The organism is Actinopolymorpha pittospori, from assembly GCF_014873875.1.
GTDB lineage: Bacteria > Actinomycetota > Actinomycetes > Propionibacteriales > Actinopolymorphaceae > Actinopolymorpha > Actinopolymorpha pittospori.
In genome coordinates, this window is record NZ_JADBEM010000001.1 from 4735108 (window position 1) to 4965793 (window position 230686).

205 protein-coding genes, 2 tRNA genes, 1 other RNA gene and 2 pseudogenes (1 of these 210 cut by a window edge) are annotated in these 230686 nt (G+C 70.4%); 131 read left to right on the forward strand and 79 right to left on the reverse strand.

The window, feature by feature from the left end; all coding sequences use genetic code 11:
* From HEB94_RS22310 to HEB94_RS22325, 4 genes are all read left to right on the forward strand, one after another.
* Positions 1-70, forward strand: the final stretch of a protein-coding gene (locus HEB94_RS22310; RefSeq protein WP_192751695.1) for a hypothetical protein. It extends 1388 nt beyond the left edge of the window; only the last 70 of its 1458 coding nucleotides appear in the window; the start codon falls outside the window, past its left edge; the stop codon is at positions 68-70.
* Between the two features lie 447 nt (positions 71-517).
* Positions 518-775, forward strand: a complete 258-nt coding sequence (locus tag HEB94_RS22315; protein ID WP_192751696.1) for a WhiB family transcriptional regulator — start codon at positions 518-520, stop codon at positions 773-775.
* A gap of 223 nt (positions 776-998) precedes the next feature.
* Positions 999-4286, forward strand: coding sequence for a glycosyltransferase family 2 protein (locus HEB94_RS22320; protein WP_192751697.1), 3288 nt, complete (start codon positions 999-1001; stop codon positions 4284-4286).
* Positions 4283-5827: a DUF5719 family protein gene (locus tag HEB94_RS22325; RefSeq protein ID WP_192751698.1), complete on the forward strand. Its 1545-nt coding sequence runs from the start codon at positions 4283-4285 to the stop codon at positions 5825-5827. Before HEB94_RS22320 ends, HEB94_RS22325 begins: the two co-directional genes overlap by 4 nt.
* Positions 5828-5904: 77 nt before the next feature.
* On the opposite strand, the gene HEB94_RS22330 is transcribed toward HEB94_RS22325, so the two are convergent.
* Entirely contained in the window at positions 5905-6438 is a 534-nt protein-coding gene (locus tag HEB94_RS22330) for a metallopeptidase family protein (RefSeq protein ID WP_337917908.1), read from the reverse strand.
* A 353-nt stretch (positions 6439-6791) separates the two neighbouring features.
* Here HEB94_RS22330 and HEB94_RS22335 point away from each other — a divergent pair, with 353 nt between their 5' ends.
* The 5 genes from HEB94_RS22335 to manA all read left to right on the forward strand — a co-directional run bounded on the left by HEB94_RS22335 (position 6792) and on the right by manA (position 11126).
* A complete protein-coding gene (locus tag HEB94_RS22335) occupies positions 6792-7145 on the forward strand; it encodes a DUF3499 domain-containing protein (RefSeq protein ID WP_337917910.1) in 354 nt (117 codons plus the stop codon).
* 71 nt (positions 7146-7216) lie between these two features.
* Positions 7217-8581: a phosphomannomutase/phosphoglucomutase gene (locus HEB94_RS22340; RefSeq protein WP_192751700.1), complete on the forward strand. Its 1365-nt coding sequence runs from the start codon at positions 7217-7219 to the stop codon at positions 8579-8581.
* A gap of 45 nt (positions 8582-8626) precedes the next feature.
* Entirely contained in the window at positions 8627-8893 is a 267-nt protein-coding gene (locus tag HEB94_RS55105) for a Trm112 family protein (RefSeq protein ID WP_192751701.1), read from the forward strand.
* A gap of 5 nt (positions 8894-8898) precedes the next feature.
* Positions 8899-9936, forward strand: a complete 1038-nt coding sequence (locus tag HEB94_RS22350; RefSeq protein WP_192751702.1) for an SIS domain-containing protein — start codon at positions 8899-8901, stop codon at positions 9934-9936.
* Positions 9937-9965: 29 nt separating this feature from the next.
* On the forward strand, positions 9966-11126 hold the full coding sequence (gene manA, locus HEB94_RS22355) for a mannose-6-phosphate isomerase, class I (protein ID WP_192751703.1): 1161 nt from the start codon (positions 9966-9968) through the stop codon (positions 11124-11126).
* Positions 11127-11156: 30 nt separating this feature from the next.
* Here the strand turns inward: manA and HEB94_RS22360 are convergent, their stop codons facing one another.
* Complete coding sequence (locus HEB94_RS22360; protein WP_337917911.1) at positions 11157-11777, reverse strand: nucleotidyltransferase family protein; 621 nt, start codon at positions 11775-11777, stop codon at positions 11157-11159.
* A gap of 50 nt (positions 11778-11827) precedes the next feature.
* Between HEB94_RS22360 and HEB94_RS22365 the strand changes: the two genes are divergently transcribed.
* From HEB94_RS22365 to yicI, 4 genes are all read left to right on the forward strand, one after another.
* Entirely contained in the window at positions 11828-12796 is a 969-nt protein-coding gene (locus tag HEB94_RS22365) for a cation diffusion facilitator family transporter (RefSeq protein WP_192751704.1), read from the forward strand.
* Between the two features lie 150 nt (positions 12797-12946).
* Entirely contained in the window at positions 12947-14080 is a 1134-nt protein-coding gene (locus tag HEB94_RS22370) for an ROK family protein (protein WP_192751705.1), read from the forward strand.
* A gap of 56 nt (positions 14081-14136) precedes the next feature.
* Positions 14137-16164 (forward strand): beta-galactosidase, encoded by a 2028-nt coding sequence (locus HEB94_RS22375; protein ID WP_202896483.1) that lies wholly within the window; start codon positions 14137-14139, stop codon positions 16162-16164.
* Positions 16161-18503, forward strand: a complete 2343-nt coding sequence (gene yicI, locus HEB94_RS22380; protein WP_192751706.1) for an alpha-xylosidase — start codon at positions 16161-16163, stop codon at positions 18501-18503. Before HEB94_RS22375 ends, yicI begins: the two co-directional genes overlap by 4 nt.
* Positions 18504-18716: 213 nt before the next feature.
* On the opposite strand, the gene HEB94_RS22385 is transcribed toward yicI, so the two are convergent.
* Genes HEB94_RS22385 through HEB94_RS22395 form a run of 3 tightly spaced genes read right to left on the reverse strand, consistent with a single transcriptional unit; the run spans position 18717 to position 21910 of the window.
* Complete coding sequence (locus HEB94_RS22385) at positions 18717-19640, reverse strand: carbohydrate ABC transporter permease (protein WP_192751707.1); 924 nt, start codon at positions 19638-19640, stop codon at positions 18717-18719.
* Entirely contained in the window at positions 19630-20580 is a 951-nt protein-coding gene (locus HEB94_RS22390; protein ID WP_192751708.1) for a carbohydrate ABC transporter permease, read from the reverse strand. Before HEB94_RS22390 ends, HEB94_RS22385 begins: the two co-directional genes overlap by 11 nt.
* 4 nt (positions 20581-20584) lie before the next feature.
* On the reverse strand, positions 20585-21910 hold the full coding sequence (locus tag HEB94_RS22395) for an ABC transporter substrate-binding protein (protein ID WP_192751709.1): 1326 nt from the start codon (positions 21908-21910) through the stop codon (positions 20585-20587).
* 113 nt (positions 21911-22023) lie between these two features.
* On the opposite strand from HEB94_RS22395, the gene HEB94_RS22400 reads away from it, so the two are divergent.
* Complete coding sequence (locus HEB94_RS22400; RefSeq protein ID WP_192751710.1) at positions 22024-24627, forward strand: hypothetical protein; 2604 nt, start codon at positions 22024-22026, stop codon at positions 24625-24627.
* Between the two features lie 8 nt (positions 24628-24635).
* Here the strand turns inward: HEB94_RS22400 and HEB94_RS22405 are convergent, their stop codons facing one another.
* Positions 24636-25046: a MerR family transcriptional regulator gene (locus HEB94_RS22405; protein WP_192751711.1), complete on the reverse strand. Its 411-nt coding sequence runs from the start codon at positions 25044-25046 to the stop codon at positions 24636-24638.
* A 142-nt stretch (positions 25047-25188) separates the two neighbouring features.
* Here HEB94_RS22405 and ahcY point away from each other — a divergent pair, with 142 nt between their 5' ends.
* Positions 25189-26640, forward strand: coding sequence for an adenosylhomocysteinase (gene ahcY / locus HEB94_RS22410; protein WP_192751712.1), 1452 nt, complete (start codon positions 25189-25191; stop codon positions 26638-26640).
* 130 nt (positions 26641-26770) lie between these two features.
* Here ahcY and HEB94_RS22415 read toward each other — a convergent pair whose 3' ends face one another.
* Positions 26771-27673, reverse strand: a complete 903-nt coding sequence (locus HEB94_RS22415) for an RDD family protein (RefSeq protein ID WP_202896484.1) — start codon at positions 27671-27673, stop codon at positions 26771-26773.
* A 25-nt stretch (positions 27674-27698) separates the two neighbouring features.
* Here HEB94_RS22415 and HEB94_RS22420 point away from each other — a divergent pair, with 25 nt between their 5' ends.
* Complete coding sequence (locus HEB94_RS22420) at positions 27699-28700, forward strand: stage II sporulation protein M (protein ID WP_192751713.1); 1002 nt, start codon at positions 27699-27701, stop codon at positions 28698-28700.
* A 27-nt stretch (positions 28701-28727) separates the two neighbouring features.
* On the opposite strand, the gene HEB94_RS22425 is transcribed toward HEB94_RS22420, so the two are convergent.
* Positions 28728-29528 carry an MFS transporter gene (locus tag HEB94_RS22425; RefSeq protein WP_192751714.1) on the reverse strand — a complete coding sequence of 267 codons (801 nt, stop codon included), beginning with the start codon at positions 29526-29528 and terminating at the stop codon, positions 28728-28730.
* 548 nt (positions 29529-30076) lie between these two features.
* Between HEB94_RS22425 and HEB94_RS22430 the strand changes: the two genes are divergently transcribed.
* Positions 30077-30871, forward strand: a complete 795-nt coding sequence (locus tag HEB94_RS22430; protein ID WP_192751715.1) for an LLM class flavin-dependent oxidoreductase — start codon at positions 30077-30079, stop codon at positions 30869-30871.
* A 60-nt stretch (positions 30872-30931) separates the two neighbouring features.
* Here the strand turns inward: HEB94_RS22430 and HEB94_RS22435 are convergent, their stop codons facing one another.
* The 5 genes from HEB94_RS22435 to HEB94_RS22455 are packed head-to-tail and all read right to left on the reverse strand — an operon-like array spanning position 30932 to position 36584.
* Entirely contained in the window at positions 30932-32281 is a 1350-nt protein-coding gene (locus HEB94_RS22435) for a DUF58 domain-containing protein (protein ID WP_192751716.1), read from the reverse strand.
* 5 nt (positions 32282-32286) lie between these two features.
* A complete protein-coding gene (locus HEB94_RS22440) occupies positions 32287-33279 on the reverse strand; it encodes an AAA family ATPase (RefSeq protein WP_192751717.1) in 993 nt (330 codons plus the stop codon).
* Positions 33276-34616 carry a DUF4350 domain-containing protein gene (locus HEB94_RS22445; RefSeq protein WP_202896485.1) on the reverse strand — a complete coding sequence of 447 codons (1341 nt, stop codon included), beginning with the start codon at positions 34614-34616 and terminating at the stop codon, positions 33276-33278. Before HEB94_RS22445 ends, HEB94_RS22440 begins: the two co-directional genes overlap by 4 nt.
* Positions 34613-35257 (reverse strand): DUF4129 domain-containing protein, encoded by a 645-nt coding sequence (locus tag HEB94_RS22450; protein ID WP_192751718.1) that lies wholly within the window; start codon positions 35255-35257, stop codon positions 34613-34615. The genes HEB94_RS22445 and HEB94_RS22450 overlap by 4 nt, the downstream gene beginning before the upstream one ends.
* Positions 35258-35300: 43 nt before the next feature.
* Positions 35301-36584: a hypothetical protein gene (locus tag HEB94_RS22455; protein ID WP_192751719.1), complete on the reverse strand. Its 1284-nt coding sequence runs from the start codon at positions 36582-36584 to the stop codon at positions 35301-35303.
* 81 nt (positions 36585-36665) lie between these two features.
* On the opposite strand from HEB94_RS22455, the gene mtrA reads away from it, so the two are divergent.
* From mtrA to HEB94_RS54655, 8 genes are all read left to right on the forward strand, one after another.
* The gene (gene mtrA / locus HEB94_RS22460) at positions 36666-37343 is read left to right on the forward strand and encodes an MtrAB system response regulator MtrA (protein ID WP_192751720.1); all 678 of its coding nucleotides are present in this window, start codon (positions 36666-36668) and stop codon (positions 37341-37343) included.
* 245 nt (positions 37344-37588) lie between these two features.
* Positions 37589-39235, forward strand: coding sequence for an MtrAB system histidine kinase MtrB (gene mtrB / locus HEB94_RS22465; protein ID WP_192751721.1), 1647 nt, complete (start codon positions 37589-37591; stop codon positions 39233-39235).
* On the forward strand, positions 39232-41001 hold the full coding sequence (locus HEB94_RS22470; protein WP_192751722.1) for an LpqB family beta-propeller domain-containing protein: 1770 nt from the start codon (positions 39232-39234) through the stop codon (positions 40999-41001). The genes mtrB and HEB94_RS22470 overlap by 4 nt, the downstream gene beginning before the upstream one ends.
* Positions 40980-41741: a ComF family protein gene (locus HEB94_RS22475; protein WP_337917912.1), complete on the forward strand. Its 762-nt coding sequence runs from the start codon at positions 40980-40982 to the stop codon at positions 41739-41741. The genes HEB94_RS22470 and HEB94_RS22475 overlap by 22 nt, the downstream gene beginning before the upstream one ends.
* A 476-nt stretch (positions 41742-42217) precedes the next feature.
* Positions 42218-42931: a ribosome hibernation-promoting factor, HPF/YfiA family gene (gene hpf, locus HEB94_RS22480; RefSeq protein ID WP_192751723.1), complete on the forward strand. Its 714-nt coding sequence runs from the start codon at positions 42218-42220 to the stop codon at positions 42929-42931.
* Between the two features lie 302 nt (positions 42932-43233).
* Positions 43234-43644, forward strand: a complete 411-nt coding sequence (locus tag HEB94_RS22485) for a response regulator (RefSeq protein ID WP_192751724.1) — start codon at positions 43234-43236, stop codon at positions 43642-43644.
* A 75-nt stretch (positions 43645-43719) separates the two neighbouring features.
* Complete coding sequence (locus HEB94_RS22490; protein ID WP_192751725.1) at positions 43720-44922, forward strand: DNA glycosylase AlkZ-like family protein; 1203 nt, start codon at positions 43720-43722, stop codon at positions 44920-44922.
* A gap of 364 nt (positions 44923-45286) precedes the next feature.
* Positions 45287-45538: an HAD family hydrolase gene (locus HEB94_RS54655; protein ID WP_192751726.1), complete on the forward strand. Its 252-nt coding sequence runs from the start codon at positions 45287-45289 to the stop codon at positions 45536-45538.
* A 398-nt stretch (positions 45539-45936) separates the two neighbouring features.
* Here HEB94_RS54655 and HEB94_RS22500 read toward each other — a convergent pair whose 3' ends face one another.
* Positions 45937-47076, reverse strand: coding sequence for a GNAT family N-acetyltransferase (locus tag HEB94_RS22500; protein WP_192751727.1), 1140 nt, complete (start codon positions 47074-47076; stop codon positions 45937-45939).
* 219 nt (positions 47077-47295) lie between these two features.
* Between HEB94_RS22500 and secA the strand changes: the two genes are divergently transcribed.
* The gene (gene secA / locus HEB94_RS22505) at positions 47296-50112 is read left to right on the forward strand and encodes a preprotein translocase subunit SecA (protein ID WP_192751728.1); all 2817 of its coding nucleotides are present in this window, start codon (positions 47296-47298) and stop codon (positions 50110-50112) included.
* Between the two features lie 93 nt (positions 50113-50205).
* On the opposite strand, the gene HEB94_RS22510 is transcribed toward secA, so the two are convergent.
* The 3 genes from HEB94_RS22510 to HEB94_RS22520 all read right to left on the reverse strand — a co-directional run bounded on the left by HEB94_RS22510 (position 50206) and on the right by HEB94_RS22520 (position 53020).
* On the reverse strand, positions 50206-51240 hold the full coding sequence (locus tag HEB94_RS22510) for a hypothetical protein (RefSeq protein ID WP_192751729.1): 1035 nt from the start codon (positions 51238-51240) through the stop codon (positions 50206-50208).
* Positions 51241-51546: 306 nt separating this feature from the next.
* Complete coding sequence (locus HEB94_RS22515) at positions 51547-52158, reverse strand: Rv3235 family protein (protein ID WP_192751730.1); 612 nt, start codon at positions 52156-52158, stop codon at positions 51547-51549.
* Positions 52159-52201: 43 nt separating this feature from the next.
* Positions 52202-53020 (reverse strand): LysM peptidoglycan-binding domain-containing protein, encoded by an 819-nt coding sequence (locus HEB94_RS22520; RefSeq protein ID WP_192751731.1) that lies wholly within the window; start codon positions 53018-53020, stop codon positions 52202-52204.
* A 417-nt stretch (positions 53021-53437) separates the two neighbouring features.
* On the opposite strand from HEB94_RS22520, the gene HEB94_RS22525 reads away from it, so the two are divergent.
* Positions 53438-53992, forward strand: coding sequence for a hypothetical protein (locus tag HEB94_RS22525; protein WP_192751732.1), 555 nt, complete (start codon positions 53438-53440; stop codon positions 53990-53992).
* A gap of 46 nt (positions 53993-54038) precedes the next feature.
* On the opposite strand, the gene HEB94_RS22530 is transcribed toward HEB94_RS22525, so the two are convergent.
* Positions 54039-54263: a helix-turn-helix domain-containing protein gene (locus tag HEB94_RS22530; RefSeq protein WP_420481536.1), complete on the reverse strand. Its 225-nt coding sequence runs from the start codon at positions 54261-54263 to the stop codon at positions 54039-54041.
* Between the two features lie 333 nt (positions 54264-54596).
* Here HEB94_RS22530 and HEB94_RS22535 point away from each other — a divergent pair, with 333 nt between their 5' ends.
* Genes HEB94_RS22535 through HEB94_RS53670 form a run of 3 tightly spaced genes read left to right on the forward strand, consistent with a single transcriptional unit; the run spans position 54597 to position 57543 of the window.
* Positions 54597-55271 carry a hypothetical protein gene (locus HEB94_RS22535; protein ID WP_192751734.1) on the forward strand — a complete coding sequence of 225 codons (675 nt, stop codon included), beginning with the start codon at positions 54597-54599 and terminating at the stop codon, positions 55269-55271.
* Between the two features lie 4 nt (positions 55272-55275).
* Entirely contained in the window at positions 55276-56580 is a 1305-nt protein-coding gene (locus HEB94_RS22540; protein WP_192751735.1) for a CpaE/TadZ family protein, read from the forward strand.
* 9 nt (positions 56581-56589) lie between these two features.
* Positions 56590-57543: a sigma factor-like helix-turn-helix DNA-binding protein gene (locus HEB94_RS53670; protein WP_337917914.1), complete on the forward strand. Its 954-nt coding sequence runs from the start codon at positions 56590-56592 to the stop codon at positions 57541-57543.
* A gap of 40 nt (positions 57544-57583) precedes the next feature.
* Here HEB94_RS53670 and HEB94_RS22550 read toward each other — a convergent pair whose 3' ends face one another.
* Both HEB94_RS22550 and HEB94_RS22555 read right to left on the reverse strand, forming a co-directional pair.
* Positions 57584-58960 carry a hypothetical protein gene (locus HEB94_RS22550; RefSeq protein ID WP_337917915.1) on the reverse strand — a complete coding sequence of 459 codons (1377 nt, stop codon included), beginning with the start codon at positions 58958-58960 and terminating at the stop codon, positions 57584-57586.
* A complete protein-coding gene (locus HEB94_RS22555; RefSeq protein ID WP_192751736.1) occupies positions 58957-59436 on the reverse strand; it encodes a hypothetical protein in 480 nt (159 codons plus the stop codon). The genes HEB94_RS22550 and HEB94_RS22555 overlap by 4 nt, the downstream gene beginning before the upstream one ends.
* 155 nt (positions 59437-59591) lie before the next feature.
* Between HEB94_RS22555 and HEB94_RS22560 the strand changes: the two genes are divergently transcribed.
* The 3 genes from HEB94_RS22560 to HEB94_RS22570 are packed head-to-tail and all read left to right on the forward strand — an operon-like array spanning position 59592 to position 62637.
* Positions 59592-61025: a WS/DGAT/MGAT family O-acyltransferase gene (locus HEB94_RS22560; RefSeq protein WP_192751737.1), complete on the forward strand. Its 1434-nt coding sequence runs from the start codon at positions 59592-59594 to the stop codon at positions 61023-61025.
* A gap of 35 nt (positions 61026-61060) precedes the next feature.
* Complete coding sequence (locus tag HEB94_RS22565) at positions 61061-62095, forward strand: patatin-like phospholipase family protein (RefSeq protein WP_192751738.1); 1035 nt, start codon at positions 61061-61063, stop codon at positions 62093-62095.
* 50 nt (positions 62096-62145) lie between these two features.
* Positions 62146-62637 carry a DUF6912 family protein gene (locus tag HEB94_RS22570; RefSeq protein WP_192751739.1) on the forward strand — a complete coding sequence of 164 codons (492 nt, stop codon included), beginning with the start codon at positions 62146-62148 and terminating at the stop codon, positions 62635-62637.
* Positions 62638-62699: 62 nt separating this feature from the next.
* Here the strand turns inward: HEB94_RS22570 and HEB94_RS22575 are convergent, their stop codons facing one another.
* From HEB94_RS22575 to HEB94_RS54660, 7 genes and pseudogenes are all read right to left on the reverse strand, one after another.
* On the reverse strand, positions 62700-63401 hold the full coding sequence (locus HEB94_RS22575) for a response regulator transcription factor (protein WP_337917916.1): 702 nt from the start codon (positions 63399-63401) through the stop codon (positions 62700-62702).
* The gene (locus tag HEB94_RS22580; protein WP_192751741.1) at positions 63398-65308 is read right to left on the reverse strand and encodes a PAS domain S-box protein; all 1911 of its coding nucleotides are present in this window, start codon (positions 65306-65308) and stop codon (positions 63398-63400) included. The genes HEB94_RS22575 and HEB94_RS22580 overlap by 4 nt, the downstream gene beginning before the upstream one ends.
* Positions 65301-65744 carry a hypothetical protein gene (locus HEB94_RS22585; RefSeq protein WP_192751742.1) on the reverse strand — a complete coding sequence of 148 codons (444 nt, stop codon included), beginning with the start codon at positions 65742-65744 and terminating at the stop codon, positions 65301-65303. The genes HEB94_RS22580 and HEB94_RS22585 overlap by 8 nt, the downstream gene beginning before the upstream one ends.
* Before the next feature lie 26 nt (positions 65745-65770).
* Positions 65771-67171: a hypothetical protein gene (locus HEB94_RS22590; protein ID WP_192751743.1), complete on the reverse strand. Its 1401-nt coding sequence runs from the start codon at positions 67169-67171 to the stop codon at positions 65771-65773.
* Between the two features lie 44 nt (positions 67172-67215).
* A complete protein-coding gene (locus HEB94_RS22595) occupies positions 67216-68799 on the reverse strand; it encodes an ArnT family glycosyltransferase (RefSeq protein ID WP_337917917.1) in 1584 nt (527 codons plus the stop codon).
* The gene (locus tag HEB94_RS22600; protein ID WP_192751744.1) at positions 68792-70108 is read right to left on the reverse strand and encodes a glycosyltransferase; all 1317 of its coding nucleotides are present in this window, start codon (positions 70106-70108) and stop codon (positions 68792-68794) included. Before HEB94_RS22600 ends, HEB94_RS22595 begins: the two co-directional genes overlap by 8 nt.
* A 73-nt stretch (positions 70109-70181) precedes the next feature.
* Positions 70182-70751 (reverse strand): annotated as a pseudogene (locus HEB94_RS54660) (GtrA family protein); the annotation flags it as partial.
* 254 nt (positions 70752-71005) lie between these two features.
* On the opposite strand from HEB94_RS54660, the gene HEB94_RS22610 reads away from it, so the two are divergent.
* Both HEB94_RS22610 and HEB94_RS22615 read left to right on the forward strand, forming a co-directional pair.
* The gene (locus tag HEB94_RS22610; protein WP_192751745.1) at positions 71006-71653 is read left to right on the forward strand and encodes a response regulator; all 648 of its coding nucleotides are present in this window, start codon (positions 71006-71008) and stop codon (positions 71651-71653) included.
* A complete protein-coding gene (locus tag HEB94_RS22615) occupies positions 71650-73314 on the forward strand; it encodes a GAF domain-containing protein (RefSeq protein WP_192751746.1) in 1665 nt (554 codons plus the stop codon). The genes HEB94_RS22610 and HEB94_RS22615 overlap by 4 nt, the downstream gene beginning before the upstream one ends.
* Before the next feature lie 105 nt (positions 73315-73419).
* Here HEB94_RS22615 and HEB94_RS22620 read toward each other — a convergent pair whose 3' ends face one another.
* Positions 73420-74649, reverse strand: coding sequence for a glycoside hydrolase family 5 protein (locus HEB94_RS22620; protein WP_337917918.1), 1230 nt, complete (start codon positions 74647-74649; stop codon positions 73420-73422).
* A gap of 55 nt (positions 74650-74704) precedes the next feature.
* Positions 74705-75019 carry a response regulator gene (locus HEB94_RS54665; protein WP_420481537.1) on the reverse strand — a complete coding sequence of 105 codons (315 nt, stop codon included), beginning with the start codon at positions 75017-75019 and terminating at the stop codon, positions 74705-74707.
* A 432-nt stretch (positions 75020-75451) separates the two neighbouring features.
* On the opposite strand from HEB94_RS54665, the gene HEB94_RS22630 reads away from it, so the two are divergent.
* From HEB94_RS22630 to ku, 6 genes are all read left to right on the forward strand, one after another.
* Positions 75452-77287, forward strand: a complete 1836-nt coding sequence (locus HEB94_RS22630) for a glycoside hydrolase family 3 protein (protein WP_337917919.1) — start codon at positions 75452-75454, stop codon at positions 77285-77287.
* Positions 77288-77337: 50 nt separating this feature from the next.
* Positions 77338-78705, forward strand: coding sequence for an exo-beta-N-acetylmuramidase NamZ family protein (locus HEB94_RS22635; RefSeq protein WP_192751749.1), 1368 nt, complete (start codon positions 77338-77340; stop codon positions 78703-78705).
* Positions 78706-78751: 46 nt separating this feature from the next.
* Positions 78752-80488: a serine hydrolase domain-containing protein gene (locus HEB94_RS22640; RefSeq protein WP_337917920.1), complete on the forward strand. Its 1737-nt coding sequence runs from the start codon at positions 78752-78754 to the stop codon at positions 80486-80488.
* 167 nt (positions 80489-80655) lie between these two features.
* The gene (locus tag HEB94_RS22645; protein WP_337917921.1) at positions 80656-81543 is read left to right on the forward strand and encodes a MurR/RpiR family transcriptional regulator; all 888 of its coding nucleotides are present in this window, start codon (positions 80656-80658) and stop codon (positions 81541-81543) included.
* On the forward strand, positions 81543-82574 hold the full coding sequence (murQ, locus tag HEB94_RS22650) for an N-acetylmuramic acid 6-phosphate etherase (protein WP_192751751.1): 1032 nt from the start codon (positions 81543-81545) through the stop codon (positions 82572-82574). Before HEB94_RS22645 ends, murQ begins: the two co-directional genes overlap by 1 nt.
* A 114-nt stretch (positions 82575-82688) precedes the next feature.
* Positions 82689-83651, forward strand: coding sequence for a non-homologous end joining protein Ku (gene ku, locus HEB94_RS22655; protein WP_192751752.1), 963 nt, complete (start codon positions 82689-82691; stop codon positions 83649-83651).
* Between the two features lie 8 nt (positions 83652-83659).
* On the opposite strand, the gene HEB94_RS22660 is transcribed toward ku, so the two are convergent.
* On the reverse strand, positions 83660-84943 hold the full coding sequence (locus HEB94_RS22660; RefSeq protein ID WP_192751753.1) for an APC family permease: 1284 nt from the start codon (positions 84941-84943) through the stop codon (positions 83660-83662).
* 193 nt (positions 84944-85136) lie between these two features.
* Between HEB94_RS22660 and pruA the strand changes: the two genes are divergently transcribed.
* Positions 85137-86762, forward strand: a complete 1626-nt coding sequence (pruA, locus tag HEB94_RS22665) for an L-glutamate gamma-semialdehyde dehydrogenase (RefSeq protein ID WP_192751754.1) — start codon at positions 85137-85139, stop codon at positions 86760-86762.
* A 138-nt stretch (positions 86763-86900) separates the two neighbouring features.
* Here the strand turns inward: pruA and HEB94_RS22670 are convergent, their stop codons facing one another.
* Positions 86901-88037, reverse strand: a complete 1137-nt coding sequence (locus HEB94_RS22670) for a glycoside hydrolase family 43 protein (protein ID WP_202896486.1) — start codon at positions 88035-88037, stop codon at positions 86901-86903.
* Positions 88038-88049: 12 nt separating this feature from the next.
* Positions 88050-89267 (reverse strand): hypothetical protein, encoded by a 1218-nt coding sequence (locus tag HEB94_RS22675; RefSeq protein WP_192751755.1) that lies wholly within the window; start codon positions 89265-89267, stop codon positions 88050-88052.
* Positions 89268-89454: 187 nt separating this feature from the next.
* On the opposite strand from HEB94_RS22675, the gene HEB94_RS22680 reads away from it, so the two are divergent.
* Positions 89455-89844, forward strand: coding sequence for a hypothetical protein (locus HEB94_RS22680; protein WP_192751756.1), 390 nt, complete (start codon positions 89455-89457; stop codon positions 89842-89844).
* A gap of 18 nt (positions 89845-89862) precedes the next feature.
* On the opposite strand, the gene HEB94_RS22685 is transcribed toward HEB94_RS22680, so the two are convergent.
* Positions 89863-90051: a hypothetical protein gene (locus HEB94_RS22685; RefSeq protein WP_192751757.1), complete on the reverse strand. Its 189-nt coding sequence runs from the start codon at positions 90049-90051 to the stop codon at positions 89863-89865.
* A 260-nt stretch (positions 90052-90311) separates the two neighbouring features.
* Positions 90312-90812, reverse strand: a complete 501-nt coding sequence (locus HEB94_RS22690; protein ID WP_192751758.1) for a DUF2505 domain-containing protein — start codon at positions 90810-90812, stop codon at positions 90312-90314.
* Positions 90813-91029: 217 nt separating this feature from the next.
* Here HEB94_RS22690 and HEB94_RS22695 point away from each other — a divergent pair, with 217 nt between their 5' ends.
* The 14 genes from HEB94_RS22695 to HEB94_RS22760 all read left to right on the forward strand — a co-directional run bounded on the left by HEB94_RS22695 (position 91030) and on the right by HEB94_RS22760 (position 107216).
* Positions 91030-95928, forward strand: a complete 4899-nt coding sequence (locus HEB94_RS22695) for an NAD-glutamate dehydrogenase (protein ID WP_192751759.1) — start codon at positions 91030-91032, stop codon at positions 95926-95928.
* A gap of 184 nt (positions 95929-96112) precedes the next feature.
* Positions 96113-97351 (forward strand): TadA family conjugal transfer-associated ATPase, encoded by a 1239-nt coding sequence (locus HEB94_RS22700; protein ID WP_192751760.1) that lies wholly within the window; start codon positions 96113-96115, stop codon positions 97349-97351.
* Positions 97351-98214 (forward strand): type II secretion system F family protein, encoded by an 864-nt coding sequence (locus HEB94_RS22705; protein ID WP_192751761.1) that lies wholly within the window; start codon positions 97351-97353, stop codon positions 98212-98214. The genes HEB94_RS22700 and HEB94_RS22705 overlap by 1 nt, the downstream gene beginning before the upstream one ends.
* On the forward strand, positions 98211-99149 hold the full coding sequence (locus tag HEB94_RS22710; protein ID WP_192751762.1) for a type II secretion system F family protein: 939 nt from the start codon (positions 98211-98213) through the stop codon (positions 99147-99149). Before HEB94_RS22705 ends, HEB94_RS22710 begins: the two co-directional genes overlap by 4 nt.
* A gap of 13 nt (positions 99150-99162) precedes the next feature.
* Positions 99163-99378 carry a hypothetical protein gene (locus HEB94_RS22715; RefSeq protein ID WP_192751763.1) on the forward strand — a complete coding sequence of 72 codons (216 nt, stop codon included), beginning with the start codon at positions 99163-99165 and terminating at the stop codon, positions 99376-99378.
* Entirely contained in the window at positions 99378-99785 is a 408-nt protein-coding gene (locus tag HEB94_RS22720) for a TadE/TadG family type IV pilus assembly protein (protein WP_192751764.1), read from the forward strand. The genes HEB94_RS22715 and HEB94_RS22720 overlap by 1 nt, the downstream gene beginning before the upstream one ends.
* Complete coding sequence (locus HEB94_RS22725; protein ID WP_192751765.1) at positions 99782-100255, forward strand: hypothetical protein; 474 nt, start codon at positions 99782-99784, stop codon at positions 100253-100255. The genes HEB94_RS22720 and HEB94_RS22725 overlap by 4 nt, the downstream gene beginning before the upstream one ends.
* 7 nt (positions 100256-100262) lie before the next feature.
* Positions 100263-100832, forward strand: a complete 570-nt coding sequence (locus HEB94_RS22730; RefSeq protein ID WP_192751766.1) for a pilus assembly protein TadG-related protein — start codon at positions 100263-100265, stop codon at positions 100830-100832.
* Positions 100833-100943: 111 nt separating this feature from the next.
* Positions 100944-102053, forward strand: coding sequence for a peptide chain release factor 2 (prfB, locus tag HEB94_RS22735; RefSeq protein ID WP_192751767.1), 1110 nt, complete (start codon positions 100944-100946; stop codon positions 102051-102053).
* 177 nt (positions 102054-102230) lie between these two features.
* Positions 102231-102920 carry a cell division ATP-binding protein FtsE gene (ftsE, locus tag HEB94_RS22740; RefSeq protein WP_192751768.1) on the forward strand — a complete coding sequence of 230 codons (690 nt, stop codon included), beginning with the start codon at positions 102231-102233 and terminating at the stop codon, positions 102918-102920.
* A gap of 44 nt (positions 102921-102964) precedes the next feature.
* Positions 102965-103864, forward strand: a complete 900-nt coding sequence (gene ftsX, locus HEB94_RS22745; protein WP_192751769.1) for a permease-like cell division protein FtsX — start codon at positions 102965-102967, stop codon at positions 103862-103864.
* 49 nt (positions 103865-103913) lie between these two features.
* Complete coding sequence (locus HEB94_RS53675; RefSeq protein ID WP_192751770.1) at positions 103914-105308, forward strand: peptidoglycan DD-metalloendopeptidase family protein; 1395 nt, start codon at positions 103914-103916, stop codon at positions 105306-105308.
* 120 nt (positions 105309-105428) lie between these two features.
* Entirely contained in the window at positions 105429-105917 is a 489-nt protein-coding gene (gene smpB / locus HEB94_RS22755; RefSeq protein WP_192751771.1) for an SsrA-binding protein SmpB, read from the forward strand.
* 54 nt (positions 105918-105971) lie between these two features.
* Positions 105972-107216: an MFS transporter gene (locus HEB94_RS22760; RefSeq protein ID WP_192751772.1), complete on the forward strand. Its 1245-nt coding sequence runs from the start codon at positions 105972-105974 to the stop codon at positions 107214-107216.
* 16 nt (positions 107217-107232) lie between these two features.
* On the opposite strand, the gene HEB94_RS22765 is transcribed toward HEB94_RS22760, so the two are convergent.
* A complete protein-coding gene (locus tag HEB94_RS22765) occupies positions 107233-108198 on the reverse strand; it encodes a zinc-binding dehydrogenase (RefSeq protein WP_192751773.1) in 966 nt (321 codons plus the stop codon).
* 305 nt (positions 108199-108503) lie between these two features.
* Between HEB94_RS22765 and HEB94_RS22770 the strand changes: the two genes are divergently transcribed.
* From HEB94_RS22770 to HEB94_RS22785, 4 genes are all read left to right on the forward strand, one after another.
* Positions 108504-109343, forward strand: a complete 840-nt coding sequence (locus HEB94_RS22770) for a hypothetical protein (RefSeq protein WP_192751774.1) — start codon at positions 108504-108506, stop codon at positions 109341-109343.
* 104 nt (positions 109344-109447) lie between these two features.
* Complete coding sequence (locus HEB94_RS22775; RefSeq protein ID WP_192751775.1) at positions 109448-110533, forward strand: acyl-CoA dehydrogenase family protein; 1086 nt, start codon at positions 109448-109450, stop codon at positions 110531-110533.
* Positions 110534-110680: 147 nt separating this feature from the next.
* On the forward strand, positions 110681-113302 hold the full coding sequence (locus HEB94_RS22780; protein ID WP_238361599.1) for a glycoside hydrolase family 31 protein: 2622 nt from the start codon (positions 110681-110683) through the stop codon (positions 113300-113302).
* Between the two features lie 159 nt (positions 113303-113461).
* The gene (locus tag HEB94_RS22785; RefSeq protein ID WP_192751776.1) at positions 113462-114004 is read left to right on the forward strand and encodes a DinB family protein; all 543 of its coding nucleotides are present in this window, start codon (positions 113462-113464) and stop codon (positions 114002-114004) included.
* A gap of 128 nt (positions 114005-114132) precedes the next feature.
* On the opposite strand, the gene serA is transcribed toward HEB94_RS22785, so the two are convergent.
* Complete coding sequence (gene serA / locus HEB94_RS22790) at positions 114133-115353, reverse strand: phosphoglycerate dehydrogenase (RefSeq protein ID WP_192751777.1); 1221 nt, start codon at positions 115351-115353, stop codon at positions 114133-114135.
* Between the two features lie 114 nt (positions 115354-115467).
* Between serA and HEB94_RS22795 the strand changes: the two are divergent.
* Positions 115468-116607: pseudogene (locus HEB94_RS22795) on the forward strand (MFS transporter); the annotation flags it as partial.
* Here HEB94_RS22795 and HEB94_RS50900 read toward each other — a convergent pair.
* The gene (locus HEB94_RS50900) at positions 116596-118005 is read right to left on the reverse strand and encodes an MFS transporter (protein ID WP_337917923.1); all 1410 of its coding nucleotides are present in this window, start codon (positions 118003-118005) and stop codon (positions 116596-116598) included. The pseudogene HEB94_RS22795 and the gene HEB94_RS50900 sit on opposite strands and share 12 nt — an antisense overlap.
* 70 nt (positions 118006-118075) lie before the next feature.
* Here HEB94_RS50900 and HEB94_RS22800 point away from each other — a divergent pair, with 70 nt between their 5' ends.
* Positions 118076-119089 (forward strand): GlxA family transcriptional regulator, encoded by a 1014-nt coding sequence (locus tag HEB94_RS22800; protein ID WP_192751779.1) that lies wholly within the window; start codon positions 118076-118078, stop codon positions 119087-119089.
* A gap of 37 nt (positions 119090-119126) precedes the next feature.
* Here HEB94_RS22800 and HEB94_RS22805 read toward each other — a convergent pair whose 3' ends face one another.
* From HEB94_RS22805 to HEB94_RS22820, 4 genes are all read right to left on the reverse strand, one after another.
* The gene (locus tag HEB94_RS22805) at positions 119127-120146 is read right to left on the reverse strand and encodes a LacI family DNA-binding transcriptional regulator (RefSeq protein ID WP_192751780.1); all 1020 of its coding nucleotides are present in this window, start codon (positions 120144-120146) and stop codon (positions 119127-119129) included.
* 122 nt (positions 120147-120268) lie between these two features.
* Complete coding sequence (locus tag HEB94_RS22810; protein WP_192751781.1) at positions 120269-122185, reverse strand: acyl-CoA dehydrogenase family protein; 1917 nt, start codon at positions 122183-122185, stop codon at positions 120269-120271.
* Between the two features lie 205 nt (positions 122186-122390).
* Positions 122391-123317: a phosphatase PAP2 family protein gene (locus HEB94_RS22815; protein WP_192751782.1), complete on the reverse strand. Its 927-nt coding sequence runs from the start codon at positions 123315-123317 to the stop codon at positions 122391-122393.
* 120 nt (positions 123318-123437) lie between these two features.
* Positions 123438-125942 carry a beta-galactosidase gene (locus HEB94_RS22820; RefSeq protein WP_192751783.1) on the reverse strand — a complete coding sequence of 835 codons (2505 nt, stop codon included), beginning with the start codon at positions 125940-125942 and terminating at the stop codon, positions 123438-123440.
* Positions 125943-126077: 135 nt separating this feature from the next.
* On the opposite strand from HEB94_RS22820, the gene HEB94_RS22825 reads away from it, so the two are divergent.
* The 6 genes from HEB94_RS22825 to ssrA all read left to right on the forward strand — a co-directional run bounded on the left by HEB94_RS22825 (position 126078) and on the right by ssrA (position 133233).
* Entirely contained in the window at positions 126078-127082 is a 1005-nt protein-coding gene (locus HEB94_RS22825) for a LacI family DNA-binding transcriptional regulator (protein ID WP_192751784.1), read from the forward strand.
* Between the two features lie 242 nt (positions 127083-127324).
* The gene (locus HEB94_RS22830) at positions 127325-128866 is read left to right on the forward strand and encodes an ABC transporter substrate-binding protein (protein ID WP_238361600.1); all 1542 of its coding nucleotides are present in this window, start codon (positions 127325-127327) and stop codon (positions 128864-128866) included.
* A gap of 95 nt (positions 128867-128961) precedes the next feature.
* Positions 128962-129957, forward strand: a complete 996-nt coding sequence (locus HEB94_RS22835) for an ABC transporter permease (RefSeq protein ID WP_192751786.1) — start codon at positions 128962-128964, stop codon at positions 129955-129957.
* The gene (locus tag HEB94_RS22840; protein ID WP_192751787.1) at positions 129954-130880 is read left to right on the forward strand and encodes an ABC transporter permease; all 927 of its coding nucleotides are present in this window, start codon (positions 129954-129956) and stop codon (positions 130878-130880) included. Before HEB94_RS22835 ends, HEB94_RS22840 begins: the two co-directional genes overlap by 4 nt.
* A 3-nt stretch (positions 130881-130883) precedes the next feature.
* Positions 130884-132713 (forward strand): ABC transporter ATP-binding protein, encoded by a 1830-nt coding sequence (locus HEB94_RS22845; RefSeq protein ID WP_192751788.1) that lies wholly within the window; start codon positions 130884-130886, stop codon positions 132711-132713.
* A gap of 149 nt (positions 132714-132862) precedes the next feature.
* Positions 132863-133233, forward strand: a transfer-messenger RNA (tmRNA) gene (ssrA, locus tag HEB94_RS22850).
* Positions 133234-133547: 314 nt separating this feature from the next.
* Here the strand turns inward: ssrA and HEB94_RS22855 are convergent.
* The 5 genes from HEB94_RS22855 to HEB94_RS22875 all read right to left on the reverse strand — a co-directional run bounded on the left by HEB94_RS22855 (position 133548) and on the right by HEB94_RS22875 (position 137023).
* Positions 133548-133862, reverse strand: coding sequence for a hypothetical protein (locus tag HEB94_RS22855; protein ID WP_192751789.1), 315 nt, complete (start codon positions 133860-133862; stop codon positions 133548-133550).
* Between the two features lie 289 nt (positions 133863-134151).
* Positions 134152-135018: an ABC transporter permease gene (locus tag HEB94_RS22860; RefSeq protein WP_337917925.1), complete on the reverse strand. Its 867-nt coding sequence runs from the start codon at positions 135016-135018 to the stop codon at positions 134152-134154.
* Positions 135019-135211: 193 nt separating this feature from the next.
* Positions 135212-135805, reverse strand: a complete 594-nt coding sequence (locus HEB94_RS22865) for a TetR/AcrR family transcriptional regulator (protein WP_192751791.1) — start codon at positions 135803-135805, stop codon at positions 135212-135214.
* Positions 135806-135914: 109 nt separating this feature from the next.
* On the reverse strand, positions 135915-136433 hold the full coding sequence (locus tag HEB94_RS22870; protein ID WP_192751792.1) for a flavodoxin domain-containing protein: 519 nt from the start codon (positions 136431-136433) through the stop codon (positions 135915-135917).
* A 53-nt stretch (positions 136434-136486) separates the two neighbouring features.
* Complete coding sequence (locus HEB94_RS22875) at positions 136487-137023, reverse strand: flavodoxin domain-containing protein (RefSeq protein ID WP_192751793.1); 537 nt, start codon at positions 137021-137023, stop codon at positions 136487-136489.
* A gap of 252 nt (positions 137024-137275) precedes the next feature.
* Between HEB94_RS22875 and HEB94_RS22880 the strand changes: the two genes are divergently transcribed.
* Positions 137276-138178, forward strand: a complete 903-nt coding sequence (locus HEB94_RS22880) for an HdeD family acid-resistance protein (RefSeq protein WP_192751794.1) — start codon at positions 137276-137278, stop codon at positions 138176-138178.
* A gap of 66 nt (positions 138179-138244) precedes the next feature.
* Here the strand turns inward: HEB94_RS22880 and HEB94_RS22885 are convergent, their stop codons facing one another.
* Positions 138245-138877 (reverse strand): HdeD family acid-resistance protein, encoded by a 633-nt coding sequence (locus HEB94_RS22885; protein WP_192751795.1) that lies wholly within the window; start codon positions 138875-138877, stop codon positions 138245-138247.
* Between the two features lie 355 nt (positions 138878-139232).
* Here HEB94_RS22885 and HEB94_RS22890 point away from each other — a divergent pair, with 355 nt between their 5' ends.
* Entirely contained in the window at positions 139233-140486 is a 1254-nt protein-coding gene (locus HEB94_RS22890) for an esterase-like activity of phytase family protein (RefSeq protein WP_192751796.1), read from the forward strand.
* Between the two features lie 140 nt (positions 140487-140626).
* Here the strand turns inward: HEB94_RS22890 and HEB94_RS22895 are convergent, their stop codons facing one another.
* On the reverse strand, positions 140627-142399 hold the full coding sequence (locus HEB94_RS22895) for a sulfatase (RefSeq protein WP_192751797.1): 1773 nt from the start codon (positions 142397-142399) through the stop codon (positions 140627-140629).
* 293 nt (positions 142400-142692) lie between these two features.
* On the opposite strand from HEB94_RS22895, the gene HEB94_RS22900 reads away from it, so the two are divergent.
* The gene (locus HEB94_RS22900; protein WP_192751798.1) at positions 142693-144435 is read left to right on the forward strand and encodes a pyruvate dehydrogenase; all 1743 of its coding nucleotides are present in this window, start codon (positions 142693-142695) and stop codon (positions 144433-144435) included.
* A gap of 59 nt (positions 144436-144494) precedes the next feature.
* Positions 144495-145460: an LLM class F420-dependent oxidoreductase gene (locus HEB94_RS22905; protein ID WP_192751799.1), complete on the forward strand. Its 966-nt coding sequence runs from the start codon at positions 144495-144497 to the stop codon at positions 145458-145460.
* Between the two features lie 10 nt (positions 145461-145470).
* Here the strand turns inward: HEB94_RS22905 and HEB94_RS22910 are convergent, their stop codons facing one another.
* The 3 genes from HEB94_RS22910 to HEB94_RS22920 all read right to left on the reverse strand — a co-directional run bounded on the left by HEB94_RS22910 (position 145471) and on the right by HEB94_RS22920 (position 148085).
* The gene (locus tag HEB94_RS22910; RefSeq protein WP_192751800.1) at positions 145471-146298 is read right to left on the reverse strand and encodes an NAD-dependent epimerase/dehydratase family protein; all 828 of its coding nucleotides are present in this window, start codon (positions 146296-146298) and stop codon (positions 145471-145473) included.
* Between the two features lie 168 nt (positions 146299-146466).
* A complete protein-coding gene (locus HEB94_RS22915; RefSeq protein ID WP_192751801.1) occupies positions 146467-147258 on the reverse strand; it encodes an SDR family NAD(P)-dependent oxidoreductase in 792 nt (263 codons plus the stop codon).
* Positions 147259-147383: 125 nt separating this feature from the next.
* Positions 147384-148085, reverse strand: a complete 702-nt coding sequence (locus tag HEB94_RS22920; RefSeq protein ID WP_192751802.1) for a class I SAM-dependent methyltransferase — start codon at positions 148083-148085, stop codon at positions 147384-147386.
* 246 nt (positions 148086-148331) lie between these two features.
* Here HEB94_RS22920 and HEB94_RS22925 point away from each other — a divergent pair, with 246 nt between their 5' ends.
* From HEB94_RS22925 to HEB94_RS22945, 5 genes are all read left to right on the forward strand, one after another.
* Positions 148332-149633, forward strand: coding sequence for a sensor histidine kinase (locus HEB94_RS22925; RefSeq protein ID WP_192751803.1), 1302 nt, complete (start codon positions 148332-148334; stop codon positions 149631-149633).
* Positions 149630-150313: a response regulator gene (locus HEB94_RS22930; protein WP_192751804.1), complete on the forward strand. Its 684-nt coding sequence runs from the start codon at positions 149630-149632 to the stop codon at positions 150311-150313. Before HEB94_RS22925 ends, HEB94_RS22930 begins: the two co-directional genes overlap by 4 nt.
* Positions 150314-150522: 209 nt before the next feature.
* Positions 150523-151599, forward strand: a complete 1077-nt coding sequence (locus HEB94_RS22935) for an alpha/beta hydrolase (protein WP_192751805.1) — start codon at positions 150523-150525, stop codon at positions 151597-151599.
* Positions 151600-151712: 113 nt separating this feature from the next.
* Positions 151713-152312 carry a DUF1707 and DUF4870 domain-containing protein gene (locus HEB94_RS22940; RefSeq protein ID WP_192751806.1) on the forward strand — a complete coding sequence of 200 codons (600 nt, stop codon included), beginning with the start codon at positions 151713-151715 and terminating at the stop codon, positions 152310-152312.
* Between the two features lie 146 nt (positions 152313-152458).
* Entirely contained in the window at positions 152459-153733 is a 1275-nt protein-coding gene (locus HEB94_RS22945; protein WP_192751807.1) for an MFS transporter, read from the forward strand.
* A gap of 61 nt (positions 153734-153794) precedes the next feature.
* Here HEB94_RS22945 and srmL read toward each other — a convergent pair whose 3' ends face one another.
* Positions 153795-155078 carry a PheS-related mystery ligase SrmL gene (gene srmL, locus HEB94_RS22950; RefSeq protein ID WP_192751808.1) on the reverse strand — a complete coding sequence of 428 codons (1284 nt, stop codon included), beginning with the start codon at positions 155076-155078 and terminating at the stop codon, positions 153795-153797.
* Positions 155079-155468: 390 nt separating this feature from the next.
* On the opposite strand from srmL, the gene HEB94_RS22955 reads away from it, so the two are divergent.
* The 6 genes from HEB94_RS22955 (at position 155469) to HEB94_RS22980 (ending at position 160289) form a co-directional block, all read left to right on the forward strand.
* The gene (locus HEB94_RS22955; protein ID WP_337917926.1) at positions 155469-156629 is read left to right on the forward strand and encodes an ABC transporter ATP-binding protein; all 1161 of its coding nucleotides are present in this window, start codon (positions 155469-155471) and stop codon (positions 156627-156629) included.
* Complete coding sequence (locus HEB94_RS22960) at positions 156626-157417, forward strand: ABC transporter permease (protein ID WP_192751810.1); 792 nt, start codon at positions 156626-156628, stop codon at positions 157415-157417. Before HEB94_RS22955 ends, HEB94_RS22960 begins: the two co-directional genes overlap by 4 nt.
* A gap of 97 nt (positions 157418-157514) precedes the next feature.
* Complete coding sequence (locus HEB94_RS22965) at positions 157515-158909, forward strand: NAD-dependent malic enzyme (RefSeq protein WP_192751811.1); 1395 nt, start codon at positions 157515-157517, stop codon at positions 158907-158909.
* Positions 158909-159310, forward strand: a complete 402-nt coding sequence (locus HEB94_RS22970; RefSeq protein ID WP_192751812.1) for a VanZ family protein — start codon at positions 158909-158911, stop codon at positions 159308-159310. Before HEB94_RS22965 ends, HEB94_RS22970 begins: the two co-directional genes overlap by 1 nt.
* 4 nt (positions 159311-159314) lie before the next feature.
* Positions 159315-159878: a YqgE/AlgH family protein gene (locus HEB94_RS22975; protein WP_192751813.1), complete on the forward strand. Its 564-nt coding sequence runs from the start codon at positions 159315-159317 to the stop codon at positions 159876-159878.
* A 141-nt stretch (positions 159879-160019) separates the two neighbouring features.
* Positions 160020-160289 carry a DUF3039 domain-containing protein gene (locus tag HEB94_RS22980; protein WP_192751814.1) on the forward strand — a complete coding sequence of 90 codons (270 nt, stop codon included), beginning with the start codon at positions 160020-160022 and terminating at the stop codon, positions 160287-160289.
* Positions 160290-160338: 49 nt separating this feature from the next.
* On the opposite strand, the gene HEB94_RS22985 is transcribed toward HEB94_RS22980, so the two are convergent.
* Both HEB94_RS22985 and HEB94_RS22990 read right to left on the reverse strand, forming a co-directional pair.
* Positions 160339-160608, reverse strand: a complete 270-nt coding sequence (locus HEB94_RS22985; protein WP_192751815.1) for a hypothetical protein — start codon at positions 160606-160608, stop codon at positions 160339-160341.
* Between the two features lie 204 nt (positions 160609-160812).
* Positions 160813-161127 carry a hypothetical protein gene (locus tag HEB94_RS22990; RefSeq protein ID WP_192751816.1) on the reverse strand — a complete coding sequence of 105 codons (315 nt, stop codon included), beginning with the start codon at positions 161125-161127 and terminating at the stop codon, positions 160813-160815.
* Positions 161128-161600: 473 nt separating this feature from the next.
* On the opposite strand from HEB94_RS22990, the gene HEB94_RS22995 reads away from it, so the two are divergent.
* Entirely contained in the window at positions 161601-163358 is a 1758-nt protein-coding gene (locus HEB94_RS22995) for a DEAD/DEAH box helicase family protein (protein ID WP_192751817.1), read from the forward strand.
* Between the two features lie 42 nt (positions 163359-163400).
* Here HEB94_RS22995 and HEB94_RS23000 read toward each other — a convergent pair whose 3' ends face one another.
* Entirely contained in the window at positions 163401-163895 is a 495-nt protein-coding gene (locus HEB94_RS23000) for an Lrp/AsnC ligand binding domain-containing protein (RefSeq protein ID WP_192751818.1), read from the reverse strand.
* 162 nt (positions 163896-164057) lie between these two features.
* Between HEB94_RS23000 and hppD the strand changes: the two genes are divergently transcribed.
* From hppD to HEB94_RS23045, 9 genes are all read left to right on the forward strand, one after another.
* Positions 164058-165311: a 4-hydroxyphenylpyruvate dioxygenase gene (gene hppD / locus HEB94_RS23005; protein WP_192751819.1), complete on the forward strand. Its 1254-nt coding sequence runs from the start codon at positions 164058-164060 to the stop codon at positions 165309-165311.
* An 87-nt stretch (positions 165312-165398) separates the two neighbouring features.
* Positions 165399-166784, forward strand: a complete 1386-nt coding sequence (locus HEB94_RS23010; protein WP_192751820.1) for an FAD-binding oxidoreductase — start codon at positions 165399-165401, stop codon at positions 166782-166784.
* 279 nt (positions 166785-167063) lie between these two features.
* Positions 167064-168860, forward strand: a complete 1797-nt coding sequence (locus HEB94_RS23015; protein ID WP_238361601.1) for an ABC transporter substrate-binding protein — start codon at positions 167064-167066, stop codon at positions 168858-168860.
* A 50-nt stretch (positions 168861-168910) separates the two neighbouring features.
* Positions 168911-169918 carry an ABC transporter permease gene (locus HEB94_RS23020; protein ID WP_192751821.1) on the forward strand — a complete coding sequence of 336 codons (1008 nt, stop codon included), beginning with the start codon at positions 168911-168913 and terminating at the stop codon, positions 169916-169918.
* Complete coding sequence (locus HEB94_RS23025; protein WP_192751822.1) at positions 169918-170910, forward strand: ABC transporter permease; 993 nt, start codon at positions 169918-169920, stop codon at positions 170908-170910. Before HEB94_RS23020 ends, HEB94_RS23025 begins: the two co-directional genes overlap by 1 nt.
* Complete coding sequence (locus tag HEB94_RS23030; RefSeq protein ID WP_192751823.1) at positions 170907-171932, forward strand: ABC transporter ATP-binding protein; 1026 nt, start codon at positions 170907-170909, stop codon at positions 171930-171932. The genes HEB94_RS23025 and HEB94_RS23030 overlap by 4 nt, the downstream gene beginning before the upstream one ends.
* A complete protein-coding gene (locus HEB94_RS23035; protein WP_192751824.1) occupies positions 171929-172741 on the forward strand; it encodes an ABC transporter ATP-binding protein in 813 nt (270 codons plus the stop codon). The genes HEB94_RS23030 and HEB94_RS23035 overlap by 4 nt, the downstream gene beginning before the upstream one ends.
* A 334-nt stretch (positions 172742-173075) precedes the next feature.
* Positions 173076-173990, forward strand: a complete 915-nt coding sequence (locus tag HEB94_RS23040; RefSeq protein WP_192751825.1) for an alpha/beta hydrolase — start codon at positions 173076-173078, stop codon at positions 173988-173990.
* The gene (locus tag HEB94_RS23045; protein WP_192751826.1) at positions 173990-175249 is read left to right on the forward strand and encodes an acyltransferase family protein; all 1260 of its coding nucleotides are present in this window, start codon (positions 173990-173992) and stop codon (positions 175247-175249) included. Before HEB94_RS23040 ends, HEB94_RS23045 begins: the two co-directional genes overlap by 1 nt.
* Before the next feature lie 24 nt (positions 175250-175273).
* On the opposite strand, the gene fahA is transcribed toward HEB94_RS23045, so the two are convergent.
* The gene (gene fahA / locus HEB94_RS23050; RefSeq protein ID WP_192751827.1) at positions 175274-176539 is read right to left on the reverse strand and encodes a fumarylacetoacetase; all 1266 of its coding nucleotides are present in this window, start codon (positions 176537-176539) and stop codon (positions 175274-175276) included.
* 3 nt (positions 176540-176542) lie between these two features.
* Positions 176543-177451: a hypothetical protein gene (locus tag HEB94_RS23055; protein WP_192751828.1), complete on the reverse strand. Its 909-nt coding sequence runs from the start codon at positions 177449-177451 to the stop codon at positions 176543-176545.
* A gap of 127 nt (positions 177452-177578) precedes the next feature.
* Here HEB94_RS23055 and HEB94_RS23060 point away from each other — a divergent pair, with 127 nt between their 5' ends.
* Together HEB94_RS23060 and HEB94_RS23065 are read left to right on the forward strand one after the other, a co-directional pair.
* On the forward strand, positions 177579-179153 hold the full coding sequence (locus tag HEB94_RS23060) for an MFS transporter (RefSeq protein ID WP_337917927.1): 1575 nt from the start codon (positions 177579-177581) through the stop codon (positions 179151-179153).
* A 210-nt stretch (positions 179154-179363) separates the two neighbouring features.
* Positions 179364-180566 (forward strand): homogentisate 1,2-dioxygenase, encoded by a 1203-nt coding sequence (locus tag HEB94_RS23065; protein ID WP_192751829.1) that lies wholly within the window; start codon positions 179364-179366, stop codon positions 180564-180566.
* Between the two features lie 6 nt (positions 180567-180572).
* On the opposite strand, the gene HEB94_RS23070 is transcribed toward HEB94_RS23065, so the two are convergent.
* Entirely contained in the window at positions 180573-181532 is a 960-nt protein-coding gene (locus HEB94_RS23070) for a lysylphosphatidylglycerol synthase domain-containing protein (protein WP_202896490.1), read from the reverse strand.
* Between the two features lie 56 nt (positions 181533-181588).
* On the opposite strand from HEB94_RS23070, the gene HEB94_RS23075 reads away from it, so the two are divergent.
* Positions 181589-182728, forward strand: a complete 1140-nt coding sequence (locus HEB94_RS23075; protein WP_192756631.1) for a glycosyltransferase — start codon at positions 181589-181591, stop codon at positions 182726-182728.
* Positions 182725-183456 carry a methyltransferase domain-containing protein gene (locus HEB94_RS23080; protein ID WP_192751830.1) on the forward strand — a complete coding sequence of 244 codons (732 nt, stop codon included), beginning with the start codon at positions 182725-182727 and terminating at the stop codon, positions 183454-183456. The genes HEB94_RS23075 and HEB94_RS23080 overlap by 4 nt, the downstream gene beginning before the upstream one ends.
* Before the next feature lie 32 nt (positions 183457-183488).
* Here HEB94_RS23080 and HEB94_RS23085 read toward each other — a convergent pair whose 3' ends face one another.
* Positions 183489-184340 (reverse strand): aldo/keto reductase, encoded by an 852-nt coding sequence (locus HEB94_RS23085; protein ID WP_192751831.1) that lies wholly within the window; start codon positions 184338-184340, stop codon positions 183489-183491.
* A gap of 201 nt (positions 184341-184541) precedes the next feature.
* Here HEB94_RS23085 and HEB94_RS23090 point away from each other — a divergent pair, with 201 nt between their 5' ends.
* Both HEB94_RS23090 and HEB94_RS23095 read left to right on the forward strand, forming a co-directional pair.
* On the forward strand, positions 184542-186398 hold the full coding sequence (locus HEB94_RS23090; protein ID WP_337917928.1) for a bifunctional metallophosphatase/5'-nucleotidase: 1857 nt from the start codon (positions 184542-184544) through the stop codon (positions 186396-186398).
* Positions 186399-186529: 131 nt separating this feature from the next.
* The gene (locus tag HEB94_RS23095; RefSeq protein WP_192751832.1) at positions 186530-186724 is read left to right on the forward strand and encodes a hypothetical protein; all 195 of its coding nucleotides are present in this window, start codon (positions 186530-186532) and stop codon (positions 186722-186724) included.
* Positions 186725-186802: 78 nt separating this feature from the next.
* On the opposite strand, the gene HEB94_RS23100 is transcribed toward HEB94_RS23095, so the two are convergent.
* Positions 186803-188131: an aminotransferase class I/II-fold pyridoxal phosphate-dependent enzyme gene (locus tag HEB94_RS23100; protein ID WP_192751833.1), complete on the reverse strand. Its 1329-nt coding sequence runs from the start codon at positions 188129-188131 to the stop codon at positions 186803-186805.
* Between the two features lie 49 nt (positions 188132-188180).
* Between HEB94_RS23100 and HEB94_RS23105 the strand changes: the two genes are divergently transcribed.
* Both HEB94_RS23105 and HEB94_RS23110 read left to right on the forward strand, forming a co-directional pair.
* Positions 188181-188828, forward strand: coding sequence for a GNAT family N-acetyltransferase (locus HEB94_RS23105; protein WP_202896491.1), 648 nt, complete (start codon positions 188181-188183; stop codon positions 188826-188828).
* A gap of 67 nt (positions 188829-188895) precedes the next feature.
* Positions 188896-189546 (forward strand): FMN-binding negative transcriptional regulator, encoded by a 651-nt coding sequence (locus HEB94_RS23110; protein WP_192751835.1) that lies wholly within the window; start codon positions 188896-188898, stop codon positions 189544-189546.
* 16 nt (positions 189547-189562) lie between these two features.
* Here the strand turns inward: HEB94_RS23110 and HEB94_RS23115 are convergent, their stop codons facing one another.
* Positions 189563-191383 carry an ABC transporter ATP-binding protein gene (locus HEB94_RS23115; RefSeq protein WP_192751836.1) on the reverse strand — a complete coding sequence of 607 codons (1821 nt, stop codon included), beginning with the start codon at positions 191381-191383 and terminating at the stop codon, positions 189563-189565.
* A complete protein-coding gene (locus HEB94_RS23120) occupies positions 191376-193349 on the reverse strand; it encodes an ABC transporter ATP-binding protein (RefSeq protein ID WP_337917929.1) in 1974 nt (657 codons plus the stop codon). The genes HEB94_RS23115 and HEB94_RS23120 overlap by 8 nt, the downstream gene beginning before the upstream one ends.
* A gap of 170 nt (positions 193350-193519) precedes the next feature.
* Here HEB94_RS23120 and HEB94_RS23125 point away from each other — a divergent pair, with 170 nt between their 5' ends.
* From HEB94_RS23125 to HEB94_RS50905, 3 genes are all read left to right on the forward strand, one after another.
* Positions 193520-193714, forward strand: a complete 195-nt coding sequence (locus HEB94_RS23125; RefSeq protein ID WP_192751838.1) for a hypothetical protein — start codon at positions 193520-193522, stop codon at positions 193712-193714.
* A gap of 15 nt (positions 193715-193729) precedes the next feature.
* Positions 193730-194551 (forward strand): methyltransferase domain-containing protein, encoded by an 822-nt coding sequence (locus HEB94_RS23130; RefSeq protein WP_202896492.1) that lies wholly within the window; start codon positions 193730-193732, stop codon positions 194549-194551.
* A 109-nt stretch (positions 194552-194660) separates the two neighbouring features.
* The gene (locus HEB94_RS50905; RefSeq protein ID WP_192751839.1) at positions 194661-197330 is read left to right on the forward strand and encodes a molybdopterin cofactor-binding domain-containing protein; all 2670 of its coding nucleotides are present in this window, start codon (positions 194661-194663) and stop codon (positions 197328-197330) included.
* Positions 197331-197365: 35 nt separating this feature from the next.
* Here the strand turns inward: HEB94_RS50905 and HEB94_RS23140 are convergent, their stop codons facing one another.
* Positions 197366-197986: an isochorismatase family protein gene (locus tag HEB94_RS23140; protein WP_192751840.1), complete on the reverse strand. Its 621-nt coding sequence runs from the start codon at positions 197984-197986 to the stop codon at positions 197366-197368.
* Positions 197987-198041: 55 nt separating this feature from the next.
* Positions 198042-199364 carry a nicotinate phosphoribosyltransferase gene (locus HEB94_RS23145; protein WP_192751841.1) on the reverse strand — a complete coding sequence of 441 codons (1323 nt, stop codon included), beginning with the start codon at positions 199362-199364 and terminating at the stop codon, positions 198042-198044.
* Positions 199365-199667: 303 nt separating this feature from the next.
* Here HEB94_RS23145 and clpS point away from each other — a divergent pair, with 303 nt between their 5' ends.
* The 10 genes from clpS to rdgB all read left to right on the forward strand — a co-directional run bounded on the left by clpS (position 199668) and on the right by rdgB (position 206269).
* Complete coding sequence (clpS, locus tag HEB94_RS23150; RefSeq protein WP_192751842.1) at positions 199668-199967, forward strand: ATP-dependent Clp protease adapter ClpS; 300 nt, start codon at positions 199668-199670, stop codon at positions 199965-199967.
* Positions 199964-200524 (forward strand): DUF2017 domain-containing protein, encoded by a 561-nt coding sequence (locus HEB94_RS23155; RefSeq protein WP_192751843.1) that lies wholly within the window; start codon positions 199964-199966, stop codon positions 200522-200524. Before clpS ends, HEB94_RS23155 begins: the two co-directional genes overlap by 4 nt.
* 35 nt (positions 200525-200559) lie before the next feature.
* Positions 200560-201042 carry a Mov34/MPN/PAD-1 family protein gene (locus HEB94_RS23160; RefSeq protein WP_192751844.1) on the forward strand — a complete coding sequence of 161 codons (483 nt, stop codon included), beginning with the start codon at positions 200560-200562 and terminating at the stop codon, positions 201040-201042.
* Positions 201039-201257: a hypothetical protein gene (locus HEB94_RS23165; protein ID WP_192751845.1), complete on the forward strand. Its 219-nt coding sequence runs from the start codon at positions 201039-201041 to the stop codon at positions 201255-201257. The genes HEB94_RS23160 and HEB94_RS23165 overlap by 4 nt, the downstream gene beginning before the upstream one ends.
* 220 nt (positions 201258-201477) lie before the next feature.
* The gene (locus HEB94_RS23170; protein ID WP_192751846.1) at positions 201478-201750 is read left to right on the forward strand and encodes a MoaD family protein; all 273 of its coding nucleotides are present in this window, start codon (positions 201478-201480) and stop codon (positions 201748-201750) included.
* A gap of 21 nt (positions 201751-201771) precedes the next feature.
* Complete coding sequence (locus HEB94_RS23175; protein ID WP_192751847.1) at positions 201772-202719, forward strand: PLP-dependent cysteine synthase family protein; 948 nt, start codon at positions 201772-201774, stop codon at positions 202717-202719.
* Positions 202720-203217: 498 nt separating this feature from the next.
* Complete coding sequence (gene murI / locus HEB94_RS23180) at positions 203218-204012, forward strand: glutamate racemase (RefSeq protein ID WP_192751848.1); 795 nt, start codon at positions 203218-203220, stop codon at positions 204010-204012.
* Complete coding sequence (locus HEB94_RS23185) at positions 204009-204770, forward strand: MBL fold metallo-hydrolase (protein ID WP_192751849.1); 762 nt, start codon at positions 204009-204011, stop codon at positions 204768-204770. The genes murI and HEB94_RS23185 overlap by 4 nt, the downstream gene beginning before the upstream one ends.
* A gap of 90 nt (positions 204771-204860) precedes the next feature.
* Positions 204861-205604, forward strand: a complete 744-nt coding sequence (rph, locus tag HEB94_RS23190) for a ribonuclease PH (RefSeq protein ID WP_192751850.1) — start codon at positions 204861-204863, stop codon at positions 205602-205604.
* 38 nt (positions 205605-205642) lie between these two features.
* On the forward strand, positions 205643-206269 hold the full coding sequence (gene rdgB, locus HEB94_RS23195) for an RdgB/HAM1 family non-canonical purine NTP pyrophosphatase (protein ID WP_192756634.1): 627 nt from the start codon (positions 205643-205645) through the stop codon (positions 206267-206269).
* A 57-nt stretch (positions 206270-206326) separates the two neighbouring features.
* Here rdgB and HEB94_RS23200 read toward each other — a convergent pair whose 3' ends face one another.
* From HEB94_RS23200 to bcp, 4 genes are all read right to left on the reverse strand, one after another.
* Positions 206327-208084: a glycosyltransferase family 39 protein gene (locus HEB94_RS23200; RefSeq protein ID WP_192751851.1), complete on the reverse strand. Its 1758-nt coding sequence runs from the start codon at positions 208082-208084 to the stop codon at positions 206327-206329.
* A gap of 8 nt (positions 208085-208092) precedes the next feature.
* The gene (locus HEB94_RS23205; RefSeq protein ID WP_192751852.1) at positions 208093-208782 is read right to left on the reverse strand and encodes a glycosyltransferase; all 690 of its coding nucleotides are present in this window, start codon (positions 208780-208782) and stop codon (positions 208093-208095) included.
* Between the two features lie 65 nt (positions 208783-208847).
* Positions 208848-208929: transfer RNA gene (locus tag HEB94_RS23210), tRNA-Leu, on the reverse strand.
* A 58-nt stretch (positions 208930-208987) separates the two neighbouring features.
* On the reverse strand, positions 208988-209461 hold the full coding sequence (gene bcp / locus HEB94_RS23215) for a thioredoxin-dependent thiol peroxidase (RefSeq protein ID WP_192751853.1): 474 nt from the start codon (positions 209459-209461) through the stop codon (positions 208988-208990).
* Positions 209462-209591: 130 nt separating this feature from the next.
* Between bcp and HEB94_RS23220 the strand changes: the two genes are divergently transcribed.
* The 7 genes from HEB94_RS23220 to HEB94_RS23250 all read left to right on the forward strand — a co-directional run bounded on the left by HEB94_RS23220 (position 209592) and on the right by HEB94_RS23250 (position 214467).
* Entirely contained in the window at positions 209592-210299 is a 708-nt protein-coding gene (locus HEB94_RS23220) for an energy-coupling factor ABC transporter permease (RefSeq protein ID WP_192751854.1), read from the forward strand.
* The gene (locus HEB94_RS23225; RefSeq protein WP_192751855.1) at positions 210296-210682 is read left to right on the forward strand and encodes a PDGLE domain-containing protein; all 387 of its coding nucleotides are present in this window, start codon (positions 210296-210298) and stop codon (positions 210680-210682) included. The genes HEB94_RS23220 and HEB94_RS23225 overlap by 4 nt, the downstream gene beginning before the upstream one ends.
* 1 nt (position 210683) lies before the next feature.
* On the forward strand, positions 210684-211448 hold the full coding sequence (gene cbiQ / locus HEB94_RS23230) for a cobalt ECF transporter T component CbiQ (RefSeq protein ID WP_192751856.1): 765 nt from the start codon (positions 210684-210686) through the stop codon (positions 211446-211448).
* Positions 211433-212194 carry an energy-coupling factor ABC transporter ATP-binding protein gene (locus tag HEB94_RS23235; RefSeq protein WP_192751857.1) on the forward strand — a complete coding sequence of 254 codons (762 nt, stop codon included), beginning with the start codon at positions 211433-211435 and terminating at the stop codon, positions 212192-212194. The genes cbiQ and HEB94_RS23235 overlap by 16 nt, the downstream gene beginning before the upstream one ends.
* A gap of 230 nt (positions 212195-212424) precedes the next feature.
* Positions 212425-212844 (forward strand): DUF3618 domain-containing protein, encoded by a 420-nt coding sequence (locus tag HEB94_RS53680; RefSeq protein ID WP_337917931.1) that lies wholly within the window; start codon positions 212425-212427, stop codon positions 212842-212844.
* Between the two features lie 150 nt (positions 212845-212994).
* Positions 212995-213291, forward strand: coding sequence for a GroES family chaperonin (locus tag HEB94_RS23245; RefSeq protein WP_238362494.1), 297 nt, complete (start codon positions 212995-212997; stop codon positions 213289-213291).
* 18 nt (positions 213292-213309) lie between these two features.
* Positions 213310-214467 (forward strand): FUSC family protein, encoded by a 1158-nt coding sequence (locus HEB94_RS23250; protein ID WP_192751859.1) that lies wholly within the window; start codon positions 213310-213312, stop codon positions 214465-214467.
* 87 nt (positions 214468-214554) lie between these two features.
* Here HEB94_RS23250 and HEB94_RS53685 read toward each other — a convergent pair whose 3' ends face one another.
* Entirely contained in the window at positions 214555-216222 is a 1668-nt protein-coding gene (locus tag HEB94_RS53685) for a restriction endonuclease (RefSeq protein ID WP_192751860.1), read from the reverse strand.
* 694 nt (positions 216223-216916) lie between these two features.
* On the opposite strand from HEB94_RS53685, the gene HEB94_RS23260 reads away from it, so the two are divergent.
* The 3 genes from HEB94_RS23260 (at position 216917) to HEB94_RS23270 (ending at position 219604) form a co-directional block, all read left to right on the forward strand.
* A complete protein-coding gene (locus tag HEB94_RS23260) occupies positions 216917-217315 on the forward strand; it encodes an Imm1 family immunity protein (RefSeq protein WP_192751861.1) in 399 nt (132 codons plus the stop codon).
* Between the two features lie 191 nt (positions 217316-217506).
* Complete coding sequence (locus tag HEB94_RS23265) at positions 217507-218496, forward strand: MASE1 domain-containing protein (protein ID WP_192751862.1); 990 nt, start codon at positions 217507-217509, stop codon at positions 218494-218496.
* A gap of 52 nt (positions 218497-218548) precedes the next feature.
* Positions 218549-219604, forward strand: a complete 1056-nt coding sequence (locus tag HEB94_RS23270) for an MASE1 domain-containing protein (RefSeq protein WP_192751863.1) — start codon at positions 218549-218551, stop codon at positions 219602-219604.
* Positions 219605-219641: 37 nt separating this feature from the next.
* Here HEB94_RS23270 and HEB94_RS23275 read toward each other — a convergent pair whose 3' ends face one another.
* The 3 genes from HEB94_RS23275 to HEB94_RS23285 all read right to left on the reverse strand — a co-directional run bounded on the left by HEB94_RS23275 (position 219642) and on the right by HEB94_RS23285 (position 221219).
* Positions 219642-220019 (reverse strand): VOC family protein, encoded by a 378-nt coding sequence (locus HEB94_RS23275; protein ID WP_192751864.1) that lies wholly within the window; start codon positions 220017-220019, stop codon positions 219642-219644.
* Positions 220019-220615 carry a histidine phosphatase family protein gene (locus HEB94_RS23280; protein ID WP_192751865.1) on the reverse strand — a complete coding sequence of 199 codons (597 nt, stop codon included), beginning with the start codon at positions 220613-220615 and terminating at the stop codon, positions 220019-220021. The genes HEB94_RS23275 and HEB94_RS23280 overlap by 1 nt, the downstream gene beginning before the upstream one ends.
* Positions 220616-220754: 139 nt before the next feature.
* Complete coding sequence (locus tag HEB94_RS23285) at positions 220755-221219, reverse strand: VOC family protein (protein ID WP_192751866.1); 465 nt, start codon at positions 221217-221219, stop codon at positions 220755-220757.
* Positions 221220-221349: 130 nt separating this feature from the next.
* On the opposite strand from HEB94_RS23285, the gene HEB94_RS23290 reads away from it, so the two are divergent.
* Both HEB94_RS23290 and HEB94_RS23295 read left to right on the forward strand, forming a co-directional pair.
* Positions 221350-221706, forward strand: a complete 357-nt coding sequence (locus HEB94_RS23290; protein WP_337917932.1) for an ArsR/SmtB family transcription factor — start codon at positions 221350-221352, stop codon at positions 221704-221706.
* Complete coding sequence (locus HEB94_RS23295) at positions 221699-222619, forward strand: cation diffusion facilitator family transporter (RefSeq protein WP_192751868.1); 921 nt, start codon at positions 221699-221701, stop codon at positions 222617-222619. Before HEB94_RS23290 ends, HEB94_RS23295 begins: the two co-directional genes overlap by 8 nt.
* Positions 222620-222690: 71 nt before the next feature.
* Here the strand turns inward: HEB94_RS23295 and HEB94_RS23300 are convergent, their stop codons facing one another.
* Entirely contained in the window at positions 222691-222885 is a 195-nt protein-coding gene (locus tag HEB94_RS23300; RefSeq protein WP_337917933.1) for a hypothetical protein, read from the reverse strand.
* 374 nt (positions 222886-223259) lie between these two features.
* Between HEB94_RS23300 and HEB94_RS23305 the strand changes: the two genes are divergently transcribed.
* From HEB94_RS23305 to HEB94_RS23315, 3 genes are all read left to right on the forward strand, one after another.
* Positions 223260-223556, forward strand: a complete 297-nt coding sequence (locus HEB94_RS23305; protein ID WP_192751869.1) for a hypothetical protein — start codon at positions 223260-223262, stop codon at positions 223554-223556.
* 146 nt (positions 223557-223702) lie between these two features.
* Entirely contained in the window at positions 223703-224431 is a 729-nt protein-coding gene (locus HEB94_RS23310; RefSeq protein WP_192751870.1) for a DsbA family protein, read from the forward strand.
* A gap of 174 nt (positions 224432-224605) precedes the next feature.
* The gene (locus tag HEB94_RS23315) at positions 224606-225355 is read left to right on the forward strand and encodes a DUF3152 domain-containing protein (RefSeq protein WP_192756637.1); all 750 of its coding nucleotides are present in this window, start codon (positions 224606-224608) and stop codon (positions 225353-225355) included.
* Positions 225356-225704: 349 nt separating this feature from the next.
* Here the strand turns inward: HEB94_RS23315 and HEB94_RS23320 are convergent.
* The 6 genes from HEB94_RS23320 to HEB94_RS54670 all read right to left on the reverse strand — a co-directional run bounded on the left by HEB94_RS23320 (position 225705) and on the right by HEB94_RS54670 (position 229570).
* A tRNA-Lys gene (locus HEB94_RS23320) sits at positions 225705-225780 on the reverse strand.
* 50 nt (positions 225781-225830) lie between these two features.
* A complete protein-coding gene (locus tag HEB94_RS23325; RefSeq protein WP_192751871.1) occupies positions 225831-227381 on the reverse strand; it encodes a phytoene desaturase family protein in 1551 nt (516 codons plus the stop codon).
* Between the two features lie 96 nt (positions 227382-227477).
* Positions 227478-228116, reverse strand: coding sequence for an NAD(P)-binding domain-containing protein (locus HEB94_RS23330; protein ID WP_192751872.1), 639 nt, complete (start codon positions 228114-228116; stop codon positions 227478-227480).
* A gap of 419 nt (positions 228117-228535) precedes the next feature.
* The gene (locus HEB94_RS23335; protein WP_192751873.1) at positions 228536-228742 is read right to left on the reverse strand and encodes a hypothetical protein; all 207 of its coding nucleotides are present in this window, start codon (positions 228740-228742) and stop codon (positions 228536-228538) included.
* 28 nt (positions 228743-228770) lie between these two features.
* Positions 228771-228986 (reverse strand): type II toxin-antitoxin system HicB family antitoxin, encoded by a 216-nt coding sequence (locus HEB94_RS23340; protein WP_192751874.1) that lies wholly within the window; start codon positions 228984-228986, stop codon positions 228771-228773.
* Entirely contained in the window at positions 228983-229570 is a 588-nt protein-coding gene (locus tag HEB94_RS54670; protein WP_420481538.1) for a GIY-YIG nuclease family protein, read from the reverse strand. Before HEB94_RS54670 ends, HEB94_RS23340 begins: the two co-directional genes overlap by 4 nt.
* Before the next feature lie 104 nt (positions 229571-229674).
* Between HEB94_RS54670 and HEB94_RS23350 the strand changes: the two genes are divergently transcribed.
* Positions 229675-230499 (forward strand): hypothetical protein, encoded by an 825-nt coding sequence (locus HEB94_RS23350; protein ID WP_192751876.1) that lies wholly within the window; start codon positions 229675-229677, stop codon positions 230497-230499.
* Positions 230500-230686: the final 187 nt, after the last annotated feature.

The following is a 230686-nucleotide window of genomic DNA, read 5'->3' on the forward strand; positions in this document are numbered from 1 at the left end:
GGCGTCGGACCGCAACACCGGCAACGAGCAGAACCAGCAGCAGGGTTGGTGGTCGCAGCCTCCGCGCTGACCGCCACCGGCTTCCTACGAAGACGATCGGGCCCGACCGGGAGTTGTTCCCGGACGGGCCCGATCGCGCTTCGGAGGAGCGGGCGTGGCGCTGCGTACGGACACCCTGTGGCGTCGCGCGCTGACCCCGCACCCTGCCCCGCACCACCCCCGCACCACTGCCGCACCAGCCCAGCACCGGGCCTGCGGCAGGCATGTGTGAGGTCGTCCATGGCTCGGCAAAGGTTTGTCCGCGTATAGCAGACCTCAAGTTGACGTCGCGGGATTTCCGGCATGTAATTTCATCTGTGTCATTCCTGCCGTTCCGGGGAAGTACCTGAACGGTGTGACATGAGCACCGCTCGGGGTCTAGTGCGGGACGGCGACGTCGGCCCGGTGTGACGCACGAGCGCACGACATCAAACGGGGACTTTTTCTCACGGGGACGTGGGTCGAGGAGGCGAGGACCGTGGCAGAGCCCAGCCTGCTGCACGGCAGCGCCGAGGAAGAGCTCAGCTGGCAGGAGCGCGCGCTGTGCGCGCAGACTGACCCGGAGGCGTTCTTTCCGGAAAAGGGTGGTTCCACCCGGGAAGCCAAGAAGGTGTGCATGGTCTGCGAAGTTCGTTCGGAGTGCCTGACGTACGCGCTCGAGCACGACGAACGCTTCGGGATCTGGGGCGGCCTCTCCGAGCGAGAACGCCGTCGGATGAAGAAACGCGCGGTCTAGGGCCCTCGGGAGCCGCTGGGGCCGCGCCAGGCCACTGTGGATGTCTTGCCAGCGGGCGAGGCGCGAGCGTGATTGCTCGCACCTCGCCCGCTGTGTCATACAGCTGCCGCCGGGGTGCCCGCGCCCGCCGGGCCTGTCACAGCCTGGCACCGTATGCCGGAAGCGTCGCGTAGTGTGTGCCCTTGCACCGACCCCACCCACTCTGTGAGGTTTCCCTTCCCGCATGAGCGAGCGTTTCGGAGTTGAGGCGTCGACGCGCCCGACCGTCACAGCCGTCGTCGTCGCCCACAACGGCGCGCCGTGGCTGCACGAGCTGATCTCGGGCATGCAGTCGCAGACGCGTGCGCCGGATCGGACCGTGGTCGTCGACACGGGCAGCCAGGACGGCTCGAAGGAGATGCTGGTCGGGAAGCTCGGTGGCCCCGTCCTCGACGCGCCGGCACGGATCGGTTTCGGCGCGGCCGTGGATCGTGCGGTCAAGGCCCTCCCGCCGCCCGGACCGGACGAGTGGTTGTGGCTGCTGCACGACGACTGCGCCCCTGCCCCCGAGGCTCTGGAAGCCCTGTTGCGTCTCCGGGAGTCGGTGCCCGAGGCGGCGGTGGTCGGCCCGAAGGTGCGCGACTGGCCTCGCGGCCGGCGGTTGCTGGAGTTCGGTGTCACGATCGCGGGCAGCGGCAACCGAGAGACCGGGTTGGAGTTCGGCGAGTTCGACCAGGGCCAACACGACGGCGTCCGTGACGTTCTGGCCGTCGGCACCGCCGGCATGCTCGTACGCCGTGACGTGTTCGAGCGGTTGGGCGGGTTCGACAGGCGGCTCGGGCTGTTCCGGGACGACGTCGACTTCTGCTGGCGGGTCCAGCGTGCCGGCCACCGGGTGGTCACCTGCCCGGACGCCCTGGTGCACCACGCGGAGGCGGGTCACCGTGGCTTCCGCAGGCTGGACGCCGTACGCGGCCGCCCGCGCCGGGTCGACCGACGCAACGCGATCTACACCCTCCTCGTCAACTCCGCCGCGTGGATGGTTCCGCTCATCGCCGTCCGGCTGGTCATCGGATCCGTGCTGCGGATCCTCGGCCTGCTGGTGGCCAAGTGGCCTGACGCGGCCTACGACGAGTTCCGAGCGCTACTGAGCGCTTACTCCCGACCCGACCTGGTGGTCCGCGGCCGCCGCGACCGGGCGAGGCAGGCCAAGGTCTCCGCCCGCGCCGTACGCCGCCTGCTGCCGCCACCCTGGATCGGCGTGCAGCACGCGGTCGACGCGTTGGCCGCACTGTTGTCGGCTCGTTCCGGTACGCACGTCGGCTCGGGCCGGCGCGCCCGCCGGGCGATCGAGAGCGGCCCGGTCGCGGAAGAGGTGGAGGAACTCGTCGACGACAGTCCCGGCGCCTGGCGCTGGCTGCTGGCCCGCCCCCCCATCATCGTCGTACTCCTCCTCGTCGTCGTCTCGCTCGTGGCGTGTCGCAACCTGTTCGGCGCGGGTGCGCTCGGCGGCGGCGCGCTGCTACCCGCTCCCGACAGCGTGATGGATCTTTGGCACCGGGCGTTCGAGTCGTGGCATCCGGTCGACCTGGGCAGTAGCCGGGCGGCGCCGCCCTACCTCGCGGTCGTCGCGTTCCTCGGCACCGTGCTCGCCGGCAAGGCGTGGCTGGCCCTCGACGTCCTGCTCCTCGGCGCCGTGCCGCTCGCCGGCCTCACCTCCTACTTCCTCATGCGCAGGGTGGTCCAGACCCGGCCGCTGCGGCTGTGGGCGACGGTCACCTACGCGCTGCTGCCCGCGGTGACCGGCGCCGTCGCCGCCGGTCGCCTCGGCACCTGCGTCGCGATCATCGTGCTGCCGCTGGTGGCACTGGCCGTCCTTCGGATGTACGGCGGCACGGGTGCCGCCACCGGATCCTGGAGCCCCGCGTGGGCCGCCGGTCTGCTGCTCGGCGTCCTCACCGCGTTCGTCCCGATCGGCTACGTACTCGCGCTCGGCTTCGGCATCGTCGCGGCCGTGCTCCCGGCGCTGTACAAGCCGGGGATCCGGACCCGGATCGCCGTGGTTCTGGTGGTGCCGCCGCTGGTGCTGCTGCCCTGGTTGCCGGTGCTCGCGAGCAACCCCGGCGCGCTCCTCGGCGAGGCCGGGTTGGCGCTGCCCGGGCTGGCCGACTCCGATCTCGCGGAGACCAGCCTCCTGCTCGGCGGTCCGGGTGGTCCCGGTGCGGCACCGGTGTGGATGTTCGGTCTCCTGCTGCTCGTCGCACTGGTGGCGTTGCTCCGTCGTGACCAGGGCAGGGGCGTCCTCCTGGCCTGGGGCCTGAGCCTGGCCGGCCTGGCGCTCGGCCTCGTCCAGAGCAAGCTCTCCGTCCACACCGAGTGGAACGCGGTGTCGATCCCCTCCTGGCCGGGCCTCGCGGCAGTCCTCGTGGCCGCCGGCTGGATCCTCGCGATCGTGCATGGTGCCGACGGTGCGAGACGGGTCTTCCGCCAGCGCAGCTTCTCCTGGCGCCAGCCCGCCATCGGCGCACTCGTCGTGGTCGCGGCCGCCGCGCCGGTCCTGGGCGCCGGCTGGTGGATCATCCGGGGCGCCGAACAGCCGCTCGACCGCGACGCCGGCGCCGCGGTACCCCCCTACATCCGGTCCGCGCAGCAGTCCGCCGCGCATCCGCGGGCGCTCGTCGTCCAGGTCGACGGCGGCGCGGGGCGCTACGCCGTACTCCGAGGTGGCGCGGCCCGGCTCGGCGACGAACAGACCGGTGCCCCCACCGCGACCCTCGCAGGGCTCGACAGCACGGTCGGCGACCTCGTCGGGGAGACCCAGCGGGAGGCGACCGCGGCCCGGCTCGCGGCGTACGGCATCGGCTACGTCTACCTGTCCGCTCCCGCCGACCCCGGGTCCGTGGAGCGGCTCGACGGAACCCCAGGGCTCACCCGGGCGAGCGCGCCGCAAGGCGCAGCGGCCTGGAAGGTCGACCTGCCGGTCGGACAACTCCGGATCCTCCCGCCCGGCTCGCCCGACCCGCGCGGCGACGGTACGGAGATGAGCGACGCCACGTCGGCGCAGGTGCTCGGGATCGACCCGAACGGTGCCGCCGTCACCGTGCCCGACGGTCCGGCCGGACGACGGCTCGTGCTCGCCGACGCACAGGACGACGGCTGGCGGGCCACCATCTCCGGCCAGGCGCTGCGGCCCACCGAGTACGCCGGCTGGGCGCAGGCGTTCGAGCTGCCCGCGACGGGTGGCCGGCTGGTGCTCGAGCACCAGCCGCGGCTGCAGGGTGAACTCCTCCTGATCCAGGGTCTGCTGGTCCTCGTGTTCCTCGTGCTCGCGCTGCCCACCCGGGCGCGCCGCGATCCTCCTCCGCTGGAACCTCCGGGTGGTCGCCGCAGTGCCGGGGCAGCCTCGGCGGAGCCCCGCCCGGGTCGCCGCTCGGCGGCTCAGGGCGTACCCGTCGGGAGCATGGCGCCGTCGGCCGGGGGCGCCGCCGGTCCGCCTGATCCAGGGCGATCTCGTGAGGGAGTGCAGCCGTGAACCGTCCCATCGTGCGGCTGGGTGTGGTCGCGGTCGTCGCCGCCGTCCTCGTCGGCGGTGTGACGCTGCTGTCGCCGGCCCTGACCTCGGCGGGGGAGTCCGCGCAGGCGCCCACCCGGCCGACCCGCGTGCCCCTCGACCGGGCGACGTTCGTCTGCCCCGAGTCCAGCTACGTGAGCGGCCAGACCAGCACGGACGTCGCCGCGGTGGCCGCCCCCGCGAGCGTCGACGGCGGGCAGACCAACGCCGCGGGTGGCGCAGCGGGCACGCCGGAGGCGCGGCTCGCCGTCTCCTCCCTCGGAACGCCCACCACCCCCGTGGCGTCGGTCGACCGGCGGGAGCGGGTCGCCACCTACGCTGTCCGCAAGACCCAGACTCCACCGCTGGTCGTCACCGCGCACGGATCGGTCGCGCCCGGCGCGGTCGCCGGACAGCTCACCAGGACGAGCACGGGTCCGCTGCGCGGTCTGGCCGAGACGCCGTGTTCTGGTCCTGGCGCGCAGTTCTGGTTCGTCGGCACCGGCAGTGAGCTCGGCCGGCACGGCCGGGTCTACCTCACCAACACCGACGAGGGGTCGGCCCAGGTCGACCTGCGGCTCTACGACGAGAAGGGCGAGGTCGACTCCGACGCCGGACGTGGCCTCACCATCGCCGCCGGCAGGCAGCAGGTCGTCGAACTCGACAAGCTGGCGCCGACCAGCAAGCATCTCGCGGTCGCCGTCGTCGCCCAGCGCGGCCGCGTCTCCGCCGCCCTGCGAGACGACGCGGTCAAGGGCGAGACCGCCGTGGGTGTCGACTGGATCCCGTCCGCGACGCCGCCGGCCAAGGAGATCGTGGTGCCCGGCGTTGCCTCCGGCGACGGCGAGCGAGTCCTCACCATCGTCGCTCCCGAGGACTCCACCGCGAGCGTCAACCTGTCGTTGCTGGCCGCGAACGGAAGCTTCCGGCCCGCCGACCTCGGCGATCTGGAGATCAAGCCGGGCGCCGTCGTGGAAGTTCCGCTCCAGAACGCCCTCCGCAAGCAGGCGGGCGCCGTTCGGATCGACTCCGACGTACCCGTGACCGCCAGCGTCCGGAGCGTGCTCGGCTCCGGCTCGGGCCCGCACGACGTGGCCTACACCTCGGCGGCGCGTGCGCTGTCCGGACCTGCCGTCGTACCCGACACCCGCGGGGGTACCGGACGTACGTCCAGCCTGCTGCTGTCGAGTCCTTCCCAGCAGGCGGTGAACGCCGCCGTCACGTTGGTCGCCCCCGACGGCCGCCAGCTCCACACGAGCAGGGTGACAGTCCGCCCCGGCAGCACGGTCGAGTTGAAGCTGGAGCCGCCGAAGGGGACGGAGCGCTACGCCGTGGTGGTGACACCCGATCGTGGCGGACCGTTGTACGGCACCCGGCTGCTGGTGGAGAACGCCAAGGACGGCCCGATGGTGTCGTCGTGGCCGCTCGCCACGGGCGAGACGACCGCCGTACGCCCAGTCGCCCGCGCCGACATCGGCGCCGGGATTGGCGTCGAGGCCCCCCGCGACCCGATCTTCCACTAGTCGCAGCGGCCCGCATCCACGCTGGCGGCGTTGTCGTCGTCGCCAATAGGACACCGCTATTGGCTTCTCCTCCGCGGCTACTCCTCGCCGTAGTCCGGGTCGATCTCGTTCGGGCCGAGCCCGAGGAGTTCGGCGACCTGCTCGACCACGACGTCGTGAACGAGCGCGGACAGTTCGGACGTGCCCACGGCCCGTAGCTCGATGGGCCGGCGGTAGAGCACGATGCGTGCGGGTTCGCCGCGTTCGGCGGTCAGGACGGCCCCCAGGGGTACGTCGTCCAGGCCGTGGTCGCGGCGCGGGTCCGGGACGTCCTCGACCGCGAACTCCACACCGTCGAGTTCCTGGGCGAACCGGCGTTCGAGCTCTTCCACGGCATCCAGGACGAACTCGTCGAACCGCTGCGCCCGGCTCCGTGCCACTGGGACGCCGGCGGGAGCGAGCGGTCCCCGCACGGCGAGCGGCCCACGCATGCCACGGCCGTGCCGGTCCCGGCGGCGGCCGGCCCGGCCGCCGCCCACGCTGACGGCGTGCGGAGGCGGTGCGAGGGGCACGTGCGTGGTGGCGGGAGCGGGACGGCCCTTGTCGGCGTCTGGTGCGTGCGGTGCGCTCACGGTCTGAGCTTATGGGGTGGGAACCCCCGGACCATCGGTCCGAGGCCAGCCGCGCCGACGGCCCCGCGTGGGGACGGGGCGGGAGTCCGGTGTGTCCGGTTCCTCCACCGGCGGCGGCCCGACCGAGCGTCCACCAGGACCGACCTCCGGGCCGAAGCGGGAGGGATCGATCAGGTGATCGTCGATCCCTCGGAGTCCCGGTTCGTCCTGATTCGCACCAGCCTGCGGAGTCTGCCGAGGTGCGGCCGGAACCGGCCCGAGACGTGGGTGGCATGCCCCGTTTCAGAGTCTCTGAGCGATATGGAGCGTGTTAGGTGCGACGTCTGGATCGTGGGGCGGTACGATCCGACCTCGTGGGCTCGCTGCGGAAGTGTTCTCGAACGGCTTGCTCGCGTCCTGCCGTGACCACCCTCACCTACGTCTACGCCGAGTCGACCGCGGTGCTCGGTCCACTGGCTACCTACGCCGAGCCGCATTGCTACGACCTGTGCTCCGAGCACGCTGAGCGCCTCACGGTGCCGCGTGGCTGGGAGGTCATCCGGCTCGCCCCCGACCCGGAGTCGTTGCGGCCCTCGGCTGACGACCTGGAGGCGCTCGCCAACGCCGTGCGCGAGGCAGCGCGGCCCCGCGAAAGCACCCCCGAACCACCCTCCGAGGTGGGTCGACGAGGTCACCTGAGAGTCCTCCGCAACCCCGACGGCGGCTGAGGGCCACCTCGACCCGACACCACCGGCGCGGGTGCGGCCCCTTGGGCCTCTCGCGCCGATAGGGTGGCGTCGTGCCTGATCCGGGAGCGGTCTTCAAGGCCTACGACATCCGGGGCGTCGTGCCCGACCAGCTCGACGCCGATCTCGCCCGCGCGGTGGGCGAGGCTTTCGTGGACGTACTCGACAACCCCGCGGCGGTCGTGGTCGGTCAGGACATGCGAACGGCCTCTCCGGAGTTGGCCCAGGCGTTCGCCGCTGGCGTGACCAGCCGCGGTGCCGACGTGATCGACATCGGCCTCGCCTCCACCGACGGCCTCTACTTCGCCAGCGGGCATCTGGATCTCCCGGGTGCGATGTTCACCGCGAGCCACAACCCTCCGGAGTACGGCGGGATCAAGCTGTGCCGCCCTGGTGCCGCGCCCGTGGGTCAGGAGACCGGGCTCGCGCAGATCCGCGCCCTGATCGAGCAGGGGCCAAGCCATGACACCGTGCTCTCGACCGGCAAGATCGAGCGTCGCGACCTGCTCTCCGCCTACGCCAAGCACCTGCTCGGCCTGGTCGACTTGTCCGGGATCCGGCGCCTCACCGTCGCGGTCGACGCCGGCAACGGCATGGCCGGGCTGACCGTGCCCGAGGTGTTCGCCGACCTGCGGATCGATCTCGTGCCGATGTACTTCGAGCTGGACGGCACCTTCCCGCACCACGAAGCCAACCCGATCGAGCCGGCGAACCTCCTCGACCTGCAGGCCAAGGTCCGTGAGGTCGGAGCCGACATCGGCCTCGCCTTCGACGGCGACGCCGACCGGTGCTGGGTGATCGACGAGAACGCCGAGTCCGTCTCACCGTCGACGATCACGGCGCTGATCGCGGTCCGGGAGCTGGAGCGGGAGCCCGGTGCGACGATCATCCACAACCTGATCACCTCTCGCGCGGTCCCCGAGATCGTCCGGGAGCACGGCGGTACCCCCGTGCGTGACCGGGTAGGCCACTCGTTCATCAAGGCGACCATGGCCCGGACCGGCGCGATCTTCGGCGGCGAACATTCCGCGCACTTCTACTTCCGTGACTTCTGGCGGGCGGATTCGGGCATGCTCGCGGCTCTCCACACGCTCGCGGCACTCGGTGGACAGAGCAGGCCGCTGTCGGAGCTGCTCAAGGCGTACCAGCGCTATCCCGCCTCCGGGGAGATCAACAGCCACGTCGACGACCAGGCTGGCACACTGGCGCGGGTGAAGGACGCCTACGCCGGAGGGGTGGGCGTGACCGTCGACGAGTTGGACGGGCTTACGGTGGAGCACACCGACTGGTGGTTCAACCTGCGTCCCTCCAACACCGAGCCGGTGCTCCGACTCAACGCGGAGGCGGTTGACCGGACGACGATGGAAGGCCTGCGTGACGAGGTCCTCGGCCTGGTCCGAGGCACCGTGAACGCCTGAGGTAACACCTGACGTGACGACGCTCGGCACCCGAAGGGATCAGCGGTGAACCTCAACCCTCAGCTCCTCGAGATCCTGGCCTGCCCGGCCTGCAAGTCGCCGCTCGAGGTGGACGACGAAGCGTCGGAGCTGGTCTGCACCAACACCGAATGTGGCCTCGCCTACTCCGTGCGAGACGACATCCCCGTGCTCCTGGTCGACGAGGCCCGCAAACCGGCCGGCGCCGAGGGGCCCGCCGACGAGGCGACCCGCTCCGCCACCGCCGCGTCCGGCGAGCGGATGGGCAACTCCGAGCCATCCAGCGACGCCTGACCGCCGTGAGCAGCGAACCGTTCGACGACGCGCTCCTCGACGACGAGGAGGCGCTCGCACACGCCGATCCGGCCCTCCGTGGGCTCGCCGAGGCCGGAGCCCGGGTACGCCGCGAGGCGGAGGCCGCCAAGGGCGTCGAACAGGGACTCGTCGGACACGGCCGCCCCCGAGCTGTCGTCGCGGTCGGTGCGGACGCCCGGCTGCTCCGCGCCGTACTCGAGCCGTGGTGCCCCGTTCCGTTCGTCGCCTGGCCCGGGCCCGGGTTGCCCGGCTGGGTCGGCGCACTCGACCTGGTGGTGGTGCTCGCGCCCACCGGTGGTGACGCGGAGACGGCGTCCGCGGTCCACGACGCCGTACGCCGCGGCACCACGGTCTTCCTGGCCTGTCCGGGTGAGTCGCCGCTGGCCGAGGCAGGGCAGGGCCGCGACACGACCCTGGTCCCGGCCCAGACCGGTGACCCGCTCGCTCTCGCCGTGGTCGTCCTCCAACTCCTGCATGTCGTCGAACTCGGCCCGGAGGTGTCGGCCGAGTCGGTCGCGATGGCGCTGGACGACGTCGCCTCGCGCTGCTCGCCGTACGCGGATCTCGCGGCCAACCCGGCCAAGGACCTCGCCCTGGTGCTCGCCGAAGCGTTGCCGCTCATCTGGGGCGGTTCCGTGCTCGCGGCGCGAGCGGGGCGCCGCGTCGTCGAGACCCTTCGCGGGGCCTCCAACCGGCCGGCGCTCGCGGCCGACGCCGACCATCTGATGCCGGTCCTCGAGGGGGCCGCGCCACGTGACGTCTTCGCGGACCCCTTCGCCGACAGCGAGGCCCCCACCCTTCGGCCGGCGCTGTTCATCCTCGACGATGGTGCCCAGCAGCCCACGATCCGCGAGGCTCGTGGCCGACTGCTCGCCGCCGCCGAGTCGAGAGGGCTCCATGTCCGCACGCTGACCTGGAACGAAGGGCCTGAGGTGGCGAGATATGCGGCGTTGCAGTCGCTCGGCACCTACGCCGCCATCTACCTCGCGGTCGGACTCGGCCGCTACTTCCCGCCCACCTGACCGGGCCGCCTCACTCTCTGAAGGACGTTATGCAGCTGCTGGACAATCCGATCCGCCCGTACGCCTGGGGTTCTCCGACCGCCATTCCCCGCCTGCTCGGCGTTCCGCCGACCGGGGAGCCGCAGGCCGAGCTGTGGATGGGAGCGCATCCTGGTTCGCCGTCCCTGATCCTCGGCCGGGAGCACTCGCTCCTCGACCTGATCAGCGCGGACCCGGAAGGCGAACTCGGACCGGAGAGCCTGCAGGAGTTCGGGCCCCGGCTGCCCTTCCTGCTCAAGCTGCTGGCGGCGCAGGATCCGCTGTCGCTGCAGGCGCATCCCGACCCCGACCAGGCCCGCGAAGGGTTCGACCGGGAGAACGCCGAGGGCGTGCCGCTCGACGCGCCGCACCGCAACTACAAGGACGCCGACGCCAAGCCGGAGCTGATCTGCGCGCTCACACCGTTCGAGGCGCTGGTCGGGTTCCGTCCGCCGGAGCAGACCCTGGAGGCGGTGAGCGGGTTCGGCGTCGAAGAGCTCGAGCCGCTGCTGGCCCAGCTGCGCGAGGAGCCGAACGACCAGGGCCTGCGGGCTGCGTTCACCATGCTCATGACCGCGCCGGCCGAGCGCCAGCAGGCGGTGGTCGACGCCGTACTCGCGGCGTGCGAGCGCAACGACCATCCCGACGCCGACCTGGCCCGGCGGCTGGGGCAGAAGTACCCGGGCGACCCGGGTGTGGTGGCGGCGCTCCTGCTCAACCACGTCCAGCTCTCGCCCGGCGAGGCGCTCTACCTCCCGGCCGGCAACCTGCACGCCTACGTCCAGGGGGTCGGCGTGGAGATCCTCGCCAACTCCGACAACGTGCTCCGTGGCGGCCTCACCGCCAAGCACATCGACCTGCCCGAACTCCTCCGCATCCTCGACTTCACGCCCCGGGCCACCGAGGTCCTGCTCGCCGACGAGGACGGCGTCTACGACACTCCGGCCAAGGAGTTCCGGCTGTCCCGGTTCGAGGTCACCGGCGGGAGCGAGGTCACGATCGAGCCGGACGGTCCGCAGATCCTGCTCTGTGTCGAAGGACATGTGGCGGCGCGGAGCGAGCTCGGCAAGGTCGACCTGACCCCGGGTCGCTCGGCGTGGGCGGGTGCGACGGAGGGCCAGGTGACGCTGGCCGGCGAGGGCACCGTCTTCCGGGCCGGCTCGGGGCTGTGACCTGCTCGCGGCCGCGTAGCTCCCGGGCGCTCAGGTCCAGGGGAGGATCGTGAGCTCTGGCCACTCCTGCTTCCACCGGACACACTTCGCCTCGTAGACCTCCCGCGGCGCCCGCCCCGGATTCGGGCGTACGACGAGGCCGAACAGGTCCGACAGCCCCCGCGGCGCGTAGATCCGCCAACGGTCCGGTTCGGGGCCGAGGCGGACGCCGACGCAGCACGTGCCGGCGGGGAAGGAGTCGATCGCGTCCTCGGTGCTGGTGTAGGCCGGGTAGGAGACCCCGAAGCGGTCGGCGTACCACAGGTGCACCCGCGCCTCGTTGCGAATCTCCACCTGCGCCGAGGATCCGGTGCCGAACACCTCGGCTCCCCGGCGGATCACCACGTCCTCGGCCTCCCAGGACAGGTCGCTGTCGTCGAAGTAGAAGACGTCGTAGTCCTTGATGCCGGCGGTCGGCTCGCGTCCGGTCAGGGAGTTCCACACGGTCTGGACGACGCAACCCGCCGTGAGGTACCAGTTCGGCAGGTCGAGGGTCGCGGAGCGCTGGAGGACGTCGAGCAGGACGTCGTTGTGGGTGAGGAGCTCGCGAAGGGCGCCGAGCTGTTCGTCGAGGGGAAGTCGGGCCAGGTGCATGGAAGAGTTGTCTAGCACGGCAGGATGGAGCCCCCGTCCGAGAGTCACTCCCGCTGACAGGAAGATCAATGAGCGCAGAAGGCGGCACGAAGGCTGTGGTCGCGGCCCTGCTGGCCAACACCGGCATCGCCGTGACGAAGTTCCTCGCGTTCTTGTTGACGGCCTCGTCGTCGATGCTGGCCGAGTCGATCCACTCGGTGGCCGACGCGGGCAACCAGGTCCTGCTGCTGGTCGGTAAGAAGCGGTCCCAGCGCGCGGCCTCCGAGCTACACCCCTTCGGGTACGGCCGCGAACGCTACATCTACGGCTTCATCGTCTCGATCGTGCTGTTCAGCGTGGGCGGACTCTTCGCGCTCTACGAGGGCTGGCACAAGATCCAGGACCCGCACGGCATCGACAGCTGGCGCTGGGTGCCGGTCGTGGTGCTCGTGGTCGCCCTGGTGCTCGAGAGCTTCTCGTTCCGGACCGCCATCCATGAGGCCAACCACGTCCGCGGCGGGGCGAGCTGGACGTCGTTCATCCGGCGGGCCCGCAGCCCGGAACTCCCGGTCATCCTGCTGGAGGACCTGGCCGCGCTGGTCGGTCTCGCGCTCGCGTTGGTCGGGGTGAGCCTCACCCTCGCGACCGGCAACGGCATCTGGGACGGTGTCGGCTCGATCGCGATCGGCGTCCTGCTCGTGTGTGTGGCGATCGTCCTCGCCGTGGAGATGAAGAGCCTGCTCATCGGTGAGTCCGCGACCAGTGAGAACGTCGAGCGGATCCACCGCGCGATCGCGGCCGAGCCACGCGTCGACCGGATCATCCACATGAAGACGCTGCACATCGGCCCCGAGGAGCTCCTCGTGGCGGCGAAGATCGCGGTCACCGGCTCCGACTCCGCGGCCGACGTCGCCACGGCGATCAACGCCGCCGAGGCCAGGATCCGGGAGGCCGTGCCGATCGCCCGCGCGATCTATCTCGAACCCGACCTCGACCGGGCCCGACCGGGCGGCGCGCGGGAGAGCCAGGCCGGGGCGAGGCCCGCGGAGAATTCCTGACATCCACATCCACGTCCACGTTCCGTTCGTTCGTCCGGCGGACGCGCTCTGTCCGCCTGCGGACAGAGCGGGCGTCACCCCCGTGCTGCACGCTGGTAGGCCACCGTCGCCACCGAAGTGAGGCGTTAGTCTCGTCCCGTGATGTCTGCGGTGGCGGTACCGCGTGTCTGGCCGCGGTTGCACGACGCCCAGCGTCGGGTTCTGTTCGAGGTGCTCGTCCACGGCTCACAGTCGCGGGTCGCCCTCGCCCGTCGTCTAGGTCTGTCGCGCACGAGCCTCACCCGGCTGGCCCGCGAGCTCGTCGACCTGGGCTTGGTGGAGGAGGGCGACGTCTATGTCAGCAAGTCGCGCGGTCGGCCACCCGAGATGCTCCACGTCCGCCCACACGCCGCGCACCTGCTGGGCGTCAAGCTGACCGGCAACGCGCTCTACGCCGTCGTGTCCGATCTGACCGGACGGGTCGAGGAGCAACGCCAGCTCCCCCTGCGCTCCCGTGACGTCGCCGACGTCGTGTCCTTGATCGGCCAGGTCGCGGCCGAACTCTTCGCCGGACGCGAGGTCCCTGCCGCGGTCGGGGTCTGCCTGGCCGGCGACGTACGCGAGGAGGACGGCCGGGAGTTCGTCGATCGGTCGATCTTCCTTGGCTGGGACGCCGTTCCGCTCGCCGAGCTGGTGTCCGAGGCGACCGGGCTGCCCGCTGTGACCAGCAACGACGTGCAAGCGCTCACCGCCGGCCATCAGTGGTTCGGCGCGGGGGTGAAGGTGCGTTCGATGGTCGTGTTCGGTCTGGGGGCGGGCATCGGTTCTGGTCTGGTCGCGGCTGACGGACTCATGACCGGCGCCCACGGCCGGCCGGGCAAGATCGGCCACGCACACGTCGGCGGAGTCGGGGCGCCGTGCCAGCGCGGCCACCACGACTGCGTCCACAGCTTCCTCACCATGCCGGCGATCGAGGTGAACGCTGGCGTCCAGCCCGGCGACTATCCCCTGGTCGTCGAGCGGGCGCGCGCGGGGGAGGTCCGGGCGCTGCGGGCCTTCCGGCACTCGGCGTACGCGCTCGGGGTGGTGGTGGCCCAGTTCGTCAACGTCCTCGACCCCGAGAAGGTCGTGATCACGGGCGAGGGCACCGACATGCTCGACTTCGCCCGCGAGGAGTTCGACCGTGCCCTGGACGACCGGCTCGAGGACACCTCGTCCGAGTCGGTCGTGATCGACCGGCAGCCCTTCGAGTTCAGTCACTACGCTCGCGGCGCCGCCGTCGGCGCGCTCCGCAGCCTGTTCTAGGACTTGCTTCGCCGCCACCAGCGATTTTGTTCCGCCGTGTGACTAATATGGTCGACGTGCGTGCCACGTCGATAACAGGGAAAACAGGACACCCAGCCTGGCCGACCAGTGGCCTGAGCTTCGGCGGTGACTACAACCCCGAGCAATGGTCTGAGCAGACCTGGGCCGAGGACGTCGAACTCATGCGTGAGGCCGGCGTCTCCCTCGTCACGCTCGGCGTCTTCTCCTGGGGGAGCCTCGAGCCGCGGGAGGGCGAGTTCGACTTCGGCTGGATGGATCGGGTCCTCGACCTGCTCCACGGGGCTGACATCGGGGTCGACCTGGCCACGCCGACGGCCTCGCCGCCGATCTGGCTGCACCAGAAGTACCCGGACATCCTTCCGGTGACGCGGACGGGTGAACGGTACTCACAGGGTGGCCGTCTGGGCTGGTGCGCCAGCCATCCGATCTGGCGTGAGCAGGCGCTGCGCGTCGTCCGTGCCGTGGCCGAGCGCTACGGTGCGCATCCGGCCCTGCGCCTGTGGCATGTCGGCAACGAGTTCGGCGGCGGTAACCGGCTGTGCTACTGCGACCACTCCGCCGCGCACTTCCGGCGTTGGCTGCGGGCGAGGTACGACGCGATCGAGGCTGTCAACGAGGCCTGGGGTACCGCCTTCTGGGGGCACCGCTACGCCGACTTCGACCAGATCCTTCCGCCCCGCGACAGCGAGACCGTGGGCAACCCCGGTCTCGTCCTCGACTTCAACCGCTTCGCCTCCGACGCGTTGCTCGAGCACTACCGGGCCGAGCGTGCGCTGTTGGGCGAGATCTCGCCCGGTGTTCCCGCGACCACGAACTTCATGGTCGGCCGAGGCCCACACGTCGTGGACTACGCACGGTGGGCGCCCGAGATGGACCTGCTCGCGAACGACCACTACACCTACGGCAACGACGACGCGAGAGCACAGGATCTCGCCTTCAGCGCCGATCGGATGCGCGGCCTCGATCGTGGCGCGCCGTGGCTGCTCATGGAGCACTCGGCGAGCGCCGTCAGCTGGCAGCCGCGGAACCTCGCGAAGGAGCCGGGCGAGCTGGCCCGCAACTCACTCGCACACGTCGCCCGCGGCTCCGACGGCGCGATGTTCTTCCAGTGGCGGCAGTCGGTCGCCGGCGCCGAGCAGTTCCACTCCGCCATGGTTCCGCACACGGGAACCCGCTCGCGGGTGTGGCGCGAGGTCGTCGACCTGGGTGAGACCCTTCGGTCCATAGCGGAGGTGCGGGGCTCGCTGGTCGAGCCGGCGCGGGTCGCCCTCCTGGTCGACGACGAGGCGGGCTGGGCGTGGCGAGCCGGACCCAAGCCCCACCAGAGCCTCGACCTGGCCGGGGTCGCCCGGGCCTACCATCGCGCGCTCTGGGACCGGAACGTCCTGGTCGACGTCGTCGCGCCGTGGACCTCGCTCGACGGGTACACGCTGGTGCTCGTCCCTGCCCTGTTCCTGGTGAACGACGAGCTCGCGGGACGGCTGGAGACGTTCGCGCGAGGCGGCGGGCAGGTCGTGGTCAGCTACCTCTCCGGCATCGTCGACGAGTCCAACCGCGTGCGCGCCGGTGGCTATCCCGGCGCGTTCCGGGACCTGCTCGGCGTGTTCGTCGAGGAGTTCCGCGTGTTGCTCGAAGGGCAGGTCGAGACGCTCGACAACGGCTGGGGCGTCAGCGACTGGACCGAGTGTCTGCACGCCGACGACGCGGCCGTGGTCGCCTCCTACACCTCAGGCGCGCTCACCGGACTGCCCGCGGTCACGCGGCGCGAGCTGGGCGCCGGCGCCGCGTGGTACGTGTCGGCGAACCTCGACGCGGCGGCTCTGCGGGACCTGCTCGGAGGAGTCGTCGACGACGCGGGGATCACCGGGCCGATCCAGGCACCGGTCGGCGTCGAGGCTGTTCGCCGGCGGGGCGAGGCGGCAGACTACCTCTTCCTGATCAACCACACGGACGCCGAAGCGCGACTGCGCGTCTCCGGCGTCGAACTCATCACGCAGGCGCGAGTCGCCGGCGACCTCACCCTCCCGGCGGGAGCGGTCGCGATCATCCGGGAGGGACGATGAAGTTCACGGACGGGTTCTGGCAGCTCCGGCCTGGGGCGCGGGTGTCCTACGCCGCCGAGGCGTACGACATCTGGGCCGATCCGGCCGGCGGCTCGCTGGCCGCCTACGCGCCCGCCCAGCGCATCACCAGGCGCGGCGACACGCTCAACCGCCCACTGCTCACGGTGACGCTCAGCGCCCCGATGCCCGGTGTGATCGGCGTCCGCATCGAGCACTTCGCCGGAGGCGACGCGCCGAAGGGATTCGACCTCGCGCGTGACGGCGGTGAGCAGGCCGTTGTCACGGTCACCGACGAGGGCGGGACGCTGACCTCGGGCGAGCTCTCGGCGACGATCGCCAAGGGCGCGCCGTGGAGCCTGCGCTTCGAGGCCGGCGGCCGCACGCTGACCTCCAGCGGGGCGAAGTCGACCGGCTACGTCGAACTCGCCGGTGACGCCCAGGTCGAGCGGGGGTACGTCGACAACGCCCGGAGCCACGCGGTGTCGGCGCGGCCCGCGACCTACGTCCACGAGCAGCTCGCGCTCGGGGTCGGCGAACTCGTCTACGGGCTGGGTGAGCGGTTCGGGCCCCTGGTGAAGAACGGCCAGAGCGTCGAGATCTGGAACGCCGACGGCGGAACGTCGAGCGAGCAGGCCTACAAGAACGTGCCGTTCTACCTGACGAACCGCGGCTACGGCGTTCTCGTCAACCACAGCGGCCACGTGTCCTACGAGATCGGCTCGGAGTCGGTCGAACGGGTCCAGTTCAGCGTGCCGGGGGAGTCCCTGGAGTACTTCGTGATCCACGGGCCGGACCCGAAGCGGATCCTGGAGCGGTACACCGCGCTGACCGGCCGGCCCGCCCCGGTCCCCGCGTGGTCCTACGGCCTGTGGCTGTCGACGTCGTTCACGACGGACTACGACGAGGAGACGGTCACCCGGTTCATCGACGGGATGGCCACTCGCGACCTCCCCCTCAGCGTCTTCCACTTCGACTGCTTCTGGATGCGCGAGTTCAACTGGTGCGACTTCGAGTGGGACCCGCGTACCTTCCCCGACCCGAAGGGGATGCTGGCCCGGCTGCACGACAAGGACCTGCGCGTCTGCGTCTGGATCAACCCCTACATCGGTCAGCGGTCGGCGCTGTTCGCCGAGGCGAAGGAGGCGGGCTTCCTCGTCCGCCGGCCCGACGGCAGCGTGTGGCAGTGGGACCTGTGGCAGGCCGGGATGGCGCTGGTCGACTTCACCAACCCCGCGGCCGCGGCGTGGTACCAGGACAAGCTTCGCGTCCTGCTCGACCAGGGCGTGGACTGTTTCAAGACCGACTTCGGTGAGCGGATCCCGCTCGAGGTCTGCTATGCCGACGGCTCGGATCCCGCGGACATGCACAACTACTACACCCACCTGTACAACACCGCCGTCTTCGAGGTTCTGGAGGAGCATCGCGGGCACGGCGAGGCGGTCGTGTTCGCCCGCTCGGCGACGGCGGGCGGGCAGCGGCTGCCGGTGCACTGGGGCGGCGACTCGACCTCCAGCTACGAGTCGATGGCCGAGACGCTGCGCGGCGGTCTGTCGTTGTCGATGAGCGGTTTCGGTTTCTGGAGCCATGACATCGGCGGCTTCGAGGGGACACCGGACGCCGGTGTGTTCAAGCGCTGGGTCGCGTTCGGCCTGCTCTCCAGCCACAGCCGCCTGCACGGCAGCAGTTCGTACCGCGTGCCATGGGTCTTCGACCAGGACGAGGACGACCCGCAGAGCGCGGTGAGCGTGACCCGGCTGTTCACCAAGCTCAAGCTGCGCCTCATGCCCTACCTCCTCGCCGCGGGGCACGAGGCCCACGAGCGCGGGGTTCCCGTCATGCGGCCGATGCAGTTGGAGTTCCCCGACGATCCGGCGGTCGCCTACCTCGACCGGCAGTACATGCTCGGACCCGACCTGCTGGTCGCGCCGGTCATGTCGGCGGACGGGAGGGTGGACCTCTACCTGCCCGAGGGGACGTGGACGAACTACCTGACGGGGGAGACGGTCACCGGCGGTAGGTGGCGGAGCGAGGTCCACGGCTTCGACAGCCTGCCGCTCTACGTCCGCGACGGTGCGGCGTTGCCCGTCGGTGCTCGCGACGACCGTCCGGACTACGACTACCTCGACGGGCTCACGCTCGTGAGCTACCCGTCGTCGCGACCCAGCGGCGAGCGTGTCGTCACCGTGGTCACACCGGACGGCCGCCCGGCGGAGTTCACGGTCGAACGGGACACCGAGGTGGTGACGGCGACGTCAACGGGGGCTGGCGAGTGGGGCCTTTCCACACCGGGCTGCGAACGGGTCACCGCTGTCGACGGACGGGCGGAACTGCGCGCCTGATCCACCCGTTTCGAGGCGTCCGCGCGAGGAAGGGAGCCGGCCGATCACCTGATCGGCCGGCTCCTTCGTCTGCGCTGCCGGGCCCGGGGCAGCGGACAAGCCACGCAGGCAGAAAAACTCCCGCCCCGGTGTGCGTGGCACCGGGGCGGGAGGAAACGGGGGAAGGCGTCCAGGTCTGCCCGCCTCGGCGTGCGACGCCGAGGCGGGACGTCACTACCGCAGGCTGCCGGCGGTGAGGCCGGAACGCCAGAACCGCTGCAGCGACACGAAGACGATCGCGATCGGTATCACCGAGATCAGGGATCCGATGATGGTGAGGACCTGCAGCCCCGGAATCGAGATGGCGGACTGGTTCCAGCCCGTCAGGCCGACCGTGAGCGGCATGAGGTGCTGGTCGGTCAGCACGAGCAGCGGCAGCAGGTAGCTGTTCCAGCTGCTGAGGAAGGCGAACAACAACACGGTGACCAGGCCGGTGCCCATGAGCCGCACGCCGATGCTCGCGAAGATCCGGAACTCTCCGGCACCGTCGAGGCGTGCCGCCTCGATCAGTTCGATCGGGACGGACTGCTGCGCGTAGATGTAGCAGAGCAGGACGCCGAAGGAGTAGACGAGCGCCGGCAGCAACAACCCCGCGTAGCTGTTGTTGAGCCCCATCTGGACCAGCAGGACGTACGTCGGCTGCGCGATGACGGTGCCGGGAACCAGCATGCTCGCCAGAACCGCCGCCAGGAGCACCCGGCGACCCCGGAACCGGTACACGGCGATCGCGTATCCCGTGATCGCGCAGACGGCCGTGGTGAGTGCCGAGCCGAAGACGGAGTAGATGATCGAGTTGAGCGACCAACGCCAGAAGATGCCGTGGTCGTAGGTGCTCAGGTTGACGATGTTGTCCCACAGGTGGAACCCGGCGAAGGCGAACCCCGAGGTGGAGAACAGATCCCCGGCCGACTTCGTCGAGGCGATGACGAGCCAGAGCACGGGCACGAGGAAGTAGATGCTGGCCAACACGACCGCGATCGTGCAGACCACCATCCAGCCCCGGCTGATCCGTTCGCCGTTGCGGGCGCTGGACCGGCCCGGGCCGCGGGACGGGCGGGTGCCGGCGGATGCGCTGGGGCGCGCGAGGTCAGTTGCCATCGGTTACCCCGTTCCGCCGACGCGTGATGCGCAGCACGATGACCGAGAGCACGAGCGTGACGAGTCCGAGCAGGACGGCCATCGCGGAGCCGAGGTGGGGATTGCGGTCGAGCGTCGTCGCCGCGTAGACCGCCATGTTCGGGGTGTAGTCGCTCGAGATCGTGGACGTGATGGACTTGAGCACCTGCGGCTCGTTGAACAGCTGCAGCGTCCCGATGATGGAGGACAGCGTGGTCAGCAGGACCGCGGGAGCGATCATCGGCAACTTGATACCGAGGGCGATCCGAACCTCGCCGGCGCCGTCGATGCGCGCCGCCTCGTAGATCTCCCGCGGTACGCCCTGGAGCGCGGCGAACAGGATGATCATGTTGATCCCGACCGTCGACCAGGTGGCGACGTTGGCGATCGACCACAACACGCTGCCGGGCGCGAGGAAGTTGGCGTGGATGCCGATCTTCGCCAGGCCCTGCACCACCGGGCTCACCGAGGGCTGGTACAGGAAGCCCCACAGCAGCGCGGCGATCACGCCGGGCACGGCGTAGGGCAGGAACACCGCGAACTGGAAGAAGCGGGTGCCCCGCACCAGTCCGGTGTCGAACAGCAGCGCCAGCGCGGCCGCGATGACCATCATCACCGGGATCTGGACCAGGCCGTAGAGCAGCACCCGGCCGAAGCCCACCACGAAGTCGTGGTCGCGCAGTGCCCGCAGGTAGTTGTCGAAGCCGGCGAAGATCGTCTCGACGCCTCCGAAGCCGAGGCCGGAGGCCTTCTGCGCGAGGAGGCTGTTACCGATCGCGACGCCGATCGGCGCGATCAGGAAGAGGATGAACAGCACCACGAAGGGTGCGACGAAGACGTACGGCACCCAGGGCCTCCCGGAGGCGTGGAAACGCCTCCGGGACGCCCTGGGAACGGTGTCCTTGTTGACGAGCGTGGACATCGAACTACTTCGCCACACTCAGTCCACGCGACTCGAGGTCGGCAACCGTGACCTGCTGGGCCTTGTCGAGCGCCTGCGAGTAGGTCTGCTTGCCGGCCACGACCTTGGAGAACTCATCGGCGACCGCCTGCAGGGCGGTGCTGAAGTTCGGGCCCGGCGCCCAGGTGTCGGGTTCGTTCTTGACGCCCTCGGCGAAGACCTTGTTGATCACCTGGTTCTGGAAGAACGGCTGCACGGAGTAGAGGGTGTCGGAGGCGAGCCCGTTGTTCGTCGACGGGAACAGTCCGCCGTCCTTGATGAGCGGGGCCTGCGTCTCGTCCGAACCGTTCAGCCAGCTGATGAACCGGGCGGCGGTCTTCGGGTCCTTCGCGTCCTTGAGCACGACGACGATCGAGCCGCCGGTGTCGCCGGCGGCAGGCTTGCCGTCCGCGCTCGGCATCGGGGCGACCTTCCACTTGCCCTTGGTGGCGCTCGCGTTCTCAGCCAGGAGGGTGGGGAACCACGCGGCCTCGGTGATCGTCGCGACCTTGCCCGAGTTGACGTCGGCCCAGTACTCCGGCGTCCACATCGGCTTGGTGGAGATCAGGTCCTCGTCCAGCAGCGTCTGCCACCGGTTGGCGACGGCCTTGCTCTCCTTGCCGTTGACCGCGACGGTCCAGGAGTCGCCCTTGGTGCCGTACAGCGAGGCGCCCGCCTGGTGGACCTCGATCTGCCACTGTGCCGCCTCGGTGGGCGAGAGGTTGGCGATCTTCACGTTCGGGGCGGCCTTGTGGAGGGCCCGAGCCGCGGCGAGGTACTCGTTCCAGGTCTTGGGAACGGCGATGTCGTACTTCTCGAAGATGTCCGTCCGGTACATCATCGCGGCCGGACCGACGCCCTGCGGGAGGCCGTAGACCTTGCCTCCGACGGTGACCGCCTTCCACGAGCTGGCGGTGTAGTTGTCCTTGTCACCGCTGACGAACTCGGTGAGGTCCTGCACGCGGCCGTTGATGACGTAGTCGGTGAGGACGTCGGAGCTGAGCTGCACGATGTCCGGACCGGAGCCGGCGTCCACCGCCGCCTCGACCTTCTGGCCGTCGTCGCCGGTCATGCGGTGGAAGCGGACCTTGACGTCGGGATTCTGCTTGTTCCAGGTGGCGACCAGATCTTCCATGCCTGGGACCCAGCCCCAGTAGTCCAGCGTGGTCGCAGACGCGCTGGTGGTGTTCGAATCGGTGTTCCCATCCGTGGAGCACGCGGCGAGCGCCGCTGCCGCGACAGCGCCGACGAGGACGGCCGCGCCGATCCTCGTGACACGACGCCGGGCCTGCTCCAGCATCCTTGCTGACATCGAGTGTCCTTCCAGGGCGGCACTGCAGGCGGCAATTTTGTGCCGAGGGGAAACAAAATGTCAAGATGGTTTCCGACAGTGCACGGTTCTGTTACTCCGAAGGAGACACCGCGATGCCGTATCCGCTGACCCTGCAGCCCCACCGGGAGAGTGCCGCGGTTTCGTCACCACCCGCGGAGTGGGCCGGGGCGACCCTTTCCGGTTGGCTCGCCACCGCTGAGCCCGGCGCGGGCGTGACTGCGGGAACGCTCACCGTCCTCGGCCTGGACTCACCGGGTGCAGCAGACCTGTGGCGGACGGCCACCGACACGGCCCCGGACGCCGCGGAGTCCTTCGTCGTGACGAGAGACCCGGAAGACCGGGACGGCCTCGTCCTGATCGGCAGCGACGGCAACGGTGTCGCGTACGGGCTGCTCGAGATCCTCGACCAGCTCCAGTGCACCGGCTCGGTCCAGATCGCGGAGCTCCCGCTGGTCGCCTCGCCGTCCAACCGCGTCCGGGGCATCTTCCGCTCCTACGTCAGCAAGGTCGAGGACGCCGGCTGGTACCTCGACCGCGGCTTCTGGGACTCCTACCTGACCGAACTCGCGAGCCACCGCTTCAACCGGCTCCAGCTGGCGTTCGGCATCGGCGTCGAGTACGGCCACGACCCGGGCGTGACCGAGAACTACCTGCTCTTCTCCTACCCGTTCCTCGTCGACCTGCCGGAGTTCCCGGTGCGGGTGGTGGACCTGCCCGCGGCCGAACGTCAGGCCAACCTTGACGCGCTGCGCTACGCGAGCTCGGAGGCGGCACGACGCGGCATCGAGTTCTTCGTCGGCTTCTGGACCAACGGCGTCGAACTCGACGACGGCATCGAGGGGGAGTGCCAGGTCGAGGGCATCACCCCCGAGAACCACGCCGCCTACTCCGCCGCCGCGATCCGGACCATCCTCGAGGAGTGCCCCGGTATCAGCGGCGTCACCCTGCGCGTGCACTACGAGAGCGGGATCCCCGAACCCGCCGAGGAGTTCTGGCGGACGGTGTTCGAGGGCATCGGTTCCGTGGGGCGCCGCGTCTCCGTCGACCTGCACTCCAAGGGTCTGCACGCCGGGACGATCGCCGCGGCCCGCGAGGCCGGGCTCGAGGTGCTCGTGACCGCGAAGTTCCTTGCCGAGCACCTGAGCCTGCCGTACCACCAGACCGCCATCAGGGCGAGCGAGATGCCGATCGAGAACGTGGACGCCAACTATGCCGGGATCACCCAGGGCGCCCGGCGGTTCACGCGGTACGGCTACGGCGACTACCTCCGGCGGGAGCGTGACTATCGGGTCGTCTACCGTCACTGGCCGGGCACGCAGCGGCTGCTGCTGTGGGGCGACCCGGAGTTCGCCGCCGGCTACGGACGGATCGCGTCGTTCGGGGGCGCCGAGGGTGCGGAGTTCTTCGAGCCCCTGTCGTACAAGGGCCGCAAGGGCTCTGGAAGCGCCGAGGGCCGGCAGGTCTACCGGGATCCCCACCTCGCCGAGGGCGGGGAGGAGTGGCGTAAGTACCGGTACCACTACCGGCTGCTCGGCCGCCTGCTCTACGACCCCGAGGCGGACTCCGGTCAGTGGCGCCGGCTCCTGGACGCCGAGTTCGGTCCGGCCGCGCGGGACGCCGAACGGTCGCTGGCCCTCGCGAGCCGGATCCTTCCGCTCGTGACCCTCGCCCACGGGGTCTCGGCCGCGAACAGCGTCTACTGGCCGGAGATGTACGAGAACCTCGGCATCGCGAACGGCGGATCCCCGAACGAGTACTACGTGAGCGACTCCAAGCCGCCGCACACCTTCGGGTCGGCGGCCTCGCTGGACCCCGAGGTGTTCACGACCATCCGGGAGTTCGTCGACCAGCTTCTGAAGGGGGAGGCCGATGGGCGGGTGACGACGTTCGACGTCGCGCGGCGCCTCGACGCCCTCGCCGAGGCGGCACAGGCACATCTGGACGCGTTCGCGGCCGCGTCCGGGGAGGCCCCCACGCCCGCCGTGAGCCGGTGGATCGTCGACGTGCGGGCACAGGTCGGACTGGGCCGGTTCTTCGCCGACAAGCTGCGGACGGGCGTCGGGTACGAGCTCTTCGAGCGCACCGGGAGTGCCGACTACCTGCGGTACGCGGTCGACCGCTACAACGCGGCGGCGGAGCACTGGCGTGAGGTCGTCGAGGCCACCTCGGGCTACAAGACCGACCTCGCCTTCGGCAAGGCCTCACACCTGCGTGGTCACTGGGCCGACCGGCAGGAGTCGCTCGACCGCGACGTCCATGACCTCCGGGCCGAACTCGAGCGTGCGTCCGAGGGCGCCGCGAGCACGCTGGACCTCGCCGCGCTCGAGTCCGACGCGGGGGAGCCCGCGCCCGCGTTCGCGCACGAGCCGGTGACGACGTTCCGGCCCGGCGAGGAGGTCACCCTCACCCTCGTTCCAGCCGCGGCCACGGGAGTCGGCGCCGGGGCGGAGCCGGGCCTGGAGGTGGTCGTGCGGTACCGGCACGCGAACCAGGGCGAGAACTACCGGGAGGCGACCGCGACGAGAACCGATGCCGGCTGGGTCGCGACCATCCCCGCCGAGTACACCGACTCGCCCTTCGACCTGCTCTACTTCTTCCGGATCAGCGCCGAGAGCGGGGCGGCCTGGCACTTCCCGGGACTCGCGGAGTCGCTCGCGAACCCGCCGTACTTCGTCGTCCGCGCGGTCACTCGGTAGCCCGTCCCTCACGTCCCGGACTGCCGGCGGCGCGGTGGCGGAGGCAGGACGCCGCTGCGGCCGAGCCAGCGGAGCGCGCGTTCCTTGTCGATCTCGCTGGCCCGCGCCGCCGGTGACGGGAGCCGGCCAAGGCGTTCGCCGAGGTCCCGGACCGCGGCGCCGACCGCCGGCTCCGCGAAGGCGCGCAGGGCGAAGGCGAGCGCGACGGGGCTCACGTCGTACCGCTCCTCGAGTTCCGTGGCGAACGCGATCGTCGCGACGTCGTCCTCGGAGTACCGCCGGTGACCGGACGGATCCTCGACGAGGCGCCCGGACCAGCGCGACGTCGTGCGCCCGCGCGGGACCAGGCCCAGTCGCTCCCGATATCGCAGCATTCGTGCCGACATGCCAAGAACTCGGGCCGCTTCCGTGATCCGCATGAAAGTAATTCTGACATTCTTTTGTCAAGAAACCGCGTCCTGCCTGACGGCGCGGAGGGAGCGGCCCTAGGGTCTGTCGTGCGGATCGGGTCCCGAGACGGATCGAACCGACATCCATCCGACACGGAGGTGTGACAAGCCCATGACGTTCGACTTCAGGGTCAAGGACCTGGGGCTGGCTGAGTTCGGCCGAAAAGAGATCAACCTCGCAGAGCACGAGATGCCCGGCCTGATGGCGCTGCGGGAGGAGTTCGGTCCCTCCCAGCCGCTTGCCGGCGCCAAGATCATGGGCTCCCTGCACATGACGGTCCAGACCGCGGTCCTCATCGAGACCCTCGTCGCCCTCGGCGCGCAGGTGCGCTGGGTCAGCTGCAACATCTTCTCCACACAGGACCACGCGGCCGCCGCCGTCGTCGTCGGGCCCACCGGCACCGTCGATGATCCTCAGGGTGCCCCGGTGTTCGCCTGGAAGGGCGAGACGCTGGAGGAGTACTGGTGGTGCACGGAGCAGGCGCTGACCTGGCCCGCCGGTCCCGACGGTGAGCCGGCCGGGCCCAACATGATCCTGGACGACGGCGGTGACGCCACCCTGCTCGTCCACAAGGGCGCGGAGTACGAGACCAACGGCGCGGTGCCGGACCCCTCGACGGCCGACACCGAGGAGTTCGCGATCGTCCTCCAGTTGCTCCAGGACTCATTCGGGACCGACCCGAAGAAGTGGTCCGCCATTGCCTCCCGCATCAAGGGCGTGAGCGAGGAGACCACGACGGGCGTGCACCGGCTGTACGAGATGCACCGCAACGGCACGCTCCGGTTCCCGGCGATCAACGTCAACGACTCGGTCACCAAGTCGAAGTTCGACAATAAGTACGGCATCCGGCACTCGCTGGTGGACGGCATCAACCGTGGCACCGACGTCCTGATCGGCGGCAAGGTCGCGGTCGTGGCGGGCTACGGCGACGTCGGCAAGGGCGCGGCCGAGTCCCTGCGTGGTCAGGGCGCGCGGGTCATCGTCACCGAGATCGACCCCATCTGCGCGCTCCAGGCGGCGATGGACGGCTACCAGGTGACGACGTTGGACGACATCGTGGAGACCGCCGACATCTTCATCACCACCACCGGCAACTTCCACATCATCACCGCCGATCACATGAGCCGGATGAAGCACCAGGCGATCGTCGGCAACATCGGCCACTTCGACAACGAGATCGACATGGCCGGCCTCGCGAAGGTGCCGGGGATCGAGAAGATCGAGGTCAAGCCGCAGGTCCACGAGTGGCGCTTCCCCGACGGTCACACGATCATCGTGCTGTCCGAGGGCCGGCTGCTGAACCTCGGCAACGCGACCGGGCACCCGAGCTTCGTGATGTCCAACAGCTTCACCAACCAGGTGATCGCCCAGATCGAGCTGTTCACCAAGACCGACCAGTACCCCGTCGGCGTCTACGTCCTGCCCAAGCACCTGGACGAGAAGGTCGCCCGCCTGCACCTCGAGGCGCTCGGTGTGAAGCTCACCGAGCTCACCAAGGAGCAGGCCGCCTACATCGGTGTCGACGTGGCGGGGCCCTACAAGCCCGACCACTACCGCTACTGAGCACTTCCCGGCGGCACCGCTGTGACAGGCGCCGGTCCTGACGCGGCACCGCCGCTGACCACGAGCGCCGCGACGGGCGGTCTCCATCCGGAGGCCGCCCGTCGTCGTGTCTGCCGCCCTTGGTCCTGTCCTAGGCGGGCGGGGCGAACCCACCGGATCCGGTTCCGGTGGGCTGGCTCGGATCGGTTGGCCCGGACGTGGGTCTGGATGGAGCTCCGGACGTGGGTCCGGACGTAGGTCCGGACGAGGGCCCGACACGGTCGAGGTCGCGCCGACGGCGTTCGGCGAGGACGGCGGTGAGGTAGGCCCACGCCGGGACGCCGGCCGGCGGCGGGGGCGCGACGAACCTCGCGACGGAGGTCGCCAGCTGGTCACCGAGTACGTCGCGCGCCCGTGGATCGAGCTCGTGGTAGCGCGCGAGGTAGGACCGGACGGACAGGGCGAGCTGGTCCGGCAGGGTCGACAGCTCGATCCGGGCCGCCCAGGACGCGAGCTCCGGCGGCATCTGCGGAAGCGCCGCCTGCGCCTTCGGGGCGCGTTCCCGGAGGACGACGGTGCCGGCCAGCATGTCGCCCACCCGCTTCCCCTTCGGCGAGAGCATCGCGGTGATGAAGCCGACGCAGCCGGAGGTGACGAAGAAGTCGACGAACATGCCGCACATCGCGCGTACGAAGGCCTGCCGGAACCGCACCGGGCCACCGTCGTCGCGGACCACCCGCAGGCCGAGCGCGTACTTCCCGACGCTCTTGCCGCGGGTGAGCGTCTCGATCGTCGTGGTGTAGCCGACGAACGTCAGCGCCAGGCAGGCGATGACGAGACCCGAGATCAGCGACTCGCTGGCGTCGTCGCCGGTGATGAGCGCGACAGGAATCATCAGCAGGCCGAAGATCGCGAGGTCGACCAGCGCGTCGATACCGAAGGCGAGGGCACGAGTCGCCGGGCGGGCGAGGCGGAGTTCGAGGACCACGGCCTCGCCGGTGACCAGTTCACTCACCTGGATGTCCTCCTGGCCGTCGGTGTGCCGGCGCGTCACCACCGTGCTCCATTAGTGTGCCAGCGTGGATCTGGACGCGTACGCCGCCGCGCACCAGGCGGAGTGGGACCGGCTCGAAGTCCTGGTGGGTCGCCGCGGCCGGCTCGGCGGCGCGGAGGCCGACGAGCTCGTCACGCTCTACCAGCGGGTCGCCACACACCTGTCGGTCGTCCGCTCCACCGCTCCGGACGCGGTCCTCGTGGGTCGGCTGTCCACGCTGGTCGCTCGCGCCCGCAGCGCGGTCACCGGCGCGCACACCCCGGCCTGGCGCGACGTGACGCGGTTCTTCACGGTGTCCTTCCCCGCCGCCCTGTACCGCTGCGCGCCCTGGTGGCTCACCACCGCGGTGGTCTTCTTCGCCGTGTGCTGGGGAATCGGTTGGTGGGTGGCCACCCATCCGGAGGTCCAGGCCGCGCTCGTCCCGCCGGCGGCTGTGCAACAACTCGTCGACCACGACTTCGCCGACTACTACAGCTCCGCGCCCGCGGCGGAGTTCGCGTTCGGCGTCTGGACAAACAACGCCTGGATCGCGGCCGGCAGCCTCGCCCTCGGTGTCTTCCTCGGCGCTCCGGTCCTCTACGTCCTGTTCCAGAACGCCGCCAACGTCGGGTTGACGGGCGGGCTGATGGTGGCCAACGACCGCGCGGACGTGTTCTTCGGCCTGATCATGCCGCACGGCCTGTTGGAGATCACCGCGGTGCTCGTCGCAGGGGGAGCGGGCCTCCGGCTCGGCTGGACCGTGGTCAGCCCTGGACCCCGTACCCGCCTCCGCGCCCTCGCGGAGACAGGTCGGGAGACGGTCGGAATGGCGCTCGGTCTCGCCGTGGTGCTGCTGGTCTCCGGGGTCATCGAGGCGTTCGTGACGCCCTCCGGGCTGCCCACCTGGTCCCGGATCGGGATCGGTGTGCTGGCCGAGGTCGCGTTCCTGAGTTACGCGCTGCTGCTCGGAGGCCGGATGGCCCGGGCGGGCGAGACCGGCGACATGGCCCTGGAGGACCGCGGCGACCTGGTGCCGACGTCGGCCTGACCGACGCCGGCACCTGCCGACGGCTCCTCAGGCGGCCGGTGTGGACCGCACGGATCGGGCGCTGAACGCGATCACGAGAGCGAGCAGCGGAAGCACGCCCAGTGCCAGTGGCAGCGACGTCGTGTGGGCGAGCGTCCCCACCAAGGGCGGTCCGAGCAGGAAGCCCGTCCAGCCGGCGGTGGCCACCGCAGCGATCGAGTGACCGGCGTGGCTGCCCGACCGTGCCGCGGCCGTGCTGAAGCACACCGGCACGGTGCACGAGAGACCGACCCCGTAGACCGCGAATCCCAGCAGCGCGGCGACCGGACTGTTCAGCAGCAGGGCCACCGCGAGGGCGACCCCACCGACGGCGGTGAGTACCCCGACCACCCGACCGCCGCCGTACTTCGCGACCCACCGATCGCCCATCGACCGGCCGAGGAGCATTGCCAGCGCGAACGTGGCGTACCCGAGGCCGGCGATCTCGGCCGGCGTCCCCAGGTCGTCCCGGAAGTAGAGCGCCGCCCAGTCGGCCGCCGCTCCCTCACACAGGAGTACGGCGAACATGATGCCCGCGAGCAGCAGCAGCCAACGGTTGCCCCAGGGCAGCACGATGCGGTGGTCTCCCGCGGCCTCTTCGCCGCGCAGAAGCGGACGGGCGAGGAACGGCGCGGAGACGATGACGAGTGCTCCGAGCAGAGCGAGCTGCGTCGCGAGCCCGATCCCGAGGCCGACGCAGAGGGAGCCGACCCCGGTCCCGACGAACGCGCCCAGGCTCCAGAAGGCGTGGAAGCTGGACATGATCGGCCGACCGTACGCCGCCTCGACCGTCACTGCCTGCGCGTTCATCGCGACGTCCAGCGAACCCTGGAAGGCGCCGAGCGCGAGCAGGGCGAGGAAGAGCGAGCGCGGAGTGAGCGAGTCCGAGCAGGGGGGCGACCAGGCCGTACCCGACCAACACCACGAGCGTCGCCCGGCGGCTGCCCAGGCGGGCGATGAGCGTGCCGACGGCGAGCATCGCGAGGACGGAACCGATGGGAGCGCCCAGCAGGGCGAGGCCGAGGGTGCCCTCGTTGAGGCCGATGCGGTCCTTCACCAGCGGGATGTGGGGTGTCCAGGAGCCGAGGACCGCCGCGTGCAGGACGAACACGGCCGACGTCGAACGTCGGGCGAGAGCCGGGACGAAGTGCCGAAGCCGCGATTCGGCTCGGGCTGGACAAACTGGTCATGCGCCACATGTGATCATGGCCGCTGACCGCCACGACGTTGATCACTTATCGAACGGATGAACACATCGGGGTCTCTTGGGAACATGGCAGAACCGACGTCTCGGCCGCGACGATCGTGGCCGCGACCAGGTTGTCGGGCCCGTCGGTGAGACCTGGTAGACATCCAGCATGCGCTTTGGTCTGAGCATCCCCAACGCCGGTGACCCGGCCGAACTCGTCGATCTCGCGGTGACCGCCGAGCAGGCTGGGTGGGACGGCTTCTTCCTGTGGGACCACGTCCAGCTGGACTCCAAGACCCGCCCGCCGATGCAGGATCCCTGGGTGCTGCTCGGCGCCATGGCGGTCCGGACCAGCACGATGCTGCTCGGCACCATGGTCACCCCGGTGCCGCGCCGCCGGCCCTGGAAGCTGGCCCGCGAGATCAACACCCTCGACCACCTGAGCGGTGGCCGGGTCGTCGTGGGCGTCGGTCTCGGCGTCCCTGCCGAGGACGAGTACGCCGCGTTCGGGGAGCCCGCGCAGGGCCGCACCCACGCGGCGATCCTCGACGAGGCGATGCCGGTGCTCGACGGCTTCCTGCGCGGCGACCGGGTCGACCACGACGGCGAGCACTTCCACGTTCACGCTCACCTCAACCCCGGGGCACTGCAGCGCCCTCGGCCGCCGATCTGGGTCGCGGCGATGCTTCCGCGCAAGCGAGGTGTGGCGCGGGCCAGCCGGTGGGACGGCATCTTCGCGCTCCACGCCGACACCGGCCCGCTCACCGCCCCGATGGTGGCCGACCTGGTGGCGGAGATGAAGCCGCGCGAGGGCTACGACATCGTGACGATGCTCGGTTCCGGCAACCGGGTCGATGAGTTGGCCGACGCCGGTGCCACCTGGGTTCTCGACGGTCCGTCCGGCCCGCACGAGTCCTTCGCCGAGGTGCGCCGCACGGTCGAGGCCGGTCCGCCGACGACCTGATCGAGCGGCAGCCGGCTCAGGTCGGCAGGCTCAGAGTCGGCAGGCTCAGAGTCGGCAGGCTCAGAGTCGGCCGGCCTTCTTCAACGCCAGATAGGTGTCCGCCAGAGCCGGAGCGATCCGGTCCGGCGGTTCGTCGACCACCGTGACGCCGAGCCGTTCGAGCAACACCGTGACGTGGCGGCGCTCCACCCGCGCCTGCTCGGCCGCGGCGGCGGCATAGACCGCCGCCGCGTCACCACGGCCACGGGCGAGTGCCTCGACTGCGGGATCGGCGACCGCGGCGACGCAGACCTCGTGCTTTCGTACGAGTGGGGCCAGCACCGGCAGCAGGCCCTCTTCGATCACCGCGGCGTCCAGTCCGGTGAGGAGGACGACCAGCGACCGCTGGCTGGCGCGCGCGGCGATCGCGCTCACCAGGCCGCGGTGGTCGGCCTCGACGAGTTCGCTGCCGAGCGGAGCCATCGCGGCGGTGAAGCGGGGCAGGACGTCGTGCGGTGCGGCCCGGCGTACGTCCGCCCGCACCCGCCGGTCAAAGGCCATCAGGTCCACCCGGTCGCCCGCGCGGGTCGCGAGGGCGGCGAGCAACAACGCGGCGTCCATGGAGTGGTCCAGACGCGGTGCGTCGCCGACCCGGCCGGCAGACGTCCGCCCGGTGTCGAGGACGACGAGCACGTGCCGGTCGCGTTCGGGTCGCCACGTCCTGACGACGACGGCGCCCCGGCGGGCGGTGGCGCGCCAGTCGACCGAGCGCACGTCGTCGCCCACGACGTAGTCGCGCAGCGAGTCGAACTCCGTACCCTGCCCGCGCACCAGCACACTCGCCCGGCCGTCCAGTTCCCGCAGCCGGGCCAGCCGGGAGGGCAGATGCTTGCGGCTGTCGAACGGCGGCAGCGCCCGTACGGTCCAGGGGACCTCGTGGGAGCCCTGCCGCCCAGCCAACCCCATCGGGCCGAGTGAACGGACCGTCACCCGGTGCGCCTGCCGGTCGCCCCGCCGGGTCGGGCGCAGCACGGTGGTGATCCGGCGGCGTTCCCCGCCCGGAAGCTCGAGCGGATGGCGTTCGGTCACCGCCCCTGCCGACGGCGGCCAGGCGTCGCGCAGCAGCCCCCGAACGGCTCGCCGTCCCGGGTTGGTGACCAGCAGTCGCACCTCGACCGCCTCGCCCAACCGGACGCTGGTCGTCGCGGAGGTCGCACCGGAGCTGCCGGCGTAGGCTCCCGTCCCGCCCGGGCCCCCGGTCTTCCGGACGAACCGCAGCGGGCGGACCGGGCCCGCCAGCCACACGTCCACCAGGGCGAACAGCACCACGCCCGAGGTCACGAGCAGGATGCCGGCGCGGGAGGGTACGACGAAGGCCACGACGACGACGCCCGCGAGCGCGAGCATGGCGCTGCGGAAGGTGAGCGTCACGACGGCTACCGCGGCACCGGGACGCTGGCCAGGATCCCGTCGAGCACGGCGTCGGCGGACACGCCCTCGAGCTCGGCCTCGGGGCGCAGCTCGACCCGGTGCCGGAGCGCGGGCAGGGCCAGCGCCTTCACATCGTCGGGGGTGACGTAGTCGCGGCCGGACAGCCAGGCCCAGGCGCGGGCCGCCCGCATGAGCGCGGTGGCGCCACGCGGTGAGACGCCGAGCCGGAGGGACGGCGACTCCCGGGTGGCCCGGCACACGTCCACGACGTAGCCCAGCACGTCAGGCCCCAGCTGGACCGTCCCGACCGCGGCTCGTGCCGCCGCGAGGTCCTCCGGCCCGGCCACGGCACGCAGGCCCGCGGCGGCGAGGTCACGGGGGTCGAATCCCTGCGCGTGCCGGCCGAGCACGGCGACCTCCTCCTCCCGCGACGGCAGGGTGAGCTGCAGCTTCAACAGAAACCGGTCGAGTTGGGCCTCCGGCAGCGGATAGGTCCCTTCGTACTCGATCGGGTTCTGGGTGGCCGCCACCAGGAACGGTTCCGGTAGCGAACGCCCGGTGCCGTCGACCGAGACCTGGTTCTCCTCCATCGCCTCGAGGAGCGCCGCCTGCGTCTTGGGCGGCGTTCGGTTGATCTCGTCGGCCAGCAGCAGGTGGGTGAAGACCGGGCCGGGACGGAACTCGAACTCCGCCGTCCGCGCGTCGTAGACCAGCGAGCCCAGGACGTCGCCCGGCATCAGGTCGGGGGTGAACTGCACCCGTTTGGTGTCGAGCCGCAGGCTTGCCGCGAGGGCCCGCACCATCAGCGTCTTGGCGACACCGGGGACGCCCTCGAGCAGCACGTGACCGCGGCACAGGAGCGCGATCAACAGGCCGGTGACGGCGGAGTCCTGGCCGACCACCGCCTTGGCCACTTCGTTGCGGACGGCGAGCAGGGCTGCGCGCGCGGCGTCGGCGGGTGGGGTCGGATGGTCGGTGACGGTCGCCTGGTCGGTCACGATCGGCGTACCTCCTGCTCCAGCGTGTCGAGGTCGTCGGCGAGACGGACGAGTGAGCCGTCGTCGCCGGGTCTGGTGCCACCGGCGTCCGGGGCGGCGAGGAGCCCGCGTACCTGCGTTCCGGCACGTCCCGTGCGGGCCGTGACCGCCGCCACCAGCGCGTCGGGGGTGGCGTTCGGCGGCAGGCCGAGCAGCGGAGACAGCCGGGTCGCGGTCGCTTCGCGCAGTGCCTGCGCGGCCCGATCGCGGGCTCGTGCCCGATGGTAGAGGCGGGCCCGGCCCTCGACGGCCTCGGAGGCCCGCACGACCACCGGAAGCGCCTCGGGTACGACGGGTCCGAGCCGCCGCGCGGCGGCGAGCATGAGGAGCGCGAGCGCCACCCCGGCCTGGCCGACGCCGAACCGCAGCCCGTCCGGGAGGAGCGAGGTGAGGCTGCGGGGTTCCTCGCCGCCGGGCGTGCCCGGAGCGGGGACGTCGGACAGCGACGGGACGTACCAGACCAGCTCGCGGTCGCCGCCCAGCAGGTTCAGCGCCAACGCGGCGTTGCCGTCGTCGGCCAGCCGCGAGTTGGCGAACGACGTCGACATCCCCACGACGTCGACGGTGCGGCCGGCGCCGGAGTCGGCCGACGCTTGCCCGGCGGGGGCGGCCGGCTCGTCGGTCAACCGGAGCAGCCCGCCCCGGGTTCCGTCGCCGTAGCAGAGGCTCGCGGCGGAGTTCGGCAGCGCGCGGTACATCGGGCCGTCGACCCGGACCGCACCGGCTCGGCGGGCCGCGGGCAGGGCACAGCCGGGTACGCGGGTGCGGGCGAGCGCATCACCGGCGGGGACGGCGTTCGGGGCGAGCACGGTCAGGGCCTTCTCGCCCGGTGCGAAGAGGACGAGGTGCCGGGAGGGGGCGCCGGCGAGCCGGTCGAGTTGGGCGGAGACCAGCAGGTCGGGCTGCGCGACCACCAGGGTGGTGTCGGTTCCGGCGAGCCGCATCGCCGCGTCGAGGGTGTCGACCCGCCGTACGTCGACGCCGCGCTGGTCGAGCAGCACCGCGAGGGCACGGCCGCCGGGCTGGCGGGCCGAGCGCGGGTCGAGCGGGCCTCCGCCGGTGCCGGCCTGGAGCAGCGCGGACACCACGCCGCCGAGGACGAGGACGGCCACGATGACGAGGGGGCCGCGCAGCCGGAGCCAGCGTTCGCGGGCGGTGGGTTCGACCGACGTTTCCAGGGGGTGGTTCGCCTCGGCGTCGTGGCTGGTGGGTCCGAGGGGTCCGGCTGCGGACGCCTGGGCTTTTCTGGACGCCCTGCCTCGCCGCGGCGCGGCGCTCGGGGGCGCCGACCCCGTCACGGGATGCCGCCCTGGGCGAGCACGGGTCGCCGGATGGCGCGTACGGCGTCGTCGGCGGCCCGGACCAGTGCGTAGGTCTGCGCCGTGGCCACCCGCCCGCCGTAAGAGACCTCGTCGAACACCAGGGCGGCCGTGCGGAGGGCGGCCGCTGCGTCCGGCGCCACCAGGGCGCCTTCGCGGGCCACCTCGTCGGCGGTGCGGCCGGGCCGCTCGTCGAGGAAGGTGCGTTCCTCCAGAGTGCGGCCGAGGGCCCGGAACCCTTCGCGGACGGCGGTTTCGTGGTCGCCGCGGGCCGCGGCCTCCTCGGCCGCCGCCCGGTGCTGGGCCGCCGAGCGGGACAGGCCGGCGAACACCGTGCGGTCACCTCGGGCCCGTGCCCGGGCGAGGGCGCCCACGCGTCGCCGAACCACGACGACGGCGAGCGCGATGACGGCGGCCAACGCGAGCAGACCCCACCAGCCGCCGGGCGAGAGTGCGGCGATCGCGCCGAACAGCCGGACGAGGTGCTCCTGGGCCCAGGTGAGGAACCTCGACACGACACCGGGCTCGTCCCGGTGGTAGATGCCCTTGGTGAGTTCCTCCCGTGCCGCCCGGGCGGCGTCCGCGCCGCTGACGTCGATCGGTGGACCCGTGTCACTCACCGGATGGCCCTCCGACGGCGAACCCCACGACGGACGCGTGAACTCATCGGGTGGCCCAGGGCGAGCCCGGCGCCTCGATGCCGGCGCCGGTGCCGGTGACCTGGGCGAGGGTGATGTCGAGCCCTTCGCTGCGCATCCGTGCGTCGACGTAGACGAGGGCGTTGACGGCTGAGAGGAAGGCGATCTGGAGGACGGAGGAGGCGAGCGCGCCGATGCCGAGCACCACGAGGGTCACCGCCTCCGTACCGCCGAAGGAGTCGCCGACGCCCACTCCGATGCCCGTGGCGAGCAGGGTGAACGCGGTCTGGATGACCGAGGAGACGACGGAGGCCACCAGGTTGGCGACGACCAGGATGCCGAGCGTGCGCGGCGTGCGTCCCTTGACGAGATGCCAGGAACGGCGAAGCGCGGCGACCACCGGCACGCGACGCTGCTCGCCGGAGGGCAGAGCCGGATCCAGCGGTTGGGTCTCCAGGACCAGGACCGCGGAGGCGAGCGCCGTGCGGGTACCCGCGACGACGCCGACGAACACCGCGCCGATCCCGACGACGACGGCGAGAAGGACGCCGACGGCGAGGTTCAGGTAGAAGCCGAGGGCGACGACCAGGATGGCGACCGCGATCCCGACGGTGTAGGCGGCCGCGATGAGGAAGGTGAGCCCGAGCAGCCGCAACAGGTGCGGCCGGCTTGTCCGCCAGACTTCGCCGACGCTCGCGGGCCGACCGAGGACACCGCGGGAGACGGTCACCGTGATCATGCCGGTGAGCATCACCGTGGCGACCCAGCTCACCAGGGTGAGCGCGAGGACGCTGACGGCGAAGCCGGCCCAGGTGGCGTCGCTGATCCGGGTGATGTCGGTGTCGGAGGTCGCCGTGAAGATGTCGGCGAAGGCGACGAACATGGTGGCGAAGTACACGGCGGTCAGGACGGCCATGACGGCCGTCGACAGCCCGAGCATGATCTTCGGGTAGCGCTGCACGGTGGTGAAGGCGCCGTCGAGCACCTCGCCGAAGCCCAATGGACGCAGGGGAACGACACCAGGCTTGGGCGCCTGCGCCGCCTCCCAGGCCGGCCCGCCGCCCCACGAGGGTCCGCCGCCGCCCCAGGCCGGACGGCCACCCCACGCCGGGCCACCGGCTCCAGACGGGGCTTCGCCGGACGGGCCCGCACCCCACGACGGTGGTGTCGTGCCCCACCCCGCCGACGACGGCGTACCGGGGTCACGCGGGTCACCCCACCCCGACGTCGCGGGCGGTTGGCCCGACGGTTGGGACAGACCCTCCCCGGCTCCGGATTGCTCCCCGGGCGGCGTCCCGGTGTCGGTCATCTGGCGCACCTCACGTCAGTGGGTCGTTCTCCCGCGGGTCGTGTCGAGCCATCGTGCCACGCTCGGTGGGACGATGTGCTCATGAAAGGTCGCATTCTGGTCGTCGACGACGACATGGCGCTCGCCGAGATGCTCGGGATCGTGCTGCGGAACGAAGGCCTCGACGCGGTTTTCTGTGACTCGGGCGAGGCTGCGCTGGCGAAGGTACGTGAGGCCAAACCGGATGTCGTACTGCTCGACCTGATGCTGCCCGGCAAGGATGGTATCGAGGTGTGCCGGGAGATCCGTGCCGAGTCCGACGTACCGATCGTGATGCTCACCGCCAAGACCGACACGGTCGACGTGGTGCTCGGCCTGGAGTCGGGCGCGGACGACTACGTCGTCAAGCCTTTCAAGCCGAAGGAGCTGGTAGCACGGATCCGGGCGAGGCTACGGCGCTCGGACCGGGCCGTGCCGGAGACACTGCACATCGGTGACCTGGTGATCGACGTACCCGGCCACTCGGTGAAGCGGGGCACGGAGGCGCTGGCCCTGACTCCGTTGGAGTTCGACCTGCTGGTGTGCCTGGCCCGCAAGCCCTGGCAGGTCTTCGGTCGGGAAGAGTTGTTGGAGCAGGTCTGGGGTTACCGCCACGCCGCCGACACGCGGCTGGTCAACGTGCACGTCCAGCGCCTGCGCAGCAAGATCGAGCGTGATCCGGAGCATCCGGAGATCGTCGTGACAGTACGAGGAGTCGGTTACAAGGCAGGTCCGTCCTGAACCGGTCCGGGTCGGCCTGACCCAGGCCGACCTCGGTCCGTCGTCGGTCCGGTTCGCGGTCTGGTTGTCGGTCTGGCTTGGCTGGACCCCGGCCGCGGTCCGGGTTCGTCACGGACGCGCGGCGACTTGCACCACCTCGTACAGTCTGTGCAACGCGTGATGATGTGACGCCCGAACCAGTCGTCACGCACAGCAGTGGTTCACAAGCATCGAGTCACATCGCATCTCACCTCCCCTGGACACCCATGCAGACGCTGGACAGGACGCTGTGGCCGGCGGCCCGCCTCATCCGCCGGTCAGTCGCTGTCTGGCGCCGTTCGCTGCACCTGCGGGTGGTCCTGTCCACGCTGCTGCTGTCGGCGCTCGTCACCGTCTTCGTCGGCTGGATCCTGCTGCGCCAGGTCACCGACGGAGTCCTCGACGCCAAGGTCGCCGCCTCGGTCGGTGAGGCCTCGGCCGGGTTCCGGACGGCCCAGAGCGCCATCGACGCGGCCGAGCCGAGCGGCGACCCGAGCGAACTCACCACCCAGCTGGCCCAGGACATCGCGCTGCGCGGGGCCTCCGGTGGGCTCTACGACGTCGTCCTCGACGTGCTTCCGGCGGTCGGGGGCTCTCAGACGGTCTCGCGTTCGACGCGGGCGACCGTGCTGCCGACCAGCGTTCCCTCCGACCTGCGGGCCCAGGTGCGCGGCGACAAGGTGGCCTACCGCTACACGCTGATCCGCCGCGCCTCGGGCAACGACGTTCCCGGTCTGGCCGTGGGTTCGCAGCTGCACGAGCCGCGCAGCGGCGCGACCCTCAACGTCTACTACCTCTTCGACCTCCAGCAGCAGGAGGAGACCCTCAACCTGCTCCGGCGTTCCCTGGTCGCCGTCGGCGTCCTGATCGTCGTCCTGCTCGGATGCGTGGCGTGGTTCGTCACCCGGCAGGTCGTGACACCGGTCCGGCTCGCCCGCCAGGTGGCCGAACGGCTGGCCGCCGGCCTGCTCGACCAACGGATGCGCGTACGCGGCCAGGACGACCTCGCCCGGCTCGCGACGTCCTTCAACCAGATGGCCAGCAGCCTGCAGCGCCAGATCCGCCGGCTGGAGGAACTGTCGCGCGTCCAACGACGGTTCGTCTCCGACGTCTCCCACGAGCTGCGCACCCCGCTCACCACCGTTCGCATGGCGGCCGACGTGTTGTACGAAGCACGCCAGGACTTCGAGCCGGGAGTGGCCCGCGCCTGCGAGCTGCTGCAGGCCGAGCTCGACCGGTTCGAGGCGCTGCTCGGCGACCTGTTGGAGATCAGCAGGTTCGACGCGGGCGCGGCGGCGCTCGAACTCGAGGACCTCGACCTGCGCGGCCTGGTACGCCGGGTCGTCGACGGCGCCCGGCCGATCGCCGCCCGCAAGGGCAGCCGGATCGACCTGCACCTGCCGCAGGCCCCGGCCATCGCCGAGGTCGACTCGCGCCGGATCGAGCGCGTACTCCGCAACCTCGTCATCAACGCGCTCGAGTACGGCGAGGGTCGCGACGTCGTCGTTCGGGTCGGGGGCGACGACGAGACGACCGCGGTCTCGGTGCGTGACTACGGCATCGGCCTGAAGCCGGGTGAGTCGGCGATGGTCTTCGAACGCTTCTGGCGGGCCGACCCCGCCCGGGCCCGCACCACCGGCGGGACGGGCCTCGGCCTTGCGATCGCTCTGGAGGACGTCCTCCTGCACGGCGGCTGGCTGCAGGCCTGGGGTGAGCCGGGCCGCGGCGCGCACTTCCGCCTCACGCTTCCGCGGACCGTGGGGGAGGCGCTCACTCACTCGCCGATTCCGCTGGTCCCGGGTGGGACGACCGAGCAGCGGCTGGAGCGCCCGAGGGTGTCTGCGCCGGGCGCGGCGGCCGGAGGTGTCGGATGACGCCCACGGAGGAGGCCTCGGCGCGGTGGAGTCGGCGGACGCTGCTGAGGACGGGTGCGCTCGGGGTGTTCGGGCTGGTGACGGGCTGCGCGAGTGTGCCCGTCGACGGCCCGGTGCGGTTCGAGTCGATGGGTACGCACGAGGCCACCCAGACCTCGCTCCCAGTCCTGGTCAACGGACCCGATCCGAGCGACAGCGCGCAGCAGGTGGCGCGCGGGTTCCTCGACGCGATGGCGAGCTACCAGGCCGGGCAACCGGTGGCGCGCAAGTACCTCAGCCCGGCCGTGAGCGAGCGCTGGCAGCCGACGCGCGTCCTCATCTACGACAGCGCCACGCTGCCGCTGGCCGAGCCCAAGCCCGGTCACGTCGTGATCGACGTACCCAAGGTCGGTGACCTCGGCGTCAACGGAGACTGGACGTCGGCCAGGCCGGGACAGAAGCTCGCGATCGACCTCGGCATGACCAAGGTCGACGGTCAGTGGCGGGTCGGGAAGCCCCCCGACGCTCTGGTGATGTCGATCTACAACTTCCAGCGCGAGTACCAGCGCTACAACCTGTACTTCTTCGACCCCGAGTTCGAGATCCTCGTGCCGGACCCGATCTACCTGCCGATCCGCGGTCACGTGGAGACGCTGCTCGTCAACGCCCTCCTGCGCGGTCCGTCGAAGTGGCTGCGGCCGGCGGTGCGCTCGGCGTTCCCCGACGGCACCACACTCGCGGCCCCGTCGGTGTCGGTCGAGCGCCAGGTGGCCACGGTCGATCTCGATCCGAAGGTGGACGGGCTCTACGACCCCCAACGCCGTTACCTGCTCGCGCAGCTCACCTGGACCCTCGACCAGATCCCCCAGGTCAAACGGGTTGCGGTCACTGTCGGGCGGGCCCAGTTCAGTGTCTCCGGCGTCGGGTCGACCACCGACCGCGAGCACTGGGCGACCTACGACCCCCAGGTGGCGACCGCAGCGCAGGGGGCCTACGCGCTCTCAGGCGACCGGGTCGTCATCATCGGGGCCAACTCCCTGGTCCCGGTGAGCAGCCTGGCCGGCCGCAAGATCTCCGCGCGCTCGATCGCGGTGAGCGTCGTCGGCGAGCGCGGCTCCGCCCAGCCCCTCGACCCCGACACGAAGGGCTCGGCCGACTGGTTGGCCACGGTGTCCGCGGACGGGCGTCAGGTGATGGTCTACGGCTCGCAGGCCAACAAGCCGCGGGTGATCTGGCAGGGCGAGAACATCCTCGAGCCCTCCTGGGACCGCTACAGCAAGGTCTGGCTCGTCGACCGCAACGCCGGCCACGCGCGGATCGTCGCCGTCGACTCCCAGCAGGCCGTACCCGTCGCCGCGCCCGGACTGTCCGGGAACGACGTCCGCGCCCTGAAGGTGTCCCGTGAGGGTGCCCGGGTCGCCGCCCTCGTCCAGCGTGGTGGGCGGACGGTGCTGGTGGTCGGTCGGGTCGAGCGCGGTGAGGGCGTCGCGGTCCGTGGCCTGCGCGAACTCCCACTGCCGATGACGTCGATGACCGACCTCGCGTGGTCCGACCTCGACCGGGTCACGGTGGTGGGTGCGGACGGGCAGGCGCCACCACGCGCGACGATCGTCAGCGTGGACGGCTACGAGGTCGATCCGCTGACCGGCCCGGACTCCAGTGCGGTCGCCGCGGCGCCGGGACAGCCGCTGATCCTCGGTGGTACCGACGGTGCGCTCCATCGCGAGGACAAGACCTACATGTGGAGCAGGCGGGGGGAGGGCACGTGTCCGGCCTACCCGGGCTGACGACGCGTGCGCGCGGCTGGTCGACGCTCGTCGGCCGGCTGGTCCGGGACGACCTCGCCGACCTCGTGCTCGGTAGCCGCTGCGTCGGCTGCGGAGGGCCCGGCCGGGCGCTGTGCGAGGAATGCGAGCCGCACCTACGCCAGGCGGCGTTTCGGGCCGTCCCCGATCCGGAGCCGTCGGGGTTACCTCCGGTCTGGGCCATGGCGCCCTACGCCGGTGTCGTCCGTGCCGCCCTGCTCGCGCACAAGGAGCGCGGCCGTACGACGCTGGCGGCGCCACTGGGAGCGGCACTGGCCCGCGCGGTCGCCGCCGCGACCGGCTCGGAAACCAGACCCGCACCCACCGTCCTCGTCCCGATCCCCTCGACACGGTCCGTGGTCCGTCAGCGTGGTCACGACCCGCTGCTGCGGATCACGCGCCGGGCGGCCGGGGTGCGTCGGCGACAGGGTCGGGTGGTCGCTGTCGGTGAGGTCCTCGCCGTCGCGCGGCCGGTCGCCGACCAGGCCGGCCTGGACGCGTCGCGGCGCCGGGCCAACCTCGCCGGCGCCTTCCAGGTGCGGCGACGGGTGGGTGATCGGCTCGCCGGCCGGTCCGTCGTCCTCGTCGACGACGTGGTGACCACCGGGGCGACACTGGCCGAAGCGGCCCGGGTACTCCGAGCGGCCGGCGTGGAGGTGGCCGCGGCGGCGGTCGTCGCGGCGACGAGGCGGCATCGCCCGGCTTCTGGCCGGGTCGGGTGACGACTCGCCGATCTCCCGGGTTTCGACTTCAGCCGCATGGCGCTAGCGTTTCGACATGGCACCCGCCCGGGTCCGTGGTTGCGCCGGACGACAGGTCGACCTTTTGGCCGACGTTCGGCAAGCCGACGCCAGCCGCAGGCAAAACGGCCCACGTAAGGCGACTTCTTGTCGACCGATCACGGTGCGGCTTAGAAGTAAGCCCTGCCCCGCCGGAGGGTCCGATGCCCTCCGTCCCGGGAGAAGGGGATTAGTGGCATCCAACGCAAGTGCCGCCGCGAGACCCTCCGCAGGCGGATGTGGGGACGAAGACCAGGTCGGCCGGGCGGGCGCCTCCCATCATGAATTCGCTATATCACGCCAGAGACCGTCATATACACACGCAAGAGCGGGTATGACGCAACTGCGCCTGCCGGTCTCTCCCCGCGGTGCCCGGCAGACGTGCAGACCCCGGAGAGTTCGATATTGGGGAGGTTCACGTGGACGTTGTGGTCGTTGGTCGTCACTGTGCGGTGACTGACCGATTCCGTCGTCATGTCGAGGACAAGCTCACCCGCCTGGAGCCCTTCACAGCCCGGGCGATCCGAATCGAGATCGAGGTTTCCAAGGAGCACACCCGATCGGCCAGTGAGTCCGAACGCGTCGAGCTGACCGTCTACTCACGTGGGCCGCTCGTGCGGGCCGAGGCTTCGGCCGAGGACCCGTTCGCCGCGCTCGACCTCGCTCTCGACAAACTGCTCGCGCGACTACGCAAGGCCGCAGACCGACGACGTGTGCACCACGGCTCCCGAACCCCCATGTCAGTGGCCAGGGCCACCAACGGCCCACTCGACGAGACAACCGCGTCGATGGGCGCCGTCGAGGCCGCTCGTCCCCGACAGAACGGCGTCACCACCCTCACCACCGAGGAAGGGTCGGAGGACGAGGTCGCGGCTGGCATCGAGGTGACCGGTGACGGGCCACTCGTGGTTCGGGTGAAGGCACACGCCGCCACACCCATGACACTCGATCAGGCCCTCTACGAGATGGAGCTCGTGGGGCACGACTTCTACCTCTTCATGGACGCCGACTGCCACCGTCCGAGCGTCGTCTACCGGCGGCGTGGCTACGACTACGGCGTGATCCGGCTCGAGGAGGAGAGCGCCGCCGCGATGCTCGGCGGTGCCGAAGGCCAGGCGTACCGACAGCTCTAGGGCGCTCGCCCACCTCACCGCCCGACTCGCGGCGCCCCCGCGACCTGGGCACCGGAGCCGGTGTTCGGTCGGGATGCGGGCCTCTCACCTGGCCCGCATCCCGGCTGCCGGCGTCGTCGTCCTAGCATCGGGTGGTCCGCGGCACGTAGGCGGAGGTAGTCACGAGTCGGAGTACCGCCCGTCCACGGTGTCGCGCTCTTGGCCCAGACCATGCCGAGACGAAGGTGCGGAGTCCTGTGACGGACGGATTCTTCAGACAAAAACGGACTCAAGGTCTGCGGGAGCCGTGTCATCATGCGTCGATGACCGAGGCCTCGCACACGTGCGCGGGACCAGGTGCGGCACTTCCCCTCCGGGTCCTTGTCGTCGACGACCAGGAGCTGTTCAGCAGGGGACTGTGTCTTCTGCTCGACCAGGTGCCCGACATCGACGTCGTGGGCGAGGCCAGTGATGCGGACGCGGCGGTTCGCCTCGTCGCCGAGCACCTTCCCGACGTCGTGCTCCTCGGCCAGGGTCTGTCCGGCGGCGACGTCTGCCGGCTGATCAAGTCGGCCGCCTCGGCGACGCGCGTGGTGTTGCTCACCGGTGGCGCGGACGGTCGCGGGCCGGACCCGGTGGGTCGTGCCGGCGCCGACGGACAGGTCGACAAGGACAGCCCGATCGAGGACGTCGCGGCCGTCGTTCGGCTGGTCGCCCACCGCGCCGCCGCCTGAGCGGACAGCTACCGATCCGGGCCGCGCGACGCGGGTCGAGCGCGATGTCGGTGGGCAGTGCCAGCATGTCCTCCCGTGGAGATCCTCAGCGTTGACCAGGCGCGGCGCGTGGCGCTGGCTGCCCAGGGGTTCGCCGATCCGCGGCCCCGTGGACGCCCCGACGCGCGCTCGCTCGAGCGCGTCCTGCGCCGGGTGGGTCTGCTCCAGATCGACTCGGTCAACGTCCTGAGTCGGGCCCACTATCTCCCGCTGTGGAGCAGGCTCGGCGCCTATCCGACGAGCCTGCTCGACCGGGCGAGCGGTCGAGCACCGCGCCGGCTGTTCGAATACTGGGCCCACGTCGCGTCCCTCGTCCCGGTCACGACCCAACCCGCGTTGCGGTTCCGGATGGACCGAGCCTCCCAGCAGGCCTGGGGGTCGATTCGCCGGATCGCTGAGGAGAAGCCCGACTTCGTCGAATGGGTCCAGGCCGAGGTCTGTGACAAGGGCCCGCTGACCGCCCGGGAGATCGAGGTCGACGTTCCCCGCCGCCGGGACAACTGGGGCTGGAACTGGAGCGACGTCAAGACCGCGCTGGAGTTTCTCTTCTACTGCGGCGAGGTCACCTCGGCTCGGCGCAACTCCGCGTTCGAGCGCGTCTACGACCTGCCCGAGCGGGTGTTTCCAGCCGAGATCGTCGCCGCGCCCACCCCAACGGTCGAGGAAGCGCACCGTGAACTGGTCCGGATCGCGGCCCGAGCGCACGGCGTGGCCACCCTGCAGTGTCTGCGTGACTACTTCCGGCTCTCCGCGGCCGAGGCCGGACTCGCGGTCACCCAGCTCGTCGAGGCCGGTGAGCTGACCCAGGTCAAGGTGGCCGGCTGGAACCGCCCGGCCTATCTGCACGCGCAGGCCCGGCTGCCCCGCCGGGTCGACGCCCGCGCGTTGGTCGGCCCCTTCGACTCCCTGGTCTTCGAACGCACCCGAACCGAGAAGCTGTTCGGTTTCCGCTACCGCATCGAGATCTACGTGCCCGCCGAGCAGCGGATCTTCGGCTACTACGTGCTGCCGTTCCTGCTCGGCGACCAGCTCGTGGCCCGCGTCGATCTGAAGGCCGACCGGTCCGCCGGAGTTCTGCGCGTGCAGTCCGCGTTCGCCGAGGAGCACGCGCCGCCGCACACCGCGCAGGAGCTGGCCGCCGAGCTCTCCGCGATGGCCGAATGGCTCGGCCTGTCCGACGTGGAGGTGCGGGAGCGGGGCGATCTCGCCCGGCCGCTGCGCAAGGCCCTCCTCGCGTGAGCGCCACCCCGTTCCTCTTCTTCGACGGCGACGGCACGTTGTGGGACTTCGAGGGTGTCCTGCGGCATGCGCTGGGCATCGTGCTGGGCGAGATACGCCGACTCCGGCCGTCGCCAGTCAGCGACGCGCTGAGCGTCGAGACACTGACGGCCGACCGGAACGCCGTCGCCGCCGAGCGTCGGGGGAGCCGCACCACGTTGGCGGAGATCCGTCGGGCCGGCCTCGACCGGACGCTCGCGAGGTGCGGGGCACCCGACCCTGACCTCGCTGCCCACCTCTACACGCTGTTCATGCGGCACCGCTTCGACGACATCGAGGTCTATCCCGACGTCCCGCCCTCGACTCCCTCGCGGCGACGTATCGGTTGGGTCTCCTCACCAACGGCAACACCGATCCGGAGCGCTGCGGACTCGGCGGGCGCTTCGAGGTGGTCCTCTTCGCCGAGGACCACGGCCTCACCAAGCCGGACCGCCGGCTCTACGACCTGGCCGCGCGGACGGTGGCCGCTCCGAGCGGGTCGTCGTCCAGGTCAGCCGTCCCGATGGTGATGGTGGGTGATTCACTCGAGGCCGACGTCGTGGGGGCCGAGGACGCAGGCTGGCACGAATCTGGCTGAACCGGGACGGGAAACAGTGTCCCGAGGGGGCCCGCTCGTACGCGCGGATCGCGTCTCTCGCGGAGCTGCCCGAGGCGCTCGTGGAGCTCTCCGCAGGTCCGGTCGGGCGTTCCTGAGGCTCTGGTTCGGGCGGCGCGACGGTGGCCAACGGATTACATCGCCGCAAATTCTCCCCCGACTTCCCTTGTCGAGGGGACCCGTGGCATGCTCTTACTCGCACTCGGCGGGGCCACGTCGCAGTCGCCAGTCCCCGCGCACCCGGGGCCGCTCGCGACGAAGGCCACCGGGAACCTTCGAGGGGCGGCTGTCCGGCGTGGGAGACAGCCGCCCCTTGTCATGCCTGCCGTCCTCCGCGAGGCCGCGGAGGACAGCTCCCTACCTCTGTCCCTGTCTCGTCCCTATCTCTGGTCCGGGCCGCTCGTGGTCAGGTCGTCGGCGAGCAGGTCGAAGCCGACCAGGTCGTCGTAGGTGTCGTCGCAAAGCCGTTCGGCCGAACGCCATACGCCCACCCGCCGAAACCCGGCCCGCTCGGCGACCCGCTGCGACGCGACGTTCCCGGCGGCGGCGCGCAGGGTGAGGTGGCGCAGGCCGAGGCCGCCGTCGTCGGTCGCGATCATCGCGTGCCGGGCGACCAGCCTGGTCGCCTCGCCGGCGACGCCACGGCCCCGAACGGCGGGATGTGTCCAGTACCCGATCTCGGCGGTTCCGGTCATGACGTCGATGTCCATCAGTCCGAACGAGCCGATGCACTCGTCGGTGACCGGGTCGGCGGCGGCCCAGTAGACACCACGGCCGCCCGCGTGCTCCTCCTCGCGGCTCTGGATGTAGCCGAGCCCGGCGCTGTGTGTGTAAGGACGGGGGAGCCCGCCCAGCCAGTGCTGGGTCACCGGATCGGAGCAGGCGGCGACGACGGCGGCCGTGTCGGACTCCCGGAATCCGCGCAGGACACACCGCCGCCCACGCAGCGTCGGGGCGTCGTACCACCGGGTGTTCGGCCGTCGTGGATCCCCGGAGCGCAGCGAACCGATCCACCCGTCGTAGCGCCGACCGCGGGCGGCGCACAGCCCCCGCACGGTGCCCTCCACGCGGAAGCCGCACCGCCACGCCACCCGGCGGGAGGGCCAGTTGCCGACGTGGGCCCGCCACTGGAGGACGTCGAGCGCCAGCCCGTCCGTCGCGAAGGCCCAGTCGACCGCCGCGTGGAGCGCGGCCGTCATCACACCGCGGCCGCGAGCCGCCGCCCGGAGCCCGAAGCCGACCTCGGCGCCGCGGGAGCCGTCGGGGGTGAGGTCGACGGTCCCGTAGTACTCGTCGGTCTGCGCATCGGCGATTGCCAGAGCGAGGTAGGTGCCGTGCCGCCAGCCGTCGGGGATGATCTCGCGGACGAACTGCGCCGCGTGAGCACGGTGGTAGGGGACCGGGACGGTCGTGAACGTCTGGGACACGGGGTCGCTGGACTGGTCGAGGACACCGTCGATGTCCTCGTCCCGGTGGACGCGAAGGACGACCCGGCCGGCAGGGAGGCGCACAGGATCCATGACCGTGATCCTCGTGGACGAGCCCGGCTTGGGGCAAAGCCGTCGAAGCCTGGACGAAATCTCCATGGCAGGACGTCTACGCCGTTGCCTGGCGTGTGAGGGTGGTGGTGTACGTCGCCTACGATGGCTGGAGGCGCGTCACGGGTGTTGAATACACATCAACGACACATCCACTGACGCAATGTAGTCGAGACCTCTACTACGAGGAGCCAAGAGTCCGTGCCTGCCCTGCTCGACAAGATCCTGCGTGCCGGTGAGGGCAAAACCCTCAAGAAGCTGCAGTCGATCGCCAAACAGGTCAACGCCATCGAAGAGGACTTCGTCGGGATGTCGGACGCCGATCTCCGTGGCATGACCGACGAGTTCAGGACCCGGTTGGACGGCGGCGAGACCCTCGACGACCTGCTGCCGGAGGCCTTCGCCACCGTCCGTGAGGCGGCCAAGCGCACCGTCAAGCAGCGCCACTTCGACGTCCAGATCATGGGTGGCGCGGCCCTGCACCTCGGCAACATCGCCGAGATGAAGACCGGTGAGGGTAAGACCCTGGTCTCCACGCTGGCCGCCTACCTCAACGCGCTCCCGGCCAAGGGTGTGCACGTGATCACGGTCAACGACTACCTCGCGCAGTACCAGGGCGAGTGGATGGGCCGGATCCACAAGTTCCTCGGGCTGAGCGTCGGCGTCATCCTCTCCCAGATGACCCCGGCCGAGCGCCGTGAGGCCTACGCCTGTGACATCACCTACGGCACCAACAACGAGTTCGGCTTCGACTACCTGCGCGACAACATGGCGTGGAGCATCGAGGAGTGCGTCCAGCGCGGCCACCACTTCGCGATCGTGGACGAGGTCGACTCCATCCTCATCGACGAGGCCCGTACCCCGCTGATCATCTCCGGCCCCGCGGAGCAGAGCTCGAAGTGGTACGAAGAGTTCGCCCGGCTGGTGGCGCGCATGCGGGTGGATGCCGACTACGAGGTCGACATCAAGAAGCGGACCATCGGCGTCCTCGAACCCGGCATCGACAAGGTCGAGGACCACCTCGGCATCGACAACCTCTACGAGGCCGCCAACACCCCGTTGGTGCAGTTCCTCAACAACGCGATCCGCGCGAAGGAGCTGTTCACCCGCGACAAGGACTACGTCGTGATCGACGGTGAGGTCCTGATCGTCGACGAGCACACCGGTCGCATGCTGCACGGCCGCCGCTACAACGAGGGTCTGCACCAGGCGATCGAGGCGAAGGAAGGCGTGGCGATCAAGGACGAGAACCAAACCCTCGCCACGATCACGCTGCAGAACTTCTTCCGCCTCTACGACAAACTCTCCGGCATGACCGGTACGGCCATGACCGAGGCCTCGGAGTTCAACAAGATCTACAACCTCGGTGTCGTGCCGATCCCGACCAACCGGAGCATGGTCCGACAGGACCAGGCCGACCTGGTCTACCGCACCAAGGACTCGAAGTTCGCGGCGGTCGTCGACGACATCGCCGAGCGCCACGGCAAGGGGCAACCGATCCTGGTCGGCACCACCAGCGTCGAGCAGTCCGAGTTGCTGTCCACCCTGCTGACGCGGCGCGGCGTACCCCACGAGGTACTCAACGCGAAGCACCACGCCCGGGAGGCGTCGATCGTCGCCCAGGCGGGGCGTAGGGGAGCGGTCACCGTCGCGACCAACATGGCGGGCCGCGGTACCGACATCATGCTCGGCGGCAACGCTGAGTTCCTCGCCGACGCCGAGCTGCGCGACCTCGAACTCGACCCGGTCGAGCGCGCGGAGGACTACGAGCGCGCCTGGGGCCCGATGCTCGAGCGCCACCGCAAGCTGGTGGAGGCCGAGCACAAGGAAGTCACCGATCTAGGCGGCCTCTACGTCCTCGGCACCGAGCGACACGAGTCGCGCCGCATCGACAACCAGCTGCGCGGCCGGTCCGGCCGTCAGGGTGACCCGGGTGAGAGCCGGTTCTACCTCTCGCTCGAGGACGACCTGATGCGCCGGTTCAAGTCCGACTGGGTCGACTGGGTGCTCACCAGCCTGAAGATCCCCGACGACATGCCGATCGAGAACAAGCGTGTCACGGGCGCCATCGCCTCGGCGCAGGCCCAGGTCGAGTCGATGAACTTCGAGATCCGCAAGGACGTCCTGAAGTACGACGACGTGCTCAACCGCCAGCGGCACGTGATCTACGACGAGCGCCGACGGGTCCTCGAGGGCGAGGACGTGCACGACCAGGTCGGGCCGATGCTGAACGACACGGTGGAGTCCTACGTCACCGGCGCCACCGAGGGGTTCGCCGAGGACTGGGACCTCGACCAGCTCTGGACCGAGATCAAGCAGACCTACCCGGTCAGCATCAGCGTCGCCGACATCGACGAGGAGTGCGGCGGCCGTGGTGGCGTCACGCGGGAGTTCCTGGTCGAGCGGCTCCAGGAGGACATCCACGCCGCCTACGCCCGCCGCGAGGAGGAGCTGGGCTCGGAGGTCCTGCGTGAGCTCGAGCGCCGCGTCATCCTCTCCGTGCTCGACCGCAAGTGGCGCGAGCACCTGTACGAGATGGACTACCTCCGCGAGGGCATCGGGCTTCGGGCGATGGCCCAGCGCGACCCGCTGGTCGAGTACCAGCGAGAGGGCTACGACCTGTTCATGGCCATGATGGATGCCATCAAGGAGGAGACGGTCGGCTACCTCTTCAACCTCGAGGTCCAGGTCGCCGAGCCGACAGCTCCGGAGACCGAGCAGGCCGAGGAACCCGAGGCGGTCGAACCCGAGGCGGAGGAGCAGCCCCACCTCCTGGCGCGCGGGCTTTCCGGGCCGCAGCGGCCGACCCGCCTGCAGTACACCGCCCCGACGGTCGACGGTGAGGGCGGCGTGGAGCAGCGCAACGAGTCGCCGGCGACCGGCAACGGCTCCGCGGCCGCGGGGGCCGACACCAACTACGCGGGTACGCCGCGCAACGCGATGTGCCCCTGCGGCTCCGGGCGCAAGTACAAGCGCTGCCACGGTGACCCGAAGACCCGCGCCCGGATGACCGGCTGACGCGGAGCACAGGACACCGAGTACAGAGACACTGAGGGCTGACGGCTCGTGGGAGCCGTCAGCCCTCTGCGTTGCGCTCCTACTGTTTCTGGCTCAGGACTCCGCCAGGGCCGCGGCGCGTTGGAGCGCCTGCCGCGCGGCGTCCGTACCGCGCCTGCCCATGCCGCAGGCCGTGGCCACGTCCACCGAGCGGCCGACGTAGCTCTCCACGATCCGCAGGATCCGGATCTGCTCCTCGAGGCCCTGGTCCTCGTGCACCAGTCCGGCGATGATTCGTAGGTCGGGTGGGAGCGACGCCAGTCGGCCCATGTCGCGGTAGAACGTCGACTGGGTCGCGGGCACCTGGTCGTCCGCGGCGAGCGGGAGGTGGACGTACTCGAGGTCCCGGCCCCGCGGCCAGGAGCGGACGAGCGCCCGGGTCAGCGCGACCAGGGGAGCCGTGCTGGTCAGTCGCTTTAGGGCCCTGTGGTTGAGGTCGCCGAGACACAGGTGGATACCGAACCGGGACCCGGGAGGTGCCGCGGCCACCAGCCGCACCGCGGACGCCGCCAGGAAGTTCGCGGCCAGTCCCCGCAACGGCGTCGGTGCGGTCGCGACCATGATCAGCTCGACCGGGATCTCCAACTGGAACAGCACGTCCCGTTGGCTCCACGTCGCGATCTCGCCCATCTCCGCGGCGAGTGCGTCGCGGAAGAGGGTGCGCTTGGTGAAGGCGCCGACGGTGCCGAACGTGAACAGCCCCAGATCGAGGTCGCCGGGGATGCCGACCTGGAACGTGAGCTGGTCGAGGGCGTTCTGGGTCCGGATCTCGCGGAAGTCCAGGTAGCTCGCCTTGGCCGCGGCCGCGTGGCCCGTGTCGATGGCGGCGCTGGAGAGTCGGCGACCCGGCTTCACCTTGAACAGCGGGCGATTGTCGTATCCGGACCAGTCGCCGTGCCGGGCGAGCTCGAGGTCGGGGTGGCGGCGAAACGCCTCCACGATGTGCACGATCCAGTTTCGCCGGTCACCGACGTCGCCGTCGGGCAGGCTACGCAGGTAGCGACCGCGTTCGTTCGCGGTGGTGGTCATCGCCTGACGGGTGTCGTCGGCCGGGTAGCTGCCGACGAGATGGACGGAACGACTCGCCAAGGCCGTCTCCTGTGGAGGTGTCGGGCGACGAGTCGAGGACCCGTCGCACTGGGACCGCAGCGTACTGAGACAGCATTTCGTGGCCCGGTTAAACGGAGCGAAACGTCAAGAGTCGGACGACATCGAGGTTCGACGAACGCCGGAGGGGCTGGCGAACCGGTCGGCTCGCCAGCCCCTCCCTGCTTGTCACACGGCCCCGTGTGGTGTGCAACCCCCGTGTGGTGTGCACCCCGTTGGTGCCGCCCGACCCGGTGCGGATACGTCCCCCGTGCACCGGGCCAGCGGCCGTCTTCGTGTGCGCGGACGTCAGCCGAGCTGAAGCGCCGTGCACCGCCAGCGGCCGTCCAGGCCTTCGAGGCGTACGGCGACTGCGCGGGACCGCCCACCGTGCCTGACATGGATGGCCGCCTCGGCAACGCCGTCGCGTGGTTCGCAGACGTGGACGGAGCGGACCATGGCCCGGTCGCGGCCCGGTCGCTGGGACGCGCCGGCGGCCGGGGCGAGCGTGTGTACCCGCGCGAGCACGTCGTTGTAGACCCGGTCGTTGGTCCACCGCAGCAGCTGAGCGACCGGCCGGTCACCGGCGAGGACTTCTACCAGCGCCTGGACGAACCGGCCGGACCAGGACCGCGGGTCCGGCAGGGCGACCCGCGGGGTCTGCTGCGGTGCGAAGAACGGGTCCTCCGACTCGCGGTCGGTCTCTCGGCCGCCGACGACGCTCAGGTGTCGCGCGGCCGGGGCGCGCTCGGCGACGGACAGGTCGAGTGCCAGCGATCCGTGCGTCAGCGGCTCGCTGCGTCGGCCGACGCGGGTCTCGTCGTCGTAGGCGGGTTCGGTGGCTGGCGTCGGGAGCCGGTGGGGAAGCTGCCGCACGGTGCCTCGCTGCCGAGGTCTTGCCGGGCTCTGGGTGACAGTCATCGGTGATCCCCCGAATCGATGTGGTCGTGGTCGTGGAGCACGGTCAGGACTGCGGTGGAGTGAGAATCTGACCAGGCAGGATCAGGTCGGGGTTGTCTCCGATGACCTGCCGGTTGGCGTCGTACCACCGGTGCCATTCGTGGTTGATGTCGGCGTTGCTCGCTCCCTCGGGGAGGTGCTGCCTGGCGATGTCCCACAGGTTGTCGCCGCGCTTCACGACGATCTGCTGGTGGGACTCGGTGTCGCGCGTCGATGGGCGGGTGATCGGATCCTTGGTCACCGGGCGTTCGGGGTTGGGAAGCCCGGCCCGGTCGGCGGCCGGACGGTCGGAGGTCGGACGGTCGGGCATCGGGAGCTGGCCGCCGAGTACGTCGTTGCCACCGGGCCGATCGAGATCGGGGAGCTGGATGCCGCCGGGCAGTTGGCTGTCGATGCTCCCCGGACGGTCGAGGCTCGGCAGCAACTGCGCGGAGGCCGCCGTCGCCTGAGTCGGCTGGTCGACCGTCGCCGCGTGGGCGGGGAGTGTGCCGAGGACGGGACCGGCCGCGACCGAGAGCCCGAGGGCGAAGCGGGCCGCCCGGCGATAGACGGCGGGCGTCAACCGCTCGGCCATCGCGCCACAGGCCGCACCGACGGCGCCCGGGATGACGGACAACGCCATGAGCACGGTGCCGAGCGCCAGCCAGGCGAAGCAGGCCCACGCGAGCACGGCGACGAAGAAGATCAGGAGCGCGTCGAACGTCGGATTGTCGTCGCGTACGGCCGTCCAGCTGCCGGCGGTGAGCCACTGGAGGGCCCAGGCGCCGACCACGAATGCGAGGAGCACACCGATGGGTGAGACCACTCGGCGGATGATCCTCATGGGTTGGCCTCCAAAACGTTCGTTTGCTTCCATTTGCTTTCATACTCTGACGTTGGCTGAACTGTCAACTCATCTGTGGGCGGTGGCCGCTACTGAGACCGCTCCGTGATCGTGTCCTGAGCTCCGTGACCTGCGCGTTCGTCCGGATGTGGGGGCGGGCTGAACGTTTGGTGACGAGCCGGGTCCAGTCCCGCGGTGCCGTCCGTGAGTCCTCGCAGCCGGTTCCGGAGCCCTCGTGAGCACCCGATCAGAGCCGTTTTGAGACCGACAAGTCGCCGAATCGTGCGTTTGCCTCCATTTGCTTCCGGCTGTCCACGACAACCTTCGCTGCGCTAGGCCGGGGCCGTCGCGGGCGTGTCAGTCACGCCGCGGCCTCCGGCGTGAGGGAGACCGCGTCAGGGAAGTACCGTGTGGCGGGTGCGCTGGGAAAATCTCTTCGCCGACCTCGACGCCCAGATGGAAGAGCTCGAGGCGGCCGAACTCGCGTCCGAGGTCGCCGACCGCACCCGCCGCGAGATCGCGTTGTTCCGCCTGGTCGACCGGCTCCGTGCCACGCTCGGCCATCCGGTCACCGTCTTCACCCTCGGCGGGGCCAAGGTCGCCGGACGCGTCGCGGGCGTGGGGGCCGACTGGCTGCTCGTCGCGGAGGACTTCCGCTTCGAGGTGCTACTGCCTCTGGACGCCCTCACCGGCATCACCGGGCTGGGCGGCATCACAGCTGCCCCCGGAAGTGAGGGAAAGGTCGCCGCGAAGCTGACCCTCGCCTACGCGTTGCGGGGGATCGCCCGCGACCGCGCGACAGTGGCGGTCGCGCTGCGGGACGCCACGGTGGTCACCGGAACGATCGACCGGGTGGGTGCGGACTTCTTCGAGATGGCCGAGCACGGGCCGGCGGAGATCCGTCGGGCGCGTGACATCCGCAGCGTGCGGACGGTGCCGTTCGCGGGTGTCGCGTTCGTACGCCGGTCCTGAGCCGTCGCTACCGACCCCACATGTTGGAACCCGGGGCGGACTCGCCCTAGAACTCCTCGGCCTTGCCGTAGGGATGGGTGGAGATGAAGTCGCGGGTCTCGGAGTACATCCGCTCGATGTAGGTCTCCAGGGCGGTCGCCTCGACCCGCCACTGGCCGCGTCCACCGATCTTGATCGCCGGGAGCTCACCGCTGCGTACCAAGGCATAGGCCTGCGCGGCGGAGATGTTGAGGACTTCGGCAACATCGGCCAGCTGCAGGAACCTTGGCATGCCAGGCAATGGGATCTCCTTCCGGGCGTGGGTGCTTCGCAAGTCTGCCACGCGTTTGCTTGCGGTTGCGTTTGCTTGTCCACAGGTCCGTGGAGCCGTTCCAACCGGTTTGCCCCACCCTCCGGTACCCCGGTTCGGGCCCAACCGATCATTTCCCTGGGCGTCCATGGTCCAGCCGCCCGGATCAGGCCACCCGCGACGTGGGGTTATCCACAGTCCGCAAATCTTCAGGAGGTGGACTGGGCGCCCGTAACCATTGGTGTCGTACTGTGTCCGACATCTTGTGACGTATTCCGTGACCCGTGTTGACCCCCAGAACCCGGAGGAGAGACCTTGTCGGACGCGCCGTCGCCCAAGGCCACGCGGCAGTCGCGGCCCCGGTGGCTCGACCCCAAACTCTTCCTCGGCATCCTGCTGGTGCTCGCCTCGATGGCCCTCGGGGCACGGGTCATCGCGCAGTCCGACAAGACCGCCGAGGTCTGGGCGCTCAAGGACGACACGACTCTGGCGCCGAGCGCGACCCTCACGCAGAGCATGCTCGTGGCGCGCAGCGTCCGGTTCACCAGCCAGGAGGACGCCAACCGCTACGTCTCGGCCTCGGCGAAGATCCCGGACGGCGCCCGGATGGTGCGCGCGGTCGGCCCGGGTGAGTTCCTTCCGCGTGACTCCTGGACGGCCAAGGCCGACGAGCAGTTGCGTGACGCGCCCATTCCGATCGCCGCTTCGGACATGCCGAAGTCGATCCGCCGAGGCGACCGCGTCGACGTCTACGTCGTTCCCGCCAACGACAACAAGTTCCGTCCCTCGCGCGGCATTCTCGCGGCCAGCAACGTCATCGTCGTCGACCTTCCCACCGGGGGCGGCCTCAGCAGCGGCGGCGACGCGAGCGCCACGATCCGGGTGGCTCTCGACCAGGTGACCAAGGGGTTCACCCTGGAGCAGTTGGTCGGTGACGTCACCAACGGCAAGGCCGTCATCATCAAGCACGTCGCGCCGGAGGTGAGGTGACGCCGTGAGCCTTCCCGTCCTGACCGCGGTCACCGGGGCCCAGTGGGAGTCCGACCTGGTCTCCGCGCTGGAACGCAGCCCGCTCGGGCTCGACGTCGTACGTCGTTGTGTCGACCTTCCCGACGTCCTCGCCACGGCGCAGTCGGGCCAGGCACGGGCGGTCCTGCTGTCGGCCGACCTGCGCCGGCTGGACCGTGACGCGGTGGGCCGACTGATGGCCGGCGGGGTGGCCGTCGTCGGTGTGGTGACGCCGGGCGATCTCGCCGGAGAGGACCGGCTCCGCCGGCTCGGCATCACCCAGGTGGTGCCGGCCGACGCGCCCGCCGACGTGCTCGCCGGCGCGGTTGCGGAGGCGGTGGAGCTCGCGCAGGTCGCTGGCCCGACGCCGATCACCGAGTTCGCGATGTCCAACCCGCGTGGCAGCATGCCGACGCTGCCGCCGGCCCAGGACGTCCCGGCTTTCGAGACCACCACCGGCACCGGACAGATGGTGGCCGTCTGGGGCCCCACCGGGGCGCCCGGCCGGACCTCGGTCGCGGTGACACTGGCCGCCGAGCTCTCGCTGTTCGGCGTACCCACGCTGCTCGCCGACGCCGACGTCTACGGCGGGGTGGTGGCGCAGGCACTCGGCCTGCTCGACGAGGCGCCCGGGCTCGCGGCCGCCTGCCGGTCCGCCAACAACGGCAGCCTCGACCTGCCGGCACTGGCCCGGCACGCCCGCGAGGTGCTCCCGCGGCTGCGCGTCCTGACCGGGATCCAGCGCGCCGACCGATGGCCGGAGCTTCGGGCGACGGCCCTGGAGCAGGTGTGGGAGCTGTCCCGGCAGCTCGCGGCGGCGATCGTCGTCGACTGCGGCTTCTGCCTCGAACAGGACGAGGAGATCTCCTTCGACACGGCGGCGCCCCGCCGTAACGGCGCGACGCTCACCACGATCGAGCTCGCCAACACCGTCGTCGCGGTCGGTGCGGCCGATCCGGTCGGTCTGCAGCGGCTGATCCGGGGCATCGAGGAGTTGCGCGACGTCGTGCCGGGCGCCGTCATCCGGGTGATCGTCAACGGGGTCCGCAAGGGACCGGTCGGCGGTGACGCGGAGGGCCAGATCCGCGACGCCCTGCGGCGCTACGTCGGTATCGACTCCGTGGTGTGCGTTCCCTACGACCGTGCGTCGTTCGACACGGCGCTCGCGCAGGGGCGCACCCTCGCCGAGGTCGCACCCAAGTCGGCGGCGCGGGCGCCGCTTCGTTCGCTGGCCGCCGAGCTGATGGGGATCGCGCTGCCCAAGCAGCGACGGCGGGCGAAGAAGCGCTGAGGCACGCCCGTGGGCGCGACGAGCGGCGGGCCTGAGCGGGGTGCGCAGATTCTCCAGGCCGAGCGCCCACGGCTGTTCGGACTCGCCTACCGGCTGCTCGGCTCCGCCGCCGAGGCCGAGGAGGCCGTACGCGACGCGCTGGCCGCGTGGCACGACGCCGCTCCGGCCGAGAGCGACTCCCCGCGGGACTGGCTGGGGAAGACGGTCACCCAGCTCTGCCTGCACCGGCGGACGGCGGCCCGCGCGCGCCGGGACGCCTACGTCGGGCCGTGGCTGCCCGAGCCGGTCGCCACCGAGACGGGCGCGCTGGGCTCGCTGGAGAACGCCGAACAGAAGGGCCTCGTGTCCTTCGCCACGATGACGCTGCTGGAACGCCTCAATCCGATGGAGCGCGCGGTCTTCGTACTCCGCGAGGCCCTCGGCGCGAGCTACCGCGAGATCGCCCGGATCCTGGACCTGTCCGAACCCAACTGCCGGCAACTGGCGAGCCGGGCCCGCGGTCGGCTCGGGAGTCACCGCACGCGTCTCGAGGTCGGCGGCGCCGAACGCCGGCGGTTGCTGGAACGCTTTCTCGCCGCGGCCCGCATCGGCGACCTGGCCCGGCTGGAGCAGTTGCTCGCCGTGGACGTCGTCGCCTGGATCGACGGCGGAGGTCGGGTTCCCGCGGCGCTTCGGCCGATCCTGGGCCGAGCCCAGGTCGCGCGCTACATCAGCGGGGGATACGCCCGGGTGGGTGCCGTGGCGGTGCGGCCGTTGGAGATCAACGGCCAGACCTCACTCGTGGCGACGGCTCCCAGCGGTGCCCTGGTCGGGGTGAGCGTGGTCGAGATCGCGGGCAGCCAGATCAGCCAGATCAGGAGCGTGGTCACCCCCGACAAGCTGCGTTACCTCGCCGGCCAGCTCACGCAGGCACGTACGCCGCGGGAAGGTCGGGTTCGCGCACGCCTCGACCAGGAACCCTAGGTCTGTTCGCTGTCCACTGGGGTCGCGTACGGAGCAGACGCTAGGTGGCGAACAGCAGGGTGAGTCCACCGAGGGTGTAGCCGACCATCACGACCAGCAGGGGCAGTTGCCCGAGCAGCGCCGTACGCCGGGGGAAGAGCGCGACGGCACGGTCGTGCGCGGCGACCACTCCGATGACGTGCCCGAGGACGACGGCGCCGGCCTTGATCGCCGCGACAGCCGGTGGCGAGTCGGCGATCCACGGGTCGACCGCGCGGCCGGACAGGCCGAGCAGGTTGGCGCCGTTGGCGAGCGGATCCGACAGCAGGATGAACGTGTTCTGCCCCTCCAGCACCAGCAGCGTGAAGTAGTGGGCGATCAGGTAACCCAGCACGATCGGCACGACGGAGGCCGCGAGACGACGCGGTAGTTCTCGGGTACCGGGCCCGCCCGCGAGGCCGCCGGAGAGCACCGAGGCGAGGGTGAACGAGCCCGCGACCACGAGGACGAAGCCGGTCAGGGCCGCCGTCCCGAGGAGCACCTCGGGCAGTCCGGAGCCCTGCACGAAGCCGACCCAGCCGACGCTCTGGGAGAAGCCGTCGAACGCGGTAGATCCGAGCAGGACGGCGACGACGGCGACGAAGCCCGGTCCGGGTCGCAAGCTCGCCAGGTGCCGGAGTGGGCTACGCAGGACCAGCCGGCCGTCGGACGGGCGCCGGGCGAGGGGGGACAGGTGCCCGAAGACCTGGGAGTAGACCTCGAACGGATCGCCGCGGTCGAAGAACCTGGACCCGTAGACCAGCGCCCCCATCAGCATGACGACGGCGTACACCGCGAACCACACCCGGATGATGGGCAGGGTGGTGTTCTCGGGCGCGACGAGCTCCAGCCAGACGAAGGCGAACAGCCCGAGCGCGGCGGGCCAGTACCCAAGCCCCGGAGGAAGTGGAAGCAGCCCTTCCTCGGGTCGGGTTCGTAGCGCTCTGGTGAGCAGGAGGTGCAGGGTGCGCAGCGGGTTGAGCAGCGGCCAGATCGGCCCGAGGACCGCCGAGACCAGCGGCATCCCGACCCAGAACAACACGTAGACGACGCCGAACGTGGGGTTGACCAGCAGGTCGGGGCCGAGGACGGCGCTCACCAGCACGTACGCCGTGGCGGCCAGGCCGAGCAGCCGCAGCCCGATCCGGGTCGCCCTCGCGTCCACGACGCGGGTCACACCCGCGGGCAACGCGACGCCGCGCTCCTGGTCCTTGAGGTGCGGCGTCCGCCAGGCCCAGGCGAGGATCGCGAAGGACACGAGGAGCGCGACGACGGCGCCCACCAGGGCCAGGGAGAACGGCACCGGCAGGTCGCCGCGCCCGCCGATACCGTGCGCGAGAACGACCACGTCCGTTGGCGGCGTGACTCCGGTGGTAGCGGCGGACGCGCGGACGCTCACGGCTGGACGACGAGTTCGTAGACCAACTTGTCGGTCTCGTGGGTCTCGATCTCGAAGCGGCCGGTGGTGTCGGCGACGAACTCCAGGCTGGCCGGGGTTCCGGCGCTGACCTCGACCTCCTTGTCGTACCCGTGCACGTGGATGGCGTCGGCGGCGTCACTGGTGACCTGGATCCGGACCGTGCTGCCGCGCGGGACGACGGCGCGCTCGGCGTTCGGGGACACCTTTCCGTCGGCGATGGTCACGCTGAGCACCGTGGCGGCCGGTGACGCGGCGCTCTCCTCGGCGTCCGGGGACCCGGTTGGTGTGTCGGCCGGTCCAGGGCTCGCCGGCCCCGTTGTCCCGGTCGCGGTGGCGTCCGCGCGGTCGGTGCCGGGGCCGGTCCCGTCTCCGCTCGCACAGCCGGCGAGCAGGCCGGCGGTGAGCAGGATGGAACCGACGGCGACCGAGAGGGCACGACGGCTGGAGGCGGGCATGAGGGACGGACCTCCGCGGGGAATGTACGAAGTGTCGGAGCGATTACGGTACGCGGAGTCCTTCCCGCCTTCGACGACTGCCCCGGCGAGTGCCCGGGTCTCGGGCCCGGCCACGTGTCACGATGAAGGGCGTTTCACTATGCGGAGGTGGGCCCATGCCGGACCGGCTGAACGCGCTGGACCTTTCGTTCCTCTACCTGGAGGAGCCGACGACCCCGATGCACGTGGGCAGCGTCGGTGTCTTCGAGACGCCCGACGGAGGATTCGGGTTCGACGCGCTGCTCACGCTCGTCCGCGAACGCCTGGCCTACGTCCCCCGCTACCGCCAGCGCATCCGCTGGGTGCCGGGCAACCTCGCCAGCCCGGTCTGGGTGGACGACGAGGACTTCGACATCACCTACCACGTACGCCGGTCCGCGGTGCCGCGGCCGGGGACGCCCGACCAGTTGCGCGAGTTGGTGGCCCGCCTGATGAGCCGACCGTTGGACCGCGAGCGGCCGCTGTGGGAGATGTACCTCGTCGAGGGTCTGGAAGGTAACCGCTTCGCCCTGGTGTCCAAGACCCACCAGGCCGTCATCGACGGCATCTCCGCCGTCGACATCGGCCAGGTGGTGCTCGACCCGTCGCCGAAGCCGCCGGAGGCGCCGGCGGACAACTGGGTGCCGGCACCGGAGCCGACCTCCCTCGAACTGCTCGCGGGCGCGGTCGCCTCGGCGGTGTCCCGACCGAGCTACCTGGTCGACGCGGCCCGCCGGACCGTCGCCGACCTGCCGCTGGCCGGCGGCCGGCTCGTCCGCGCCGTGGGCACCGCCACCGGCAGCCTCGTGACGGCCCTCAGCACCGCCGCCTGGCCGGCGCCCGGCAGCCCGCTCAACGTGCCGATCGGGGCCCAGCGCAGGTTCGCCACCGTCGTCACCTCGCTGGAGGACTACCGCGAGGTGCGGGCGCGCCACGGAGGTGACGTGAACGACGTCGTCCTCGCGACGATCGCCGGGGCCCTGCGCGCCTGGCTGTTCACGCGGGGAGCGCGGGTAACCGCGACCACGTCGGTGCGGGCACTGGTCCCGGTGAGCGTCCTGACCGGCGAGGGGGAGAGCCGGGTCGCCGAGTACATCGTGGACCTTCCAGTCGGCGAGGGCAGTCCGGCCATGCGGCTCCATCAGGTGTCCTACGCCATGAAAGCCCACCAGGAAACCGGCCGTGCGGTCCGCGCCCGCGCGCTCGCGGGCATGGCGGGATTCGCGCCGCCCACTCTGCACGCCATGGGCGCCCGGGTCGCGAGCTCGCTGTCCCGGCGTATCTTCAACCTGGTGGTCACGAATGTCCCAGGTCCCCAGAGCCCGCTCTACGTCGCGGGTAACCCGATGGTGGAGACCTATCCGGTCGTTCCGCTCGCGAAGGGGCAGGCCCTCGCCATCGGGCTCACTTCCTACAACGGCACGGTGTGCTTCGGCTTGAACGCGGATCGTGACGCGATGTCCGACCTCGACGTTCTCGCGCAGTGCGTTCCGGATGCCCTGGCTGAGCTGGTCGACACGGTTGAGCCCGCGCCAATGCGGCCCGAGCGTCGTCGGGGAGGGGCACACTGAGATGAGGACTCTGAGCCAATGGTGAGGAGGACGCCATGAGTGGCCCACGACGCGGCTTGGTACTCGGTGCCGGCGGTGTCCTGGGAGCGGCCTGGACGGTTGGCGCGCTGTGCGCACTCGAAGACGAAATCGGCCTGGATGCCACGAAGGTGGATCTCCTCCTCGGCACATCGGCCGGCTCGGTGGTGGCCGCGCTTCTGGCCGCGGGTGTCACTCCGGACGAACAACGAGCCCACCAGCGGGGCGAGGTGCTCGATGGGAGCATTCTCGCCGACATCCACTTCGACTACGCCCTGGGCGGCCGTCCGCCCGCCCCATGGCCAGGTGTCGGCTCCGCTCGGCTGCTCGCCGCCGTGGTGCGTGACCGCCGGCTCCTGAGCGCTCCGGTGGTGCTCGCGGGCCTCGTCCCCCGCGGCCGCGGATCGGTGAACGCCCTCGTGGAGCTGATCAACGCGATCGTCCCGCAATGGCCCAAACGTCCCGATCTGCACGCGGTCGCGATGGACTACCACGCCGGTCAGCGGGTGAGCCTGAACGCTGGGGCAGGGTCTCCGTCCCTTCCGGCGGTGGCGGTCGCCGCGTCCTGCGCCATTCCGGGCTGGTTCGCGCCGGTGGAGATCGACGGTCGCGTCTACGTCGACGGTGGCACCTCCTCGATCGCCTCCGCCGACCTGGCGGCCGGGCACCACCTCGACGAGGTCTACGTCCTCGCGCCGCTCGCGTGGATGGCCACCCCCCAATCGATGAGCCCGTCGCTGTGGATGCTGCAGCACTGGCGCCGTTCGTTGACGCGCCAGCTCAACCGCGAGGTCGAGCAGTTGCGGGCCGACGGCACCAAGGTCACGGTGATCGCGCCCTCGGGCGAGGACCTCGTGGCGCTCGGCACCAACCCGATGGACGAACACCGTCGGCTCGAAGTCCTCGAGACCTCGCTGCGGACCAGTCGCGCCACGATGCGGGGGATGCGTCGCAAGCGGGTCGGTCACGGAGGTAACCGCGCCGTCCGGAATCATCAGGCCGTGCCGCGCCATGCCGGGGTGTCCGAAAGTCGCCGGCGGGGTCGTGGCTAGGTTCTGATCAGACAGGACCCGACAGCCGCTCATGCGACGAAGGGCACGGAATGCGGGTATATCTCGGGATCACACTGACCGAGTTGGCGAGTGCGGTCGCACAGGGCGGCTTCGGTCCGCCGCCGCTCCTCGCGTACGCGGTCACGCCGTCGTTGCGTGAGTGGTACGCCGAGGGCGACCAGGAGGAGCTCGAGTACGCCGCCACCTCCGATGCGTCCCGGGAGTCCCTGCGGCACCTGTCCTTCGACACCAACGCTCCGCGCCGCCGGGTCGTGGTGGCCGCCGACGCACCCGATGGTCTGGTCCTCCCCGACGCGTCCGTCGGCCGCTCCGTCGTCGTGGTCCAGGCCGCGCTGCCGATGGACAAGGTGGCCGCCGTGCACGTCGACGAACCCGAGGCCGCGCAGGTCGTGGCCGCCGCCGCCGACGTCGTCGGCAAGGCCGACGCGGGCGAGGACGACGCGGAGTTCACCGTCGACGAGGCATTGGGACACGAACTGCTGTGGTACGCCCGGCAGGAGATTCCCGACCTGTTCGCCTAGGCCGCCTCGCGCGGGAGAGCTCGGCTGGCGTGGGGGAGTGGTGCCAGAGCGGTGCGCGAACCTCAGTCCTCGGTCGGAGGGCTGGTGTCGCTGGAGTCGGTGTCGGCGGCCGCCGCGGCCTTGACCACGGCCTCCAGCTTCGACCGGGCGCCGAGCTTTTCCAGGACCTTCCGGACATGGCTGCGGACAGTCGGATAAGCGATGTTCAACCGGGAGGAGATCTCCCGGTTGTCCAGCCCCTTCGACATCATGTCGAGGATCTCGCGTTCGCGCGTGGTCAGACTCTCCAGCGCCTGTGCGCGGTCGGAGCGTTGGCGGGTGACCTCCCGGCTCCTGGACAGCAGCTCGTGCAGCCTCGACGCCGGGATGAGCATCTCGCCGGCCGCCGCCCGGACGACGGCCTCGACGATCTCCTGGCCGGTGGCCGTCTTGATGAGGTAGCCGGAGGCACCGGCCTCGATGGCCGCGATCATCGCCTGGTCACTGTCGTCGGCACTGACGAACACCACGGCGACCTCTGGTTGGATCTCGCGGATTCCGGCGGCCACGTCGACGCCGTTGCCGTCGGGCAGCCAGAAGTCGAGCACCGCGACGTCGATCTGCTGCTCGCCCGCGGCGCGGACCGCGTCCGCGACCGTGGCCGCCCAGCCCTGTACCTCGAGGTCTGGATGTTCGTTGAGGAGTGCGCTCAGCCCTTCCGCCACCACCGCGTGGTCCTCGACGACGAGAACCCGGATCGTGCCGGAGCCCGGCTCTGTGCTCACTGATTCCCTCCGGTCAGGCCCGCCTCGCGCGGGACCCAGAACTCCACGGTAGTCCCGGCTCCGGGGGCACTTTCCACTCGGCACCACCCGCCGGCGATCTCCGCCCGGTCGCGCATGAGGGTTAGTCCGAGATGCCCCGCTCTGGCCTCGGCCTCGAGCGGGTTGTAGCCCACACCGTTGTCGTTGATCTCCACCAGCACCCCGTCGTCGACCCCGCTGAACCGCACCCGCAGATCCGTCGCCTGCGCGTGTTTGCGTACGTTCATCAACGCCTCCTGGGTGATCCGGTAGATGAGTACGCGCGCCTCCGGCGGGGGCTCCTCCTCCAGCTGGTTGTCCAGGTACGACACGAGGCGTGTGTCCGCCCGCAACTGTTCGATGTAGACGTTCACGGCCGCGACCAGGCCCTCGTTCTCCAACGCCGGTGGGCGGAAGTCGAAGATCATCCGGCGGAGCCGATCCGCGGCGAGCCGGACGGTTTCCTCCAGCTTGTCCAGGACCCGCAGGTCGTCGGGGTCTCGTAGCCTGCGTCGCAGTTGTTGCAGTCGCAGGGCCGCCGCGGTGATGACCTGCAGGCTGTCGTCGTGGATGCCGGCGGCGATCCGGAGCCGTTCCCGCTCCTGGGCGCCCACCAGGTCGACCAGAACGTGCCGACGCTCCTGGCCGGCGGCCCGGAGCGCCTCGACGCTGCGTTCGAGGACCGCGCGTGAACCGACGGACTCGGTCATGTCGCGGATCGAGAGGATGACCCGCGGTCCCTCCTCGGTCCGGATCCAGCCGATGCTCACGTCCACCGGGAAGTCGGTGCCGTCGCGTCTCCGGCCGGTGAGTTCCATGCCCTCAGGGGTGGGAGCACCGGGAGCCTCCGGAACCTCGTCGCTCTCGCGTCGGTAGATCGTGACCGGATGGTCGGGCAGCAGCGTGTCGACCGACTGGTCGAGCAGATCCTCGCGCGGGAACCCGAAGATCTGCTCCGCCGCCCCGTTGACCAGCCGGATCACGCCGCTGCTGTCGACGATGACCGTGGCGTCCGGCGACGACTCGAACAGCTGCTGGAAGCGGGCCTCGGCGAGGCTGAGGTCGCTGATGTCCCGTAGGAAGACCGCGACTCCCCGTTGCCCGTGCGACATCGGGCTGGCGGACACCTCGACGGGGAAGGTGCTTCCGTCCTTCCGCCGTCCGGACGCCGTGAAGTGCGCCTCGGGCTGGTCCTCGTCGGCCTCCCGGCTGAGCAGCCGATGGATCAGCTCGTCCGCGGGTTCGCCGTAGCGAGACGCCGGGACGAGCCGCGTGATCGGCTCGCCGACGAGCTCCATCCGGCGGTAGCCGAACAGCTGTTGCACGCGGGCGTTGACGGTCTCGATCGTCCCGTCCGGGCCCACGAGGACCGCGGCCGCGCCCACCCGGTCCAACAACTGGCGGAGCGTGTTGGCGTTCTGCAGGGTTGTCGCGCCGGTCCGCCGCTCGTTCTCCAGGTTGCGGCGCAGCACCTGGATGCAGTCCCGCGCCAGCGCGACCGAGATGCTGAGCTGCCCCCGCGCGGCCCGGACGATGGCGTCCAGGATCTCCCCGTCCGGAATGCCCTTGACGAGGTAGCCGGTGGCGCCGGCGGCCAGGACGTCGACCGCGCTGCCCGGATCCTCGTAGGCGGACAGGACGAGGACGGCGGTGTTGGGGCTGCCGTCCTGGATCGCCCGGATGGTGGCCGGCGCGGTGCCGCCGGGCATCCGCACGTCGAGCACCACGACGTGCGGATGGTCACGCAGAGCGAGGCGTACCGCGTCCGGGTGGCTGACCGCCTGGCCGGCCAGCTCCAGGTGTGGCTGGCTCGCGATGAGGTCGGCCAGGGCGTCACGGAGCGCGCGGTCGTCGTCGGCGATCACGACACGGATCGTCGCGTCAGTCATCGCGCCCTCCGTACTCTGCGATCGCGGCTTGCAGGCCCGAGCTGCCCACCTCCTCGGACAGCCGCCCGGTTACCCACGGTAGTGCGGCCGAGATCGGCTCGACGAGCAGCCGGTGGTGGCGCTCGTCGAGCCGGTCGCCGGCGGCGACCGCGGCGGCCGCGTCCCACGCGGCTGCCCAGAACGCCCAGTCGCTGCGGTCGTGGCGGCGGGCGACATCCATGGCGTCCCGGCGGGCCTGCACGGCGGCGTCGAGGACCGCGCGGCGCTCCGTGGATGTCGTCGCCGCTCCGATGGCGTTCCAGGCTCGCGCCCGGACCTGGCCCGACTGCTGCCTCCACCTCGCGACCACGGTGTCGATCTGCGCCCCGTCGAGGCGGTTGAGGTGGGAGATCAGGTGAAGAACACCGCGTGTGTTGGGTCCGAAGACGTCGGTCATGCCGACGCACCCCCTCTGCGCACGGCTTAGTTCTTCAGATCCGGAGGAAGTTTGTACTTCTTCTGTGGTGGTAGATGCACCTTGCCTTCCGACTTGTCCACCGTGACGGTCGCCGTTCCGACGCCCTTGCTTTTCGCACCCCTGAGCTTGAACACCACCTTCCCGTAGGCGTCGGCGGGAATGGTGTAGGTGCCGGCCGCGAGCGCCGACCCGGCGGAGTTGACGCGGAACGCCGCCACCAGCTCATCCTGGACGTAGACGTGCACGGCCTCGTTGGGGGCGAAGCCCTTCGCGTAGAAGTTGAGCATCGTCCCGGGCAGGCCGCCCCAGGTGCTGGTCCGCACGGTCGGGTTGAAGGGCATCGCCGCGAAGCCCGCCTTGGTCGAGGCCCGGCTCTGCTCGCCGACGAAGATCAGCGAGTAGCGGCCGAAGAGACCGTAGGGCACCTTGAACGCCACGCCGCCGATGGTCCCCTGTTCGCTCGCGCGCATCGTCATCACCGGTGTGCCGGTGGCCTTGCCGAAGTACCCGAGCACCCGCTCGTTCGGGGCGAAGCCACGGCCGACGATTTTGATCGTGCTGTTCCCCCGCGCGGCGAACGGCTTCGTCAGCACCATGGGGTACTGCCGGAGCAGCTGGAACGGTGCCATCGCGGTCGTCTTGCTCTTCGTGCCGATCAGGATGATCGTGTTGTCCCCGATCGCACCGACACCGACCCGCAGCGAGGCGTGCTGGATCTTGCCTGCCGAGTCGGCGCGCAGCGTCGTCGTCGGCGTGCCGGTGATCCGGCCCCAGTAGACCTTGATCGCCTCGTTGGGCGAGAACCCCTCGGCGTCGATCGTCAGCGGCGTACCGGGCTGCCCGACCTCATCGCTCAACGTCACCAGACCGACACCGGACTGGGCGCTGAGGTCGGCCTTGGCGACCTTGGACGTGCTGCCGTCCTGGACCACCGTGACCGTCTGCCGCCCCGCGGAGTTGGCCACGCCGACCGGGTAGGTGAAGTTGGCGTTGATCACTCCGTCGCGGTTTACCTTGGCCGTCGCCACGACCCTCGCCGTCTTCTTCTTCCCGGTCGAGAGCAGGACCCGGACCCGGGCGCCCTTGTCGAAGCCGGACGCGTTGACACCGACCTGTCCGCCCGGCTTCGCGAGCGCCGGGTTGAGGATGGCTACCGGTCCGGCGCCGACGGGCACCTTTCGCCCGTTGAACTGGACGATCTTCGTCGGTTTCTTGACCTCGGGTACCTCGACCTGCGCTCCCTTCTCCGAAGAGGAGGAGTTCGAGCCCGGGCCCCCACGGCCTGTGAGGTCGACACTGCCCTTGCCTCCACCGCCTGGGAGCACGGACCGCCCCACCGAGATCAGAGCCAACGCGACGACCGTCACGATCAGGACCTGTTTCCAGCTCCACTTCGACATGTTCATCGTTCACTCCCTGCCAACCTCAGCGCCCGCGCGGGGCGGCGTGGCTAGTTCACGATCCGGTAAACCGAGAGATGGATGTTTCCTCTGTTCAGGTCCCATACACGCTCGCTGTGCTGATCGATTGCCTGGAGCATCCATTCCTCCGCTCCGGCGGTGTTGTTGCGCTCCATCGCCTGGCGCATCTTGTTGGACATCACGACGTAGTCGATGTTCTGCCAGTTCTTCCGGAACAGTTTGTCGCGGACGGCAGGGTCAGATGCCGCCTTGAAGTGTGAGTGGGCGCGTGGGAAATACGGCTTCTGGTCGTGCAGCGACGTCCAGATGTCGTCGTCGATGATGATTCTGGAGTTCGCTGGAATGTTCTCCCGCACCCAATCGATCTGTTGCACCTGCAGCGGCGTCACCTGCAGGTGGTAGAGGTCATGAACCTGAACCTCGTTCTGGGTGTTGTAGGCGAGGAAGTACGCGCCGGGAACCACCAGGGCCGCACCGACGATCGCGGTGGTCACCGCGACCTGCAGGGTCCGCGGAACCAGCTTCGCCATGGTGCCGTAGACCAGGCCGACGTTCATCGCGAGCACCGGCAACAGCGGCACGATGTAGAAGTCGAGCAGCACGCTCCCGCGGGCCATGTAGATGCCGTAGCCGAGCGCCATCAGCGCGGCGATCAGGTAGCCGGTTCGCGACCGGTCGTTCCACCACAACATCAAGACGATGCCGACCGCGATCACTCCGCCGATGAGGATCAGGGGGTCGCGTGACATCCAGGAGTTCTCCAGCAGCCGGATGAACAACTCCCGTCCGGACACGCCGGTTCGGTTGGACTGCCACCAGATCGTGTAGAGCAGCGACACGTGGTTCCGCTGCGGAGCGTTGAGGTCGAAGTTCAGACCGCTCGGCAACAGCTCGTTGCGTAGCTGTGCGAAGAGCACGTAGAAGGCCACCGGGATGGTGAGCCCGAACCACCAGAAGCTGGTCTGGAACCTCCGGCTCGGGCCCGTCGAGTACCGGTGCGCCATGTAGGCGACGGCCGGCACGAAGAACACCGCGTTCTCCTTGGTGACCAGCGCCAGGCCGAACGCGAGTCCCGACCCGATCGCCGTGACCACCCGGTCGCTGTTACGGGCGACGAGATACACCGCCAGCAGCAGCCACACGACCATCAGGTTGTCCAGCAGGACCTGGCGCTGGTAGTAGACCGCCAGCGGGGAGAAGTTGAAGATGAAGCAGGCGAGGAACGCGCCGGCCGAACTGCCGCAGAACCGCCGGACGATCGCGAACAGCAGGCCCGTACTGATCACGTGTGCCACGACCATCAGCGCGCGCACCGTGTTGATGGGGTTGCCGAACGCCTCGAACTGCCCAGGCAGGATGTTCGCCCAGGCCGCCATCACCAGCCAGCCGAACGGGGCGTGGTCGTAGAAGTAGGTGTATGGCGAGAGCGAGCCCTCCCGGAGCACCGCCCAGGCCTGCTGGACGTAGATGCCCTCGTCGGTGATGTACAGCGGATACTTGAACACGTGGTATCCGTGGGTCGCCGCACCGCTGATCAGCGACACGATCAGCAGAATGTTCGATCGTGTGCGCAGCCGCTCCGACAGCGGTGCCTTCGTCGTCACCTCAGCCACTTCGCATCGCCTTCTCTGCGGTCACGGCGGACTTCGGGGCCGACACGGTCGGGCGGTGCGCACCGACGTGCTCGGTCTTCTCCCAGTTCCGTTGTCCGGCCATCTGCCGGCGCAGGGCCCGGATGGCCGCGTACGCCATCACGAGCTGGTACGGAACCCAGGTGAAGGCCATCTTCACGGCGATGCCCGGGCTGGGCTTCATCCCGTGCGCCTCGGTGAACTCGTGCAGTCCGACGACGGCGGTCAGGAAGTGGGCGATCAGCAACAGCACCGGCAGGAACGACACCAGCGCGACCGTGACCGGTGCGTGCAGCACGACCATCATCAGCAGGGCCATCGGCGTGTAGATACCGAAGACCGCCTGCGCGTACGGGAAGGCGAGGGTGTAGCAGGCCAGCCAACGCTGCCGCCGCGTCGGCATCTGTTTCCAGCTGCCCTTCCCGAGCGTCTGCATGAACCCCTGGTTCCAGCGGGTGCGCTGCTTGATGAAGCTCGTGAGCGTCGGCGGCGTCTCCTCCTTGGTGACGTACCGGTCGTCGTAGATCACCCGGATCCGCTCACCCATCGCACACATGCGCAGCCCAATCTCGGCGTCCTCGGTGAGGTTCGTCTCGTCCCAGCCGTCAAGATGCAGGAGCAGCTTGCGGTTGAAGAAGCAGGTGTTGCCCCCGAGCGGGATCGATCCGTGCTTGGCGTGGTGGTGCAGCCGGCTCTTGAACCAGAAGAAGTACTCGAGGACGTTGAAGGTGGAGTACCAGTTCGTGGTGTAGTTCATCAGCTGGACGCCGGCCTGGACGATGTTGACCCGCTCGCCCACCATCACGGTGTTGACCACCCGCAGGATGTCCGGGTGCATCTCGTCCTCGGCGTCGAAGATCGTCACCACGTCGCCCTGGGCACGTCGCAGTCCGCAGTTCAGCCCGTGTGGCTTGTTGACAGGCTGGTCGTCGAAGACCACGAGGTCGGCGTTGTTGATGCCCTCGTAGCGCAGGTCCTCGAGCTTGTCCCGTACGCGGGCGATGGTCCCCGTGTCGTCCGCGGAGCAGATGACCAGCACCTGCAGAAGATGTGGGGGGTAGTTACTGTGCACGATCCGGTCGATCGTCCTCGCGATGACCTCCTGCTCGTGGCGAGCCGGCAGGAGGGCGGTGAACGAAAGGGCCGGAGCCGCGAAGTGGTCCGGAGCCTTCGTCCGTCCGTCGACGTCCGGCTGGTCCCAGGTGTAGATCATCAGGTACAAGGTGTGCGCCGCCTGGATGGTCAACAGCAGCGAGATCACCACCAGACCCCCGAAGATGAACGACTCCATCCTTCTTGCCACCCCATATCCATGTCGCACTGACGGCGAGATTGATGCTCATCGCGGCGGCGATGCCGAACAGGTTCCCCACCAGATAGAAAACCCCGGAACTCGCCAGAGCCCAGACGACCGCGACATTCACGGCCAGGGCGACCAGCGCGGTGCCGTTGAACTTGGCGAATCGGAGGAAGGACACCCGGCGGGAGCCGAAGGTCCAGATCTCGTTGAGCACGTAGTTGTTGGCGATGGCGATCTCGGCCGCCGTGGCCGAGGCGAACACCAGCGGAACCCGCGCCATCCCGTGCAGCAGATGGAGCGCCAACGTGTTGAGAGCCACCCCGATCAGGCCCACCAATGAAAACCGCCAAACCCGGCGGTCCAGCAGGAGCCTGATCGAGCGTCGCCAACATCGTTGGTACGTACGCGATAGCTTTTGCGCGTAGGCGCACATGCGGCGCCGCCCCCCATAGACGGATCGCTTCGTTCGTCCACCGCAATCCTCCGTTGACGGGGTGCCGCCGCGCCTCCCCCTCGCATCCGTGATCGCTCCCCTCCTTCGGGGGAGTCCCCGCCCCCTACCTCGCGGGGGCTTCGCCGGCGGAGTCGGCACCAGTCGGGCAGGAACCACGTCAAAGAGGATCCGAGCGGGCATTCGGTGGTGGGGGCCAGCCGCACTTCTGCAAGCCGGCCCTGACAGGGTGGGGACATGGTCGCGGTACGCAGCCGGCCGCTCGCCTGAGGTCGCGACTTCCTGGGCTGAACCCGCGAAACCCCCTCGGGCCTCGTCGTACGCTGTTGATCTAGAACGCGGGCGAGATGGGGGACTACCTGAGCGGGAAATTCGCCCCCGCGACCCGTACGGCGTGAAGTACGGCCGACCGGTCGGTACGGCGCGGGAGGGGGCCAATGACTGTCCGCCTGTTGATTGCCGAGGACCATGCCGTGGTCCGGCAGGGGCTCATGATGTTCCTCAAGCTGGACGACGGTGTCGAAGTGGTCGGCGAGGCGCGAAACGGACGTGAGGCGGTGGAACTCGCCCACCAGCTCACACCCGACGTCGTGCTGATGGACCTGCTGATGCCCGTCATGGACGGCATCAGCGCCATCGCGGCCATCCGGCGTGAGCTTCCGGACGTGGAGGTCGTTGCGCTCACCAGCTTCCTCGAGGACCACCTCGTGGTCGACGCGCTGCGGGCCGGCGCGATCGGCTACCTCCTGAAGGACACCGACGCCGACGGCCTGCGCAAGGCGGTCCGGGCGGCGGCGTCCGGCCAGGTGCACCTGTCGCCCGCGGCGGCCGCCAGGCTGGTCCGGGACATGCGAGTGACCAACAGCCCGGGCCCACTGACCCGGCGCGAGGTCGAGGTGTTGATCCTGCTGGCTCGCGGGCGGTCGAACAAGGAGGTCGCCCGGGAACTGTCGATCGGTCAGCAGACCGTGAAGACCTACGTCAGCAGCATCCTGCGCAAGCTCGACGTGCAGAGCCGGACGCAGGCGGCGCTGTACGCCGTGCAGACCGGACTGGTCTCCACCCACGAGTTGGCGCAGGCGTGACCAGCCGCGGCACGTTCCACGACACCGCCGACGCGCCGGGAGCTCGTCAGGCGGCCCAGTCGCGGGCCGTGGCCGATGTCAACGCGGCCTTGCACGACGGCGTGGACCGCGACGGCGTCCTCGGTCTCGTCGCGCGGGGGGTGCGACAGGTGCTCGGCGCCTCGGCGTGCACGGTGATGACCCTGGAGCCGAACGAGACCCTGCTGGTCCGCGCGGCCGACGGCCGGGTCAGGCCGGACCTGCCCGGCAGTCACGTCCCCGTGGACGACACGCCGGAGGGCGAGGTCGTCCGTAGCCAGGCCCCGGTGATGAGCGCTGACGGGCAGGATCCGCGCTGGCGTGAGACGTCCCTCTCGGGGCCCGGGCTCGGGTCGGTCCTGCTGGTCCCCGTGCCCGGATACGACCGTCCCGGCGGTGTCATCGAGGTCGCCGACGCCGAAGGCCGTCACTTCGGTACCGACGACGCGCGCACGGTCGGCCTGTTCGCGGCCCAGGTGGGCATGGCGGTGGAGCACGACCGCGCGGGCGCCGACCTGGAGTTGCTCGCGGCAGTCCTCGGTCAGCCGGACACCGAGCCACTGCCGCGGACGCTGGAGGCGTTGACCACCGGTGTCCTCTCCGGCACCGAGGCGCTCGCCTGCGCGATCTACCTGCTCGACGACAACCTGTCCTTGCGGAGGGTCGCCGGTGACGGTCCGCGCGAGCTGATCGAGGCCGGAATGACCGGATCGGGTCCGAACGTCGCCCATGCGGCGATCGCGTCGAGAGCTCCGATCGTTCACCAGCACGTCCTTCCCGGTGACCTGCCGGGCTCGGGCCGCCGTTCGCCGCGCTGGTCCGAGGGGTCCGAGACGTCCGGGCTTGCGGCGTCCTTGGTGTGCGTTCCGCTGATGTCGCGAAGCGTCGTGCTGGGCGTGCTGTGCTGCCACTGCCCACCCGGTCGATACCCCAGCAAGCTCGAGCTCGCCTACCTGTCCGTGGTGGCCGGCAAGGCGGCGATGGCCGTGGACAGCTCCCATCTCGTCGCCTCGGCGCAGGAGAAGGCGGCCCAGGAGGAACGGCAGCGGCTCGCGCGTGAGCTGCACGACTCGGTCTCCCAGGCCCTGTACGGCATCGCCCTGGGCGCGCGGACGGCCAGAGAGTCCCTCGGCGAGGAGCCGGAGGAGCAGGTCGACCAGCCGCTTGGCTACGTCCTGGCGCTGGCCGAGGCCGGCCTGGCCGACATGCGCGCGCTGATCTTCGAGCTGCGACCGCAGGCGCTCGCCGAGGAAGGGCTGGTCGCCGCGCTCCACAAGCAGCTGGCGGCGTTCCGCGCCCGGCACGGCGTGGACACCCATGCCGAGCTCGGACCCGAACCCGCGGGGGCGTTCAAGGTGAAGCAGGCGTTGTACCGGACCGCGCAGGAAGCGTTGCAGAACACCGCGAAGCACGCCCAGGCTCGCCGGATCGTCGTGCGCCTCGAGACCAGTCCTACCGCACTCGCCCTGGAGATCGCCGACGACGGGGACGGCTTCGACCCGAGCGCGTCCTTCCCGGGACACCTCGGACTCCGGTCGATGCGGGAGCGGATCACCGAGGTCGGCGGCGTGCTCGATCTCGCCAGCGCTCCCGGTGAGGGCACCCAGATCCGGGCCAGGGTGCCGACCGGGCTGTGGCCGTGAGGTCGTCCGCGACCGCGCCGCGCCGCGGACAGCAACAAGCCCCGGACCTGTGGAATCCGGGGCTCGTTGCTGTGCGGTTGGGTGGTGGTCTGGTCGACCTCCAGGCTAGCTCTTGTCGGCCTTGCTCTCGTCGCTGGCGCCGCTCTTCTTGGTCGGCTCGGCGAACGGGGCCTGGTACTGCTTGAGCATGGCGACCTTCGCCTTGTTGACCGTCTTCCAGTCGTTGTTCAGAACGCCGCCGGTGTCACCGGAGTTGGCGTTCCACGACCAGTAGGTGTAGTTCAGGCTGTTCTTCTTCGCGAAGGCCACCGTGGCGTGCTGCCACTTACCCTCGACGGTCGAAGGACTCACGGACTTCCCGCCGAACTCACCCAGCAGCAACGGTGCGGTGTTGTCGTGCTTGAGGTAGGCCCAGTGCTTGTTCCACACGGACTCGAGGTTGTTCGGGTAGTTCGGAGCCTGGAACCAGGACTGCTGGTAGACGCCCGGACCGTAGTCGTGCGGGGAGTAGACGAGCTTGTCGCTCACCGACAGACGCACGGGGTTGTCGTGCGCACCCATCAGGTTCCCGCCCCACCAGTAGTAGTCGTTCTTGTAGGACTCGATGCCCTCGACGACCACCAGCCAGTTGGGGTTCTCCTTCAGGATGGCGTCGCCGGCACGCTCGGCGGCGAGACGCCAGTCGGTGCTCTTGTCGCCGCTGCCCCAGGTGGCCTTGCCGCGAGGCTCGTTGTGCAGGTCGCCGCCGATCACCAGCGGGTCATCCTTGAAGTGCTTGGCGAGCATCGTCCAGTCGTCGATCCAACGCTGCTCACTGACCGTACTGGTGTACCAGAGCTCACTTTGGGCCTGGGAGTCCGGACGGTGCCGGTCGAGCAGGACCATGATGCCGCGGTCGGTCGCGCCACGGACGATCTTGTCCATCAGCTGCATGCTGGTGAGGCCCTTGAGGTCCGGGTTCAGGTGGTAGTTGATCCCGTTGGGCTTGCTGGCCTGATCGAAGAGCTGGTTCGAGTACGGGAGCCGGATCGTGTTGAACCCGGTGGACTTGATCTGGTCAAGCATGCTCTTCCAGTTACGTGCCCACAGGCCGTGCGGCGCGTACGTGTTGGTCTCGAAACCGAACCAGTTGACACCAGTGAGGTTCACCTTCTTGCCGGCCGAGTCGATCAGGTCGGAGCCGGAGGTGTGCAGGGGTGGCTGGATGAGCTTGTCGTTCGTCTTGACAGCGTCGCCGGCGGCACTACCCACGTCGGCGGAGATCCCCTTACCAGCGGGGTTTCCGCCGCCCGGCAGGAATGCCGCGACCAGACCAATCGCCAGGCATGCGATCACAGGAACCAACAGGATTGCGATCCGGCCACCCTTGGTGGCCTCTCGGTAACGAGAACTAACCCAGGTTAGCATGCTCCTCCAATAGGATCTTCACCAGATCCGCCCCGCCAAGAATCTTGCTGACGTGACGGTGATATCCGGCGTCGAAACTTCGTCGTACAGCAGCGATGTCGTCGTAACTCGACAGCGCAACTAATCGGGCATTCGGTAGTTGGTGACTAACTTCGTAGGTGCGGTGCGCGTCGTCATCGCCAACCGCTTCCAGGTCGAAAAGAAGTACGTCCGGCTCACTGGTGCGAGCGACCGAAATTACTTCCTCCACGTTCTGGGCGACCCCGAGTAGTTCGAGGTCTGGCTCATCGGCAACCAAATCGGTTAGCGCCTCGACCAGTTGCGGATGGTCACCGACGACGACGACACGTGTTTTCCGAATTTCTCCTCCCCGGCAATCGCGATCGCAACTCGGTCAACTTAGGCAGCCAAAGTCGACTGGGTCGCCGTACGAGGGATCGAACTTTCGCTCGGTCAATTGCGCGCACGACATAGTTCAGTTGGATGTCATCCAATTGGATGAGCGGGCGAAACCGTGGCGGAGAAGTGTCCCGGTCGGCGACATCTCGTCCCGCGTACCCGGCTTGGACATTTGCCCCTCGGGGGAACGTTGCGGACAGGATGCGGACGCGGGTCCGGGAGGCCGATCCGGTGCCGCGAGCACCGTTGACCCGGGCAGGGTGCGTAGGTAGGTTCCAGTGACGGGGGTAGGTGACGTAGGAAGTTTTCACTGATGCATCGGGGAGGATCCGTGCAAATCGTCCCGTCAGGTCCCCGTCGGCGTTCCGTCGTTTTGGGCGCCGCGGGTGCCGTCGCGGCCTTCGGCGCGTCGAGCACGGCCCCGGCCTGGGCCGACGAACGCCGGCCGCCCCGGCCCACCGCCACCCACGGCCCCCGTGCCGAGGCCTGGATCAGGCGCGTCCTGCGACAGATGTCGGTCGAGGAGAAGGTCGGCCAACTCCTCGTCACCCACGTCTACGGCGCCCGCGCCGACAGTGTCGACGCCAGAAACACCTCGGAGTACGGCGTGGCCACCCCGGCGGAGGTCGTCACGAAGTACCACCTCGGCGGAGTCTGCTACTTCACCTGGTCGGGCAACGTCGTCTCGCCCCGACAGGTCGCCGCGCTCTCCAACGGGCTCCAGGGCGCCGCGACGGGAGCCGACCCCGGACTGCCGCTGCTGATCTCCACCGACCAGGAGCAGGGGACGATCGTGCGGGTCGGACCGCCCGCGACGCAGTTTCCCGGCAACATGGCGCTCGGCGCCGGCCGGGACGCGCGGGCGGCACGTGACTCGGCCGCCATCACCGGCCGGGAACTCGCCGCACTCGGGATCAACCAGGACTACGCACCCGACGCCGACGTCAACGTCGATCCGGGCAACCCGGTCATCGGCGTCCGTTCCTTCGGCTCCGATCCCGCACTGGTCGCCGAACTCGCCGTCGCCCAGGTCGAGGGCTACCAGGACGAGGGCCGGATCGCCGCAACCGCCAAGCACTTCCCCGGGCACGGCGACACCTCGGTGGACAGCCACACCGGCATCCCGGAGATCACCCACACCCGGGAGGAGTGGGAGCGCATCGACGCGCCGCCGTTCCGGGCGGTCATCGAGGCCGGTGTCGACTCGATCATGACCGGGCACCTGGTCTTTCCCGAGCTGGATCCCTCCGGTGATCCCGCGACGCTGTCCCACCCGATCGTGACCGGCCTGTTACGCGAGGCGCTGGGCTTCCAGGGTGTGGTCGTGACGGACGCACTCGACATGCAGGGCGTACGGGACAAGTACGGCGACGACCGCGTGATCGTCCTCGCCGTCAACGCCGGTGTCGACATGTTGCTGCGCCCGCCCCGCTTCGATCTCGCCCACCAGGCGCTGCTCGCCGCGGTCCGCTCGGGTGAGATCAGCGCCGAGCGACTCGACGAGGCGGTGAGCCGGATCCTGCGCCTGAAGCTGGGCAACCACGTCGTCCACCAGCCCCTCGTGGACGAGGCCGCGGTCGACGCCACGGTCGGTACGCCCGCGCACCTGTCCCGCGCCGACCGGATCACCGAGGCGACCACCACCGTGGTGAAGAACGACGCCGGCCTCCTTCCGCTCCCACCGGGGGAGCGGCGCGTCCTCGTCGCCGGTGCTGGTGGCGCCGCGGTCACGACTCTCGCGCAGGCCGTCGGCGAACGCGGGGCGAGCACCCAGGCCCTCGCGACGGGCACCCGGCCAAGCGACGCGTCCATCGCGAGCGCGGTGGCGGGCGCCCGCGAGAACGACCTGACCGTCGTGCTCACCCAGAAGGCGTGGGACACCAGGGTCACCGACCCGGAGGGACGCCAGCGACGGCTGGTGGCCGGCCTCCTGGCCACCGGGGCGCAGATGATCGTCGTCGCGGTCCAGGACCCCTACGACATCGCCTACTTCGCGGAAGCGCCGACCTACGCCGTCACCTACGCGCCGACCACGGTGGCGGTGCGCGCCCTCGCGCGGGTGCTGTTCGGCGAGGTCAGCCCCAGCGGCCGGCTCCCGGTCGAGATCCCGAGCGCGACCGACCCCGACCAACCGCTCTACTCCTACGGCCACGGCCTGTCCTGGTGAGATCCCCGTCTCGGGGTGAGAACACTCGTGCTGAGAAAACGGAGGAGCACATGACCCGACTGCCCACAGGACCGCCGACGCGGCGTACGGTCCTCGGCTCGGCGCTGGCTTCCGGCGCGGCGGTGACGGCAGGGCTGACCCTGGGCGGGGAAACGGCGGTCGCGGCGCCCGCCGCAGACTCCGACCTGGACACCGACGTGGACTCCGCGGCACCCGCCGCCGGCCCGGGCGGCCGGGTGCGTACCGGAGCCGAGGTCGCCGCCGCCGGAGGCTGGTCCGGACTCCGCGGTACCCGACTCGGCATCTTCAGCAACCCGACCGGCATCCTCCCCGACGCGCGGCACATCGTGGACGACCTGGCCCTGCACGACGAGTTGGAGATCGTCGGCGTGTTCGGTCCGGAGCACGGGTTCCGCGGCAGCGCCCAGGCCGGCGGCTCCGAAGGCGACACCACCGACCCGCGGACCGGCCTACCGGTCTTCGACGCGTACGGCGCCAACCAGACCAAACTCGCCGAACTGTTCACGAAGTCGGGCGCCCAGACGATGGTCTTCGACATCCAGGACGTCGGCGCGCGCTTCTACACCTATATATGGACGCTGTACAACTCCATGGTCGCCGCCGCGCGCCTCGGACTGAACTACGTCGTGCTCGACCGGCCCAACCCCGTCGGCGGCCGGGTCGACGGCGCCATGATGACGCCCGGCTACACCTCCGGTGTCGGCGCCAAGGAGATCGTCCAGCAGCACGGCATGACCGTGGGCGAGCTGGCCCGCTTCTTCAACGGCGAGTTCCTCCCCGCCGAGGCCGGCCGGTCCGTCGACCTCGAGGTCGTGCGGGTCAAGGGGTGGCGACCGGACTCCAGGGCACAGGAGTACACCCCGCTGTGGCCGCCGCCCTCGCCGAACATGCCGACGGCCGACACCGCGCTCGTCTACGTCGGCACCTGCTTCTTCGAGGGCACGAACCTCTCCGAGGGACGCGGGACCACCCGGCCGTTCGAGATGATCGGCGCGCCGTACCTCGACTACCACTGGGGCGACCGGCTGGGCGCCCGCGGGCTGCCCGGGGTGGAGTTCCGCGAGGCCTACTTCGTGCCGACGTTCAACAAGTACGTCGACGAGGCCTGCGCCGGCGTGCAGATGCACGTGACCGACGCCCGGGCGTTCGAGCCCGTGCCGACCGCGGTGGCGATGCTGGTCGAGGCCAGGAAGTACGCGGAGTTCGAGTGGCGCTACGACAGCTACGACCCCGTGCGGCCGTACTGGATCGACAAGCTGTCCGGCTCGCCCCGGATGCGCACGATGATCGACTCCGGCGCCGACGTCGCGGAGGTCGTCGGTGCGTGGCAGGAGGAGGTGCGGGCGTTCGACGCGCGTCGGCAGCGGTATCTGCTCTACTCCGGACGGCGGGCCTGACGTGCCCGCGCGGGGGAGGCGGGCTAGCGTACGGCTGGTCGCCTGCGTGATCGCGTTCGTCGCCGCTGTCACCGTCACGACGACGAGCGTCGTCTCCACGGCGGTGACACCCGCGCAGGCCGGCGTACGTCATCGGGGCTTCGACCATCCCTACGCCGGTTTCGCCCCGCCCATCACCCGGCTACACGCCGGGTCTTCGAAGGAGGCAGGTCTGGACACCGCCGAGATCGACGCGATGGTGGAGGACCTGCGCGGTTACCTCCAGCCCCAGGGCGCGGGGCGCCCGCTGTTCCCGGGCGCCGTCGTCCTCGCCGCCCGCGAGGGCAAGGTCGTGTTGCACGAGGCGACCGGGCAGGCGGTGAAGTACGCCGACGCCGCCGGCACCGAACTCCCCGTGGACCAGCAGGTGCCGATGGCCCCGGACACGATCTTCGACCTCGCCAGCATCTCCAAGCTGTTCACCTCGATCGTGGTGATGCAGCAGGTCGAGGACGGCCGGGTCGACCTCGACGCCACGGTGGCGTCCTACCTCCCGGAGTTCGCCTCCGGCGGCAAGGAGACCATCACCGTCAGGCAGTTGTTGACGCACACGTCCGGGCTGCCGTCCTGGATCAGGCTGTGGCGGCCCTATCCGGACCGGGCGGCGCGGATCCAGGCGGTGTTGACGGTCACGCCGACGGCGCCACCGCAGACGAGGTACGAGTACTCCGACCTCAACCTCATCACCCTCGGCGTCCTGGTCGAGCGGGTCAGCAGGAAGCCTCTGGACGTCCTCGTCCGGGACGGCGTCACCAGGCCGCTGCGGATGGTCGACACCGGTTACAACCCGCCGGCCGACAAGCTCGACCGGATCGCGGCGACGGAGTTCGAGAGCGACCCCGCCCGAGGCATGGTGCGCGGCAGCGTGCACGACGAGAACGCCTGGTCGCTCGGCGGTGTCGCGGGGCATGCCGGGGTGTTCTCCACCGCGAACGACCTCGCGATCCTCGCGCAGACGATGCTGAACGGCGGTGCCTACGACGGTCGGCGCATCATGGCCGAGAGCACGGTCACCGCGATGCTCACCGACTTCAACGCGGGCTTCCCCGGACACGCCCACGGGCTCGGGTTCGAACTCGACCAGCGCTTCTACATGGGGGCGCTCGCCTCCCCGAGCACCGCCGGGCACACCGGATTCACCGGAACGTCCATCGTCATCGACCCGCTCTCGCGTTCGGTCGCGATCCTGCTGACCAACCGGGTGCACCCACGCCGGGAGTGGAGCAGTGTCAATCCTGCCCGGCGCGCGGTGACGGGTCGGCTCGCCCAGGCGCTCTCGGTCACGCCGCGACGGGGCCGTACCGCGTGGTACGCCGGCCGGCAGGACTCGACCACCTCGACGCTCACCCTGCCGGTGTCCCTGCGGCACGAGCGCACCCGACTCGGCTTCGAGCTCTTCGTCGACACCGAGACGACGGACATCCTCACCCTGGAACTGTCCCGCGACGGTGGCTCAACGTGGTCGGCGCAGCCGTTCGTGGTGTCGAGCCGGGGAAGGATCAGTCACCATGACGGCACGATCTCCGGATTCGCCGGACGGCACTGGCAGCAGGCGTACGCTGAGATCGACGAACCGCCAGGTCAGGTCCAGATTCGCTGGCGGTACGTCACGGACCCGCTCTACCAGGGCCGCGGTGTCTACGTCGACGAGGTCCGGTTGGGTGACGCGGAGGGCATGCTGGTCGACGGCGAGCGGGACTCCAGCCGCTTCCTCGCGGACGGCTGGACCGAGGCGGAGCACTGACCGTCTCGTCACCGACTGTGCGCGGCGCTGCCGCCCCAGGTTCGCGGAACCGGGCGGATCCGATGGCCTGCAGTCCTCCGAGCGTGGCTGGATACGCGCTCCCAGTTTGCGAGGGTAAGTTACTTTCCACTATGGCCAAGAGTTCGAAGGTTCCTGAAGTCGATCCAGTGACTGAAGGCGTGGTGATCCGGATCCGGGCACTCGCCCCCTCCCTGTCGCCGGCCGAACGCCGCGTCGCGAGCCTCGTGCTCGAGGACCCCTCACGGGCCTCCGCCCGGACGATCACCGAGCTGGCTCGCGCGGCCGGTACGTCGGAGACGACGGTGATCAGGTTCTGCAAGGTGCTCGGCCTGCCCGGCTATCCCGAACTCCGGCTGCGCCTCGCCGCCGAGTCGGCCCGTGAGTCGGCCCGCGAGGGTGACCGCGGCCGCGTGGTCGGCAGCGACATCGGGCCGGAGGACTCCATGGGCCAGATCGTGGAGAAGGTCGCCTTCGCCGACGCCCGCGCGGTCGAGGAGACCGCCCGCCAACTCGACGTCGACGTACTCGAGGAGGTCTCGGAGGCCCTCGCCGACGCCCGCCGGATCGAGCTGTTCGGTGTCGGGGCCAGCGCGTTCGTCGCCCTCGACTTCCAGCAGAAGCTGCACCGGATCGGGCGACTCGCCTTCGCCTGGGTCGACACGCACGCGGCGCTGGCGAGCTCCGCGCTGCTCGGCCCTGGTGACGTCGCGGTCGGTATCTCCCACACCGGCACCACCGGCGACACGATCGAGGTCCTGTCCCAGGCCCGCGGCCGGGGCGCGACCACGGTCGCGCTGACCAACTTCCCGCGCTCGCCGATCTCCACGGTCGCCGACCACGTCCTCACGACCGCCGCCCGCGAGACGACGTTCCGCTCCGGGGCGACGGCGAGCCGGATCGCCCAGCTCACGGTCGTCGACTGCCTGTTCGTCGCGGTGGCCCGGCGGCACTACGGCGAGACCATGGAGGCGCTCGAGGTGACCTACGACGCGATCAGCGGGCGGCGCGTGCAGACCTCCCGCGGGCGGCGCTGATGCCGGCCTCGCGCGCGGGGGTTCCCGACGAACCCGAGGCGGGCAGCGACGGCCATGACGGCACGGCACCGGTCCCGAACGCCGCGGCCGGTGGAGTCGCCGGTACCCCACGCCGGGTGACGCCGCCGTTCATCCGGGTGGACTCGCCCACCGAGGCACGCAACCCACGCACCGTCGAGATCGACCGGCTGCCCACGCTGGAGGTCCTGCACCTCATCAACGACGAGGACCAGCAGGTGGCACGGGCCGTGTGGGCAGCCCTGCCCAAGGTGGCCGCCGCGGTCGACCTGGCCGTGCGGGCGCTGCAGGAGGGCCGCCGGATCCACTACGTCGGGGCGGGTACGTCCGGGCGCCTCGCCGTTCTGGACGCGGCCGAGCTGCCCCCGACGTTCGCCGTACCCCACGAGTGGTTCGTCACCCACGCCGCCGGCGGACCGGCCGCGTTCCTGCGGGCGATCGAGGGGGCCGAGGACGACGAGGACGCCGGCGCCCGGGAGATGATCGAGTCGGTGCAGGCGGGTGACGTCGTCATGGGGCTCGCCGCGAGCGGCCGAACGCCTTACGTCGTGGGCGCTCTGCGCGCCTCACGCGCCCGTGGTGCCGCGACGGTCTTCGTCACCGCCAACCCGGCCGCCTCGTTGGGGACGGAGGTCGACGTCTTCGTACCCGTCGACACCGGTCCCGAGGTGGTCGCCGGATCGACCCGGATGAAGGCGGGCACGGCGCAGAAGCTCGTGCTCAACGCCTTCTCGACCGCGGTCATGGTCCGGATCGGTCGCACCTACTCCAACCTGATGGTCGACCTGATGGCCACCAACGCCAAGCTGCGCGGGCGGATGCTGGAGATCCTGGCCGAGGCGACCGGCAAGGACGAGCACACCTGCGCGCAGGCGCTCCGCGAGGCCGACGGCGAGCTCAAGACCGCACTGGTCGCGGTGCTCGGGCAGGTCAGCTCCGAACGCGCGCGCCGCGCCCTGCGGCACGCTCACGGACACGTACACGTCGCGCTGGCCGAGGTGGGCCGCGCCTGAAACGTCCTTGTCCGATTGTGGCCTTGCACCGGGGGTAGGGAACCACGCAGTGTGGAGGTTCCAGGTGCGTCATTTTCTTCCGTCCGACGTGCCCAGAGGTGTCGGAGGTCCCCCATGCAGGCGATATGGAAGGGTTCGGTCTCTTTCGGCCTGGTGACGATCCCCGTCAAGGTCTACGCCGCCACCCAGGAGAAGGACGTCGCGTTCCGTCAGGTCCACGCCACCGACGGCGGGCGCATCCGCTACCGCCGGATCTGTGAGATCGAGGGCGAGGAAGTGCCCTACTCCGACATCGCCAAGGGCTACGAGCTCCCCGACGGGGAGATGGTCGTCCTGACGTCGGATGAGCTGTCGGAGCTGCCCCTGCCCACCCGGCACATCGTCGAGGTGCTGGAGTTCGTGCCCGCCGAGGAGATCGACCCGATCTACGTCTCCCGGAGCTATTACCTGCAGGCCGACGGTCCCGCCGCGAAGCCGTACGTGCTGCTGCGCGACGCCCTGCGGCGTACCGGCCAGACCGCCCTCGTCAAGGTGGCCTTGCGCAATCGTGAGGCCCTGGCGATGCTGCGGCCGAAGGACGACGTCCTCGTCCTGCAGACGATGCTGTGGCCCGACGAGGTGCGCGACGGGTCGTTCGCGGCGCCCGCCGCGGACGTCGAGGTACGCCCGCAGGAGGTCGCGATGGCCGAGTCCTACATCCAGACCCTCGAGACCACCTTCGACCCCGACCGCTACCACGACGAGTACCGCGCTGCGCTCGAGCAGGTGATCGAGGCGAAGACCGCCGGCCGCGAGGTCGAGGTCCCCAAGGCCGCCCCGGCCAAGGGGGAGGTCGTCGACCTGATGGCGGCCCTGCAGGCAAGCGTCGACGAGGCCCGCCGCCAGCGCGGGGAGGCCCCGGCCGAGTCGGGTGGCCGCGCCACCCGCCAGCCCGCCGCGAAGAAGGCGGCGACCAAGAAGGCTCCGGCGAAGAAGACGGCCGCCAAGAAGACAGCGGCGAAGAAGGCCACCACGAAGACCACCAAGAAGGCGCCCGCGAAGAAGGCGCAGAAGGCACCCGCCCGCAAGTCCGCCTAAGTCGCGTCCTAGCTTCTCGCGGAGGTGTCGCCGCGGCGCCACAGCACGACCGCGCGGCCGAGAACGCCAACGGCGAACATCACCAGTCCGGCGATCACCGATGCCGGCGGCAGCGTCCCGACCAGGGTGAGACATCCGAGGGCGCCGAGCACGTTGAGCGCACGTGGCCACCGCCGCCGCGCCGCCGGTTGGGTGAACGCCGAGACGTTGGCGACCGCGTAGTAGACCAGCACACCGAACGACGAGAAGCCGATCACGCCGCGCAGGTCCGTGGTGAGGACCAGCGCGCTGACCACTACCGCCAGCGCGAGCTCCGCGTGGTGGGGGACCTGGTAGCGCGGATGGACGGCGGCGAGCCAGCCGGGCAGGTCGCGGTTTCGTGCCATCGCGAGGCCGGTCCGCCCGATACCGGCGATCAGGGCCAGCAGCGCTCCGAGGCTCGCCAGCGTGCCGCCGATCCGCACCACCGGGGCCACCGCGTCCGCCCCGGCGGAGCCGACCGCCGCCTGGAGGGGAGCGGCCGCGTCGGCGAGCCGCTCCGGCCCGGCCGCGAGGAGGACGGAGACCGCCACCACCAGATAGACGGCGACGGTGATCCCGAGCGCGAGCGGGATCGCCCGCGGGATCGTCCGCTCGGGGTCGCGCACCTCCTCACCGAGGGTGGCCACCCGGGCGTAGCCGGCGAAGGCGAAGAACAGCAGGCCGGCCGCCTGCAGGATCGCGTACCACCCGGACCCGACCAGGCTGTCCCAGCCGCCCAGCCGGTCGGTGCCGCCGGCGCCGAGCAGGGTCGCCACCACGACGACCGCCAGCGTGACGAACGTGCAGGTCACCAGGATCCGGGTGAGTTGTGCCGTCCGGGTGATGCCGCGGTAGTTGAGCGCCGCGAGGGCGAGGACGCCCACCACGGCGACACCGCGCTGGAGCCACCAGGGACCGGGTACGGCGTACGACGCGAAGGTGAGAGCCATCGCCGCGCAGGACGCCGTCTTGCCGACCACGAATCCCCAGCCGGCGACGAACCCCCACCAGGGCCCGAGCCGCTCCCGGCCGTAGACGTAGGTGCCGCCCGAGGTGGGGTAGGTGGCGGCGAGCTGGGCCGAGGCGGCGGCGTTGCAGTAGGCGACCACGGCCGCGATCACCAGGCCGAGCAGCAGGCCGGTGCCGGCGACGGCAGCGGCGGGGCCGAACGCGGAGAAGACGCCGGCCCCCAGCATGGAGCCGAGCCCGATGACCACCGCGTCGCCGAGGCCCAGGCGCCGGGCCAGACCCGTGGGCGGTGTACCGCTCATGTCGTCTCCTCTGGATGTGCCGGTCCCGCTCCGGTCTGAGCGGTCTGACGATATCGATCGTCCTGGGCGATTCGCCCGGTCCTCCGCACCGTCCGCCCACAGGGGGCCCTCGAGGTGGGACGATGGCGATGGGAGCTCCCTGACCGGGAGTCCCGACACATGGTCCAGGCCCACAAAGTCGCGGGAGCCATCGATGGATGCCGTCACACAGGTGCCCTCGCCGGCCAACGAGCCGGTCAAGTCCTACGCACCGGGGAGCCCCGAGCGCGAGAGCCTCACCCGCCGGCTGGCCGAGCTGGCCGGTGAGCAGGTCGAGCTGACCGCCACCATCGGCGGGCTGAGCCGCCCCGGCGGCGGCGAACCCGTCCAGGTCGTCATGCCGCACGACCGCCGGCACGTCCTCGGAACGCTGTACAACTCCACCGAACAGGACGCCGAGGACGCGGTGAAGGCGGCCCACGACGCGGCCGCGGGCTGGCGGGCGATGCCCTTCGAGGACCGCGCGGCGATCTTCCTCAAGGCCGCCGACCTCGCCTCCGGACCCTGGCGCGACACTCTCAACGCCGCCACCATGCTCGGCCAGAGCAAGACGGTCCAGCAGGCCGAGATCGACTCCGCGTGCGAGCTGATCGACTTCCTGCGGTTCAACGTCCACTTCGCTCGCCAGATCCACGAGCAGCAGCCCATGTCGTCGCCCGGGGTGTGGAACAAACTCGAGTACCGGCCGCTGGAGGGGTTCGTCTACGCGATCACGCCGTTCAACTTCACGGCGATCGCCGCCAACCTTCCGACCGCGCCGGCCATCCTCGGCAACGTCGTGCTCTGGAAGCCGTCTCCCACCCAGACCCTCGCCGCCCACTTCACGATGCGGATGCTCGAGGCGGCCGGCCTGCCGCCCGGGGTGATCAACCTGCTGCCCGGTGACGGCCTCGCCGTCTCCAACGTCGCGCTCGCCCATCCGGGGCTCGCGGGGATCCACTTCACCGGATCCACCGCGACGTTCCGGCACCTGTGGCACCAGGTGGGGGAGCACCTGTCGAGCTACGACAACTACCCCCGGATCGTGGGGGAGACCGGCGGCAAGGACTTCATCCTCGCCCACTCCTCGGCCGACCTCGACGTGTTGCGGACGGCGCTGATCCGGGGCGCGTTCGAGTACCAGGGCCAGAAGTGCTCCGCCGCGTCCCGTGCCTACATCCCGCGAAGCGTCTGGAACCAGCTCGCCGACGATCTCGCCGCCCAGACCGAGGCCCTCACGATGGGCGACGTCGCCGATCTGTCCAACTTCATGGGCGCGGTCATCGACGAGCGCGCGTTCGCCAAGCACGCGACGGCGCTGGAACGCGCCAAGGCGACCGACTCGGTCCACATCGTGGCCGGCGGCGCCCTCGACGACAGCGTGGGCTACTTCGTCCGGCCGACCATTCTGACCTGTGACGACCCCACCGACGAGATCTTCACGACGGAGTACTTCGGGCCGATCCTCGGCGTCCACGTCTACGACGACCGCGCCTACGACCAGGTCACCCGCCAGCTGGAGTCGGTGGCGCCGTACGCCCTCACCGGTTCGGTCATCGCGCAGGACCGTTCGGCGATCGTGGCGGCCGCGGAGCGGCTGCGCTACGCCGCCGGCAACTTCTACGTCAACGACAAGCCGACCGGCGCGGTGGTGGGCCAGCAGCCCTTCGGCGGTGCCCGCGCGAGCGGCACCAACGACAAGGCGGGTTCGGTCTGGAACCTCATCCGCTGGGTGAGCCCGCGCACCCTGAAGGAGACGTTCGTCCCTCCGACCGACCACCGCTATCCCCACATGGGGTGAGGCACGTGGGGTGAGGCACCGACGCCACGAGTGGGCCAGGTCGTTCGCCCGGCCCGCTCGCGGCGTCACGTGGGATGGTCAGCCCGGATACTCAGCCGTGGTTGGTCAGCCCCGGTTGGTCAGGTCGGTCCGGCCGGCTCAGCCGCCGCCGTCGAGGTCGACGCGTTGCCGGACCACCCGCAGTTCGCTGCCGGTGAGCTCCATCTCGTAGAGCTTCCCGCGGGCGTTGTCGAAGGGCCGGTGCAGCACCATCATCAACTGGCCGTCGAAACTCTCGAAGAGCATGCCGTGGCCGCTGTCGTCCCGGACCAACGGACGCTGCTGCTCCCAGGGGCCCTCTAGGGTCCCCGAACGAGACACCGCGTAGGTCTGGACGTAGTTTCCGCTGATCGTCCCGCTGTCCTCGGCGACGTTCTTCTCATACGTCGACCACATCATCACGAGGGCGCCGCTCGGGGCCTGGTACACCTGCGGGCCGTCGGTGACGTACGGCGTGATCTGGTGTGCCGTGGCGCCGGGGATCTGCTCGGTGGTCCAGAACGCGTCGGAGGCCTTGAACAGGTAGATCGGGTCCTCGGCCGCGCCGGACAGGTCGTGCTCGAGCCGGACGGCCTCGATCGTCCCGTCGATCTTCTGCAGCCACTCGTGCGCGTAGACCATCCATGGTTGGCCCCGCCGGTCGACCCACAGGGTCCCGTCCAGGGTCATGAAGTTGGTCGGCGCGACCGGGCGCGAGGGGTCGATCACCTTGAAGGGGCCGAGCGGGGAGTTGGCGACGGCGATGATCGTGCCGCGCATGTAGTTGGGGATCTGGAACGGCGTGCCGTACCGGTTCGGTGGCGGGATCGGCAGCGGCTTGTTCTCGTCGTGCAGCGTGGTGAACAGGTAGTACCTGCCGCGGTACTTGTGCACCTCGGGTGCCCAACCGCCCCTGGTGGCCCAGATTCCTTCCTGGTCGGCCGTCAGGAAGACGACCTCGGGCTTCTGCCAGTCCCGCAGGTTCTCGCTGCGGTAGACCATCGTGCCGGTGCCCTGCACGCCCGAGACGGAGCTGACGTTGGACGTGTAGAGGTAGTAGGTGCGCGTTTGCTTGTCGGCGACGATGTAGGGATCGTGCAGCGGCATGTCGGGCAGCCGCATCAGCTCCGCGGCCTCCGCGCGGGCCGGAGCCGCCGCGGCGCCCGCGCCGAGCGCGGTGGCCGCCGCGACGGAGCCGGTCGCCTTCACGAAGGTGCGACGGGAGTAGACCACAGCATCAACCTTCCGGTCATACATGGAACGAAACGATCAGTGGTGCGCGTGCACCACCTGATAGATGTGGACGTCGTACGGCGCGAACACGTCGGCGAACCCTCGGCCGACGGTCGTGATCGTGCGTTCCTCGTCCACCACGACGACCCGGGATCTCCCGTCCAGGCCGGCGCGGAACTCGAAGGTCGCCGTGGTCGGTGCGTCGCGCATCGACACGGCGAACACGTAGGTGACCCGGCCACGACGCTTCACCATCACGTCGACCGGCACCTGCGGATCCGAACTGCGCACGAGCACGGCGTCCGGATCGGAACGGGTGTTGAGGATCGGGGCCAGCCGCTGGATCTGCCGGTTGGTCGCGGTGACCGCCGCGAGCATCTCCGGATCGTGCAGGAGCTTCGCGGCGTCGAAGGTGGGCGCGAAGCTGTGGACGAAGTAGAGGATGCCGCGGGAGCCGTGCACGAGCGACATCCACACTTCGGCGCGGAACTCGTGCGGTGAGACCCTGCGGTCGGAGGAGATGTTCGTCGTCTCGACGAAGTTCCACAGGACGCGGTCCTCGTCGCACCATTCGCGCAGCCGGTCCAGCCCCTTGGCGACGTACCACAAGGGCAGGTTGTCGGCGACGGGGTAGACGTCGAAGCTGATGATGTCGGCGCCCTTGGCGTACTTCGGATAGTCCTCGAGGGAGGCGTCCGGTCCGCGGCCGATCCAGTCGTCGTTGGCGACGCCCTGCCCGAGGTTGAGGAACACCGGACGCGTCGGGTCGGCGGCCACCATCTGCTCGTACCGGTCGACGATGACGGCCGGGTCCACCGGCGGCCCGTACCCACCCTCGGGAAGGGGCTGCGCGTTGTCGGGCTCGTCCTGGTGGCTCCATCCCACCAGCGGGTTGTGCTCACCGGTGCCGAGTCCGACGGCGTTCTGGGTGGCGATCACCGGCATGCCGTACCGCTCGAGGGTCGCCAGCTGTTCGGCGGTCGGTCCCTCCCACAGCCCGACGTAAAGGTTGATGCCGGCCTGCTGGTACTGCGGGGCGAGGTCGGGTTCCTGCAACCAGACACCGATGGGGAAGTACGCCGGATCAGGGCGCGGGCAGGGCCCGTTCGCCCAGCGGGCGTAGGGATTGGGGAGTCGCTGGGTGGCGGGCGGGGCGGCCAGCGCGCTCGCCGCCGGTGTGCCGGCCAGAGCAAGGGTGGTGCCGGCCGCGAGGTGGAGGAATCGTCGCCGGTTCGTCGTAGGAGCGGCGTCCACTGTCGTTCCCCTCCTTCGGTTGCTGTTGCAACCATGGCCCGGATGATCACGAGGGGATGCTGTCCGACCGCAACCGGTCGAGGATTGTCCGGCGTTTGCCGTGTGGGCGGGAGGAACCGCGTGACGCAACCTGCTCGAAAGGTTCCGCCGGTAACGTGATCGTTCCGTTATGACGGGAGGGGACACGATGGATGGAGCGAGACGGCGGCGGGTCACGCGTCGGGCGATCGGCGTCCTCAGCGCGGGGGCGGTCTTCGTGGCAGGCGGCGCGCTGGGCGCCCTGCTTCTTCGTCCCTGGCGGGGCCCGATGACCTCGGCGGAGTGGTACTCCCGCACGCCCGAGGACCGGGTCATCGACGTCGGCGTCCGGACCGGGCCGGAGCAGCCCGTGCAGGCCTACGACGTCGAGGAGGACGCCGGGCGGGTGAAGGTCACGGTGTGGATGAAGCCCTACCAAGGTGCCCAGGACGCCACGGGGCGCGCCACCACGGTGACGGTGCGGCTCACGGATCCGCTCGGCGAGCGCCAGGTGGTCGACCAGGCCGGGATCCCGCTCGCTGCGGAACGCCGGTGGTAGGTCGGCGCGACGACTGGTTCAGGCGACGTGCGCCGTCACGATCTCGACGTCGGGCCCGAGCACGAACGCCGGATCCACGAACAGGGCGGTGCCGCACACCACGCACATCCAGTCGGGACAGTCGGCACCGTGCCCGTCGGGGCACACGGGCTGCTCGAAGAGCTCCAGCCGCCGGCATGTCGGGCATTGGAACGTCGTCTCGGTCACGACAGCGCCTCCCCACGTGAGTGAATCGCGCCTATGTGCGCCCACGTTCGCAGGAAGCACCGTCAAATCGGCGCCGACACGCCGGGCGGGGTGGGTTCAGGGGCGTGACCCCGGGATGACGGAAAGGCCGACGGGGCCGACGGGGCACACCGTCGACCTTCACCCTGTCGCGTCGACACCCGTCTCAGGTCGACGGGACGCTTCCCGGCCTCCCCCGACGACGGGTGCGGGACGTCGTGGACCCGCTTCGGTGGGTCGGGTCACCTGTCGCCGGCGAGCCAGGACCGGCCGATTTCCTCCATACCGTCCAGCCCGGCGACGACGGCCGGTGCCGCCGCCTCCTCGATCTTCCGGCCGATGAGGGGGACGGACGCCTTGAGCTCCGCGTCGACGATCTGCCGGGTGGCGCTGCCACCGGACTCGGGAACCAGCTGGATGGTCCCGCGCATCGACACCGGCGCGTTGGTGACGGTGAGACGTAGCTCACCGCTGCGGGAGTTGTCCGGCCCGGGCGGCCCCCAGTCGATCACCTCTTCGAGGTCGATGTGTTCGCCGACGAGCTTGCGGACGAAGTCGGGCACGTCGGCGGGCAGGCTCTGTCGGGTGGTCGTGCGGGCGCCGGCACCCCGTGGCTCGACGGTGACGTCGTAGCGCACAGCGTGTGCAGCCTTCGCTCGATAGCGGATGAAGCCCTCGTTTGTCAGCATCGCGAACACCGCGGCAGGGTCGGCGGCGTACGTGGTTTCCCGATGAAGGTCCATGGGGAGATCCAACACGATGATCCGCGCAGATGCCGGTAACGGTGCGGGATGGCCGCGCCCCGGTGGACGCGCACCCGCCCGGGTGGGCAGGAAATGTCCCACCCCACGCCTCGTCGGGTGAACCGTGAAGGGATTAGGGTCGGATAGGCCCGTACGACGAAGTACGGCCCCGACACCTCCGTGGCGTCGGCGTACGACGATTCGCAAGGGCGTGTTGATGACCGTCACTGGCAGCAAGTGGGACGACGCGAAAGACGCGATCCTCGCCGATGCAGCCAAAGTGGCCGAACACAGTCGCTCGGCCGGGGCGCTTCCGGTGGATCAGGTCGAGAAGCTTCTCCGCGCCTACTACCGGCACGTGTCCGCCGAGGACCTCCTCCACCGGGATCCCGTCGACGTCTACGGCGCCGCTCGCAGCCAGTACCGCCTCGCCCTCAACCGGCTACCGGGCACCGCCTCGGTCAACGTCTTCACCCCGACGGTGGAGGAGCACGGCTGGTCCTGCAGTCACACCATCGTCGAGGTCGTCACCGACGACATGCCCTTCCTCGTCGACTCGGTGACGATGGAGCTCTCCCGGCAGGATCGGGGCATCCACCTCGTCGTCCACCCGCAGTTGACGGTGCGGCGCGACATCACGGGCGCACTCCTCGCCGTCGAGGGGGCCTACGACGGTCGTCCGGTGGCCTCGCCCGACCGCAGGCCCGCGCCGGACACGCTCCAGGAGTCCTGGATTCACGTCGAGATCGACCGGGAGACCGACCCCGACGACCTCGTCCAGATCGAGGCCGACCTGCGGCGGGTCCTGAGCGACGTCCGGGAGTCGGTGGAGGACTACGAGAAGCTGCGCGCCCGCGCCCGCGAGGTTGTGGACGAGCTCGCCAGCGCACCGCCGCCACTCACCGAGCAGGAGATCTCCGACGCCCGCGAGCTCCTGAGCTGGTTGGCCGACGACCACTTCACCTTCCTCGGCTACCGCGAGTACACCCTGCACGACACCTCCGACGGTGACTCCGAGTTGCGGGCCGTGCCGGGCAGGGGGCTCGGCATCCTGCGGTCGGACCCCCGGTCCTCCCGGTCCTTCCGCCAGATGCCGCCGGAGGTGCGACAGAAGGCGCGTGAGGAGAAGCTGCTGATCCTCACCAAGGCCAACTCCCGATCCACGGTGCACCGGCCCGCCTACCTCGACTACATCGGCATCAAGATGTTCGACGAGGCGGGCAGGGTGGCCGGCGAACGCCGCTTCCTCGGGCTGTTCACCTCCGCCGCCTACACCCAGAGCATCCGCAACATCCCGGTGCTGCGGGCCAAGTCGGAGGAGGTGCTCGCGCGCTCGGGCTTCTCGCCCGACTCCCACTCGGGCAAGGTCCTCTTCGACATCATGGAGACCTACCCGCGCGACGAGCTGTTCCAGGTCTCCGCGGAGGAGCTGCTGCCGACCCTGATGGCGGTGCTCTACCTGCAGGAGCGGCGCCAACTGCGCCTGTTCGTACGCCGGGACGACTACGGCCGCTACCTGTCCTGCCTCGTCTACCTGCCGCGAGACCGCTTCTCGACCGACATCCGGCTGAAGATCCAGGACATCCTGATGGCGGCCTACGGCGGGGAGACGATCGACTTCACCCTCCGGCTCTCGGAGTCGGTGCTCGCGCGACTGCACTTCGTGGTCCGGATGCCGCGCCGCGCGTCCATCCCGGACGTCGACGTCGCCGAACTCGAACAACAGTTGGCGCAGGCCACCCGCACCTGGTCCGACGAGTTCGCCGACGCCCTCGGCGAGCAGGTCGGTGAGGCGGAGGCGGCGCGGCTCTTCCACCGCTACGCCGAGGCGTTCCCCGCCGCCTACCGCGACGACTTCCCCGCCCGGGTCGGAGTCGCCGACCTGCTCCGCCTGGAGGAGCTCCCGGGCGAGGGTGGTCTCGGCCTGTCGCTCTACGAGCCCGTCGACGCCGCGCCGGACGAGCGCCGGTTCAAGATCTACCGGACGGGCTCGAGCCTGTCGCTGTCCGACGTCCTTCCCCGGCTCAGCCGGATGGGCGTCGAGGTGACCGACGAGCGGCCCTACGAGATCGAGGCCGCCGACCACACCCGCGCCTGGATCTACGACTTCGGGCTCGTCTACGGAGGGTCGGTCGGCGCGCCGCAGGCCTCCATCCGGCAGCTGTTCCAGGACGGCTTCGCCGCCGTCTGGTCGGGCCGGGCCGAAAGCGACGGCTTCAACGCGTTGATGCTGCGCGCCGGGCTCGACTGGCGGCAGGCGAGCGTGCTGCGGGCCTACGCGAAGTACATGCGCCAGTCGGGTTCGACGTTCAGCCAGAACTACATCGAGGACGCCCTCACCGCCAACGTCGACCTCGCCCGGCTGCTCGTGCACCTGTTCGAGACGAGGTTCGACCCGCGCTCCGGATACGATCCGGCGACCAGGGAACGCCGATCCGCCGACGTGATCCGGCAGATCGAGACCGCTCTGGACGACGTGGTCAGCCTCGACCACGACCGCATCCTCCGGTCCCTGCTCAACCTCGTCCGGACCACGCTGCGCACCAACTACTTCCAGCACGACTCCGACGGCGAGCCGAAGTCCTACATCTCCTTCAAGCTCGATCCACGCTCCAACCCGGAGCTGCCCGAGCCACGGCCGCAGTACGAGATCTGGGTCTACTCACCGCGGGTGGAGGGCGTGCACCTGCGCTTCGGGCCGGTCGCGCGCGGCGGGTTGCGCTGGTCGGACCGGCGGGAGGACTTCCGGACCGAGGTGCTCGGCCTCGCGAAGGCGCAGATGGTGAAGAACACCGTGATCGTGCCGGTCGGCGCCAAGGGCGGGTTCTTCTGCAAGCAACTGCCCGACCCGGGTGACCGGGAGGCCTGGATGGCCGAGGGGAAGGCCTCCTACCGCGTCTTCATCAGCGGGCTTCTCGACGTCACCGACAACCTCCGCCGCGGCGAGATCGTCCCGCCGCCCGACGTCGTACGCCACGACGGCGACGACGCCTACCTCGTGGTCGCGGCGGACAAGGGCACGGCGTCCTTCTCCGACATCGCCAACGACGTGGCGAAGTCCTACGGCTTCTGGCTCGGCGACGCGTTCGCCTCCGGCGGCTCCGACGGCTACGACCACAAGGCGATGGGCATCACCGCCCGGGGTGCCTGGGAGACGATCAAGCGGCACTTCCGCGAGATGGGCCGGGACTGCCTCAACGACGACTTCACCTGCGTGGGCATCGGCGACATGTCCGGCGACGTGTTCGGCAACGGCATGCTCGTGTCGCGGCGTACCCGCCTGGTCGCCGCCTTCGACCACCGGCACATCTTCCTCGACCCCGACCCCGACCCGGAGACCTCCTACGCCGAGCGTGCCCGGCTGTTCGAGCTCCCGCGCTCCAGCTGGGCCGACTACAAGCGCGAGCTGATCAGCTCCGGCGGCGGTGTCTACCGGCGTACGGCGAAGTCGATCCCGCTCAGCGACGAGGTGCGCTCCGCGCTCGGCATCGCGCGCAACGTCACCGCGCTCACCCCGAACGAGCTGATCAAGGCGATCCTCACCGCGCCGGTCGACCTGCTCTGGAACGGCGGTATCGGCACCTACGTCAAGGCGTCCAGTGAGTCCCAGGCCGAGGTCGGCGACAAGGCCAACGACGGCGTACGCGTCAACGGCCGGCAACTGCGCGCCGCCTCGGTGGGGGAGGGCGGCAACCTCGGCCTGACCCAGCTGGGCCGGATCGAGTACGCCCAGCAGGGCGGGCGGATCACCACCGACTTCATCGACAACTCCGCCGGCGTCGACACCTCCGACCACGAGGTCAACATCAAGATCCTGCTCGACCGGCTGGTGCAGGAAGGTGACCTGACCGGCAAGCAGCGCAACGAGCTGTTGATCGGGATGACCGACGAGGTGGCCCAGCTCGTCCTCGACGACAACTACCAGCAGAACGTCGCGCTGCAGAACGCCGAGGCGGGCGCGCCCGCCCTGATGCACGTGCACGCCGACTGGGTACGCCGGTTGGAGCGGCTCGGCCTGATCGACCGGGGCCTTGAGTTCCTGCCCAGCCCGAAGCAGTTCCGCGATCGCCAGGCCCAGGGTGCCGGGCTCACCGCACCCGAGCTCGCCGTGTTGTTCGCCTACACCAAGATCGTGCTGGCCAAGGAGCTGCTCGGCACCTCGCTGCCGGACGACCCCTACCTCGACGCCGAGCTGGTCGCCTACTTCCCGACGCCGATGCGGGAGCGCTACCAGGCGCAGATGCGCAACCACCCGCTCCGCCGGGAGATCATCACGACCCAGGTGGTCAACCGGATGGTCAACATGGCCGGGATGACCTTCTACCCGCGCCTCTCCCTCGAGACCGGAGCGCCCGCGGAGGAGCTCACCCGGGCGCACGTGGCCGCCCGCGCCGTCTTCGGCGTCGACGAGGTGTTCGCCATGGTCGAGCGGCTCGACCACTCGATCGACGCGGGTGTGCAGGTCCGGATGCGCCTCGAGGCGCGGACGATCGCCGAGCGGGCGAGTCGGTGGTTCGTCCAGAACCGCCGGGCCCCGATCGATGTCGCCGCCACCATCGACTTCTTCGCGGGCGGGATGCACCAGTTGATGGAGGCGCTGCCCGACGTTCTCACCGGCCGCGAACAGACCCTCTTCGAGGGACGCCTGAACGCCATCCAGGACGCCGGTGTACCCGAGGAGCTCGCCACCAGGGTCGCCGCGCTGGCCCCCGCCTACGCCGGGCTCGGCATCGTGGAGACGGCCCAGCGCACCGGTGTCGACCTGATCGAGGTCGCCCGCGTCCACTTCACCCTGGGTGAACGCCTCGAACTCGGCCGACTGCTCGAACGAATCCTCGCGCTCCCGCGTCAGGACCGGTGGCAGACCACGGCCCGGGCCACGCTGCGCGACGACCTGCACAACGTGCACGCACAGCTCACCCTCGACGCCCTGACGACCAGCCCGAAGGACGCCTCCGCGGCCGAGCGGGTGGCCGCCTGGGAGGAGCGGGACAGCGCGCTGGTGAGCCGGACCCGCGCCACCCTCGGCGAGATCGTCGAAGGTGAGGTGGCCGACCTCGCGCGGCTGTCGGTGGGGCTGCGGGTCGTACGCCGGTTGCTGCCCACCGCCAGCTGACCTCGCACCACCTGACACCGGCCCTCGAGGACCACCGGAGGTGCCGCCTCGTCGGCCCGCCTCGGGCCTGTGGACAGCCGCTCGCGGGTTCTGGGCAGCCATGCAACAATCCACGGGCGACATGTGGTGAAAAGGGTCCGATAGAGGGTGCCGAGGTGCGAGCTCCGCGGGGTGCAGGGAAGACATGAGTGCGGTCGACATCATCGACTCCGAGGTCCGCGAGACCGTCCGTCGCGAAGGGCTCGACCCGCTCAAGGAGCCGAGCGCCATTCGGCGCATCATCGACCAGGTCATCCTCCGCTACGACGAACGCACGCTTGTCGCGACGCTGCCTCCACTCGGTGACCAACGCGAGGTGGCTCGCGAGGTCTTCAACGCGATCGCGGGGTTCGGCCCCCTGCAGAAATACCTCGACGACCCCACGATCGAGGAGATCTGGATCAACGAGCCGTCCAAGGTGTTCATCGCCCGCAACGGCCGCAGTGAGCTCACCACCACCGTCCTGACCGGCGACGAGGTGCGCGACCTCGTCGAACGCATGCTCAAGACCACCGGCCGCCGGATCGACTTCTCCACGCCGTTCGTCGACGCGATGTTGCCCGACGGGAGCCGGTTGCACGTCGTCATCCCCGACATCACCCGCACCCACTGGGCCGTCAACATCCGTAAGTTCGTCGTCCGCGCCACCCACCTCGAGGACCTCGTGGCACTGGGGACGATCAGCACGCAGGGTGCCCACTTCCTCGAGGCGTGCATCGTGGCCGGTCTCAACGTCCTGGTCGCGGGCGGCACGCAGGCGGGCAAGACCACGTTGCTCAACTGTCTCGCGGCCGCCGTCCCCCCGCGGGAGCGCATCATCAGCTGCGAGGAGGTCTTCGAGCTGAAGGTCCCGCTGCCTGACTGGGTGCCGTTGCAGACTCGGCAGTCCAACCTCGAGGGCACCGGCGAGATCCGGCTCCGCAACCTCGTCAAGGAGGCCCTGCGGATGCGGCCGAGCCGCATCATCGTCGGTGAGGTCCGGGCCGAGGAGTGTCTCGACCTGCTCATCGCCCTCAACTCCGGACTCCCGGGGATGTGCACGATCCACGCCAACTCCGCCCGCGAGGCGATCACCAAGATGTGCACCCTGCCGCTGCTCGCGGGTGAGAACATCGGCTCCCGGTTCGTCGTACCGACCGTGGCGGGAGCGGTCGACATCGTGGTCCACACCCAGCTCATCGAGAGCGGTCGACGTCGCGTCCGGGAGATCTGCGCCGTGCCCGGCCGGGTCGAGGGCGACGTCGTCGAGCTGGAGCCGATCTTCGTGCTCCGCGGCGACCGCCTCGTCCGCGCCGACGGCTACCCGCCGCACCCGGACCGCTTCGAGCGGATCGGCTACGACCTCGCCCGCCTGCTCGCTCCGCGGTTCGAAGGGGTCGCCTGATGGGAATCCTCCTCGGCCTGATGCTGGGCCTCGGCCTGGTCCTCATCATCAGGTCGTTCATGAAGCCCACGCCGAAGAAGACGACCCGGTCCGGGCCGACGCTTCGGGAGCGCCTCGAGGACCTGCTCGCGCAGGCCGGCATCGAGGCGGTGACTCCGGGTCAGCTCCTCGGTGCCTGTGTCGGCGTCGGTGTGTTCGTGTTCCTCGTGATGTTCGTCATCTCCGGCGCCGGACCGGTCGCCCTGGCCTTCGGGGCGTTCGCCGCCTACGCTCCGCTCGCGTTGGTTCGCTACCGCGCGAGGTCTCGTCGCCAGGAGTTGCGGGAGCTGTGGCCGGACGTCGTCGACAACCTCGCCTCCAGCGTCCGGGCTGGTCTGTCCCTGCCGGAGGCGCTCACCCAGATCGGGGTCCGTGGCCCGGAGGCGCTGCGCCGGCCGTTCCAGCGCTTCGCCGAGGACTACCGTGCGACCGGCCGCTTCAACGAGTGCCTCGACCGACTCAAGCGCAACCTGGCCGACCCGGTGGGCGACCGCATCGTGGAGTCGCTGCGGATCGCCCGCGAGGTGGGTGGAAGCGACCTGGGCCGGCTGCTGCGCACGCTGTCCTCGTTCCTGCGTGACGACGTGCGCACCCGCTCGGAGCTGGAGGCCCGGCAGTCCTGGACCGTCAACGGCGCCCGGCTGGGCGTGGCGGCGCCGTGGATGGTGCTCGGCCTGATGTCGTTCCAGCGCGACATCATCGCGCGTTACAACACTCCGCTCGGGTTCGTCGTCCTGCTCATCGGCGCGGGCCTGTGCGTCGTCGCCTACCGCCTGATGCTGCGCATCGGTCGGCTTCCCGAGGAGCAGAGAGTGCTGCGATGACCTTCAGCTGGTACGGCGCGCTGCTCGGACTCCTCGTCGGGCTCGGGCTGACCATGGCGATCTTCCGGCTGCCGGTGCTCCGGCGTCCGAAGCTCGACGACCGGCTCGCGCCCTACATTCGAGAGGCCTCCGACCGGCGGGTCTACGACCTGTCCGACCGAACCTTCACGCCGTTCCCCACCCTCGAACGCATTCTGCGGCCCTACCTCCGCAGCGGCGGGAGCATGCTCGAGCGGGTCCTCGGCGGCGGTGTGGTGATCCGGCGGCGACTCCAGCAGGCCGGTCTCGACATGGCCGTCGAGGAGTTCCGGGTCGAGCAGCTCATCTGGGGTGCGATCGGTTTCGCCGGTGCGCTCGCGGCCTCGCTGCTGCTCCTGGTGAGCCGTGGCACCAACCCGATCCCGTTGCTGATCCTGTGCGTCGCGGCGTTCGTCATCGGGGTCCTGTTGCGTGATCGCCGCCTCGTCGAGCAGGTCAAGAAGCGCGAGGTCCGGATGATGGCCGAGTTCCCGACGGTGGCCGACATGCTCGCGCTGTCGGTGACCGCGGGGGAGGGCCCGGTCGCGGCACTCGAGCGGGTCGCCAACGTCAGCAAGGGCGAGCTCGCGCGGGAGTTCCGGTTCGCGCTGTCGGAGGCGCGCACCGGCATGACCCTGGTTCAGGCGCTGGAGAGCGTGGGCGACCGGACCAACGTCGCGATCCTCGCCCGGTTCGTGGACGGAATCGCGATCGCGGTCGAGCGTGGAACCCCCCTGGCCGACGTCCTCCGGGCCCAGGCGGCCGACGTGCGGGAGGCTGGCAAGCGCGAGTTGATCGAAGCTGGTGGCAAGAAGGAGATCGGGATGATGGTCCCGATTGTGTTTCTTGTCCTACCTGTGACCGTATTGTTTGCATTCTTCCCGGGTGCCATCGGGCTGCAGATGATCTCGCCGTGAGAGAGGACCAATGATGAACGCCGTAACGAGGGACTTGTCCGAGGCGGTCGCGCGGCTCCACGTCCGGTTGCTCACCGGCGGCCGGGACCGCGGCGACATGGTGGGCTGGATCCTCATCACCGTGATGACCGCCGCCCTGATCGCCGTCCTGTGGGCGGTCCTCGGGCCGCAGCTGCAGGACCTGCTCGAGGAAGCTCTGAACAAGGCCAAGGGGAGCGTTCCCGGCTGATGAGCGGGCGGGGCGACGGCGCACGAGATCGCGAACGAGGCTCGGCACCGGTCGAGTTCGTTCTTGTCCTGATCGTCCTGTTGCCGCTCTTCCTGGGGGTCCTGCAGGTCGGGCTCTTCCTTCACGTCCGCAACACACTCACGGCGTGCGCACATGAAGGGGCCCGGCAGGCCGCCAACTACGACGGCACCCCTGACGAGGGGGTCGCGGTGACGAAGGACTGCATCACCGGCTCGTTGTCCGCCGGCATGGCCGGCGGAGTCGCACCGGGCGCGGCAAGTGCGGGAGGACAGGAGTTGGTGGTGATGCGGGTCCAGGCGAAGATGCCGGCCATGGGCCTGTGGGGCCCGACCTTCGACTTCACGGTGTCAGGTCACGCCGTGAAGGAACCCGACCCGGTGCCATGATCCGCGCCGTACGGTCGTGGTCGACCCTCCTGCGCCAGCGTCTGACCGGTGGAGGCGAGGAGGGCAACGCCATCGTGGAGTTCTGCACGATGGGCATCCTCTTCCTGATCCCGCTGGTCTACATCATGCTCGCAGTCTTCGACGTCCAACGGGCCGCGTACGGCGTCTCCGCGGCCGCCCGCGACGCCGGGCGCGCCTTCGTGCTGGCACCCAGCGTCGGTGACGCGGAGGTCCGGGCCCGCGAGGCGGCGACGATCGCGCTCGCCGACCAGGGGCTGGAGCTGCAGGGATTCACCGTCGCCTGTGAGAACGGCGGCTGCCTGCAGGCCGGCTCCTCCGTCGTCGTGACGGTCGCCTACACCGTCCCGCTGCCGTTCGTCCCCGACGCCATCGGCGGACCACTGGCCTCCGTCCCGGTCAGCAGCACCCATCGCACCCCCTACGGCGACTACCGAGAGTCGAAGGGGTGACGAGACGATGCGCGAGCTGAGCGACCCGACGGCGGTCGAGGGTATGGCGGGCGTGCGACCGGACCCGACGGCACCGGCAAGCCCGATGGCACCGGCAAGCCCGATGGCACCGGCGAACCCGAAGGCACCGCCGCGTAGGGCCCGGCGTCGTCCCGACGAGAGCGGCACGATCCTGCCGCTGATCATCGGCTTCGGCATCATCGTCATGCTGCTGTGCGCGGTCGTGTTCGACTCGGCCCAGGCCTTCGTCTACCGCCGCGGGCTCAGCGCCATCGCCGACGGCGCCGCCCTCGCGGCGACCAACGGCATCGACAAGGCGGCGATCTACTCCGGAGGGGTCGAGGACCACGTCCTGCTGAGTCAGGAAATGGCCCAGGAGGAGGTCGCCAACTACGTCGCCCAGGGCGGATACGACTCGGTCCAGTGTGGCGTGACCGCGCTGAACGCCGCCGAGGTCACCGTGACCTGCGACGGCGAGGTGGTGCTCCCGATCGCCAACGCGATCTCCGGCGGCCAGGCCTCCCTCGGGATCAGGGTCCAGGCCAACGCCGAGACGTTCGCCGTCCAGGGGCCCTGAGCGCCGGCCCGCCGGGCCGGCTGGCAGGAATGTCTGTTCCGTACCATCTGAATCCGCAAGGAGACAGTCCGCGAAATATCTGATGGCGCGACCCGCGTAGGCTTGGGCACCGTGGCTGGACCCGACTTCGACGCAGAACTCAAGGCTCTCGACTCGACGCTGCGCAGCATCGAGACGGTGCTCGACCTCGACCGACTCCGCAAGGAGATCGCCGAGCTGAGCGAGCAGGCGGCTGCGCCCAACCTGTGGGACGACCAGGCCAACGCGCAGCGGATCACGAGCCGGCTCAGCGGGCGCCAGGCTGACCTGGACCGGGTGACCAGCCTGCGGTCGCGGCTCGACGACCTCGGGGTGCTGGTCGAGCTGGCGGAGGCGGAGAACGACGCGGCCACCCTCGCCGAGGCCGAACGCGAGCTCACGGACGTGCGCAGGTCGATCGAGGCGCTCGAGGTGCGCACGCTGCTCTCCGGCGACTACGACGCCCGGGAGGCGCTGGTCACCATCCGCGCCGGCGCGGGCGGGGTCGACGCGGCCGACTTCGCCGACATGCTGATGCGGATGTACCTCCGCTGGGCGGAGCGGCACAAGTACTCCAGCGAGGTCTACGACACCTCCTACGCCGAGGAGGCCGGCATCAAGTCGGCGACCTTCGCGGTGAAGGCTCCCTACGCCTACGGCACCCTCTCCGTCGAACAGGGCACCCACCGGCTGGTGCGGATCTCGCCGTTCGACAACCAGGGCCGCCGGCAGACCTCGTTCGCCGGCGTCGAGGTGGTTCCGGTCGTCGAGCAGTCCGACGACGTGGACATCCCCGAGGACGAGCTCCGCATCGACGTCTACCGCTCCTCCGGCCCGGGTGGCCAGGGCGTCAACACGACCGACTCGGCGGTCCGCATCACCCACCTGCCGACCGGAGTCGTCGTCGCCTGCCAGAACGAACGCAGCCAGCTGCAGAACCGCGCCACCGCCATGGGCATCCTCAAGGCGAAGCTGCTGGTCCTGCGCCAGGCGGAGGAGCAGGCGAAGATCGACGACCTGCGCGGCAACGTCACGAGCTCCTGGGGCGACCAGATGCGCTCCTACGTCCTGCACCCCTACCAGATGGTCAAGGACCTGCGTACCGAGCAGGAGACCGGCAACCCGCAGGCGGTGTTCGACGGCGAGATCGACGACTTCATCGAGGCCGGCATCCGCTGGCGGCGCACCCACGCCAGCCAGTAGCGACCCGCGGGCACCCCGCCGCCCTGGCGACGCCATAGGTGCAGAGGGTGATATTTACGCTCTCATGGGGAGTCGGGCGCTTGGCGTGGATTGGCGTCGTACACTCAACGACTGGCCGATCCATGCCGGCGTCCGCGCAAGATGCCCGGTGCCCCGACCGAGGTCAGGAAGCATGCCGTGATCCGCTTCGAGAACGTCAGCAAGGTCTACGACGGACAGACCCGGCCCGCGCTCGCCGAGCTGTCCATCGAGGTCGACAAGGGCGAGTTCGTGTTCCTGGTGGGCACCTCGGGCTCGGGCAAGTCGACCTTCCTCAAGCTCGCGCTGCGTGAGCTGCAGCCCTCGCGAGGCCGGGTGTTCGTGGCCGGTAGGGAGCTCAACCGGCTGTCCTCCTGGAAGGTGCCCCGGCTGCGCCGTCAGATCGGCACGGTCTTCCAGGACTTCCGGTTGCTGCCCAACAAGACGATCTTCGAGAACGTCGCGTTCGCGCTGCAGGTCATCGGCCGGCCCCGGACCCTGATCGCCAAGGAGGTCCCGGCCGTGCTCGAGCTGGTCGGCCTCGACGGCAAGGAGGGCCGGATGCCAGACGAGCTCTCAGGTGGCGAGCAGCAGCGGGTCGCGATCGCCCGCGCGTTCGTCAACCGCCCGAAGATCCTGATCGCCGACGAGCCGACCGGAAACCTCGACCCGTCGACCTCGGTCGGGATCATGAAGCTGCTGGACCGGATCAACCGCACCGGCACCACCGTCATCATGGCCACCCACGACGCCAACATCGTCGACCAGATGCGCAAGCGGGTCATCGAGCTCGAGGGCGGCAAGCTCGTCCGTGACCAGTCCCGCGGCGTCTACGGCTACCAGAGCTAGGCCGGGCCGCCGCCCGACGTCACGCACTCGACCCCTAGGACACCATGCAGATCAGATACGCCTTCTCCGAACTCGGCACCGGACTACGCCGCAACGTCACGATGACGGTGGCGGTGATCGTCACCGTCTGGATCTCGCTCGTCCTCTTCGGGCTGGGCATGCTCATCCGCTCCGAGGTCGGGATCGTCAAGGGCTTCTGGTACGACAAGGTGGAGATCGCGGTCTTCATGTGCAACGGCGTCTCGTCCGCGCCGCAGTGCGCCGACGGTGCCGTGAGCGCCGGGCAGCGAGGCGACATCCAACAGGCGCTGGAGTCCAACCCCGAGGTGCGCAAGATCTTCCACGAGACCCAGCAGCAGGCCTTCGCGCGCTACCAGGAGATCTACAAGGACGCGGCCACCGCGAAGGTCGTCGAGGCGAAGGACCTGCCCGAGTCGTTCCGGGTGAGCCTGAAGAACCCCGAGGACTACCAGGGCGTCGTCTCGGCCGTCCAGGGCCTGCCCGGCGTGTTCAGCGTCCAGGACTCCCGCCAGTTGCTCGAGCCGCTGTTCAAGGGACTCAACGGCCTGCAGTGGATCTCGATCGGGCTCGCCGGCGGCCTGCTCGTCGCGGCGGTCCTGCAGATCGGCAACACGATCCGGCTCACGGTGTTCAGCCGCAGACGTGAGATAGGCATCATGCGCTTGGTCGGGGCGTCGAACTTCTACATCCAGTTGCCCTTCATCGTGGAGAGCGTGGTCGCCGCGCTCGTAGGCGCCGCGCTGGCCTGCGGAACGCTGGCGTTCACTCCGCTGCTGACGGCCAGGCTCCGCACCGACATCCGGGCCATCCCGTGGATCGGCTGGGACGAGACGCTCACCACGATGCCGATCCTGTTCGGACTTGGGGCGCTTCTGGCGATCCTGGCTTCTTTTGCGACGCTGAGGAAGTATCTGACGGTCTGATGGGTATCTCCCACTCTCGTGAGGTAGTTCGCGAGAGAAGGGGAGACCTGTGGTCCGACACCTTCGCCTCGCCCGGGTCTCGGGCGAGTCCCAGCAGACCGCGCAGGCACCGGATGCCGCGGGTCGGAGTCCCGACCGGCCGCCCGCTCGGCGTCGAAGGCGGGGCCGCGGCCTCCTGGCTCGACCCAGGGTGGCGGGCTCGCTCGTCTGCGCCGGTCTCGCGATCGCGCTGACCGCGACGCTCGGCCCCGGCCTGCCACGCGCGCAGGCCGATCCGGAGGAGGACAAGCGGCGGGTCGAGGACCAGCTCGACGGCGCGAGACACGACCTGGACGAGTCGTCCGCCGGACTGCGCGCGGCGACGCAAGCCGTCTCCGCGGCCGAGGGCCGCCTGCGGACCGCCCGCGACCGGCTCGCCGTGGTCCGCGGCCAACTCACGGCCGCCAGGGCCAGGGACGCCGCGGTGGCGGCTGACCTGGAGCGGGCGCGGGCGGCGGTGAGGAGTAGCCGGTCGGCGGTCAGCCGCGCCGACGGGCAGGTACGCGTTCAGCGGCAGGAGATCGGGGCGTTCGCCAGCGCGACGTACCGGAACAGCGGTCTCGACGAGATCGCCGCGATCCTGCGGAGCGAGACGACCGGTGAGCTGCTGGGTCGGTTCCAGCTGGTGCGCAGCGTCGCGGATTCGCAGAAGTCGGCGCTGGACGGACTGAACGCCGCTCGGGCGCGCTCGGTGGCCGAACGCGACGTCTTGGCCACGGCCGAGGAGGAGGTCGCGCGCCAGCGTCAGGCCGCGGCCGCCCACCTGAGCCGGGCGCGCGCCCTGGCCGACCAGGCTCGGGCGGCGGCCACCTCGATCCAGCGGCTCGTCGCCGAACGCAGGTCGGCGCAGATGGCCGCCACCCGCGCGCGGGCAGACGATCTGCGCCGTTACCAGCAGCTGGTGGCCGAACGGGCCCGGATCCAGGCGATGCTGAAGGTACTCGCCTGCCGGGAGGCGGAGGAGGAGCGTCGACGCCGCGGCGGTGGCGGCGGCGGTGGCGGCGGTGGTGACGGCAGGCTGTCCCGACCGCTGGAGGCGCGGATCACCTCGCCGTACGGCATGCGTTTCCACCCGATCCTGCACCGCTGGAAGCTGCACGACGGGACCGACTTCGGGGCCTCGTGCGGAACCCCGATCCGCGCGGCCGCGGCCGGCCGGGTGGTCGCGCGCTACTACAACAGCGGGTACGGCAACCGCGTGCTCGTCTCCCACGGACGGATGGGTGGGGCGTCCATCGTGACGGCGTACAACCACATGTCGTCCTACGCCGTGCGCAAAGGCGACCAGGTGAGCAAGGGCGAGGTCGTGGGCTACGTCGGCACGACGGGCTACTCGACCGGCTGCCACCTGCACTTCATGGTCTATCGCAACGGCGCCACGACAGATCCGATGAAGTGGCTCTGAGGCCGCGAAAGAACGGCGTTTCCGGACGTTCCGGGCGGCCAGGGGGCGGGTGCGCCATAAGATCCGCGCCGATCCATCCCGGTGGGAAACCTGGTTGCGGCGATCCGCGAAGATAGAGGGATGGCTAAGGAGCAAGGGCGCAAGGTGATCGCGCAGAACCGCAAGGCTCGGCACGACTACCACATCGACGAGACGTTCGAGGCTGGTCTCGTCCTCACCGGTACCGAGGTGAAGGCACTTCGGGCCGGGCGCGCGTCCCTCGTCGACGGGTACGCCGTCGTGATGGACAACGAGGTGTGGCTGCAGGGTGTGCACATCCCCGAATACACCGAGGGCACCTGGACCAACCACGCTCCGCGGCGTTCGCGCAAGCTCCTGATGCACCGCAAGGAGATCGACGAGATCGGGTCGGCGACCCGGGAGAGCGGCATCACGATCGTCCCGTTGTCGCTGTACTTCAAGGACGGCCGGGCGAAGGTCGAGATCGGGCTCGCCCGAGGCAAGCGGGAGTACGACAAGCGGCAGACGATCGCCAAGCGGGAGGCCGATCGGGACGCCGCCCGCGCACTCGCGACACGTAACGCCCACGGTCGCTCCCGGGGTCGTTGATCTCCGGGCGGCACTTTCCTTCACCTTCGCCCGTAAGCCGGTAAAGTCCGGCGAATGAGTCGCCTGGGCACGCGATGGTTGGCCCGGCGAGACACCAGAGCGGCGGCCCCGCTCTCGCGGCCCTTCTGGTTGGTGTGGACCGCCTCCGCGGTGTCGTTCCTCGGCGACGGTCTGGTGGCGGGGGCCCTGCCGCTGTTGGCGGCGAGCCTCACCCGCGACGCCCGGGTGGTGTCCCTCACCGAGGCGGCCACGCAGGCGGGTTGGCTGCTGCTCGGTCTCGTCTCCGGCGTCCTCGTCGACCGGTGGAGCCGCATCACGATGATGTGGCGCTCCGACGTCGTCCGGGCGCTCATCGCGGCGGCGTTCGCGGCTCTGGTGCTGACCGGGCACGCGAACGTGCCGCTGGTGGTCGGCGTGGCGTTCGGGCTGGGGCTGGTCGCGCCGTTCTTCGACAACGCCTCGTCGTCGGTGGTCCCGCAGCTGGTGCCGAAGGGGTCCCTCGAGCGCGCGAACGCGCTCAACCAGACGGCGATCCTGCTCGGCGCCAACCTGATCGGTCCGCCGGTGGGCGCGGCGTTGTTCGTGGTCATGCCGGGCCTGCCGCTCGGCCTGAACGCCGTGTCGTTCGCCGTCGCGGCCGGACTGGTCTGGTGGGTCCGGACGTCGGTGCCGGCGCCGGTCCCACCGCAGCGGCGGCGGGTCAGCTCCGAACTTCTCGAGGGTCTCGCGTTCCTGTGGCGGAACCGCCTGCTGCGTGCCCTCTGCCTTCTCCTCGGCGTGATGAACGGCGTCTCGTCCGGGATCGTCGCCGTCCTAGTGCTCTACGTCCTCGAACTGCTCCGCCTGCCGGAGGCGGCGTACGGCTGGCTGATCGCGGCGTTCGCCGTCGGCGGGCTGGTCGGCGCGGCGCTCACCCCCGCTGTCATCGCCCTCCTGGGGCGGCGGTGGGCGATGATCGGCTCGGCGGTGGCGCTCGGCTCGTCGATCCTCGGCCTCGGCGCGTTCCCGGTGCCGGCCGCGGCCGCCGGCTTCGTCGTCGTGGCGGGGCTCGCGTCGGTGCTGTGGAACATCGTGACCGTCTCGATCCGGCAGCGGCTGGTGCCCGCGGAGTTGCTGGGCCGGGTCACCAGCATCTACCGCGTCGTCGGCTTCGTCGCGACGCCGTTCGGAGCGGTCGCGGCCGGTCTGCTCGCCCACGAGGCCGGGCTGCGTGCACCGTACCTCGTGGGCGGAGCCATCACGCTCGTGGCGAACGCGCTCGCGGTGCCCTCGATCCGGGCCGCCGGCACCGCGAGCTGAGCGGTTGGCCCGACCGTCAGCGGGTGTCGATCACGAGCTTCCCGGTCGTACGCCGCGCCGCGAGATCCGCGTGCGCGCGGGCCGCGTCGTCGAGGGAGTAGCGCCCGCCGATCCGGACGTCGAGGCGTCCGTCCCGGATCCACCCGAAGAGGTCCTCGGCCCGCTGGAGGAGTTCGGCCCGGTCGCGGGTGTAGTGCCCGAGGCTCGGCCGGGTCAGGAAGAGCCCACCCTTGGCGTTGAGAATCTGCGGGTCGAACGGGGAGACCGGACCGCTGGCGCCGCCGTAGAGCGCCATGGTGCCGCGCACGCGAAGCGCGTCCAGGCCCCGGTCGAACGTCGCCTTGCCCACACCGTCGTAGACGACCGCCACGCCCTCGCCGCCGGTCAGCTCGCGGGCGCGTTCGACGAAGTTGTCGTAGGACGCGATCTCGTCGGCCCCGGCGCCACGGGCGAGTTCGGCCTTCTCCGGGGTGGAGGTGGTGGCGAGGACGTGCCCGCCGCGCAGCTTGATGATCTGGGTGAGCAACAGGCCGACACCGCCGGCGGCCGCGTGCACGACCGTCCAGTCGCCGGGCCGAACCGGGTAGGTGGACGTCGCGAGGTAGTGCGCCGTCATCCCCTGGAGCAGGACCGAGGCGGCGGCCTCCTCCGATACGCCGTCGGGAACGCCGATCGCCTCGGCCGCGGGCACCACGACCTGCTGGGCGTAGGAGCCGATGGTGTCCTTCCAGCCGACCCGATCGCCGACATTCACATCGGTGACTCCGGCCCCCACCTGCCGGACGGTCCCGGCGCCCTCGCTGCCCGCGACGAACGGCGTCTTCATCGGGTAGACGCCAGCGCGCCGATAGATGTCGATGAAGTTCACCCCCGCGGCGGCGACGTCGACGAGCACCTCACCGGGCCCGGGTTCGGGGGTCGGCAGATCGACGACGCGGAGCACCTCCGGGCCGCCGGCTTCGCTCACCTCGACTGCTCGCACGCGCGCCACCTCTTCCTGGTCGTTGCTGCTGTTCTGATCGTTTCGAACCGCTCGTCGACCAACCTAGAGCCTGTCCACGAATCTCGACCGGGTGCCCGTGGGCGTGACCCGTCCCGGTCTGGTGCGCGACTCCCGTGCCCGAACTCCGGTGCGATCCGGTATCCCGTCACCTTCTGAGTAGCCCCCCAGGCCAGGTTGGGTCGGCGTACTCAGGTGGACGCCGACCACGAAGGTGCAGGCTGTTGGCGTGCAGATCCCTTTGTGGAGCGGGTGACCACTCTCGTCACAGAAGACGGAGGACACCGATGCGGGACGCGATCCTGACGGCAGTGATATGCGGTGGCGCGGTGCTGTGTGTGCCGCACCTGTGGACGACGCTGGCCGACCTGGCCGACAACCGCGTCCTGTCGCTTCGGGTCGACAACGACGTCCTGCGGGTCGTGCTGGTGCCCGCCGGTGCCTACGCCGCCTCCACGCTCGCGCTGTGGTCACTCGGGGTGTGGCGGTTCTGGCTCGCTCCGCTGCTCGTCGCGGGGACGGTGCTGCTGGCCAGCGTCCTGCTGGAGCGGCTGATCTACCTCGCCTCGACGACGGTCGGGCTCGCCGGGCTGCCCGCCCTCGTGCTGGTCGCCACGGCGGCCGGTGGTTGGTGGGCCTGGGCCGTCATGCCCGGCCGACCGTGGAAGCTGCGAGTCGCGGGCATCGCGGTTCTCGGTGTCATGGCCATGATCGAGCGGGCTTTCGCCGGGCCGCTCGACGTGGCCGTGAAGCGTCTGGAGATCATCGCCACCGGCCTGCGCCCACTGTTGGTCGACGACCCGTCCTGGCGGCTCGACTACGTCTACGTCGCGCCGGACGGGCGGTCGATCAGTGTCGGGTACGAGAACCCCGTCGCGGACAACTCCCTGTCGGTCGACCTGTTGAGCACCGACCAGGCCGCCGTACCGGCGGGTGGTGTGAGGACCGGCCTGCGCCGGCTCGGCGGCACCGCGTCCCTGCGCTATCTCACCCGGGTGGAGGACCAGTGGGTACGCATGGAGTTCGACCACGGCGAGGCCCAGGAGGCGGAGGTGAAGCGCCTCGCGGACGGGTTGCGTCTGGTCGACCCCTGGGAGCTCGCCCAGCGAGAGGCGGAGCTGCGCTGAGCGGCGTCGCGAGGGTGCGGCTCGGCGCCTGCCCGGCTCCCGGTTCACGCCACACGCGGGGACGGTGCCGGATCGGTCGACCTGGATGGTGGGAGGATCCTGGTGTGACCGCCGAGGCATCCGCGACGTCCCCCGAACCCTCCCCGTTGCTGCGCGCCGCCCAGGAGTTGGCCGCCGACCTGCTCGAGCCCCACGCCGCCGAGGTCGACGCCACGACCGTGCCGCGGACCCACCTAGACGCACTCGCCAAGGTGGGGCTGATGGGCCTCGCGGCGCCCGTCGAGGACGGCGGCAGCGCGGCACCACCCCGCCTGCAGCGCAGGATCCAGGAGGTTCTGTCCGGAGCGGACGCCGCCACGTGGTTCGTCAGCGCCCAGCACCACGGCCCGGTCCGCATGGTCGCGGAGAGTTCCGCACCGGTCCGCTCCGACCTGCTGCCGCGACTGGCCCGGGGCGAGTTGGTCGCGGGTACGGCGTTCGCCCACCTGCGCCGCTGGCCCGACCGGCCCGTCCAGGCCGTCCGGACCAGGGGCGGTTGGCACTTCAGCGGTCTGGCGCCGTGGTTCACCGGGTGGGAGCGCAACGACGTCTTCTCCCTCGGCGGCGCCACCCCGGGCGGTGAGGTGGTCTTCGCCATCGTCGACGCCCGCCCGCAACCGGGCCTCACCGCGTCGGAGCCGATGAGCCTGGCCGCGATGACGGCCACCCGGACCGTACGCCTGACCTTCGACCAGCTCTTCGTCCCGGACTCCCACATCGTGGCCGTGCAGCCGGTCGAGGAGTGGCTGCACAACGACCGACGCAACACCGTCATGCCCAGCCCGGCCACGTTCGGTGTGACCGAAGCGGCGATCCGGCGGCTGCGTGAGATCGGTCAGCGCTCGGAGCTCGTGCCCGGTCTCGCGGCTGCGAAGCGGCTGGAGGAGCGGCTGGCAGGCCTTCGGGCGCACGCCGACCGGTTGTTCGACGACGTACCTCCCGACGAGCGTCACGACGAGCGCCTGGCCGTGCGGGCCGACGTCGCACGGCTGATGGTCGACGCGACCACGGCGCTCGTGGTGGCTGGGGGCGGGCGTTCCATGGCGATGGCAGATCCGGCCCAGCGCCACGCGCGCGAGGCGGCCTTTCTCCTCGTCCAGGCCCAGACCCGACCAGCACGGGAGACCTTGCTCGGGCAGTGGGCACAGTGAGGACGGTCGACGACTCACCGGACCCATGAACGAAGGTCTGCGTTGGGGCCGAAGCCGACGAAGGTGACCGACAGATCCTGTTGCCACACGCCATAGGCTGACGGTTTCGCCCGCGAGACGAGCGTCGCCCGTGAGAAGGGAGCCTGCATGCAGCCGACCCGATTCCGAACCGCCGACGGAACGGAGGCGGTGCCGCCTGTTGGCGGTGGATGGCTGCGGCACCTGCGCCTGCGGGCCCGCGAGAGTGTCTTCGACCGGATCCGCGCGCTGAACGGGTCGTTCCAGCTGGTCGGCTGGGAGAACAGCCTCCGGGCCGTCCGCTACGCGCTCTACCGGGGCTGGCTGGACCGCCAACTTCCCGAGGCCACGCCGCGGCCCGCCCGGATGCCGGGCCGGTTGGAGAGCGCCGTCGAGATACCGGGTGGTGCACGTTTCTCGTTCACCGTGGTCCAGTCCGGTACCGCCGAACCTGCCGTCGAACCTCGGCCGATCTGGGCCGGCGGGACGTCCCGGCCCACGGCGGGCCGAACACCGGCCACGCCCCGGTCTGCGGCCCTGCCGCGCTCGGCCGACCGCGTGACCCTGGAGGTCCAGTTCCTCTCCGGCGGCGGAATCTTCGTGGGCTGGAACGGCGCCGCGCCCACACCGTCGTACGCGCTCGGGGTCTTCGGCGAGCGGTCCACGCGAGGCAAAGGGCCGGCGCCGGCCGAGGACAGCCGGCTCGGTCGGGCGGGGGAGGGCTGGTCCGTGGGTGCGGGTGACCTGACCGTCACCGTCGACCACGGTGGCGGTCTGACCTTCCGGACGACCGCGAACGTGGACACCGGGGGATCAGGCGCCGGGGGATCAGGCACCGGGGGATCGGACGTCGGCGGGACCGAGGCGCGCGCACTGCGCTACGACCCGCCACCGCGCTGGGAGGGCGACACCTGGGCGCACCGCAGCGTGCTCGACAGCGACGCGGCGGTCCTCGGGCTCGGCGGGCGCAGCGCCCGATCGGACCGGCAGGGGCGCACGTACCGGCTCTGGAACTCCGACCCGGGCGGCACCTACGCCCTCGGCGACGACCCGCTCTCGTTGTCGGTCCCGGTCTACCTCGTGGCCGCCGACTCAGGCGGCCACCTGGTGTTCTACGACAACAGCCACGACGGCTCGATCGAGGTCGGCGAGGAGGTCACGACCCGGCTGAGCGGCGGTCCACTGCGCTACTACGTCTTTCCGGGGACGCCCGCCCAGGCGCTCGACGCCTACACCGCGCTGACCGGGCGCCCTGCCCTGCCGCCTCGATGGGCCCTGGGCTACCAGCAGTCCCGTTGGGGCTATGGCAGTCAGGAGGCGGTGCGCGACGTCGCCGCGGAGTTCGCCGCGCACGACCTGCCGTTGTCCGCGATGTGGCTCGACATCGACCACCTGGACCGGCACCGTCCGTTCAACGTCGACACCCGCCGCTACCCCGACGTCGGCGGTCTCGCCGCCACCCTCGGCGAACGCGGCGTCCACGTGGTCGTCATCGCCGACCCCGGCGTCGCGAAGGACCGGCGGGACCCGGTCTACCGGAGCGGGCTCACGGCTGATGTGTTCTGCCGGGATGCCCACGGCCATGTGGTGACCGGGGTGGTCTGGCCCGGCGCGACGGTGTTCCCCGACTTCACGGCGCAGCGGACCAGGGACTGGTGGAGCGGGCTCTACCGCACCTACACCGAGATGGGTGTCGACGGTTTCTGGCACGACATGAACGAGCCGTCGGTGTTCGCGGCCTGGGGCGACGGGACGCTGCCGTTGTCGACCCGGCACGACCTGGACGGCCGGGGCGGCGACCACCGGGAGGCGCACAACCTCTACGCGCTGCTGCTCAACCACGCGGGGTTCGAGGGCGTCCACCGGCTCCGCCCTGAGCGGCGTCCCTTCCTGCTCTCGCGGTCGGGTTTCGCCGGGCTCCAGCGGTACGCGGGCACCTGGTCCGGCGACATCGGCACCTCGTGGGAGGGGTTGCGGATGAGCCTCGCCTTCACGATCGGGCTGGGCTGTTCCGGCATCCCGTACTCCGGTCCCGACATCGGAGGCTTCGACGGGCACCCCGGCGACGAGTTGTACGTCCGCTGGTTCGAGCTCGGCGCCTACCTGCCGTTCTTCCGGGTGCACTGCGCGGCGTCGCTGCCGCGGCGGGAGCCCTGGGCGCTGGGGCCGGAGGTCCTGGCGCAGGTCCGCCCCGCGCTGCGCGAGCGGTATGAGCTGATGCCGTACTGGTACACGTTGGCGTGGGAGGCGCACCGCAGCGGGGCGCCGTACGTCCGACCCATGTTGTGGGCGGATCCGGTCGACGCCGGGCTGCGCTGGGAGGACGACCAGTTCCTGCTCGGCGACGCCTTGTTGGTCGCGCCGGTGCTCGCCGAGGGCGAGCGGGAGCGCAGGGTCCGGCTGCCGCGCGGCCGGTGGTACGACCGGCGTACCGGAGTCGCCTACGACGGCCCCGGGCACGTGAGCGTGCCCGCGCCACTCGATGCGACCCCCGTCCTGGTCCGCGGGGGAGCCGTGGTTCCGACCGAACGGGACGGGCAGATCACCCTCGAGGCCTACCTGCCCGGCCCCGACGACGATGCCGAACCGGGTGGCCTGCTCGTCACCGACGCGGGGGACGGATTCGATGAGCCGGTTCGCGAGCGGTTCAGCGTCGACCATGCCACGGACGGGACGCCGGTCGTCCGCTACGACGGCCCCGCGCCGGCGCTGCCCTACGACGTGCGGTGGTGTGGGACCGACGGCTCCTGAGGGGTGCCTGCTGGCTCGCGGTCGACGTGGGAGTCCGCTGGGCCCGGGACGTCGGAAAGGCTCGTTCCGGCGCGCGGATTGAGGACAGAAACTGGCCGCTTGGCTGGACAGCTTCGTGGTTGTCGCACACAGCGACTCCGACGACGAAAGGCCAGACCGATGCCTTGGACCCTCGTAGACCAGGAAGCCCACGGCGACGAGGCCGGAGCGCTGCTCGGCTTCCTGGATGCACAGCGCCGTGCCATCCGCCGCACGCTCCACGGCCTCACCGACGAGCAGGCCGGCACGAAGCCGTCGGCGAGCGAACTCTCCCTCGCCGGGTTGCTCAAGCACGTCGCCGAGGTCGAACAGGGCTGGGTCGAGGACGCCAAGGGCGTCCCGCACTCGATCCACCGAGACACGACGAACTGGCACCTGAGCTTCGAGTTGGAGGGTGAGCAGACGGTCGCGTGGGTGCACGACTTCTGGGACGACGTGGCGGCCGAGACGGAGAAGTTCATCCGCTCCCTGCCCGACCTGGACGGCACCTTCCCGTTGCCTCCCGCCCCGTGGTTCCCGCCGCAGAGCGTGCGATCCGTGCGTTTCATGCTGCTCACCCTGATCCAGGAGATGGCCCGGCACGCGGGCCACGCCGACGTGATCCGGGAGTCGCTCGACGGCGCGACGGCGTACGACCTCATGGCGCGTACCAATGCCGGCTGAGGCGTCAACCAGGTCTGGACACGAGGACAGGTCTGGCGCGAGGAACGGATCTGGACACGAAGAAGGAGCGGGCCGAGGAAGCCCGCTCCTTCTTCGCGCCGTGTCCCGGAGGAGATCCGGGCCGGCCCCTAGGAGAGCTGTCGGAGCCGGATGGTCTCCGGCATGTCGGTGAGGATGCGCGTCACCTGAGCCGAGGCCGGCGCGCCGATGTCGGTGATGACGTAGCCGATCTGGCCGCGGGTGCCGAGGTACTGACCCTCGATGTTGACCCCGTGCTCGGCGAGGAGGCCGTTGATGGTGGCGAGCACGCCGGGGGTGTTGACGTGGACGTGCGCGAGCCGGTGCGTGCCCACCCGCTCCGGAAGGGCGAGGGCCGGCAGGTTGACGCTCAGGGACGTGTTGCCGTCGTCGGCGTAGTGGCGCAGCTTGGACGCCACGAAGCGGCCGATGTCCTGCTGTGCCTCTTCGGTCGACCCACCGACGTGCGGGGTGAGGATGACGTTGGACAAGCCACGCAGCTCGGACTCGAAGGCCTCGCCGCGCCGCTTCGGCTCCTGCGGGAACACGTCGACCGCCGCGCCGGCGAGGTGGCCGGACTCGATGTGCCGGCGCAGCGACTCGTGGTCGACGAGGAACCCGCGGGAGAGGTTGAGGAAGATCGCGCCCTGGCGCATCCGGGCGAACTCCGCCTCGCCGAACATCCCCATGTTTCCGGGCCGGCCGTCGACGTGCAGCGTCACGATGTCGACGGACTCGAGCAGCTCCTCCATCGACGAGCAGCGGACGGCGTTGCCCAGCGCGAGCTTGTCGTCGATGTCGAAGAAGTGGACCGACATGCCGAGCGTCTCGGCGAGGACGGACAGCTGGCTGCCGATGTTGCCGTAACCGACGATGCCGAGCCGGCGGCCGCGGACCTCGTGGCTGCCGGTGGCCGACTTGTCCCAGATGCCGGCGTGCATGTCGCGGCTCTTGTCGGTCAGCCGCCGGGTGAGGGCGATGATCTCGGCGATGGCGAGCTCGACGACGCTGCGGGTGTTGGAGAAGGGGGCGTTGAACACCGCGACACCCCGGTCGGTCGCGGCTGGGAGGTCGATCTGGTTGGTGCCGATGCAGAAGGCACCGACCGCGAGCAGGCTGTCTGCCTTGTCCAGGACCGCGCTCGTGAGGTGCGTGGTCGATCGGATCCCGAGCAGGTGGACACCGCCGACCCGCTCGGCGAGGTCGTTCTCGCCCAGCGCTCCGTCGTGGGTCTCGACCTGGAATCCCGCGCCCGAGAGCAGCTCGGTCGCGTCGGGGTGGATGTTTTCCAGGAGCAGGACTTTGATCTTGTCCTCTGCGATCGGGGCCATGCACACGATGGTGCCCCCTCGCCTTCGAGAAGGCACACCCGGGTCCACCGTGCAGAACGCCCGTGATCGACCCGGCTGAGCGTAAACCTGGGGTTAACGGTCAGGATATGGGCGATGACGTCATTTCGGTGGTGGATCGTCGCGGCCCTGGCCGTGACGACGACCGCGGGGTACGGCGTCCTGTCGTACGCGTTCGCAGTCTTCCTCGTCCCGATGCAGCACGACCTGGGAGCGGGCCGGACCGCGATCACCGCGGCGCAGACGCTCAGCCTGCTGGCAGCCGCCGTGGCGGCGGTCCCGGCCGGACGCTTTCTGGACCGGCACGGCGGTCGGGCCCTCATGGTGTGCTGCTCCCTCGCCGCGACGGGCCTGGTGCTGGCCTGGTCGCGGGTCGAGAACGTCCTGCAGTTGTACGCCGTCTCGATCGGGCTCGGCCTCGCGACGGCCGGAGTGCTCTACGAGGCGGCCTTCGCGGTCGTGGTCACGTGGTTCCAGGACCAGCGGCGTGGGACGGCGATGCTCGCCATCACGATCGTCGGCGGGTTCGCCTCGACGATCTTCATCCCGCTGTCCGGACTGCTGGTGGAGTGGTACGGCTGGCGGCGGGCGCTCGTCGTCCTCGCGCTGGTCTACGGCTGCCTCACGGTTCCGCTGCACGCACTGGTGCGCTCGCCCCGCTCACCCGACCGGGTGAGGGGCCGGTCGCCACGTGGGGCGCGCCGAGGCCGTCGGGCCGATCGCGCGCACCCACCAGCGACGGCGGACCGTCGGCGCACCCTTGGAATGGCGCTGCGTGATCCGGCGTACTGGATGATCGGCGCGGCCTTCGTCACCCAGGGCGTCGGCGTCTTCGTGATCGGGGTGCACCTGGTCGCCTACCTGCACGAGCTCGGCCACTCGCCGACGGTCGCGGCCGGCGTCGCCGGGCTGCTCGGCGTCTTGTCGGTCGCCGGCCGGGTCGCGACCACGGCGGCGCAGCGGCGGTTCGCCGTCACCTCCGTGGTCGCGGTGATCTTCGTCGTCCAGGCGGCCGGCCTGGCGCTGCTGCCGATCGCCGGCCGCGACCTGATCGGTGCGGTGGCCTGCGTGCTCGCGGTCGGGCTCGGCTTCGGTGTGAGCACGATCGCCCGGCCGGCGATGGTGGCCGAGCGGTACGGCGTCGCCGACTACGCCACCCTCGCCGGGCTGCTCGCGGCGTTCCTCATGGTCTCGAAGGCGCTCACACCGCTCGGCGCGGCCTGGCTACGCACCACTTCCGGCAGCTACACGCCCGTCATGGCCATCTGTGCCCTCACCAGCCTCGTCGGTGCGTTCGCCCTGGTCCTCGTCGGTCGGCGACCGGCTCGACAGCCCGATGGACGCGGCGGCGGCGACGAAGCAGAGCAGGCCCGCGCCGGTGAAGGCGAGGGTGTAGCTGCCCATGTCGTCCCGGATCACCCCGGCGGCGGTGGCCGCGACGGCGGCGCCGAGTTGGTGGGCGGCGAAGACCCAGCCGAAGACGATCGGCCCGGCCGTTCCGAAGTGCGTACGGCACAAGGCGATGGTCGGCGGCACCGTGGCCACCCAGTCCAGGCCGTAGAACACGATGAAGATCAGCAGGCTCGGGTGCGCGGAGGCGTCCAGCAGCGAGGGCAGCAGGAGCAGTGACCCGCCACGCAGCGCGTAGTAGAGGCCGAGCAGCAGGGGTGCGGGTACCCGGTCGGTGAGCCAGCCGGAGATGACCGTTCCGACGACGTCGAGGACCCCGATCAGGGCGAGCAGGGACGCCGCCACCGGCTCGGGCATGCCGTGATCGTGGGCGGCCGGGATGAGGTGGATCTGGATCAGTCCGTTGGTGGAGATGCCGCAGATCGCGAAGCCCACGGCCAGCAGCCAGAAGGCCTTGGTGCGGGCGGCGCCCGCGAGGACCGCGAGGGCGCGGCCGGCCGCGGGATGCGGCGTCGGTTCGTCGGGCTCGTCCTCGGAGGCGCCGTAGGCCCGGACGCCGACGTCACGCGGATGGTTCCAGAGGAAGAACACCACGAGCGGTACGACCGCGAGCGCCGCGATCGTGACCGTCCACGACGCCGTGCGCCAGCCGGAGCCCACCGCGAGTGTGGCGAGGATGGGCAGGAAGATGAGTCGCCCGGTCGCCCCGCCCGCGGTCAGCACCCCGGTGACGAGGCCGCGCTGCTTCACGAACCACCGCCCGGTGATGATCGCGACGAAGCCGAGCGCCATCGAGCCGGTGCCGAGGCCGACCAGGATTCCCCAGCACAGGACCAGCTGCCAGCTCTGCGTCATGAAGACCGTCAGCCCGCTGCCGAGTGCGATCAGCAGCAGGGCGCAGGCGAGGACCCGGCGGATGCCGAACCGGTCCATGAGGGCCGCGGCGAACGGCGCCGTGAGCCCGTAGAGGACGAGGTTGATCGAGATGGCCAGGGAGATCGTGCCGCGGGACCAGCCGAACTCCTCCTGCAGCGGGGTCACCAGGACGCCCGGTGTGGCGCCGAACCCCGCGGCGCCCACGAGCGCGAGCAGGGCCACCGCCGCGACGATCCAGGCACGGTGGATCCGCGGGAGGCCGCGGCGCGGCGCGGACGGGGTGGTGGAGCGAGTGGGCCGGGGCGGTGGGTGGGGAAGGGAACCGGACGTGTCGACGGGCTCAGGCACGGGACCAGCCTGGCGGACGAAGCCGACTTCGACGAGTGGCCCGAAGGCCAACCTGTGCAAGGATCGGGCCATGGCAGCTGCTGGATGGAGCGATGACCAGCGGCACCGGATCGCGGTGCTCGCCCTGGACGGCGTCGTGGCCTTCGACCTGGGCGCGGCCACCCAGATCTTCCAGTCCGCCCGCGACGACGCCGAACGCCGGCACTACGTCGTCCGGGTCGCGACCCCCGGCGGGGAGCCGGTCCGCGCGAGCGCGGGCTTCACGGTCCAGCCCGACCATGGGCTGGAGATCCTCACCGAAGCGCACACGGTCCTGGTCCCGGGCACCCACACCGGATCACCGTTGTTCGACGGCGCCCTGGACCCGGAGGTGGGGGAGGCGTTGCGGCAGGTGCTCGCGGCGGGTCGGCGGCTCATGTCGACCTGCACCGGGGCGTTCGTGCTCGCCGCGGCGGGCGTGCTGGACGGGCGGCCGGCGACCACGCACTGGGCGCATGCCGACCGGTTCCGCGAGCTCTACCCCAAGGTCCGGCTCGACCCCGAGGTGCTGTTCGTCGACGACGGCGACGTCCTGACCTCCGCCGGTGTCGCCGCCGGGATCGACCTGTGCCTGCACGTCGTCCGCCGCGACCACGGCGCCGAGGTCGCCAACCGGGTCGCTCGCAGGTGCGTGGTCCCGCCGTGGCGGGACGGCGGCCAGTCGCAGTACATCGAGCGCCCCGTTCCCTCGCCGACCGACACCACCACCGAGCCGACCCGACGGTGGATGGTCGAGAACCTCGGTGACCGGCTGGACCTGCCGGCGATGGCCGCGCACGCGCGGATGAGCGTGCGCACCTTCACCCGCAGGTTCCGGGAGGAGACGGGCCTGAGCCCGGGCAGCTGGCTCACGGGACAGCGGATCGAGCGGGCCCGGCACCTGCTGGAGCGGACGGAACTCCCTGTGGACCAGGTGGCGCGCGTCGCGGGCTTCGGCACGGCGGCCTCCCTGCGCCAGCACCTGCAGACCGCGCTCGGTGTCTCGCCGCAGGCCTACCGGCGGACCTTCCGCGGCTCGGCCCAGGACGCGACCCAGGAGTCCTGACCGAGTACGCCATGACCGGAGTACGCCGCCAGTGGCGTCAACGCTGGCTTTCGGTACCCCGGGGCCGTTTGAGTGAGCTCGCCCGCACGTGCAGGTGGGTGGGCAGGACGCTGAGCGTCGGCGGCCTGGACGGGTCGGCGATCCGGCGCAGCAGGAGTTCGGCCGCGGTCCGGCCGATGTCGTAGGTGGGCTGGGTGATGGTGGACAACGGTGGGCGGATGAGCGTCGCGCTGGGCACGTCGTCGAACCCGAACACCCCGACGTCGTCAGGAACCCGCACGCCCCGGTCGACCATGCACTCCAGCGCCCCGACGGTGAGCAGGTTGTTCGTCGCGAAGACCGCGTCGGGGCGCGGCGTGTGGTCGAGGAGTTCGGCCATCGCGGTGTAGCCACCCTGCTCGCGGAAGTCGGCGTAGCGGACCAGCCGTGGGTCGTACTCCCGGCCCGCCGCCCGCAGCGCCTGCCGGTATCCCTCGAGCCGTTCCTCGGCGGTGCTGATGTCGCGCGGCCCGGTGATGCAGGCGATCCGAATGAACCCCTCCGACAGGAGGTGGTTCGTGGCGAGTTCGGCGGCCTCGGTGTTGTCGACGGTCACGGTGTCGACGCGGGCGCCCCGTGCCTTCCGGTCGATCGCCACGATCGGAACGTCGGCGTCCAGCAGTTGGCGCAGATGGCCGCTGCGGTTGGTCGGGGAGATGATGACCCCCGCGATCTGCTCGGCGAGGATCGCCGCGATGTAGCTCGCCTCCTTGTCGGGGTTCTCGTCGCTGTTGCAGAGCACAACGGAGTACCTCGACCGCTGGGCGACGTCCTCGACGCCGCGGACCAGCGCCGTGAAGAACGGGTTGTTGATGTCGGAGACCAGGACGGCCCACAGATGGGTCTGGCTCCGGCGCAGGCTCCGGGCGAGCGCGTTCGGCCTGTAGTCGAGGTCGCGGGCGGCCTCCCGAACACGCTCGGCGAGCGTCGCGTCGACCGACTGTTTGCCGTTGAGCACCCGGGAGACGGTCGAGGCGGACACCTTCGCCCGACGGGCGACGTCGTAGATCGTGGCCATAGTGAGAGGTCAGCGTAGGCCACCGCCGGCGGACAGCAGAGCACCCTGGTCCGTCCCGGTCGGACCAGGGCACCCCGGCACGGCGGCCCGGCGCCTCGAGGGCGCCGGACCACCAGGTCGGTTCAGATCATTCGACGGGCGAGGTTCTCCTTACGGGTGGGGCCGTTGTTGACGTGCGCGATCCACGGGCCGTCCGGATAGAGGTGGAGGACACCGTCCTCGAGCCAGGTGTACCGGCCTTCGAGAATCCGCCGGGCCAGCGTGTCGTCACTGCTGTCGGAGTTGAGCCAGAGCCGCCGGAACAGCTCCCGGACCCGGACCTGCGCCTGCGCGCAGAACGCCGCCGCCAGCTCGTAGGCCGCCTCGCCGCGTTCGGGGTCGTCCTGCCGGAGCCGTTCGGCCCGCACGCAGGCCGCCGTCATCGCGAACAGTTCCGCACCGATGTCGACCACGCGGGCAAGGAAGCCTTGACGTTGCTCCAGCTTCGCCTGCCAGCGGCTCATGCCGTAGAAGGTGTTGCGGGCGAGCTTGCGCGAGGACCGCTCGACGAAGCGCAGGTACGGCGCGAGATCGCCGAACTCCGCGAAGGAGGACGGTCGGGTTCCCTTGCCCGCGACCAGCCTGGGCAGCCAGCGGGCATAGAACCCGCTCGCCTTCGCCGCGGCCTTCGCCTTGGTCGTCCGGTCGGCGTGCACGTCGGCGAGTGCGCCGGCCGCCTGCAGGTGGGTGTCCACCGCCTCGCGGGCGATGAACAGGTGCATGATCTCGGTGGATCCCTCGAAGATCCGGTTGATCCGCAGGTCGCGCATCATCTGCTCGACCGGCACGGCGCGTTCGCCGCGGGCCGCGAGCGACTCCGCGCTCTCATATCCTCGACCGCCCCGGATCTGGACCAGTTCGTCGATCATCTGCCAGGACTTCTCGCTGGCGTACAGCTTGGCGATCGCCGCCTCCAGCCGGATGTCCAACGCACCCTCGTCGGCCATCTCCGCGGAGAGTTCGAGGATGCTCTCGAGCGCGTACGACGTGGCCGCGATGAACGCGATCTTGTGCGCGATCGCCGCGTGCCGCGCGATGGGCCGGCCCCACTGCTCGCGCTCGGCCGACCACTCCCGTGCCACCTTCAGGGACCACTTGCCCGCTCCCGCGCACATGGCCGGGATCGAGAGCCGTCCGGTGTTGAGGGTGGTCAGCGCGATCTTGAGGCCCTGACCTTCCTCGCCGAGCCGGTTCTTCGCCGACACCCGCACGTTGTGGAACCTGGTGACGCCGTTCTCGATGCCGCGCAGGCCCATGAAGGAGTTGCGGTTCTCGACCGTGACGCCGGGCGAGTTCGCCTCGACCACGAACGCGGTGACCCCGCCCCGGTGGCCTTCGGACTTCGGGACCCTCGCCATCACGACCAGGAGTTCGGCTACGACGCCGTTCGTCGTCCAGAGCTTGACGCCGTCCAGGATGTAGGAGCCGTCCTCGCTCGGCACGGCGGCCATCGACAGCCGGGCCGGGTCGGAGCCCACGTCCGGCTCGGTCAGGAGGAACGCGCTGATGGCCCCCCGCGCGCAGCGGGGGAGGTACTCGCGCTTCTGCTCCTCGGTCCCGAACATCTTCACGGGTTCGGGCACACCGATCGACTGGTGGGCCGACAGCAGCGCTCCGATGCTCGGGTGCACCGAGGCCGCGAGCATCAGGCCGCGCCCGTAGTCGGCCATCGAGAGTCCGAGGCCGCCGTACTCCTCGGGGATCTTCATGCCGAATGCGCCGAGCGCCGCGAAGCCCTTGGCGTACTCGTCGGGGATGCGCGACTCCCGCTCGATCACCTGACCGTCGAGCGTCTCGCAGTAGGCGCGTAGGCGCTGCAGGAAGTCCTCACCCTTGACGGCCTTGTCCGCGGGGGTGCGGGGAGCCGGATGGATGAGGTCGAGGCGCAGGTGGCCGAGGTAGAGGTCCTTCGCGAAGCTCGGCTTTGCCCAGGCAGCCTCACGGGCCGCCTCGGCGACCGCGCGAGCTTCCACTTCCGTGACGCGTCCGGTCTGGCTCATGGCTTGCTCACCCTTTCGCCGTTGCTACTCCTCAGTGTTACTCGCGAGTAGGGAGCTGCCAACGCATTCCAGAAACAGCCCGACCGGCTTGGTGGGAGCGGTCCGAAAGGTCAGGTTGACGACGTCGGGAGAAAGGACCGTCCGGATTGCCGACAAGCCCGGCCGGACGGTGCGAATGCGATGAGGTGTGCGCCGCACCGGGCGGTCAGGCGCTGGCGCCGACCCGGGCCCGCGCCTCGGGTGGACGGGCGCCGCGCAGCCGGCGGGGGACCACCCGGTGCACGGTCACCAGGGCGAACATCATCATCAGGCAGGCGGTGCCGGCGATGCCGACCGCGCTGCCGGCGTAGGCGGCGACCATCCGCCGCCGGCTCAGGCCGGCGACCTGCGCCCCGACGCCGGGGTCGGCGAGCCACACCGCGGCGAGGCCGACGGCGAGCAGCGCGAGCCCGGCGAACGCGAGCAGCGAGACGGCGTACGGGTGCGCCTCGTCCGAGGTCACCACGGCGTGGTCGTCCTGCGCGAGCACCAGCAGGAGCCCGCCGCCAGCCGCCCAACCGCCGACGATGATCAGGGCCGCGACGGCGTCGCTGGGGCGGTGCCATCCGGCAGACAGGGTCGCGACCGCCGTCAGGGCGGCGTAGCAGGCGCCGAGCAGGGCGGTCGTCCCGCGCAGCCGGGGCGGCAGCACGAGGACCAACGCCACAGCGACCGAGGCGGCGACAGTCGTATGACCGCTCGGCAGGCTGTTGACGCCGACGACGTCACTGTCGATGCCGAGATCGGGCCGGTGGATCAGGGCGTGTTTGAGCGCCTGGGTGGTGAGGTTGGCTCCCGCGACGAGTAGCGTCGCGACCATCGCGAGCATCACCCGGCGGCGAGCCAGCGCGATGAAGCCGATGATGCCGGTGGCGAGCGCGAGCGACAGGACCGAGATCACGTCCAGCACCCGCGTGACCAGCCCGTGGACATGGGTCTGACCGAGCACGTTGCCGCTGAACGCCACCGTGTCGAGCAGCTGGCCATGGCGGGTGCGGATGAAGATCCACCAGACCAGGACCAGAGCGCCGACGTGAGCGAGGGTGAGCCCCAGCAACCACGACGCGGTGAGTCCTCTTGAGCGGCTCGGCATGCGATCACGGTAGCCGGTCAACCGCGTTTCCGGGTGCAGGGCGGGGCGTCCCCGGGGGCTGCACCGGGTCTGACCTGGGGACTGATCCGGGGAGTGACCTGGGGACTGATCTGGGGGGAGCTAGTCCCCGGAGACCGGATCCCAGGCGACCGTGTGGACCTGCCCACTCCCGCCGGTGGAGGCCGGGATCCGTACCAGCCACAGTCCGTCCCGCCCGTCTCCTGCCACGCCGTCGCGCGTGAAGGTGGCGTCCGACCAGTCGCCGTGCAGGAGTCGGTCGGTCTCGAACGCCGCGACGCACTCACCCGGACCGGACCGGAACGCGACCCGCCCGGGCGAGAGCGCGGCGATCTCGGCGGTCGCCCAGGCGAGCCGAACGGGGGAGTGGCCGACCCGCGGTTCGAGGTCCGAGCCCACACCGGGGTCCAGGTCTAGGTCGATCGGGAGCATGACGCCGCTGCGCGCGGGAAGCGCGACCGGGTGGCCGCCGAACAGCGTCCGGTCGTCCTCGGTGAGCCGGAAGTCGGCGTCGTAGCCGTCCAGGTTGAGGGCGTGGACAAAGCGTTCCCCGCGTTCGTTCCTCGTCGAGGTCACCAGCAGGCCGGCCCTGGGAGCGTCGTGGCGCAGCCTGGCCCGGACGCCGAGGGTCTCCAGGGCGGTGCGGTAGAAGGCGACGTCGTTGCCCGGATAGTCGGTCGTGAGGACGACGGCCCGCCCGGCGCCGACCCGGACGTCGAGTCCGCACGCGTCGCCCGAGGCGTACTCCCGCAGCAGCACGGTGCCGGTGCCGGGTTCGAGGAGTTGGGTGGAGGAGACCCGTACCTCCGGCCGCGGCGCGGCCCATCCGGAGGCGCACACGGACAGGAAGAACCCGTGGTCGCCGTGGCGCACTCCGAGGGGCCGCACACCGAGCGCGTCCTGGAGGGTCGTGCAGGGCCGTCCCTCGAGGTCGTACGCCGGGACCTCCCCGCACAGCAGGAGCCGGCCGCCGGCGCGCAGGTAGGACACGAGACGGCTCTGCACGGGGGCGGCCAGGTAGCGCGCCGACGCGAGCATCAGCACCGGCGTGGTCCGTGGGGCGAGCGCCTCGCGATCCTGCAGGTCGACCGCGCCGAAGCGGTAGCCGGCGGCGAGCGCCGCCCGCGCCATCAGCTGACCGGGTCCGCCGAAGCGGTGGCGTTCGAGGTTGCCGACGATCTCCCGCACGAGGGTGCTCTTCGGGTAGGCCGTCTCGGTCATGAAGTAGTCGGGCACGAACCCCATGGCGAGGTCGTCGTGCTCCTCGTCCATGGTGGCGAGCTTTCCGCCGACGGCGCGGACGGCGTGCATCACCGCGGCGGTGCGGGAGTAGGTCAGGCCCAGCTCGCCCAGCGCCCCGACCGGGGCGCCGGTGCCGTGCCGCTCGCCGGTGAAGGCGATCCGGTCGTTGCCGTCACCGACCGGTGTGTCGAGGCGCGGGTTGATCCCGCCCGCGAACAGGTAGTAGTTGAGCAGCCGGTTTCCCTGTGCGACGCACAACCTGGTCTTCAGGTCGACCGCGGACGGGTCGTAGCGGGTAGCCTGGTCGCGGGCGTAGTCGCCGTCGCCCGCCTCGAACTCCACGGAGGTCAGCGGCTGGTCGGCGTCGTGGACGGCGTCCATGAAGGCGTTCATGAGGTACAGGTCCGCGGCGTTGCGGGTGGTGAGGTCGCCGAAGTAGTGGTCGGAGCCGGAGAGCATGCCGGGAACGCCGCGGTAGGTGTCCATGAGCTGGCTGATACCGATCGGGAACGGCGTACCCCGGCCGTCGGCCGTCCCGTGGATGTTGACGAGGAACGGCACACCGCTCACCCCGGCCGCCTCGGCGAAGCCGCGCAGCGCGGCGACGTAGCGGGCGAAGCGGGCCCGCATGTAGCGGCCGAGGTCGTGCAGCAGGGCGGCGGCGTACTCCTCCCGTGGCGACCGGATCCCCGCCGCGCGTGCCGCCGGGTCCTCGAGTGCCAGTCCCGGGTAGCGTGCGGCCAGCGCGTCGGCGTCATAGCGCTCGCGCAGCCAGCCGTCGAGGTCGGCAAGCAGGTGGTCGGTGAGGTCGGGACGACCGGTGACCCAGGAGAGCATGCCGATCTCGTTGTCGAGCTGGACGGCCACGACGTTGCCGCCCCTGGAGACCAACCGGTTCGCGAGCACCGGCATCACCGCGGCGTACCACCGCTCGACCTCGGCGAGGTAGGCCGGCGCGAGGTAGTCGACGGTGCGGGTCGGCACCGGCTCGCCGTCCCAGCTGACCGGGTGGATCTCCGGATGCTCGTCGTAGAGCCGGTACGGCAGGCCCTCGTTCTTCAGCTCGGCCATCACGAACGGGCCGGGCCGGGCGAGGAAGTAGAGCCCACGCTCGCGGGCCAGGTCGACGAAGGCGCCGAGGTCGAGCTCTGGCCGGGTCCGGCCGGTGACGTCGATGCCGCCGTCCTTGTCCTCGTGGCAGAGCCAGGGGATGTACGACGCCACGGTGTCGGCGCCCGCGGCGACGAGCTTGTCGAGCCGGTCGGCCCAGTCGTGGCGAGCGAGCCGGAAGTAGTGGACCTCACCGCTCAGCAGGATGCGGGGCGAGCCGTCCACCACGAGGCGTTTGCTGCGAACGTCGATCACGGGGCACTCCCTGGTCTGCTACTTGCGGGCCGGTTCCGCCGTCGTTACGATCCAGAAAAATCTCTGCAAACGTTTACCGCAACACGTTACACCGATGATCACGGTGCCGGAACGGCGTGAGACGACGGGACTTCGATGGGCAGAAAAGGTCCGACGCTGCACGAGATCGCTCGTGACGCGGGCGTCTCCACGGCGACCGTGTCCCGGGTCGCGCGTGGCGTCGGCCAGGTCTCGCCGGAGACCCGTGCGAAGGTGCTCGAGGCGATCGAGAAGCACCACTTCCGGCCCAGCCACCTGGGCCGGGCACTGGTCGAACGCCGCCACGCCGCCCTCGGCATCGTCTTCCCGGGCCTGTCCGGCCCCTACTACTCCGAGGTCATCAACGGCTTCGAGCAGGAGGCGCTGGAGGCCAGCGTCAGTGTCCTCATCATGGGCACGCACCTGTTGAAGCAGTCCGGCGACCTGGTGCTCGGCATGGCCGACCGGGTCGACGGTCTCGCGGTGATGGGTGGTGCGCTCCCCGACGACGTCGTACGCCGGCTGCAGGACTACGGCGACCCGGTCGTCCTGCTCGCCAGTCGGCCGCTGGTGGGCGTACCCACCGTGCGGATCGAGAACGCCGCGGCGATGGCGCGCCTGACCGCCCACCTGCTCACCGACCACGGTTACGAGCACCTGGCGTTCGTCGGCAACCCCGACGGATCGCCGGACGCGACCTACCGCTGGCAGGGCTTCCTGCAGGCGCACCAACGAGCGGGAGTCGAGCCGCCCGCCGAACCGATCCGGGTCGGGCTCCAGCAGTCCGACGGGTTCATCGCGACCAGCCGACTCCTGGACGATGGCAGGCGGCCGCGTGCCATCGTCTGCGCCAACGACGAGACCGCGCTCGGGGTCGTGGTCGCGTTGATGGACCGCGGCCTGCGGGTCCCGCACGACATCGCGGTGACGGGGTTCGACGACATCCCGATGGCCACCCTGATGGCCTCCGGACTCACCACCGTCCACCAACCCATGCGCGAGCTCGGGCGGGAGACCGCGCGGCTGTTGTTGCGCCACGTCGACGGTGAGGTCGACGCCGCACTCGACCGCGTGCTCGAGACGCAGGTGGTGATCCGCGGCAGCTGCGGCTGCGGCGGGTGACCCACACAGCAGCAGTTCAGCACCTCACGGGGGAACCATGACCGGCACTTCCAGCCAGGAGGTTCGACGTGTGGACAGCGCTTGCCCAAAGGGGTTCACCCCGCACATCCGCGAGGCGGAGGAGGATCGCGGCGGTCGCGTCGCTCCTCGTGGTGGTCGCCGGTACGACCGCGTGTCAAGGCGGCCCTGACGGTACGTCGGGCGAGGGTCAGGCCTCGGCCGGTATGGTTCGCCGGCTCAACATGGGCGACTTCGGCGGCGGCAACGCCCCGCAGCGCAACTTCAACCCGTTCTCGCCCACCGCGCTGACCTATGGCTTCACCTTCGAGCCGTTGTTCGTCGTGAACGACTTCGACTGCGAGGTGACGCCGTGGCTCGGCACGTCCTACACCTGGGAGGGCCCGCGGAAGCTGGTCGTGAAGACCAGGTCCGGTGTCACCTGGTCCGACGGTAAGCCCTTCAGCGCCAAGGACGTCGCGTTCACCTTCAACATGTTCAAGAAGTCGCCCGCGCTCGACGTCAACGGCCTGTGGGGCAAGCTCAGCAGCGTCGAGGCGCAGGGGACCTCCCAGGTGACGTTCAGCTTCAAGGAACCCGCGGTCCCGACGCTGACCCAGATCGCCGACATCCTGATCGTGCCCGAGCACGTCTGGTCGAAGGTGCCCGACCCGGCGAAGTACACCAACAACGACGCGATCGGCACCGGCCCCTACACCGTGAAGAGCATGAACGGCCAGCAGCTCCTGCTGGAGCGCAACCCGAAGTACTGGCAGGCGGACAAGGTCAAGGTCCAGGAGCTGATGTTCCGCAAGTCCACCGGCGGCGCCGAGGTCGACAAGCTCCGGCTCAGCCGCGGTGAGTACGACTGGAACGCGATGTTCGTGCCGGAGATCGACAAGACCTACGTCGCGAAGGACCCCGAGAACAACCACTACTGGTTCCCGCCGGGCGCCTCGATCAGCATCTACATGAACCTCACCAAGGCGCCGTTCGACGACCGGGAGTTCCGGCGCGCGGTCGCCTACGCGATCGACCGCGACGAGATCCGGAACAAGGCGCAGTTCGGGTACGTCGAGACCGCGAGCCAGACCGGCCTGGTGCTGCCGGGGCAGAAGGACTGGCTCGCCTCCGGCATCCAGAACTCCGGCAAGATCCCCTACGATCCGGCGGAGGCCAAGCGGATCCTCGCCGCGGCCGGCTACCGGACCGGCGCGGACGGCAAGCTGCTCGGCAAGAACGGCCGGCCGTTGCCCGCCTTCTCCTACAAGGTGCCGAACGGCTGGGTCGACTGGATCCAGGCGGCGCAGATCATCCAGCGCAACCTCGCCGCCATCGGTGTCACCATCGACGTCCAGACGCCCTCGGCCGAGGTGCACGACGCCGACCGTAACTCGGGCCACTTCGACATGCTCTTCGGCGTCCACGGCGGCGGCTGCAACATCTACCAGGCCTACGACCACCCGCTCGCGAGTGACCAGACGGCCCCGATCGGCAAGCCCGCGCCGACCAACTACGTGCGCTGGAAGGACCCGAAGACCGACGAGCTGCTGACCCAGCTCGCCGGCGCTGAGGACGAGGCGACGCAGAAGCGGATCGTGGGCGAGCTGGAGCAGATCATGGTCGACCAGTTCCCGGTCGTCCCACTCTGGTACGGAGCCCAGTGGTTCCAGTACCGCAGCGAGAAGGCGGTCGGCTGGCCGAGTGCGAAGGATCCGTACGCGGGTCCGGGTGACGCCCTGCTGATCATGACCAAGCTGCGGCCCAACCCGAAGTACCACGGCTAGAACCCGACCTGAGCCCGATCTGAGGCGGCAGGGATCGCGGCACCGCCGGCGCGATCCCTGCTCCGCCCAGCGCAACGCCTAGGGAGCGCCAGACCATGCGCTACTTCGTCAGTCGGGTGATGTTCTTCGTCCTCACCCTGTGGGCCGCGGTCACCCTGAACTTCATCATCCCGAGGTTGCAGCCCGGTGACCCCGCACAGAGTATGGTGGCCCGGCTCGCCGGTCAGAACGAAGCCATCGACCCCGCCACGATCCGAGCCGTCCGACTCATGCTCGGGCTGCCGAACGGGAGCGTCTTCTCGCAGTACGGCGACTACCTGGTGGCCGTGCTGCACGGCGACTTCGGGGTGTCCTACACCTACTTCCCCTACACCGTCACGCACATGATCGGGCAGGCCCTGCCGTGGACGATCGTCCTGGTCGGTGTCACCCACGTGCTCGGCTTCGTCATCGGCACCCTGCTCGGCGCGGCGGCCGCCTGGAAGCGCAACGGTCCGTTCGACACCGTGGTCAGCCTCGGTTCGACGTTCCTCGGCACGCTGCCGTTCTTCTGGATCGCCCTGATCCTCATCTACCTGCTCGCGTTCACCCTGCGCTGGTTTCCCGAGTCGGGCGGCTACAGCGGGGAGATCGAACCGTCGCTGTCCCTTGCATTCCTCGGCGACGCGGCCTACCACAGTGCCCTGCCGGCCCTGTCGTTGCTGATCACGGCGCCGATCGGCTGGATCTTGGGGATGCGCAACAACATGGTCCACACCCTCGGGGAGGACTACACCCGCCTTGCCGAGGCGAAGGGGCTGCCGACGAGGAGAGTCGCGCTTGCCTACAGCGCCCGGGTCGCGATCCTGCCGAACGTCACGGGCTTCGCGATGGGACTCGGCACGATCCTGGGCGGAACGGTGCTGGTCGAGATGATCTTCGGCTATCCCGGCATGGGCAAGCTGATGTTCGACGCCATCGCCAACCGCGACTACCCGTTGATGCAGACGATCTTCCTGTTCACCACCATCGGCGTCCTGCTCGCCAACCTGGCTGCCGACATCCTCTACGGCGTACTGGATCCCCGGGTCCGAAGGGAGACACAGGCATGAGCGCCCCCCTCGGCCAGGTACAGAAGCCGACCGAGACCGCGACGGAGATGGAGTCGGAGGTCGCGACCGCGCGGCGCTCGCGGCTGCCGAACTGGTTCGCCATCCTGTGGGCCAACCGGAAGAGCCGGCTCGGACTGGTGCTGCTCGCGGTGTTCGTCCTCGTCGCGGTGTTCGCTCCGCTGATCGCGCCGCACGACCCGAAGTCCACCGGCTTCGAGCAGTCCCTGCCGCCCAGCGCCGACCACCTGATGGGGACGACGGCGTCGGGCCAGGACATCTGGTCGCAGTTGGTCCACGGCGCGCGTACGTCGCTCATCGTCGGTGTCGTCGCCGGCCTGCTGGTCACCCTGATCGCTCTGCTGGTGGGACTGGTCGCGGGGTACATGCAAGGCTGGGTTGACGAGGTGCTGTCGTTCCTCATCAACCTCGCGCTGGTCGTGCCGGTGCTGCCGCTGATGATCACGCTCGCGGCGTACTCACCGGTGCGTGGTCTCGGCCTGATCATCCTCGTGATCAGCATCACCGGGTGGGCATGGGGCGCGCGGGTCAAGCGGGCCCAGATCCTCACCCTGCGGGCCCGCGACTACATCACCGCCGCGAGGTTCGCCGGCGAGAGCACGATCCGGATCGTCTTCGCCGAGATCATGCCGAACATGATGTCGCTGGTCGTCGCGGGATTCCTGGGCGCGGCGGGTGGCGCGATCGGCGCTGAGGCGGGCCTTGAGTTCCTCGGTCTCGGCGACCCGACGACCATCAGCTGGGGCACGATGCTCTACTGGGCCAACAACAACGGCGCCATGCTCACCGGCCAGTGGCTGTGGCTGGGTGCGCCGGGGCTCGCCATCGCGCTGCTGCTGACCTCGCTGACCCTGATCAACTTCGGCGTCGACGCCCTGAGCAACCCGCACCTGCGGGAGAGGTGAGCCATGCCAGACCAACCCCTCGTGGACGTACGGGACCTGCGCGTGTCCTACGGCGCCACCCAGGCGGTGCGGGATGTGTCGTTCCAGCTCAACCATGGCGAGTTCGTCGGCCTGCTGGGGGAGTCCGGCAGTGGCAAGACGACGCTGGGCAACGCGCTGCTGCGCCTGCTGCCCCCGCCGGGCCGGATCGCCGGCGGCACGGTGCGCTTCGACGGCCGGGACATCACGACCGCGGGCCGGGAGGAGTTGCGCGGGCTGCGGTGGCGGGAGATGTCGACCGTCTTTCAGAGCAGCATGAACTCCCTCAACCCGGTACTGAGCATCCAGACGCAGTTCCGGGACGTGATCGAGCACCACACCTCCCTGCGTGGTGCGGCGGTTCGCGGCCGCGTCGCCGAACTCCTCGAGATGGTCATGATCGACCCGTCGTACATGCGGTTCTATCCGCACGAGCTGTCCGGTGGTATGAAGCAGCGGGTCGCGCTGGCCCTGGCGCTCGCGCTGCGGCCGCGCTTCGTCCTGCTCGACGAGCCGACCACCGGTCTGGACGTCATCGTGCAGCGCTCGATCCTGGACAACGTTCGCGCCCTGCAACGCGAGCAGGGCTTCGCGGTCCTGCTGATCAGTCACGACCTCGGCACCGTGATGGAGGTCTCGGACCGGGTGATGGTGATGTACGCCGGCCGCATCGTCGAGGACCAGCGTTCGGCCACCATGCTCGCCGAGCCGCTCCATCCCTACACCCGCGGACTGCTGGGCGCCTACGCCGATCCGCGCGCCGAGACCGTGGAGATCGCCTACATCCCCGGCCGTCCGCCGGACCTGTCCCCGCCGGGGCAGGGGTGCCTGTTCGCGGCCCGGTGTCCGGAGGTGATCGACGTCTGCCGGGTGGAGGACCCCGCCCTGGTGCCCGTCGGTCCGGGCGAGACGGCCTGCCATGTCGCGCGCGCGGCCCACGCCGACGGTGGTACGCGTGTTCGCTCCGCGCGTACCGGTGAGGTGTTCACCACCTCGACGGGGAGGGAACGGCCGACCGGATCGGGTGCGGACGTCCTCACCGTCGACGGCGTCCACCGGACCTACCGCACCCGCCGCGGGCTGCGGGTCGCGGAGGTGCGGGCGGTCCGGGACGTCTCGTTCACCCTGCGGGCCGGTACGGTCACCGCGCTGGTGGGGCAGAGCGGCAGCGGGAAGACCACCCTCGCCCGGATGGTGACCGGCGTCGAGCGACCTGACCAGGGCGCGGTGACCTTCGGCGACCTGCGAGTGGACCGGCTGCGTGGCCGCGGGCTGCGGTCCTACCGTCGCCATGTCCAGCTCGTCTTCCAGGACCCGTTCGCGGCTCTCAACCCCGCCCGGACGATCGGCTACACGCTCGGCCGCCCGTTGGTCAACTACCAGGGCGTCTCCCGCGGCGAGCTCCGTTCGCGGGTGGAGGGGCTGCTGGAGAGCGTCGGGTTGTCGCCGGCGGCGGCGTTCGTCGAGAAGTTCCCCCACCAGCTGTCCGGTGGCCAGCAGCAGCGGGTCGTGGTGGCGCGCGCGCTCGCGCCCGAGCCGGAGATCATCGTGGCCGACGAACCGATCTCGATGCTGGACGTCTCGATCCGCGCGGAGATCCTGGAGCTGCTCGACGGGCTCGTGCGCGACCGGGGGATCGCCATGCTCTACGTCACCCACGACCTGTTGAGCGCGCGGGTGCTGGCCGACGAGGTGCTGGTCCTGCACCGCGGCGAGCTCGTCGAGAGAGGGCCGACGGTGCAGGTCATCCGCGCGGCGCGGGACGACTACACGAGACGGTTGCTGGACGCCGTTCCCAACCCCTTCGGCCGCTGACCGAGCCTGGCACGGCCCAGGACAAGGCGGGCATATGGGGCAGTCCGGGGCATGCCCGGGAATGCGGATGACTGACACGGGCGTTGGGCAGTACAGTGGTCAAGCCGGACGGGGAAGCCCGCCTGGGCGACTGTTTGACAACTCAACATGGGGGTGATCGGTTTCGACTTCGGATGATCGCTTCAGGAGAAGCGGGCCGAGGACCCAGGGTTGTCTCGTTAACGATCCCTGGAAACCAATAAGTGCCGATTCCAAGCGCACTAACTTCGCTCTCGCCGCCTGAGGCGAGCTGACGAAGGGTCAGTCCGGGAGTGCCTTCGGCCCGGGTTCTGATCTCATCTAGAGGGCTTACCCGCACGGAGCGGCCACAGGGCCGTGCGGGAAAATCAACTGTGGCTGGGCCTGTCGGCGACTTGCCTGTATGAGCGCCGGGGCCGAGTAGAACGTCAAACAGGCTGCGCCCGGAGAAGCCCTGAAACATCGACGAAGGACGCGGGTTCGATTCCCGCCACCTCCACCAACAGCAAAGCCCCTGGTCAGAGCCATCCGACCAGGGGCTTTCGCCTTGATGCGACCACTTTGTGGACGGTCAGTCGCACGTCGCTCAGGTCGAACAGAGAGCGTCGAGGAGCCGCCGAGCTCATCGGTGCAGCACCTTCGCAGCCTCCGCCGAGGCGACGACGCGCCCCATGCGTCTGTCTTGGTGCGACGCGGGAGGACAGGTCCCTGCCCAGCGAGCCGGATCGCCGCTGGGAGTTCGCTGGCACGAACCGGCGGGCCATGACCGTACTGAGATGACGTCTGGGGCGAGGCGCCCGAGCAGATCGTGTGCTCCTAGAAGTCGATCACTGGCCCATGCTCGGGACGCGGGATGAGAACCCATACGACCGTGACGACCTGAAGCGCAGCCGACGCCACGAGCAGCGGCCAGAGTTGGTTTCCCAGGACGAGTAGCACGACTGAGAGGACGAAGGCGAGCCCAGACGTGACAGCGCTCGCCATCCGGGCGAAATCCCCAATCGGCGAGGAGAAGACGCTCCTGAACGGCAGGACGATGTTCCAGACCGCCGTGACCAGGCTCCCGGCGAGAAGGAGGACAGTCACCCAGAAAGTCACAGTGTCGATGTCGATGGTCACGTTGACAGACACGTTGAGCCTCCACCTTGCGCCTGGTGCACGATCGGGACTACGGCTGCCATTCGGTTGCTCAGCCAAGATACGCGTCTTCGCCCTGATGGGTTCTCAACCTGCGTCGGCCGTCGTCCAGCCGCATCTACGGGCCATCAGTCCAGGGCCGAACAGGGCACTCCAGGTCACTTATGGACGTCGCCTCACGCGTGGGGCTTACGCGGCCGCAGATGTACGTTGCCAAGCTGGCGGTCCGGTGGGCGGCGCTGCTCTCAGTTGCACTGGTCAGGGCGAGCCGTTGTGCTCGAAGTCAGCCGCGGCCGTACTTCACCTCGCCCGCCCAGAAGTACCAGAAGCCTAGACAAAACGCCACGACGGCCCAGCCGATGGCGAGGTACCACGCGTACGACGGCGCGGTGTGGCTGTCCATGAGTCCGTCCCGGACAAGCTCGATGTAGACCGCCGCCGGGTTGGCCATCATGACGTCCCGGAGCGGGCCCGGGGAGGTCCGTTCGGGGATGGAGTAGAGGACACCGGACAGGTACAGCCAGGTGCGGGTGACGAACGGCAGGAGCTGGCTGACGTCGGGTATCTTCGCGCCGACGCGCGCGAGCACCAGGGCAAGCCCGGTGTTGAAGAGTGCTTGCAGCAGGACGGCCGGGACGACCAGCAGCCACATCCCGGTGAGTGGTTCACCAGTGATGAGGACGATCCCGCACAGCACCACCATCGAGACGAGTAGCTGCTGCAACTCCACGATCGTCAGAGAGAGCGGGAGCGCTGCCCTCGGGAAGTGCAGCGCCCGGATCAGGCCCAGGTTGCCTGAGATCGCGCGTGCGCCCACCGCCACCGAGCGTTGAGTGAAGGCGAACACGAAGACGCCGGTGACCAGGAAGGCCTCGAAGTTCTCGATGTTTCCCCGCGTCTGGAACAGGACTCCGAAGATGAAGTAGTAGACGGCCGCGTTCATCAATGGCGTCAGGACCTGCCACACCTGGCCCAGCCGGGCGCCGGAGTACTGCGTGGCAGCGCGGGAGGTGGCGAAGGCTGCGATGAAGTGCCGCCGCTGCCAGAGCGCCTTGACGTAAGTATCGAACGATGGACGAGCAGAACTCGGCACCAGCCCGTACCGTGCGGCCAGCTGCGCGGCGGGGACAGCGCTGGCAGTGGTACTCACCGCGCGTGCCCACGAGATCCCGGAGTCATTGGCAGGAGAGTACGGCATGAGCCGTGCACACAGAGGCTGATTCGCCCCCGGTGATCAACGTGAAGCGGCCGGCCAGAGACGACTCTGGCCGGCCGCTTCGTCGTCTCCGGATGCGGGTTGCTCCGCCGCCAAAGCATGCGGTCGCGGGCTAGGACGCGACCGCCTAGCCGGCGGCGCGGTCACGCAGGAGGGCGGCGGCGCTCTCCTCGGCGAGGTCCTCGGCGTAGCGTGGAATCCGCTTACCCGAGCGGTAGTAGCGGCGTACGACGGAGTAGGGCACGTCGACGACGGCGATGCGGACCAACTCCTGGTCGGCCGCACTGGCGCAGCCCATGTTGGCCGCGAGGTCGCGAATCGCCCGGGCGACGCTGCGGTTGCCGCGCCTCAGGTGCTCGCGTGCCTGCGCCGGCCACTCGGACTCTTCGAAGTCGGCGGCGTTGTAGAGCAGGATCGCGGCGTCGTGCGGGTTGGCTCGGCACCAGGCGACCACGTGCCGGGCGGCCGCGCGCGCGATGTCGAGTGGCGGCTCGTCGCCGAAGGTGTGCAGGAAGCCCGCGTGGAACCGGTCGAGCGCGCGCAGCCACAACGCCGCGAGCAACGCCGGACGGCTCGGGAAACGGTGGTAGACGGATCCGCTCGGTGCGCCTGCCGCCCGGGCGACAGCAGACATCGTGACACTGCGCGGCCCGGCGTCGATGACGAGGCGAGCGGCCGTGTCGAGCAGACTGTCGATGTCGTGTTGGGGTGGCCGACCCATGGCCGGTGAGTGTATAGCCCCGGGAGCCGCCGCGGCGCCCACTCGACCAAGGTGCCCGCGCGGGGTTCCGCCGGCTTTAGAGGGTTTCCTCTATTTGGCGGTGCTCGAGCTAGTCACTCGCGAGTTCGCGGGCGATGTCGTCGGCCCAGGCGTCGAGCTCCTTGCCGTCCCGGAAGTCGCCGTAGCGCCCCCGGACCACCCGGAAGGCCAGCCGCTGGGTGCGGGACAGGTGCCCGGCCTGGATCACGCCGGCGAAGACGCGGTGCTCCCGGGGACGGAGTATGCCGGAGAAGCCGCCGAGGATCTTCGTGCCCTGGCGCTCCATCAGCCCGGCCAGCCGAAACCCCTGGTCGGCGGCCGCGGGGCCGAGGCCAACGCTGAACAACCACACCGGGCGGCGGGTCAGCGCGTCGACGTGGCGGCGTACGAACCGCACCGCGTCCGGCGACCAGGCACCGCCGTAGATACCGCTGCCGAGGACGACGGCGTCGTAGCCACCCGGATCGGGGGCGTCGGCGATCGCGTGGACCTCGACCAGGTTGCCGTATTCGTCCAGGCTGGCCGCGATCCGGTCCGCGATGGCGCGGGTGGATCCGTGCCTGCTGGCATACCCCATCAGTACGACCATGTGCGGGAACCCCCCGTGGAGCCGGCCGGCGGTGACATCGATGCGGTTGACCCTCAGGACGGTGGTTGCCGCCCGGACGGGCTGGACGCGTCTCCGAAGCCGAGTTCGGCCGCGACCTCGTGCGCCCAGTTGTCGATCTCCTGCTCCTCACGGTCGCCGGTGTGGCCCCGGTGCCGCGTACGGCGGACGAGGCCGAGCAGACCTTCCGGGTCCGCACGGAGCCGCCCACCGAACCGTTTGAGGTCCCGAGCGTGTACCCGGCCGGCGGGGACGTCCGCGGCCCCGCCCGGTTCGTCGTCGTGGTTGCCCGCCGGTCGCCCGGCCGGACCGCTGCTGAGCAGCCACACCGGTCGGTCCGCCAGTTGGGGGCCGAAGCGTTCGGCGAAGCTCCGTGCGTCGTGCGCCCACCGACCGCCGTGCATCGCACCACCGAGGACGAACGCGTCGTACCCCGCGACGGAGTGCACGGCCTTCGCGGGCGCCACCTTGACCTCGAGACCCTCGGAGATCAGGTCGGCGCCGATCCGCTCCGCGATGCCGGCGGTACCTCTGTTCCTCGTCGCGTAGGCCACGAGCACGCGCGTCGTCACCGCGTACCTCCCTGTCGGATGGCCCCCTGGTCGGGTGGCCTCCCTTTCGGCACCCTCCGAACCATGGGAGCGCGGCCATCCGTCCGCTGGGCAGGGGCAGAGGTCCCATCGGAACGGAAGGGTGGGACGAATGTCGGCTCTGGGCGGACCGGAACGAACAGATCATCCCTGCCGGGTGGTGCTGGGGCGAACGGGGCTGGACAGCCTGAAGTGTGCAGCGCCATGTCAGTCCCGGCGAGGGGAGCGAGTGTGATGCCGTCTGATCCGCACGCGGCCAGTTCGGGCCCGAACGGCCCGATCGGCGGGTCGGCACAACCGCCCACGTCACCGCAGCCGACACCGCCGCCGCCGATGCCGCCCATGCTGCCCGTCCCGCCGCCGACCCAGCCACCCGGCCAGCACCCGCCCAGCCAACCGCCCAGCCAACCGCCGACCGAGGAGCACCTGCCCACCCAGCAACCGCCGACCGAGCAGCACCCGCCCAGCCAGCCGCCGACCGAGCGGCCCGGTTCGGAGGCGAGTGGGGCGTCCGCACGACGTCGCGCGGCGGCACGAGCCGCCGCCCGAGGCAGTCGGACCGAGATCAGGCGGAGCCGCGGCGCGGCGACCGTGCTACTGGCCCTCGGCGACAGCTGGGGCGCGTTGCTCGGCTTCGGGTGCGCGAGCCTGCTCCTGGGTACGGCACTGCTGGCCTGGCCGGGCGGCGCGACGATCAAGGTGCTCGGCGTCCTCGCCGGTGCCCAGATCCTGCTGGCGGGGTTCTTCTCGCTGCTGCAGGCGATGGTCGCACCCGACGTCGACGGCGGCCGACGGATCCTGGTGGCCCTGCTCGGCGTGCTCGCGTTGGTGATGGGCGTGCTCCTGGTACGCCAGATCGCCTCGACGGTGTGGACGGTCGGCCTGATGCTCGGCCTGTTCCTCCTCGTCGGGGGCGTGCTCGTGGCGCTCTCGGCGTTCGTGGGACGGGTGCGACCTGGCCGCGGCCCGGCACTGCTGTGCGGGTTGCTCGCCCTCGTCACCGGCATCGTCGTCCTTTCCTACCCGGGTGTGTCGCTCGGCGTGCTGGCCGCCATCCTCGGCGGCTACCTCGTCGCGTACGGCGGGCTGACGATCTGGATGGCGTTCGAGGTCGACCGCGCACGCTCAGCCGACTGAGGGACCACGTACGACACCGAGCGCGTGACCCGGCTCCGGGTCACGCGCCCGGTGTCATCGAGCAGGTCAGGTGTTCGCGGGCCGCCGCCCGTCGTGGTTCGCGTCGAGCATCTCCGGGAGTTTGCGCACTCCGAACGCCGCGAAGATCTCGGTGACGCCGTAGAGCACCATCCCGAACCCAATCAGGTTGACGAGCAGTAGGAGCTCACGGCCGGGCGAGCCGATCGCCCAGACGCCGAGGACGATCTCCAGGGCGCCGATGAGGAGCGGGATCCACCACATTCGCAGCTTGGGTCCCATGAGGCTCGCGATGATGCTGAAGACCCCGCTGATGGCGAGGTACCACGCCACGAACATGGCGATGACCATCAGCGTGGGCCCTGGCCACAGGATCGCCACGATTCCCGCCGCGATCCCGAGCACGCCCGCGGCCACCCACAGCGACGGCCAGCGCTCGACGCGCGTCGCGTGGAAGATCTGCGAGATCCCGCCGAGGATGAACGCGATCCCGGCCAGCAGGGCGAGGGAGGCGACCGCAGCCGGGCGCAGGCTCAGCACCAACATGCCGTACAGCACCCACAGGATGCCGGCCGCGAGGTAGAGACCCCACATCCTGCTGAGCGCGGTCGCCTCTGCGGCTGGACCCTCCGCACGGGCGCCCCGGGTTCCTTCCGCTCGGACGGCTTCGCCGGTTCGCATGTTCTCGGGCGTGGTCTGTTCCGGGACGCGTGCCCCCGGGGCTACGGGGGCGCCCCGCTGCGGGCTCTCTGGCTTTTCGGTGGACATCTGCACCCCTCCGGTCCGTGCCCGGCGGTGCCCGTGAAGGCGGCCGCTGTCCGGGCGGTTCCGTTTCTGGGTACGCCGAGGCAGGCGTGCCCAACCCCGACACGATGCAGGTTGGGTCGGGCAGATGGAGTCACCCGGACGGGGTGAACCCGTTACCGGAGGCGTGGCGGCCGGTAGACGTCGGGCAGGCGTCGTGGGCGTGTCGGGCAGACGTCGACTCCGGCGTCTGGATGGTCGGGTTGGAGCGTTTCCGGTTGGATGAATGCCCATGGGAACCCCCACCTCACTCCTCCTGCGCGGCGCCGCGCTGGCCACCGCACTGGTGGCCGGCTCGGGTGTCCTCGCGTCCGCGGCCGGCGCCGTGCCGGCACCTGTTCACGACGCCGCGTCCGCGGCCCGGGCCGCCGCCGGCCCGGATCGTGGTCGTCCGGACCGGCCCGAGGGTCCGGCCCGGCCCTCGGACCCGACTTCGGCCGAGCAGGTGCGCGTGCTGGGCGAGCAGGTCATCCCGAAGGGGCTGTCGTTCGCCGGCGCGCCCGTCGGTGAGCTGTCCGGCATCGACTACGACCAGCGTGGCAACCAGTGGTACCTCCTCTCCGACGACTCCGAGGAGGGCCCGGCCCGCTACTACACCGCCCGTTTCTACGTCACCCAGTCCGGCGTGACCCCTGTTCAGTTCACCAGCGCCCAGGACATCCTGCGCAGCGACGGATCGACGTTCCCGCCGCTCGCCACGAACGACCCCGAGGTCGCGGACCCGGAGGCGATCCGGCTCGACCCGAGCGACCGGACGCTGTACTGGTCCAGCGAGGGCAAGCGCGAGGTGCCGGCCGACGGTTCGGCCCCCGCGTTGGTCGACCCCTGGGTGCGCCAGATGACGACCACCGGGCGGAACCTCCGCGAGTTCACCCAGCCGTCGATCTTCACGATGAGCGCGGCCGAGCAGGGCCCGCGCCGCAACGCCGTCTTCGAGGGCCTGACCCTGACGACCGACGGCAAGGAGATCGTGACGTCGATGGAGGGTTCTCTCTACCAGGACGGTCCGCTGCCGACGCCGACCTCGCCGGCGGTCAACCGGCTGACGTGGTACGACAAGGCGTCCGGCCAGCCGGTCCGGCAGGTGGCCTACCCGCTCGACCCGATCCCGGTGGCGCCGATCCCGCCGACCGCCGCCGCCGACAACGGCATCAGCGAGATCCTCGCGGTCGACAAGGACCACTACCTCGTCCTGGAGCGGTCCTTCGCGACCGGCGTGGGCAACAGCATCCGGCTCTACGAGATCGACCTGCGCGGTGCCAACAACATCCTGCGCGACCCGAGCCTGGCCGACGGCGCCTACCGTCCGGTGACGAAGCGGCTCGTGGCCGACTTTGCCGACCTCGGCCTCTCCCACATCGACAACGTGGAGGGGATGAGCTGGGGACCGCAGTTGCGCGCGGGTGAGCGCAGCCTGGTGTTCGTCTCCGACGACAACCTGAGCTCGAGCCAGGTGACGCAGGTCATCGCGCTCGGCCTGCGCTGAGCAGGCGCCGACCAGCACCTCGGCGAACCTCGCCGGGCGTCGAGCAGAAGCTCACCCGGCATGCCCGAAGCGGGCGGCCGGCCACGTGCCGGCCGCCCGCTTCGGCGTTCTCACCCGTTCCGCGCCCGTCGTCGCCTCCCTCAGGTGGCCGCGAGGGCCGTGGCGAGCGAGCGGAGACGTACGCCGTCCAGCACCGCGGGCGCCACGGCGGCCAGTTCGAGCAGCGACAGGTGTCCGAACGTCGCCACCCGGGGATTGTCGAGCAGCCCGGGCACGGCCGACTGGATGGCATCGACGGCGGTGGGTTCGGCCAGCAGTTCCGACACCGGTGTGCGCAGGGTGAACCTGCCGGCCGGCTGCTCGTCGGGGTCGGGCAGCGTCGCGGTCGCGGCGCGCGCCTGCTCCTGCTGCCGGCGGAGCAAAAGGTGTTCGGGGCCGACCGGACCCTGCGCGGGCAGGCCGAGCCGGGTGAACTGTTCCGGCGGGGTGTCGCTGGCCCGCATGGACGCGACCATCGCCTCGGCGAGCCGAGTCTCGACCGCGTCGTCGAGGAGCGGGTGCTCCTGACCCGGATCGGTCGCCAGGTCGAACAGTAGTGAGCCGTGGGCGAAGGTGTTGGCCGACGGTTCGGCCGGCACCCGCAGCACCGGCACGCCCTTGGCGAAGTCGAAGGGCGGTGCGAGGGTCGCGTCGAGGAGATGTTCGGGGGCGAACCGGCTCCGCATCCGGGTGGGCATCAGCGTGTACTCGAACAGGGGCTGGTTGGAGGCCTCGGCGCAGGCGCGCATGTAAACGTAGCGGCCGTCGGTCACGTTGACGTGGCCGCCGAAGCTGCCGAACAGCCCGGCCTCCCGGACCGGGGTGTCGTCGACGACGGTCTGGTGCAGGGGGACGCCCTGCATGTCCGGCGGCCGGGGGACCTGGAAGTACTCCAGCAGCGTCGGGGCGAGGTCGATCGTCTGTACCAGGCTGGTACGGCGTTCGCCCGCGGCGTCGGGCACGCGTGGATCCCAGACGAACAGCGGGTTGTGGATGAGCTCGTCGTACCACGGCTGGATGTTCTTGCCCCACCACCCGTGCTCCCCGAGCAGGAACCCGTGGTCGGTGGCGACGATCAGCATAGTGTCGCGCCACAGGTCGTGCGCGTCCATCGCGTCGAGGACCCGGCCGAGGGAGTGGTCGCACATGCTGAGCAGGGAGGCGTACTCGTACTTCACGTGCTCGACGACCTCGGGCCGCTCGGTCACCCGCTTGTAGTCGGGCCAGTCGTGGTGCGGCCCGTCGTAGGAGTGCGGATAGAGGTCCTTGTACTGCTTGTAGGTGAAGAACGGCTCGTGCGGGTCGAACGTCTCGAGGTGCAGGAACCAGTTGTCCTGCGCGTGGTTGGTGGTGATGAACTCCAGGCCGGCGTCGAAGGTCCGGGTCTGCGGGTGGTCCTCCTCGTGCCGCAGGTGGTCCCGGTTGACCCAGTCCTGGCGCCAGTTGGCGCCTCGGGAGAGCTTCACCGCCTCGGGGATCAGCGGGTCGGCCACCTGCCCCTTCCAGGCGTCGCCCTCCTGACCGCGGAAGAACTCCCAGGTGTCGTAGCGGCCGTGGTAGGTGGCCCCACCGTCCTCCCAGTAGTGCTGGTGGTCGCTCGTGAGGTGGGTGTAGACGCCGTTGCCGCGAAGGAGCTCGGGCATCGAGTCGTCGAACGGCTCGAGCGGCCCCCAGCTGCGGTGCAGGAAGTTGTGGCGGCCGGTGTGCAGCTCGCGGCGCGCGGGGATGCACGGCATGCTGCCGCCGTAGCAGCGGTCGAAGGTCGTGGTGCGACGAGCCAGCCGGGCGAAGTTCGGTGCGTGCACCCAGTCGTTGCCGTACGGCGGGAGGAAGCGCCGGTTCAGGGTGTCGAACAGGACCAGGATCGCCTTCATGGACAGACCTCTCGGGGGCTCGCTCGGGCGCGGGGTCCGGCGTACGCGGTGGGCGTGCCGCCGGGCGGTTTCGATCCTTCCTACCAGTCGGGGACTCCCACGCATTCACGGTGATTTCGACCGGGACCGGCGCGGTGCCGGCGCGGCGGAACGCGCCGACTCCTCCCGCAGGTGCCGTTGCCCCCCGGAGGAGGGGAAGGCGGGGGCCGAAGTCCCCTGGGGTGATCCGGGCGCGGCCGTCATCGTGGGAGCTGCTGGGAGCCCCCCGCTGACCGTGGCCAGGAGGGGGCACTGTGGCGAAACGCACGGTCGCCGACCAGCTGGTCGAGATCCTGCTCGCCGGTGGTGCCCAGCGGGTGTACGGCGTCGTGGGCGACAGCCTCAACCCTGTCGTCGACGCCGTCCGGCGACACGACGGACTCGACTGGGTGAGTGTCCGCCACGAGGAGGCCGGCGCGTTCGCCGCGGGCGCGGACGCCCAGCTGACCGGACGGCTCGGTGTCTGCGCGGGCAGCTGCGGCCCGGGGAACCTGCACCTGATCAACGGCCTGTACGACGCCCACCGCAGCATGGCGCCGGTGGTGGCCGTCGCGTCGCACATCCCGAGCACCGAGATCGGGACGGGGTACTTCCAGGAGACCCATCCCACGGCGATCTTCCAGGAGTGCAGCCACTTCTGTGAGCTCGTGTGCCGGCGCGAACAGCTGGCGAGGGTCGCCCAGATCGCGATCCAGCAGGCGATCGGACGTAACGGCGTCTCCGTGATCGTCCTGCCCGGCGACGTCGCGGAGGAGGAGGCCACCGGCGAGGAACTGGAGCACACCTACCGCCTGGACCAGCGCCCCACCTCCCAGCCCGCCGACACGGTCGTCGGCGAGTTCGCCGACCGGCTGGACGCGGCGACCCGGGTCACGTTGTTCTGCGGCAAGGGCGTGGCCGGGGCGCACGACGAGGTGCTCGCCCTGGCCGAGCGGGTCAAGGCGCCGGTCGGGCACGCGCTCGGCGGCAAGGACTGGATCCAGTACGACAACCCCTACGACGTCGGCATGTCCGGGCTGCTCGGCTACGGCGCGTGTTACGAGGCGATGCACAGCTGCGAGTTGCTCGTCCTGCTCGGCACCGACTTCCCGTACGTGCAGTTCATGCCCACCACGCCGCGTGTCGTACAGGTCGACACCCGGCGGGAACGCCTCGGCAGCAGGTCCCGGCTCGACCTCGGTGTCTGGGGCGATGTCAAGGAGACCTTGCACGCGCTGCTGCCGCGGGTCGCCGACAATCCTGACCGGTCCTTCCTGGACCGGATGCTGCGCCGTCACCGCGAGCTCGTCGCCCAGATGCGCGCCTACACCGACGACACCCGCGCTCGCCGTCCAGTACGGCCGGAGTTCGTGGCCGCCACCCTCGACGACCTCGCGGCCAGGGACGCGATCTTCACCGTCGACACCGGTATGTGCAACGTGTGGGCCGCGCGGCTGGTGCACGCGACCGCCGGACGCCGCATCCTCGGTTCGTACGCGCACGGCTCGATGGCGAACGCGCTGCCGCACGCGATCGGGGCGCAGTGCGCCGAACCGGACCGCCAGGTGATCGCGATGTGTGGGGACGGTGGGTTCTCCATGCTGATGGGCGACATCCTCACCCTGGTCCAGCACGAGCTGCCGGTGAAGCTCGTCATCTTCAACAACGGGTCGCTCGGCATGGTGGCCCTGGAGATGATGGTCGAGGGTTATCTCCCGTACCAGACGGCGTTGAAGAATCCCGACTTCGCGGCGGTCGCCCGCGCCGCCGGGATGACCGGCATCCGGATCGAGGATCCCGCCGACGTACGCGAGGGTCTGCGGGAGGCGCTCGCGACCCCCGGGCCCGTCCTGGTCGACGCGCTCACCGACCCGAACGCGCTGTCCATGCCGCCCCGGATCACCAGCGAGCAGACCAGGGGCTTCGCCCTGGCGGCCACCAAGCTGGTGCTCGCGGGAGACGCGGAGGAGTTGCTCAACCTGGCGCGAAGCAACCTGCGGAACCTGCCGCGTCCGTGACGGCGTCCGCGGGCCCCTGTCCCCGAAGGAGAAGCGGCCCTACTGACCGAGGAGATGTGATGGTGAAGTTCGGGTACTCGATGTTATGCGAGCAGGCGGGTCCGACCCAGCTCGTGCACGACGTCCGGCTGGCCGAGGACGCCGGCTTCGACTTCGCGGTGATCAGCGACCACTACTTCCCCTGGCTGGACGCGCAGGGCCACTCGCCGAACGCCTGGTCGGTGCTGGGCGCGGCCGCACAGGCCACCAACCGGATCCCGCTGATGACCTACGTCACCTGCCCGACCCGGCGTTACCATCCGGCGGTCGTCGCGCAGATGGCCGCCACCGTCGCCCTGCTGAGCGAGGGCAGGTTCACCCTCGGCCTCGGCGCGGGGGAGAACCTCAACGAGCACGTCGTGGGTGGAGGGTGGCCGCCCGTCGACGTACGCCACGAGATGCTGGTCGAGGCGGTCGAGATCATCCGCGAGCTCTGGGAGGGCGGCTACGTCCGCTACGACGGCGCCCACTTCGAGGTGGAGGCGGGCAGGCTGTGGGACCTGCCGCCGACGCCGCCGCCGATCGGCATCGCGGTGTCCGGCGCGCGTTCCGCGCGGATCGCCGGTGAGTTCGCCGACGCCCTCATCGCGATCGAGCCGCGCGCCGAGCTGGGCCGGATGTTCGACGAGCACGGTGGCGCGGGCAAGCCGCGGGTCGGCCAGGTGGCCGTGTGCTACGACACCGACACCGACGAGGCGCAACGCCGTGCCCACGAACAGTTCCGCTGGTTCACGGGTGGATGGAAGGTCAACTCCGAGCTGCCCGGACCCACGGCGTTCGAGCAGGCGTCCCGCTTCGTCCGTCAGGAGGACGTGGCGCGCCAGATCCCCTGCGGCCCGGACCTGGAGACCCACGTCGAGGCGGTCCGGACGTTCGTGGACGCGGGCTACACCCACGTCGCCCTGGTGCAGGTGGGTGGCGGCAACCAGAACGAGTTCGTGGCGTGGGCGGACAAGGAGTTCCTGCCCGCGCTTCGCGCGCTGTGACGGGCGAGACCTACGGGTCGCGCCGGCTGGGGACGGCCTGGTCGGTGCGGTCGAGGGGAGTCCACCCCAGCACCTCGCGGGCCCGGGTGAGGGTGACGAGGCGCTCGCCGCCGTCACCACTGATCGCGAACGCCTCGAATCCGTGGCCGCGCCGGGAGAGGGCGGCGAGCAGGGCGCTGGCCACGTCGCGCGCGGAGGTGCAGATGGCGCGGACCCGGGGATGGTCGGTGCGAGGGAAGTCGGCGTCGGCGACCGGGTGGCACAGCCGAAGGGCGACGACGCTCATCCCCCATGCCTCGGCGGCGTTTCGGCAGACCTCCTCACCGAGCCGCTTGGCGAGGCCGTAGAAGTCGGTGGCGTCTGGTGGTACGGACTCGTCCGGGTAGCGCGTGCGTGACCCGGACGCCTCGATGGGCGCACCGTCGTGGAGGACCACGGCGTGGGTTCCGGACGCGGCCTCCGGATCGTCGGGCACCCCGGCGGGCGGTTCGCCGTAGACCGACATGCTGCTGGTGTAGACGGCGTGGGTGATACCGGCGTCGTGCGCGGCGCGCAGCGCGGTGTGCAGCCCCGGCACCGCGACCTCGAGGTGGGTCCTGGCGTTGTCGGGGGTTCCCCACCCGGCCATCGGCCCCATCGCCATGAAGAGGACCGCGTCCATGCCCTCGACCGCGCGCGCCACCAGGGCGACGTCGCGAAGGTCACCCGGGACGTAGTCGACGGCCACGTCGTCGCGTGGCGGCTTGAGGTCGAAGACGCGCAGGTCGTGGTGCTCGGCGAGATAGGGGAGCACCAGCCCGCCCACCAGGCCGGAACCGCCGATGACCAGGAGCCGCATGGCGTACCTCCTCGGATGGGCACCGCGGCGCCTGCGAGCCGACCGCCGTGCGGGGACCGACCAGAACCCGGCCAGAATCCTGCGGAAACCAACCAGAACCGCATCATGCAGGTTTTCGGCGCGGTGCGCGACCGCCCGGACCGGCGGTGGACAGGCTTGCCGAAGCGTTCAGGGAATGATGGTGCTGACCAGGCCGCCGTCCACCCGCAGTGCCCCACCGGTCGTGCCGGCGGCGTTCTCGGAGGCGAGGTAGGTGATCATGTTCGCCACCTCCGCGGGGCGCAGCAGCCGGCGGATGAGTGAGGTCGGCCGATGCTCGGCGATGAAGACCCGCTCGGCCGCCTCGAAGGGCATGTCCCGGCCGACCTGGTCCTGGATGAACTCGCGGACTCCCTCGGTCAGCGTCGGTCCGGGCAGGACGCAGTTGACGGTGACGCCGGTGCCGGCCACGGTCTGCGCCAGGCCGCGTGACACCGACAGTTGGGCCGTCTTGGTGACCCCGTAGTGGACCATCTCGGTCGGGATCTGCAGCGCCGAGTCGCTGCTCACGAACAGCACCCGGCCCCACCCGCGGTCGACCATCCGCGGCGTGTAGTGCCGGGCCAGCCGGATGGCGGAGAGGAGGTTGACCTCGAAGATGCGTTGCCACTCCTCGTCCGGGATGTCGAAGAAGCCCATGCCGCTGAAGATCCCGGCGTTGTTGACCAGGATGTCGACGTCCGGGACGTCGGCGATGATGCGGGCCGCTCCTTCGGCGTTCCCGAGATCGGCGGCGACTCCGCCGACGTCGGCGCCGGTGGCCTCCCGGATCCTTCGTACGGCACCGGAGACGCGTTCGTCGCCGCGTCCGTGGACGAGCACCGTGGCACCGGCCCGCGCGAGGGACTCCGCGGCCGCGTAGCCGATTCCGGAGGTCGAGCCCGTCACCAGCGCGGTGCGGCCACCCAGATCGATCTGCATTCGAACTCACCTGCCCATCGGCGGGGACGTTTCTCGTCTGCAGCGAACCAAGTTCTCGACCCTACCCGGTGACCGCACCGGGGCCGGGGCGGTGACCGGGGCCGTGACCGGGGCGGTGACCGGGCTCACGCGGAGGTGAAGAACACCATCGGGTTGTCCCGCCCGGTGTGGATCGGTTCGGCGAGGCCCCAGTTCGTCCTGCGCCGCTCCAGCTCTCGACAGACCGTGGGTGACTTCGCGGCGGCGGTCGTGAACGAGGAGTGGCCGCGCGCGCCGAGCCACTCCAGCAGGACCCTTCCCTCGGAGAACGGCAGCGGGTTCGCGCGGTGGTGGACGTCGTGCACGCTCACCGGTGTGCCAGGCGCGAGCGTCGGCAGCACCGTACGGACGTACCAGCGGGCGAACCGCGAGGTGTGCGCGGCGTCGACGAACAGGTAGTCGATGGCGTCCGGAAACTCCCGAAGCCGGATACGCACGTCGCCGTGGGTGAAGCGCCACCGGTCCACGGACAGCTCCGGCGGCACCCGGCGGGTGGCGGCGTCGACCCGGTCGAAGGAGTGCAGCGTCCCCCTTCCGTTGTCGCGGAGCGCCCGCAGGATCCAGCTGGTCGACCACCCGTGCAGGCAGCCGATCTCGACCACGTTGCGTGGTCGGGCCGCGCGCAGCAGGAGATAGGTGATCTCGGCCTCGAGATCGTCGAGCTGGGCCTTGCCGCCCGCCTGCCGATGGTCGACGTAGAGCTCCCGCTGCTCCTTGCGCACCACGCGCAGGTCGTCGAGGTGGTCCTCGTACAGCTCGGACACCAACGCGAACGTGATCTCCCGCATGTCCCCTCCAGTGAGTTCGCGGCCGGCACCTGTCCGGCCGCCGGTGGGGGAGGCGGATCCGCCGCGGCCCCCGAACCTGGAGGGGAAGGTAGGCCGGGGACGGGTGGGCGGGCGTCGTGCGACGGGGCCAGCTTCGTCGCCGTACCGCGGGGGCAGGAACGATCGTCCATAGCACCGCACCGCGATCCGGGACGTAGCACCGTGGTGTGATTCGCACGGCCGGGACAGAACCTAGGCTGACCCCCGATGACGGACGAGGCGCGCGGCGACGACTCCGGTGGCCTTCGCGCCACCGGATGGCTCCGCGTCGCCCTCCTGGTGGGCGCCGTCGCGTTGACGGCCATCCTGGCGTCCAGCGGCGCGGTGTTCACCAGCACCAACTACCGCGTCGTGGGTTATACGGCCGGATTCGGGACACTCTTCGCGTTCTGGCAGGCCGCGCCGGTCGTCATCGCGATCTTCCGCCCGCTGCTCGCCTGGTGTGTCCTGGTGCCGTCGTTCGTGGTGTCGCTGGTGGTCCGGCCGATCGATCCCTCCGAGCCGTGGCCGCTGCTCCCGACGGCGTTGATCGCCTATCTCGTCGTCCAGCTCGCGGTGTCGTTGCGCCGCTCGCTCCTGGTCGCCGTACCCGCGTGGCTGCTCGCCAGTGCTGCCCTCGTCACCCTCGCGGTGAGACACCAGCCACGCGTGGCCCCCGGCCCCGACATCACTCTCTTCGTCCTGCTGTCGGCGCTGATGCTGGTGGCCGGCACGTCGATACGGCTGGTCTCCCAGGCGCGGAACCGGCTCGCGGAGGAGGAACACCTCACCGCCGAGGAACGCCACCGCCGCCGGCTCCTGGAGGAGCGGGCCCGGATCGCCCGCGAGATGCACGACATCGTCGCCCACCACATGTCGATGATCGTCGTGCAGGCGTCGACCGCGGAGTACCGCCTGGAGGGCCTCAACGCCGCCGCGAAGGAGGAGTTCACCTCGATCAGCGAGACGGCGCGGGAGTCGCTCACCGAGATGCGCCGCCTGCTGAAGGTCCTGCGGGAGGAGGGCACCGATCCCCAACGCGTGCCGCAGCCCGGCCTGGAGCGCATCCCTTCGCTGGTGGAGTCGACCGAGCGGGCCGGTACGCCGGTGCGGCTCCACCTGGGGCAGGTGCCGGACCGGATACCCGAGCTGATCGGGCTGACGGCGTACCGCGTCGTGCAGGAGTCGTTGAGCAACGTGGTCCGGCACGCGTCGGGCGCGCCGACGGAGGTGACGGTGAGCGCCGAGGACGCCCGGCTCACCGTCCGGATCGTCAACGACGCGCCGAAAGGCAAGCCCGCACCGGTCGAGTCGACGGGCGCCGGACACGGCCTCGTCGGCATGCGGGAACGCGTCCGCCTCGCCGCCGGCGAACTCGTCGCCGGTCCGCGCCCCGAGGGTGGCTTCGGTGTCTGGGCGAGCCTGCCGCTCGCGCCCGCGTCGGCGGGACAGTCGGACGGACCGTCGGCGGGACAGACGAACGGACGGTCGGTGGGACAGTTGGACGGACGGTCGAAGGGACACGCATGACAATCCGGGTACTGGTCGTCGACGACCAGGCAATGGTCCGCGCCGGCTTCGCCGCGTTGCTCGCCGCCCAGCCCGACATCGAGGTCGTGGGTGACGCCGACAACGGCCTGGCGGGTGTGGAGACGTCCCGACGGCTGCACCCGGACGTCGTCCTGATGGACGTCCGGATGCCCGAGTTGGACGGCCTGGAGGCGGCCCGCCAGCTGCTCAACCCACCACGCGGCGTGGAGCACCGACCGCGCGTGCTGATGCTCACGACCTTCGACATCGACGACTACGTGTACGAAGCGCTCCGCGCCGGCGCGAGTGGCTTCCTGCTCAAGGACGCACCACCCGCCGACCTGATCGCGGCGGTCCGCGTGGTCGCGGCCGGTGACGCCCTGCTGGCGCCGTCGGTGACGCGGCGGCTGATCGAGGAGTTCGCCCGGACCCGGCCCGCGGTCAGGGCCCGCTCGCCCCGACTGAACGCCCTGACCGCGCGCGAGGTCGAGGTGCTCACCCTGATCGCCCGCGGCCTGGCGAACGCCGAGATCGCGCAGGATCTGGTCGTCGCCGAACAGACCGTGAAGACCCACATCGGTCGAATCTTCACCAAGCTCGACCTGCGGGACCGCGCACAGGCGGTGATCTTCGCCTACGAGACCGGCCTGGTCACGGTGGGCGCCGAGCCCGCCTCCTGACCCCTCCGAAGGCGGGGAGACGTTCGGGTCGGGCCGGCCGCACTGGCCCCCGGTTCGGCGCACTTTGCCTACGCTGGGTGACTTGGAGCAGGTCTCTCCCGCCCCAGCCTTCCTTGGATGAACGTCGGGCCATCCAGACGTTCCCTCCGGTCCCGGTGCGGGTAGAACTCCCCGGCTGGCAACGAGGTAGGAGGAAGGACGGAGACCGGATGGTTCGTGCCAGGCAGGTCATGGTCGCGACGTTCGGGGCCCTGACGACGCTGAGCGGACCGCGGGCCCGCCTCGAGTCGCCGGGTGCCGCCTGGGGCCGGATCGGGCCCCCAGGGGTCGCCGCCTGGCAGGCCGCGCGTTCCACCGGGCGCCTCCTTCCCGATCCGCTGACGACCGCACCAGCCTCCGTCGCGGCGTTCTTCGCCGGCCTGCCGCGCCGTGAGCGGGTCGACCTGGCCCGGGCGTTTCCCGCTCTCGTGGGAAACCTGGACGGCGTACCACCGACCCTGCGCTTCGCCGCGAACCGGTACGAGGTGGTGGTCTCGAAGGTCGCGGCGGGAGTGAACCTGCGTGGCCGCCGGATCCTCGCCCTCGACCCGCGCGACCGCGGCCTGGCCGTCGAGGTGTTCGGCGACCTCCGGACGGCCACGAGGGTCGCGGTGATCGTCCCGGGAGCGGGCGCGGATCTCCACCACCTGGACGGCGAGGGTGGCGTCGCGACCGCCGGCCGGGCGCTGCTCGCCGAGGCGGAACGCCAGCGCCCCGGTTCCCGGCTGGCGGTGATCGCCTGGGCCGGGTACACCACGCCGACCGCGCCCGTGCCCTCCGGAGCACAGGGCGGCCTGGCGCGGCACGGTGCCGCCCGTCTGCAGCGGTTCCTCTCCGGGCTCACGGCGTACACGTCCGCACCGATCGGGCTCCTGTGCCACAGCTACGGATCGGTCGTGTGCGGTCTCAGTCGGCTGCCCAGACAGGTGAGCGACATCGCGGTGTTCGGAAGTCCGGGCGTCCGGGCCGAGAGCGCACACGCGCTGTCCTCGACCGCACGGGTCTGGGCCGGGCTCGCGGCCGGCGATCCCGTCCGGTGGCTGCCGACCATGCGGTTCGGCGACTACGGACACGGGCGCAACCCCGTCGAACCCGCCTTCGGCGCGCGCGTCTTCGCGACCCACGGCGCCCGTGGACACAGTGGCTACTTCGCCACCGACACCGACTCACTGCGCAACCTGGCCCGAATCGCGCTGGGCCACTGCGAGGCCGTCACCGTCGCGCCCGCGCCACCCTTCCGGACCTAGCGATCCGCAGGACACGCCCAGGGCACACGTCCGGGACGGTACGGGTCCGGCCGGGGAAACGGTCAGGGTCTTACCTGATGAGGATGCCGTGCCCGGCGAGTCATCATCTCCGCATGAGCCCAGTCACTGGCACTTCTCCGCAGGGCGCCCCTTCGTCGGGTGCCGTTCGAGTCTCCGACGCCGAACGCGATCGGGCCGTCGAGATGTTGCAACTGGCGTACACCGAAGGCCGCATCGACCACCACGAACTCGACCAGCGGATCGAGGCCGCGCTCGGCGCCCTCGACCGCGCCGACCTCGCCCAGGCGCTGCGCGGCCTGCCGCTGCCCGCCATGTCGAGCGAGCGGGTCGCGCCCTCGACCGCGGTCGCACCCAACGCAGGGACGCTCACCAGTTCGGAGCGGAGCTGGGCCATGGTCGCGCACTGGTCCGGGATCGCCACCCTCTTCGTCGGACCCGCGGTCATCGCGGCGACGAAGGGGAAGGAGTCGGCGTACGTCCGGACGCAGGCGTACGAGGCGATCAACTTCCAGCTCAGCTTCCTCGGCGTGATCATCGCGCTCGGCATCCTGACCGGGATCACCTTCGGTGTCACCGGGATGCTGTTCGGCCCGCTGACCCTGGTCTGGTTGCTGTTGTCGGGGCTCGGCGGTCTGTCGGCGGCCGGCGGCAACCGCTTCCGCTACCCCTGGTCGTTCCGGCTGCTCGGCTAGGACACGACCCGGTCCCTGGGGCCCGGCGTCGGGACGAAGCTGGGTCCGCCCGTGCACCTCGCGGCACGTGCCGCTCGGGCGGCCGCGGGTGGCCGTGATGCGGACAGGACGCCACGCCGATCACCCGACCGGCTAGGGTCGCGGTGATGCGCGCTTCCTCGCCGTCCCGCGAGATACGGCGGGCCCGCCTCGCGGTGGCCGTCACATTCCTCGTCCATGCGGCCATCTTCGCCACCTGGGCTCCTCGGATCCCCTCGATCAAGCAGGCCCTCGATCTCGACACGGGTTCCCTCGGCATCGCCCTCGGTGGCATGTCCGTCGGCCTGCTGATCGGCACCCGGCTGACCGGCCGGATGGAGAAGCGAGGTCGTACCGGGCTGGCCATGCGGATCATCGTTCCGCTGCAGGCGGTCGCGCTGCTCGGCCCGGCGTTCGCGACCAACCTGCTGACCCTGACCATCGCGCTCGCCGTCCTCGGCCTTCTCGGCGGCATGCTCGACGTCGCGATGAACGCGCACGCGGTCGCCGTCGAGCGTCTGTACGGCAGACCGATCATGTCCGGCTTCCACGGTCTGTGGAGCCTGGGTTCTATGGTGGGCTCGGCCGTGGCCGCCCTGGTCGCCCGGATGAGTGTCGACGTGCACGTGCACTTCGCGGTGGCCGGCTTCGTCTGCGCCGCCGCGAGCGCGCCGGTGCTCGCCTGGCTGCTCCGGCCCGAACGCGAGTCCGCCATCACCGGCCACCACGTGGAGACTCCGCACAGCGCGCGCCCGCCCGTCGGGCTGGCCATCGTGGTGGTGATGGCCGTGATGGGGTTCGGCTCGTTCCTGGGGGAGGGAGCGATCGCCGACTGGAGCGCGGTCTTCCTGAACGAGGACCGTGGTGCCTCCGTCGGCTTCGCGGCCCTCGGGTTGTCCGTCTTCTCCGGTGCCATGACGGCCTCCAGGCTGATCGCGGACCGCGTCGGAGCCCGGCTCGGTCCGGTCCTCGTCGCCCGTGCCGGCGCGGCGCTCGGCGTCCTCGGCTACCTCGTCTTCCTGCTGGTCCCGTCGCCCGGTCTGGCCCTGGTGGGCTTCGCCATCGCGGGGTTCGGGATCGGGCCCGCCGTACCCGTCGTCTTCAGCGCAGCCGGCAACACCCGCACGGCCAACCGGGCGTCGGTTCTCGGGCCGGTCGTGTCGGCCGGCTATCTCGGCTCCGTGCTGGGACCGGTCGTGATCGGGGCCGTCGGCCACCAGGTCGGGCTCACCTGGGCTCTCGCCATTCCACTCGGATTCGTCGTGCTCATCTTCTTCACCGCCGGGCTGCTCGGCAGCGCGGCCGGTGGGGAGATCGAGGCGAACGTCACCGCCGGCGTCGGAGCGTCGGCCGGTTCCGCACCCAACGCCGGCGGGGGTCCCTCGTCGCGGTCGGAGCCGTAGAACGCTCGACCGGCCGAGGGCGGCGGCGCGCGCGGCACACGCCACCGCCCCCACGACCGGGTCAGGCGCGCGGTCGGTGTTCGCACGCGGCCCACTGCGCCGCGGCGCCCTCGTGCAGCGCGGCGTACACGTCGTCGCGCAACCGGTTGGCGTCGGCGTCGGTGAGCGTGCGGTCGAGCGCCCGCAGCAGCAACCGGACCAGCACGTTGCGTTGTCCCGGCGCGATCCCGAGGCGGGCCCGCGCGCTGTCGGGCAGGTCGTCGTACGCCGTCTCGCTCAACACCTCAACGGTCTCCGCGACGTCGGCGTCCTCACCCAGCGCCGCCCGTACGCGGTCGCCGAGCACCTCGGCGGAGGTGTCCGCCCGGGGGCCGACGACCACCGACAGGTCCCGTCGTACCGGTGGCATGTGCGACACCGCGCGGTACGGCGTCCGGTCCAGCATCTGGGTGGCGACCCGCGGATCCGCCGACCGCAACAGCCGGATGTCGGGGATCCCCTTGCCCAGCATGAGCAACCGGTCCAGGCCGAGCCCCATCGCGAGCCCGGTCCAGGCGGGCACCGGAAGCCCGGCACCGGCGAGGACGTCCGGCGCGGCGAGTCCGCACTCGCCGATCTCGATCCACTGGCCGTCCCACCACACGTCGACCTGGCGGCCTCGTTCGGTGTAGGGGTGGACCTTCGGTTCGGTCCGCCACCGGCTGCCGGGCAGGGCCGACTCGACGACGAGCGCGATCATCTCGGTGAGGTCGTCCTCGTCGCAGGGCCGGTCGTGCCGGAGTCGCCACAGGTCCATCTGGTGCGGCGTACCCGTGTGCTGCCAGTCGACGCTGTCGCGCCGGTAACAGATGCCGGGACAGGCGAGGAGCAGGTCGGCCGGTGCGTCCGGGTCACCCGCCAGCGCTCGGAGCGCGCCCGGAACCATCGCGCTGCTGTGGCTGCGCAGCACGTGCCCGGCGTCGACGTAGCGCGTGTAGCGCTCCTCCCGGGTCACCGCTCCGGGTGGGTAGCCCAGGTTGTCGTAGTTGTCGGCGAGCGGAACGACGGGATGGGCCCGGACGATGCGCACACCACAGTTCCACGCGGTACGCAGCCCCTGGACCAGGTCGTCGACCACGGACTGCAGGGCGTGCGGCCCCTGCGCCGGATCGGCGAGGTCCCGGACCGCGAGACAGGCCTGTGCCTCGGCGGCCGACAGGGCCACGGGTGGGCGTTCGTCGCGTTCGTCCACCACATGGGCGGGGGAGGGCGTGGTCGGGGTCGGACCGTGCCCGGTCGGGGCAGCGTGCTGGGCCGCGGCAGCGGTGTGCGGGGTCGGGGCAGGAGGGTGCAGAGGGTTGGACATCGAGGTCTCCTCGCGCGGGTTGGCTGCGGAAGGTGCGGAAGGACTCACACACCCCGACCGGCCGCGGAGGTCCGCACGGGAGAACGCCGTCAGCGCTCGACGGTGACGATCAGGTTCGCGGAAGGGAACCGGTCACCACGGGCATACGCGGCAATCCACCCCGACGGCACCGCTGTGCCGGTCGGGGCGACGAAATCGCCGTACGTACATACCCACGGACGCAACGGTACGGCCTTCTCACCACCCACCGCCACTCCCGGCGGGGGTCGCCTCCTCCTCAGGACGGACACCGAGGCGCCAGAAAACCCACCCATGGGGCGACACCTCGCGAGACGTGGACCCCGTACGGTGAGCATCGTCAATCAGTCCCTTGCGTCCAGGGAGGCACCGGTGGGACGGATCGAGGCGACCAACCTCTCCAAGACCTACGGCGCGAAACGAGCGGTCGACGATCTGTCGTTCACCGTCGAGCCGGGGGTGGTGACGGGGTTCCTCGGCCCGAACGGCGCGGGCAAGTCGACGACCATGCGGCTGATGCTCGGCCTCGACCACGGCGGCGGCCGCACCCTCTTCGACGGCAAGCCCTACTCGCGGCTCACCCACCCGATGCGGCATGTCGGTGCGGTCCTCGAGGCCAAGGCGTTCCATCCGACCCGGACCGCCCGCAACCATCTGCTGATGCTCGCGGCCGCCAACGGCATCCCTCGGCAGCGCGTCGACGAGGTGCTCGAGTACGTCGGACTCAGCGATGTCGCCGGCAAGAAGCCGCGGACGTTCTCCCTCGGTATGGGGCAGCGGCTCGGGCTCGCCTGTGCGCTCCTCGGAGATCCGCACACGCTGATCCTCGACGAGCCCGCGAACGGTCTCGACCCCCAGGGCATCACCTGGCTGCGTAACTTCCTGAAGACCTACGCCTCCACCGGCAAGACGGTCTTCGTCTCGAGTCACCTGTTGGCCGAGATGGGGCTGATGGCCGACCGGCTGGTCGTCATCGGTCGCGGCCGGCTGATCGCCTCCGGCGCCGTCGACGACTTCGTCCGGTCGGCGTCGCGGACGACCGTGACGGTGCGAACGCCGCAGCCCGACCGGCTGGTCGAGGCCCTCCGGGCGGCCCATGCCGGCGTCCAGCCGGCACCCGACGGTGCCCTCATGGTCACCGGCCCCGACCAGGCGAAGGTCGGCGAACTCGCGTTCTCCGCGGGCGTCGTCCTCCACGAACTCTCCACCCGGACAGCGACGCTGGAAGAGGCCTTCCTCGAGGCGACCGGTGGATCCGAGGAGTACATCGCCCAGATCGGTGGCCCACCCGGACCCCCAGGGGCGGCCGGCCAGTTCGGTGCACCCGGGCAGTTCGTCCCATCCGGTGGAGCGCCTGGGCAGTTCGGTCCGCCGGGTGGTCCGCCCGGTCAGTACGCCGCGCCGGGTCAGTACCCCCCGCCGGGCCAGTACGGCGCACCCGGTCAGCACGGCGCACCCGGTCAGCACGGCGCACCCGGTCAGCACCAGGGCCCCCCGCCCGCTTCCTCGTCATCCGCCGGAGGCAACCGATGATCGACGCACTGCGCTTCGAATGGGTGCGGATCCGCACGCTGCGTTCGACCTACTGGCTCACCGTGCTGCCGCTCGTCCTCAGTGGGGCGGTCGCCGGGATCATCTCCTACGTCTCCCGTAACGATCCGATCCAGCCCGACCTGGCCGGCGTGGTCCTCACCGGTGGCTCGGCGTTCAGTCCGCTGCCGTTCACCGCCGTCTTCATGGGGATCATGGGCGTCTTCGCGTTCGGGCACGAGTACCGCCACGGGACGATCCTGCCCACCCTGACCGCGGTGCCGAAGCGCGGTTCCCTGGTTTTCGCCAAGGCGCTCGTGATCGCCGTGTGGGCGCTGGTCCTCGCGGTCGTGAGCGTGCTGATCAACTGGGGCCTGGCGAAGCTGCTGTCCGGCGACTCGCTGCCGATCACCTCCGACCAGATGGGCCCGGCGCTGCTGGGCTACCTCGGCTTCGTCGTCCTGTGGGGACTGCTCGGCCTCGGCCTGGGTTCGCTGTTGCGCAACCTTCCGGCCGCGATGGTGCTGCTGTTCGTCGTGCCCCTGGTGGTCGAGCCCCTGCTCGGCGCGCTGACGATGATCCCCGCGCTCGAGTCGCTCCGTGAGTACGTCAACTACCTGCCGTTCACGGCTGGTAACGCGATGTCGCAGACGGTGTCGACGGAGGCGGTGGCCCCGGGTGCGTCGTTCGGGGACCAACCGAGCCGGGCCGTGAGCAGCCTGACCTTCACCGCCTGGGTGGCCGCGTTGTTCGCCCTGGCGACCACGCTCTTCCACAAGCGCGACGCCTGACCGCACCCCGGCAGGGCCCCTCTCGCGCTTGGGTGTGGAACAGTGAGACGATCGGACCACATCTGGATATCGTTTGACCTGATTCCAAGGAGTGGCCGTGACGTCGGCACCGAGCGTTTCGTACTCGATCACTGTGCGGCTCGAGGTGCCCGCGGGAGGCCGGGCGGTGAGCGAGCTCACCGCGGCTGTCGAACACGCCGGTGGCACTGTCACCGCGCTCGACGTGACCGCCTCGGGACACGAGCGGCTGCGCATCGACGTGACCTGTGCCGCCACCGACACCGCGCATGCCGACCGGTTGGTGGAGGTGCTGCGGCAGGTCCCCGACGTCATCATCCACAAGGTCTCCGACCGCACGTTCCTCATGCACCTCGGCGGCAAGATCGAGATGCAGGCCAAGCACCCGATCCGCAACCGTGACGACCTGTCGATGATCTACACCCCGGGTGTCGCGCGGGTGTCGCTGGCGATCGCCGCCAACCCCGACGACGCGCGGCGGCTCACCATCAAGCGCAACAGCGTCGCCGTGGTGACAGACGGGTCCGCGGTCCTGGGGCTGGGCAACATCGGGCCGCAGGCGGCCCTGCCGGTCATGGAGGGCAAGGCGGCACTCTTCAAGCGGTTCGCCGGCATCGACGCCTGGCCGATCTGCCTCGACACCCAGGACGTCGACACCATCGTCGAGGTCGTCCGCAGCATCGCCCCGGGGTTCGCCGGCATCAACCTCGAGGACATCTCCGCGCCACGCTGTTTCGAGGTCGAACGCCGACTGCGCGACCTGCTCGACATCCCGGTCTTCCACGATGATCAGCACGGCACCGCGATCGTCGTCCTCGCCGCGCTCACCAACGCGCTCCGCATTGTCGGCAAGGACATCGGGCACGTCCAGATCGTCATGTCGGGCGCCGGTGCCGCCGGCAGCGCGATCCTGCGTCTCATGCTCGCTGCCGGCGCCAAGGACGTCCTGGTCGCCGACGTCGACGGCGTGATCCACCCCGAACGGCAGGGGCTTTCTCCCGAGCTCGCCTGGATCGCCGAACAGACCAACCACGCGCACTACACCGGCGACGTGCGCGGTGCGGTCGCCGGTGCCGACGTGTTCATCGGGGTGTCCGCGCCCAACGTCCTGACCGGCGCCGACATCGCGACCATGAATCCCGGATCGATCGTCTTCGCGCTCGCCAACCCCGAGCCCGAGGTCGACCCGGCGGAGGCCCGTGAGCACGCGAGCGTCGTCGCGACCGGACGCAGTGACTACCCCAACCAGATCAACAACGTGCTCGCGTTCCCCGGCGTCTTCCGCGGTCTGCTCGACGCGCACAGCCATCACGTCGACGACAGCATGCTGCTGGCGGCGGCGCAGGCGATCGCCGACGTCGTGAGCGAGGGTGAGCTGAACGCCAACTACGTGATCCCCAGCGTCTTCCACCCCGACGTGCACAACGCCGTCGCCGCGGCGGTGCGGGAAGCGGTCTCGGCGGCCAGCGATTGATGAGACGCGTCACGGGGGCGGGCTCCGCGGCCTGGTGGGTGGCGTTCCTGCTCGCCTGCGCGATCAACCTGTTCGGGATCTACTCCCCACGTCAGCCTGGTCCCGAGGCGACTTTCGCGTACGAGGACAAACTCGCCCACATGCTGATCTTCGCCGCGGTTGCGTGGACCGGACGTCAGGTCAGGCTGCCCACCGGGTGGCTCGTCGGGATCCTGGCGCTGCACGCGGTGGTCAGTGAGACAGTCCAGGCGACCCTGCTGCCGCAGCGTTCCGGCGACGTCTTCGACGCCGCGGCGGACCTCTTCGGCGTGCTGCTCGGCATCGGGTTGGCACAGATCTTGTCGGCGCGGGGACGAAGACCGCGAGAAGGTCGTGAGGCGAGGCAGGACGCGGGATCATGAGACTATGAGCGGGCCGTACTTCACCGGGCAGTTGCTCGTCGCGACACCGGCACTGAGCGACCCCAACTTCGCTCGCAGTGTCGTACTCATCCTCGATCACGACGGCGATGGCGCCCTCGGCGTGGTGGTCAACAAGCCCACCGACCTTCCGGTCACGTCCGTGCTCGCACCCTGGACCGACATGGTGTGCCAGCCAGACGTGTTGTTCCACGGTGGTCCGGTGGCGACCGACTCCGCGCTGGCGCTGGCGGAGGTGCCCGACGGTCTGGACGCCGAACCCCTCGGCTGGCGCCGGCTCTACGGCCGGCTCGGGCTGGTCGACCTCGACACCCCACCGGAGCTCCTCGCGGGCGGTGTGCGTGGAATGCGCGTGTTCGCCGGCTACTCCGGATGGTCACCCGGCCAGCTGGAGGCGGAGGTCAAGGAGGGCGGCTGGTACGTCGTCGACTCCGAACCCGCTGACGCGTTCACCCTTGACCCCACCACGCTGTGGCGCCGGGTGTTGCGCCGCCAACCTGATGAGCTCGCCCTTGTCGCCACCTTCCCCGACGACCCCACGCTGAACTAGGTTCGCGACCCCCCGCATGTGGACGCCCCGCATCCATGCTGGCTGCGTTGTCGTCGGCGCGGCCGGTGCCGGGCTCGCCGGTTCGGCGATCACGTGTTCACATGTCGGCATGATCCACCGGACCCGCCTAGACTTGCGCGGGTGAGTACGCAGCTGAGTCCTGGTGCCCAGACGATCGAGGAAACCCGTGCGCTTCCCTCGCACGGTGACGACGGCGATCACGAGCGCTTCTCCCATTACGTGCCGAAAGAGAAGCTTGTCGAGGCGATGGTCACCGGTACGCCGGTCATCGCGTTGTGCGGCAAGGTGTGGGTGCCCAGCCGGGACCCGGAGAAATACCCGGTCTGCCCGGAGTGCAAGGAGATCTGGGAAGGTCTGCCGCCTGGCGGCGGCGGTGAGGACGGCGACTGACCGGTCCGCCTGTCGGTCCCTCGGTCCACCCTTCGTCCCGGGCCGTGCTTTACGGCACGGGCCGGGTCCGCGGAAGCTGACGCCCTCGCGGCGGCTCGATGGTCTCGTTCCACTGGCGACGGCGTTCCTGGTCGACGCAGACGGCCTCCCAGGCGTTGCGTCGCGCGGCGTCAGGACCGTGGATGAGTGACGCGAGCCGCCCCACCATCGATCGCGCGCTGCCGACGAGCGTGCGCGGTCGCGAGGGTGCGACGTTCGGTGGCTGGGCGTCGGACGTGGTGGACTCGGCGGACTCGGCGGACGTGGTGGAGATGGCCATGGCGTCTCCTCATCGGGTGTCCCACCGAAAGAAGCGGTGAGACACGCTGTCCTCGGATCTGCGGTCTCTCTTTCCGAGGATGCGGACGCGGTGTTGCCGCCAGGTTGCCGGCGAGTCAAACCTCTTCGACGAGTGCGCGCCCCGACGTGGACGGCGATCGGCCCGGCCGGCGGACGGTGATCGGCGTCGGCCGTGGGAGAGGGATCAGGTCTGAGCCTGCGACTTGCCGGACGAACGAGGTGGCCGGGACGCGTCACGGGTGGCCGGCGCGCTGGTCCGGCGACGCCTCGTCGGACGGCGACCGGCGTTCACCGCCAGGTCGACCACGTCGTTCCACTGCTGGCGACGCTGCAGGTCGGCGCAGACGGCTTCCCAGGCGTTGCGCTGGCCGATGTCTCCGTCGAGTCCAGGCATCCGAGCCGCCACCTGGCCGACGACACGACGGGCGGCATCCACAAGGCCCCCTTGCGCCCGCGCAGCCTGCTTTCCGTCGGACGTGGACGCGGCATCATCGACCATCGCTGCTCCTCATCGATTTCCCCGACCGAATCCACGCGTCGCGTGGGTCCGGCACCGCTCTCGATATTCCCCACTCTCTGTTGCTCGATAGTTACAGGTTGGTCAAGCCTGCGCCAGGTCTTTGGTTCGGTACCCACGAACCATCCGATTACGGAACAGCCGCTCCTCACCGTGGAAAAGTCGGGGCCGGGTGCCGACATCCGGTCCTTCCCCACCTGTTCAGCGGGGCTGTCGACCAAACCTCCGGCACGGGCGGAGGGACGTGTCGCCGCCGCGTTTCCACGTGGGTGCGACTCCGCCTATCACTCACTCGCTCGGTCGCCTCGGCGTGGTCCTTGGTGGGTTTCGCGTAAGAGCAGGCTAATGTCGCGGGTCGGACGTTCCTCCGGAATGTGGCCCGAAGACACCCGGTTCCGCGACCACTGCGCTCGCGGCCGGCTCGAACGACCATCCCGCCGAGCGGAAGGGACGATGTGAGTACGCCCGCGTCGACGACCGAGACCCGACACCCTCGCGCCGACGGCCCGTGGGGCAGGTTGCGCGCCTGGCAGCAGGAAGCCTTCGACGGTTACACGGCCAACAGTCCGCGCGACTACCTCGCGGTCGCGACGCCCGGTGCCGGCAAGACGGCGTTCGCCCTCACGATCGCGGCCGACCTGCTGGCTCGCCGGGTCATCGAGCGGATCATCGTGGTGACCCCGACCGAGCACCTGAAGCGGCAGTGGGCAGACGCGGCCGCACGCGGTGACGTCGCGCTCGACCCGGCGTTCGCCGGCCGTGGCGGACGCACGAGCCGCGACTTCCACGGTGTCGTCGTGACCTACGCGGGTGTCGCCGCCGCGGCGCTCGCCTTGCGGGTGCGCTGCGAGCGGTTCAAGACGCTGGTCATCCTCGACGAGATCCACCACGCGGGCGACGCGCTCACCTGGGGTGAGGCGGTGCGGGAGGCGTTCGAGCCGGCCACCCGCCGGATCTGTCTCACCGGTACGCCGTTCCGCAGTGACGCGAACCCGATTCCGTTCGTGTCGTACGTGGAGGACACCGAAGGCGTCCCACGCAGCGCGGCCGACTACGGCTACGGCTACGGCCGGGCGCTCGCCGACGGGGTGGTTCGCCCGGTGCTCTTCCTCGCGTACTCCGGCGACATGCGGTGGCGCACCAGCGCCGGCGACGAGGTGGCCGCCCGACTCGGTACGCCTCTCACCAAGGACATGGCCGCGCAGGCCTGGCGGACGGCCCTGGACCCGGCCGGCGACTGGATCCAGACCGTCCTGCGGGCCGCCGACACCCGCCTGACCGAGGTACGCCGCCACGTACCCGACGCGGGCGGGCTGGTGATCGCGACGGACCAGGACTCCGCCCGCGCCTACGCCAAGACCCTCGGGCAGATCGCGGGGGAGCGACCCACGATCGTGCTCTCCGACGAACCGACCGCGAGCAAACGGATCGGGCAGTTCGCCGAGGGCGACAGCCGGTGGATGGTCGCCGTACGCATGGTCAGTGAGGGTGTCGACGTCCCCCGACTCGCCGTCGGCGTCTACGCCACCGCGACGCAGACTCCGTTGTTCTTCCAGCAGGCGGTCGGCCGTTTCGTCCGGGCCCGCCGGCGTGGGGAGACGGCCTCGCTCTTCCTGCCGACCGTGCCGGTGTTGCTGCGGTACGCGGCCGAGATGGAGGTCCTCCGCGACCACGCGCTCGGTCGCCCGATCCGCGACGAGGACGACATCTTCGCCGCGGAGAACGACCTGCTCGCCGAGGCCGCCCGGGGCGAGTCCAACGCCGATCTGCTGGAGAAGCCGAAGTTCCAGGCGATCGGGTCGGAGGCGGCGTTCGACCGGCTCGTCTACGACGGCAACGAGTTCGGCGGTGAACTCGGCGAGGACGAGACCGAGTTCCTCGGTATCCCTGGCCTGCTCGAACCGCAGCAGATGCGGGAACTGCTGCAGCGGCGGCGCAGTTCGCGCGATGCCCCCACCGCGGTACCGGCGCCCACCCCGGCGGGTGCCGAGGCCGAACCCGAGGCCGCGGCCTACGAACGGCTCAGCGTCCTGCGTCGCGAGCTCAACGGTCTCGTCGGAGCGTGGCACCACCGGACCGGCCAGCCCCACGGCGCTGTCCATGCCGAGCTGCGGCGGGTGTGTGGCGGTCCCCTCGCCGTGCAGGCCTCGGCCGAACAGCTGCAGGCACGGATCGACATGATCCGCGCCTGGGCGGTGAAGCGGACGTCCTGAGCGCGGGCTCACGACCCGCGCGACGACGATTCGGACCAGTCCTCAGGGGCGCTCGCGGCCGTCCTCCTCGGCCGTCCGCACCAACAGGGGCACCGCGCGGGAGTGCAGCCGGGTCGCCAACACGATGACCGTCGACGTACGCACGATCCCGTCGTAGGCGAGCAGCTCGTCGATGACGCGCTGCAGGTCGGTGTTGGAACGCGCCACCAGCCGGGTCATCATGTCCGCGCTGCCGCTGATCGTGTGCGCCTCCATCACCTCGGGAATGCCCGCGAGGTGCCGGGTGACCGCCGCGTGCCCGGCGCCCTGCCGGAGTTCCAGCGTGGCGAACGCCGTCACGCCGAAGCCCAGGGCCGCCGGATCGACCTGCGGTCCCCAGCCGCGGATGACGCCCGACCGCGCGAGCCGGTCGAGGCGGGCCTGGATCGTGCCGCGCGCCACTCCGAGTCGGCGGGAGGCCTCCAGGACGCCCACCCGCGGCTCCGCCGCGAACAGCTGCACGATCCGCGCGTCGAGCTCGTCCACCGGCGCACCCACGCTGGCCTCCCTGCTGCCGAAAGCGTTGTACAAAGTGGACCTTTTGCCCGGTGAATCTTGTCAGGAACCTGGGCACTCTGTACACGCCGGTGAGGGAGCATTGCACAGAGTGTCGAACGTGGGAAAGGCTCCAGGTAGCGGCGGGATGACGAGGAGGAAGCGATGACGGTGACCGGATCGGGTGCCGGGGGCGCCCACACGACCGAGACCGGAACCCCCGTCGGGGGGACGGCGCTGACCACGGAGGAACGGGCGGCAGACCTGCGCCTGGACCAGCTCCGGCAGCTGGTCGGGCTGGTCGACTACGACGCCTCGCGCGACCCGTTCCCGGTCACCGGTCTGGACGCGGTGGTCTTCTGCGTCGGCAACGCCACCCAGACGGCGGGCTACTACCAACTCGCCCTGGGCATGGACCTCGTGGCCTACGCCGGTCCCGAGACGGGAGTCCGCGACCGCAGGTCCTACGTCCTGCGTTCGGGCTCGGCGAGGTTCGTCTTCGAGGGGGCGGCAGCGCCGGGGAGTTCGCTCCTCGAGCACCATGAGAGGCACGGGGACGGCGTGACCGACATCGCGCTCGAGGTCCCCGACGTCGACCGGTGCGTCGAACACGCCCGTGCGCAGGGCGCCACCATCCTCGAAGAGCCCCACGACCGAAGCGACGACCACGGGACGGTGCGGTGCGCGGCGATCGCGGCGTACGGCGACACCCGGCACACCCTCATCGACCGGTCCCGGTACGACGGCCCCTATCTGCCGGGCTTCGTCGCGAGGTCGAGCACGGTCGCCCGGACCGACGGACCGCGGATCTTCGAGGCGGTCGACCACTGCGTCGGAAACGTCGAACTCGGCCGGATGGATGAGTGGGTCGACTTCTACGGCCGGGTCCTCGGTTTCATCAACATGGCGGAGTTCGTCGGTGACGACATCGCGACGGAGTATTCCGCGTTGATGAGCAAGGTGGTCGCCAACGGAAACCACCGGGTCAAGTTTCCACTCAACGAACCCGCCGTAGGCAAGAAGAAGAGCCAGATCGACGAATATCTCGAGTTCTACGCGGGTCCGGGCTGCCAGCACATCGCCCTGGCCACCCATGACATTCTCGCGGCGGTCGACACCCTGCGGGCGAGGGGCGTCGAATTCCTGAACACACCGGACTCCTACTACGAGGACCCCGAACTCCGCGCGCGGATCGGAAACGTTCGGGTCCCCGTCGACGAACTCCAAAGGCGCGGTATTCTCGTCGACCGGGACGAGGACGGTTATCTCCTGCAGATCTTCACCGCACCGATCGGTGACCGTCCGACCGTGTTCTACGAACTCATCGAACGCCACGGCTCGCTCGGCTTCGGCAAGGGGAACTTCAAGGCTCTGTTCGAGGCGATCGAGCGGGAGCAGGAGCGCCGCGGCAACCTCTGAGCCACGGCCCGCGCGACGACCGGGGCGCATGCCCGAGCGCGGTCTCAGGCATGCCGTCGACGGTGCGAGCCCCGTACGGTATGCCCCATGACGGACGACTCCCTTGACGCGCTGACCGCCGCCCTGCGGGCCGAGTTGCCGGCCGACTCGGTCATCACCGACCCTGACCGGCTCGAGTCGTACCGCCACGACATGGCGAGGTTCTGCCCCGCCGGCACGCCGGCGGTCGGCGTGCAGGCTCGGGCGACCGCCGACGTCCAGCACGTGCTCCGCGTCGCGTCGCGGCTGCGCGTCCCGGTCGTGCCGCAGGGTGGACGTACCGGCCTGTCCGGCGGCGCCAACGCCGTCGACGGCTGCATCGTGCTCATGCTCGACAAGATGAACCGCATCATCGAGATCGACGCGCCCAACCGGGTCGCGGTCGTCCAGCCCGGTGTCTTCAACGCCACGCTGTCCGCCGCGGTGGCCGAGCACGGGCTGTTCTACCCACCGGACCCGAGTAGCTGGGAGATCTCCACGATCGGTGGCAACCTCGCCACCAACGCGGGCGGGCTGTGCTGCGTGAGGTACGGCGTCACCAGTGACTTCGTTCGTGGCCTCGAGGTCGCGTTGGCCGACGGAGAGGTGCTGCGGACCGGACGACGCACCGCCAAGGGGGTCGCGGGTTACGACCTCACCCGGCTCTTCGTCGGGTCGGAAGGGACACTCGGCGTGATCACCGAGGCGACCCTCGCGTTGCGGCCGCCGGGCCTGGAGCCTCGGACCGTCGCGGCGCTCTTCCCGACCGTCATGGCCGCCGGGGACGCGGTCGCCCGGGTGGTCGCCGGGGGACAGGTGCCGAGCCTGTTGGAGTTCATGGACCAGTCGTCGCTGCGGGCCGCCAACGCCTACCGCAACATGGGCTTGCCCGAGCACGCCGCCGCGATGCTCATCGCGCAGTCCGACGGGCCGCGGGCGGCGGACGACATCGCCGCCATCGCCGCCCGGTTCACCGAGGCGGGTGGGTTCGACGTCGTCGAGGCGGAGGACGCCGCCGAGGGCGACCTGCTGCTCGCCGCCCGGCGGGAGTCCCACTTCGCGCTCGAGGCGCTCGGCGCCTGCCTCACCGACGACGTGTGTGTGCCGCTGAGCCATCTCGCCGACTTCGTTCACCAGGTGGAGAAGGTCGCGCTCGACGTCGACCTGACGATCGCCATCGTGGGCCACGCGGGCGACGGCAACCTTCATCCGAACGTCATGTTCGACGCCGCCAAGGAGGACCAGGTTGCCCGGGCGATCCGGGCGTTCGACGAGATCATGCGGATCGGCCTGGAGATGGGTGGGACGGTCACCGGTGAGCACGGAGTCGGCACCCTCAAGCGCGACTGGCTCGCCCGCGAACTCGGCCCGGTCTCGTTGCGCGTCCACCAGGATCTGAAGCGGCTGTTCGATCCGGCCGGAATCCTCAATCCGGGGAAGGTGCTCGCCTCCTGAGTGGGCGGATGGCGATTCCCCGCGCCTTTGTATTCATCTGTTGAATGCAATGTTGTCCGTATTCGGTCTTTGTATACAAATAGCGACTTGATGATCGCTGGACGTATCCGGGATCGGTCACGACCTGCGTGACTGCGTCTTTGACCCGAACACAACGGAACCATTTCGTTGTCATTCTCTTCTGGTGTCCACTCCCGCTTGGCCGTAACCTGCTGGACATCCGTCACCCGATCACTGCGCGGGGGACCTGGTTCCCCTGTGCGGGAAGGGAATTCAACGATGTCCGAACTCGGAAGTGGGCGCCCTTCGCGCCGGCAGTTCTTGATGAACGCCGCCCTGCTCAGTGCGGCTGCGGGAGTTGGTGGCGGCTTCCTGGCCGGTTGTGGTCAGGGCGGTAGCGGTGCCACAGGAAGCGACGGCAAGCCGGCCGGACGTTCGGGCAAGGAAGGCGAGACGCTCTTCATCGCTGGTTTCCAGTGGGGTCCCCCCAACCACTACAACCCGTTGGGGCAAAACGCCGCCTGGCCCGGCGGCCAGAACAACATGCAGCTCATCTACGAAACGCTTGTTCGTTTCAACCTGCTGGACGGAAGCCTGCAGCCCGGTCTCGGCAAGGAGATCCAGGAGCCCGACGCCAACTCCTTCGTCGTTCCTCTTCAGGAGGGCGCGAAGTGGCAGGACGGAAAGCCGGTCACCGCGGGGGACGTGGTCTACACGTTCGAGCTCGCGAAGCGTCACGCTGAGCTTTCCTACGCGTCCTTCTGGGACTACGCCGACAAGATCGAGGCCACTGACGACGCGACCGTCAAGGTCACCCTCGGCCGTTCGCCGTACAACCCGGCGCTGGTGAAGAACAGCCTGGCCACGACCTACATCCTGCCCAAGCACGTGTGGGAGCCCCTGGAGCAACAGGGCAAGCCGATGGGTCAGTTCGAGAACACCGAACCGGTCGGCTCCGGTCCCTACACCGTCGAGTCCTACAACCAGCAGCAGATCGCCCTCACCCGGCACGAGGAGTACTGGGGCAAGACGGTCAACGGCGGTCTGCCCAAGCCGAAGTACATCGTGCACCCCATCTTCAAGGGAAACCAGGACGGCGACCTGCGCTTCCAGCGTGGCGGTGTCGACGTGATGCAGCAGTTCACGCCGCAGATCTGGAAGATGTGGGAGGACCGGAAGCTCGCGGTCTCGACGTGGTACAAGAAGGCGCCCTACCACGTGCCCGGTGGCATGCCGATGCTCGTCGTCAACACCACCAAGAAGGGCCTCGACAACCCCAAGGTGCGCCGCGCTCTCGCGTTCGCCATCAACTACGGCGACATCGCGGACAAGGCGATGTCGCGTTACTCCGAGCCCGCGCAGTCAAGCGTCATCCTCCCCACCGGTGGTGAGTCGAAGTTCTTCGACAAGGAGAACGTCGCCGCCAACGGCTGGAAGTACGACGTGGCCCAGAGCAAGAAGATCCTCGAGGACGAACTCGGCGCCAAGAAGGGATCGGACGGCATCTACGTCCTTCCCGACGGCACCCGGCTCGGCCCCTACACCGCCCAGACCCCGACCGGATGGAGCGACTGGCAGAACGCGCTGCGGATCGTCGCGGCCAACGCCAAGGCGGCCGGCATCGAGATCCTCACGAAGTTCCCGCAGGCGCCCAACGTGACGAGCTCGGTCCAGGCGGGCGACTTCGACCTCGCGGTGTGGAGCGTCGCCTCCACGAGTGCGGCGACACCCTGGCAGCGGTTCCGCGACGTGCTCGACGACCGTGGGGTCGCGAAGCTCGGCCAGGCAGCGTTCTGGAACTACGGACGTTTCAAGGACCCCGCCGTCGCCGCCCTGCTCGACCGCGCCGCGGGTGCCGACGAGGCGCAGCAGAAGGAGATCTACCTCCAGCTCGACACGATCTTCATGCACAACGCGCCCATGATTCCGTTGATGTACCGGCCGCTGGAGTTCTTCGAGTTCAACGAGGTCAACTGGAAGAACTTCCCGAACGAGCAGAACTCCTACGCGCCGCCGATGTTCCAGGGTGCCGGCGTCGGCTGGCTCTACAAGATCGAGCGTGTCGCGTCGGCCTGACCGTCTGGTCGTACGAGGGGGAACACATCGTCGAAACGTGAGGGAACTGAATGCGGCTACGGAAGTACCTCGTCGGCAAGACGCTCTGGTATATCGGCGCGTTCCTTGTTGCGCTGGTCCTCAACTTCCTGTTACCCAGACTCGTACCAGGAAACCCGGTCGACGCGATCATCGCGCAACTCGGTCGGTCCGGCACGCAGGCCGAAAGCCTGCAACGGATTCACGAGCACTACGTAGCCGAATTCGGGCTCAACCACTCGATGGTGTCGCAGTTCTTCACCTACCTCGGAAATCTCGCGCACTTTGATCTGGGTACGTCGTTCGCGTCCTACCCGGCCAAGGTCGAGGGGCTGATCGGAGAGGCGCTGCCCTGGACGATCGGTCTGCAGTTGCCGGCCATCCTGATCGGTTGGCTGGTCGGCAACGCCCTCGGCGCGCTGGCGGCGTTCAAGGGCGGATGGTTCGACCGGGGCGCGTTCCTGAGTTCGCTGTTCCTGTCGAGCATGCCCTACTACTGCCTGGCGATCCTGCTGCTCTACCTGTGTGCCGTCGCGCTCCCGCTGCTGCCACCGGGAGGCGGCTACGAGCCGGGCACCCAACCCGCACTGACGCTCACGTTCATGATCGACGTGATGCGACATTACTGGTTACCGTTCCTCTCCCTCGTCATCATCTTCGTCGGCGGCCAGGCGGTCGGTATGCGCTCGATGGCGATCTACGAGCTCAACTCCGACTACGTCAACTACAGTCGCGGCCTCGGGCTGCCCGACAAGCGGATCGTGCGCTACATCTTCCGCAACGCGATGCTCCCGCAGGTGACCGGACTGGCGCTGTCGATCGGCACCCTCGTGGGCGGCGCACTCGTCACCGAGATCGTCTTCTCCTATCCCGGAATCGGGTCCCTGTTGTTCACCGCGATCGGTCAGAACGACTACCCGCTGATTCAGGCGATCACCCTGATCATCCTGGTCGCCGTCCTCGCCTCGAACTTCCTCGTCGAGATCGCCTACGGGTTCGTGGATCCGCGGATCCGTGCGGCGCAGGCAGGTGAACGCTGATGCGGACGATGCGGTTCACACCCCGGTTCTGGGCCTCGGCCGGAATCTTCGCCGTGGTGGTCCTCTTCGGTCTGGTCGGGCCGCTCGTCCTCGGCGGCAAGCTGGGCGAGGGTGTCGGTGGGCTCTACGACCCGCCCTCCGGCGCGGCCTGGCTCGGCACCGACGACCTGGGGCACGACGTCTTCACCAACCTCATGTTCGGCACCCGCACGTCCCTGATCATCGGCCTGGTCGCCGGTGCGATCGCCACCGTGATCGGCGTCGTCATCGGGCTCATCGCGGGCTACCACGGCGGCATTGTCGAGGAGGCGCTGATGGGCGCCACCAACGTCGCGCTGGCCATCCCCTCGATCGTCGTCCTCATCCTGCTGTCGGTCGCGCTGGACTTCCGGTCGGTCGTCGCCATGGCGATCGTCATCGCGATCACCAGTTGGCCATGGACGGCCCGAGCCGTACGCGCCCAGGCCAGCAGTGTCCGCACCCGCGAACACCTCGACGTCGCCCGGCTCTCCGGCGCCGGCACGTGGAACATCCTGGTGTGGGACGTGCTGCCGTACCTCATGTCCTACATCTGTATGGCCTTCGTCCTGCAGGTGTCCGGCGCGATCCTGGCGGAGGCGGGGCTGTCGCTGCTCGGCCTTGGCCCGAGCGGGAGCGTCTCGCTCGGCATCATGCTCAACTGGGCGCTGGTCGGTGAGTCTCTCCTCAACGGCGCGTGGTGGGCATTCATCCCGCCCACCGCGCTGCTGACGTTGATCGCCTTCGCGCTGCTGATGCTCCAGTCGAGCCTGGACGAGGTGTTCAACCCGCGGCTGCGCCGCGGCGGTCGCGGCGGTCGCGGTGCGCGTGCGGTCGCGGCCGGTCCGGTCGTGACCAGCGGAGCACTCGCGGTGGAGCAGGCCAGTCCGGTCGGCGACCTCGATTCGGTCGGGAGCGACCAGGAACCCGCCGGTACCGGCGACCACACGAGCGGAAGGTCGGGCAACGCATGAGTGGTGTGGTGACGACGGCGACCGGCTCGCTGCTGCGGGCAAGCCACCTGCGCGCGGCCTACAGCGGGGACGGCGGCCAGGTCGTCGCGGTCGACGACGTGTCGATCGACGTCGGCAAGGGCGAGGTTCTCGGCGTCGCGGGTGAGTCGGGCTGCGGAAAGTCCACGCTCGGCGCGATTCTGTCGCTGACCGTACGGCCGCCGCTGTTCGTGCTGGGCGGGGAGCTGGAGGTCGACGGCAACCAGCTCGACCTGGGCCCGGACCGCCGGCCGCCTCGGGCCTGGCGTGGCGAGGTGGTGTCCCTGCTGCCGCAGGGCGCGATGAACTCGCTCAGCCCGACGGTGCGGATCCGTGACTTCGCCTACGACGTGATCCGAGCCCACCAGCCCGGAGTGCGGCGACCCGACGCGATCGAGCGCACCCGGGAGCGGCTCGAACAGCTCGACCTGCCGGCGCGGGTGCTCGACTACTACCCCCACCAGCTCAGTGGGGGTATGAAGCAGCGGGTCGTCACGGTCGTGTCGACCCTGTTGAACCCGCGGTTGCTGATCGCCGACGAGCCGACGTCGGCGCTGGACGTCTCCTCCCAGCGAATCCTGATCGAGATGCTGCGGGAGATGCTGGCCCGCGACATCATCGGCGGTGTCATCTTCATCACCCACGACCTGCCGGTGCTCAACACGATCGCCGACCGGATCGCCATCATGTACGCGGGCAAGATCGCGGAGGTGGGCACCGCGAACGAGCTGATCAACCGGCCCCGGCATCCCTACAGCGGGGCGCTGTTGTCGTCGGTGCTCGTACCCGAACCCCAGATGCGACGAACCCGCGTCCGCGGTATCCCCGGTGCGCCGCCCAGCCTCGCTCATCCACCCGCGGGGTGCCGGTTCCATCCCCGCTGTCCGTTGGTGATGAACGTCTGCCGTGAGCAGGAACCCCCTCAGGTCGGCGACGACCGTCACCACGCCCACTGCTGGTGGGCCGACCAGCACCCGGGCCAGCCGGTGGAGGTGACTCGATGAACGCACCGAGCAGCGCGCCCGGATCGCAGCCCCTCGTCGAGGCGAAGGGACTCACCCGCGTCTTCGGGCACGGGGCCAACGCCGTCCGTGCGGTGGACGACGTGTCGTTCACGCTGGGGCGCCAGGAGGTCGTCACCATCGTGGGGGAGAGCGGTAGCGGCAAGTCGACGCTCGCCCGGCTGGTGCTGCGGCTGCTCGAGCCGACCGGGGGAACGCTCCACCTGGCCGGACGGGACGTCACCGCGCTCAAGGGCCGCGAGCTGCGGTCCTACTGGCGCGACGTCCAGGCGGTCTTCCAGGACCCGTTCAGCTCGTTCAACCAGTTCTTCACCGTACGCCGGCTGCTCGGGCGATCCCTGCGGCTGGCCACCGGGACGGGCGGCGACCAGGGCGAGACGATGATGACCCAGGCGCTCGAGCATGTCGGACTGACCGGCGCCGACGTCCTCGACAAGTGGCCGCACCAGCTCTCCGGGGGCCAGCGGCAGCGGGTGATGATCGCCCGGGCGCTGATGATGCAGCCGCGCATCCTGGTCGCCGACGAGGCCACCTCGATGCTCGACGCGTCGCTGCGGGCGAACATCCTCAACGTCCTCGGCGACCTGCGCCGCGACCACGACATGACGATCCTGTTCATCACCCACGACATCGGCCAGGCCTGCTACGTGAGCGACCGGGTGCTCGTGATGTGTCAGGGCGAGCTTGTCGAGCACGGCCCGACCGACCAGGTCATCTTCGACCCACAGCACGAGTACACGAGGCGACTGCTGGCCGACGTACCCCGGCTGCACGAGAACATCCTCGACTAGCCGGAGCCGGACCCCGGGCGTGCCGCGAGTGGGGCGCGGCCCGGGGTCCGGGTCCGTACGCAGCCCGGTGGAAGAGGCGATGTCCCTCGCCGAGTACTTCGGTGCGCTGGCCGACCTTCGTACGCCTCACGCGACACGGCGCCGGCGCAACTGTCAACTGATTCTTTACAGTTTGCGATCCCTTACGGGAAAGGGCTGAGCGCCGTTTGGGTGCTTCGCCCTCGGTCCCTGAGAGTGCCCCGGGGAGCGCCCCCTAAGGGTGGAGCTAGCCCCACCACAGGGTGGGGCATCAGCCTTATCGAGCGGCGGCCCGAATCTCCGTAGCGTCCTTGACGTGCGGAGCTTGCTGACCTCAATCCTCCTCGCGAGCGTGGTGATGGCGACCGGAACCGGTGCCGACGCGCTCGCGACACCGGACACGCGTCCGGCGCTACCACCGCTGCGCTACGCCGCCCAGGTCGTCGACGGACACGAGCTTCTGGCCTACGACGCCGAAGGCGACGGACGGATCGTCGAGGTACTCGGCGACCTGCGGCATGCCGACCACATCGCCGTCCTCGTCCCTGGTGCGGGGCACAGCCTCGACACCTACTTCTCCGGCCGTGCGGGCGGGACACCCCGGCAGTCCGGGCTGGCGCTGCTCGCGGAGTTGCGCCGGCAGGCGCCGCACGAGCAGGTCGCGGTCGTCGTCTGGCTCGGCTACGACACCCCCGAAGGGGTGGATGCGGCCTCCGCGCGCTCGGACCGGGCTCGCCCCGGTGCCCGCGATCTGGCCCGCCTGACCCACCAACTGCCGGCCGCGGCCCGGATCACCCTTGTCGGACACAGCTACGGTTCGGTCGTCATCGGCCAGGCCGCCCCCGCCGCCCGGGCCGACGACATCGTTGTGGTCGGCAGCCCTGGGCTGGACGCCGCCGTGGAGGCCGACCTGCGCACCGGCGCAACCGTGTGGGCGGCCCGCGCGCCGGGCGACCCGATCAGGTTCGCGCCGCCGGTACGGATCGCCGGATGGGGGCACGGGGCGGCTCCGACCTCATCGAGCTTCGGCGCCCGGTCCTTCGCCGTCGGCGACATCCGCGGCCACTCGAGCTACTTCACACCGGGCAGCGAGTCGCTGTCCAACATCGCGCGGATCGTGCGCGGCCGGCCCGACGAGGTGACCGGTCCCACGCCGAGGACACCGCGTCCCGAAACCACCGTGACCATGCCGGTCGCCAGCGTGGCGGCGGCACCGAAGGGAGCAATCTGATGGCCGGCACCGTCGCCTTCCGAGCCGACAAGCCAGTCCGCGGTCGCGGGCCGTGGCAGGCGTTCGTGGACAAGGTGGAAGCCAACACACCGGCGTCCCGGGACCGCGCCATCGACGCGTTCCGCGCGCTGGCCACCCTCGGAGTCATCGTCGGACACTGGCTGGTCGGAGCGCTGGTCCTGCAACCCGACGGGGCCCTGCGCATCTCCAGCCCGCTGCGTGACCTCGGCGCGTTGGCGCCGGCGAGTTGGGTGCTGCAGATGCTCGGCCTGTTCTTCCTCGTCGGCGGCCACTCCTCGGCCCTGAGCCTGGTGCGGTCCAGTGCCCGCGGGGAGTCCTACCTGGACTGGGTACGCAAGCGGTTCGTCCGGCTGGTCCGTCCGGTGGCGGCGGCGACCGCGCTGTCGGCGGCCAGCCTGGTGGTCCTCGGCGCGATCGGGGTTCCGTCCGGAACCCTGCGCACGTGGGTGGTCCTGCTGGTCCAGCCGTTCTGGTTCATCGCTGTCTACGTCGGGTTGACGGCGCTCACGAAGTACGCGATGGCCGCGGATCGGCGGATGGGTGCCTGGGCGGCGCTGCCGTTGCTCGTGATGGTCGCGGCCGGAGACTTCCTGCGGTACGGCCCCTGGCAGGACTCGGTGCCGGGCTGGATCGGCCTGGTCAACCTGGTGCCGGGGTGGCTGTTCGCCTACCAGCTGGGCGTGTCGTGGGCGCAAGGTCGGCTTGCGCGTCGCGGCGCGTGGCTGCTGGTGGTCGGAGGCGCCGCGCTGTTCGCCGTCCTCCTGCTGGTGTTCCACTACCCGGCCAGCATGGTGGGAGTGCCGGGCGCCGACCGTTCCAACGCCCACCCGCCGTCGCTGCTGGTACCGGCGCTCGCGGCCTTCCAGTCCGGGATGGCTCTCCTCCTGCACGGCCGGGTCAGCGCGCTCATGCGTCGGCCCCGGGTGTGGGCCGCGGTGGCGGTCGTCAACCTCAGCGCGATGACGATCTTCTGCTGGCACCAGGTGCCGATGGTGCTGGTCTCACTCGGTGGTGGCGCCGCGCTCGGTGGTGTGCCGGGCCTCACCACGCCACCCGTCGACGTCGCCTGGCTGCTGGCCCGGGTGGGCTGGTTGCCGGTGATGGGGCTGGTGCTCGTCGCGTTGGTCGGACTGACCCGGAGGTTCGAGGCACCCTGGGGCGTGCGGACACCCCTGGCCAGGGTGGTGGCGGTGGGGGCGACGCTGGTGTCCGCGGGGTTCTTCGTGGCGCTCTACTGATCTGCCCGGCCGGGCGGATCAGTGTCAGGGAGCGACGGCCGGCTCCGGTGCCCCGGTGGGTGCCGGAGCCGATCCGTGCGAGGCAGGCCGGACCCGGCCGGTCACCGCGCCGAAGCCGAGGCGGGCGCCGTCGAGTGCGGGTGCGGTGGCCTGGACGATCACCTCGTCGCCGTCCTCAAGGAAGGACCGGGTGGTGCCGTCCGGAAGGACGATCGGCGTGCTGCCACCGGAGGTGATCTCGATCAACGACCCGCACTCGTCCTCACCAGGGCCGGAGACGGTGCCGGAGGCGATCAGGTCGCCGGTGCGCAGCGAAGCACCGTTGGAGGTGAGATGGGCGAGCATCTGCGCCGGGGTCCAGTACATCCCGGCGTACTGCGGACGGGCGACGACGTGGCCGTTCAGCCGGACCTCCAGGTCGAGGTCGAGCCCGAAGTCGTGCTCGCCGCGCAGATAGGAGAGCGGCGGAGGCTCCTGGGTCGGCGGCGCCACCATGGCCCCGTCGAGCGCGTCGAGGGGGACCACCCACGGCGAGATGGAGGTCAGGAACGACTTGCCGAGGAAGGGGCCGAGCGGACGGGCCTCCCAGGACTGCAGGTCGCGTGCCGACCAGTCGTTGACGAGGACGGCGCCGAAGACGTGTTCGCGTACGTCGTCGACGCCGACCTGCTGGCCCCGGACCGTGGGTGTGCCGATCACGAACCCGATCTCGGCCTCGAGGTCGAGTTGGGCCGTCGGCCCGAACGACGGGGACGTCGAGCCGGGCGTCCGGCGCTGCCCGTCCGGCCGGATGACGGGAGTGCCGGACACCGCGACCGTCCCGGCCCGGCCGTGGTAGCCGATCGGCAGGTGCCGCCAGTTGGCCGGCAGCGGGGGCTCGTCGGGGCGGAACAGCCGGCCGAGCCGACGGGCGTGATGCTCGGAGGCGTAGAAGTCGACATAGTCGGCGACCTCGAACGGCAGGTGCATCCGGACCTGGTCCAGCGGGATGAGTTCGGACTCGACCAGCGCGCGGTAGGTCTCGTCGGTCAGGCGTTCGGTCAGCCACTGGCGGACGGCGTGCCAGGCTCTGCTGCCGAGCGCCAGGAAGGGGTTGAGCGACGGCGCGGCGAACACGCTCGCGAAGTCGGCCCATTCGCTCGCCGCGAGAGGGGCGAGGTCGAGGACGTGGTCGCCGATGGCGACACCGACCCGCGGCTCCTCCTCAGCGTGGGAGAAGACGCCGTAAGGGAGGTTCTGCACCGGGAAGTGCGAACCTTCGGCTACGGGAACCCAACTCGTCACGGCCACGTGTCAATCCTGCAGGATTTCAAGGCGCAGGAGGTCCTCCAAGGGTTCGGACACGCTGCACGAACCGAACGAGGTGAACCAGCGCCGCGTCGAGGCGGCGGCCCGGTCGTCGAGCGCCCGGACGGCGGCGCTGATCGCGTTGGTGTCCCGGTCGGCGAGGATCTCGATGAGCGCGTCCTCATCGGCGCCGTCGAGTCCTGCGCGGGTGGCCAGGGCGACGTTGAGGAACCCGTGGCGTTCGAGCGCCGGTACCCCGTCTGGCCGGCCCACCGGTCGATCCGTCGGTCGATCCGTCGTACGGACGGCGTGGTGGAGGCCCGCAGTGCACTTGAACGACAACTCCCGGTCGAGGCAGGCCAGGATGAATCGAGCGACCTCCCGCTCCGCGGGGAAGGCCTCGGTCACCTCACCGCCGGTGCGGAGCTTGGCCCGGAACCCGGTCTCGGCCGCGGCGTCCAGGGCAGTCTCCCAGCCGGGGACGCGGGGGACCTCGACGGTCACGAGAACGTCGTCGGGCAGGTCGGCGGAGTCCAGCGCCCGTGCGACGCGTTCGACGTTGCGCCCGAGTTGCGGCTCGTCCCGTAGGGCGATCTCCAGCCCGACCAGCCGGATCCGCTCGACGCGCCCGGTCCAGACGAGGGCGGGCTCGATCGCGCCGGCGCCGCCAGCGACCACCAGGCCGAGTGCGAGGGGGTCGTCTCCTGGCTGATCATCGAGCGCGGTGGCGAGTTCGGGCAGCAGGGCGTCGGGGCACAGGAACGGTCCGAGGAGATCGGCGTACCAGTCGCCACGGTGGGCGAAGTGGGCCGGAACCGCCGCTGCGAGGGGCTCCCCGGCCGGCGGGAAGAGCGCCGCGTCGTCGACCAGCCCGGCGTACAACGGCGGGATCTGACGAGCGCGCGCGGTGGTCATCCCCCCACACTCTAGGCCATCTGGGCACACTCTCCCCGGCTACGAAGGGTCCTCGTCCGGCCGGCCGCCGCGAGGCCGCCGACGGGGGCAGACCTCGGGGGAGGGTGCTTCCTGGTTTGATGTGGCGGTGAGCACCGGCGCCCGGCTGACGGCACGTTGGCGTGGGAGCGCGACGCATCGGGTCTACAGCGTCGTCGTCTTCGTCGTGCTCGCCTCGATCGACAACGTCGCCGCTGTCCTGGTCCCTCCGCTCTACAGTCCGATCGCCCGCGACCTGGGCGTCCGCGAGGGTGCCGTCGGTCTGGTCACCGCCGCGAGCTTCCTGGTGGCGGCGGTCGCCGCGGTCGCCTGGGCCTACGCCGGAGACCGGACCCGTCGCAAGCCGATGCTGATGATCGGCACGCTCGTCTGGGCGGCGGGAACGAGCGGCACCGCGCTCGCCGGCAGCTACCTCGCCTTCTTCGCGGCGCAGATGGTGGCGGCCATCGGCCTGGGCGCCGTGGCATCGGTCGGCTTCTCCGTCGTCAGCGACCTGATCGCGCCGAAGCGACGCGGCCTGGTGATGAGTTTCTGGGGACTCTCGCAGGGGGTCGGGACGCTGGTCGGGACGCTGCTCGCCGGCGTTCTCGGCGCCGCCGACTGGCGCCGGCCGTTCCTGGTTCTCGCGATCGTCGGGCTGGTGGCGACCCTGGCCTACTTCCTCACCTACGACGTCCGGCGCGGCCAGAGCGAACCCGAACTCGCGAGGATCTTCGCCGAGGGCGGCGACTACGACCACCGGATCAGCCGGGCCGACCTGCCGGGCATCCTCAGCCGCCGGACCAACGTGTGGCTGGTGATGCAGGGCTTCACCGCGCAGTTCGTGTTCGGCTCGCTGGTCTGGCTGCCCCGGCTCTTCCAGGCGAAGGCGGAGGCGCAGGGTCATCCCGAGGAGATCGCCATCGTCATCGGGAGTCTGTTCGCCACGCTCTTCCAGTTGGGCGGGGTGTTCTCGATCGCCGGCGGGTTGATCGGGGACCGGCTGCAGCGTCGCACGCCGCGAGGCCGGGCGCTCGTCGCGGCCGTCGGCATCCTCGCCGGTGTTCCGTTCTACGTCGTCCTGTTCTTCGTACCGCTGCGGGTCTCCGTGCCGGACGACGCGGGGACGGGCGCCGTCGCCCTCGCCGTCGTGTCCAGCATCGTGACCGAGCCGACCATCACGGTCAGTTTCGTCCTGGCGATGCTCGCCCTCGCCCTGACCTCCGCGAACTCCCCGAACTGGTACGCCCTGCTCGCCGACGTCAACCCACCCGAGCACCGGGGCACCGTCTACAGCGCGGGCAACCTCGTCAACGGAGTCGGCCGGGCGCTCGGCAACGGCCTCGTCGGCGTCAGCTTCCGGGCACTGCAGGGCGCCTTCCCTCCACCGATGAACTTCGCGCTCGGGCTCGCGGCGTTCCAGGTCTTCTTCCTCCCGACCGGAGTGATGTACTGGCTCGCCTCGCGGACCTCCCCGCGCGACATCGACGACGTACGTCAGACCCTGCGGGCTCGCGTCGCCGCGGAGACCGGGCCGGGATCGAGACCGGGATCAGGATCGGGATCCGGGTCGGGGAGCGGGCCGGAGTCCGGGAGCGACGCGGAGTCCAGGAGCGACGCGGAGACCGCGGCGGAGAAGAAGTCCGCGCCACGGCACGGCACGGAGCGGGACGTTCGCGACTGATCGGCGTACGGTCAGGGCAGGACCCGCGAGCGACGTGCCGCCGGCGGACGCGTGAGGCCGGCAGCCGCAGACCCGACAGAGCCATACAGAGCCATACAGGGGCGGACAGGGGCTGACAGGCCCGGACAGCGCTGACAGAACAAGACGCGGAGGCCGTCCGGTCCGGAGCGTTCGAGGGACGCGGTCCGGTCGGCGGAGGGGGATACGACGATGACGTACTACCGCAGAGTCGGAGAGGTTCCGCCCAAGCGACACACGCAGTTCCGGCGGCCCGACGGAAGTCTCTACCGGGAGGAGCTGATGGGTGAGGAGGGCTTCACCTCCGACTCCTCACTCCTCTACCACGCAGGCGTCCCCTCGGCGATCGTCGACTCGCAGGTGTGGGACCTGCCGGATCTCACGACCCACGCCAACCACCCCTTGACGCCACGGCACCTGAAGCTGCACGGGCTGTTCGAAGGGCTGGACTGGAAGTCCTGGGACGCGGTCACCGGCCGGCGGCTGCTGCTCGGCAACGGCGACGTACGTCTGTCCTACGTGTGGGCAGGGGAGGAGTCGCCCTACTACCGCAACGCCATCGGTGACGAGTGTGTCTACGTCGAGGCCGGATCGGCTCGGGTGGAGACCGTCTTCGGCGTCTTGGAAGCCGGTCCGGGCGACTACGTCCTGCTGCCCCGGGCGACCACGCACAAGTGGATCCCGACCGGTGACGCGCCCCTGCAGGCCTACTGCATCGAGGGCAACTCCCACATCGCGCCGCCGAAGAAGTACCTCTCGCGCTACGGCCAACTGCTCGAACACGCGCCCTACTGCGAACGCGACCTGCACGGACCGCAGGAGCCCTACGTCCGGGAGGGCACCGACGTCGAGGTGCTCGTGAAGCACCGTGGCAGAGGTCCGTCCGGCATCGTCGGCACCCGGATGGTCTACGCCACGCACCCCTTCGACGTGGTCGGGTGGGACGGCTGTCTCTACCCCTACACGTTCAACGTCGCCGACTTCGAGCCGATCACCGGCCGGATCCACCAGCCGCCACCGGTGCACCAGGTCTTCGAGGGCGCGAACTTCGTGGTCTGCAACTTCTGCCCCCGCAAGGTCGACTACCACCCGCTGGCGATCCCGGTGCCCTACTACCACTCCAACGTCGACAGCGACGAGGTGATGTTCTACTGCGGCGGCGACTACGAGGCGCGCAAGGGCTCCGGCATCAGGCTCGGCTCCATCTCGTTGCATCCCGGCGGGTACGCGCACGGTCCGCAGCCGAGCGCGATCGAGGCGGCGCTGGGTGCGGAGTACTTCGACGAGCTCGCGGTCATGGTCGACACCTTCCGGCCGCTGGAGCTCGGCGAGGCCGGGCTCGCGAGCGACGACGGTGTCTACGCCTGGTCCTGGGCGGGCCGTCGGGCCGAGTAGCGCGGCTCAGGCGACGCGCTCGTCGACGGCCCGGCGTACCCCTCGCATCGAGGTGGCGCCGGCGCCGGCGAGCAGGAGGTCGGAGACGGTGAGCAGCACCCGTGACGCCACGGCGACGACCAGGGCGTCGGCGGTGTCGAGGACGGGGGAGAACGCGGCCACGAGCACGAGCTCGCGCACGCCGAGCCCGGCCGGGGTGACCACGACGAGGAAACCGACGCACCACGCGAGGGCGAAACCGCCGAAGGCCAGCGGGAGCGTGGCGCCCGGGTCAGCGCCGAGGCCGACCGCGAGGAGCCACGCGTGGCCGCCGTACAACACCCACTGAGCCAACCCGGCGAGTGCGGCCAGCGCGGAGGTGCGCCCGCTAAGCGGCCGCTCGAGTTCCGGCCGCCGCGCCAGGCGTAGCAGCCGACCGATCAGCGGGTTGAGGACGCGCGGATGGGCGAGGGCGAGCAGCAGCGGGATGAGCAGGAACGCCCATCGGAACCCGCGGATCTCGGCCGCCGCCGCGAACGGCAGCGTGCCGGCCGCGAGCAGCAGCCCGGTCGCCAGGCTGAACAGCATCATCAGGACGAAGACCGTGGCCGAGCGGCGTCGGGGTACGCCGTGGTCACGGCCGAGCTCCATCTGGGCGAGCATCGGCCACACCGAACCCGGTAGGTGCTTGCCGAGCTGGCTCACGAACAGGACCCGCGCCGCCACGCGCACGGGGAGGCTCGAGCCCAGACCGGCGAGCAACAGCCGCCACATCAGCATGCTGGCGAGCAGGGCGGCCATCGCGAGGACGAGCGCCGCGAGGACGAGCGCCGGAGGGAGCCGGGTCAGCGCGTGCCGGATGCCGTCCCATTGGGTGGCGAGGGCGACGACGCCGAACGCCGCCGCCACCGCCACGAAGGCCAGTCTGACGACGCGACTGCCGGCTACTCTCAGTGCGGCGTCGCTCACGACACGGAACGGAAACACGTTCGGAAGGGTACGGCACGGTCTCCCCGCTGTTAGCGTGATTCGCCGTGCGGGTGATGGTCTTTGGTACCTACGACACGCGCAGTCACCCTCGTGTGGGCATCCTCGCCGAGGGACTGCGCCGCCACGGCGTGGAGGTCGCCGAGTGCAACCGACCGCTCGGCATCGACACGGCGGGGCGCGTGGCGATCCTGCGGCGGCCGTGGCGGCTGCCGCTGCTCGCGCTGCGCATCCTGAGGTGCTGGGCCTTCCTCGCACGGCGCGCCCGCGCGATGCCGGCACCCGACGCCATCCTCGTCGGCTACCTCGGACACTTCGACGTCCTGGTGGCGCGGCTGTTGTTCCGGCGTACGACGATCGTGCTCGACCACCTCATCTTCGCGGCCGACACCGCGCGTGACCGGGGTGAGACCGGCGGCGTCAAGCAGGCGTTGCTGCGCGGGCTGGACCGTGCCGCGCTGCGCTGCGCCGACGTCATCGTGGTCGACACCGAGGAACACCGCGCACTCGTTCCGCCCGCCTACCGCGAACGAGCGGTCGTCGCCCTGGTCGGCGCGCCCGACGAGTGGTTCGAGGCCGCTCGCCCGGTCGTGAGTCCGGTCGTGCGCCCGGGCGACGACTCGGCTGTGGGCGCGCGGACCCGGCCGCTGCGTGTGGTGTTCTTCGGCGTCTTCACCCCCCTCCAGGGCGCGCCGGTGATCGGAGCCGCGCTGCCACTGCTGGCCGGCGTCCCGGTCGAGGTCACCATGGTCGGCCACGGGCAGGAGTTGGACCGGACGCGGGCGTTGGCGGCGGGAAACACGCAGGTCAACTGGCTGGAATGGGTGCCGCCCGAGGAACTCCCGAAACTGGTCGCCGACCACGACGTCTGCCTCGGCGTGTTCGGCACCGGACCCAAGGCCCTGCGCGTCGTACCCAACAAGGTGTTCCAGGGCGCGGCGGCCAACTGCGCGATCGTCACCTCCGACACCGGACCGCAGCGAAGGGCGCTGGGCGACGCGGCGATGTACGTCCCGCCCGGTGATGCGGCCGCCCTGGCGGACGCGCTGCGAACCCTCGCGAACAGTACGCAGAAGGTGACATATCTACGCTCGGCCATGGGTAGCCTCGCTCGCGACGCTTTCACCGCGGACCAGGTCGTGCGACCCCTCCTCGACCGGCTGCGTACTCCGAAATCCCAGCGGGAGATCTCGTGACCCTTCCTCCGCTCAGCCCGAACGCCTGGCTTCGGTGGGATGTGGTGTCCCAACTCCTGCCCGCGGACGCCTACGCCGTGTTGGAGGTGGGCTGCGGTCAGGGCGGGTTCGGCGTACGCCTCGCGCAGCGTTATCGCTACGTCGGACTCGAGCCCGACGCCTCCTCGTGCGAGGTCGCCCGCGCGCGACTCGCGGCGGCCGGCGTCGGCGGTGAGATCCGCAAGGGCGACTTCTCCGCCCTCAAGCCGGCGGAGACCTTCGACGTCGTCTGCGCGTTCGAGGTGATCGAACACATCGAGCACGACGACAAGGCCCTCGCCGAGTGGGCGAGCCGGCTGCGTCCGGGCGGCTGGCTGCTGCTCAGCACGCCGGCGTTCCAGCACCGGTTCGGTCCGGCCGATGCGATGGTGGGGCACTTCCGCCGCTACGAGCCGATGATCCTCACCCGCCTGCTGAAGGAGACCGGGCTGGGAAACGTCGAGGTCCAGCAGTTCGGCGGCCCACTCGGCTACGCCCTCGAAGCCGCCCGCAACCGGGTGGGCAAGCGCCGGGTGTTGCAGCCCACCACGATGGCGGAGAAGACGAGCGGCAGCGGTCGGACGCTGCAGCCGAGTTCGCCGTTGCAGGGCGCCGCGACGAAGTACGGCACCTGGCCGTTCCGGGTGCTGCAGCGGCGGTTCCCCGGACATGGTCCGGGGCTCATCGCCCGTGCGCAACTCGTCGCGTAGGACTCCTCTGCGCGTACGTCCGTCGGCCGCGCTCAGAGCACCTCGAGCGGCACCTTCGCGGTCGGCGGTGGGAAGAGCCGGTCGAGTTCGGCCAGATCCGCCTCGGTGAGTCGGACGTCGAGGGCGAGTCGGTTCTGCTGCACGTGCTCCGGGCGACCCGCCCGTGGGATGACGACGATCTCGGGCTCACGCAGGACCCACGCGAGCGCCACCTGTGCCGGGGTCACCCCGTGCTTCCTCGCTATCGCGGCGAGACCGGGGTTGGTGAGCAGCCGGCCCTGCTCGATCGGTGAGTACGCCATGATCGGCAGGCCCGCCGCCCTCGCCCACGGCAGCAGGTCGTACTCGGTCCCGCGCCGGGTCAGGTTGTAGAGCACCTGGTTGGTCGCCACGTCGGCACCACCGGACACCAGCACGAGTTCGGACAGGTCGGCCGTGTCGAAGTTGCTGACACCCCAGTAGCGGATCTTCCCGGTCGCGACCAGGACCTCGAACGCCTCCAGCGTGGCCTCCAACGGGAGCCGGCCCCGCCAGTGCAGGAGGTAGAGGTCGATCCAGTCGGTGCCGAGCCGCTGGAGGCTCGCCTCGCACGCCCGGAGCGTTCCGGTTCGACCCGCGTTGCTCGGGAGGAGCTTGGTGACCAGGAAGACTTCCTGGCGGCGCCCCGCCAGCCCCTCGCCGACGAGCTTCTCCGCGCCTCCGTCGGCGTACATCTCGGCGGTGTCGACGAGGTTCAGGCCGAGGTCCAGACCAAGACGCAGGGACGCGATCTCCTGCTCGCGCCGCGCCGGGACCTCCGCCCAACCCCAGGTGCCCTGACCGAGCGCGGGGATCTCCTCGCCCGACGGGAGTGGCACCGCTCGCACAGCGCTGTCCACCTTCATGTTCTCGACCGTACGCGTCCGCTGACGCGATGCCAGACCCCGTGTGAAGCCCCGTCGACCGGGATCGGTACAGAAGTGGTCGAGTCGACACGAATCTTCCGTCGGGTCGGAAGCTTCGCGTACTGTGTCGCTCGCCTCCGGCGGGCGCGTGGTCGGCGCGCGGCCGGCGCCCATCGTCTCGTGATCCGTCGAGGAGAAGTCGTGCCCGAACCCGCCACCCGCATCCGCCCGATGGGCCGGCGTGCCGTCCTCACCGGAGGCGCCGCGGCGATCCTCGCCGCCGCGGGATTCACCCCGGCGCAGGCCGCGACCGGTAGGTCGGCCGGCAAGGCCACGGGCGAGCCGACGTACACGCTCACCGTGATGGGGACGACCGACCTGCACGGCAACGTCTTCAACTGGGACTACTTCGGCGACAAGGAGTTCGACGACACCCAGCACGACGACATCGGTCTGGCCAAGATCGCGACGCTCGTCGACGCGGTTCGGGCCGAGCGCGGCCGCCGCAACACCTTGCTGATCGACGCGGGTGACACGATCCAGGGGACGCCGCTCGCCTACTACTACGCCCGGGTCGAGCCGATCACCAAGCAGCGGATCCACCCGATGGCGGCGGCGATGAACGCGATCGGCTTCGACGCGGCGGCCCTCGGCAACCACGAGTTCAACTACGGCATCCCGCTGCTGCGCACGTTCGAGAAGCAGCTCGACTTTCCGCTGCTCGGCGCCAACGCGGTCGACCAGCGGACAGGGCAGCCGGCGTTCGCCCCCTACACCGTCAGGACCGTCCGGTTCGAGGGCGCCCGTCCGCTCAAGGTCGGGATCCTCGGCCTGACCAACCCCGGCATCGCGATCTGGGACAAGGCCAACGTCGAGGGACAGATGACGTTCCCGGGCCTGGTCGAGCAGGCCCGGGTCTTCGTACCCCGGCTGCGTCGCGCCGGTGCCGACATCGTTGTCGTGTCCGCGCACTCCGGCGCCGACACGTCCTCCTCCTACGGCGACGCGCTGCCCTACCCGGAGAACGCCTCGACCCTGCTCGCGGAGGAGGTTCCCGGGATCGACGCGGTCCTGGTGGGCCACGCGCACGCGGAGATTCCGCAGCGGTTCGTCACCAACAAGGAGACCGGCGCGCAGGTGCTGCTCACCGAGCCGTCCTACTGGGGTCGCCGGCTCAGCCTCATCGACCTCGACGTTCGCTGGTCCGGCCGGCAGGGTTGGCAGGTCGTGGCGAAGCGGTCGCAGGTGCTCAAGTCCAACACCGTTCCCGAGGACACCGAGATCGTGGCCCTGCTGAAGGGCGACCACGACAAGGTGGTCACCTACGTCAACTCACCGGTCGGGACCAGCAAGGAGGCGATGTCGGCGGCCACGGCGAGGTATGAGGACGTGCCGGCCCTCGACTTCGTCAACTTCGTCCAGGCCAAGGCGGTGAAGGACGCGCTGGCCGGCACCGCCGACGCGGAGCTGCCCGTGCTGTCCATCGCGGCGCCGTTCAACCGGGACGCGGCCATCCCGGCCGGTCAGGTGTCCGTCCGCGACGTCGCCGGGCTCTACATCTACGACAACACCTTGCTCGCGGTGCGCTTCACCGGCGCCCAGCTGAAGGACTACCTCGAGCTCTCGGCGACCTACTTCAAGCAGGTGACCGGCTCGGGACCGTTCGCGCCCGACGACGTGACCAACGCCCCGACGCCGACCGCACCGAGCGGGACGCCCGACTACAACTACGACGTCGTGAGTGGGCTGGACGCGCCGCTCACCTACGACATCGACATCACGAAGGCCCCGGGCCAACGCATCACGGGTCTGGCCTACGGCGGCGCACCCGTCGGCGCCGACCAGGTGTTCGCGCTCGCGGTCAACAACTACCGCCAGTCCGGCGGCGGCAACTTCCCCCACGTCAGTACCGCCGAGGTGATCTACAACCGGCAGGTCGAGATCCGCCAGCTGCTCATCGACTGGGTGAGCGCGGCGGGTGAGATCGACCCGGTCGCGTTCTCCTCGGTCGACTGGCGGCTCGTGGCCGACGGCACACCGGTCGTGATCGAGGGATGATCGAGCGGCCGGGGCAGAACGGACGTACCCACCCGTAGTTCTCATCAGGCTGTCCACATCGGGCCAGGCATCCGGGACATCCCAGGGTGATGCCTGAGGCATGGATTGCGTGCGGGGCCGACTATGGAGGCATGTCGAATCGCGCGAAGTACATCCTCGGTGGCGTAGCGGTCGCCATCCTCGGCTGGTGGCTACTGCCCAACTGGCTCGCCACCTTGATCATCGTGGCCGTCGTCGCGGCGCCGGTCGTCGGCTACTTCATGCTGGACGACTCTCAGCGGCGGCGGATCAGCCGGCTTCGTAACAAGGGCCAGCTGCGCCGGTGAACGACGCCGGGTCGGCCGCTCCCCGTGCTGACCCGGCACTGCCTCCACCAATGGCGCGTCGACGCGTGGGTTCGCACCCTAGACCGGGTAGCGGCTTCGGGCCGGCGTCGACGCGGCCAGTACCGCGTCGGCGAGTACGCCCGCCTCGTCGGTCTCCAGGGTGCTGGTCGTGATCCTGATGCCCGGTGGACTGTCGATGCGGAAGAGCGCCCCTGGTGACACCACCCAACCAGCTTCCAACAGCCTCGCGCAGACTCCCGTCTCGTCGGAGACGGGCACCCAGACGTTGAGGCCTGACCGCCCCTGCCCGTGGACACCGCGACGGGCCAGCGCGGCGAGCAGGGCTTCCCGCCGTTCGTCGTAGCGTCGCCCGACCTCGGCGACGCCCTTCTCCACGGCGGGATCTCGCCAGAGCGCGACGACCAGCGACTGCAGGATGGTCGACACCCAGCGCATTCCGAGCGCCTGCCGCCCCTCGACCCGCCCGATCGTCTCCCCATCGCCGGCCACCACCGCACAGCGCAGGTCCGGGCCGTAGGGCTTGGAGACAGAGCGCACCATCGCCCAGTGGACGGTGGCCCCGGAGAGTGGGTGCAGCGGCTCGTTCGCGAGCTCCGCGGCATGGTCGTCCTCGATCAGCAGGACCCCTGGATGCGTCGCGAGCACCTTCCGCAGCGCTCCGGCGCGTTCCGCGCTCACACTCGCCCCGAGTGGGTTCTGCGCCCGGCTGGTGACCACCAGCGCCCGGGCGCCCCGCCGGATCGCGACGTCCACGCCAGCGGGATCCGGCCCGTCGTCGTCGACGGGCACGGCAAGGACCGACAGGCCCATGGCGGCGATCAGGTCGAGCAGGTTGCCCCAGCCAGGGTCCTCGACGGCCACCTGGTCGCCGGGGGAGAGGTGGGCGTCCAGGACGCGCTCGATGGCGTGCAGGCAGCCGCTCGTGACGGTCAGGTCGTCGGCCGGTACGCCGTCGGCCGCCAGTCGCTGTCGGGCCAGATCGGCGAGTTCGGGAGAGACGCCGGAGCCCGCGCCGTACACCACCGGCTCCGGCGTGAGTCGCCGCACGAGTGTCTCCAGGGCCGGCAGCAGCGCCGGGTCGGGCCCGCCGCTGGACAGGTCACGGGCCCCGACGGGAATCGGCAGTCTGCCCTGGGAGCGCGGCGCCACCGCGGGAGCCGTCCGGATCCGAGTGCCGCGCCGGCCGTCGGTCTCGATGACCCCGCGCTGGCGGAGCGTGCGGTAGGCCGCGGCGACCGTGCCGGGGCTCACCCCCAACTCCTCCGCGAGGGCGCGCACCGCGGGCAGCTTCGTCGCGGGGGTCAGGTCACCCGACCGGACGCCGGACTCGATGCTCGCCGCAATTGCGTTCGACGTCGTTCCGCTGATGGAATATCGTGAAGACACAAACACAAGTTTGTACCATCACAAAAGTTCTGGCAAGGGAGCGCCTTCGATGGCCGAGAGTTCCACCGTCGCCGTGCACGAGCCGACCGTTCCGCCCGCCCCCGCCGACCGCTGGCTCGAGGCGCCCGTCCTGGCCGGCCGTCACATCCGGCTCGAGCCCCTGTCCCTCGCGCACGTCGACGGTCTGCTCGCCGCGGCCGACGAGGAGGTCTTCCGCCACCTCCGCGACGCGGTCCCGACGAACCGTGAGTCGGGTGAGAAGTGGGTCCGCGAGGTGCTGGCGAGCCGCGACCGAGGGGAGCGGGTGCCCTGGGCCCAGGTCGACGCGGTGACCGGCGAAGCCGCCGGATCGACGTCGTACTACGAGGTCGACCCGGCCCTGCGGACGGTGGCGATCGGACACACCTGGCTCGGTCGGCAGTGGTGGCGCACGGGCGTCAACACGGAGTCCAAGCTGCTTCTGCTGCGGCACGCGTTCGACGACCTCGGTGCCGTCCGGGTGGTCTGGCACACCGACATCCGCAACGAGCGTTCGCAGGCCGCCATCGCCCGGCTCGGCGCGCAGCGCGAGGGCGTCTTCCGCAAGCACAAGATCCGGCGGGACGGGTCGTGGCGCGACACGGTGCAGTTCTCGATGACCGACGACGACTGGCCCGCGGTCCGTGACCGGCTGACGGCGCGGCTACAGGCCGGATGAGGCAGTTCCAGCTGGTCCGTGCGTGCTGCTCGGGCACCACGCGCGGCAGTCGAAGGAGGCATGCGCAGTGCTGATACATCCCTGGGACGAGGCCGACGAGGGCGAGTGGAAGCGCTTCCTCGCCGAGCACGACTTCGGCCAGCTGATCGCGTCGGGCCGCGACCGTGACCTGCCGGTGGTGGTCCCGACCCACTTCGTCTTCGACGGCGAGCAGACCGTGTGGCTGCACCTCGCCCGACCCAACCCGGTGTGGGGACCGCTCGGGGAGAACCCGCGAGCCCTGCTCACGCTGGTCGACGACTACGTCTACGCCACCTCGCGGTGGCAGGCCGCTCCGGGAAGTCCGGCCGAGCTCGGCGTGCCGACGTCGTACTACGCCACCGTGCAGGTGGCCTGCGACGTCCGCATCGTCGACGACCCGCAGGAGAAGGCGGCGATCCTGAACCGGCAGCTCGGCCACTTCGAGCCCGGCTCGGGCCGCACCCCGGTCTCCGACACCCACGACTCCGACCGGCGGCTGCTGCCCGGCATCCGCGGCCTGGAGCTGACGGTCACCGACATCCGGGCGAAGTTCAAGTACGCCGGGTCCAAGGACGCCGCGCACCGCCGTGAGATCGCCGCACGGCTGGCCGAGCGCGGTGGCCGCTCCGACGACGCGGCACGGGTGCACCTGCTTCGCCGGCTCGAGGCGGAGGAGAACGCGCCCGCCGCCCGGTGAGCGCCGGACCGGGCGGTCAGCGGTAGGACGCGGCCTGGAGTTCGAAGAGTTCGGCGTACAGTCCCTGCCGCGACAGCAGCTGTGCGTGGGTGCCGGACTCGACGATCCGCCCCTGGTCCAGGACGACGATCAGGTCAGCCATCCGGACGGTCGAGAACCGGTGTGACACCAGGACCGTCACCGCGCCCGTGGCTTCGCGCACCTCCCGTGCGGCGACGGTCCAGCGTTCGAAAAGGTGGTGCTCGGTCTCGGCGTCCAGGGCGGCGGTGGGTTCGTCCAACAGCAACAGCAGGGGCGAGCGCCGCATCATGCCGCGGCCGATCGCGAGCTTCTGCCACTGCCCGCCGGACAGGTCGATGCCGCCCGGCCAGTGGGCGCCGAGCTGGGTGTCCAGGCCGGCCGGCAGGGTCTCGGGCAGGTCGCCCGCCCCCGCCCGGTCCAGCGCGGCGGAGACGGCCTCGGCGTCCTCGACCGCGTCGAGGTCACCGATGCCGACCGTCTCGTGCACCGAGAACTCCCACCGCGCGTGGTCCTGGAACGCGGCCGACACCCGGCGGCGCCACCGGTCGGGGTCGAGGGTGGACAGATCGGTGCCGTCCACCCGGATCCGGCCCGCCGTGGGGACGTAGAGCCCGGCGAGGAGCTTCACCAACGTCGTCTTCCCGGCGCCGTTGTCGCCCACGATCGCGACGGTGGACCCGGCGGGCAGGTGGAGGTCGATGCCGGCGAGGACGTCCTCGGTTCGGTGCGGGTAGCGGTAGCGGACGCCCTCCAACACGATGCCGGAGGCCAGCCGGGTGGGTACGGCGGCGTCGGTGTCGACGACCTTCCGGGCCCGGGTGGCCACGTCGTCGAGGTAGACGAACCGGCTCGCGGCGGTGAGGGTGCGGGTCGTCCACTGGACGATCTCGGCCGAGTTGCCCATCAGGCCGAGGACCTGACCGGCCAGCACGGCGGTGAGGAGCACGTCGCCCACGCTTGCCTGCCCGCGCACGGCCCGGTCGACCACGAAGACGATGGAGCCGAAGTAGCCGAGGAGGAACACGATCTGGGCCGCGAGCCCGATCAGCTGGCCCTGGACCTGCAGTCGGCGGTGGATGGTGCGGATCTCGCGATGCTGGGCGTGGAAGCGGCCCAGGATCTCCGCGCCCAGCCGGAACAACCGCACCTCCTTGGCGGCCGCGCCGGTGGTGGCGAGCTCCCACAGGTCGTAGGCCTTGCGGGAGGGTTCGGCGGCGCGTTCGAGGCCGAGGTTGAAGAGCCCGCTCGTCCGCCGGCTCAACGCCAACATGGGCAGGCCGAACGCCGGCAGCGCGAGCAGCACCGGATGGACACTGACCAGCAGGATGGCGGTCATGACGATCCGGATCAGCGTGTTCGTCGCGTTGATGAGCGACGGGATCGCCTCGCCGAACTCCCAACTCTCGCCGTCGAGGATCTCGAGTTGGGTGAGATGGGCGGGCGTCTCGTGGATCTCCAGGGTGGGCGTGCGCCCGACGGTGTGGGCGAGGCGGCGTTCGATCAGGTGGTGGGCCCGCTCGTTGAGGGCCATCCGGACGCGGGTTCCGGTGTAGTTGAGGGCGGCGCCGCCGGCGATGGAGACGGCGATGGCCACCCCCGCGGCGACGGCCTGGGTGGTGTCCCGCGCGGCGATGCCGTCGAACAGCAGCTTCAGCCACCAGGCGAAGAGCGCCGCGACCAACGCCGACACGGTGAAGATGGCGAACGCCAGGACGGCGCGCCGCCGGTCAGCCGCCCACGCGAAGCTGAGCATCACCCGCGCGGCGCGCAGCCGGCTGGCGGGTGCGGCGTTCGCCCGGCCGGACTCCTCAGCCATCGCCCACCCCCACCTGGACGTCGGTGCCACCGGCCGCCTCCCGGCCCACGTCGGTGAGCTGGTAGCGCATCGCCTGGGTTCGGAAGAGCCGCGCGTAACGTCCGTCGGCGGCGAGCAACTCGGCGTGCCCGCCGTCCTCGACGATGCGGCCACCCTCGAGCACGACGATCCGGTCCGCCCGGCGCACGGTCGAGAAGCGGTGGCTGATCACGATCGAGGTGAGGCCGTGGGTGAGGTCGAGGAAGCGGTCGTAGAGGTCGGCCTCCGCCCGGACGTCGAGGTGCGCGGTCGGCTCGTCGAGGATCAGGACCCGGGCACCGGCGCTGACGGCCGCCATCGCGCGGGCCAGCGCGATCCGCTGCCACTGCCCGCCGGACAGGTCGACGCCGCCGGTGTGCCGTCGGGACAGGAACGTGTCAACTCCGTCGGGCAGCCGCGCGAGGATGTCCTCGGCACCTGCCCGCCGCGCCGCCAGGCGTACGCGGTCGTCCAGGTCCGCGTCGTCGAGCGCTTCGATCGCGCCGAAACCGATGTTGTCCCGCGCCGGCAACGGGTAGTGGACGAAGTCCTGGAAGATCGCCGCGACGGACTGTCGCCAGGTGGTGAGGTCGAGGTCGGCCAGGTCGATGCCGTCGATGCGGATCCGGCCGTCCAGCGGGAGAGTGAGGCCCGTCAGCAGTTTCGTCAAGGTGGTCTTGCCTGCGCCGTTGAGCCCGACGATCGCGAGGGAGCGGCCGGCCTCGATGCGCAGGTCGAGTCCCTCGAAGACCGGACGATCGCGGCCCGGATAGGTGAAGTGGACGCCCTCGAAGGCGATCTCGCGGGTCGGCAGGCCGCGGGCGGAGTGGCTGCCGGTACGGGCAGGCACGCGGAGGCCCGCCAGGCGCTCGTGCTCGAGGACGTCGGGCACCGGGATGGCGCCGTTCTCGATCCAGACGTCGCCGTCCTGCGCGGCGAGGAGAGCCATGCCGAACAGGCCCTGGACGAGCACGGTGAGCGCGCCGACGCCGAGGTCGCCGCGGAGCGCGGAGCGTGCGGCCAGGACGATCACGCCGACGTTCGCCAGCAGGACGAGGGTGAGCAGCAGGGCGGAGGAGCGGTAACCCACCTTCCGGGACCGCCACAGCTCGGCCATCACCTGGCGCCATTCGGCACTGAACCGGTCGACCAGCCAACCGGTGAGGCCGAAGATGCGGAGCTCCTTCGCCCACTCCGGCATCAGGATCAGTCGCTTGAGGTAGCTGGCGCGACGTAGTGGCTCGGCCCAGAAGGGGTTCGCCCGGTGGAAGTCGGCGCGCAGGTGGTGGCCCAGCACCAGCCAGAGCGGCAGCACCACCACGGCCGCGACTGGCCACACCGTCGCGACCACCACGGTGGCCGCCAGACCCTGGGCGAGGCTGGCCCACTTGTAGGCGAACCCGCTGACCAGCTCACCCGGACCGAAACGCGCGATCCGCGCCGCCCGGTCGGTGCGGGCGGCGAGCTCCGGGTCCTCGAACAGGTCCAGCCGAGGCACCCGCAGGTTCGTGCCCATCACCCGGGCGAGGAGGTACTCGTCGAAGCGCCGGTAGAGGTCGGTGGAAACCACCTCTCGGACCGCGCGCACGACCTCCTGGGCGACCAGGACGACGCCGATCAGGATGAGCGTCGAGACGATCCGGCGACCCTCGGCCGAGTCGAAGCCGCCCTCCACACCGCCGGGAAGCAGACCGACCAGTCGGCCCACGAGGACCGCGAACACCGCGGGCAGTGCCCCGCCGAGAAGGACGAGGAGGACGAGGAGGGCGGTCCAGCCGGGAAACGCGCGGACCAGGACGCCGAGCGCGGCGCGGCGAGCCGATCGCCGGTGAACGGGAGTCGGCGCCAGCGAACCCTCCGAACGCTCGGCCGGGCTGTCGGGCGCGGGTGGACCACCCGGCTCGGTCGGCTCGCCAGGCTCGAAGGACGCGTTCTGGTCGGTTGGCACGATCGGATGAGGATCGCATTGTCCGTACATGTCCGCACCTGGTTTTCGGTCGACGCCGTCCTCGTCGCTCGGCGGAAGTGCGCCAGTCCGGTCCCAGATGACGCACAATGAGGACGGGAGCTTTGTGCGCGGCGACGTGTGCGCGCAGAAGACGGTGCGAAGGGGACGAGATGTCGAATCGGACCTGGTGGATCATCGGCGGAGTCGGCGTGGCCTTCCTCGCCTGGGTGCTGCTCCCCTGGTGGGCGACACTCCTGATCGTCTTGGCGGTGATCGGTGCACCGGTAGCCGGTTACCTGATGCTGGATCCGTCGCAGCGGCGGCGGTTGGCGCGGATCCGGGAGCGCCGGCAGATCGACCGCTGAGGCGCGGCGGCCACCGTGACGGAACCGGCAGCCGGATTCCTCGACAGTTACCCGGTCGACCTCGCGGAGTGGGAGCACGACGACCGGCTGGAGGTCCGTGGCTTCACCCACCCGTGGCGTTCTCAGGTGGCGCCCGGTAACGGTGAGGCGTTCTTCGACGCACTGGTCCACGCGCACCTGCGCCCGGAGTCCTCCGTCCTCGACGTCGGCTGCGGCCACGGCGCCTACGCCTGCCGGCTCGCCGGAAGTTGCCGCCGGGTGATCGGCGTCGACCGGGATCCCGGTGTCCTCGCCCTCGCCGGCGAACTCGCCGCCGAGCGAGGCGTGTCCAATGCCGACTTCGCCCTGTTGACGGCCGAACCGGGCGCGGAGATCGACCTTCCCGACCAGTCGGTGGACCTGTTCGTCTGCCGCCGCGGCCCGGTGCTGGCGCGTTGGCTGGCGTGGGCCGAACGCCTTGGCCGGCTGGGGGCGGTCGCCCTCGGAGTGCACCCGACCGGGCCCGCTGGTGCGATCCCGCCGTGGAACGCCGAACTCCCCGAACCCCTCCGCCTCGGCCGGGTCTTCGACTACGCCGAGGTGCGGTCCTGGGTGACCGAGGCGCTGGCCGGTCCGGATCCACGTGGCCGGCTGGACGGCTGCTGGTGGCTCGACGTACCCGAGTACTTCGACGACCCCGAGCAGCTGTATCGCCGACTGGCCGGAAGCTGTCGCGCCGAGATTCCCTATCCCGTTGTCAAGGGTGAGTTGTCGGCGTTGGTGGAGCGCTACGGCGGACAACTCGAGCTGCGGCACTGCCGGCTGGTGTGGAAGGTGGCACTCGACCGCGTGGGGTGACGTCGACAGTCTGTCCAGGACGGTCCGGCCGGAGCTGCTTTCCACGCGATGACACGTCAGGATGGGTCCACGCAGCGAAGTCCCCGCCCGAGCGAAGGATGGACCAGTCGTGGCCGCCACCGAACCGACCCGGACCGTCGTCAACGAGACTCCCGTCGTTCTCGACCTCGAATCCGAGACGCCGTTGGTCTACGCGCTCCGCAACGACCTTGGCCTGTACGGCGTCCGCCAGGGCTGTTCGGTCGGCGAGTGTGGTTCCTGTGTCGTGCTCGTCGAGGGCCGGGCCGAGCGTTCCTGCCAGCTGCCCGTGTCGGCGGTGGCGGGTCGGCGGGTGACCACGCCCGAAGGCCTCGGTACGCCGGATCGCCCGCATCCGGTGCAGCAGGCCTTCCTCGACGAGCAGGCCGCCCAGTGCGGCTACTGCATCAACGGCATCATCATGACGACGGCAGGCCTGCTCGGAGTGGACGGCGCAGAGGCGCACGCGGCCGGCAACGGTGCGGCCGGCAACGGTGCGGTCGGGACGGGGCGTCCGGTCGTCGACGAGGAGCAGATCCAGGCGGCCCTCGCCGAGCACGTGTGCCGCTGCGGCACCCACCACCGGATCCTGCGGGCGATCCGCCGGCTGGCCGGGCAGGAGCAGCCGGCTCCGCTGCCACCGGTCCAACCGGACGGTGCGGCGGCCGGTGGCCCGGCCGCGAACGGTTCGGCCGCGACCGGCGCGACGGGTGCGAACGGCTCCGCCGGGCTGCCGACACCCGGCGCCGCGGTTCGCACGGGCGACCTGCCGGGGCCACTCCGGGACGCACGCCAGGTCGAGGACTGGATCCGGCCGCTTCCCGACGGTCGGATCGAGGTGCGCACCGGTCGGGTGGAGTTCGGGCAGGGCATCCGTACCGCACTCGCCCAGCTCGTCGCGGGCGAACTCGAGGTCCCACTCGACCAGATCGTCGTTCGCTCCGCGGCGACCGACCTGACCCCGGACGAGGGCTACACCGCCGGCAGCAACTCCCTCGAGGTGGGCGGCGCGGTGGTCGGCCGGGCCGCGGCGGCGTTCCGGCGGCTGCGCGCGGCCGGTCTGCCGCCGACCGGGCCGGTGCTGCCGGAGGACCTGCCCCGGTGGGGTGGCGGTCCGGTGGGTGAGGCCGCGCCGCGCGACGACCTGCGCGCCAAGCTGACGGGTTCGGCCGCCTACGCCCACGACCTCGCGTTCCCCGGAATGCTCTACGCCCGCGCTCTCCTTCCGCCGAGCTACGACGCACGCCTGGTCGAACTCGACGAGGAGGCCACGCGGGCGATGCCCGGCGTCGAGGCGGTCGTCCGCGACGGTCGGCTGGTCCTGGTGGTCGCGGTGCGAGAGGAGATCGCGGTCCGGGCCGTACGCCGCCTCGCCCGCGACGCCCGCTGGCAGGAGCCCGCCACCGAGTGGGAACCATCGGCCGAGCCGCCGGTGCTCGCTCCGGTGGTCGAGGACGTGGGCGTGCCGGAGGCGCTGCTCGCGGGCCGCCGCGTCCGGGCGTCCTACGCCAAGCCGTACGAGGCGCACGCGTCGATCGCGCCGTCCAGCGCGACCGCCGTGGTCCAGCCCGACGGCATCACCGTCTGGTGTCACAACCAGGGCGTCTATCCGCTGCGCAGGGAGCTCGCCGCGTTGCTTGGCGAGGACGAGTCCCGACTGACCGTGCGCCACGTCGACGGGCCCGGAGGCTATGGCCACAACGGCGCCGACGACGCCGCCGGCTTCGCGGTGATGGCCGCGCGGGCCGTTCCCGGCCGGCCGGTGCGCTTCAACTACTTCGTCCAGGACGAGTTCGGCTGGGAGCCCTACGCGACGGCGATGAGTGCCGACCTCGAGGCGAGCCTGGACGACGACGGGCGGGTGCTCGGCTGGCGGCACCGCATCTACACCGGTGCGCACGGCATGCGCCCGACCGGCAGCGGTGACCGGCTGGTGGTGTCCTGGCTACGGGCCGGCGGCGCCGAGCGCCCGTGGGCCGGCGGGGGCGAGGGCGGGGTACGCAGCGCGGAGCCGATCTACCAGTTCGGCGCGCGTGAGGTGGTCGGCGAATACACCCGCGGCGCGCTCCGTACGTCTTCACTCCGCTCGCTCGGGGGCTACTTCAACACCTTCGCGATGGAGTCGTTCATGGACGAGCTCGCCGAGGAGGCGGGCGTCGATCCGGTCGAGTTCCGGCTCGCGCATCTGCGCGACGAGCGTGCCCGGGCGGTGCTGGAGACAGCGGCCGAGCACGCCGCCTGGCAGCCGCGGGTAGGCCCGAGTGGTCGTGGGCGCGGCGTCGCGGTCGGGCGCTACAAGGGTTCGAAGGCCTACGTCGCCCACGTCATCGACGTCGAGGTCGACACCGACACCGGGGCGGTCGCCGTACGACGGGTCGTCACCGTCTGCGACGCGGGCGTCGTGATCAATCCCGACGGCCTGCGCAACCAGATCGAGGGCGGCATCCTCCAGGGGCTGAGCCGCGCCCTCCACGAGGAGGTCCGGCACGGTCCGGGTGGGATCCAGAGCCGGGACTGGACGACCTACCCGGTGCTGCGGTTCGCCGAGGTGCCCCAGCTGGACGTCGTCCTCCTCGACCGTCCGGGTCTGCCGCCGCTGGGCGCCGGTGAGGCGTCCACACCACCCACCCCGGCGGCGCTGGCCAACGCGGTCGACGACGCGGTCGGCATCCGGATCCGGTCGCTGCCGCTGACCCCCGAACGCCTCCGCGCGCGGCTGGAGGACATGACAGAGGGCGAGCTGTCCCGGGTCCTGGTGTGATCGGGGTGTGAACGAAGCAGCCTCGGACGCCCCGGTCAGAGCGTGACCGGGGGAGGCCCCTCCTCGCGGACGATGGGGACGCCGACGAGCTCGCAGCCGGCCGCGCGCATCGCCCTGATCGCGTCCTCGGTCGTCGAGCCGGCCACCCCGGCCGTCAGACTCAGCAGCACCCTGGTCGCGAAGCCGAGACGGACGGCGTCCAAGGCCGTCGCCCGCACACAGTGGTCGGTGGCGATCCCGGCGACGTCGACCTCGGTGATGCCGTGGGTGCGCAGCCAGTCCGCGAGAGAGGTGCCGTCACCGGTCTTCCCCTCGAAGCCGGAGTAGGCCGCGGTGTGCTCGCCCTTGTCGAAGACGGCGCCGAAGGGCTGCGGGTCGAGGTTGGGGTGGAAAGCGGCCCCGTCGGTCCCGGCGATGCAGTGCACCGGCCAGGTGTCGCGGTAGTCGGGGTGGTCGGAGAAGTGGTTGCCAGGATCGATGTGGTGGTCTCGTACGGCCACGACGTGGGAGTACGCCTTGTCCCGCTCGTCGGCCTCCTGCCAGGCGTGCAGGACGTTGCCGAGCGCGAAGGCGACCTCCGCGCCGCCCTTCACCGCGAGGCTCCCGCCTTCGCAGAAGTCGTTCTGTACGTCCGCGACGATCAGTGCGCGTGTCATCGCTTCCCTCCCTCTCGCCGGTTGTCACCGAGCGTGCCGCCTGGGTGCCGACCGGTCAACCGCCGTGGCCGGCCACGCCCTCCACCGCTCCGTACATCGTCGGTATGACGGGCTCGCCCCGCGACAGTTGAAGGGCGGTGCGGGGTAGCTCGGCCCGGCTGCGTTCGTGCCGCTCGCGGGCGGCCAGGAGCGGTTCCTGGCCGACGACCTCGCCGGCGCGGACGAGCGGGACCAGCAACTGCCGTCCGTCCAGGTCGCACTCGGGCTGCGTCGACACCACCTCGGTCACCGCGACGCCGTCCTCCAACTGCCGCCGGGCCCACTTGCGTCCCTTGTGCGTGGGCTTTCCGGTGGAGCGCTTCGCGACCCCGACGAGCGGAGCGTCCGGCTGCGTTCCGGTGGAACGGGCGACCAGTTTGTAGACGAGTTCGGCCGTGGGGAAGCCGCTGCCCGTGACCAGCGCCGTACCGACGCCGTAGACGTCGACCGGTGCGGCGGTCAGGCTCGCGATGGCGTACTCGTCGAGGTCCCCGCTGACCAGGATGCGGGTCTCCGTGGCACCGAGCGCGTCCAGTTCCGCGCGTACGTCGTGGGCGAGTACGGCGAGGTCACCGGAGTCGATCCGGACCGACCCCAGCTCGAGGCCGGCGATGTCGACGGCGGTCCGGACGGCCTCGCGGACGTCGAAGGTGTCGACCAGCAGGGTCGTGCTTCGCCCGAGTGCGCCGACCTGGGCGATGAACGCCTCCTTCTCGGAGTCGAACAGCAGCGTGAACGCGTGCGCGCTGGTCCCACCGGTCGGGAGACCGTAGCGGCGTCCCGCGGCGAGGTTGGAGGTGGTGGCGAAGCCCGCGATGTAGGCCGCCCGCGCCGCGGCCACCGCGGCCTCCTCGTGGGTCCGCCGCGATCCCATCTCCACGATCGGTCGCCGGCCCGCCGCCGCGGTCATCCGCGAGGCCGCCGAGGCGATCGCGGAGTCGTGGTTGAGGATCGACAGCGACAGCGTCTCCAGCAGCACCGCCTCCGCGAACGTGCCCTCCACCACGAGGATCGGCGAGCCCGGGAAGTAACAATCGCCTTCGGCGTAGCCCCAGATGTTGCCGCGGAACCGGTAGGAGGCCAGCCAGTCGGCCGTGGTGTCGTCGACGATCTTCTTCTCCCGCAGGAAGGAGAGCGTCTCGGCGTCGAAGCGGAACCGTTGGATCGCCTCGAGCAACCGGCCGGTGCCCGCCACCACGCCGTACCGCCGGCCGTTCGGGAGTCTCCGGGCGAAGACCTCGAAGACGGCACGCCGATGGGCGGTGCCGTCGGCGAGCGCCGCGCGCAGCATCGTGAGCTCGTACTGGTCGGTGAGCAGTGCGGTGGACGGCGCCTCCATGTGGCCGAGCCTACGCGGATCACCGGAGCCGACGTGATCCGCCGGAACGGTCCGGGACCGATGGCGGATCGGCGGGCGGATCGACGGGGGAGGAGTCGGGGGGAGGACTCCGACGGGCCACTCGACCGGTTCGTCCCGCGCTCGTCGCGGTTCGTGCGGTCGCGAACCCGGTCGGGTTCGCGCCCTGATTTCGGCCGGATTCGACCGGTTGTGCGGGTACCTCCGCGACGATCCGCGCCGGACTGCGTGTTTTTCGGGGGGTGCGTGGCGAACGATGCCACCGACAGATGCCACGATGGGACGGTGAGTGGTACCGCACCCGTGGAGCTCGAGCGACCCGACGTCGATGACGTGGTCCTGCCGGACACGCCGTGGATCACCATCGTCTGGAACGACCCCATCAACCTGATGTCCTACGTCACCTACGTGTTCCAGGCCTACTTCAGCTACCCGCGGAAGAAGGCGGAGAAGCTCATGATGGACGTGCACAAGCGCGGCAAGGCCGTGGTGTCCAGCGGCTCGCGAGAAGAGATGGAACGCGACGTCGAGGCCATGCACTCCTATGGCCTGTGGGCGACGTTGCAGAAGAGTGGAGACTCATGACGGGCGGTTTCCGTGCTCGCCGGGGCGTCGTCTCGGCGACGTTCGCGGCCGACGAGGTCCGCCTGCTGCGCGGCCTGGTCGCCGAGCTCGTCGAGCTGGTCCGCAGCGAGACGCCGATCTCGACCAAGCCGCCGGAGGACTCCCTCGCCGCTCTGGTGGGGCAGATGGCCTCGACCGAACCCCCCGACGACGAGGTGCTCGCCCGGCTGTTCCCGAGCGCCTACAACGACGACGAGAACGCCGCGGGCGAGTTCCGCCGCTTCACCGAGTACGGCCTGCGCGACGCCAAGGTCAAGAACGCCGAAATCGTCCTCGAGTCGCTCGGCGACCCGGCCTTCTCCGACCAGGTGACGGTGTCCCTGAACCCCGACGAGGCCCAGGCCTGGCTGCGCAACCTCACCGACCTGCGACTCGCGCTCGGCGTCCGGCTCGGCGTCGAGGACGACGACGAGGACACCTGGGCGGCGTTGCCCGACGACGACCGCCGGCGCCAGGTCTACGGCGTCTACGTCTGGCTCGGCTGGCTGCAGGAGTCCCTCGTCCGGGCGGTCTGGTAGCCGAACCCTGCGCCGCGCCTCGGTAGGCTCGCGTCGTGCTCACGATCGACCAGGCAACCTACGACGCGATTGTCGCCCACGCCCGGGCCGACCACCCCGACGAGGCGTGCGGGATCGTCGCCGGTCCGGAGGGCTCCGAGCGTCCGGAGCGGTTCGTCCCGATGATGAACGCCGAGCGCTCGCCGACGTTCTACTCCTTCGACTCGGGCGAGCACTACCGGGTCTGGAACGAGATGTGGGAACGCGACGAGGAGCCGGTCGTGATCTACCACTCCCACACTGCCACCGAGGCCTACCCCTCCCGCACCGACATCGGCCTCGCCAAGGAACCCGGCGCCCACTACGTGCTGGTCTCCACCCGCGAGTCTGGTTCGGCGGATGGTCCGGTCGAGTTCCGCTCCTACCGGATCATCGACGAGACGGTGACGGAGGAGGAGGTCCGGGTGGTGGCGTCGTACGACTCGGCCTCCGGTCCCGCCGGCGAGGCGGCCGCCGGGGCGGACCCGGCTGCCGGATGACCTCCCGGCGCGGTCGGGAACGAACCCCGACGCACCCTTCGGGCCACTTCTGGTCGAGGTGGCCGGATCAGGCCACCCCGCCGCCGTCCGTGCTCGGCCGGGCAAATCCCGACGGTCCCACGCAGGACTGGGACCGTAAGCTGAACTCCGTGGAACGCTGTCTTCTCGCGCACACGCCGCCGGTCGTCGTCTACGACCACTTCGCCGCCGCCTGAGCGCCGGCCCGCCGCCGCTGCCGGAATCCCCGCGCGGACCGCAGTGTTGAGGCCAGCGGATGCGTACGAACATCCACGAACGTACGACGGCCGCAGGGCGGCTCCGCCGCGAAGCGAAGATCACCACAAAAGCCGCACCATCAAGCGACACGAACAAGCGACACGAACAAGCGACAAGCGACAGACCGAAGCGACGACACGACCGAAGGAGCACGCACCGATGGCTATCGAGGTCCGCATCCCGACGATCCTGCGCACGCACACCGGTGGCGCGAAGTCCGTGGAGGGCGCCGGGGCGACCCTGAGCGAGCTTCTCGACGATCTGGAGGCCCGGCACACCGGTCTGAAGGAGCGGATCGTCCAGAACGACGACCTCCGCAAGTTCGTCAACATCTACGTCAACGACGAGGATGTCCGGTTCCAGGGCGGGCTCGGGGCTCCGGTCACCGACGGCGACGTCGTCACGGTGCTGCCCGCGGTCGCGGGCGGCTGAGCGGTCCGGACGGGAGCTCTCATGCGTTTCGCCTCGCTTCTCGACTCCGTGGGCGGCACCCCGCTGGTCGGACTCCCGCGGCTCTCGCCCGCTCCTGACGTCCGTCTGTGGGCGAAGCTGGAGGACCGCAACCCGACCGGTTCGGTGAAGGACCGTGCCGCGCTGCGCATGATCGTGGAGGCGGAGAAGGACGGGTCGCTGCGTCCGGGCGCCACGATCCTCGAGCCGACCTCCGGCAACACGGGCATCTCGCTGGCGATGGCGGCCAAGCTGAAGGGCTACCGCCTGGTCTGCGTGATGCCCGAGAACACCTCGGAGGAACGCCGCCAGCTGCTGCGGATGTGGGGCGCGGAGATCGTCTCCTCCCCGGCCGCGGGGGGCTCCAACGAGGCGGTCCGGGTGGCCAAGCACCTCGCCGAGGACCACCCGGACTGGGTGATGCTCTACCAGTACGGCAACCCGGCCAACGCCCTCGCGCACTACGAGGGCACCGCGCCGGAGATCCTCGCCGACCTGCCGAGCGTCACCCACGTCGTCGCTGGCCTTGGCACCACCGGCACCCTGATGGGGATCGGGCGGTTCTTCCACGAGCACAAGCCGGACGTCACGGTGGTCGCCGCGGAGCCGCGCTACGGCGAGCTGGTCTATGGCCTGCGCAACATCGACGAGGGCTTCGTGCCCGAATTGTACGACGCCCGGATGATCGACTCCCGCTTCTCCGTCGGAGGCCGGGACGCGATCCGCCGGGTCCGCGAACTGCTGGAGTCGGAGGGCATCTTCGCCGGAGTCTCCACCGGAGCGGTGCTGCACGCCGCGATCGCCCAGGCACACCAGGCGGTCAAGGCCAAGCGCAGCGCCGACATCGTGTTGATCGTGGCCGACGGTGGGTGGAAGTACCTCTCGACCGGCGCCTACGAAGGCACCCTCGACTCCGCCGAGGACGCCCTCGACAACCAGCTCTGGGCCTGAGCGGCGGGCCGCATCCACGCTGGCGGCGTTGTCGTCGTCGCCAATAGGACACCGCTATTGGCTCCTCCTCCGCCTGGCCAGCGCGGCGCGGACCACCGCTCACCCGGGGTGGTCCGCGTCCACGCCGGCGGCGTTGCCGTCGCGCGTGAACGGGCTGTCCCAACATCACTGTTTCGGATGCAACCGTCCCCGCTGTTCGAGGGTTTGGGAGATGACGCGCCCGGGACGGCGGCACGGGAGCAACTCGGGGGGCGCCGAGCACGACAGTGGCCAGGGGCAGCCACCGGACCGGCCGAGAGGTTTCGGTCGGACCGGAGGCAGAGGAGCCGTGTGCTCGGCGGTGACGCCGGTGGTGGGGTGCCACGAGGCGTGTCTGACACACGTGCCCAGTTCGGACGACGGACCGGCGACGGTGTGTCAGACACGCCCGGACCGTGACGGGGGAGGCTCCGTTCACACTCGGTACGGCGCCGGGCGAGTCCCCGTAGGCTGTGGGCCGTGTCAGATGCGCCGATCGGGATCTTCGACTCAGGGTTCGGCGGGCTCACGGTGGCCCGGGCCCTGCTCGACCAGTTGCCCCATGAGCCGGTGCTCTATCTCGCCGACACGGCGCGTTATCCGTACGGCCAGAAGAGCATCGCCGACGTCCGCAAGTTCGCCCTGGAGTGCCTCGACCATCTCGTCGACCAGGGCGTGAAACTGCTGGTCATCGCCTGTAACTCCGCCAGCGCGGCGGTGCTCCGCGACGCCCGGGAACGCTACGCCGTCCCGGTCGTCGAGGTGATCCTGCCGGCCACCCGGCGCGCGGTCGCCGCCACCCGGTCCGGCCAGGTCGGAGTGATCTGCACCCGCGCGACGGCCACCTCCCAGGCCTATGAGGACGCGTTCGCCGCCGCGACGCACATCAGCCTGCACACGCAGGCGTGTCCACGGTTCGTGGAGTTCGTCGAACGCGGAGTCACCGGCGGACCGGAGCTCCTCGAGGTCGCCCGCGAGTACCTCGACCCGCTGACCAAGGCCGGGATCGACACCCTCGTGCTCGGCTGCACCCACTACCCGTTGTTGACCGGCGTGATCTCCTTCGTGATGGGGCCGGAGGTGACCCTGGTGTCGAGCGCCGAGGAGACCGCGAAGGACGTCTACGCACGGCTGCAGGGCGGCGGCGTCGCGCGCAGCGTCGCCTCGGACCCGCCGCGGCACCGGTTCCTCACCACCGGCGACCCGGACGCCTTCATGCAGATCGGGGGCCGCTTCCTCGGCCCGGAGATCACCTTCGTGGAGGAGGTCGCGTGAGGCTGACGATCCTCGGCTGCGCCGGTTCCTTCCCAGGACCCGAGTCACCCGCGTCGGGCTATCTGGTCGAGACGCCGTACGACGGGCGGATCTTCCGACTCGTCCTCGACCTCGGCAACGGCGCGTTCGGCGCACTCCAGCGATACGTCGACCCGGACGAGGTCGACGCCGTGGGCCTGTCCCACCTGCACGCCGACCACTGCCTTGACCTGTGTTCCTACTACGTCGCCCGGAAGTACCACCCGGACGGGCCGCGGGAGCCGATCCCCGTCTACGGGCCGGCCAGGACCGGTGACCGGCTGGCGACGGCCTACGGCCTGCCGGGCGACCCGGGCATGCGGGAGGAGTTCGAGTTCCGGGTCTGGAAGGCCGCCGCGCCCCTGCGGATCGGCCCGTTCACGGTGACGGTGCTCCCCGTGGCGCACCCCGTCGAGGCCTACGCGGTCCGCGTGGAGCATGCCGGGCGGTCGCTCGTCTACTCAGGAGACACCGGCCCGACCGAGGCGCTCGCCGACCTCGCGCGCGGTACCGACCTGTTCCTGTGCGAGGCGACGTTCCTGCACGGCGAGCCGAACCCGCCCGACCTGCACCTGACCGGCCGGGAGGCGGGAGAGTACGCCAAGCGTGCCGGCGTCGGCCGCCTAGTGCTGACGCACGTACCGGCCTGGTACGACGGGCAGCGGATGGTCGACGACGCCCGCGCCGTCTACACCGGCCGACTCGATCTCGCTCGGGCCGGCGACGTCTACGACGTGTGAACGGTCACATCCAGCACGTTTCCGACTCGCCGTACGCCCCGCGTGGGTCCTCCTCCGGGCGCCAACGGATCCGTCGATAGGGTCGAACGCATGACGAGAGTGGACGGTCGTACCGCCGATCAGTTGCGTCCGGTCAAGATCACCCGGGGCTGGCTCGACCACGCGGAGGGCTCGGTGCTCGTCGAGTTCGGGCGCACCCGCGTCCTGTGCGCGGCGAGTGTCACCGAGGGTGTTCCCCGGTGGCGGCGCGACTCCGGGCTCGGTTGGGTCACCGCGGAGTACGCCATGCTGCCCCGGGCGACCAACAGCCGCAGTGACCGGGAGTCGGTGAAGGGCCGGATCGGCGGCCGGACGATGGAGATCTCGCGGCTCGTCGGCCGCTCCCTGCGCGCCGTCGTCGACTACGCCGCTCTGGGCGAGAACACCATCGTGCTCGACTGCGACGTCCTCCAGGCCGACGGCGGCACCCGAACCGCCGCGATCACCGGCGCCTACGTCGCGCTCGTCGACGCGGTGCGCTACCTCGAGGGCCGCGGTTCGGTGAAGGGACAGGCGCTCGTCGACTCGGTGAGCGCCGTCTCGGTCGGGATCGTCGACGGCGCCCCGCTGCTGGACCTGTGCTACGAGGAGGACGTCCGCGCGGACACGGACATGAACGTCGTGATGACCGGTGACGGGCGCTTCGTCGAGGTGCAGGGCACCGCCGAGCGGGAGCCCTTCGACCGCAAGCTTCTCGACAGCCTGCTGGAGCTGTCCGCCACGGGGTGCGCCGAACTCGCCCGTGCCCAGGCGGAGGCGCTCGCGCAGGACCTCCCGGCCGGACCGCGCCGGTGACCTCGCCGACCGCGAGTCCCGGCGCGACACCGGGTCCGGTGGGGAAGGGCCAGGCGACGCGGCGGGTCCTGCTGGCGACACACAACCGCAAGAAGCTGGTCGAACTCGACCGGATCCTGCGCCCGCTGCTGCCCGCGGTCGAGGTGCTCGGACTGGACGACGTTCCCGCCTACGACGAACCCGCCGAGACCGAGGCGACCTTCGCGGGCAACGCGTTGCTCAAGGCCCGGACGGCGGTCGCCCACACCGGCCTGCCGGCGGTCGCCGACGACAGCGGACTGTGCGTGGACGCGCTGAACGGCATGCCCGGTGTCCTGTCCGCCCGCTGGTCCGGTCGCCCGAAGGACGACGCGCGCAACAACTGGCTGCTGCTGGAGCAGTTGGCCGACGTCCCCGACGAACGCCGGGGTGCGGCGTTCGTCGCCTGCGTGGTGTTGGTGGTCCCGGGCGGCTCGGAGCACGTCGTCGAGGGGCGCGTCGGGGGCAGCATCGCGCACGCCCCCCGGGCGGACGGCGGGTTCGGCTACGACCCGTTGTTCGTGCCCGAGGGAGTGACGCGCACGTTCGCCGAGCTCTCGCCGGAGGAGAAGGACGCGGTGAGCCACCGCGGCCGGGCGTTGCGTGAGTTGGCGCCGCTCCTTGCCGCCAACCTGCCCGAATCCTGACGACCGCTCGATCACACCCTGCCCCGCCCTGGCCCGCGCGGCGGCGGGCCGGGACACTCAGGACACGGGCAGCACGGTGGTGGGGTAGCCCGGCGCGCCGGGCGGGCCGACCGGGGCGTAGTCGAGGCAGCGTGCGGGCCTCGCGCCTCCGGCGGATCCGGGCAGCAGCACCTGGATCGTGACGAGACCCTGGACGCGCTGCCAGACGATCCGGTGGGTCGGGAGCATCGGGGCCACGACGGCGTACCGGCTCGGTGGCCCTTCGTAGACCGGGACGACGTCGCCCGTCACCAACCACACCCGGCTCGCCGTCCGGATCCGCTCCGGCAGGGCACAGCGGGCGCGAGGGGTCTCGTCCGTGGTGGGGAACGCGCGCAGCGTCTGCTCCGGCGGCAGGCCGAGCCGCGGGCCGTAGACGCGCACGGCGGTGCGGTCGCCGTTCCCGACGACCAGCACGTCGCCGGCCTTCCACCGGTCCGCGACGAACTCCAGCGGCGCGCGGTAGTCGTCGACGCCGTAGAGGTACCGCAGGTCGTTGGAGAGCCGCGCGGGCGGCGTCCAGCAGATCGCGAGGACCGCCAGCGCCGCCGCGATCCCGACCGCCGGCGCCACCGCGGCCTGGCGGACAGGCCAACCGGACGGCCACCGCGCTGCCACGAAGCGGCCGACCCAGCCCGCCGCCCCGTCGACCAGAACCCCGAGGTAGACCAGCAGGCCGGGGACGCAGAAGAGCACCAGCCGGCGGCCGAACGGATAGATCCCGAGGACGCCCACGGCGTAGGCGGCGACGAGCGGCAGGACGAGGAGCACTGCCGCGGCGGGTCGTCGGCGCCAGGCGACCACGAAGCCCGCGACCAGGAGAAGCAAGCCCCACACCGTACGGAAGCCCAGCTCACGCAGCGCGAGGTCGCCGAACACGTACCCGTGCCAGTCCACCCAGCGGCCCACGCCGGCGCCGACCGGGCCGAAGAACGCCGCCCAGTAGGTCGCGAAGTCACTGACCTGACTGGTGAGGTGCTGGGAGTAGAGCGCCGCCGCCAGCACGGACAGGGCGGGAACGGCGAGCCAGCCGGCGAGCTGGAGCATCCCGCGGTCACGCCGCCGGAGCTGGAGCAGGCTGACCCAGCCGGCGACGAACGGCGCGCACAGCATGAATCCGTGCGAGAACCACGGCAGCGCCAGCAGCGAGGCGTACCACGCGACCTCCGGCGGCGTGATGCCCAGCCGCCGGGCCGCCCGGCTCCGGGCATCGTCCTGACCGGAGTCACCGGAGTCACCGGAGTCGCGGGAGTCGCCGGAGCGACCTGGGAGGCCCGAGCGAGCCCGGGGGAGCAGGTACGTCGCGAGCACGAGCAGCCACGTCACCAGCAGGGTGTCGGCGGTGTACTGCTTGGTCTGCGCGGTGTAGAAGACCAGCTGGGAGATCGTGGCGAGGAGGATGACCGGGACGACCGTGGCCCAGCGCCGGCGTACCAGCCTGGCGGCGAGCAGCGCCAGCAGGATCAGCGTCGCGCACCCGCAGCCGAGGGCAACGAGTCGGTAGGCCCGTTCACCGTCGCCGGCCACCGCGGTGACGGCGCGGACGAGCAGCAGCCACAGCGGCGGAGCCGACTGGGCATCGGCGAGCGGTCCGACCAACTGGCTCGGGGAGAACGCGTCGAGACTCTGGACCAGGGCCAACTCGTCCCGCCAGAACGCCCGGCCCTGCCACCACAGCCCCACCCGCAGGGCGATGCCGACCGTCACGACGAGGACGAGCGTGACGGTGGCCGGATCGAGTCGCGTCCGGCCGAACGACGTTCGCCGCGCCGTCATCCCGTCGCTCAGGCGCGGCCGAACAGCCGGATGCGACTCAGGATCCACAGTGCCTCGACCCCGTCGCGCCAGGTGAGCTTCTTCCCCTCGGCCCGGGAGCGCGCGCGGTAGGAGATCGGCACCTCGAAGGGCCGGTAGCCAAGCCGCAGCAGCTTGCCGGTCACCTCGGCCTCCATGCCGAAGCCGGCCGAGCGAACCTCGAGTGACCGGTAGAGCGGCAGCGGCATGAGCTTGAAGCAGGTCTCGAGGTCGCGGATGTAGCAGTTGAAGAGCATGTTGGCGAACGTCGTCACGCCGCGGTTGCCGAGGACGAACCAGAAGGAGTACGACGTGTGGCTGCTGAAGGTGCGGGTGCCGTAGACCACCTCGGAGTCTCCGGCGATCACCGGCGCCAGCAGCTTGGGGATGTCGTCGGGGTCGTACTCGAGGTCGGCGTCGCAGATCGTCATGTGGGTGCCGGTCGCGAGCGTCGCCGCGGTCCGGATGGCGGCACCCTTGCCGCGGTTGACGTCGTGCCGGTGAACTGCCACCCGCGGGTCGTCGATCTTGTCGAGGAGTTCGGAGGTGCCGTCGCGGCTGCCGTCGTCGACCACGACCACCTCGAGCTCACAGGGATAGTCGACGTCGAGGATCCGCTTGAGAACCTGATCGAACGTCGAGACCTCGTTGTAGACCGGGACGAGAATCGAGAGCTTCACCGGGGTCTCCACGGGAGGGTGGCAGGGCGCGGGCACGACGGGGCGTTTCATCGCGGACGGGGATGTGCGAGAGGAGGGACTCGAACCCTCACGCCCGAGGGCACCGGATCCTAAGTCCGGCGCGTCTGCCAATTCCGCCACTCTCGCGTACCGGCCGCCTGCGGCGGCCCAGTCTACGGGTTCGCCGCCTCCGCGTGTCCCAGCCTCAGACGCCGAGTTCCCGGCGCAGTCGGGCGACGTGCCCGGTGGCCTTGACGGCGTACTGCGCGACCTCGATCTTGCCATCCTCGCCGACGACGAAGGTGGAGCGGATCACCCCGGTGATCGTCCGCCCGTAGGACTGCTTCTCACCGAAGGCGCCCCAGGCCGTCAGGGTCTGCTTGTCCTCGTCGGACAGGAGCGGGAAGGTGAGGCCCTCCTTCTCGCGGAACTTCGCGAGCTTCGCGGGCTTGTCCGGCGAGAGGCCGAGGACGACGTAACCGGCCGCGGCGAGGGACTGCAGAGAGTCACGAAAGTCGCAGGCCTGCTTCGTGCAGCCGGGCGTCATCGCGGCGGGGTAGACGTAGACGATCACCTTCTGGCCGCGGTAGTCGGACAGGGTGACGGGCTTGCCGTCGGCGTCGGGAAGCGTGAAGTCGGGGGCGGCGTCGCCGGGGCTGAGCCGGGGGGTGGTTGCCACTGTTCCTCCAGGTCGACAGGGTGTTGCCTGCCCAGCCAGGTTATTTGCAAATTGTTCGCATGTAAGAATACGAGGCGCAACGCGGGCCTGACAGGCTGCCTCATCATCTCCCACGCACGAGGAGCGCTCTGTGCACGTACCCGACGGATTCCTGGACGCGCCCACGTCCATCGCCACGGGCGCGGTCGCGGCAACCGCCGTGGTCCTCTCACTGCGCGGGGCCCGCCGCGAACTCGACGACAAGACCGCTCCGCTCACCGGGCTGGTGGCCGCCTTCGTGTTCGCGGTGCAGATGCTCAACTTCCCGGTCGGCGCCGGCACCAGCGGGCACCTGCTCGGGGGAGCGCTGGCCGCCGTACTGGTCGGTCCGTGGACGGCGGTGCTGTGCATGACGGTCGTCCTGCTCGTCCAGGGACTGTTCTTCGCCGACGGCGGCATCACCGCGCTCGGGACCAACATCACGCTGATGGGCGTCGTGACCGTGGTCGTCGGGTGGGCGCTGTTCCGCCTGGTGCTCCGCCTGCTGCCGAACCGGCCCGGGTCCGCGGTGCCGGCGGCCTTCGTCTCCGCGCTGGTCTCCGTCCCGGTCTCGGCGCTCTGCTTCGTCGCTCTGTACGCGGTCGGTGGCACGGCCGACATCCCGCTGCCCGCGGTCGCCGGGGCGATGCTCGGCTGGCACGTCCTGATCGGCATCGGTGAAGCCGTGATCACCGCCCTCACGGTCGGCAGCATCCTCGCCGTCCGACCGGACCTGGTCCACGGCGCGCGCCACCTGCTGGCGTCGCGCGAGCTCACGGTCCGCACCAGCCCGCTCGCCACGAAGGGACGCGCGTCATGAGCGCCGACAGCACCCACCAGGTCGCGGACCCGACCGGGACGCACGACGCGGGCGGTCCACGGATCCGCACGAAGGTGCTCGTACTGGTGGGCATCCTGGTCGCGCTCGTCCTCGCCGGCGGGGTCAGCTACTACGCCTCCGGCAGCCCGGACGGGCTCAACCGGGTCGCCGCGGACCACGGCTTCGACGAGACCGCGAAGGACAGCCCGACCGGTGGATCCCCCTTCGCCGACTACGGCGTCCACGGGATCGACAACGAGCGCCTGTCCGGCGGACTCGCGGGCGTCGTCGGCGTCGTGATCGTCCTCGCGCTCGGCAGCGGTCTCGCCGTGGTCGTCCGCCGCCGGACGCGGGCGCGGCGCGCGGACGCTCCGGGGAACTGAGATGGGTGCGGGTCACACGCACCGGTTGCACGTCCACGGCCACTCCGTCGTGCACCGGCTGCCGCCCCAGTGCAAGCTGGTCGCGCTGGTCGCGTTCGTCCTCGTCGTGGTCGCCACCCCGCGGACGGCGTTCTGGGCGTTCGCGGGCTATGCACTCCTCCTGCTCGCGGTCGCCGTCCTCGCCCGGGTGCCGCTCGGCTTCGTCGCCCGGCGGATCGTGGTCGAGAGTCCGGTCATCGTGTTCGCGGTGCTGCTGCCGCTCATCGCCACGGGCCCACGCGTCGACGTCCTGGGCCTGTCGCTGTCCCAGTCGGGACTGTGGTCGGCCTGGAACGTTCTCGCTAAGGCCACCCTCGGCGTGGTGGCCTCCATCCTGCTCGCCGCGACGACCGACCAGCGGGCCCTGCTGGCGGGCCTGCAGCGGCTCCGCCTCCCCACCCAACTGGTCGAGATCGCGTCGTTCATGGTCAGGTACCTCGACGTGATCACCGGCCAGATGAGCCGGATGCGGATCGCCCGGGCCGCGCGCGGCTTCACTCCGCGTGGTCCGCGGGCGTGGCCCGTGCTCGCCCGCTCCGCGGGAGCGCTGTTCGTCCGCTCCTACGAGCGGGGGGAGCGCGTCCATCTCGCGATGCTGTCCCGCGGGTACGTCGGGGCGCTGCCCAGCCTCTCCGACGGCAGGACTCCGCTGACGGCGTGGGCGGGAGCCTCGGTCCTACCGCTGTGCGCGCTGCTGCTGGCCCTTGGTGCATGGTTGACCGCGTGACAATCCCCGTCCTGCAGGTCAGCGGCCTGGCCTACGCCTACCCCGACGGTCACCAGGCGCTGTACGGCGTCGACCTCTCCCTCGCCCGGGGCGAGCGGGTCGCCCTGCTCGGGCCCAACGGCGCCGGCAAGACGACCCTGGTGCTGCACCTCAACGGCATCCTCACCGCCGGCCTCGGCTCCGTCCACGTCGACGGGATGCTGGTCGGCAAGGCGACCCTGCGGGAGGTACGCCGTCGGGTGGGCGTGGTCTTCCAGGATCCGGACGACCAGTTGTTCATGCCGACGGTGCGGGACGACGTGGCCTTCGGCCCGGCCAACCTCGGGATGCGCGGCGCCGAGTTGGACGCCCGGGTCGACGAGGCGCTCGACCTGGTCGGGATGCGGGCATACGCCGACCGGCCGCCCCACCACCTGTCGTTCGGGCAGCGCCGCCGGGTGGCCGTGGCGACGGTCCTCGCGATGCGTCCCTCGGTGCTGGTCCTGGACGAGCCCTCCAGCAACCTCGACCCGGCGAGCCGGCGCGAACTCGCGGAGATCCTCACCGCGCTCGACGTGACCGTCCTCATGGTCACCCACGACCTGCCCTACGCCCTGCAGTTGTGCGAACGCTCGGTGATCCTCGACGAGGGCACCATCGTCGCCGACGGTTCGACCCGGGATCTCCTGGCCGACGCCGAACTGATGGAGAGCCACCGCCTGGAGCTCCCGTTCGGCTTCGACCCCGTGGCGCGACCGGTCTCCTAGCGCCCACGTGAGCACCCCGGGCGTCCGCGGGTGAACAGCCGCGGGTGGGGTAGTCGGAGGGAGTGCGACCCGGCGTGGTCGGGCGGATACCCGCATGCCCTGCCGCCGGGTGCGCAGGACACGGCGAGGCGTCCGGAACGCGGAGTACGGGTGGGTCCGTCTGGAAGACTGTGGTGATCACCGGGAGTGGGCGGATCCACGCGGGGCCGACGTGATCGAGAGGACCACCAGTGAGCGACACGACCAGGGCGCTACCGGAGCGGCGGGACGTGGCCGAGACGAGCCGGGACGTCCGGCCTTCGGCACCTTCGGAGCAGAACGCCGGAGCTTCGGAGCCAGCCGTCCAGCCGCGGCGGGAGGTCGCCGCGACTCGCGGCGCGGCCGGGCCGAAGCCAGGGCCCCGAAGCGCCGCGGAGATCGAGGCCGATCTCGCCGCGACCAGGGAGCGCCTGGCCGAAACCGTCGACGCGCTGACCGCCCGGGTCCAGCCCAAGGTGCTCGCCGCCAGGGGAGCGGATCGGGCCAAACTGACCGTCATGGCCCCGGACGGAACCCTGCGGACCGAGCGCCTGATCAGGCTCGGTGTCGCTGTCGCCGGCGTGGTCGGAGCCCTGACCCTGCTGCGTTACCTCGTCCGCCGCTCACGGTGACCGCCGGAGGTCCGCCGCCCCCGTACACCCTCCGCGTCCGATCCGCCGAGCGCCTCCCCGATGGCGTACCGCCCCCGCCGCGCCGTACCCTCTCATGACGTGAACGACTCGCGAACCGCGCGGCTCACCGCCGACAAGCTGCCGATCCGCATGCTCCACGATCGGGTCCTCGTCTCGACGGACTCCGAGAATGGCGAGCGGCGCTCCTCGGCGGGGATCGTGATCCCCGCGACAGCGCAGATGGGCAAGCGTCTCTCCTGGGCGCGGGTGGTGGCCATCGGACCCCACGTCCGGGCCGTGCTGGTCGGTGATCGGGTCCTGTTCGACCCGGAGGACCGGGCCGAGATCGAGGTTCGCGCGGAGGCCTACGTCCTGCTCCGCGAGCGTGACATCCACGCTGTCGCCTCCGAACGTCTCGAGGACGACCAGACCGGCCTCTACCTCTGACCGACGGCGAGGGACGCCATGCTCGCCCGCCGACCGGTCACAGCGCTGTTCCGGCGCGGTGAGTCGGCGCTCGGCGACGTGGCCGGCCGGTCCCGCGAGTCACTCGGGGTCGGCTTTCGGCGCCTGGGGCACACCCTGGTGCCGCTCGTGCAGTCGGCCGCGGCGGCCGCCATCGCCTGGCTGGTCGCGACCAGACTGATCGGCCACAGCCAGCCGTTCTTCGCGTCGATCGCCGCCGTGCTGTCGCTCGGCGTGTCCCTCGGGCAGCGATTGCGCCGGTCGGTCGAACTCGTCTTCGGTGTGGCGATCGGCATCCTCGTCGCGGACCTCCTCGTGGCGGTGATCGGTCGGGGATGGTGGCAGATCGGCCTCGTCGTTCTGCTCGCGATGGCGGCGGCCGTCCTCGCGGGTGGCGGTGCGGTCCTGGTCAACCAGGGAGCGGGCTCCGCCATCCTGATCGTCGCGCTCGCGCCCACTGCCGGCAGCCTGGCCTCGGCGCCGTGGAGCCGCTTCGTGGACGCCCTCGTGGGTGGTGTGGTGGGACTGCTCGTCAACGCCGTCCTGCTGCCGATGAATCCGGTCGTGCTCGCCCGTCGGTCCGCCAACCCACTGCTCGACGAGCTCGCCGGGGTCCTGGACGAGATCGTGGCCGCGCTGGAGGCCAGGGACGTGGACCGGGCCGACGAGGCGCTCCAGCGGGCGCGGGCCATCGAGTCCGCGCTCACGGAGTTCCGGGAGGCGCTCGGCGCCGGCCGCGAGATCGCCCGCATCGCGCCGTTCCGCCGGCGATCGCGTGGACACCTGATGCAGTACGTCGACGCGGTCGACCACATCGATCACGCCGTCCGCAACGTGCGGGTACTCGCGCGGCGCGCCGTGGTCGCGGTGCAACGTGACGAGGCGTTCGGGCCCGGACTTCCGCCGGCCATCCGCCGGCTGGGCGAGTCGGTCCGCACCCTCCGCAACGAACTCGGGAAGGGCGCGGAGCCTCGCGCCGCCCGGCAGGGGCTCGTCGACGCCGTGGAACTCGCCACCGCTGCCGTCGGGCCGGGCTTCTCGGCGAACGTCATGATCGCCCAGATCCGCTCGGCCGCGCACGACCTCCTGCGCGCCGCCGGACTCGAACTCGCCGACGTCGACCGGGCGCTGCGCAGGGTCGAGCCGCCGGCGAGGTAGGACGCGCCGAGGACAGGCCGCGGGCCCGGCGCGACCTGGCCGCGCCGGGCCCGCGACGTCACTCACCTGTCGAGCCGCGAGCGTTGCCTAACGGGTGGACGGCGCCTTCGTCCGTGGCGCCTCCGCGTCCCGGGCCCGATCAGTGCTGGTGCGGGACTCACCCGGCTTCGCCGGCTCCAGTCGGGCCGGCAGGTCGTACTGACGACACAACGCGACCAGGTTGTGCCCGTCGTACAGGCGCAACGGCCGACCGTGCGCGTACTCGTACGCCTGCGGGTCCAGTCCTCCGCTCGTGAGGAGGATGCCGACCTGGGCGTGCTCGCGACGTACGGCGGACTGCAGCGCGCGTACCTCGGCGGTCTCCAGCAGGCCGGTATGGCGCCGGACGTGCACCACGGCGTTCTCGACACCGTCGTCGGTGCCGCGGGAGGCGAGGTAGTTGCCATCAACGCCCGGGACCGCCGCGACGGCGTAGCCCATGCGTTCGAGGAGCCGTTCCATGAGCCGACCGAACTCCTCAGCCGGTGCGTCGATCAGGTTGGGCACCTTCGTCGATGCGGGCACGCTCAGGTGCGGATCGGCGAGATCGTAGGTCAGGATCGGCGTGATGCCGCTGAGCTCGTCGGGGTAGGCGGAGACGAGCGCCCCGAAGTGCTTGCGTACCTGTTCCAGCGGGTCGTCGATGTCGTCCAACCTGAGTTTGGCGAAGTGTCGCCGGGACGCGCTCATGCTGATCAGGCACACGGTGCTCCCGACCTCGGCCTGGTCGTCGGCCGCCGGTCCGGTCCGGCCCCGACGTCGGCCCGTCGGCGCATCCTCGTCCTTGGGGACTCGACCGGAGGTGACGCCGTCGAAGACGACGGTCTGCACGAGCTCGCCCGGGTCGGCGCTGAACGCCACGTTGGTCGCCCGCAGCGCCAGTTGCGCCAGCAGCCTGGCGTGGATCCTGCGTACCTCGGCGATGGGTCGCCAACGGTGGACGCCGACGGAGTCGGTGCTCTTGTTGTAGCGGAACTCGCGCTCGCGGGGCACGACGTCGACGCCTGGTACCCGCCATTCGACGAGCAGCAGTTTCGACTCGGGTACGTAGGCGAACCGGTGGTCGCGCGGGAAGCCGCCAGAGTCGGTGACGGACTCGAACGCCTGGGTGAAGTACTCGCTCACGGCCTCCCGGTCGCCACTCATCACCCGGTCGCGGAACGCGTCGATGGCGGCGTTGTGCGCGAGGATCCGCTGGCGTTCGGGGGCGCTGGCGTCGTTGTGGGCGCGCAGCAGCTCCTCGACGCGCGCGACCCGCGCGGCCTCCTGCTCGCGGTACTGGTCCAGCGCACGGGCGTAGGACACCTCGGCCCTGGCCTGGGCGGTCTCGCGTCGGGACTGGGAGGTGAGGAGCCGGCGCAGCCGACCCGAACGGGGCGCGTACTCCTCCCAGGTGGGAAGCCGGACCGGCTCGGCGTCGGGGCCGAGGTCCAGGTCGGGGACGTCGCGCTTCTGGCGTTCGAAGTCGATGGGTTCGACGGTGCGACGGAGCGAGGCGATGAGGACGACGTTGAGCCTCTGCACACGCTGCTCGGCCTTGTCGGTTCGGACGACCGCGTCCTCGTGCAGTCGCTGGACTCGGATCTCCCGGCGGAGGCGTTCCTGCGCGTTGACCGCGCGGCGGACGCTGGTCCGGCTCCGCGCGGCGGGACGGACCTCCTGGGCTTTGGCGGCGGCGTTGCGGTTGAGCCAGCTACGGGGTCTTGAAAGTGGCACGGAGTGCTCCCTCGATCGACGGTCCTACCTCCTCCGGTGCCGGCATCGAAGCCGGGAGATCGCCGAGGCGCGGCGGCGGTCGGGCCGACGTCCGCGTTAGGGGAGGACCAGGGATGGGCCGATCGATCGGGTTCGTACGGGCTGGGCGCAGCCCTGCTGTGTGGCGGCGCGAGGTGCGCGCCGCTTCGACGGGCAGGCCACGGTCGTGGCGCGTGCGTCTCATCGGGTCGCCCTCCGGGGTCGCCACGGCGTCCCATTACGCTGCGTCCATACCTTGTAACATGACGCTCTGAACCAGGCAAAGGTCCTGTATCGCGAGCTGGGCGTCCCGGGCATTCATCGCCATCAGTGCAAATTTCCCCTTGACGGGTACAATCCCGCCCCCATTGGCCCTGTCTGTCCAGTTTCGTGCGCGGGACGTGTGTGGCCGCTGTGACGGTATGGGTGGGTCGGACGGAGTTGGACGCGGTCGCGGTCGATTCCGGCGGCCTCCCACCCCTCCTCAAATTGCCAGAACTGGCCACCCAAACCTCCCGTCGCCAGGTGAGCGGTATGTCCTGACGAGGACCGAACGGCGGGAGCGAGGCCCGCGCGCCGAGGCCGACGCACCCCCCGCCATCGGCAGGTGTCGCCGCTTCCAAAGATGGGGAAGTTGTCCCATACCGGAATTTTGTGGTGCAGCTGGAGGGGCAAAGTGAGCGGCGAGCGCGTGTACACCGTCGTCTACGGGAGGCGCCCGAACGAGGAGAAGGTGCGGACCACGGACGAACTGGACGCCGTACTCGACCAGGCGAACACCGAGGCCGCCGCGGCCGGTCGGCCCAGCGTGGTCTACATCCTGACCGACCGTGGCGCGCAGGCGCCGTTCCTCGGACTCGGTGTCGGACGCGAGTTCTCCTACCTCACCTACGGCGGCCAGCACGCGCCCGGCGACCTGGATGGTGGCGTCCCGCCCGCGTGGTACACCAGCGGTGCGCGCGGTGAGTTGCCCGCCGGGCGGGCCGTCCGGGTGCAGGCGGCCCGCGACGCCGCGAGGGAGTTCCTGGTGACCGGAGAACGCCCCACCAACGTCGAGTGGGTCTACGGCGAGTAGCTGCTGAACGCGGGAGGCTCCACGTCGCGCATCGTCAAGCGGTGATTGACGGCCTTCGGGCCGCTACCCATTCCTCTCGAATGTTCGTGTCCCGAACAAAGAGGCGGAGGTGTGGATGCCGTTTGTTGACCCTGTTCGAGGGCGAATCGGACGGCCGAGGCCTCGGATCGGCGAGCGTACGATCAGATGACGTGCCGACCATCCATCTGCTTCGTCGCCATGCCCTTTTGGCGGCGAAGATCCTGGTGGTCGTGGGCGCCTATTACGGCGGCGGAAGGCTCGGCCTGCTCAGCCCCATCGGCGCGGGAGACGTGAGCCCGTTGTGGCCACCGACCGGTATCGCCCTGGTCGCCCTGCTCCTGTGGGGGCCACGCGTGTGGCCGGGTGTCGCGATCGGCGCCGTGCTGATCAACTACTGGCCGGGAGAGCCCCCGATCCAGTTCGTCGGGTCGGCACTCGGGTCGGCGCTCGCCCCTCTTCTCGGCTACCTGATGCTGCGTGCCGTGGATTTCCGTGCGACGCTCGAACGCCTGAAGGACGTCATCGCGCTGCTTGTGCTCGGCGGTATGACGGCCATGGTGGTGAGCGCCACTTTCAGCGTCGTGTCCCTGTGGCTGGCAGGCGTGCTGCCGCGCAGCGCGTTCGCGGCGACCTGGTTGGTCTGGTGGACCGGTGACGCGATGGGAGTGTTGATCCTCGCCCCGCTGCTCCTCACCGCTCGCTACGCCAGGTGGCCGCGGGAGATCCATCCCTACCGGGTGATCGAGGCGGCAACGTTGCTTGCCACCATGCTCGCGGTGATCGCTTTGGCCCTGCATTCACCCGAACAGTTGTTGTTCATCGTCTTCCCGTTCATCATCTGGGCGGCCTGGCGATTTCAGCTGGCGGGTGCGACGCCGTGCGTGTTTCTGGTCACCGCGATCTCGATCTACGCGGCCTCTCGTGGGCTGGGTTCCTTCGCGGGTGACAGCGTACTTTCCCATCTGATCACGTTGCAGGCATTCAGCGCCTCGACGACCCTTACGGCGTTGGTGCTTTCGGTGACCATCTCCGCTCGCAACGATGCCCGGGCACACGTTCGGGAGGTCGCGTCGCAACTCGCGACCGTGGTGAACCAACTCGACCGCAGACTTCGGCCCCGCCCGGAAGCACCACCGTATGGGAAAAGGGACGAACTCTAGGAATCCCTTGTGGCCACAGGGAAAGCCGAAGCCAAGCGTAAGGTGAGTTGGCGTGCCGACGAGACTGAGCGCGCGGGAGCTGTTTCCTACCGGAATGCTCATCCTCACGGTCGCCGCGGTCTATTGCGCCGCCGGGTATGTCGGGATGCTCCAGCAAGTTCGCGACGGCGAGGTATCTCTGCTGTGGCCGACGCCCGGCATCGCTTTCGCCGCGCTGTTCCTGTTCGGACAGCGGGTCTGGCCGGCCATCTCGATCGGTTCCTTCCTGATCTCGGTCTTCGCGATGGACCACGGGTGGGGCGTCTCGCTCGGGGTGGCCGCCGGTACCACGATCGGGGTGCTGTGTGCCTACATGCTGCTGCGACGGGTGGGCTTCCGGGTCGAGCTCGACCGACTACGTGACCTCGTCGCGCTGGTCGTGTTCGGTGCCCTGTTGGGCACGGTCATCGCCGCCGTGATCGGAGTCGGCGCGCTGTCCATGGCCGACACGGTGATTCCTTCCAACTTCTTGTCGCGATGGCTGCTGCAGTCGCTGAGTGCGGCCATGGGAGTGCTGATCATCACGCCGCTCCTCCTGGTCCTGCGGACGGCGCGCTGGCCCAGAGGCGTGCGGCTGGTGCGAACGCTGGAGGCGGTCGTCCTGGTGGGCGGCACGGTCGCGGTGATGCTGATCACCACACGCACGAGCACCGAACTGCTCTTCCTGGTCTTCCCGCTTCTGATCTGGGCCGCCCTGCGGTTCCAGTTGGCCGGCGCGGCTCCGTTGGCCCTGATCGTCTCCACGATGGCGGTGTACGGGGCGATCAACGGCTCGGGTCCGTTCGAAGGGCAGGACGTCTACTCCAACCTGATCACCATCCAGGCGTTCAACGCCTCGACGACGCTGACGGCGTTGGTCCTCGCGGTGACCACGACCGAACGCAACCAGGCCCATGACGAGGTTGAGGAGGCCGCGACCCAGCTCGCCTCGGTGGTGAACCAGCTCGACCGGAGCCTGCGACCCCGATCGGTGACGCTGGCGCAGGGTGTGCGGGGAGCCGCGGTGGCCGAACGGCGGGTGGTCAGGGAACGCATCGAGGGCGCCAACGGCCCGAGCGGGCCCAACTGACCGGCGGTCTGCGCGTCCCTGCCGGGGCAGGGCGGCCTCAGACCGGGTCGGTCACACAGAACTCGTTGCCCTCCGGGTCGCCCATGAGCGTCCAGGTGGAGAACTCCTCGAGAACCGAGGCCCCGAGCTTCCTCAGTCGATCCACCTCGTCACGCCGATCGGTGGCGGCGACATCGAGATGGGTGCGGTTCTTGACCGTCTTCGGCTCGGGTACCTGTTGGAAGAACAGCGTCGGACCCGGACCGTCCACGGCCACCGTCGGGTCGGTCTCCGGAGTGAACCCCAGCCCGGCGAGTCGCTCGACCTCGGCATCGTCGTAGGGGCGTACCGCGTAGCCGTCGAGTACCTCCGCCCAGAAGCGCGCGAGACTCGGCGCGTGCCGGCAGTCGACGACGATTTCCCGCAACGTGGCCATCAGGATGCTCCTTCGCCGTGGTGAAGTGGCGGCTGGTGAGTTGTCTCGTTGTGGTAGCTGACGCGCCAGTCCCGAGTGGACGTACGCCAGATCAGGCTGAGGCAGCCGTTGCGCAGGTCCGTGGTGGGGACCTGTCCGTCGGAGAGGCCGAGCAGGAGGGTCTTGATCACCGAGCCGTGCCCGACCAGGAGCACCGACCCGCCTCCCGCCGTGTCGGCCAACCGGTCCAGCACGGAGCGGGAGCGACTCCACACCTGCGCGCGGGTCTCCGCGTGCGGGGCGCCGCCCGGGAACCGCCGCGCGGCTTGGGCCTTGCTGAGCCCGGACGCCTCGCCGTAGTCCCGCTCGACGACCTCGGGGGGGACCGCGAGAGGTGTCGGCATCCCGAGCTCGTCGCCGATGATGGTGGCGGTCTCCCACGCCCGAAGGAGCGGGCTGCTCGCCAGCAGGCTCCAGGGATGCGTTGCCACGTCGCGGGCGATCTGGCGGGCCTGCGCCCGGCCGCGCTCGTTCAGCGGAACGTCCTCGCGACCCTGCAGCCGGCCCTCGGCGTTCCAGTCGGTCTCGCCGTGCCGGACGAGGCAGATCGACGTCACCGACGTAGCGTGCCGGATGCGCTCCGCCGTACGCCACCGGATTTGGCATGACCGGCCGCCCGCTGCCCTGCGCGTCGGCCGTCGACGCGGGCTTGTGTTTGAGCTTCCGCGGAAGCGCTCGATAGCACCCCCGTCGACGTCACCGTGCTCGATCGGCCTGTACGAATCCCAGCTCGTTGCCATCGGGGTCACGAATGGTGAACTTGCGGCTGCCGTAGGCCGTAGTGAGCAGAGGCTCGAGCACGTCGGCGTCCGGGCGCAGCCGCGACCACCATGCGTCGACGTCGTCGACCTCGAAGTTGAACCGGGCACCAGTTGCTGGCGCAGGCGTGTACTGGCCCAGAGCGAACTGGGCAGGGCCCAGGGTGAAATGCACATACGTCGGTTCGTCGGGAGGCCAGTGACCCTCAGCGGGCACCCCCAGCAGGCGCTCGTACCACTCAATCGCTGCGGCGAGATCTCGTACGTTGGCCCGCACAGCAGAGGAGTGTCCATCGCAGCACCCTAGGGCGCCTCGACGACCTGCCTGGTCCGGCCCGTTGTCGACGGTCACCGGGGCGCCGGTGAGCCACGCGAGTTCCCAGCCGACGACCGCGGTCGCCACAACATCCCCACTCGATCCACGGACCTGCTTGACAAGTCGCCAGCCACGCAACCAGTGTTGACGTATGAACAATCGTTCAGATGTTGTCGAGCTTGACGGCTGCGCCGTCCGACTGGTTGACCCTCAACGGGTGGCAGCCGTGTCGACCCGGATGCCTGGGGAGCGGGAGGTCGTCGACACCGCGGACGTGTTCGGTCTGCTCGCGGATCCTGGTCGGCTGCGGCTGCTGGTGGCGCTGCTCGAAGGGGAGATGTGCGTGTGCGATCTGGCCGCTGTCACGGGACTGAGCGAGTCCTCCACCTCCCACGCACTTCGCCTGCTGCGCGCGCACCGAGTGGTCTCGGTACGCCGTCACGGCCGGATCGCCTACTACCGCCTTGACGACGCTCACGTCCGGATGCTCCTGGACCTCGCCTTCGCCCATACCGAGCACACCGACGCCATCCACCCCGAAGGGCACTGCCGAGGAGGCAACGGCGATGGATAGCCATGGGCACGGGCACGGGCATGTCACCGCGACAGGTCAGCACAAGGGTGCGCTCGCGGGCACGCTCGTGGTCGCCCTCGCGACCTTCGCTGCTCAGGTTGTCGGTGCTCTGGTTTCGGGCAGCCTCGCGCTGCTGGCTGATGCGGGTCACGTGCTGACCGACAGCGGTGGGGTCGCGCTGGCGCTCATCGCGACGGTCCTCGCCGCCCGCCCGCCAGTCGGACAACGGACGTTCGGCTGGGCGCGGGCGGAGATCCTCGCCGCCGCGATCAACGGCCTGGTGCTCGCCGGTATCGGTGTGTACGTGCTCGTCGAGGGGATACGCCGGCTGATCGAGCCGAGTCCGGTCGAGCCCGGTGGGATGGCGCTGTTCGCGCTGATCGGCCTGGTCGGCAACCTCGTCGGTGTCGCGTTGTTGTTCCGGGCCCGGCAGGCGAGCCTGAACATGCGCGGCGCTTTCCTGGAGGTCGCCACCGACACGTTCACCTCCGTGGGTGTGTTGATCGCCGCCGCCGTCATCGCGACAAGCGGCTTTCTGCGCGCCGACGCAGTGGTCTCCGTCGTGATCGGGCTGGTGATCCTTCCTCGGGCGGTGAAGCTGCTGGGGGAGGCCGTGAACGTCCTCCTGGAGTCAGCACCGGAAGGGGTGGACCTGGACGAGGTGCGCCGTCACATTCGCGAGGTCGACCACGTACGCGACGTGCACGATCTGCATGTGCACACGGTGACCTCCGGCCTGCCCGTCCTGAGCGCGCACATCGTGGTCGACACCGAGTGCTTCAGCGACGGACACGCGCCTCAGATCCTCGACAGGCTCCAGGAGTGCCTGGCCGGACACTTCGACGTCGAACACTCGACGCTCCAGGTCGAACCAGCTGGTCACACGGACCACGAACACCGCACCCACGCCTGAACCCCGGCTTGTGCTCGCGGGAAAGAGCGGCCGCTGAGGATGATCGACGATGGGTCTCTTGGTCGGTCGTTTCACGACCCCTCGTGGGGCTCCCGATATCCATAGCGTTTGAACACGAGGTACAGGGCGAGCGTCAGACCGACCAGGATTCCGACGGGAAGGAGGAAGGACGTCCCGAGATGGCGGTCGAGAAGCCAGCCGATCCCGCCGTATCCCTCACTGGTCGGCCCGGACCCTATCCAGACGAACGATGACAGATCGCTCACCGACGAATCGGATCTTTCCGCTCGAGCGGATCGTTATGGTTTCCCGGATCGTTCTTCCAGGCAGTCCAGGGTCCTCGACCCCAGATGGAACGCTGACAGTGATCATGTGCGAGCAGCACAGGGATCGGATGTGATGAATCCGGGCACCGGGGCACTGCGTGTCGCACGCGGTGCGCTGCTTGCTGCCCTCACCGCGTTTCTCGCGGTCGCCGGGCACCTCGCCGGGGGTGGACACCTTCCGCCCCTGCCCAGCCTGTTCGCCACGGCCGTACTGCTCGGAGCGACGTTCGCCGTGCTTCGCGGACAGGCAACGCGGGCTTGCGCCACTCCTGCTGGCGGCCGTTGGCTCGCAACTGCTGTTTCACGCCGCGTTCGTGTTGGTCGGTCACTCCGGCGACGCGGGGCTTCTGCCCGACGCCCATCTGCTCGTGGCCCATCTGTGCGCGGCGGCCGTGCTCGCCCTCCTGGCGTCCCACGCCGACACCCTGCTGTGGTCGCTGGTCCATCTGCTCGTACGGGTCTGGATTCCAGCGCTGGTGGTGCTTCCGGTGCCCGTGGTCGGCTCGTCCCGTCGCGAGTACACCCGCCTCGCCGAGCCACGGCTGCGTCTGGACGCGTGCGCGCACCCTCGCCGCGGACCGCCGGGAGTGCTGAGCGCCCTGACGGTATGACCGGCAGGCCTCGCGTCCACCTTCCTTGAGCACACCGACCCAGTGACGGCTCCTGCCGTCCTTGGTCGTCGGCGCCGACCGCCCCGCGCGGATCCGACGATCCACGACCCTGACTTCTCTCGTAGAAACGAGATTGGACCCACGTCATGTCACAGAAGAACGACCGGGCTGCTCGCCGCGCCAAACTCGAGGCGATCCAGGCCGCGGAACGACGCAAGAAGAGCCGCACCCTCTCCCTCGCCGGGATCGGTGCCTTCGTCGCGGTCGTGGGCGTCGTCCTGACCATCGCCTGGCTCGGCAACGACCCCGACCCAGCCACGGCCTCCGACACAGGTGGCGGCGACTCCCGCCTGGTGCGCTCCGACAGCCACCGACTCACCGAGGCCCGATCCGGACAGGTGACCCTGGTGGAGTTCCTCGACTTCGAATGCGAGGCCTGCCGCGCCGCGCACCCACTCGTCGAGGATTTCCGAAAGGAATACGAGGGCCGGGTCACCTTTGTCGCCCGCTACTTCCCGATCCCCTCCCACTTCAACGCCGAACGCGCCGCCCGTGCCGTCGAGTCAGCCGCACAGCAAGGCAAGTTCGAACAGATGTACCAACGCATGTTCGAAACCCAGAGCCAATGGGGCGAACAACAGGTCCCCGCCGATGAGACCTTCCGAGGCTTCGCGAAGGACCTCGGCCTGGACATGACCCGCTACGACAAGACCTACGAGGACCCCGCCACCCTGATGCGAATCAAGAAGGACGTCACCGACGGCGAGGCCCTCGGCGTACAAGGCACCCCCACCTTCTTCCTCAACGGCGAGAAACTACAGCCGAACTCCTACGACGACTTCAAGAAGGCCCTCGACGCCGCCCTCGCCGAGTGAGTCCACAGTCCAGGCGTACGTACTCGTGGTCAGGCTCTGCTCGTGGTAGGCCAGCGACGCGCGAAGGGCACGCATGCTGCCCGGACTCGCCGCGCCCCCGCCGTGACACGTCGTTGGCGTCGAACGCTGCGATGGACCGTTGCGACGACGGCAGCGCTCGTCCTGGTCGCGGCGGTGGTCGGTGACCTCACTGTCGCTCCCAGCCTGACAGCTACGGACGACTCACCCAGATCCGGGGAACGTGCCGACGCGAGCCCGGCCCCGGACAACGCCACCGCGGCCCCGGGGCCAACGGCGACGGGCGAACCGGAAACATCCCGAACCACGAGACCAAACCAGTCGGGCAGACGGCCCTCGTCACCGACACCCACCGCGTCGAGTTCGCCGACCATCGCGGAGCGCGGCACCGGTCGACTGACCGTCGTGGCCGGTAGGAATCCGGGCGACGGTCCGGGTCGACGGCTCACCTACCGCGTCGAGATCGAGCAGGGCCTGCCCGTCGAGGCCACCAACGTGGCCACGACCATCCACGAAACCCTCACCGACCCGCGCGGATGGCAGCGCCTGCGTGACGTCTCGTTCGAACGCACCGACAGTGACAGTGCAGAGCTCCGGGTCATCCTCGCCACACCCGAGACCACCGACCGACTCTGCCTACCACTGGACACCGGCGGTGAGTTCTCCTGCCGAGTCGGGGACCATGTGGTGCTCAACGCCAAGCGTTGGACCTACGCCGTGCCCGCCTACGCCGGTGCCAACGACGCCTACCGTCGCTACCTCATCAACCACGAAGTCGGCCACGCACTGGGGAACGGCCACTCCCGATGTGAGACCCCCGGTAAGCCCGCACCGGTCATGATGCAGCAAACCAAGGGCGTCGGCAGATGCCAGCCCAATCCGTGGCCGTCCGTCCACGCCACCTGACGCTCGTGCGCGCCCGGCAGCTTCTGGGACAGGGGGATAATCCGGCGCTCGGGAATCTCCGGACTGGTGGCAAGTCCGGCTTGCGGTTCGACACGGGCACTGCCACACAAGACGGTGGCGACCCGGAAGGATGACGCCGGGCGTCCTGCCCGGGCGCCCGCGGACCGGTTGAGGGCACGTCAAGGTGTCAATGACGCAGGACGTGCACATGTGGCCGGAAGGTCGCGGGAACGGGTACCGCTGCGGTTCCTGAGAAGATCGCCGAGCCAGCGGGAGGATCCCAAAAGTGCGGGTAAAGTGTGGGACCCGCCACGGTCAGCGGCACCGTGGTGCCGCTGACCTGTGTGGGTGGTGCGCCGCCAGGGACTCGAACCCCGAACCCGCTGATTAAGAGTCAGCTGCTCTGCCAGTTGAGCTAGCGGCGCGTGGCATCGGAGATGTTAGCAGTGTGCGCGCCGAAGGGCGAAGTCCAGGGTCACCCCCGGCGCTGGAGCACGGCCTGGGCCGCGTTGTGACCACCGATTCCGCTCACGGCGCCACCCCGTCGGGCCCCGCTGCCGCAGATCAACACGTTGGGCAGGTCGGTCTCGACGCCCCAGGTCCCCGCCTCCTCCGGGGCCTCGGCCCAGGGCCAGGCCAGGTCGCCGTGGAAGATATGTCCGCCCGGCATGCCCACCGACGCCTCGACGTCGACGGGTGTCTTCGCCTCCACGCACGGGCGGCCGTCACCGTCGACGGCGAGGCAGTCCTCGATGGGTTCCTCCAGGTAGGCGTTGAGCGCGTCGAGATACCCGCGCGTGGCGACCTCCCGCAGGTGTGCGTTGTCGGTCTCGAACAGCCGGGCCGGTGCGTGCAGGCCGAACAGCGTCAGCGTGTGCCAGCCCTGGGCGGCAAGGTCGGGCGCGAGGATGCTCGGGTCGGTGAGGGTGTGGCAGTACAGCTCGCCGGGCGGGCGGGACGGCAGCCGGCCGGCAGCGGCCTCGTCGTGGGCCTTCTGCAGGTCGGCGTACCCCTCGTCGACGTGGAGGGTTCCGGCGTAGGCGAGTCGCGGGTCGGCACCCGACCGCAACCGCGGCAGCCGGGTCAGCAGGAGGTTGATCTTGAGCTGGGCGCCCTCCGGCGACTGGGCGGGGGAGTGGCCCCGGAGCCGGTCGAGGGTGGCCGGCGCCACACCTGCGAGCACGTACGACGCACTGACGGTGTGTTCGGCCTCGCCCGCGACGTAGGTGAGTTCCGCCTCCTGGCCGTCCGCGTCCACACGGGTGACCTCCGCGCCGGTCCGCAACTCCGCGCCGGCCCGGCGGGCGGCGTGCGCGAGGGCGCCGCTGACCGCCCCCATGCCACCGACCGGTACGCGCCACTCGCCGGTGCCGTTGCCGATCAGGTGGTAGAGGAAGCAGCGGTTCTGCCGCAGGGACGGGTCGTGCGCGGAGGTGAAGGTACCGATCACGCCGTCGGTCAGGACGACGCCGCGCACCAGGTCGTCGGCGAAGGTCGCCTCGACCACCTCGCCGAGCGGCCGCTCGACGAACCGCTCCCAGGACGGCGCACCGATCGACCCCCGGATCTCAGGCGCGGGGCGCAGCGGCTCCAGCATCGTGGGGGCGAGCGTCCGCGCCACCTGGGTCCACTCGCCGTAGAAGGCCTGCCACGCGGCGTACTCGCGGTCGGAGCCGGTCAGCGCCCGGAAGGAGTCGGCGGTCGCCGGGCCGGGCTCACGCTCCACCAGCAGGCCGCTGTGCCCCCCGTCGCGGACCACCGGGGTGTACGACGCGACCGACCGCGAGCGCAGCTCCAGGCGGAGACCAAGGTCGGTGACGATCTGGTCCGGGAGCAGGCTGACGAGGTAGGAGTAGCGCGACAGGCGGGCGTCCAGGCCGGGAAAGGCCAGCTCGCTGACGGCGGCGCCGCCCAGGTGGTCCTGGCGTTCGAGCACCAGGACGGACATTCCGGCGCCGGCGAGATAGGCCGCCGCGACCAGCGCGTTGTGGCCACCGCCCACGACGGCGACGTCGTACCGCTTCATGGCGCGCAGCCTAGGCTCCGGCCGGCCGATCATGGGCGAGGGGTGACCAGGTCGCCCGCGACCGCCAACGGCGCCACGAAGATCGACAGGGCCCGGTCAGGAGAGGATCTTGACCGCGCTGCCGAACCCGGTACCCATGGAGAACTGCAGCATGATGTGCACCAGTCCCATGCCCTCGAGGTAGCGGGCGCGGACCAGCGCGCCGACGTCGAGCGGGCGCATGCCGCCCATCTCGATCAGTTTCGCGATCGTCGCCTTGGCGTCGGCGTCGTCGCCGGCGAGCAGGACGTCCAGCGGGTGCCCGGCGACCTCCCCGCTCAGCAGCGTCCCGGCGAAGGTCGTGTTGAACGCCTTCACGACCCGGGTGCTCTCCGGCGTGGCCTTCGCGATCTCCTGGCCGGCGGAGGTGTCCGCGGCGACGCTGAGGCCGTCGTACGTCGCGTTGATCGGGTTCGTGATGTCGACCAGGATCTTGTCGGCGAGGCGGTCGTAGTACTCCTTGACGATCCTGCTGGCGGCGACGTAGGGGACGGCGAGGATCACGATCTCGCCGACGAGATCATCGCCCAGCGTGCCCGGGGAGACCCGACCCTCGCTGACGCCCCGGAGCTCGTCGACGAGCGTCGCGGCATGGCCGGCGTCGCGGTCGAGGATGTGCACCTCGTGGGAGCCGGCGAGCAACCTCGTGGCGATACCGCGGCTCATGTTGCCCGCGCCGAGGATGGTGATCTGCACGATGCGCCTCCCGTCCAGATGGCTGCGCCTTCGGGGTACGACATACCCCGGGCGGCGCCGGCCAGAACGGCTGAGGCGGCCACGAGCGGGTCAGGGGAGTGGGCCGGTGGTCCCGGCCGTGGTCCGGACGTGCGGCGCGGGGACAAGGGGAGGAAAAAGGGCCGTTGTCCGCGCGCGATGCGGAACAACGGCCCCTCTGTTGGGGTGAGTGACGGGGCTCGAACCCGCTGCTTCGTGCATGTCGGACACTGGCTCTGACCTGCGGATCTTGCGTCGTCGCAGGTCAGACCGTGTTTGGCGTCTCGGGGTTGGTGGGCACTGGTCGGGGTTGAGGGTGGTTGCGGGGTGGTTGTTGTGGATGGCATCCACAGACGAGAAGGGCCCCACCAGCGTCGGTGGGGCCCTTCGTCATGCGCCGGTCACACCTTCGAGAGCTTCGCTTCCTCGTCGCGGCTGACCCGGAGCCAGTGGCCCGGAGGGTAGGCGCCCATCACCTTCCCGGACGCCTTGGAGTCGAAGAGCGTGAGGTGGCCGTCGGAGACGTTGAAGTGGTTCGCCTGGGGGTACGTCTCAGAGGCTTGAGGAATGCCCCCGGCGTACGTCGTGAGCACTACGGTCATCGCCATGCTCCGGAATGTAGTCAGGCAAGATCACCTATCCGGATTCGGGGGTGCCGTCCTCACGGGTGACGATCAGCCCGACTGTGGCCGGGTCGACCTCGAGCCACACCGCGATGAGATCGCGGGCCATGTGGTCGATCTCGTCGACACTTCGGGCCTGCGTCACGATGTCGAGCTCAGGGACTCGGATCAGCCAAAACTGTCCGTCCCGGGACACGACCGCCCGGTAGGTCTGGCCGGCCTCGCTCACCGCAGCCACCCCTCAGGCATGCATGAGAGGGGCGCGGCCACCTTCCGAAGGACGTCCGAGCTCGGAAACACCTGACGTGGCAGCGCCAGCTTGTGCTCACCGCACGGACAGCTCCAGACCTCGTGCATGCGTCCCTCACGCAGAAGGCGGCAGCCGGCCGCAGAGAGATCGTCAGACGGGGCGAGCGAGCGAGCGGGTCCAACGCGAACTTGGCGCCTCAAAGGGGTGGCCGTGGTCGCTCGAGGCTCAGCTTCCCGGATGTTCCACGCCGGCCGTTCCGTCCGGATGGCTTCCGTCTCGGCGGCGATCGCCGCGGCGCGGGAGTCGTAGTGGTCGACCGTGATACGGCGTAGCGACGTCCACCAGGGCTTCTCTGCGGCGTGCTCACCAAGTCTCCTCGGCAGGCTGGCAGTGATGCCCACGTAGAGCAGGGCGCCGTCTTCATCGAAGAATCGGTAGAGCGCGTTCGGCTCACCCGTCACGGTCCTCCTCCCGTCAGTCCTTGGGTTTGAGGCCCGGCACGTCACGGGCTTCTCCCAGGGCTTGTCCTTGCGTTCACGGTCATCTCGTACTGGTCCATCCACCGCCGGGTCGCGTCCAGGTTCCGCCAGCCCTGCGCCACATCGATGAGTCGCACGACCCGTTGAAGGACGCCGAGCTGGCTAGGGACTTCGCTGATCTGTCCCGGATGACCCGCAAGCTGGGCATCTCCTACGTGGTCATCAGCCAGTACGCCGGGCTGCCGACGTTCGGCGGCCTGGAGCCGCTGCGCTCCAGCATTATGGCTGGCAACGCGCTGGTCATGTACACGCGGTCGAAGTCGCCCGGCAATCTGATGGCCGGCTTGGAGGTCGACCCGCTGACGATCCCGCAGATCAAGGGGTACGCCTACACGATGCGAACCGGAGCGACCGGTCGTGTTGCCCCGTTCCGGAATCGCCTGATCACCAACCCCGCCGAGCGCTGGATCGAGGACGCACCGCGCTGGAGTCTGAACGAGCAGGACGCCGTGTGGGTGATGGAGGCGTACGCCAAACGAGCCACCGACGTGAGCCAGATCCGCGCGGCGCAGGGCGAGATCCTCCGGAAGGTCATGTCCGGCGAGATCAGCCCTGAGGCTGCCATGGCCGGCGCCAAGTCCGCCGCGGAGGCGCACGACATCGTCCAGCGCGCGAGCGGTACCCCTGGCGCGATGCAGACCGGCCCGGTCGCCGAGCGGATGGAGGCGCTGGTCGGGTCGGTGCCGTCGTGGCCGGACGTTTCGGTGTCGGACATCAAGGCGCCGGTGAACGCCGAGGAGGCCGACAACCAGGCGCGGATCATCGCGGCGATACGGGACGGTGCCACGAAGCCTTCGCAGATCGTCGCTGCGCTCGCGGTCGACGGCTGCGGTAAGGACCTGAAGGATCGTCGGGTGCGGCAGCTCCTCACCGAGCTGGTGGCAGACGGGAAGGTCCACGACGGGGGCCAAGGCGTGTGGAAGCTGCGCGAGCAGGCCGGGAGCGCCGACTGATGATGGGTCACACCCACGTGTGCACGGGTCTCACCGCCGGGGCCGGGTTGCTCCCGGCGGTGAGCCCGCTCCTGCACGGGCCGGTCGAGCAGCTCGCGTTCGTCGCCTGCTGCGGGGCCCTGGCTTGGGGCACGCGAAGGGCAGGCGGCCTTGTTTGTTCGTAGGGACAGGCAGGTTGGTCGCTCGC

Bases quoted from the DNA above. Each gene is read 5' to 3' on its own strand.
- HEB94_RS22320 (WP_192751697.1), top strand. From the start codon at position 999: ATGAGCGAGCGTTTCGGAGTTGAGGCGTCGACGCGCCCGACCGTCACA.
- manA (WP_192751703.1), top strand. From the start codon at position 9,966: ATGCAGCTGCTGGACAATCCGATCCGCCCGTACGCCTGGGGTTCTCCG.
- HEB94_RS22365 (WP_192751704.1), top strand. From the start codon at position 11,828: ATGAGCGCAGAAGGCGGCACGAAGGCTGTGGTCGCGGCCCTGCTGGCC.
- yicI (WP_192751706.1), top strand. From the start codon at position 16,161: ATGAAGTTCACGGACGGGTTCTGGCAGCTCCGGCCTGGGGCGCGGGTG.
- HEB94_RS22385 (WP_192751707.1), bottom strand. From the start codon at position 19,640: ATGGCAACTGACCTCGCGCGCCCCAGCGCATCCGCCGGCACCCGCCCG.
- HEB94_RS22390 (WP_192751708.1), bottom strand. From the start codon at position 20,580: ATGTCCACGCTCGTCAACAAGGACACCGTTCCCAGGGCGTCCCGGAGG.
- HEB94_RS22395 (WP_192751709.1), bottom strand. From the start codon at position 21,910: ATGTCAGCAAGGATGCTGGAGCAGGCCCGGCGTCGTGTCACGAGGATC.
- HEB94_RS22400 (WP_192751710.1), top strand. From the start codon at position 22,024: ATGCCGTATCCGCTGACCCTGCAGCCCCACCGGGAGAGTGCCGCGGTT.
- HEB94_RS22405 (WP_192751711.1), bottom strand. From the start codon at position 25,046: ATGCGGATCACGGAAGCGGCCCGAGTTCTTGGCATGTCGGCACGAATG.
- ahcY (WP_192751712.1), top strand. From the start codon at position 25,189: ATGACGTTCGACTTCAGGGTCAAGGACCTGGGGCTGGCTGAGTTCGGC.
- HEB94_RS22425 (WP_192751714.1), bottom strand. From the start codon at position 29,528: ATGAACGCGCAGGCAGTGACGGTCGAGGCGGCGTACGGTCGGCCGATC.
- HEB94_RS22430 (WP_192751715.1), top strand. From the start codon at position 30,077: ATGCGCTTTGGTCTGAGCATCCCCAACGCCGGTGACCCGGCCGAACTC.
- HEB94_RS22455 (WP_192751719.1), bottom strand. From the start codon at position 36,584: ATGACCGACACCGGGACGCCGCCCGGGGAGCAATCCGGAGCCGGGGAG.
- mtrA (WP_192751720.1), top strand. From the start codon at position 36,666: ATGAAAGGTCGCATTCTGGTCGTCGACGACGACATGGCGCTCGCCGAG.
- mtrB (WP_192751721.1), top strand. From the start codon at position 37,589: ATGCAGACGCTGGACAGGACGCTGTGGCCGGCGGCCCGCCTCATCCGC.
- HEB94_RS22470 (WP_192751722.1), top strand. From the start codon at position 39,232: ATGACGCCCACGGAGGAGGCCTCGGCGCGGTGGAGTCGGCGGACGCTG.
- HEB94_RS22485 (WP_192751724.1), top strand. From the start codon at position 43,234: ATGACCGAGGCCTCGCACACGTGCGCGGGACCAGGTGCGGCACTTCCC.
- HEB94_RS22500 (WP_192751727.1), bottom strand. From the start codon at position 47,076: ATGGATCCTGTGCGCCTCCCTGCCGGCCGGGTCGTCCTTCGCGTCCAC.
- HEB94_RS22515 (WP_192751730.1), bottom strand. From the start codon at position 52,158: ATGACTGTCACCCAGAGCCCGGCAAGACCTCGGCAGCGAGGCACCGTG.
- HEB94_RS22520 (WP_192751731.1), bottom strand. From the start codon at position 53,020: ATGAGGATCATCCGCCGAGTGGTCTCACCCATCGGTGTGCTCCTCGCA.
- HEB94_RS22530 (WP_420481536.1), bottom strand. From the start codon at position 54,263: ATGCCAAGGTTCCTGCAGCTGGCCGATGTTGCCGAAGTCCTCAACATC.
- HEB94_RS22555 (WP_192751736.1), bottom strand. From the start codon at position 59,436: ATGCCCGCCTCCAGCCGTCGTGCCCTCTCGGTCGCCGTCGGTTCCATC.
- HEB94_RS22560 (WP_192751737.1), top strand. From the start codon at position 59,592: ATGCCGGACCGGCTGAACGCGCTGGACCTTTCGTTCCTCTACCTGGAG.
- HEB94_RS22565 (WP_192751738.1), top strand. From the start codon at position 61,061: ATGAGTGGCCCACGACGCGGCTTGGTACTCGGTGCCGGCGGTGTCCTG.
- HEB94_RS22570 (WP_192751739.1), top strand. From the start codon at position 62,146: ATGCGGGTATATCTCGGGATCACACTGACCGAGTTGGCGAGTGCGGTC.
- HEB94_RS22580 (WP_192751741.1), bottom strand. From the start codon at position 65,308: ATGACTGACGCGACGATCCGTGTCGTGATCGCCGACGACGACCGCGCG.
- HEB94_RS22585 (WP_192751742.1), bottom strand. From the start codon at position 65,744: ATGACCGACGTCTTCGGACCCAACACACGCGGTGTTCTTCACCTGATC.
- HEB94_RS22590 (WP_192751743.1), bottom strand. From the start codon at position 67,171: ATGAACATGTCGAAGTGGAGCTGGAAACAGGTCCTGATCGTGACGGTC.
- HEB94_RS22600 (WP_192751744.1), bottom strand. From the start codon at position 70,108: ATGGAGTCGTTCATCTTCGGGGGTCTGGTGGTGATCTCGCTGCTGTTG.
- HEB94_RS22610 (WP_192751745.1), top strand. From the start codon at position 71,006: ATGACTGTCCGCCTGTTGATTGCCGAGGACCATGCCGTGGTCCGGCAG.
- HEB94_RS22635 (WP_192751749.1), top strand. From the start codon at position 77,338: ATGACCCGACTGCCCACAGGACCGCCGACGCGGCGTACGGTCCTCGGC.
- murQ (WP_192751751.1), top strand. From the start codon at position 81,543: ATGCCGGCCTCGCGCGCGGGGGTTCCCGACGAACCCGAGGCGGGCAGC.
- ku (WP_192751752.1), top strand. From the start codon at position 82,689: ATGCAGGCGATATGGAAGGGTTCGGTCTCTTTCGGCCTGGTGACGATC.
- HEB94_RS22660 (WP_192751753.1), bottom strand. From the start codon at position 84,943: ATGAGCGGTACACCGCCCACGGGTCTGGCCCGGCGCCTGGGCCTCGGC.
- pruA (WP_192751754.1), top strand. From the start codon at position 85,137: ATGGATGCCGTCACACAGGTGCCCTCGCCGGCCAACGAGCCGGTCAAG.
- HEB94_RS22670 (WP_202896486.1), bottom strand. From the start codon at position 88,037: ATGTATGACCGGAAGGTTGATGCTGTGGTCTACTCCCGTCGCACCTTC.
- HEB94_RS22680 (WP_192751756.1), top strand. From the start codon at position 89,455: ATGGATGGAGCGAGACGGCGGCGGGTCACGCGTCGGGCGATCGGCGTC.
- HEB94_RS22690 (WP_192751758.1), bottom strand. From the start codon at position 90,812: ATGGACCTTCATCGGGAAACCACGTACGCCGCCGACCCTGCCGCGGTG.
- HEB94_RS22695 (WP_192751759.1), top strand. From the start codon at position 91,030: ATGACCGTCACTGGCAGCAAGTGGGACGACGCGAAAGACGCGATCCTC.
- HEB94_RS22700 (WP_192751760.1), top strand. From the start codon at position 96,113: ATGAGTGCGGTCGACATCATCGACTCCGAGGTCCGCGAGACCGTCCGT.
- HEB94_RS22705 (WP_192751761.1), top strand. From the start codon at position 97,351: ATGGGAATCCTCCTCGGCCTGATGCTGGGCCTCGGCCTGGTCCTCATC.
- HEB94_RS22710 (WP_192751762.1), top strand. From the start codon at position 98,211: ATGACCTTCAGCTGGTACGGCGCGCTGCTCGGACTCCTCGTCGGGCTC.
- HEB94_RS22715 (WP_192751763.1), top strand. From the start codon at position 99,163: ATGAACGCCGTAACGAGGGACTTGTCCGAGGCGGTCGCGCGGCTCCAC.
- HEB94_RS22720 (WP_192751764.1), top strand. From the start codon at position 99,378: ATGAGCGGGCGGGGCGACGGCGCACGAGATCGCGAACGAGGCTCGGCA.
- HEB94_RS22725 (WP_192751765.1), top strand. From the start codon at position 99,782: ATGATCCGCGCCGTACGGTCGTGGTCGACCCTCCTGCGCCAGCGTCTG.
- HEB94_RS22730 (WP_192751766.1), top strand. From the start codon at position 100,263: ATGCGCGAGCTGAGCGACCCGACGGCGGTCGAGGGTATGGCGGGCGTG.
- ftsX (WP_192751769.1), top strand. From the start codon at position 102,965: ATGCAGATCAGATACGCCTTCTCCGAACTCGGCACCGGACTACGCCGC.
- smpB (WP_192751771.1), top strand. From the start codon at position 105,429: ATGGCTAAGGAGCAAGGGCGCAAGGTGATCGCGCAGAACCGCAAGGCT.
- HEB94_RS22760 (WP_192751772.1), top strand. From the start codon at position 105,972: ATGAGTCGCCTGGGCACGCGATGGTTGGCCCGGCGAGACACCAGAGCG.
- HEB94_RS22770 (WP_192751774.1), top strand. From the start codon at position 108,504: ATGCGGGACGCGATCCTGACGGCAGTGATATGCGGTGGCGCGGTGCTG.
- HEB94_RS22780 (WP_238361599.1), top strand. From the start codon at position 110,681: ATGCAGCCGACCCGATTCCGAACCGCCGACGGAACGGAGGCGGTGCCG.
- HEB94_RS22785 (WP_192751776.1), top strand. From the start codon at position 113,462: ATGCCTTGGACCCTCGTAGACCAGGAAGCCCACGGCGACGAGGCCGGA.
- serA (WP_192751777.1), bottom strand. From the start codon at position 115,353: ATGGCCCCGATCGCAGAGGACAAGATCAAAGTCCTGCTCCTGGAAAAC.
- HEB94_RS22800 (WP_192751779.1), top strand. From the start codon at position 118,076: ATGGCAGCTGCTGGATGGAGCGATGACCAGCGGCACCGGATCGCGGTG.
- HEB94_RS22805 (WP_192751780.1), bottom strand. From the start codon at position 120,146: ATGGCCACGATCTACGACGTCGCCCGTCGGGCGAAGGTGTCCGCCTCG.
- HEB94_RS22810 (WP_192751781.1), bottom strand. From the start codon at position 122,185: ATGAGCCAGACCGGACGCGTCACGGAAGTGGAAGCTCGCGCGGTCGCC.
- HEB94_RS22815 (WP_192751782.1), bottom strand. From the start codon at position 123,317: ATGCCGAGCCGCTCAAGAGGACTCACCGCGTCGTGGTTGCTGGGGCTC.
- HEB94_RS22825 (WP_192751784.1), top strand. From the start codon at position 126,078: ATGGGCAGAAAAGGTCCGACGCTGCACGAGATCGCTCGTGACGCGGGC.
- HEB94_RS22830 (WP_238361600.1), top strand. From the start codon at position 127,325: ATGGGCGACTTCGGCGGCGGCAACGCCCCGCAGCGCAACTTCAACCCG.
- HEB94_RS22835 (WP_192751786.1), top strand. From the start codon at position 128,962: ATGCGCTACTTCGTCAGTCGGGTGATGTTCTTCGTCCTCACCCTGTGG.
- HEB94_RS22840 (WP_192751787.1), top strand. From the start codon at position 129,954: ATGAGCGCCCCCCTCGGCCAGGTACAGAAGCCGACCGAGACCGCGACG.
- HEB94_RS22845 (WP_192751788.1), top strand. From the start codon at position 130,884: ATGCCAGACCAACCCCTCGTGGACGTACGGGACCTGCGCGTGTCCTAC.
- HEB94_RS22865 (WP_192751791.1), bottom strand. From the start codon at position 135,805: ATGGGTCGGCCACCCCAACACGACATCGACAGTCTGCTCGACACGGCC.
- HEB94_RS22870 (WP_192751792.1), bottom strand. From the start codon at position 136,433: ATGGTCGTACTGATGGGGTATGCCAGCAGGCACGGATCCACCCGCGCC.
- HEB94_RS22880 (WP_192751794.1), top strand. From the start codon at position 137,276: ATGCCGTCTGATCCGCACGCGGCCAGTTCGGGCCCGAACGGCCCGATC.
- HEB94_RS22885 (WP_192751795.1), bottom strand. From the start codon at position 138,877: ATGCGAACCGGCGAAGCCGTCCGAGCGGAAGGAACCCGGGGCGCCCGT.
- HEB94_RS22890 (WP_192751796.1), top strand. From the start codon at position 139,233: ATGGGAACCCCCACCTCACTCCTCCTGCGCGGCGCCGCGCTGGCCACC.
- HEB94_RS22895 (WP_192751797.1), bottom strand. From the start codon at position 142,399: ATGAAGGCGATCCTGGTCCTGTTCGACACCCTGAACCGGCGCTTCCTC.
- HEB94_RS22905 (WP_192751799.1), top strand. From the start codon at position 144,495: ATGGTGAAGTTCGGGTACTCGATGTTATGCGAGCAGGCGGGTCCGACC.
- HEB94_RS22910 (WP_192751800.1), bottom strand. From the start codon at position 146,298: ATGCGGCTCCTGGTCATCGGCGGTTCCGGCCTGGTGGGCGGGCTGGTG.
- HEB94_RS22915 (WP_192751801.1), bottom strand. From the start codon at position 147,258: ATGCAGATCGATCTGGGTGGCCGCACCGCGCTGGTGACGGGCTCGACC.
- HEB94_RS22920 (WP_192751802.1), bottom strand. From the start codon at position 148,085: ATGCGGGAGATCACGTTCGCGTTGGTGTCCGAGCTGTACGAGGACCAC.
- HEB94_RS22925 (WP_192751803.1), top strand. From the start codon at position 148,332: ATGACGGACGAGGCGCGCGGCGACGACTCCGGTGGCCTTCGCGCCACC.
- HEB94_RS22930 (WP_192751804.1), top strand. From the start codon at position 149,630: ATGACAATCCGGGTACTGGTCGTCGACGACCAGGCAATGGTCCGCGCC.
- HEB94_RS22935 (WP_192751805.1), top strand. From the start codon at position 150,523: ATGGTTCGTGCCAGGCAGGTCATGGTCGCGACGTTCGGGGCCCTGACG.
- HEB94_RS22940 (WP_192751806.1), top strand. From the start codon at position 151,713: ATGAGCCCAGTCACTGGCACTTCTCCGCAGGGCGCCCCTTCGTCGGGT.
- HEB94_RS22945 (WP_192751807.1), top strand. From the start codon at position 152,459: ATGCGCGCTTCCTCGCCGTCCCGCGAGATACGGCGGGCCCGCCTCGCG.
- srmL (WP_192751808.1), bottom strand. From the start codon at position 155,078: ATGTCCAACCCTCTGCACCCTCCTGCCCCGACCCCGCACACCGCTGCC.
- HEB94_RS22960 (WP_192751810.1), top strand. From the start codon at position 156,626: ATGATCGACGCACTGCGCTTCGAATGGGTGCGGATCCGCACGCTGCGT.
- HEB94_RS22970 (WP_192751812.1), top strand. From the start codon at position 158,909: ATGAGACGCGTCACGGGGGCGGGCTCCGCGGCCTGGTGGGTGGCGTTC.
- HEB94_RS22975 (WP_192751813.1), top strand. From the start codon at position 159,315: ATGAGCGGGCCGTACTTCACCGGGCAGTTGCTCGTCGCGACACCGGCA.
- HEB94_RS22985 (WP_192751815.1), bottom strand. From the start codon at position 160,608: ATGGCCATCTCCACCACGTCCGCCGAGTCCGCCGAGTCCACCACGTCC.
- HEB94_RS22990 (WP_192751816.1), bottom strand. From the start codon at position 161,127: ATGGTCGATGATGCCGCGTCCACGTCCGACGGAAAGCAGGCTGCGCGG.
- hppD (WP_192751819.1), top strand. From the start codon at position 164,058: ATGACGGTGACCGGATCGGGTGCCGGGGGCGCCCACACGACCGAGACC.
- HEB94_RS23010 (WP_192751820.1), top strand. From the start codon at position 165,399: ATGACGGACGACTCCCTTGACGCGCTGACCGCCGCCCTGCGGGCCGAG.
- HEB94_RS23015 (WP_238361601.1), top strand. From the start codon at position 167,064: ATGTCCGAACTCGGAAGTGGGCGCCCTTCGCGCCGGCAGTTCTTGATG.
- HEB94_RS23020 (WP_192751821.1), top strand. From the start codon at position 168,911: ATGCGGCTACGGAAGTACCTCGTCGGCAAGACGCTCTGGTATATCGGC.
- HEB94_RS23025 (WP_192751822.1), top strand. From the start codon at position 169,918: ATGCGGACGATGCGGTTCACACCCCGGTTCTGGGCCTCGGCCGGAATC.
- HEB94_RS23030 (WP_192751823.1), top strand. From the start codon at position 170,907: ATGAGTGGTGTGGTGACGACGGCGACCGGCTCGCTGCTGCGGGCAAGC.
- HEB94_RS23035 (WP_192751824.1), top strand. From the start codon at position 171,929: ATGAACGCACCGAGCAGCGCGCCCGGATCGCAGCCCCTCGTCGAGGCG.
- HEB94_RS23045 (WP_192751826.1), top strand. From the start codon at position 173,990: ATGGCCGGCACCGTCGCCTTCCGAGCCGACAAGCCAGTCCGCGGTCGC.
- HEB94_RS23055 (WP_192751828.1), bottom strand. From the start codon at position 177,451: ATGACCACCGCGCGCGCTCGTCAGATCCCGCCGTTGTACGCCGGGCTG.
- HEB94_RS23065 (WP_192751829.1), top strand. From the start codon at position 179,364: ATGACGTACTACCGCAGAGTCGGAGAGGTTCCGCCCAAGCGACACACG.
- HEB94_RS23075 (WP_192756631.1), top strand. From the start codon at position 181,589: ATGGTCTTTGGTACCTACGACACGCGCAGTCACCCTCGTGTGGGCATC.
- HEB94_RS23085 (WP_192751831.1), bottom strand. From the start codon at position 184,340: ATGAAGGTGGACAGCGCTGTGCGAGCGGTGCCACTCCCGTCGGGCGAG.
- HEB94_RS23095 (WP_192751832.1), top strand. From the start codon at position 186,530: ATGTCGAATCGCGCGAAGTACATCCTCGGTGGCGTAGCGGTCGCCATC.
- HEB94_RS23105 (WP_202896491.1), top strand. From the start codon at position 188,181: ATGGCCGAGAGTTCCACCGTCGCCGTGCACGAGCCGACCGTTCCGCCC.
- HEB94_RS23115 (WP_192751836.1), bottom strand. From the start codon at position 191,383: ATGGCTGAGGAGTCCGGCCGGGCGAACGCCGCACCCGCCAGCCGGCTG.
- HEB94_RS23125 (WP_192751838.1), top strand. From the start codon at position 193,520: ATGTCGAATCGGACCTGGTGGATCATCGGCGGAGTCGGCGTGGCCTTC.
- HEB94_RS23140 (WP_192751840.1), bottom strand. From the start codon at position 197,986: ATGACACGCGCACTGATCGTCGCGGACGTACAGAACGACTTCTGCGAA.
- HEB94_RS23145 (WP_192751841.1), bottom strand. From the start codon at position 199,364: ATGGAGGCGCCGTCCACCGCACTGCTCACCGACCAGTACGAGCTCACG.
- HEB94_RS23155 (WP_192751843.1), top strand. From the start codon at position 199,964: ATGACGGGCGGTTTCCGTGCTCGCCGGGGCGTCGTCTCGGCGACGTTC.
- HEB94_RS23165 (WP_192751845.1), top strand. From the start codon at position 201,039: ATGACCTCCCGGCGCGGTCGGGAACGAACCCCGACGCACCCTTCGGGC.
- HEB94_RS23170 (WP_192751846.1), top strand. From the start codon at position 201,478: ATGGCTATCGAGGTCCGCATCCCGACGATCCTGCGCACGCACACCGGT.
- HEB94_RS23175 (WP_192751847.1), top strand. From the start codon at position 201,772: ATGCGTTTCGCCTCGCTTCTCGACTCCGTGGGCGGCACCCCGCTGGTC.
- rph (WP_192751850.1), top strand. From the start codon at position 204,861: ATGACGAGAGTGGACGGTCGTACCGCCGATCAGTTGCGTCCGGTCAAG.
- HEB94_RS23200 (WP_192751851.1), bottom strand. From the start codon at position 208,084: ATGACGGCGCGGCGAACGTCGTTCGGCCGGACGCGACTCGATCCGGCC.
- HEB94_RS23225 (WP_192751855.1), top strand. From the start codon at position 210,296: ATGAGCGCCGACAGCACCCACCAGGTCGCGGACCCGACCGGGACGCAC.
- cbiQ (WP_192751856.1), top strand. From the start codon at position 210,684: ATGGGTGCGGGTCACACGCACCGGTTGCACGTCCACGGCCACTCCGTC.
- HEB94_RS23235 (WP_192751857.1), top strand. From the start codon at position 211,433: ATGGTTGACCGCGTGACAATCCCCGTCCTGCAGGTCAGCGGCCTGGCC.
- HEB94_RS23245 (WP_238362494.1), top strand. From the start codon at position 212,995: ATGCTCCACGATCGGGTCCTCGTCTCGACGGACTCCGAGAATGGCGAG.
- HEB94_RS23250 (WP_192751859.1), top strand. From the start codon at position 213,310: ATGCTCGCCCGCCGACCGGTCACAGCGCTGTTCCGGCGCGGTGAGTCG.
- HEB94_RS23275 (WP_192751864.1), bottom strand. From the start codon at position 220,019: ATGGCCACGTTGCGGGAAATCGTCGTCGACTGCCGGCACGCGCCGAGT.
- HEB94_RS23295 (WP_192751868.1), top strand. From the start codon at position 221,699: ATGGATAGCCATGGGCACGGGCACGGGCATGTCACCGCGACAGGTCAG.
- HEB94_RS23310 (WP_192751870.1), top strand. From the start codon at position 223,703: ATGTCACAGAAGAACGACCGGGCTGCTCGCCGCGCCAAACTCGAGGCG.
- HEB94_RS23325 (WP_192751871.1), bottom strand. From the start codon at position 227,381: ATGAAGCGGTACGACGTCGCCGTCGTGGGCGGTGGCCACAACGCGCTG.
- HEB94_RS23335 (WP_192751873.1), bottom strand. From the start codon at position 228,742: ATGGCGATGACCGTAGTGCTCACGACGTACGCCGGGGGCATTCCTCAA.
- HEB94_RS23350 (WP_192751876.1), top strand. From the start codon at position 229,675: ATGACCCGCAAGCTGGGCATCTCCTACGTGGTCATCAGCCAGTACGCC.